171 protein-coding genes, 5 tRNA genes and 1 riboswitch are annotated in these 180,239 nt (G+C 35.7%); of the genes, 96 read left to right on the forward strand and 80 right to left on the reverse strand.

Annotated elements, in window-relative coordinates; translation table 11 throughout:
• Positions 1-350: 350 nt before the first annotated feature.
• The 6 genes from thrS (at position 351) to EG849_RS05565 (ending at position 5,121) form a co-directional block, all read left to right on the forward strand.
• Positions 351-2,297 (forward strand): threonine--tRNA ligase, encoded by a 1,947-nt coding sequence (gene thrS / locus EG849_RS05540; protein WP_125012088.1) that lies wholly within the window; start codon positions 351-353, stop codon positions 2,295-2,297.
• A gap of 22 nt (positions 2,298-2,319) precedes the next feature.
• Positions 2,320-2,871, forward strand: a complete 552-nt coding sequence (gene infC / locus EG849_RS05545; RefSeq protein WP_125012089.1) for a translation initiation factor IF-3 — start codon at positions 2,320-2,322, stop codon at positions 2,869-2,871.
• Between the two features lie 56 nt (positions 2,872-2,927).
• Positions 2,928-3,125 carry a 50S ribosomal protein L35 gene (gene rpmI, locus EG849_RS05550; protein WP_022827375.1) on the forward strand — a complete coding sequence of 66 codons (198 nt, stop codon included), beginning with the start codon at positions 2,928-2,930 and terminating at the stop codon, positions 3,123-3,125.
• A 171-nt stretch (positions 3,126-3,296) separates the two neighbouring features.
• A complete protein-coding gene (rplT, locus tag EG849_RS05555) occupies positions 3,297-3,641 on the forward strand; it encodes a 50S ribosomal protein L20 (protein ID WP_125012090.1) in 345 nt (114 codons plus the stop codon).
• 281 nt (positions 3,642-3,922) lie between these two features.
• Positions 3,923-4,306: a helix-turn-helix domain-containing protein gene (locus tag EG849_RS05560; RefSeq protein WP_125012091.1), complete on the forward strand. Its 384-nt coding sequence runs from the start codon at positions 3,923-3,925 to the stop codon at positions 4,304-4,306.
• A gap of 53 nt (positions 4,307-4,359) precedes the next feature.
• Positions 4,360-5,121: an SDR family NAD(P)-dependent oxidoreductase gene (locus EG849_RS05565; RefSeq protein WP_125012092.1), complete on the forward strand. Its 762-nt coding sequence runs from the start codon at positions 4,360-4,362 to the stop codon at positions 5,119-5,121.
• A gap of 75 nt (positions 5,122-5,196) precedes the next feature.
• On the opposite strand, the gene EG849_RS05570 is transcribed toward EG849_RS05565, so the two are convergent.
• A complete protein-coding gene (locus tag EG849_RS05570) occupies positions 5,197-6,039 on the reverse strand; it encodes an isoaspartyl peptidase/L-asparaginase (protein ID WP_125012093.1) in 843 nt (280 codons plus the stop codon).
• Complete coding sequence (locus EG849_RS05575) at positions 6,036-6,941, reverse strand: cyanophycinase (protein WP_125012094.1); 906 nt, start codon at positions 6,939-6,941, stop codon at positions 6,036-6,038. Before EG849_RS05575 ends, EG849_RS05570 begins: the two co-directional genes overlap by 4 nt.
• Positions 6,942-7,238: 297 nt before the next feature.
• Between EG849_RS05575 and cphA the strand changes: the two genes are divergently transcribed.
• Positions 7,239-9,863, forward strand: coding sequence for a cyanophycin synthetase (cphA, locus tag EG849_RS05580; RefSeq protein WP_125012095.1), 2,625 nt, complete (start codon positions 7,239-7,241; stop codon positions 9,861-9,863).
• Between the two features lie 41 nt (positions 9,864-9,904).
• On the opposite strand, the gene EG849_RS05585 is transcribed toward cphA, so the two are convergent.
• Positions 9,905-11,167 carry an asparagine synthetase B gene (locus EG849_RS05585; RefSeq protein ID WP_125012096.1) on the reverse strand — a complete coding sequence of 421 codons (1,263 nt, stop codon included), beginning with the start codon at positions 11,165-11,167 and terminating at the stop codon, positions 9,905-9,907.
• A 178-nt stretch (positions 11,168-11,345) separates the two neighbouring features.
• Between EG849_RS05585 and EG849_RS05590 the strand changes: the two genes are divergently transcribed.
• Genes EG849_RS05590 through arsB form a run of 4 tightly spaced genes read left to right on the forward strand, consistent with a single transcriptional unit; the run spans position 11,346 to position 13,830 of the window.
• On the forward strand, positions 11,346-11,672 hold the full coding sequence (locus tag EG849_RS05590) for an ArsR/SmtB family transcription factor (RefSeq protein ID WP_125012097.1): 327 nt from the start codon (positions 11,346-11,348) through the stop codon (positions 11,670-11,672).
• A 45-nt stretch (positions 11,673-11,717) separates the two neighbouring features.
• On the forward strand, positions 11,718-12,167 hold the full coding sequence (locus EG849_RS05595) for a DUF6428 family protein (RefSeq protein ID WP_125012098.1): 450 nt from the start codon (positions 11,718-11,720) through the stop codon (positions 12,165-12,167).
• Positions 12,168-12,183: 16 nt separating this feature from the next.
• A complete protein-coding gene (locus EG849_RS05600) occupies positions 12,184-12,789 on the forward strand; it encodes an arsenate-mycothiol transferase ArsC (RefSeq protein ID WP_125012099.1) in 606 nt (201 codons plus the stop codon).
• A 3-nt stretch (positions 12,790-12,792) separates the two neighbouring features.
• A complete protein-coding gene (gene arsB / locus EG849_RS05605) occupies positions 12,793-13,830 on the forward strand; it encodes an ACR3 family arsenite efflux transporter (RefSeq protein ID WP_125012100.1) in 1,038 nt (345 codons plus the stop codon).
• 73 nt (positions 13,831-13,903) lie between these two features.
• On the opposite strand, the gene dnaB is transcribed toward arsB, so the two are convergent.
• From dnaB to tgt, 5 genes are all read right to left on the reverse strand, one after another.
• The gene (gene dnaB / locus EG849_RS05610) at positions 13,904-15,445 is read right to left on the reverse strand and encodes a replicative DNA helicase (protein ID WP_125012101.1); all 1,542 of its coding nucleotides are present in this window, start codon (positions 15,443-15,445) and stop codon (positions 13,904-13,906) included.
• Positions 15,446-15,586: 141 nt separating this feature from the next.
• Positions 15,587-16,540 carry an acetyl-CoA carboxylase carboxyltransferase subunit alpha gene (locus EG849_RS05615; protein WP_125012102.1) on the reverse strand — a complete coding sequence of 318 codons (954 nt, stop codon included), beginning with the start codon at positions 16,538-16,540 and terminating at the stop codon, positions 15,587-15,589.
• A gap of 315 nt (positions 16,541-16,855) precedes the next feature.
• Positions 16,856-17,767: a DMT family transporter gene (locus EG849_RS05620; RefSeq protein WP_125012103.1), complete on the reverse strand. Its 912-nt coding sequence runs from the start codon at positions 17,765-17,767 to the stop codon at positions 16,856-16,858.
• Positions 17,754-18,830 carry an LptF/LptG family permease gene (locus EG849_RS05625; RefSeq protein ID WP_125012104.1) on the reverse strand — a complete coding sequence of 359 codons (1,077 nt, stop codon included), beginning with the start codon at positions 18,828-18,830 and terminating at the stop codon, positions 17,754-17,756. The genes EG849_RS05620 and EG849_RS05625 overlap by 14 nt, the downstream gene beginning before the upstream one ends.
• A gap of 7 nt (positions 18,831-18,837) precedes the next feature.
• Positions 18,838-19,968, reverse strand: a complete 1,131-nt coding sequence (tgt, locus tag EG849_RS05630) for a tRNA guanosine(34) transglycosylase Tgt (protein WP_125012105.1) — start codon at positions 19,966-19,968, stop codon at positions 18,838-18,840.
• A gap of 256 nt (positions 19,969-20,224) precedes the next feature.
• Between tgt and EG849_RS05635 the strand changes: the two genes are divergently transcribed.
• From EG849_RS05635 to EG849_RS05645, 3 genes are all read left to right on the forward strand, one after another.
• Complete coding sequence (locus EG849_RS05635) at positions 20,225-20,908, forward strand: SGNH/GDSL hydrolase family protein (protein WP_125012106.1); 684 nt, start codon at positions 20,225-20,227, stop codon at positions 20,906-20,908.
• Between the two features lie 85 nt (positions 20,909-20,993).
• A complete protein-coding gene (locus EG849_RS05640) occupies positions 20,994-21,218 on the forward strand; it encodes a hypothetical protein (protein WP_125012107.1) in 225 nt (74 codons plus the stop codon).
• Between the two features lie 306 nt (positions 21,219-21,524).
• Positions 21,525-21,767: a CRISPR-associated endonuclease Cas1 gene (locus EG849_RS05645; protein WP_125012108.1), complete on the forward strand. Its 243-nt coding sequence runs from the start codon at positions 21,525-21,527 to the stop codon at positions 21,765-21,767.
• 470 nt (positions 21,768-22,237) lie between these two features.
• Here EG849_RS05645 and EG849_RS05650 read toward each other — a convergent pair whose 3' ends face one another.
• The 3 genes from EG849_RS05650 to EG849_RS05660 all read right to left on the reverse strand — a co-directional run bounded on the left by EG849_RS05650 (position 22,238) and on the right by EG849_RS05660 (position 23,376).
• Positions 22,238-22,558, reverse strand: coding sequence for a hypothetical protein (locus EG849_RS05650; RefSeq protein WP_125012109.1), 321 nt, complete (start codon positions 22,556-22,558; stop codon positions 22,238-22,240).
• A gap of 109 nt (positions 22,559-22,667) precedes the next feature.
• A complete protein-coding gene (locus EG849_RS05655) occupies positions 22,668-23,042 on the reverse strand; it encodes a hypothetical protein (protein WP_394336486.1) in 375 nt (124 codons plus the stop codon).
• Entirely contained in the window at positions 23,011-23,376 is a 366-nt protein-coding gene (locus EG849_RS05660) for a hypothetical protein (protein WP_125012111.1), read from the reverse strand. The genes EG849_RS05655 and EG849_RS05660 overlap by 32 nt, the downstream gene beginning before the upstream one ends.
• A gap of 206 nt (positions 23,377-23,582) precedes the next feature.
• Between EG849_RS05660 and EG849_RS05665 the strand changes: the two genes are divergently transcribed.
• Entirely contained in the window at positions 23,583-24,434 is an 852-nt protein-coding gene (locus tag EG849_RS05665) for a transketolase (RefSeq protein WP_125012112.1), read from the forward strand.
• Positions 24,435-24,527: 93 nt separating this feature from the next.
• The gene (locus tag EG849_RS05670; protein ID WP_125012113.1) at positions 24,528-25,481 is read left to right on the forward strand and encodes a transketolase family protein; all 954 of its coding nucleotides are present in this window, start codon (positions 24,528-24,530) and stop codon (positions 25,479-25,481) included.
• A gap of 71 nt (positions 25,482-25,552) precedes the next feature.
• Here the strand turns inward: EG849_RS05670 and EG849_RS05675 are convergent, their stop codons facing one another.
• Entirely contained in the window at positions 25,553-26,509 is a 957-nt protein-coding gene (locus EG849_RS05675) for an FKBP-type peptidyl-prolyl cis-trans isomerase (protein ID WP_125012114.1), read from the reverse strand.
• Between the two features lie 79 nt (positions 26,510-26,588).
• On the opposite strand from EG849_RS05675, the gene EG849_RS05680 reads away from it, so the two are divergent.
• Positions 26,589-26,975, forward strand: a complete 387-nt coding sequence (locus EG849_RS05680; protein WP_125012115.1) for an RNA-binding S4 domain-containing protein — start codon at positions 26,589-26,591, stop codon at positions 26,973-26,975.
• 48 nt (positions 26,976-27,023) lie between these two features.
• Complete coding sequence (locus EG849_RS05685) at positions 27,024-27,521, forward strand: phosphoribosyltransferase family protein (RefSeq protein ID WP_125012116.1); 498 nt, start codon at positions 27,024-27,026, stop codon at positions 27,519-27,521.
• Here the strand turns inward: EG849_RS05685 and EG849_RS05690 are convergent.
• Positions 27,513-28,031 carry a shikimate kinase gene (locus tag EG849_RS05690; protein ID WP_125012117.1) on the reverse strand — a complete coding sequence of 173 codons (519 nt, stop codon included), beginning with the start codon at positions 28,029-28,031 and terminating at the stop codon, positions 27,513-27,515. The two genes, EG849_RS05685 and EG849_RS05690, sit on opposite strands and share 9 nt — an antisense overlap.
• 127 nt (positions 28,032-28,158) lie before the next feature.
• Here EG849_RS05690 and EG849_RS05695 point away from each other — a divergent pair.
• The 7 genes from EG849_RS05695 (at position 28,159) to EG849_RS05725 (ending at position 32,642) form a co-directional block, all read left to right on the forward strand.
• Positions 28,159-28,231, forward strand: a tRNA-Lys gene (locus EG849_RS05695).
• A 40-nt stretch (positions 28,232-28,271) separates the two neighbouring features.
• Positions 28,272-28,344 (forward strand) — tRNA-Lys (locus EG849_RS05700).
• 48 nt (positions 28,345-28,392) lie between these two features.
• A tRNA-Leu gene (locus tag EG849_RS05705) sits at positions 28,393-28,475 on the forward strand.
• 370 nt (positions 28,476-28,845) lie between these two features.
• A complete protein-coding gene (locus EG849_RS05710; RefSeq protein ID WP_125012118.1) occupies positions 28,846-29,745 on the forward strand; it encodes a MerR family transcriptional regulator in 900 nt (299 codons plus the stop codon).
• 53 nt (positions 29,746-29,798) lie between these two features.
• Positions 29,799-31,265, forward strand: a complete 1,467-nt coding sequence (locus EG849_RS05715; protein WP_125012119.1) for a phytoene desaturase family protein — start codon at positions 29,799-29,801, stop codon at positions 31,263-31,265.
• Positions 31,266-31,292: 27 nt separating this feature from the next.
• Complete coding sequence (locus tag EG849_RS05720; protein ID WP_125012120.1) at positions 31,293-32,132, forward strand: phytoene/squalene synthase family protein; 840 nt, start codon at positions 31,293-31,295, stop codon at positions 32,130-32,132.
• Positions 32,133-32,144: 12 nt separating this feature from the next.
• Positions 32,145-32,642 (forward strand): sterol desaturase family protein, encoded by a 498-nt coding sequence (locus EG849_RS05725; protein ID WP_125012121.1) that lies wholly within the window; start codon positions 32,145-32,147, stop codon positions 32,640-32,642.
• 76 nt (positions 32,643-32,718) lie between these two features.
• Here EG849_RS05725 and EG849_RS05730 read toward each other — a convergent pair whose 3' ends face one another.
• The 5 genes from EG849_RS05730 to EG849_RS05750 are packed head-to-tail and all read right to left on the reverse strand — an operon-like array spanning position 32,719 to position 35,233.
• The gene (locus EG849_RS05730) at positions 32,719-33,255 is read right to left on the reverse strand and encodes a DUF4252 domain-containing protein (RefSeq protein ID WP_125012122.1); all 537 of its coding nucleotides are present in this window, start codon (positions 33,253-33,255) and stop codon (positions 32,719-32,721) included.
• Between the two features lie 6 nt (positions 33,256-33,261).
• On the reverse strand, positions 33,262-33,783 hold the full coding sequence (locus EG849_RS05735) for a DUF4252 domain-containing protein (protein WP_125012123.1): 522 nt from the start codon (positions 33,781-33,783) through the stop codon (positions 33,262-33,264).
• 25 nt (positions 33,784-33,808) lie between these two features.
• Positions 33,809-34,291: a DUF4252 domain-containing protein gene (locus EG849_RS05740; RefSeq protein ID WP_125012124.1), complete on the reverse strand. Its 483-nt coding sequence runs from the start codon at positions 34,289-34,291 to the stop codon at positions 33,809-33,811.
• Between the two features lie 5 nt (positions 34,292-34,296).
• The gene (locus EG849_RS05745) at positions 34,297-34,737 is read right to left on the reverse strand and encodes a hypothetical protein (protein WP_125012125.1); all 441 of its coding nucleotides are present in this window, start codon (positions 34,735-34,737) and stop codon (positions 34,297-34,299) included.
• Positions 34,724-35,233: an RNA polymerase sigma factor gene (locus tag EG849_RS05750; protein ID WP_125012126.1), complete on the reverse strand. Its 510-nt coding sequence runs from the start codon at positions 35,231-35,233 to the stop codon at positions 34,724-34,726. Before EG849_RS05750 ends, EG849_RS05745 begins: the two co-directional genes overlap by 14 nt.
• Before the next feature lie 132 nt (positions 35,234-35,365).
• Between EG849_RS05750 and EG849_RS05755 the strand changes: the two genes are divergently transcribed.
• Positions 35,366-36,832 carry a S41 family peptidase gene (locus EG849_RS05755; RefSeq protein ID WP_125012127.1) on the forward strand — a complete coding sequence of 489 codons (1,467 nt, stop codon included), beginning with the start codon at positions 35,366-35,368 and terminating at the stop codon, positions 36,830-36,832.
• Positions 36,833-36,888: 56 nt separating this feature from the next.
• Here EG849_RS05755 and EG849_RS05760 read toward each other — a convergent pair whose 3' ends face one another.
• Together EG849_RS05760 and EG849_RS05765 are read right to left on the reverse strand one after the other, a co-directional pair.
• Positions 36,889-37,959, reverse strand: a complete 1,071-nt coding sequence (locus tag EG849_RS05760; protein WP_125012128.1) for a YncE family protein — start codon at positions 37,957-37,959, stop codon at positions 36,889-36,891.
• 4 nt (positions 37,960-37,963) lie between these two features.
• A complete protein-coding gene (locus tag EG849_RS05765; protein WP_125012129.1) occupies positions 37,964-39,787 on the reverse strand; it encodes a TonB-dependent receptor in 1,824 nt (607 codons plus the stop codon).
• 31 nt (positions 39,788-39,818) lie between these two features.
• Positions 39,819-40,073, reverse strand: a riboswitch (cobalamin riboswitch).
• A gap of 138 nt (positions 40,074-40,211) precedes the next feature.
• Here EG849_RS05765 and EG849_RS05770 point away from each other — a divergent pair.
• The 4 genes from EG849_RS05770 to EG849_RS05785 all read left to right on the forward strand — a co-directional run bounded on the left by EG849_RS05770 (position 40,212) and on the right by EG849_RS05785 (position 43,816).
• Entirely contained in the window at positions 40,212-41,354 is a 1,143-nt protein-coding gene (locus EG849_RS05770; protein WP_125012130.1) for an ABC transporter substrate-binding protein, read from the forward strand.
• Between the two features lie 88 nt (positions 41,355-41,442).
• On the forward strand, positions 41,443-42,471 hold the full coding sequence (locus tag EG849_RS05775) for an iron ABC transporter permease (protein ID WP_125012131.1): 1,029 nt from the start codon (positions 41,443-41,445) through the stop codon (positions 42,469-42,471).
• Complete coding sequence (locus tag EG849_RS05780; protein WP_125012132.1) at positions 42,471-43,259, forward strand: ABC transporter ATP-binding protein; 789 nt, start codon at positions 42,471-42,473, stop codon at positions 43,257-43,259. The genes EG849_RS05775 and EG849_RS05780 overlap by 1 nt, the downstream gene beginning before the upstream one ends.
• Before the next feature lie 47 nt (positions 43,260-43,306).
• Positions 43,307-43,816 (forward strand): hypothetical protein, encoded by a 510-nt coding sequence (locus EG849_RS05785; protein WP_125012133.1) that lies wholly within the window; start codon positions 43,307-43,309, stop codon positions 43,814-43,816.
• Here the strand turns inward: EG849_RS05785 and EG849_RS05790 are convergent.
• Positions 43,813-44,262, reverse strand: a complete 450-nt coding sequence (locus tag EG849_RS05790; RefSeq protein ID WP_125012134.1) for a tRNA (cytidine(34)-2'-O)-methyltransferase — start codon at positions 44,260-44,262, stop codon at positions 43,813-43,815. The two genes, EG849_RS05785 and EG849_RS05790, sit on opposite strands and share 4 nt — an antisense overlap.
• Before the next feature lie 12 nt (positions 44,263-44,274).
• Positions 44,275-44,844, reverse strand: coding sequence for a pseudouridine synthase (locus EG849_RS05795; protein WP_125012135.1), 570 nt, complete (start codon positions 44,842-44,844; stop codon positions 44,275-44,277).
• A gap of 124 nt (positions 44,845-44,968) precedes the next feature.
• Between EG849_RS05795 and EG849_RS05800 the strand changes: the two genes are divergently transcribed.
• Complete coding sequence (locus tag EG849_RS05800; protein WP_125012252.1) at positions 44,969-45,328, forward strand: hypothetical protein; 360 nt, start codon at positions 44,969-44,971, stop codon at positions 45,326-45,328.
• A gap of 55 nt (positions 45,329-45,383) precedes the next feature.
• Here EG849_RS05800 and EG849_RS05805 read toward each other — a convergent pair whose 3' ends face one another.
• The 3 genes from EG849_RS05805 to EG849_RS05815 all read right to left on the reverse strand — a co-directional run bounded on the left by EG849_RS05805 (position 45,384) and on the right by EG849_RS05815 (position 46,887).
• The gene (locus EG849_RS05805; RefSeq protein ID WP_125012136.1) at positions 45,384-45,923 is read right to left on the reverse strand and encodes a YceI family protein; all 540 of its coding nucleotides are present in this window, start codon (positions 45,921-45,923) and stop codon (positions 45,384-45,386) included.
• A gap of 85 nt (positions 45,924-46,008) precedes the next feature.
• Positions 46,009-46,446: a DUF6526 family protein gene (locus EG849_RS05810; RefSeq protein ID WP_125012137.1), complete on the reverse strand. Its 438-nt coding sequence runs from the start codon at positions 46,444-46,446 to the stop codon at positions 46,009-46,011.
• 54 nt (positions 46,447-46,500) lie between these two features.
• Positions 46,501-46,887, reverse strand: a complete 387-nt coding sequence (locus EG849_RS05815) for a hypothetical protein (protein WP_125012138.1) — start codon at positions 46,885-46,887, stop codon at positions 46,501-46,503.
• Positions 46,888-47,135: 248 nt separating this feature from the next.
• Here EG849_RS05815 and rmuC point away from each other — a divergent pair, with 248 nt between their 5' ends.
• The 5 genes from rmuC (at position 47,136) to EG849_RS05840 (ending at position 53,164) form a co-directional block, all read left to right on the forward strand.
• Positions 47,136-48,476 carry a DNA recombination protein RmuC gene (gene rmuC / locus EG849_RS05820; protein WP_125012139.1) on the forward strand — a complete coding sequence of 447 codons (1,341 nt, stop codon included), beginning with the start codon at positions 47,136-47,138 and terminating at the stop codon, positions 48,474-48,476.
• Positions 48,460-49,026 (forward strand): acyl-CoA thioesterase, encoded by a 567-nt coding sequence (locus tag EG849_RS05825; RefSeq protein ID WP_233581753.1) that lies wholly within the window; start codon positions 48,460-48,462, stop codon positions 49,024-49,026. The genes rmuC and EG849_RS05825 overlap by 17 nt, the downstream gene beginning before the upstream one ends.
• Before the next feature lie 117 nt (positions 49,027-49,143).
• Entirely contained in the window at positions 49,144-50,292 is a 1,149-nt protein-coding gene (locus EG849_RS05830; RefSeq protein ID WP_125012140.1) for a hypothetical protein, read from the forward strand.
• A 38-nt stretch (positions 50,293-50,330) separates the two neighbouring features.
• Positions 50,331-52,376 carry an FG-GAP-like repeat-containing protein gene (locus tag EG849_RS05835; protein ID WP_125012141.1) on the forward strand — a complete coding sequence of 682 codons (2,046 nt, stop codon included), beginning with the start codon at positions 50,331-50,333 and terminating at the stop codon, positions 52,374-52,376.
• Between the two features lie 110 nt (positions 52,377-52,486).
• Positions 52,487-53,164, forward strand: a complete 678-nt coding sequence (locus tag EG849_RS05840; protein WP_125012142.1) for a DUF4919 domain-containing protein — start codon at positions 52,487-52,489, stop codon at positions 53,162-53,164.
• Positions 53,165-53,399: 235 nt separating this feature from the next.
• On the opposite strand, the gene carB is transcribed toward EG849_RS05840, so the two are convergent.
• A complete protein-coding gene (gene carB, locus EG849_RS05845) occupies positions 53,400-56,252 on the reverse strand; it encodes a carbamoyl-phosphate synthase large subunit (protein ID WP_125012143.1) in 2,853 nt (950 codons plus the stop codon).
• 170 nt (positions 56,253-56,422) lie between these two features.
• Entirely contained in the window at positions 56,423-56,584 is a 162-nt protein-coding gene (gene rpmH / locus EG849_RS05850; protein ID WP_007136275.1) for a 50S ribosomal protein L34, read from the reverse strand.
• Between the two features lie 169 nt (positions 56,585-56,753).
• On the opposite strand from rpmH, the gene EG849_RS05855 reads away from it, so the two are divergent.
• Positions 56,754-57,269, forward strand: coding sequence for a DUF2892 domain-containing protein (locus EG849_RS05855; protein ID WP_125012144.1), 516 nt, complete (start codon positions 56,754-56,756; stop codon positions 57,267-57,269).
• 127 nt (positions 57,270-57,396) lie between these two features.
• On the opposite strand, the gene EG849_RS05860 is transcribed toward EG849_RS05855, so the two are convergent.
• Complete coding sequence (locus EG849_RS05860; protein WP_125012145.1) at positions 57,397-58,290, reverse strand: lytic transglycosylase domain-containing protein; 894 nt, start codon at positions 58,288-58,290, stop codon at positions 57,397-57,399.
• Between the two features lie 164 nt (positions 58,291-58,454).
• Entirely contained in the window at positions 58,455-59,117 is a 663-nt protein-coding gene (locus EG849_RS05865) for an alpha/beta hydrolase (RefSeq protein ID WP_125012146.1), read from the reverse strand.
• Between the two features lie 117 nt (positions 59,118-59,234).
• Here EG849_RS05865 and EG849_RS05870 point away from each other — a divergent pair, with 117 nt between their 5' ends.
• Genes EG849_RS05870 through EG849_RS05880 form a run of 3 tightly spaced genes read left to right on the forward strand, consistent with a single transcriptional unit; the run spans position 59,235 to position 60,667 of the window.
• Positions 59,235-59,957 carry a pirin family protein gene (locus EG849_RS05870; RefSeq protein WP_125012147.1) on the forward strand — a complete coding sequence of 241 codons (723 nt, stop codon included), beginning with the start codon at positions 59,235-59,237 and terminating at the stop codon, positions 59,955-59,957.
• A 13-nt stretch (positions 59,958-59,970) separates the two neighbouring features.
• Positions 59,971-60,258 carry a GNAT family N-acetyltransferase gene (locus EG849_RS05875; protein ID WP_125012148.1) on the forward strand — a complete coding sequence of 96 codons (288 nt, stop codon included), beginning with the start codon at positions 59,971-59,973 and terminating at the stop codon, positions 60,256-60,258.
• Positions 60,259-60,298: 40 nt separating this feature from the next.
• Entirely contained in the window at positions 60,299-60,667 is a 369-nt protein-coding gene (locus EG849_RS05880; protein WP_125012149.1) for a hypothetical protein, read from the forward strand.
• Between the two features lie 65 nt (positions 60,668-60,732).
• Here the strand turns inward: EG849_RS05880 and mtaB are convergent, their stop codons facing one another.
• Entirely contained in the window at positions 60,733-62,064 is a 1,332-nt protein-coding gene (gene mtaB, locus EG849_RS05885) for a tRNA (N(6)-L-threonylcarbamoyladenosine(37)-C(2))-methylthiotransferase MtaB (protein WP_125012150.1), read from the reverse strand.
• 92 nt (positions 62,065-62,156) lie between these two features.
• Here mtaB and EG849_RS05890 point away from each other — a divergent pair, with 92 nt between their 5' ends.
• Both EG849_RS05890 and EG849_RS05895 read left to right on the forward strand, forming a co-directional pair.
• Positions 62,157-63,767: an ABC transporter substrate-binding protein gene (locus tag EG849_RS05890; RefSeq protein WP_125012151.1), complete on the forward strand. Its 1,611-nt coding sequence runs from the start codon at positions 62,157-62,159 to the stop codon at positions 63,765-63,767.
• Positions 63,768-64,102: 335 nt separating this feature from the next.
• On the forward strand, positions 64,103-64,534 hold the full coding sequence (locus tag EG849_RS05895; protein ID WP_125012152.1) for a PepSY-like domain-containing protein: 432 nt from the start codon (positions 64,103-64,105) through the stop codon (positions 64,532-64,534).
• A gap of 61 nt (positions 64,535-64,595) precedes the next feature.
• Here EG849_RS05895 and EG849_RS05900 read toward each other — a convergent pair whose 3' ends face one another.
• Together EG849_RS05900 and EG849_RS05905 are read right to left on the reverse strand one after the other, a co-directional pair.
• Entirely contained in the window at positions 64,596-65,771 is a 1,176-nt protein-coding gene (locus EG849_RS05900) for a GlmU family protein (RefSeq protein ID WP_125012153.1), read from the reverse strand.
• Between the two features lie 116 nt (positions 65,772-65,887).
• Positions 65,888-66,157 carry a lipocalin family protein gene (locus EG849_RS05905; RefSeq protein ID WP_125012154.1) on the reverse strand — a complete coding sequence of 90 codons (270 nt, stop codon included), beginning with the start codon at positions 66,155-66,157 and terminating at the stop codon, positions 65,888-65,890.
• Between the two features lie 423 nt (positions 66,158-66,580).
• Between EG849_RS05905 and udk the strand changes: the two genes are divergently transcribed.
• The 4 genes from udk to scpA all read left to right on the forward strand — a co-directional run bounded on the left by udk (position 66,581) and on the right by scpA (position 71,301).
• Positions 66,581-67,189, forward strand: coding sequence for a uridine kinase (gene udk, locus EG849_RS05910; protein ID WP_125012155.1), 609 nt, complete (start codon positions 66,581-66,583; stop codon positions 67,187-67,189).
• A gap of 21 nt (positions 67,190-67,210) precedes the next feature.
• A complete protein-coding gene (locus EG849_RS05915; RefSeq protein WP_125012156.1) occupies positions 67,211-67,561 on the forward strand; it encodes an FtsB family cell division protein in 351 nt (116 codons plus the stop codon).
• Between the two features lie 238 nt (positions 67,562-67,799).
• Positions 67,800-69,170, forward strand: a complete 1,371-nt coding sequence (locus EG849_RS05920; RefSeq protein WP_125012157.1) for a methylmalonyl-CoA mutase subunit beta — start codon at positions 67,800-67,802, stop codon at positions 69,168-69,170.
• Between the two features lies 1 nt (position 69,171).
• The gene (gene scpA, locus EG849_RS05925; protein WP_125012158.1) at positions 69,172-71,301 is read left to right on the forward strand and encodes a methylmalonyl-CoA mutase; all 2,130 of its coding nucleotides are present in this window, start codon (positions 69,172-69,174) and stop codon (positions 71,299-71,301) included.
• 130 nt (positions 71,302-71,431) lie between these two features.
• Here scpA and EG849_RS05930 read toward each other — a convergent pair whose 3' ends face one another.
• From EG849_RS05930 to EG849_RS05945, 4 genes are all read right to left on the reverse strand, one after another.
• Complete coding sequence (locus tag EG849_RS05930; protein ID WP_125012159.1) at positions 71,432-72,568, reverse strand: sensor histidine kinase; 1,137 nt, start codon at positions 72,566-72,568, stop codon at positions 71,432-71,434.
• Positions 72,568-73,479 carry a tetratricopeptide repeat protein gene (locus EG849_RS05935; RefSeq protein ID WP_125012160.1) on the reverse strand — a complete coding sequence of 304 codons (912 nt, stop codon included), beginning with the start codon at positions 73,477-73,479 and terminating at the stop codon, positions 72,568-72,570. Before EG849_RS05935 ends, EG849_RS05930 begins: the two co-directional genes overlap by 1 nt.
• A 316-nt stretch (positions 73,480-73,795) precedes the next feature.
• Positions 73,796-74,536, reverse strand: a complete 741-nt coding sequence (locus tag EG849_RS05940) for an LVIVD repeat-containing protein (protein WP_125012161.1) — start codon at positions 74,534-74,536, stop codon at positions 73,796-73,798.
• Between the two features lie 14 nt (positions 74,537-74,550).
• Positions 74,551-75,042: an LVIVD repeat-containing protein gene (locus tag EG849_RS05945; protein ID WP_125012162.1), complete on the reverse strand. Its 492-nt coding sequence runs from the start codon at positions 75,040-75,042 to the stop codon at positions 74,551-74,553.
• A gap of 450 nt (positions 75,043-75,492) precedes the next feature.
• Here EG849_RS05945 and EG849_RS05950 point away from each other — a divergent pair, with 450 nt between their 5' ends.
• The 7 genes from EG849_RS05950 (at position 75,493) to EG849_RS05980 (ending at position 81,737) form a co-directional block, all read left to right on the forward strand.
• Entirely contained in the window at positions 75,493-76,374 is an 882-nt protein-coding gene (locus tag EG849_RS05950; RefSeq protein ID WP_125012163.1) for an SDR family oxidoreductase, read from the forward strand.
• A 182-nt stretch (positions 76,375-76,556) separates the two neighbouring features.
• Positions 76,557-77,324, forward strand: coding sequence for a ParA family protein (locus EG849_RS05955; protein WP_125012164.1), 768 nt, complete (start codon positions 76,557-76,559; stop codon positions 77,322-77,324).
• 6 nt (positions 77,325-77,330) lie between these two features.
• Positions 77,331-78,230: a ParB/RepB/Spo0J family partition protein gene (locus EG849_RS05960; protein WP_125012165.1), complete on the forward strand. Its 900-nt coding sequence runs from the start codon at positions 77,331-77,333 to the stop codon at positions 78,228-78,230.
• The gene (locus EG849_RS05965; protein ID WP_199732257.1) at positions 78,231-78,791 is read left to right on the forward strand and encodes a DUF5683 domain-containing protein; all 561 of its coding nucleotides are present in this window, start codon (positions 78,231-78,233) and stop codon (positions 78,789-78,791) included.
• A gap of 9 nt (positions 78,792-78,800) precedes the next feature.
• Positions 78,801-79,502 (forward strand): 4-hydroxy-tetrahydrodipicolinate reductase, encoded by a 702-nt coding sequence (dapB, locus tag EG849_RS05970; protein ID WP_125012166.1) that lies wholly within the window; start codon positions 78,801-78,803, stop codon positions 79,500-79,502.
• 45 nt (positions 79,503-79,547) lie between these two features.
• Positions 79,548-81,122 (forward strand): signal peptidase I, encoded by a 1,575-nt coding sequence (gene lepB / locus EG849_RS05975; RefSeq protein ID WP_125012167.1) that lies wholly within the window; start codon positions 79,548-79,550, stop codon positions 81,120-81,122.
• Between the two features lie 3 nt (positions 81,123-81,125).
• Entirely contained in the window at positions 81,126-81,737 is a 612-nt protein-coding gene (locus tag EG849_RS05980; protein ID WP_125012168.1) for a WbqC family protein, read from the forward strand.
• 291 nt (positions 81,738-82,028) lie between these two features.
• On the opposite strand, the gene EG849_RS05985 is transcribed toward EG849_RS05980, so the two are convergent.
• From EG849_RS05985 to EG849_RS06010, 6 genes are all read right to left on the reverse strand, one after another.
• Positions 82,029-83,075, reverse strand: a complete 1,047-nt coding sequence (locus EG849_RS05985; protein WP_125012169.1) for an endonuclease/exonuclease/phosphatase family protein — start codon at positions 83,073-83,075, stop codon at positions 82,029-82,031.
• Between the two features lie 40 nt (positions 83,076-83,115).
• Complete coding sequence (locus EG849_RS05990) at positions 83,116-83,979, reverse strand: rhomboid family intramembrane serine protease (protein ID WP_125012170.1); 864 nt, start codon at positions 83,977-83,979, stop codon at positions 83,116-83,118.
• A gap of 13 nt (positions 83,980-83,992) precedes the next feature.
• A complete protein-coding gene (locus EG849_RS05995) occupies positions 83,993-84,742 on the reverse strand; it encodes a rhomboid family intramembrane serine protease (protein WP_125012171.1) in 750 nt (249 codons plus the stop codon).
• Positions 84,739-86,640 (reverse strand): DNA mismatch repair endonuclease MutL, encoded by a 1,902-nt coding sequence (gene mutL, locus EG849_RS06000; RefSeq protein ID WP_125012172.1) that lies wholly within the window; start codon positions 86,638-86,640, stop codon positions 84,739-84,741. The genes EG849_RS05995 and mutL overlap by 4 nt, the downstream gene beginning before the upstream one ends.
• A 178-nt stretch (positions 86,641-86,818) precedes the next feature.
• The gene (gene ribH / locus EG849_RS06005) at positions 86,819-87,313 is read right to left on the reverse strand and encodes a 6,7-dimethyl-8-ribityllumazine synthase (RefSeq protein ID WP_125012173.1); all 495 of its coding nucleotides are present in this window, start codon (positions 87,311-87,313) and stop codon (positions 86,819-86,821) included.
• A gap of 69 nt (positions 87,314-87,382) precedes the next feature.
• Entirely contained in the window at positions 87,383-88,171 is a 789-nt protein-coding gene (locus EG849_RS06010; RefSeq protein WP_125012174.1) for a tetratricopeptide repeat protein, read from the reverse strand.
• Between the two features lie 144 nt (positions 88,172-88,315).
• Here EG849_RS06010 and recF point away from each other — a divergent pair, with 144 nt between their 5' ends.
• The 10 genes from recF to EG849_RS06060 all read left to right on the forward strand — a co-directional run bounded on the left by recF (position 88,316) and on the right by EG849_RS06060 (position 100,239).
• Positions 88,316-89,395 carry a DNA replication/repair protein RecF gene (recF, locus tag EG849_RS06015; protein WP_125012175.1) on the forward strand — a complete coding sequence of 360 codons (1,080 nt, stop codon included), beginning with the start codon at positions 88,316-88,318 and terminating at the stop codon, positions 89,393-89,395.
• Between the two features lie 104 nt (positions 89,396-89,499).
• Positions 89,500-90,174 carry a DUF2461 domain-containing protein gene (locus tag EG849_RS06020; protein WP_125012176.1) on the forward strand — a complete coding sequence of 225 codons (675 nt, stop codon included), beginning with the start codon at positions 89,500-89,502 and terminating at the stop codon, positions 90,172-90,174.
• Between the two features lie 57 nt (positions 90,175-90,231).
• Positions 90,232-91,245: a UDP-N-acetylmuramate dehydrogenase gene (murB, locus tag EG849_RS06025; protein ID WP_125012177.1), complete on the forward strand. Its 1,014-nt coding sequence runs from the start codon at positions 90,232-90,234 to the stop codon at positions 91,243-91,245.
• A 328-nt stretch (positions 91,246-91,573) separates the two neighbouring features.
• The gene (locus EG849_RS06030) at positions 91,574-92,680 is read left to right on the forward strand and encodes a glycosyltransferase (protein ID WP_125012178.1); all 1,107 of its coding nucleotides are present in this window, start codon (positions 91,574-91,576) and stop codon (positions 92,678-92,680) included.
• On the forward strand, positions 92,671-93,222 hold the full coding sequence (locus tag EG849_RS06035; protein ID WP_125012179.1) for an RNA polymerase sigma factor: 552 nt from the start codon (positions 92,671-92,673) through the stop codon (positions 93,220-93,222). Before EG849_RS06030 ends, EG849_RS06035 begins: the two co-directional genes overlap by 10 nt.
• Positions 93,223-93,291: 69 nt before the next feature.
• Positions 93,292-94,755, forward strand: coding sequence for a T9SS type A sorting domain-containing protein (locus EG849_RS06040; RefSeq protein WP_125012180.1), 1,464 nt, complete (start codon positions 93,292-93,294; stop codon positions 94,753-94,755).
• A gap of 186 nt (positions 94,756-94,941) precedes the next feature.
• Positions 94,942-95,790, forward strand: coding sequence for an energy transducer TonB (locus EG849_RS06045; protein WP_125012181.1), 849 nt, complete (start codon positions 94,942-94,944; stop codon positions 95,788-95,790).
• A 315-nt stretch (positions 95,791-96,105) separates the two neighbouring features.
• Positions 96,106-96,978: a lipoyl synthase gene (gene lipA, locus EG849_RS06050; RefSeq protein ID WP_125012182.1), complete on the forward strand. Its 873-nt coding sequence runs from the start codon at positions 96,106-96,108 to the stop codon at positions 96,976-96,978.
• Positions 96,979-97,028: 50 nt separating this feature from the next.
• Positions 97,029-98,030 (forward strand): type I glyceraldehyde-3-phosphate dehydrogenase, encoded by a 1,002-nt coding sequence (gap, locus tag EG849_RS06055; RefSeq protein ID WP_125012183.1) that lies wholly within the window; start codon positions 97,029-97,031, stop codon positions 98,028-98,030.
• 97 nt (positions 98,031-98,127) lie between these two features.
• Complete coding sequence (locus EG849_RS06060) at positions 98,128-100,239, forward strand: tetratricopeptide repeat-containing hybrid sensor histidine kinase/response regulator (protein WP_317125187.1); 2,112 nt, start codon at positions 98,128-98,130, stop codon at positions 100,237-100,239.
• Here EG849_RS06060 and EG849_RS06065 read toward each other — a convergent pair.
• Positions 100,236-101,048, reverse strand: a complete 813-nt coding sequence (locus EG849_RS06065; RefSeq protein ID WP_125012185.1) for a purine-nucleoside phosphorylase — start codon at positions 101,046-101,048, stop codon at positions 100,236-100,238. The two genes, EG849_RS06060 and EG849_RS06065, sit on opposite strands and share 4 nt — an antisense overlap.
• 192 nt (positions 101,049-101,240) lie before the next feature.
• On the opposite strand from EG849_RS06065, the gene EG849_RS06070 reads away from it, so the two are divergent.
• On the forward strand, positions 101,241-101,540 hold the full coding sequence (locus tag EG849_RS06070; protein ID WP_125012186.1) for an ArsR/SmtB family transcription factor: 300 nt from the start codon (positions 101,241-101,243) through the stop codon (positions 101,538-101,540).
• 13 nt (positions 101,541-101,553) lie between these two features.
• Entirely contained in the window at positions 101,554-102,660 is a 1,107-nt protein-coding gene (locus EG849_RS06075) for an NADH:flavin oxidoreductase (RefSeq protein WP_125012187.1), read from the forward strand.
• 54 nt (positions 102,661-102,714) lie between these two features.
• Here EG849_RS06075 and lpxK read toward each other — a convergent pair whose 3' ends face one another.
• On the reverse strand, positions 102,715-103,728 hold the full coding sequence (lpxK, locus tag EG849_RS06080) for a tetraacyldisaccharide 4'-kinase (protein ID WP_125012188.1): 1,014 nt from the start codon (positions 103,726-103,728) through the stop codon (positions 102,715-102,717).
• A 120-nt stretch (positions 103,729-103,848) separates the two neighbouring features.
• Between lpxK and EG849_RS06085 the strand changes: the two genes are divergently transcribed.
• Genes EG849_RS06085 through rluF form a run of 4 tightly spaced genes read left to right on the forward strand, consistent with a single transcriptional unit; the run spans position 103,849 to position 107,466 of the window.
• A complete protein-coding gene (locus tag EG849_RS06085) occupies positions 103,849-104,943 on the forward strand; it encodes a Nif3-like dinuclear metal center hexameric protein (RefSeq protein WP_125012189.1) in 1,095 nt (364 codons plus the stop codon).
• Positions 104,944-104,946: 3 nt separating this feature from the next.
• Entirely contained in the window at positions 104,947-105,726 is a 780-nt protein-coding gene (locus EG849_RS06090; RefSeq protein ID WP_125012190.1) for a zinc ribbon domain-containing protein, read from the forward strand.
• Positions 105,727-105,764: 38 nt separating this feature from the next.
• Positions 105,765-106,640 (forward strand): alpha/beta fold hydrolase, encoded by an 876-nt coding sequence (locus EG849_RS06095; protein ID WP_125012191.1) that lies wholly within the window; start codon positions 105,765-105,767, stop codon positions 106,638-106,640.
• 28 nt (positions 106,641-106,668) lie between these two features.
• Positions 106,669-107,466 (forward strand): 23S rRNA pseudouridine(2604) synthase RluF, encoded by a 798-nt coding sequence (gene rluF, locus EG849_RS06100; RefSeq protein ID WP_125012192.1) that lies wholly within the window; start codon positions 106,669-106,671, stop codon positions 107,464-107,466.
• Positions 107,467-107,550: 84 nt separating this feature from the next.
• Here rluF and EG849_RS06105 read toward each other — a convergent pair whose 3' ends face one another.
• Positions 107,551-108,435 carry a bifunctional 5,10-methylenetetrahydrofolate dehydrogenase/5,10-methenyltetrahydrofolate cyclohydrolase gene (locus tag EG849_RS06105; RefSeq protein WP_125012193.1) on the reverse strand — a complete coding sequence of 295 codons (885 nt, stop codon included), beginning with the start codon at positions 108,433-108,435 and terminating at the stop codon, positions 107,551-107,553.
• Positions 108,436-108,560: 125 nt separating this feature from the next.
• Positions 108,561-109,898, reverse strand: coding sequence for a signal recognition particle protein (ffh, locus tag EG849_RS06110; protein WP_125012194.1), 1,338 nt, complete (start codon positions 109,896-109,898; stop codon positions 108,561-108,563).
• 273 nt (positions 109,899-110,171) lie between these two features.
• Between ffh and EG849_RS06115 the strand changes: the two genes are divergently transcribed.
• Positions 110,172-111,065, forward strand: coding sequence for a TonB-dependent receptor (locus EG849_RS06115; protein WP_158611922.1), 894 nt, complete (start codon positions 110,172-110,174; stop codon positions 111,063-111,065).
• On the opposite strand, the gene EG849_RS06120 is transcribed toward EG849_RS06115, so the two are convergent.
• The 4 genes from EG849_RS06120 to argS all read right to left on the reverse strand — a co-directional run bounded on the left by EG849_RS06120 (position 111,062) and on the right by argS (position 117,590).
• On the reverse strand, positions 111,062-112,732 hold the full coding sequence (locus tag EG849_RS06120; protein ID WP_125012196.1) for an MBOAT family O-acyltransferase: 1,671 nt from the start codon (positions 112,730-112,732) through the stop codon (positions 111,062-111,064). The two genes, EG849_RS06115 and EG849_RS06120, sit on opposite strands and share 4 nt — an antisense overlap.
• Positions 112,733-112,746: 14 nt before the next feature.
• The gene (locus EG849_RS06125) at positions 112,747-114,177 is read right to left on the reverse strand and encodes a LysM peptidoglycan-binding domain-containing protein (RefSeq protein WP_125012197.1); all 1,431 of its coding nucleotides are present in this window, start codon (positions 114,175-114,177) and stop codon (positions 112,747-112,749) included.
• On the reverse strand, positions 114,170-115,612 hold the full coding sequence (locus EG849_RS06130) for an SGNH/GDSL hydrolase family protein (protein ID WP_125012198.1): 1,443 nt from the start codon (positions 115,610-115,612) through the stop codon (positions 114,170-114,172). The genes EG849_RS06125 and EG849_RS06130 overlap by 8 nt, the downstream gene beginning before the upstream one ends.
• A gap of 199 nt (positions 115,613-115,811) precedes the next feature.
• The gene (gene argS, locus EG849_RS06135) at positions 115,812-117,590 is read right to left on the reverse strand and encodes an arginine--tRNA ligase (RefSeq protein WP_125012199.1); all 1,779 of its coding nucleotides are present in this window, start codon (positions 117,588-117,590) and stop codon (positions 115,812-115,814) included.
• A 314-nt stretch (positions 117,591-117,904) separates the two neighbouring features.
• On the opposite strand from argS, the gene EG849_RS06140 reads away from it, so the two are divergent.
• Together EG849_RS06140 and EG849_RS06145 are read left to right on the forward strand one after the other, a co-directional pair.
• The gene (locus EG849_RS06140; RefSeq protein ID WP_125012200.1) at positions 117,905-122,074 is read left to right on the forward strand and encodes a T9SS type B sorting domain-containing protein; all 4,170 of its coding nucleotides are present in this window, start codon (positions 117,905-117,907) and stop codon (positions 122,072-122,074) included.
• Positions 122,075-122,239: 165 nt separating this feature from the next.
• Positions 122,240-124,645: a TonB-dependent receptor domain-containing protein gene (locus tag EG849_RS06145; protein ID WP_125012201.1), complete on the forward strand. Its 2,406-nt coding sequence runs from the start codon at positions 122,240-122,242 to the stop codon at positions 124,643-124,645.
• 97 nt (positions 124,646-124,742) lie between these two features.
• Here EG849_RS06145 and EG849_RS06150 read toward each other — a convergent pair whose 3' ends face one another.
• Both EG849_RS06150 and EG849_RS06155 read right to left on the reverse strand, forming a co-directional pair.
• Positions 124,743-125,255, reverse strand: coding sequence for a L,D-transpeptidase family protein (locus tag EG849_RS06150; protein ID WP_125012202.1), 513 nt, complete (start codon positions 125,253-125,255; stop codon positions 124,743-124,745).
• 91 nt (positions 125,256-125,346) lie between these two features.
• The gene (locus EG849_RS06155) at positions 125,347-126,357 is read right to left on the reverse strand and encodes a 3-oxoacyl-ACP synthase III family protein (protein WP_125012203.1); all 1,011 of its coding nucleotides are present in this window, start codon (positions 126,355-126,357) and stop codon (positions 125,347-125,349) included.
• 211 nt (positions 126,358-126,568) lie between these two features.
• Between EG849_RS06155 and EG849_RS06160 the strand changes: the two genes are divergently transcribed.
• Positions 126,569-128,977, forward strand: coding sequence for a S9 family peptidase (locus EG849_RS06160; protein ID WP_125012204.1), 2,409 nt, complete (start codon positions 126,569-126,571; stop codon positions 128,975-128,977).
• A 124-nt stretch (positions 128,978-129,101) separates the two neighbouring features.
• Here the strand turns inward: EG849_RS06160 and EG849_RS06165 are convergent, their stop codons facing one another.
• The 12 genes from EG849_RS06165 to EG849_RS06220 form a co-directional block, all read right to left on the reverse strand.
• Positions 129,102-130,049, reverse strand: a complete 948-nt coding sequence (locus EG849_RS06165; RefSeq protein WP_125012205.1) for an ABC transporter ATP-binding protein — start codon at positions 130,047-130,049, stop codon at positions 129,102-129,104.
• Between the two features lie 150 nt (positions 130,050-130,199).
• On the reverse strand, positions 130,200-132,557 hold the full coding sequence (locus tag EG849_RS06170) for a T9SS sorting signal type C domain-containing protein (RefSeq protein ID WP_125012206.1): 2,358 nt from the start codon (positions 132,555-132,557) through the stop codon (positions 130,200-130,202).
• 165 nt (positions 132,558-132,722) lie between these two features.
• Positions 132,723-133,394, reverse strand: a complete 672-nt coding sequence (locus tag EG849_RS06175) for a hypothetical protein (protein ID WP_125012207.1) — start codon at positions 133,392-133,394, stop codon at positions 132,723-132,725.
• A 249-nt stretch (positions 133,395-133,643) separates the two neighbouring features.
• Positions 133,644-134,954: an ABC1 kinase family protein gene (locus EG849_RS06180; RefSeq protein ID WP_125012208.1), complete on the reverse strand. Its 1,311-nt coding sequence runs from the start codon at positions 134,952-134,954 to the stop codon at positions 133,644-133,646.
• A 163-nt stretch (positions 134,955-135,117) separates the two neighbouring features.
• A complete protein-coding gene (locus tag EG849_RS06185; RefSeq protein ID WP_125012209.1) occupies positions 135,118-135,786 on the reverse strand; it encodes a TetR family transcriptional regulator C-terminal domain-containing protein in 669 nt (222 codons plus the stop codon).
• Between the two features lie 253 nt (positions 135,787-136,039).
• The gene (locus EG849_RS06190) at positions 136,040-136,738 is read right to left on the reverse strand and encodes an OmpA family protein (protein WP_125012210.1); all 699 of its coding nucleotides are present in this window, start codon (positions 136,736-136,738) and stop codon (positions 136,040-136,042) included.
• Between the two features lie 31 nt (positions 136,739-136,769).
• Entirely contained in the window at positions 136,770-137,246 is a 477-nt protein-coding gene (locus EG849_RS06195) for a hypothetical protein (protein ID WP_125012211.1), read from the reverse strand.
• A 272-nt stretch (positions 137,247-137,518) separates the two neighbouring features.
• Complete coding sequence (locus EG849_RS06200; protein ID WP_125012212.1) at positions 137,519-139,441, reverse strand: LTA synthase family protein; 1,923 nt, start codon at positions 139,439-139,441, stop codon at positions 137,519-137,521.
• 31 nt (positions 139,442-139,472) lie between these two features.
• Positions 139,473-140,363, reverse strand: a complete 891-nt coding sequence (locus tag EG849_RS06205; RefSeq protein WP_125012213.1) for a diacylglycerol/lipid kinase family protein — start codon at positions 140,361-140,363, stop codon at positions 139,473-139,475.
• 3 nt (positions 140,364-140,366) lie between these two features.
• Positions 140,367-142,325 (reverse strand): LTA synthase family protein, encoded by a 1,959-nt coding sequence (locus tag EG849_RS06210; RefSeq protein WP_125012214.1) that lies wholly within the window; start codon positions 142,323-142,325, stop codon positions 140,367-140,369.
• Positions 142,326-142,394: 69 nt separating this feature from the next.
• The gene (locus tag EG849_RS06215; protein ID WP_125012215.1) at positions 142,395-143,660 is read right to left on the reverse strand and encodes a sensor histidine kinase; all 1,266 of its coding nucleotides are present in this window, start codon (positions 143,658-143,660) and stop codon (positions 142,395-142,397) included.
• Positions 143,653-144,330, reverse strand: coding sequence for a response regulator transcription factor (locus tag EG849_RS06220; protein WP_125012216.1), 678 nt, complete (start codon positions 144,328-144,330; stop codon positions 143,653-143,655). The genes EG849_RS06215 and EG849_RS06220 overlap by 8 nt, the downstream gene beginning before the upstream one ends.
• 183 nt (positions 144,331-144,513) lie before the next feature.
• Here EG849_RS06220 and htpG point away from each other — a divergent pair, with 183 nt between their 5' ends.
• Positions 144,514-146,415 (forward strand): molecular chaperone HtpG, encoded by a 1,902-nt coding sequence (gene htpG / locus EG849_RS06225; protein WP_125012217.1) that lies wholly within the window; start codon positions 144,514-144,516, stop codon positions 146,413-146,415.
• Between the two features lie 81 nt (positions 146,416-146,496).
• Here htpG and EG849_RS06230 read toward each other — a convergent pair whose 3' ends face one another.
• Together EG849_RS06230 and EG849_RS06235 are read right to left on the reverse strand one after the other, a co-directional pair.
• Positions 146,497-146,850, reverse strand: a complete 354-nt coding sequence (locus tag EG849_RS06230; protein ID WP_125012218.1) for a hypothetical protein — start codon at positions 146,848-146,850, stop codon at positions 146,497-146,499.
• A 191-nt stretch (positions 146,851-147,041) separates the two neighbouring features.
• Positions 147,042-149,801 carry a PAS domain-containing sensor histidine kinase gene (locus EG849_RS06235; RefSeq protein ID WP_125012219.1) on the reverse strand — a complete coding sequence of 920 codons (2,760 nt, stop codon included), beginning with the start codon at positions 149,799-149,801 and terminating at the stop codon, positions 147,042-147,044.
• 155 nt (positions 149,802-149,956) lie between these two features.
• Between EG849_RS06235 and kaiC the strand changes: the two genes are divergently transcribed.
• The 15 genes from kaiC to EG849_RS06310 all read left to right on the forward strand — a co-directional run bounded on the left by kaiC (position 149,957) and on the right by EG849_RS06310 (position 162,839).
• Positions 149,957-151,654: a circadian clock protein KaiC gene (kaiC, locus tag EG849_RS06240; RefSeq protein ID WP_125012220.1), complete on the forward strand. Its 1,698-nt coding sequence runs from the start codon at positions 149,957-149,959 to the stop codon at positions 151,652-151,654.
• Positions 151,651-151,941, forward strand: coding sequence for a circadian clock KaiB family protein (locus tag EG849_RS06245; protein WP_125012221.1), 291 nt, complete (start codon positions 151,651-151,653; stop codon positions 151,939-151,941). Before kaiC ends, EG849_RS06245 begins: the two co-directional genes overlap by 4 nt.
• A 4-nt stretch (positions 151,942-151,945) precedes the next feature.
• Positions 151,946-152,245: a circadian clock KaiB family protein gene (locus tag EG849_RS06250; protein ID WP_125012222.1), complete on the forward strand. Its 300-nt coding sequence runs from the start codon at positions 151,946-151,948 to the stop codon at positions 152,243-152,245.
• Between the two features lie 2 nt (positions 152,246-152,247).
• Positions 152,248-153,510 carry a sensor histidine kinase gene (locus EG849_RS06255; protein WP_125012223.1) on the forward strand — a complete coding sequence of 421 codons (1,263 nt, stop codon included), beginning with the start codon at positions 152,248-152,250 and terminating at the stop codon, positions 153,508-153,510.
• On the forward strand, positions 153,510-153,920 hold the full coding sequence (locus EG849_RS06260) for a response regulator (RefSeq protein ID WP_125012224.1): 411 nt from the start codon (positions 153,510-153,512) through the stop codon (positions 153,918-153,920). The genes EG849_RS06255 and EG849_RS06260 overlap by 1 nt, the downstream gene beginning before the upstream one ends.
• Positions 153,921-154,060: 140 nt before the next feature.
• Positions 154,061-155,026 carry a DMT family transporter gene (locus EG849_RS06265; RefSeq protein ID WP_125012225.1) on the forward strand — a complete coding sequence of 322 codons (966 nt, stop codon included), beginning with the start codon at positions 154,061-154,063 and terminating at the stop codon, positions 155,024-155,026.
• Between the two features lie 65 nt (positions 155,027-155,091).
• On the forward strand, positions 155,092-155,445 hold the full coding sequence (locus EG849_RS06270) for a DoxX family protein (RefSeq protein WP_125012226.1): 354 nt from the start codon (positions 155,092-155,094) through the stop codon (positions 155,443-155,445).
• Between the two features lie 107 nt (positions 155,446-155,552).
• Positions 155,553-156,905: a sensor histidine kinase gene (locus tag EG849_RS06275; protein ID WP_125012227.1), complete on the forward strand. Its 1,353-nt coding sequence runs from the start codon at positions 155,553-155,555 to the stop codon at positions 156,903-156,905.
• A 20-nt stretch (positions 156,906-156,925) separates the two neighbouring features.
• Positions 156,926-157,750, forward strand: a complete 825-nt coding sequence (locus EG849_RS06280) for a sterol desaturase family protein (protein ID WP_125012228.1) — start codon at positions 156,926-156,928, stop codon at positions 157,748-157,750.
• A gap of 102 nt (positions 157,751-157,852) precedes the next feature.
• The gene (locus EG849_RS06285; RefSeq protein WP_125012229.1) at positions 157,853-158,131 is read left to right on the forward strand and encodes a DUF2805 domain-containing protein; all 279 of its coding nucleotides are present in this window, start codon (positions 157,853-157,855) and stop codon (positions 158,129-158,131) included.
• Positions 158,132-158,263: 132 nt separating this feature from the next.
• A complete protein-coding gene (locus tag EG849_RS06290; RefSeq protein WP_125012230.1) occupies positions 158,264-158,545 on the forward strand; it encodes a DUF2089 family protein in 282 nt (93 codons plus the stop codon).
• The gene (locus EG849_RS06295; protein WP_125012231.1) at positions 158,542-159,132 is read left to right on the forward strand and encodes a hypothetical protein; all 591 of its coding nucleotides are present in this window, start codon (positions 158,542-158,544) and stop codon (positions 159,130-159,132) included. The genes EG849_RS06290 and EG849_RS06295 overlap by 4 nt, the downstream gene beginning before the upstream one ends.
• 11 nt (positions 159,133-159,143) lie before the next feature.
• A complete protein-coding gene (locus tag EG849_RS06300) occupies positions 159,144-160,076 on the forward strand; it encodes an alpha/beta hydrolase family protein (RefSeq protein ID WP_125012232.1) in 933 nt (310 codons plus the stop codon).
• 71 nt (positions 160,077-160,147) lie between these two features.
• Complete coding sequence (locus EG849_RS06305; protein ID WP_125012233.1) at positions 160,148-162,004, forward strand: M61 family metallopeptidase; 1,857 nt, start codon at positions 160,148-160,150, stop codon at positions 162,002-162,004.
• Positions 162,005-162,128: 124 nt separating this feature from the next.
• Positions 162,129-162,839: a DUF4369 domain-containing protein gene (locus EG849_RS06310; protein WP_125012234.1), complete on the forward strand. Its 711-nt coding sequence runs from the start codon at positions 162,129-162,131 to the stop codon at positions 162,837-162,839.
• 120 nt (positions 162,840-162,959) lie between these two features.
• Here the strand turns inward: EG849_RS06310 and EG849_RS06315 are convergent.
• From EG849_RS06315 to idi, 6 genes are all read right to left on the reverse strand, one after another.
• Positions 162,960-163,033: transfer RNA gene (locus EG849_RS06315), tRNA-Thr, on the reverse strand.
• Positions 163,034-163,102: 69 nt separating this feature from the next.
• A tRNA-Thr gene (locus tag EG849_RS06320) sits at positions 163,103-163,176 on the reverse strand.
• A 78-nt stretch (positions 163,177-163,254) separates the two neighbouring features.
• The gene (locus EG849_RS06325) at positions 163,255-163,521 is read right to left on the reverse strand and encodes a hypothetical protein (protein WP_125012235.1); all 267 of its coding nucleotides are present in this window, start codon (positions 163,519-163,521) and stop codon (positions 163,255-163,257) included.
• Between the two features lie 60 nt (positions 163,522-163,581).
• The gene (locus EG849_RS06330) at positions 163,582-164,547 is read right to left on the reverse strand and encodes a type I phosphomannose isomerase catalytic subunit (RefSeq protein WP_125012236.1); all 966 of its coding nucleotides are present in this window, start codon (positions 164,545-164,547) and stop codon (positions 163,582-163,584) included.
• Between the two features lie 81 nt (positions 164,548-164,628).
• Positions 164,629-165,039 carry a 6-carboxytetrahydropterin synthase gene (locus EG849_RS06335; protein ID WP_125012237.1) on the reverse strand — a complete coding sequence of 137 codons (411 nt, stop codon included), beginning with the start codon at positions 165,037-165,039 and terminating at the stop codon, positions 164,629-164,631.
• A gap of 66 nt (positions 165,040-165,105) precedes the next feature.
• Positions 165,106-165,633, reverse strand: a complete 528-nt coding sequence (gene idi, locus EG849_RS06340; RefSeq protein WP_125012238.1) for an isopentenyl-diphosphate Delta-isomerase — start codon at positions 165,631-165,633, stop codon at positions 165,106-165,108.
• A 251-nt stretch (positions 165,634-165,884) separates the two neighbouring features.
• Here idi and EG849_RS06345 point away from each other — a divergent pair, with 251 nt between their 5' ends.
• Complete coding sequence (locus EG849_RS06345; protein ID WP_125012239.1) at positions 165,885-166,307, forward strand: hypothetical protein; 423 nt, start codon at positions 165,885-165,887, stop codon at positions 166,305-166,307.
• A gap of 205 nt (positions 166,308-166,512) precedes the next feature.
• On the forward strand, positions 166,513-166,749 hold the full coding sequence (locus tag EG849_RS06350; RefSeq protein ID WP_125012240.1) for a hypothetical protein: 237 nt from the start codon (positions 166,513-166,515) through the stop codon (positions 166,747-166,749).
• A 289-nt stretch (positions 166,750-167,038) separates the two neighbouring features.
• Here the strand turns inward: EG849_RS06350 and EG849_RS06355 are convergent, their stop codons facing one another.
• The 3 genes from EG849_RS06355 to EG849_RS06365 all read right to left on the reverse strand — a co-directional run bounded on the left by EG849_RS06355 (position 167,039) and on the right by EG849_RS06365 (position 170,306).
• Positions 167,039-167,233, reverse strand: a complete 195-nt coding sequence (locus EG849_RS06355; protein WP_125012241.1) for a DUF4177 domain-containing protein — start codon at positions 167,231-167,233, stop codon at positions 167,039-167,041.
• 398 nt (positions 167,234-167,631) lie between these two features.
• A complete protein-coding gene (locus EG849_RS06360; protein ID WP_125012242.1) occupies positions 167,632-169,194 on the reverse strand; it encodes an NAD(P)/FAD-dependent oxidoreductase in 1,563 nt (520 codons plus the stop codon).
• A gap of 53 nt (positions 169,195-169,247) precedes the next feature.
• Complete coding sequence (locus EG849_RS06365) at positions 169,248-170,306, reverse strand: DUF2891 domain-containing protein (protein WP_125012243.1); 1,059 nt, start codon at positions 170,304-170,306, stop codon at positions 169,248-169,250.
• 64 nt (positions 170,307-170,370) lie between these two features.
• Between EG849_RS06365 and EG849_RS06370 the strand changes: the two genes are divergently transcribed.
• The gene (locus EG849_RS06370; protein WP_125012244.1) at positions 170,371-170,610 is read left to right on the forward strand and encodes a hypothetical protein; all 240 of its coding nucleotides are present in this window, start codon (positions 170,371-170,373) and stop codon (positions 170,608-170,610) included.
• 105 nt (positions 170,611-170,715) lie between these two features.
• Here EG849_RS06370 and recQ read toward each other — a convergent pair whose 3' ends face one another.
• Entirely contained in the window at positions 170,716-172,911 is a 2,196-nt protein-coding gene (gene recQ / locus EG849_RS06375; RefSeq protein WP_125012245.1) for a DNA helicase RecQ, read from the reverse strand.
• An 87-nt stretch (positions 172,912-172,998) separates the two neighbouring features.
• Here recQ and EG849_RS06380 point away from each other — a divergent pair, with 87 nt between their 5' ends.
• The 4 genes from EG849_RS06380 to lptB all read left to right on the forward strand — a co-directional run bounded on the left by EG849_RS06380 (position 172,999) and on the right by lptB (position 175,966).
• The gene (locus EG849_RS06380) at positions 172,999-173,964 is read left to right on the forward strand and encodes a KpsF/GutQ family sugar-phosphate isomerase (protein ID WP_199732258.1); all 966 of its coding nucleotides are present in this window, start codon (positions 172,999-173,001) and stop codon (positions 173,962-173,964) included.
• Between the two features lies 1 nt (position 173,965).
• Positions 173,966-174,790: a twin-arginine translocase subunit TatC gene (tatC, locus tag EG849_RS06385; protein WP_125012246.1), complete on the forward strand. Its 825-nt coding sequence runs from the start codon at positions 173,966-173,968 to the stop codon at positions 174,788-174,790.
• On the forward strand, positions 174,774-175,133 hold the full coding sequence (locus tag EG849_RS06390) for a carboxymuconolactone decarboxylase family protein (protein WP_125012247.1): 360 nt from the start codon (positions 174,774-174,776) through the stop codon (positions 175,131-175,133). Before tatC ends, EG849_RS06390 begins: the two co-directional genes overlap by 17 nt.
• Positions 175,134-175,225: 92 nt before the next feature.
• Positions 175,226-175,966, forward strand: a complete 741-nt coding sequence (gene lptB / locus EG849_RS06395) for an LPS export ABC transporter ATP-binding protein (RefSeq protein ID WP_125012248.1) — start codon at positions 175,226-175,228, stop codon at positions 175,964-175,966.
• A 64-nt stretch (positions 175,967-176,030) separates the two neighbouring features.
• Here lptB and EG849_RS06400 read toward each other — a convergent pair whose 3' ends face one another.
• From EG849_RS06400 to EG849_RS06415, 4 genes are all read right to left on the reverse strand, one after another.
• Positions 176,031-176,573, reverse strand: a complete 543-nt coding sequence (locus tag EG849_RS06400; RefSeq protein WP_125012249.1) for a hypothetical protein — start codon at positions 176,571-176,573, stop codon at positions 176,031-176,033.
• Between the two features lie 25 nt (positions 176,574-176,598).
• Complete coding sequence (locus EG849_RS06405) at positions 176,599-177,456, reverse strand: glycoside hydrolase family 25 protein (RefSeq protein ID WP_125012250.1); 858 nt, start codon at positions 177,454-177,456, stop codon at positions 176,599-176,601.
• A 111-nt stretch (positions 177,457-177,567) separates the two neighbouring features.
• Positions 177,568-178,473: a PorP/SprF family type IX secretion system membrane protein gene (locus tag EG849_RS06410; RefSeq protein ID WP_158611924.1), complete on the reverse strand. Its 906-nt coding sequence runs from the start codon at positions 178,471-178,473 to the stop codon at positions 177,568-177,570.
• 25 nt (positions 178,474-178,498) lie between these two features.
• Positions 178,499-180,239 (reverse strand): T9SS type B sorting domain-containing protein (locus tag EG849_RS06415; RefSeq protein WP_148096054.1); only part of this gene is annotated, 1,741 nt, incomplete at its 5' end.

Consider the following 180,239-nt stretch of genomic DNA (forward strand, 5'->3'; position numbering starts at 1 on the left):
AAAAGTTTTTTCCCGCTTTGTTGGTTTTTCTGAAATCACAGGCCTTGTTTGCTGGAAATGCCGAGGTATAGCTATATAGTCTTGAGTGAAGATGGGCGGACGGAAGTTTCTAAAAAAAAACGGAAAGATCCCTGAAATAGACCCGACCGGAGGGAAAAGCCTTCCCGCCTGCCCCTATGGCAGGCGCGAAGCTTTGGAAGGAACGGCGGGAATGGCATATCCTGATAAATGAATGGTCTTTCGCTTCTCGAAAAAATGCTATTATATAAAAGGTGTATGAATTTATAGTATACATATATATTGTATGTGTTTTAAGAATCCGCTATATTTGCGCTCATAAATTTTATAACATGATAAAGATTACGTTACCCGATGGGTCAGTTAAAGAGTTTGCGCAAGGCGTGACTCCGATGGATGTTGCAAAAAGCATTAGTGAAGGATTGGCAAGAAATGTTATTTCGGCGTCTTTCAATGGAACTACTGTGGAAACCGCGACCGAACTGACGACGGATGGATCACTCATATTATATACTTGGAACGATAAAGACGGGAAGAAAGCTTTTTGGCATTCAACTTCTCACGTTATGGCGCAAACCTTAGAGGAATTGTTTCCTGGAATTAAACTAACGCTAGGGCCTGCAATTGAAAACGGCTTTTATTATGACGTAGATTTTGGCGATCAAAAGATTACTGATGCCGACTTCAAAAAGGTGGAAGACCGCGTTCTGGAGATTTCAAAAGGAAAGTATGAATTTAAAATGCGTCCGGTTTCAAAAGCGGAAGCTTTAGAAGTTTATAAGGACAACGAATATAAGACGGAATTGATTTCAAATCTGGAAGACGGAACGATTACTTTTTGTGATCACGCTGACTTCTTTGATTTGTGCCGCGGCGGACACATTCCGAATACAGGAATCATCAAGGCTTTTAAAATCATGAGCGTTGCTGGTGCGTATTGGAGAGGCGACGAAAAGAACAAGCAGCTGACCCGTGTTTATGGAATTTCTTTCCCTAAGCAAAAAGACCTGGCAGAATATCTTGAATTGCTTGAGGAAGCAAAACGCCGTGACCACAGAAAACTTGGAAAAGAATTAGAATTATTTGCTTTCTCACAAAAAGTTGGTCAAGGTTTGCCTTTGTGGCTGCCAAAAGGAGCGGCTTTGAGAGATCGTTTGGAACAATTCTTAAAGAAAGCCCAAAAGAAAGCAGGATACGAGCAAGTAGTTACGCCACATATTGGCCAGAAAGAATTGTATGTTACTTCAGGACACTATGAAAAATATGGAGCAGACAGCTTCCAGCCAATCACCACACCTGCCGAAGGAGAAGAGTTTTTATTGAAACCAATGAACTGTCCTCACCACTGTGAGATCTACAATGTAAGACCATGGTCATACAAAGATTTGCCGAAGCGTTATGCTGAATTCGGAACTGTTTACAGATACGAACAATCAGGCGAATTGCACGGCTTGACTCGTGTTCGCGGGTTTACTCAAGATGATGCGCATATTTTCTGTACGCCAGAACAATTGGATGAAGAATTCAAAAAGGTAATTGACCTTGTATTATATGTATTCGGCTCTTTAGGCTTTGAAAACTTTACAGCGCAGATTTCTTTGAGAGACCAAGAAGACAGAGCTAAATATATTGGTTCAGACGAAAACTGGGAAAAAGCCGAAAATGCAATTATCAACGCCGCAAAAGACAAAGGATTAAATACCGTTGTTGAATATGGCGAAGCAGCTTTCTATGGTCCGAAATTGGATTTCATGGTCAAAGATGCCTTGGGAAGACAATGGCAGTTAGGTACGATCCAAGTGGATTACAACTTGCCAGAACGTTTTGACCTGACTTACAAGGGTTCAGACAATGAATTGCACCGTCCGGTGATGATTCACAGAGCGCCTTTTGGCTCGATGGAACGCTTTATAGCTATTTTATTAGAACATACCGCAGGAAATTTCCCAATTTGGTTGATGCCAGAACAGGCTATTATATTGTCTTTGAGCGAGAAATATGAAAAATATGCTAAAAAAGTTTTAGATTTGCTAGAAAATCACGAAATTCGCGCCCTGATTGATAACAGAAACGAGACGATTGGTAAGAAAATCCGTGAGGCTGAAGTACAAAAGTATCCGTTTATGCTGATTGTAGGCGAAGAAGAGGAGAAAAACAATACGATTTCAGTTCGAAGACACGGACAAGAAGGAAAAGGAAATATTACTGTTTCTATCGACGAATTTGCTTCCATTGTCAATGAGGAAATAAAAAAGACATTAAAAACATTTACAGTTTAACTTAAATTTTAAGGCCATAGCAATAAGAAACAACAGAGGTTACCAGCCTCGAGTAGAAAAAAAAGACGCACACAGAATTAACAATTTAATTCGTGTTCCAGAAGTGCGCCTTGTCGGAGATAACGTGGAGCCACAAGTTTACAAGACTTCAGACGCTTTGAGAATGGCAGAAGAGCAAGAACTTGACTTAGTTGAGATCTCTCCAAATGCGGAACCTCCGGTATGTAAAATTATGGATTATAAAAAGTTCGTTTACATGCAGAAAAAGCGTGATAAAGAACTTAAAGCAAAATCTACTCAAATTACAGTTAAAGAGATTCGTTTTGGACCTCAAACTGATGAGCACGATTATGAATTCAAAAGAAAAAATGCCGAGAAATTCCTTAAAGAGGGTTCAAAGCTGAAAGCTTTTGTTTTCTTCAAAGGTCGTTCTATCATCTATAAAGACCAAGGACAGATTCTTTTGCTTCGTTTAGCACAAGATTTAGAAGAATACGGAAAAGTGGAAGCTTTGCCGGTATTGGAAGGAAAGAGAATGATCATGTTCATTGCTCCAAAGAAGAAAAGTAAGTAAGCAGCAGCCTGCTTCTAAAAAATGTAAGTAAGACAAATTAAATACACTAGGAAAAAATGCCTAAAATGAAAACCAAATCTAGCGCTAAGAAACGTTTTAAAGTTACTGGCTCTGGAAAGATTAAAAGAAAGCACGCTTTTAAAAGTCACATCTTGACTAAAAAATCTAAAAAGCGTAAATTAGCTTTGACTCACTCTGCCCTTGTTCACAAGACAGATATGAAAAGCATCAAACAACAATTAAGAATTATCTAATAAAGGCTTAAGGTAAAAAGTTCAAGGCACAGGGAAATCCCTAAACCAAAAACCATTACCCTAAACCCTAAGATATCTTTAGGTTAAAAAACAATTTCATAACCTTGGAGTACGGCCATTAAGTTCCTTTGATTAAATTCAGGACGCCTGCTACAAAAACACATTAAAATTATGCCAAGATCAGTAAATTCAGTTGCTAAAAGAGCAAGAAGAAAAAAGATAATGAAGCAAGCCAAAGGTTTCTTTGGTAGACGTAAAAACGTTTGGACAGTTGCTAAAAACGCGGTGGAGAAAGCCATGGTTTATGCTTACCGCGATAGAAAGCAGAACAAAAGAAATTTCCGTGCATTATGGATTCAACGTATCAACGCTGGAGCTAGATTGGAAGGAATGTCTTATTCTCAATTCATGGGGAAAGTAAAAGCTAACGGAATCGAATTGAACAGAAAAGTTCTTGCAGATTTAGCGATGAACCACCCAGAAGCTTTCAAAGCAGTACTTAATAAAGTAAAATAAACGTTTTATAAATCTATTTGTCTTACTTACATATAGAAAATCCATCTCGAAAGAGATGGATTTTTTGTTTTCTATTATAATTGTAAGATCGATGAGCGGATTCAACATATTCAAAAATTCCTTCCTTTGACTTCTGAAGAAGCAGAAATCATGCTGTCTTTTTTTAAAACGGAGCATTTTAAGAAGAAAAAAATCATATTAGAAGAAGTAGAGATCTGTTTGCTTTGAAGTCAATTTTAAATGCTACATTTCGTACTTTTATCAAAATAAATTAGACAAACATGCCGATTCCAAAGAAGATACTTTCGAGAAAAGACGAAATAACTGCCGATTTTTTCAAACTCACAGACACGCATATCGACAATTTATTACAGGGAAAAGTCAGTCATAAATTTCACGCAAGCGATTTTGCAGCTTTACTTTTCATACATCCAAGGCATTTGTCCAATACTATAAAACTCACCACAGCAAAATCTCCTTGTGACCTTGTTGAAGAACGAATCATTAAAGAAGCAGCATGTTTTCTAACCGAAACCAAAATGCCAATTGCCGAAATTGGCCAAGTCTTTTGCTATGACGAGCCAACAAATTTTACCAAATTCTTTAAAGGAATGACCGGAATTACACCTTTACAATTCCGGAAAAAAGCAATTGCATTAGTATAAAATTCTGAAGAGTACACCATTTTTGAAAAGCCTTCCTATCCTAACTTTGTCAAATGACAAAGAATAAAATCGCATTAGTCACTGGCGGAAGTCGTGGATTAGGAAAAAATACGGCATTAAGTCTTGCTAAAAAAGGGATTGATATCATTCTAACATACAAAAGCAACCAGGCTGAAGCCGAAAAAGTAGTGTCAGAAATACTTTCTCTTGGACAAAAAGCCATTGCTTTTAGGTTAGACACAAGCGATACAAACCAGTTTGACAGCTTTTTTGACCAAATAACAACGTATTTGGAAAAGAAAACAGGAATAAAAAATTTTGATTATTTGGTCAATAATGCGGGTATTGGAATTTACAAATCATTTGAAGATACTACTGAAGAAGATTTTGATACCTTATCAAACATACAGTTCAAAGGTGTATTTTTCCTAACCCAAAAAGCATTGCCTTTTCTTAATGAAGGCGCAAGTATTGTAAATATTTCTACTGGTTTAACACGTTTCAGTTTGCCTGGTTATGCGGCTTACGCTTCTATGAAAGGCGCAATTGAAACCCTGACAAAATATCTTGCAAAAGAATTAGGCTCAAGACAAATTAGAGTAAATGTTGTTGCTCCAGGTGCAATCGAAACCGATTTTGGCGGTGGCGTTGTTCGTGACAATGCACAGCTTAACGGATTTATTGCTTCGCAAACTGCTTTAGGGAGAGTTGGATTGCCTGATGATATTGGAAGTGTAGTTGCCTTTTTATGCAGCGATGATTCTAAATGGATTAATGCGCAGCGAATTGAAGTTTCAGGAGGACAATTTCTGTAAAACAATAAGCTGACAAATCAAAACACCCGATAAGTAACTTATCGGGTGTTTTTTTATTTTTATAAAAGTATTTTTCTAATTGAAAACCGCTGACTGTTCTCCGTCAAAACTGGCATAAACCATACTTGGATGCGAATCTTGATGGTAAATATTTCCTTCTTTGTCAATAGCAATTGCTCCAGCAAAACCGTCAAAAGGTTTTAATTCATTAAATGTTTTTTCAAAAGCTTCTTTCAAAGAAAATCCGTCAGTGACGCGCGTTACAATTTTTGTCGCCACGGCACCACTTACAATATCTTCCCCTACTCCAGTCAAACTTACACCGCAAAATTCATTGGCATAATTTCCGGCAACAGTGGCAGAATCAGAAATCCTTCCAGGAATTTCAAATCCTTTTCCGCCCGTTGAAGTGGCAACAGCAATTTTTCCATCTTTGTCTAAAGCTACGCAACCGACAGTTCCTGTTCCAGATGAAGCTAATTTCGCTTCATATTCTGAACGTCTTTGTGGAATTTCAGTAGAAAAAACCTCAAAACCCTGTTTTCTGGCAAAGTTAGTTGCACCGCTTCCTCCTAAAACTTTATCGTCAAAATCTAATAAAACTTGAGCCACCTGCACCGGATTTTTTACTTCCTCAATATTAATAACGCCACTCATTTTATGCGTGAAGCCATCCATCAAAGAAGCGCTCATCCTGATTTTTCCGTCGCTTTGAATTTGAGAACCGATCCCGGCGTTAAATAATTCGTCGTCCTCCAATTGTGAAACTGCAAAAACCACCGTTTCTAAGGCCGAATGTGTCTTTAAAAATTCATAAGAATCTTTCGCAATTCGCACTAAAGCATTTTGCTTTGCGACCTTGGTTTCGTGACTTGTGGAAGATTCAGAGAAAAATCCACCGTGAATTATTATTTTCATTTTACTGTTTCAGGATTTTTATCAAGAAGATCGACCTCATATTGTGAAGACTGAATGTACATTTTATTTGTTTTCAAGTCATAAGTATCGTATTTGCTCATCACATGCACGACCAAATTATTGATAGAAACGGGTTGGCCCAGTTCCACCTGTGTCAAATTTGTATCTTTTATTTGCCTTCCGTCAACTAAAATTACCAATCCAGAACCAATGGCTTCCATCTTATTTTCAATAATCAACAAACCTGTATCTTCGCCCAAACCGATTCCAAGAACCTTTGGATTCCCAACAACCGCTTGAAACAATCGGCCGATTCTGCCTCTTTGCACAAAATGCGTGTCAATAGTTACATCGTCAATCAAACCTAAACCGCTTGTGATTTTCACTTCTCCTTTAAGCAAGGCTTCAGAACTGCTGCCTTGATAAATCATATTATTGGAAGCTGCAGCTGCACCGGCAGAAGTTCCGGCATAAACAAAATCTTCATTTCTATATTTATCTAAAATAATATCGTGCAGTTCGGTTCCTCCCAAAATTGAAGTCAATCGCAATTGATCACCACCGGTAAACATCACGACATCAGCTGCTTTTATTCTAGCTAAAACTTCTGGATCTGTTGCTTGCTCTCTTTTTTCAATATGCAAAACGTCCACATTGGTCGCATTTAAAAACTGAAATGCCTTGACATATTCAGGACCTACTTCTCTTGGTATTTTTGATGCTGTCGTAACAACTTCTATTCTTGACTTTTCTTTGTGTTTTGACTCTAAAATCAGCCTTTTTAAAATTCCTGTTTCGAAGAAATTTAAATTGTTTGCCACATTTATGTCAAAACTGGCTTCTGTAAAACTTCCTTTATCTACAGCACCGCCGATAATCATTAATTTTCCTTGTATATTCATTTTAATTGGAATGTGAATTCTGTAAAAATAACTAAAAACTTAAAAACACCGCCGATAACATAATTATTTTATAATATATTTATAAGAAGTTTTTTGTATGGAAATGCATTTTAAAATATTTAAAGAAATATTTTGATTATAATTCTAAAAAAAACATTTTTAACTTCTGAAATACTATTTTTTTTAACTAAATTTCTAAATTATATTAATTCATTCCACCAAGTGTATAAGCCACTTAAAAAGCATTCATTTTCAGATACTTACACAAAAAAAATCCAAAAGCAAACCCATCAATTTATGAAAATATTAAAAGTACAAGCCTTACGTGGCCCAAATATCTGGAGCGTACAGAGAAAAAAATTAATCCAGATGCGTCTGGATTTGGAAGAAATGGAGCAATTCCCAACCAATAAAATTGATGGTTTTGGAGCAAGAATTGAAGCAATGTTTCCCACAATGTATGAGCACCGCTGTTCTGAAGGTGTTCCGGGTGGATTTTTCTCAAGAGTTGAAAGAGGAACTTGGATGGGGCACGTGATTGAACATATTGCTTTGGAAATTCAGACTTTAGCCGGAATGGAAACTGGTTTTGGAAGAACCCGTGAAACCAAAACTTCAGGTATTTATAATGTAGTGTTCAGTTATACCGAAGAAAATGTCGGACTTTTTGCTGCAGAATCTGCTGTGGCCATTGCCGAAGCTTTGATTGCAGGAACCGAATATGACTTGGAAGCGGACATTCAAAAAATGCGTGAAATCAGAGAGCGCGTCCGTCTCGGGCCAAGTACGGGTAGTATTGTTGAAGAAGCCGTAGCCAGAGATATTCCTTGGATCCGTTTAGGAACAAATTCCTTAGTACAATTGGGTTACGGTATCAATCAAGTTCGTTTTCAAGCAACAATGACTGCAAAAACAAGCAGCATTGCCGTGGATATTGCTTGCAACAAAGAAGAAACAAAACGAATGTTGAGCAATGCTTCCATTCCTGTGGCTGGTGGCGATATTTGTATGGATAATGAAGGTTTAGAAGAAACAATTAAAAAAATCGGCTTTCCAATTGTGATCAAACCTTTAGATGGAAACCATGGAAAAGGCGCTTCTATCAATGTAATGAATCTGGAAGACGCAAAAGAAGGGCTGATTTATGCCCAAAAATATAGCCGCCGCGTAATCGTAGAAAAATTTATAACCGGATTTGATTTTAGAGTTTTGGTTATCGATAATAAAATTGTTGCGGCAGCACAAAGAGTTCCTGCTCACGTAAAAGGAAATGGAACGAATACCATTCAAGAATTAATTGATACTGAAAACGAAGATCCACGAAGAGGTTATGGTCACGAAAATGTATTAACAGAAATTACTGTTGATCGCGACACCACTGATTTGTTGGAAAAAATGGGCTACAGCTTAGAAACCATTCCCAGAAAAGGTGAAATTGTATATTTAAAATCGACTGCCAATTTAAGTACGGGCGGGACTTCTGTAGATGTGACTGATATGATGCATCCAGAAAACATCTTTTTATCTGAGCGAATCTCTAGGGTAATTGGCTTGGATATTTGCGGGATCGATATAATGGCAGAAAATTTAACACAGCCTTTGAATGAAAATGGCGGTGTTATTTTAGAAGTAAATGCGGCTCCCGGATTCAGAATGCATTTGGCTCCGTCAGAAGGTTTGCCCAGAAACGTTGCTGCGCCAGTAATTGACATGCTTTATCCTCCTGGAAAACCAAGCAGAATTCCGATAATTGCCGTTACCGGAACCAACGGAAAAACGACTACAACACGACTTTTAGCACATATTGTAAAAAATAACGGTTATAAAGTAGGCTTTACCACTTCAGACGGAATCTACATCCAGAACCACATGATGGAAAAAGGAGATACCACCGGACCTGTAAGTACAGAATATATTTTAAAAGATCCAACTGTTGAATTTGCTGTTCTAGAAACCGCCCGTGGCGGCATTCTTCGTTCTGGTTTGGGTTTCAGCCGTTGCGACATTGGAATAATAACCAATATTACTGCAGATCATTTAGGTTTAAATGATATCGACAACCTTTCTGATTTGGCAAAAGTTAAAAAAACGGTGGTACGTAGCGTCAAAAAAGACGGTTGGGCCGTTTTAAATGCAGATGATGCGGAATGTATAAAAATTGCTCCTGATTTAGATTGCAATGTCGCTTTTTTCAGTATGGACGAAGAAAACCCTTTGATCAAAAAATTAGGAAAAGAAGGAAAAATTGTTGCTGTTTACGAAAATGGATACATCACAATTAAAAAAGGCGACTGGAAAATAAGAGTTGAGAAAGCGATGCACGTTCCATTGACTTTAGGCGGAAAAGCCCGATTTATGATTTCAAATGTTTTGGCGGCCACCTTGGCTTCTTACTTATATGGATTCAAAACCGAAGACATCAGCCTTTCATTGCAAACATTTATTCCGAGTGTGGCACAGACTCCTGGAAGAATGAATATTTTTGAGTTCAAAAAATTCAAGGTTTTGATCGATTTTGCCCATAATCCTGCTGGCTATTTGGCAGTAGAAGATTATTTGAACAATATTGAGGCGACTAAAAAAATCGGAATTATTGCCGGAGTCGGTGACAGGCGCGATGAGGACATCAAAGAATGCGGTAGGGTTGCCGGAAGAATGTTTGACCATATCATCATCCGCCAAGAAAAATATTTGAGAGGAAGAACCGAAGAAGAAATCATTGATTTAATTCTTGAAGGAATTGAATCTTCTGGAAGAGATATTACGTATGAAATTATTCCGAAGGAAACCGAAGCCATAAAGCATGCCATAAATAGCGCCGAAGAAGGTTCATTTATTACCGCTTTGAGCGATGTGGTAACCAATGCCATTGAAATTGTACAACGTTATTTGGACAAAGAAAATGAAGAAACGTTGAGTTAATAGTGAAAATAAAAAAGGGCAATTTTAAAAATTGCCCTTTTTTATGTTTTCAATTTCTTTTTCTTCGCTGCCGGAAATAATACATTATTTAAAATCAACCGATAGCCCGGAGAATTGGGATGCAGGTCTAAAACCGTTGGCGCATCACCCACTCGATGCTGGTAATCTTCAGGATCATGACCGCCAAAATAAGTAAACATTCCTTTTCCTTTGGTTCCGTGAATGTATCTTGCTTCATTATTCACTTTATTTTCGCCCATTACCAATACATTTGACTTAATTCGATTGCTGTCAAAAGAAGTAGTCTGTCCCATAAATCCTTTGATCAATTGCGTATGATTTTGACAAAGCATACTCGGAATCGGGTCCCATTTTGCAGAATAATCCATCAGGGTAAAATAATCTTTATCTGGCATAATCATTCTTTTCATGGTCATGTCAATATCTGAAAATTCATAAACTATCGGATTTCGTTCTAAAATATAATCTTTAAAAGCAAAGCTGTTGTTATAATCAATTTTTGATTGGTAATTCCCTTCGCTTTCGTCGCCATCAAACATCGGTTCGCAAATATCAACACCTTCGGCCGCCAAAGCAATATCAAAACTGTCCGTTGCCGAACACATTGCAAACATAAAGCCGCCACCGATTACAAAATCCCTGATTTTTTTCGCTACCGCTAATTTTTCTTCGGACACTTTGCTGTAGCCTAACTTTTTAGCCAACGCTTCTGCTTCTTTTTTTTGCTCAATATACCATGGCGCATTTCTGTAAGCTCCGAAAAATTTTCCATATTGACCCGTAAAATCTTCGTGGTGTAAATGCAGCCAATCGTATAAAAGCAAGCCGTCTGATAAAACTTCCTCATCATATATAGGAGTAAATGGAATTTCTGCATACGTCAGGACCAAAGTCACGGCATCGTCCCAAGGCTGTTTTCCTTTTGGAGTGTAAACTGCTATCTTTGGCGCTTTTTCAAGAACAACAGTTTCCATATTTTGTGACGGACTGCTTATTTCATCCAAAATAGAATTGGTCTGGCTGTCTGATAAAAGTTCAAAATTGACACCTCTGATCTGGCATTCTTTTCTGATTTCTGGAGCATCGGGCAGAAGAAAAGAACCACCACGGTAATTCAAAAGCCAGCTTACTTTAAATTGCTTTTCTAAAGACCAATACGTTATTCCGTAGGCTTTTAGGTGATTTTGCTGTGAGCTTTCATCCATCGGAAGCAATATAAAAGAAGCCCAAGAAGGAATAGAAACTAAGAAAAATAAAAATATATAAGATAATTTTTTACGCATTCTAAAAATTTTTAAGCGTCACAAATTGTTGATGCTCTTGTCAAAGATAACGGTTTTTGACAATGTAAATTATAAAAATTAATCACTTAAAATAGAAAAGGGGTCTAATTAGAAAAAAGATTCCCATATTTTTGGAAATAAAAATATAATCGTAATATTGCAATATTAAAATATTAGTATGGGAGCCTCAAAAACAGAACACTTTACAGCACACCAAAACCAAATTGCTACAATAGCCAAAGCATTAGGACATCCTGCAAGAGTCGCAATAATTGAATATTTATTAAGTGTAGATACTTGCATTTGTGGTGATATCGTAAATGAACTGCCATTGGCACAACCCACCGTTTCACAACATTTGAAAGAATTGAAAAACGCTGGACTTATAAAAGGAAGCATCGATGGAAATGCTATTTGCTACTGTATCGATGAGCATGCGTTTGAGATTCTTAAAAATTATTTTTCAATGATTGTTACTTCAGCAGCAAAACAAAAATGTGGTTAGGATTTTTTAACTAAAAAATATCGCAATATATAAATTAATAGAATTATGAAATTATCCCAAATTAAAGAGATTTTGCCAAATTTAAAAAATGTAGTATTTCAATTGGAAAACGGAAAAATTGTACCCGAACATTTTCACGTGACCGAAGTAGGACAAATAACTAAAAACTTCATTGACTGCGGTGGCGTAATTCGCAAAGAAAACGCTGTAAGCTTCCAATTGTGGAACGCTGACGATTTTGAACACCGGTTAAAACCGAAAAAACTGTTGAATATCATCAAGCTTTCCGAAGATAAATTGGGTATTGAAGATTCAGAAATTGAAGTGGAATACCAATCAGAAACTATTGGGAAATATGATTTAGAATTCGATGGGAAAAATTTTATTCTAAAAAACAAAACGACAGCTTGTTTGGCACAAGATGCTTGCGGTATTTCTGAAAATAAAATTACAAAAAAATCTTCTGATTGCGCTCCAAATTCAGGTTGCTGCTAACATTAAAAAAATCATCATGTATCCAAAATTGTCTGAAACTATAGATTACATAAAATCTTCTACTATTAACAAAAGCCGCAAAGAGATTTTGCAACCTTTAATAGACTATATCAAACAAAATAAAAACTTGCCCACAAATATCAATTTTATTTGCACTCATAATTCTAGAAGAAGTCATTTGTGTCAAATTTGGGCGCAGGTAGCGGCAGATTTTTATGGCATAGCTGAAGTAAATTGCTTTTCTGGCGGGACTGAAGAAACAGAACTGTTTCCGAAAGTTGCCGCCACTTTACGAGAGCAAGGTTTTGAAATTGAGAAAATATCCAGTCAATCAAATCCTGTTTATGGAATTAAGTTCGGCGAAAATAATTTGCCCATCATTGGGTTTTCAAAAAAGTACGATCATTTTTTTAATCCGGCTTCGAGATTTGTTGCAATTATGACTTGTTCTCAAGCTGACGTTGGCTGTCCATTTATTGCGGGCGCTGAAAAACGCATTCCAATTACATTTGAAGATCCAAAAATTTCAGATGGATTACCAAATCAACACGAGGTTTATACCAACCGTAGCTTAGAAATTGCTTCTGAAATGTTTTATGTTTTCTCACAAATTAAAAAATAAAGAATGCAACCAAAATTAAAATTTTTAGACCGATACCTTACCCTTTGGATATTTTTGGCGATGGCAATTGGCATTGGCTTAGGCTATTTATTTCCAGAAATTTCAAATAGCACAGATAAATTATCCTCTGGAACTACAAACATTCCGCTAGCCATCGGATTAATCTTAATGATGTATCCGCCTTTGACAAAAGTCGATTATTCTTTGCTTCCGCATGCTTTTAAGGACAAAAAAGTGATCAGCATTTCATTATTATTGAACTGGATTATAGGTCCGATTTTAATGTTTGCGCTGGCCATTTTATTTTTACGAGATGAGCCTGATTATATGATCGGTTTAATTTTAATTGGCTTGGCAAGATGCATTGCTATGGTGATTGTGTGGAACGATCTAGCCAAAGGAAATAGAGAATATGCGGCAGTCTTAATAGCTTTAAACAGCATTTTCCAAGTTATAAGCTATAGCTTTTTTGTATGGCTTTTTATTAATTTCCTTCCAAAAAAGCTAGGTTTGGCAAATTTCAATATTAATGTATCCATGCAAGATGTGACTGAAAGCGTCTTGATTTATTTAGGAATTCCTTTCTTAATGGGATTTTTAACGCGATATATTTTAGTAAAAACTAAAGGAATTGAATGGTACAATCGAAAATTCATTCCGAAAATTTCACCGATTACCTTATACGCATTGCTGTTTACCATTGTTCTGATGTTTAGCCTAAAAGGAGACAAAATCGTTGAATTGCCAGGGGATGTAATCAAAGTCGGTGCGCCGCTTGTCGTATATTTTGTCATGATGTTTTTGATAAGTTTTTTTATAAACAAATCAATGAAAGTACCTTATGATAAAAATGCCTCGATTGCATTTACGGCAACCGGAAACAATTTTGAATTGGCTATTGCGGTTTCGATTGCGGTTTTCGGCATCCATTCGCCGCAAGCTTTTGTCGGTGTAATTGGCCCTTTGGTCGAAGTGCCCGTACTAATTTTATTGGTAAAAATTAGTTTATGGTTAAAGAAAAAATATTATCCTTCAAATTAAATTGAGCAAAAAAAATCCGCCACTGGCGGATTTTTCTATTACAATTTCAACATTGGATCTCTTACTATCTCAATTAAAACGGAACATCGCTGTCATCGTCAATACTGTTCATATTGCTTCCGAAAGCATCATTCGCTGATGGAAGATTTTTGGTCAAGAAAGGCGCATCCATATTCATCTTTGACGGTAAATCATCAAAAGAAGTTCCGTATTCATCAAGATTGTCGAACTTACCGAGATTTCCGATGAACTTCAATCTTACGTTCTCCAAACTACCATTTCTGTGTTTGGCGATGATAAATTCAGCCTGGCCTTCTGTCGGCGAATGCTCATCATCATCCCATTCATCAATCTTGTAATATTCTGGACGGTAAATAAACGAAACGATATCGGCATCCTGCTCAATCGCTCCAGATTCACGAAGGTCAGAAAGCAAAGGCCTTTTGCTCGATCCACGCGTTTCAACCGCACGAGATAGTTGCGAAAGGGCAATAACGGGCACGCTTAATTCTTTGGCCAAGGCTTTTAAATTTCGGGAAATGGTAGAAATTTCCTGCTCACGATTTCCGCCACCTTTGCCGTTGCCGCCCGCAGTCATCAACTGGAGGTAATCGACAATAATTAATTTGATGCCATATTGCGATGCCAGACGGCGTGATTTTGCACGCAAGTCAAAAATTGAAAGCGACGGCGTATCATCAATATATAAAGGCGCTTTTTCTAAGTTTTTTACTTTGATGCTTAATTGCTCCCACTCGTGTTTTTCTAATTTGCCCGTTCTTAATTTTTCAGAAGAAAGTCCGGTTTCCGAAGAAATCAAACGTGTAATCAACTGCACTGAAGACATCTCCAGTGAAAATAAAGCAACCGGGTGGCCAAAATCAATGGAAATATTTCGAGCCATCGAAAGTACGAAGGCCGTCTTACCCATACCCGGACGTGCCGCAATAATAATCAAATCAGAAGGCTGCCATCCTGAAGTCACTTTGTCTAATTTGTCAAAACCTGTGGCAACACCGCTCAAGCCTTCTTTTCCGGCAATTTCTTCAATTCTCTTTTTTGCTTGGATTACCAAACTTTGAGCCGTTTCAGAACTGCGCTTGATATTTCCCTGCGTAACTTCATATAACTTTGACTCGGCTTTGTCAAGCAGGTCAAAAACGTCAGTGGCTTCATCATACGACTCTTCAATGATTTCTGAAGAAATTTTAATCAAGCTTCTTTGGATAAATTTTTGAAGAATAATCCGCGAGTGAAACTCAATGTGTGCCGAAGACGAAATCTTTTGCGTCAGCTGGATCAGATAAAAATCCCCTCCAGATAAATCTAATTTTGCCGTTCTTCTCAACTGCGCCGAAACTGTTAATAAGTCAACAGGCTGCGAATCGTTGAAAAGTGTGACGATGGCTTCAAAAATATGTTTGTGTGCGTCTTTGTAAAATGCGTCGGGCTGCAAAATATCGATTACCTCGTCCACCCCTTTTTTATCAATCATCATCGCTCCTAAAACGGCCTCCTCCAAATCGATGGCTTGTGGCGGGAGTTTTCCTTTTTCGAGATTGATTATCGTAGTTTTATCTACTCTAATGGGGTTTATATTCTTGAGATTTTCCATAGTGCGAAAGTAGCTAAAAAATAGAAAAGATAACTCTTGACTTGTTAGCTTGTTTTGTTTATAAGTAATGATTTTTTGTTGATAACCAAAAAAAAATCCGAAACCACAAGGGCTTCGGATTTAGTATCTGTCTGTAAAGAACTATTCTTTGAATTCGCCCATTTTACTGTATTTGTCCATTCTTTTGGCCACTAAATCAGCTGTTGATAAGTCTTTCAATTCATTATATCCTTTTAGGATGTATTTTTCAACGGCTGTGAAAGCAGTTTCTCTGTCATAATGTGCTCCACCAAGTGGTTCTGGAATAATATCATCGATCAACTTTTGCTTTTTCATATCAAAAGAAGTCAATTTCAATGCATCAGCAGCCTGTTCTTTGTATTCCCAGCTTCTCCATAAAATAGAAGAGCAAGACTCTGGAGAAATAACAGAATACCATGTGTTTTCCATCATGTACACTTTATCTCCAACACCAATTCCAAGTGCGCCACCAGAAGCTCCCTCACCAACAATTACGGTAATGATTGGCACTTTTAAGCACATCATTTCAAAGATATTTCTTGCAATGGCTTCTCCTTGTCCTCTTTCTTCTGCTTCCAAACCTGGATAAGCTCCCGGAGTATCTACTAAAGTCACCACAGGAATTCCGAATTTCTCTGCCATTTTCATCAAACGCAATGCTTTTCGGTAGCCTTCAGGGTTTGCCATACCAAAGTTTCGGTACTGACGTGTTTTTGTATTAAACCCTTTTTGCTGGCCTACGATCATAAAAGACTGGCCGCCAATCTTCCCTAAACCGCCAATCATCGCTTTGTCGTCTTTAAAGTTTCTGTCTCCAAAAAGCTCTAAAAAGGTATCGCCACATAAGGCGCGAACGTGATCCATCGTGTAAGGACGGCTTGGATGCCTTGACAGCTGCACGCGTTGCCAAGCAGTTAGGTTTTTATATATGTTTTTTTTAGTTTCTTCTAATTTCTTCTCGATTTGCTTGCAAGTATTAGACACATCAACATCTGATTCTGCTCCAATAATTTGGCATTTGTCTAACTGGTCTTCAAGTTCTTTTATTGGGAGTTCAAAATCTAAATATTCCATAGGACTTGTGCATTTTTATTTTTTAGTTCGAAATGCAAAGATAGAATTTTCATTTTTAAAGTGAAGCGAAAAATCAAGATTTATGATCGAGATAAAATTTTATCTTTTTGCTGTTTTTTGTATGACAAAAAAAAACATAAACAAAGATGATCTGCCCTACAAAAAAAAATTCTATTGACTTAAAAGGAGGTCTTTTTTTCAGAAAAGAGCCAGACATTCAAACCAATCTGTCTGTGTCCTTTCAGCTAAAAAATACAGGCGTAAGGAAATTAAATATCCCTGACAAAACCTACAACAATATAGGTTTTCTAAGCTTTAAATGGATTCCTTTTTAATGATTTCTTTTGGCTTTTTGTAGTTTTTTAAAACTCCGTTTAAGAGTACGGTTGCCAATATAATCAATGCGCCAATATAAAATCCAGGGCTCATTTGTTCTTTATCGCCTAAAATAAAATAGGCTAAAATGATCCCGTAAACAGGTTCCATGTTGGTAGTTAGCATAACGGTATAAGGCGACAATTTTTTCATCACATTCACAGAAGCCGTAAATGCGTAAGCGGTGCAGAGCGATGCTAAAACAATCAAAAGTCCCCAATCTCTTGCAGAAACGTCAAAAAACTCGGGAGTAAACTTGCGATCAAACAGCAAAAACACAGTGACAAAAGCGGCACCGGCTAAAAACTCATACAGCGTAATTACAGAAGGGTCATACTTTTGAATCAATTTCCCATTAAAAAGAGTAAATAAAACCCCCAGAAAAACAGAAAACAGCGCATAAGCCATCCCTAAAATATACTGCGTTTCGACTTGCATGATCATCAACAGGCCACCGATAATTATCAAACCAAAAAATACTTCGTACCAAAGCATTTTTCTATTAAAAAAAAGCGGTTCTAATATCGACGCAAAAAAAGCACCGGTAGAAAAAACAGCCAAGGTGATGGAAACATTAGAAACATTGATTGCCTTAAAAAAGAAAATCCAGTGGAGCGCGATCAACAAACCTACCCCAATTAAATGGGTAAAGGATTTAAAAGGAAGCCGCCAAGGCTTTTTTGTAATTAATACATAAAGAAGCATAAAAAGTCCAGCCAGACCCATCCTATACCACACCACAGCTTCTTCTTTAACCGTAATCAATTCGCCTAATATGGCCGTAAATCCCCAAATAAAAACAATTATATGAAGATTGAGGTAACTCTTTAAATTTGGATTATCTTTTTGCATTGCGAAGTAAATAAACAGCCAAGATTCCGAATACTATATTTGGAAGCCAAACTGCCAATAATGGAGGAATACTAGATTTTTCAGCTAATGTTCCGAAAATTTTATCAAAGAAAATAAAGGTAAAAGCAAGCCCGATACCAATGGCAAGGTTCATTCCCATTCCTCCTCTTCTTTTCATAGAAGAAACAGCAACAGCAATAATTGTCAAAATAAAAGCAGAAACTGGCAAGCTGTATTTTCGATACAAAACCACTAAATACGTATCAATATTGGAAGATCCCCTGCCATTTTCTTTCTCAATAAATTCATTTAGCTCGCCAACAGTCAATGTCTCTGCGATATAAATAACAGGCGTCAAATCTTCAAATTCGAAATTAAAAACCGTATCTTTTTTCTTTTCTGTCAGTAAAATATCATCCAATTCTCCCACTTTTCTCTTTGAATAATTATACAAAGTATAAGTGCTATCTTTTGGATTGTACTTAATTCTATTGGCACTTATCACAAAATCTAATTTCTCATTTTTAAATTTCTTCAGAGAAAAATCAAATGCCGTTTTCGAATTATCTACATAATTACTCACATAAATAAATTCTCCCGGATTAATTTCTCTGTAAACATTGCTTGTTTCCCGAGTTTGTTTATTGCTTTTCAAGTACTTGTACCTAAAATCATTAAATCCTTGACTGGCTTTTGGAACAATAAAAAATCCCATAAGCAAGGCAAAAACGGAAATGATTGTAGCTCCAATTAAATAAGGCCGTAAAAAACGAGTGAACGAAATTCCAGAACTTAAGATGGCGATAATTTCGGTGTTATTGGCCAATTTTGAGGTAAACCAAATGACCGATAAAAACAAGAAAATCGGAAATAGAAGATTGGCAAAGTAAATGGTAAAATGCAGATAATACAGAGCAACATCAGCAAACGGAACTTTGTTTGCCAAAATCTTGTTGATTTTTTCAGATACGTCAATGACAATCCCTATGGGAATGAACAAAAAAAGCATCACGAAAAACGTAGCTAAATATCTCTTTAATAAATATTTGTCAATTATCTTCATTTGAATCTTAAAGTCTTTTGTCCATCTGTTTCACCATCATTTCCTTCCAAGCACGAAAATCTCCGGCTAAGATATGTTTTCTTGCTTCACGAACCAACCACATATAAAACCCAAGATTGTGGATTGTGGCAATTTGTTTTCCAAGGTATTCGTTGGCTGCAAAAAGGTGGCGCAGATACGCTTTTGAATATTCAGTATCCACAAAAGTATGTGCCATTTCATCAATTGGAGAAAAATCATCTTCCCACTTTTTATTCTTGATATTGATGGTTCCGTGCGCGGTAAAAAGCATTCCGTTTCGGGCGTTTCTGGTTGGCATTACGCAGTCAAACATATCAATTCCCAACGCAATATTTTCAAGAATATTTATCGGAGTTCCAACTCCCATTAAATATCTCGGTTTGTCTTTTGGCAAGATTGCAGTTACCACTTCAGTCATTGCATACATTTCTTCTGCAGGTTCCCCAACAGAAAGGCCGCCGATTGCATTTCCTTGAGCGCCTGCATTGGCAATATATTCAGCCGATTGCTGGCGCAGATCTTTATAGGTGCTCCCTTGGACAATCGGGAAAAAAGTTTGCTCATAGCCATATTTATAAGGCAATTTATCCAAATGATTGATACATCGGTCTAACCAGCGGTGCGTCATGTGCATCGAGCGCTGTGCATAACGATAATCGCACGGATAAGGCGTACATTCGTCAAAAGCCATAATGATATCGGCGCCAATGGTGCGTTGGATTTCCATTACATTTTCTGGCGTAAAAACGTGGTAAGAACCGTCAATATGTGACTTGAACTTTACGCCTTCTTCTTTAATTTTTCGGTTTGAAGAAAGCGAATACACTTGATAGCCGCCAGAATCTGTCAGGATGTTTCGGTCCCAATTCATAAATTTATGCAAGCCTCCCGCCTTTTCCAAGATTTGAGTCTGCGGACGAAGGTATAAATGATAGGTATTTCCTAAGATGATATCCGGATTAATTTCTTCCTTCAATTCTCTTTGATGCACGCCTTTCACAGAAGCAACAGTGCCCACAGGCATAAAAATTGGGGTTTCAATAACGCCGTGATCTGTTGTAATTTTCCCAGCTCGTGCTTGTGTTGCAGGATCTGTATGTAATAATTCAAATTTCATGCTGTTCTTTTTATCACTTCCGAAGTTTCGGAATGGTGGCAAAGATAATTTATTTAAGATTTATGAATTGTGATTTATGATTTAATTTAACATCGATTTGAAATTGTGCAAGTTGAAGCAATTTATCACTCAAAATACCTCTTAAATTCTATTCCTTTTTGCCTTCTTTTTTATTTTGACAGATAAATTACAATTTAATAAGTCATTTTTTTAAAGTTTAAAAAGGCAGTACATTTATCAATTAGAAACAAAACAGATGAAAAAGACGAGCATTTTAGTATTCTTGCTTTTATCGATAACTACTTTTAGCCAAGAAATGAAAACAGATTGGGCCAATATTTCAAGATATGCTGAAGAAAATAAAAGTTTGCAAATTCCGTCAAAAGATGAAAATCGTGTCGTTTTTATGGGAAATTCAATTACTGAAGGTTGGAAAACCCATGATCCCGATTTCTTTTTGAAAAATAAGTATATCAATCGTGGAATCGGTGGCCAGACGACTTCGCAGATGGTAGTTCGTTTTCGTCCTGATGTGATTGCGTTGAAGCCAAAACTGGTAGTAATCTTGGCCGGAATCAATGATATTGCCCAAAATAATGGCCCGATTGAATTGCAGGATATTTTTGGAAACATCGTTTCTATGGTAGAATTGGCAAAGGCAAATAACATCAGAGTGATCCTTTCATCGGTTTTGCCTGCCAATGATTTTCCTTGGAAAAAAGGAATGGAACCCGCTGAAAAAGTAATTAAGTTAAATGCAATGTTAGAAAAATATTGTCTTGACAACAATATTGCTTTCGTGAATTATTATCCAAAAATGGTGGATTCCCAAAAAGGTTTGGATAAAAAATATACAAATGATGGCGTTCACCCAACGCTTGCTGGTTATAAAGTGATGGAACCTATTTTGCAAGAAGCAATTCTCAAAGTTTTAAAATAATCAGAGATTTTTCCAATTTTATCATGAGTTTAAGGAAATTAGGATTTTGATTTGGTAACTTTAAGTGAACCTAAAACCAGAAATTATGACAACTCCAGAAATTAATAAATCACAGTCGAAGTTAAAAAGAAACATTGTACTTTCTGTAATTTTCATCGCCCTCGGGATTTATTTGACTACAAAAAAAGCGAATGACAGCACTGATTTTAATGAAACAATCGTCGTGGGCGTTGGAGTCTTGCTGATTGTTGTGTTTTTATTGGTGATTATTTTGAGTATGAAGAAATTGAATAATTTTAAGGGAAAATAATTGTACTTTAAACTTGATTTTTACATTCAATTGAGATAGATTTGGGCAAATAACTAACAATTATGTAATTATTCCACCTTGAAGTTTAAAATATTTATTGTGCTTTAAGAGAAGCATGTTTCTTATTGCTTTAATTGAATTTGTTATTTCTTATTCTTGATAATATTTTAGAATAAAAAATTCAATTATGTGGAAAACCGTAACTATACTTTATTGATTTCTAATAAATTGCGAAAACAAATTCGCTATGATAGAGAAATCCATTCTTATTGAAAGCAGAAGTTCAATTACAACTAAAATTGGCAATTGTTTATTGAATCAGAAATTAGGCAAAGTACGATTCCTGTTGAAGTTATTGGAATTATCGTATTAGACAATCCCGAAATTTACATCAGTCTTCCAGCAATAAATCTTTTAATTGAAAATAATGCTTCGGTAATTATTTGCATGAAAAATCATCTTCCAATTGGAATGTTTCTTAACCTCAACAGTCATCACAAACGACGAACAGCAGACAACGGCACAAAATATCGTGTTTCTAATCTTTAATCAAACCACAACTTCTAGTAGCCCTACCTGAACAATTTTCAAACCATTTTATTGGTGATTTGAAAATTTTGAATGTAAATAGCGATTAAGTATAACTCTTCATTTCTTTGTCATTATATAAAATATCTGTAGTCATACTCAACCTTTTCTTTACTTTCAAGAAGTTTTCCTATCCTAGCAATTTGATTAGAAGATGATATTGTTGCTGGAAGTTGTGAGTACATATTTTTATATTTCTTCAAATTTATTAGTGTTAGATAAATTAATAAAATAAAAAACGCGATAAATGATTATAGAAACGTATTTCAGAAATTTATAGAAGAATTAATTTTTAAAGCGCTCATCTTTTCATTAAACAAGAAAGATGATGTAGAGTATAAATTTAGCGAAATCAAGTAAACATAGAATTGATGATAGGAATACTTGGACTAAGAGTGATTTTGTGCAGGTGAATGAAATAATTCCTTTATTTAATCAACAAACATAGTTATGTGGAACGCAAATGCTTTTTCCTTACAATTAGGACAATAATTATTGACCGTATTTAATTTTAAATCAAAATTATTTATTATGTTATTATCGTAATTATTTCCTTTTAAAATATCATCAGAATAGAATAGATACTTATTTGTATTCTTGTGTTCTAAATAATTTATATTTTCAAATTCTAAGGTTTCCTTATTAATTGCAGGAACTGGACAATATGTCTGATAACTATATCTTCCACCTCCGAAGCTAAACTCATTTGAAAAGCCACAAGATTTAGATTTAGATGCTATAATATTTCCCATATTTATCTGTTTATTCTAAAATTTGAACTCTACTTTTATCAAAGTAACATCGATTATTTCTGCTTGGAATTTTATTAATAATTCTTTCTTTGGTGTGATTTTAATAGTTCTAATTATAAATCATTTTCCAACTCCATATTTTTTTTTCTCTATTATAAGATTTCATGGCATTGCCTCTAAATTTCATTCCATCTTCTAATTTCAATTTAGTTACTAACGATGGATGAATAAATATATCATTTAAAAAACCAAATGGCTTTCCAGATTGAATTCGCACATTGCCATCCACTTCTTTTAGAAATTGTTTTTTAAAGTTATCGTCATTTATTTTCTTGGCTGTATAGAGTTGGTGCATACCTTCATTACTGCCACTTTGAAATCTTACTTTCATGGTTTCACCAATATTTACGTCTTTGAAAAATCGGTCGTATTTTAAGAATCCAAACTTTGATTCAGAAGCAATGATAGGCAACAAAATTTTCATCACTCATTTTATTTGAAGTACTTTCTGTAGAAACCGCATTCTTATATTGCGGTGTTTCTGCTAAAAATTTAATGAATTGCTCTTGAATTTGTCCGGTCCCAGAAACGTGAATAGCATCCACATTGGGCATTAGGCTGGCTATTTCTTTGAAAAATTTCTGCGTAAGCATTATTTCATGGTTGTTTGCTGCATTTTCATTAGAATTACCTTCGGGTCCAGCGTTATCTACTTGGCCTAAAACCACAAACTCACCGCTTTCAACATTTCTTCCGACTATTATCGCTTGATGCGAATCCATCCAAACTCCAAATTCTTTCTTGTTTTTATCTGACATTTTTTTACTTTTTCTTAAAGGTAAACTATCATTAATAGCTTTTTGGGAATTTGGGTTAAGATTGTGATTCGCTTCTATTAAATCTGGACATTTTATATATTCTATCAAAACAAAACTCTTCAAAACTTTATGAAAATCTAAAAATCCAATCCCTCAAAATCGAAATATCTGATTATCTTTGCGCTAGTTTAACTTTATCCTATAAAATGAAACCTAACACACAACAATTAAACAACTTAACTATTCAAGTGCGAAGAGACATTCTTCGAATGGTTCACGCCGTAAATTCTGGACATCCAGGTGGTTCCCTTGGCTGTACTGAATTTCTTGTAGCGCTTTATCAAAATGTAATGGACAGAAAGCCGGGTTTTGATATGGACGGAAAAGATGAAGATTTATTCTTCCTTTCAAACGGACATATTTCTCCTCTTTTTTACAGCGTTTTGGCAAGAAGCGGTTACTTTCCGGTAGCTGAATTGGCAACTTTCCGTTTATTAAATTCTAGGCTTCAAGGCCACCCGACCACGCACGAAGGTTTGCCAGGAATCCGCATGGCTTCTGGATCTTTAGGTCAGGGCATGTCTGTGGCAATCGGTGCCGCATTGACAAAAAAAATGAATAATGATTCTCATTTGGTGTACAGCCTTCACGGAGATGGGGAATTGCAAGAAGGCCAAAATTGGGAAGCAATGATGTATGCAGCCGCTTATAAAGTGGACAATTACATTGCAACGATTGACTTGAACGGAAAACAAATCGACGGGCCAACGGACGAAGTGTTGCACATGGGAAGCATCAGGGCTAAGTTTGAAGCTTTTGGCTGGGATGTTTTAGAAATTGAAAAAGGAAACGACATTGAAGCTGTAATTGCGGGATTGACTGAAGCAAAATCAAGAACAGGAAAAGGAAAACCAGTTTGTATTTTACTTCACACGGAGATGGGTAACGGAGTGGATTATATGATGTACAGCCACGCTTGGCATGGAAAAGCGCCAAATGACGATCAGTTGGCAAATGCTTTGACTCAAAATTACTGCGAAGGCGAAAGCGATTATTAATTTAGAATTGAGATGTGAGAATTGAGATGTGAGATTTTAAAATCCGCATCAATTCTCGATACTGATATCTCAATAATCAATACTACTAAATAAATGAAAAAATACACAAATACAGGAAATAAAGATACCCGTTCGGGTTTTGGAGCGGGATTGACTGAATTAGGTCAAAAGAATGAAAACGTGGTGGCACTTTGTGCAGACTTGATCGGGTCCTTGAAAATGGACGATTTCAAGAAAAACCACCCAGAGCGTTTCTTCCAGATCGGAATTGCAGAAGCAAACATGATCGGAATAGCTGCAGGTATGACAATCGGCGGAAAAATACCTTTTACCGGAACTTTCGCTAACTTTTCTACCGGAAGAGTATATGACCAAATCCGTCAGTCAATTGCATATTCTGATAAAAACGTAAAAATCTGTGCTTCTCACGCGGGATTGACTTTGGGAGAAGATGGTGCAACACACCAAATCTTGGAAGACATCGGTTTGATGAAAATGTTGCCGGGAATGACAGTAATCAACACGTGCGATTACAACCAAACCAAAGCGGCTACCATGGCAATTGCTGACCATCACGGACCCGTTTACTTGCGTTTCGGACGTCCGTCTGTTCCAAATTTCACTCCAGAAAACGGAACTTTTGAAATCGGAAAAGCCATTTTGTTAAACGAAGGAACTGACGTAACTATCGTTGCAACCGGACATTTGGTTTGGGAAGCATTGGTTGCCGCAGAAGCTTTAGAAGCAAAAGGAATTTCTGCAGAAGTAATCAATATCCACACCATCAAACCTTTAGACGAAGAGGCAATCTTGAAATCTTTGGCGAAGACAAAATGCATCGTTACAGCGGAAGAACACAATATTTTAGGAGGTTTAGGAGAAAGCGTTGCTAGAGTTTTAGCATTGAATCATCCAGCTCCACAAGAGTTTGTTGCCGTAAATGATAGCTTTGGTGAATCAGGAACTCCAGCGCAATTAATGGAAAAATACAAGTTGAACAACCAAGCAATTGTGGAAGCTGTAGAAAAAGTAATCAAAAGAAAATAAGCTCTTATTACTATAAATAAAAAATCCCGTTCTTAACAGAACGGGATTTTTTTATATCAACTTCACTTAATTTATTGACAACTAGGATCCAAGTGTTTTTTCAAACCACCTGTTGTTCCTTGACAATTCGGAATCAAATCAAAAGGATATTTATTTCCAAAAGAATCTGACGTTTCAACTTTTGTAGTCACTCCGTCTCCATCATCATCGATATCAATAAAATTAGGAACTCCATCTCCATCTGTATCATCGTCATAAAAATCACCGTTTCCGTTCAAATCTTCATCCTTTGATAAAATTCCATCACGATCGTTATCTCTATATTGTAATGCGTGTAAATTAACTGTAAAAGCCAAACAAGAATAGGCTGGAACTCCCGGAGAAGAGGAATTGTAATATCCTAAACCAGAAGGAATAAACATAACCGCAACACCATAATCTGTAAAAGCAGTATTTCCAGGGTTTGCAGGATCATCAGCAGCATTTCCTGTTTTGAATTCTGGTACAATATGCCCCCAACCAGAAACAAGTTGATCCAAAATAAACCAAACCGGATTTGGTCTGTTATCAAATTCCACACCGTCAGCGATCAAGTGCCCTTTATATGTTACAAATGTAGAATCCATCTTTGTTGGAGATTCACCAACACCTTCTCTAATTTTCAAATAATAAATTTTGTAATCAACTGGATCTTCAATTCTTGTACCAATACCATCTAGAGCCACATTCACTCTTGCATCATTTTTAACAATTTTGCTTTGCAATGGGTATTCTTCTTGATCCCAGATTGAAACTTCAGTACCACCTTCCTCAATCTTTGTAATAGTAGGAACAGGATTTCCATTTGCATCTGTAGTAACCGTCAAATAATGTTCTTTTAAATAATCTTCAATCGAAGCAATATCAGTGGAATACTGAGTGGCACGGTCTCTTGGCGGTGCTATTGAAACATTATCATCATCTTTTTTACAACTAAAAAAGAGAGTACTTGAAATTATTGTTAGCAAAAGAAACTTAATTCTGTTCATTATTCATAGATTTTAGAGGCGCAAGATACAATTTTGATTTATTTTTGTAAATAAATTAACGTAGATTTTCAGTTTTAGTATGAGAGTAGATAAATACTTATGGTGCGTTCGCTATTATAAAACCCGCAATATGGTTACCGAAGCGTGTAAAAAGAATCATATTACCGTGAATGGCCAAGTGGCAAAACCTTCTAAGGAAGTTTTCCCGACAGATAAAATAACTTTCAGGAAAGACCAAATTACCTATATAGTTACGGTCTTAGACATTCCAGATAATCGTGTGGGCGCAAAATTGGTTGACATGTATAGAAAGGACGAAACTCCGGCCGAATCATTTGAGCATTTAGAATTATTAAAACTTTCAAAAGAACATTATCGAAAACACGGTGAAGGGCGGCCTACCAAAAAAGACCGCCGTGATCTCGAAGATTTTGGTTCTGATATTAAAGAAGAAGATTCAGAATAATTCCATATAAAATAAAACAGTTTTTTATCTTTGGTAAAAATTAGCACAATGAGCAAAAATATCATTCTTAACAATCAAGAAATAGAGCACAAAACCAGAAGAATCGCTTATCAAATCTACGAAACCTTTGTAGAGGAAGAAGAAGTGGTCATCGCCGGAATTTCAAAAAGCGGTTATGTTTTTGCTGAAAAAATTGCCACTATGCTTTCTGCTATTTCTGAATTAAAAGTTTCGTTGTGCGAAGTTCATATTGACAAAAATAATCCGAGTAAAGAAATCACGACTTCATTAGATAAAAGCCAATATGAAAACAAAGGGCTGGTTTTGGTCGATGATGTCCTAAATTCAGGAACTGTTTTGGCTTACGGAATCCGATTTTTCCTTGATGTTCCCTTAAAGAAATTCAAAACGGCTGTTTTGGTAGACAGAAATCACAAAAAATATCCTGTAAAAGCTGATTTTAAAGGAATCTCTTTATCCACTTCGCTTCAAGAACACGTTCAGGTGGTTTTTGAGAAAGACGACAATTACGCTTATTTAAGCTAGCTTATCCACTATATCATTTACCACCTCTCCCACTGATTTATCATCTATGGAAATCTTATGCGTAGCCTGGTTGTAGTAAAAACTGCGGTCAAAAAGATGTTTTGCAATATATTCTTTCATATCTTCTTCACTTTGTTCCGCAATCAACGGACGGTTTTCTTTTATCGAAATCAACCTCCCATAAAGTGTCTCAATAGAACCTTTCAAATAAAAGGAAGCCACGTTTTCTCCCTTCAGCATTTGATGATTATTGGCATAACAAGGAGTTCCTCCGCCCAAACTGATGATCAATTTCTCGTCAGAAGCCATCAATTCTTTAAAAATTTCATGTTCTAATTTTCTAAAATAAAGTTCTCCTTTGGTGTCAAAAATAGTTTTGATCGACAAATTAGTGCGATTTTCGATAATTTTATCCAAATCCAGAACCTTGATTTTCGTTTTTTCAGACAACGATTGTGCAATTGTTGACTTTCCGGAACCCATATAACCTAATAATACAATTTTTGTCATTGAAATAAATCCTTAAAAATTAAGGTGTTAAGAGATAATTAAAAAAAAAGACAAATTTAAAGCAATTTTACTTGCAAAAATAAATAATAACGCCTTATATTTGCACCCGCATTCAAGGAAAGAAAATGACTCGATAGCTCAGTTGGTAGAGCACATCACTTTTAATGATGGGGTCCTGGGTTCGAGCCCCAGTCGGGTCACAAAATGACCAGTCATTTAAAAACTTTTCCTTGAAGCAATGACTCGATAGCTCAGTTGGTAGAGCACATCACTTTTAATGATGGGGTCCTGGGTTCGAGCCCCAGTCGGGTCACAAGAAAAGAAAGTTATTTGCCTTGGTAGATAACTTTTTTTCATTTTAGGCCACGTGGAGAAACGGTAGACTTGCCATCTTGAGGGGGTGGTGCTCGAAAGGGCGTGTGGGTTCAAATCCCACCGTGGTCACGAATAAATTCTTTAAAAGCAAAAAGGCGCCAAGTTTACTTGAGCGCTTTTTTATTGTAAAGGATTTTCAAAGCGGAGCTTTTTTGGGAAGGACGAAGTCAATCCCACCGTGGTCACGAATAAATTCTTTAAAAGCAAAAAGGCGCCAAGTTTACTTGAGCGCTTTTTTATTGTAAAGGATTTTCAAAGCGGAGCTTTTTTGGGAAGGACAAAGTCAATCCCACCGTGGTCACGAATAAATTCTTTAAAAGCAAAAAGGCGCCAAGTTTACTTGAGCGCTTTTTTTTTACCATTTTTTCTAATTAAGTTGGCCCTTATCTTCTCGTTTAAGATAAATTCACTACTTTTGTTTAAGAAATTTTAAAAAACAATGAACAGTATCAAAAGTGTTTTTAGCATCAAGGACTTAGAAAACCTTTCAGGAATCAAAGCGCACACCATTAGGATCTGGGAGAAAAGATACAATATCTTAGAGCCGATGCGAACTGACACCAACATAAGGCTTTATGATATCGAAAACCTGCAAAAGCTGTTGAACATTACGCTTCTCCATAGCCATGGATATAAAATTTCTAAAATATCTAAGTTTCCGCCCGAAAAAATACCGCAATTAGTCAAAGGCATTATTTCTGAAAAAAGCGCCAACAATCATGCCTTAAATGCGTTTAAAATGGCGATGATGAACTTTGACCAGCATCTTTTTTTAACTACTTATAATTCCTTGCTTGCCGAAAAATCATTCAGCGTTGTTTTTAATGAAATTTTTATCCCTTTATTGAATGAAATCGGAATGCTTTGGCAGATTGGCACCATCACGCCTTCCCACGAACATTTCATTTCTTATCTGATTCGCCAGAAGCTCTTGAGCAATATTGAAAAATTACAGCTTCAAGAGCCTACAAATGACGAAAAAGTTTTTGTGCTGTATCTTCCTTCTAATGAAATTCATGAATTGGCACTAATTTACCTCAACTATGAAATATTATCACGAGGCTATAAAACCATTTACCTTGGACAATCTATTCCGATGGACAATTTGAAGGACTTTTCACAGTACTTTGAAAACACCATCTTTTTATCGTATTGGACGGTTTACCCTGAATTGGACGAAACAGACTCTTATGTCCAGAAATTTCAAAACGAAATTTTAACGGCTGATTCTTCTCAATTGTGGATTTTAGGAAAAATGACAAAATACATAAACCCTGAAAATCAAGATGATAGAATCACCATTTTCCCAACGTTCCAAGAAGTATTAAACAAAATCTAAATTTTTCTTAAAACAAGAATTTTGTTTATCTTTTTCCTATATTTGTTAAACAGATGAAAAAAGACATAAAAATAATAGGTTCCGGTTTTTCTTCGCTTTCAGCGGCGTGTTATTTGGCAAAACAGGGACACACAGTTACGATTTACGAAAAAAACCAAACCATTGGCGGACGAGCACGACAATTAAAACGAGACGGATTTACCTTTGATATTGGCCCAACCTGGTATTGGATGCCTGATGTTTTTGAACGGTTTTTTGCAGATTTTGACAAAAAACCTTCTGATTATTACGAACTTAAAAAACTTTCCCCAGCCTATCAGGTCTATTTTGGAATCAATGAATTTGTGACGATTTCAGATAATTTAGAAGAAATTGCAAACACATTTGAAAGCATTGAAAAAGGAAGTTCAGTCGCTTTAAAAAAATTTATGGCCGTGGCCAAAAGCAATTATGACATTGCCATAAAAGACTTGGTTTACAGACCTGGAGTTTCTCCTTTAGAACTGATTACTTTAGAAACGGCTAAGAAAATCAACAAATTTTTCGGAACAATTTCAAAAGACGTCAAAAGCAAATTCAAGAATAAAAAACTAATTCAAATTTTAGAATTTCCGGTATTGTTTTTGGGTGCAAAACCTTCTGACACGCCGTCATTTTACAGTTTTATGAATTATGCTGATTTTGGAATGGGCACCTGGCATCCGAAAAACGGAATGTATTCTGTGATTTTAGCTTTGGAAAAATTAGCTTTGGAATTGGGCGTAAAAATTAACACCAACTCAAATATTGATAAAATCAGTGTCTATAATGGCAAAGCCGAAGGTCTTGTTGTCAACGGAAAAATTGTACAAGCGGACCTTATTTTAAGCGGCGCCGATTACCATCATACGGAAACTTTACTTGATCAAAAGTACCGTATGTATTCAGAAAAATATTGGGAAAGCAAAACATTTGCTCCTTCTTCGCTCCTATTTTATGTCGGTTTTGATAAAAAAGTAAAAAATGTAGAACATCATTCGCTGTTTTTTGATGTAGATTTTGATATTCATGCAGAAGCGATTTATGATGATCCAAAATGGCCTGAAGAACCATTATTTTACGCCAGTTTTCCTTCAAAAACAGATTTGAATTGTGCTCCAGAAGGAAAAGAAGCCGGTATTTTCTTGATTCCGATTGCTCCTGGAATTGAAGACACACCTGAAATAAGAGAGAAATATTTTGAAATCATTATGACTCGTTTTGAAAATTTAACCGGGCAAGATTTAAAAAATAATGTTATATTTAAAGAATCATTTTGTGTCAAAGACTTTATCAAAGATTATAATTCTTATAAAGGAAATGCATATGGTTTGGCAAATACGCTTTTTCAGACGGCTTTTTTAAGGCCAAAATTGAAAAGCAATAAGGTCAAAAATTTATATTTTACAGGTCAATTGACCGTTCCTGGCCCCGGAGTTCCGCCAGCTCTAATCTCTGGGAAATTGGTTGCTGAGCTGATCAAAAAGAATAAATCATACTAAAACATTGTCATTTTCAAACTACCACTAATGAAAGCTATTTTTGACACCATCTCTTACGAATGCAGTCGCAATGTGACCAAGTCCTACAGCACTTCATTTTCTTCTGCTGTAAAAATGCTGGCGCCAAGCATTCGCCAAGACATTTACAACATCTATGGTTTTGTGCGTTTTGCAGACGAAATTGTGGACAGCTTTCACGACTATGACAAAGAAAATTTATTCGAACTTTTTAAGCAAGATTTTTATAGAGCATTGGAAAATAAGATCAGCTTAAACCCAATTTTAAATTCGTTTCAGCATACGGTCAGAAAGTATGACATTCCGCTGGAATTGGTTGACGCTTTTTTGAAAAGCATGAAGCTTGATCTTGTAAAAAACGAATATAAAACTACCGAAGAATACCAAGAATATATTTATGGCTCTGCTGATGTAGTGGGCCTGATGTGTTTGAAAGTATTTGTCAAAGGTGACGATAAAAAATACGAAGCGCTTAAAAATGGAGCGATGAAACTGGGTTCTGCATTTCAGAAAGTAAACTTTTTAAGAGATTTGAAAGCTGATTTTGAAGGCTTGAGCCGTACTTATTTCCCGAATACGAACTTGAATCAATTAGACGAAATTTCAAAACAGCAAATTATTGCAGAAATTGAGGCGGATTTTGAAGCAGGTTATGCAGGAATTCTAGAACTTCCGTTGGAAGCTAAATTTGGCGTTTATACCGCTTATGTTTATTACAAAAAATTGCTTTCGAAATTAAAGAAAACGCCTTCTGCAGAAATTAAAAACGCTAGAATTCGAGTTCCTGATTATCAAAAATTTGGACTTTTTGCGAAGTGTTATTTCAATTATAAATTAAATATTATATAAATTTAAAATAGTATGTGGATTCATATTTTGGTCTTTTTCCTGACGTTTATTTTTATGGAATTTATGGCTTGGTTTAGCCACAAATACATAATGCATGGTTTTATGTGGCATTTTCACGCAGACCATCACAAAAAAGACCACGATTCTTGGTTTGAAAGAAACGATGCTTTTTTTATCATTTATGCCGTAATCAGTATTGGATTTTTTCTTGCTTGGCGTTATGACGTTCTTGAAATTGGCTTGGCTATCGGTCTTGGTATTTTTGCTTACGGCTGTGCGTATTTTATGGTTCACGATATTTTCATACACCAGCGCTTTAAAATGTTTAGAACTGCTGATAATCCTTACGCAAAAGCAGTCAGGCGCGCACACAAAATGCACCACAAGCACACCGGAAAAGAAGACGGCGAATGTTTTGGAATGTTAGTCGTTCCCTTTAAATATTTCAGGGAAAGTTTTAAAAGCAAAACAATTACTAAAAATAAAAACACTGCAGATACTCAACTTTAAGCAATCCTCTTTTTATAAAAACAAAAAAGCGTCTCGATATTTCAAGACGCTTTTTTTTAACTACACCAACCTAAATTTATTGCGGAACCATTGCCTGCAACGGTTTCAACTGCTCTAAATCAATATTTGACTTTTTCAAGATGGAAAGCATTGTCATTATTGACGCGGGATCCATATTATCACCCAAAACCCGCACGACCGCAAAGCCAGCTTCTTTTTTATTTGCATACAATACAAACTCGTCAATGGCATTGTCTTCTCCAACGAAATAAACCGCTCCACCTTCTTTTCCTGAACTGACTTTCATCAATTCTTGGTATTTTTTATCTTTCAAGATAGTTTGCAGTTTGGCTTTTTCTGATTCAAATTTTGCTTGATTTGTACCATCCGCTTTAAAAGCCAAAATGTTCATTTTTTCAATCGTTTTTAAGGCTTTATCTTCTTCGGCAGAAAGCTTGGTTTGTTCCAATTTCAAAATATTTGTGCTCAAATCGACAGCAATGAAATCATTTGATTCGGTACTTTCTACAAAGTATTTTTGAAGCGTAGGTTCTGAATTACAGCCCAGCAACATTAAACTGAAGAAGGCTGTAAATAATGATATCTTTTTCATAAGTGCTTATTTTTTTCCTTTTGTTCCTTTTTTTAATGCGTCACCACCCGGAATATTCATTTTGTCTGTCAACATTGAAATTTCATTCAAATCAAAATTTCCAGTCAATGACATCAAAACCGTTTCGTCTTTGCCTCCGCCTTCAATGAACATCAAAAGTTCTTTGACTTTGGTAGAACTTGCTCCAGATTTCACATAAATCTTGATGTTTTTTCCGCCATCGTTGACACGCATCAATTCTTCAAGCGCCGCCGTTTTTAAATATTTTGCAGACGTAACTTTCATATCAGCCGTGATCTTTGGACTTGAAGTCACGAAAACTTTCAGGCTTTCCAGTTTCTTGACCAAATTCATATATTGCTGTGCCTCTTTGTCGTTTGACTTGACATTTCCCATCATTTCAAACATCTTTTTTCCAATGACAACTGCCGTCACGCCTTCTTCTCCATCATACTTGTCAAAAGCAGTTTGTCCAAAAAACAAAGACGGCATTAAAGTCAAAACGAGTATTGCTAAAATCTTTTTCATTTTCTTTTTCTTTTTTTTCGTGCGTTTATTTATTCATAATTTTATTCAAATCAATATCTCCTACCAAGGAAACCAAAACCGTTTCGTCGCCTATTTTATCGCCACCTTCCACAAAGATTAAAAATTCTTTTACGTCAGAAGATTTTTTTCCGTTTTTGACATAAATCTGGATGTTTTTTCCTTCATCATTTACTTTCATCAATTGTTCTAAATTAGCCGATTTTCTATACGATTCAAACGTGCTTTTCAATTCTGCCGTAGCTTTGATACTGGAAGTCGTCAATACTTTTAAATTATCGATTTTGTCAGCCATTTCAAGATATTTTGAAATATCCTTATCTTTCTTTTCTTTTCCTTCTGATTTAATATCGCCTAACATTTCAAAGGTTCTCTTGTTCACTGAAATGGAGGTAATATCTTCTCTTCCTTCAAATTTATCAAAAGCATTTTGCCCGAAAAATAAGGTTGGAACTAACACTAAAACTATGGTAACTATAAATTTTGTCATTTTTTCTAATTTTTAAAAATTAATTCTTTTGATTCTTGGTACTCATTAACATATTCCATACTTTGAACGCCGACATTCACATTTTTTGATAACAGATTCAAGGCTCTTTGCGTTTCTTCAAACGCTTTTTGAGGATCATCATACGTTCCTAAATCTTGATTTTGATTCATATTATAATTGTAAAATGTAAACATCCCCAGCAAAACAACAACAGAAGCCGCAATTGATAACCACGCCACATTTCGCTTCGTAGTTTTTAGTGGAACCTTTTGCCCAAACTTTTGTTCTTTTGCTTCAGAGAAATAGCCAAATATTGCTTTGTATTGTTCCAGATGCTGCGCAACATCTCCAGATGAAAAATAAACTTTTAGTTCTTTTTCTTCAGCAATCGAGGTTTCTCCTTCAAAGTATTTTTCTAGTAAATTTTCTATTCTATCCAATTCCATAATTGTGTGTTTTTGTCATAAATTCTCTAATTGTCTTCCTTGCTCTTGAAAGCGCAACTCGCACTGCGGTTTCATTCATCTCCATCATTTTGGCAATTTCTTCAAATTCATACTGTTCGACATCCCTGAACTGAACGATCAATCGTTGCTGTTCTGGCAACTCATTTATTATTTTTTCCACCCAACTTAAACTGTCAGAATCTTCAAGCTGTTGTTGCATCAAAGGCGTTCGGTCTGTAAAATTATTGTGGACGATTTGCAAATTGCTGGCTCTTTTTGATTTCAATTGGTCCAAACAATAATTTTTGGTCATCGTCATCGCAAAAGCTTCCACATTATTATATTTATCCAACCCTTGTTTTTTATCCCATAGTTTAACCAAAACCTCCTGCGTTGCATCTTCTGCTTCTTCCGTACTTACCAGCAAACGCTTGGCAAGGCGAAACAATTTATCCTTAAACGGATTGGTAAGATTTACAAATTCAAGTTGGTTCATTCTGAATTTTATAGGTCGGTTATAATAGAAAGACGAAGCGCATTCATTTTTGTTACAAGAAAAATTAAATTTTAAAACTAAAACATCTAAATTTACGTTAATATTTAATGCTACCCAAAAAGCATTTGGCTTATGAAAAAGACTTTTTCGTTTATAATAGTACTGTTTATTGGTATTTCTACATTTTTTTCTTGTCAAGATGATCTTGACGATATCGAAGTTCCCGCAAGTTTACAAGTAAAAGATTTTATTTGGAAAGGTTTGAATCTGTATTATTATTGGCAAGAAGATGTTCCGAATCTAGCGGATAATCGCTTTTCGGGTCAATCAGAATTAAATTCTTTTTTACAAGGCTATTCATCTCCCGAAAATTTGTTCCAAGATTTGCGTTTTGAGCCAGGACAAACAGATCGTTTTAGTGTTCTTTATAGTGATTATACAGCACTTGAAGGAGTTTTAAGCGGTGTTACTACCAATAACGGTGTGGATTTTCAATTGATAAGAAAATCGGCGAGTTCCAATGACGTAATTGGCTGGGTTCGGTACATAATTCCTAACTCCGATGCTGCTACAAAAGATATCCAACGAGGAGATATTTTTTATGCCGTAAATGGAACACCTATGACCTTAGAAAATTACAAAGCACTTTTAGGAAGCCAAACGTATACTTTAAATTTAGCCGATTATGACAATGGGAATTTTACGCCAAACGGTGAAACGGTTTCCTTAACCAAAACGCAATTAACAGAAAATCCCATTTTGTTGAGCCAAGTATATGATTTTGCTCCAAAAAAGATCGGCTATTTGATGTACAACGGATTCTATAATGAATATGACAATCAACTTAATGCTGTTTTCGGTCAATTTAAAACACAAGGAATTACTGATTTGGTTTTAGATTTAAGATATAATGGCGGAGGTTCGGTTCAAACGGCAACGTATTTGGCCAGTATGATTACTGGTCAATTTAACGGTCAAGTTTTCGCAAAACAACAATGGAATGCTAAAGTGGAATCTTTTTATTCCGAAAATAATCCAGAACAATTGATCAACCGATTTTCTAATACGATTATCGGAAGCGGTGCCATCAACAACTTAAATTTAACCAAAGTTTATATTTTAACCACCGGAAGCACAGCTTCTGCCAGCGAATTAATCATCAACGGATTAAAACCGCATATTCAAGTAATTCAAATTGGAGAAAATACGGTTGGAAAAAACGTAGGTTCAATTACCTTATATGATTCTCCTACTTTCAAACGAAATGGAAGAAGTTCAAAACATAAATATGCCATGCAACCCATTTGTTTTAAAGTAGTTAATTCAGATGGTTTCGGAGAATATCAAGATGGAATTTTACCAACAACTGTTTTAGAAGAAGATCTTGGTAATTTAGGTCAACTAGGTGATTTAAACGAACCATATTTAAACGCTGCAATTGGACAAATTATCGGAAACGGAAGAATGAATCCCTTAAAACCATCGAAAACATATCAAAAAATAAAAGACAGAAAAGATCTGCAACCTTTTGGCAATGAAATGTATCTGGATGAAATTCCGTTTGAATCTTTGAACATTAAATTTTATGACCAGCAATAAAAAAAAGGCTTCCGAATTGGAAGCCTTTTTTCTGATTGAAAATTGAAACTCAAAACTTAATCGTTGAAGTAAATTCCAGCCGGAATTACGCCAACCGTAAATTGATTTTGCATAGAACCTGTCATGGAATACACGTACACTTTTCCGTTCGAGTTATAATCGCCTGCATCCCCAACATAAATTTTGTTGTTTTCAACCGCAAAGCTATACACGCCATAAACGCCTTGAGCTGTCGTGCTAAACAAAGGTTGCGTTGGTAATTCTGCATTAATTGTTTTCATAAAAATATCAGAATCTACCGTATAATAGATTTTGTTATCTTCAATAACAAGGTTTGCCGGGTGATTTCCTGTCGGGAAATTATAAGTTGTAGCATGGTTTCCGTTTAAGTTGATTTGGTATAAAGCACCAGTGGTTTCATCATTGGTCCAGGCTTCTTTTCCGCCACATAAAACATAGAGAAAACCATCTTCTACATCAAGCGAATTTGGAACATCAGCAACTTGAATTGTAGAGGTAACAGTATTTGAAGAAGTCGAAATTACAGAAACAGAATTTCCATAACCATAACCGCCATGATGCGCCACATATAAAATATTGTTTGCTTCAATGATTCTTTCTGGTCCTTCCACAACCGGAATCGTTGCTGTTACCGCATAAGAGGCCAAATCTAAAACCGCCACAAAATCATCAGTCGCTACAGTTGCATTTCCCCAGTTGGTCACATATCCTTTTCCGTTTGCAAAAGCAATATAACGCGGATTGCTCAATCCAGCATTTATCGTTGCAACGTGCTCAAAAGTGTAGCGATTCACCACTTGAATGCTGTTTGAAACATTTAAGACAATAAAAGCAAGATCTTCATTAAAACCAATATCCTGGCCAGTATCGCCCATTGTTATGGTTGGATTTACGATATTAAAAATACCATTTTGATGCGTAGCAAAATCATTAGAAATATAACTTACATTAGAATTGCTTGATCCAAAATTTCCTTGATTCAAGACTAAAAATCCGTTATCATAAGCACCTAAAGGCAATTCTGGTGCATTATCGTCGTCAGAGTTACACGACACAAAAAAAACAGCTCCTGTTAAAGCAACTAAAAACAATTTGCAGAACTTCATTCTATTAAAATTTAAAGGTTAGATTCATATTAAAATTTCGCCCAGGCAAAGGACGATTTAAGGTACTTTGGTAGTTTTCATTATAAATATTCAAAGCTTCAAAGCCAATATCCACGCTCTTAAAAAAAGTATAATTTATTCCAATATTTGAAACTGAATATCCGTCAAGCGTATAAGCATTATCCGAAGAAGTAAAAACTTCACCGTTAAATAAGTACTGATAATAAGCCGTAAAATCACCGAATGAATAAGATGCTGATGAAGTCAATTTATGATAAGGAACATAAATCAGTCGCTTGTCTAATTTTTCATCATTTGAAATCGTGTACGCATAAGAAGCATTAAAATCAAAGTTGTTTTTTCCAAAATTTTTGTTCCAATTTAAATAGCCTTCCACGCCATACGTTTTAACTTTTGCCACATTATTTGGAGTCCATAGACTGCCACTTTCGGGTGACCAGCGCAACATATTATCAATTTTTATATAATATCCTGTGGCTGAAAAAGTAAAATTTTCAAACGTAAAATCATTTCCAATTTCTGCTTGATACGACGTTTCCGGGTTCAATTCAGGATTTCCACTTCCGCGCCAATACAAATCATTAAACGTCGGAATCCTGAAATTTCGCGAAGCATTGAATTTCAAATTGTAAAAAGAAGTAACTTTTAAATTGGTTCCAAGAGAAAATAAAACTGGACTTTTATAATTGTTAGTAAGCTCTTTTCGAACCGACAATTCATATAAAAAAGCGTCAGAAACCAAAAGTTTAAAAAGCAACGTTCCTGAACCAATTTCTCGAACTTCTTCTTGAATATCAGAACCAAACCCTTTGGTCCTATTGTACTCAAATATGGAATTTACAGAGATCTCTTCGTTTAAATTAAAAGCCAAATCATATTTTGCAATGGCTGATTCTGTTTTTCCATGCGTAAAAAACGTTCCTTCTGCATCTTCAAAATACTTATAATTTTCGCTAATAAATGCAACTTTAAATTTTGAAGTAAATTTGCTGTAAAGTCCCGTCCATTCTAGCATATTCCTGGTATTCACATCTTGATATTTGGTTTTTGAAACAAAACCCAGTGAACCTGAAAAATGCCTTTCGCTATCAAAAACCTGACTGTAAATCTTTAAAATATTGGAATCGTTCAGTTTATATCCGGCAACCACATTGATACTGGTATTGTAAAATTGTCCGTTTTCATTCTTTTTATCTGTATCCAAATAATCATAATCGTTATCTGAAGAATTTCTGGAAATACTCGCTTGAACCGCAAATTTTCCATCAGAAACATCAATTTTATAATGACCTCCAAAAGTGTTGAAACTGCCATAACTTAAGCGGACTTGATTATCAAAATGATTTCTGAAACTGAGATTATTGTTCAGGTGAATGCTTCCACCAATGGCACTGCTCCCATAAATAGAACTTCCTCCGCCCGCTCTGACCGTGATGTTGTCAAAATTTCGAGTGGTTAAAGTGTTAAAATCAGTCTGTCCGTTTAATTGAGAATTGATGTTGATTCCGTTCCAAATCACCGCTGTCTGCTGTGCAGTAGTTCCTCTGAAAGACGGAGAAGAAACCATCCCAAGTCCGTTTTCTTTGAAATAAATCACCGTGTTGTAATTCAAAAGTGAGGTCAGTGAGGATTGATTTTTATTGATGATCGAGTCGTTCAATTTTTGAACCGATTGCGAATTCGAGTAATTTTTCAATTGCACGTCAGAAATTTCCACAACTTCAAGAGTGCGGATACTATCATTCTGCGCCAAAGCAAATTGGCAAACGAATAAAACTGAAACTAAAGAAAGCTTTTTAAAAGTCATAATTCCCGAAACCTTTTTCCCGAAGGTTTGATAATTGTTCAGAAAAAAGGCAGGTCTCCTGGCTTGCGTCTTGCTGTTTACCTTCCCATTTGATTTATGAATTTTGATTTATGACTTAAGAATTTCCTAAATCTAAATCTGAAATCATAAATTTCAAACAGTGGTTTTGTAGATAACAGCGAGCTTTGTAGCTTACAGTTGCGGGAACAGCTTTGGTATTTATCCAAATTCCCTTTTAATGTGATTTCAAAATCTGTAAATCACAACCTTAATTCGGGTGCAAATATAACAGATTAGATTGAATTTTTATCAAAAACGTATTATTTCCGTCAAAATCATTAAAAAAATTATTGATATTTAATTCTGACAATTGTACTTTGTTAACCATAACTTTTATCTTTGTAGCCGTCACCAAATCATTTTTATGAAATTTGTTCTATCAAAATATGCTGTTTTTCTCTTTTTAATTTTTACTGTAAACTGTACTAAAAAAGTGGAAAACAAAGCGGTTTCAGATGTAAAATCAAGCAATTCAATTCAATATGCAAGAGGTCTGGAAATCTATGATTACGATACTTATTCCGTCGTAAAAGTTTCAAATCCTTGGCCAGAAGCGAAAGAAAGTTTCACTTATATTTTGCACAAAAAAGGAATTTCTGTTCCCGATAGTTTAAAAAAATATACACACATCCAGGTTCCGATACATTCTATTGTGGTGACTTCTACCACGCACATTCCTTCGTTGGAAATGCTTGGCGTTGAAAATACGCTTTTAGGTTTTCCAAATACCAATTATGTTTCTTCTGATAAAACACGAGCATTGATTGATGCTAAAAAAATCAAAGAAATTGGCACAAACCAAAGCTTAAATACCGAAGTTTTGATTGATTTGGCACCAGATATAATTGTAGGTTTTAGCATTGACAACAATAATAAAACGTATTCGAACTTAGAAAAAAACGGACAAAAAATAATTTACAACGGAGATTGGACCGAACAGTCGCCACTCGGAAAAGCCGAATGGATCAAGTTTTTTGGCGCTTTGTATGGCTTGAAAGACAAAGCCGATGCGCAATTTAAAACCATTGAAAAAGAATACAACGAAGCTTTGGCTTTGGCTCAAAAAACGACAACAAAACCAACTGTTTTCAGCGGTGCAATCTATCAAGAAAAATGGTATTTGCCTGGCGGAAAAAGCTGGGCTTCATTATTTATAAAAGATGCAAATGCGCACTATCTTTGGGAAGAAACACCGGAAACCGGAAGCCTTTCTTTATCATTTGAAACCGTTTTAGAAAAAGCTGAAGATGCCGATTTCTGGATTGGTCCGGCGCAATTCACAACGTTGAAAGAAATCACAGACGACAATCCAAATTATCATTTTTTCAAAGCTTACAAAAACAAAAACGTCTATTCTTTTAGCACTAAAAAAGGAAAAACAGGTGGTGTTTTATATTATGAATTGGCTCCCAACCGACCCGACTTGATACTGAAAGATCTGATAAAAATTATGCATCCTGAAGTGTTTCCAGATTATGAATTAGTCTTTTTTGAAAAATTAAAATAATAAACCACCGCAGATTCGCAGATTAATCTTTTTTGAAAATTTTAAAAGATTTACTGAAAAATCTTCGAATCTGCGGTAAAAGAACGAAGTGAACACAAAAAAAAACAATATTATTTTCATCGGATTGTTAGTTTTACTGGCAGTTTGCTTTGTGCTGAACATCAGTTTGGGTTCGGTAAAAGTACCTTTGGAAGATATTTTCAATTCCCTTTCTGGAGGCCAGGCGAGTAAAAATTCGTGGCAAGTCATCATCTGGAATTACCGTCTTCCGAAAGCGATTACCGCAATTCTTGTGGGAATGGGATTGTCCATCAGTGGCTTATTGATGCAAACTTTATTTCGAAATCCTTTGGCTGGACCAGACGTTTTGGGTTTGAGTTCTGGAGCGAGTTTAGGCGTTGCATTTGTCATTTTAGGTTCCGCATTCATGCCTTCGTTTTTAAGCCAATTTTTCCTTTCTTCGTATGGAATGGTGCTTTCTTCCATCATTGGAAGTTCGCTGGTTTTATTGGCGGTTTTAGTCGTTTCCCAAAAACTTCGGGACACGATGGCTATCTTAATTGTGGGTTTAATGTTCGGCAGTTTTGCCAGTGCGATTATCGGTGTTTTAAGCTATTTTAGTTCCGCAGAAGAATTGCAAAAATTCACATTTTGGGCATTGGGAAGTCTTGGAAATCAATCTTGGACAAACATATTTATATTAGCAACCACCACATTCATCGGATTAGTATTGAGCGCCATTTGCATAAAACCACTAAACGCCTTGCTTTTAGGCGAAAGATACGCGACAAGTTTAGGAATCAATTATAGAAAAACAAGACTGTTGCTGATTATTGCGACAAGCATTTTAGCCGGAAGCATCACCGCTTTTGCAGGCCCAATTGCATTTATTGGTTTGGCGGTTCCACACATTGCAAAAATGATTTTTCAAACCAGCAGTCATTACATTTTATTTTGGGGCACTTTGCTTTTGGGAGCCATCACTTTATTGATTTCCGACACGGTTTCACAAATGCCAGGAAGCGATTTCACCTTGCCAATCAACGCAATTACATCAATAATTGGCGCTCCGATTGTAGTCTATTTGTTAGTCAGAAAACGTAAATTTATGATTTGATGGAAAATAAAATTATCCTTTCGGCTAAAAATTTAAGTACGGGTTATTCTTCTAAAAGAGGAAAGAATATCATCGGTTCTGAAATCAATTTAGAATTCAAATCAGGAAATTTAGTCGCTTTAATTGGAGCCAATGGAATCGGAAAATCAACGTTGCTCAGAACGTTAACCGGAATTCAAAAACCGATTTCTGGCGAAGTAATTTTAAATCAAAAAAACATAAATTCTTACAGTCCAAAAGAATTGGCACAAGAATTAAGTATGGTTTTGACAGAGAATTTACCACCAAGCAATCTTACCGTTTTTGAACTGGTCGCACTCGGAAGACAGCCATACACCAACTGGATTGGAAAATTGACTTCAGAAGATATTTCGATTATAAACGACGCTTTGTCAATGACCCAAAGCAGTGACTTGGCAACAAAAAAACATTTTGAAATCAGTGACGGACAACTTCAAAAAGCATTGATTACAAGAGCTTTGGCGCAAGACACACCTTTGATCGTACTTGATGAACCAACAACCCATTTAGATTTGCTTCACAAAGTTTCCCTTTTAAAATTGCTTAAAAAATTAGCTTCCGAAACTAATAAATGTGTGCTTTTTTCTACCCACGATTTAGATTTGGCTTTACAATTAAGTGATCAAATAATCGTAATGAATTCTGAAAAAACGGTCATGGATTTTCCTGAAAACCTTATCAAAAATGGTACTCTAGACTCTTTATTTAAGGACGAAGCTATTTATTTTGATAAAGAAAAAGCTAAATTTATTCTTAAAAACGATTAGAATAAAAATTGCTTCCGTTATCTTTATGAGAACAAACACGTGAAGCGATGAAACGATTTTTACACTATTTCCTAATTTTTTCTGCATTTTCAACGTATGCTCAAATTAAGGTTGAAGTAACTCCAAACGGAATCAATCCGAATCAAATTCAAGAAACAATTCCGTCGATGACAGACGAACGTTTCATTGAACTTTCGCAGATGTGGATTGCTGAATTTTCGCGTGGAGAGTCAAATATTACTGAAGTTACGGCCAATTCCTTGACAATAGATGCGATGCGTGACAATGCTTTTTTATATCGAAATAAAGGCGAAACATTTTTGCACAATATAAAATACCAGCTGAAAATTTCAAAAAACGGAGATACTTACACTTCGTCCATCAAGATTCTTGAAATTTATGCCCGAAAAGTGTTGCTTGAATCCACGATTGCCGATTATTTTTTGCCAAACGGAATTTTAAAAGAAGGCTTTGAAGAAGTAAAACCTTCTCTTGAAAGATCATTAAATATTATTTTGAATTCGTATGACCGTTATTTAAAAACAACAAAATCTTAAATTTCCAGCTGTCTTTTTGCTTCGCCAATGGCAAAAGCAACAGAGTTTGCCAAGTTATAACTTCGTACCAAAGGTGAGATGGGAATGGTCAAATGATTATTAAATAAGGCCGAGAATTCTTCGCTCAAACCCACCGATTCTTTTCCGAAAACCAACCAATCGCCATCTTGAAAATTTTCTTTCAAATAGGATTTTTCAGCATGAGAACTGAACAGAAAAACGCGTGATTTATCAGGAATCTGTTGCATCCATTCGCCTACATTTTGGTATTGTTTCCAATCTAAATGCACCCAATAATCCAATCCAGAACGTTTTAAATTTTTATCTGTAATTTCAAATCCAAACGGATGAATCAAGTGCAAGCGGTTTCCAGTCCCCACACAAAGACGTCCGATGTTTCCGGTATTATTTGGTATTTCTGGTTCAACAAGAACGATATTAAGCATACTTTTTATTTTCTAAATTTCTAAATTTTCGACTTCCATCACTTCGCCTGATTTTAAATCATTCAGCCTAATATTTCCGACACGAATTCGAACCAACCTTAATGTTGGAAAACCCACTGCCGAAGTCATTTTTCTTACCTGGCGAAACTTTCCTTCGTTTAAAGTAATCGAAAGCCAGCTTGTTGGGCCGTGTCTTTCATCCCTGATTTTCTTGGAACGTTCGGCAAAATTGGGATTTTCTATCTTAAAAGCATCGCATTTTCTGGTGATGTATTTTTTTCCGTCAAAACCAATTTCCACTCCCTTTTTTAGTTTTTCAATGGCTTCGTCAGTGACAATCCCGTCAACTTGGACATAATATTCCTTGCTTACTTTTTTGCTTCTGACCATTTCGCTCATCATTCCGTCGGTTGTCAAAAGCAACAAACCTTCAGAATCCTCGTCCAAACGCCCGATTGCCATGGTACCTTCTGGAAAATTATGCAATTCTCCCAAAAGTTTTTTCTTTCGTTTTAACTCATAAATAAACTGGCTTAAATAGCCGTAAGGTTTATGAATCAAAAAATGCTGGTGCGTCGACATAAAATGTTTTTCGCAAATTTACTATTATACTTTTAAAATTGCACAGAAATTAAAGCAATGTTAAACCCATTGTTTATGCCATTTAATCGATGTAACTTAACAATACCAACTAAAATTTAAGATGATGTCAACAGAAAAAGCAAATGATTTAGGCGATAAAAAATGGAATGGTGAAGAGGCCAAATCCAGCAAAAATGTAAATGAAGGTTTTAGCGGACAAAATTTGCCCGACGATTATGATCCATCAAAAGGAAAATTAAAATCTGAAACAGAGAAAGACGAATCAGGTCAGAAAGAAACCGTGAAACGAGCCCGAAATGTAGATGATTATGATAACGAAGCCACGACTTCGGGCGAAGAAATTAAGTCGCAGAAGAATCCGGAGAATCGAGATAAAAATTCAGATTCAAATCCAAATCGTTATCCTGCAGGTCATCCTGACAACCAAAAGAATAGAGGTAATATGGATCTCGACAATGAATAATAAAAAAAGGCTTTAATTTAAAAATTAAAGCCTTTTTTTTATAAACTAAATTTTATTATTCTTCTTCTTTATCAAACTCGATATTCACGTGGATTTTTATTTCATCTCCTATAATTAAATTTCCGGTTTCGGTTGTATCGTTCGTTAAAATTCCGAAATCATTTCTATCAATTTTTCCAGAAATTTCAAATCCGGCTTTCATTTTTCCGAATCCGTCTTTGGCTTGACCTCCAAATTCTGCATCCAAAACCACTTCACGTGAAACCCCTTTTATGGTCAAATTTCCAGTTAACTTATAGTGATCGCCTTCTACTTTTTCTAATTTTTTAGATATAAAATTGATTTCAGGAAATTGATCCACATCTAAAAAATATTTTGACTTAATGTGTTCATCCCTCTCGATATTATTGGTATCAAAACTATACACATCAATGGAAAGATTGATTTCTGCAGTTTCAAAATTGTCTGTCTGCGTAGTCATCTTTCCATTAAAAATCTTGAAAGCACCCGAAATGTGGGAAATGAATAAGTGCCTTATTTTAAATTCAATGCTGGAATGATCTGGGTCAATTGACCATTGAGTAGTAAATTTCATAGCTTCTTTTTTTGATTTAGTTCTATTAAAGTTACGCTTTAACAATTTTAAAATAGAAATGAAGCCGTGAATTGTTTGTTAAATTTTATACTCTGTGGTAATCGCCTTTCCAATTTTTAATGCTTTTTTTAATCGCTGTTCCTGATAAATTTTCTGAAATGCTTCTTTTAACCAAACCCGGAAGTTCTTCATCTGGCGCAAAGCGAAGTGCAAATAATTTGGAATCATCCAACTGATCTTCCAGTAGTTCTAATCTTTCGCCTGTCAAAGTAAAATAACGATACCGAAGCTCCAATCGCACGATCCTATTTTGCAAAATCAACGAATAATGCTGGCGTAGCATAAATGCAACCCAAATTATGATGGCAATTACTATAGAAATAAAAATCCAAATGACTCTTTGTTCTTCATTTTTGAAAGCAAAATAAATGCTTGCAACCAGCAAAATCAAGGTTAGGGGATAAAACACAAAATGATGTGCCGGGTAAAAGCGAATGTGGTTTTTGTAATTTTGATTTTCCATAAGTAGTTTTATATAATCTTAAAAATACAAATTTTCAATCACTTTAAAAAAATTTCAATATGAAAATTGGCTTTCTACTTCTTTTAACTCAGCTTCGTCTAAAATCATTTGATTGATATTCATTTTAAAACTCTTTTTTTGAAAAAATCCATAAACAACAATTTCGATGATCTCTGGACAATCCATTTTTGAAAATACAAATTGCCTTTTTTCCGTTCTTTTCTTGTTAATTTTATACCACAGAGCATTTCTAAATCTAAAATTTAGCACTAAAAAGTCATTCCCCATAGATTGCTTGTTGGAGAAATTGGAGTAAATCATTTTAATCTTTTTATCAGATCTGAACAAAATTTTGAAGAATCTAATAAAAACCTGAGAAACAAATTCATAGTCAATTTTAGAATCTGTGACGTCTAATGGAGATAATTGTCGGAGCTTCATTGGTAGTTTTTAGCATTACAATAATAACTAATCCAAATTTATTAAAATAATAAAGCCGATGAAACGCACAAAAAAACTTTTAAATACTAGTATCTAATAATCAACAAAATAGCTATTGAATTATTTATAAAAAAAATACTACAAATTCAGATCTATATAAAATAAGAACTTTAAAACGGCAATTATATTTCACTTTTTAGCCGAATAATTTTGTGGTACTTTTACTTTTTGAACTTTAAAACAATTTGATGAACGAAATAATCTTAACTTCCCTCGCCTTTATAATTGCATTATCAATTGGAATTTTTATTGGAAAATTACTCTTTTCTTCAAGTTCAAAATTAGAAGACGCTAGTTTACGTGACAAAATAAAGGGACTAACTTCTCAACTAGAAAATGATAAATTTCAATTTGAAAAGCAGATTCAAAGTTTAATTGCGGAAAGAGAAAATATAAGAATTGAAAAAGATTCTTTTGCGATACAACTTTCAAAAAAAGAAGCCGATTTTGAAAATCTTTGGGAACGAAACAAAGAGCAAAAACAAGAAGTAGAAAAGCTTCAAGAAAAATTCACCAAGGAATTTGAAAATCTTGCCAATAAAATACTTGAAGAAAAATCGTCAAAATTTACGGAGCAAAACAAAGAGAATATGAAAAATATTCTTTCGCCGCTGCAAGAAAAAATTTATCTTTTTGAAAAAAAAGTGGACGATACACACAAAGAAAGCATTGATTATCATGCCGCTCTTCGTCAGCAAATTCTGGGACTTCAAGTAATGCATGAACAAATGAGCAAGGAAACTATTAACCTTACCAAAGCTTTAAAAGGCGACAGCAAAATGCAAGGCAATTGGGGCGAATTAATTTTAGAAAGAGTTCTTGAAAAATCAGGCTTGGAAAAAGGACGGGAATATGATGTGCAAAAAGGTTTTGAAAACGAAGAAGGATCGCGCGTTTTTCCTGATGTTGTGATCCATCTTCCTGATGGAAAAAAGATGATTGTGGATTCAAAAGTATCGTTAACTGCTTATGAGAAGTTCACTAACGAAGAGGACGAGCAATTGAGAAATTTATATTTAAAAGAACATATAAATTCCATAAAAAGGCATGTAGCGCAACTTGGAGATAAAAATTATCATGAATTATATCAAATTGAAAGTCCTGATTTTGTATTGCTTTTTATTCCGATTGAACCCGCTTTTGCAATTGCATTGAACGAAGATTCTTCTTTGTACAACAAAGCATTTGAGAAAAATATTGTAATTGTAACCCCATCCACTTTATTGGCGACTTTGAGAACCATTGACAGTATGTGGAGCAATCAAAAGCAACAGGAAAATGCGTACGAAATTGCTCGCCAAGCGGGGGCACTATATGACAAATTTGAAGGTTTTGTAAATGATTTGGTCAAAATCGGCAAAAAAATGGAAGAAGCAAAATCAGAATATGGAAACGCAATGAACAAGCTGGTTGACGGAAAAGGAAATTTGGTAAACAGTATTGAAAAATTAAAAAAAATGGGAGCGAAAGCAAAAAAAGGATTGCCCGAAAACATCTTAAAACGTGCAGAAAATGATGAATCAGAATAACAATTTAGAGAAGAAATATAAAACCGTTAAAAGTTCAAAAGTCACGATTTCAGAACTAATGCTTCCGTCAAACACTAATTTCAGTGGCAAAATTCACGGTGGCTACATTTTGTCATTGATGGACCAGATTGCTTTTGCCTGCGCTTCAAAATTTTCAGGGTCGTATTGCGTGACGGCTTCTGTCGATACTGTTGATTTTTTGAATCCGATTGAAATTGGAGAATTGGTAACAATGAAAGCCTCCGTAAATTACGTTGGAAACAGCTCGATGGTTATTGGAATCAGAGTGACATCTGAAAATATTCAAAACGGAAAAGTAAAACCTTGCAATTCGTCCTATTTTACAATGGTTGCCAAAGATAGCGAAGGAAAAAATGCTTTAGTTCCAAGATTAATTTTGTCAAATCAGGAAGAAATCAGAAGATTTTGTGAAGCATTGCACCGAAAAGAAACTAAGAAAGAAAATAAAAATATTAAAAAGACATTTGATTATACTTCGTCCGAATCTATTAAAAAAATTGAATTGATGGACATCAAAATTGATCTTTAAACTAGTATACTACAATTACTTACCTAATTTTATTACTTTTAGTAGCATAAATAAAATTTCTTAAAAAAATCATAATATATTTGCTATATTTATTCCCAAATAATTGCATTTATCACTATGAAACAACTCTACTATCTAAGAATTTATTTATTATTATCAGTAATTACTACATTTTTATCATGCGGAACCGATGATGAAAACTATGTATTTATACCAGATCCAACTTCGCCTGTAACAGTAGATTTGAGCCAAGTTCCGTATGCTAAACTTTCCGATTACCACTTTTTTGACGGCGAAATAAAGAACCAAAACCCTTCTTTAGATGTTTTGCCCTATGAACCTGCAAGCTCTTTATTTACTGATTATGCCCACAAAAAAAGATTTGTCTGGATGCCTAAGAATACTTCCGCTACATTTAATGGAGATGAAAAAGTACTTGAACTGCCTGTCGGCGCGGCCTTGGTTAAAACATTTTATTATGATAACGTACAAAATATAACTCCGGCTGGAGGCACAAGAATCATAGAAACCAGAATTATGATTCGAAAATCTTCAGGTTGGATTTTTGCAAATTATGTTTGGAATGACGAACAAACCGAAGCTTTCCTGGATTTAGAAGGAAGCTATACCGACATCTCCTGGAAAGACGAAAACAATGTTATCAAAAGCACGAACTATAGAATTCCGAATGAAATTCAATGCATAGTTTGCCATAAAACGAATCAAGTCGTAGACGGAAATACAACTTCTGTGAACATTCCGATCGGTATTAAGCCTCAAAATTTAAATTTCAGCAAAAACTTCGGAACAGCGAACGCCAACCAATTGACAAAATGGATGCAGGAAGGATATCTTCAAAACAACTTCAGCTTACCAACTGCTTCAAATACTGCAATTGATTATAACGATGTTTCAAAACCAATTTCACTGAGAGCAAGATCTTATGTAGATATAAATTGTGCTCATTGCCATCAAACCAACCAGCATTGTGATTACCGTCCGATGCGCTATGCTTTTAACGAAACTAGAGCACAAAATGGTTTGACAAACATGGGCGTTTGTGTGGAAACACAAGACATGCAAGATTTTGACGAATCGCTTGCACAAATTGTAAATCCAGGAAATGTTAATCGATCGATGATGCATTTTAGATTAAATACTACAAATGAAGCGTACAGAATGCCTCTTCACGGAAGAACAATAATTCATGAGGAAGGTGTTCAGTTAGTTGAAGCCTGGATCAATTCTCTTTCCAGTTGTCCCTAAAAACCACCTATAAAAACAACCAACAAAAACTATCACACATGAAAAAAATTACCCTCTTTTTAATTTTATTTTTTGGAACAAACATTTCGTTTGCCCAAAATTCTTGTGGCGGAGCAACTGCCATCACAGCCGGAACGTATGTTGTCGACGCGGTTAACGGAACCCCGATAACTACCGCTTGCGCAAGTACCGGACTTGGAACCGCTGCGGAATGGTATTCCTATACTCCAACTCAAAATTATTCAGTAACAGTTACAACTGACCTTCAAATTAACATCTGCAAAGACACCCGCCTTCATATATATACTGGAACTTGCGGGAATTTAACTTGCTTCGCAGGAGATGATGATGCCGGTGTAATTCCGTGTAATTCGGGAAATTCTAATTCTTATCTGTCCACTGCTACTTTTACTGCCACCGCTGGAACTACCTATTATATTGCTTTTGATAATAAATACCAATCTACTGGATTTTCATTCCAGTTGATCCAGGCTCCAGTAATCGTACCGCCACCTACTCCAATTTCATATACAACACAAACCATTTCAACAGTAAATAGTGCTTACAATTATTGCGTTGTTGACATGAACAATGATAAAAAAGATGATATTGTAGGCGTTAGCGATAACAATTTAAAAATTCATTATCAAACCACGCCGGGCGCCTTTTCAATTTCTAATTTTGCAATTTCAGGGGTAAGCAAAATGCCTTACTGGAGCATGGCTGCGGGAGATTATAACAAAGATGGTTTCAATGATTTAGTTTTAGGAGCTGGCAATGGGCTTTCTGTATGGACATCAAACAGTACCGGAACTGCTTACAGTAATTTTTCGCCCACAAATTATATTTTCTGCCAAAGGACAAATTTCATCGACTTAAACAATGATGGTCATCTTGATGTATTTTCTTGCCACGATATTGCTCCAAATGTTTATTTTTTAAATAATGGTGCTGGCAATTTGACGTATTACCAATCAACAGTTACGCCAGGTGCGATGAGCATTGGTGCGATTGGAGGAAATTATGCAACACTTTGGACCGATTTTGACAATGACGGCGACCAAGATGTCTTTATTTCAAAATGTTCAGGACCCGCCTGCGAATTGCACAGAAATGATGGTAACGGTGTTTTTACAGATATTTCGGCTCAATCGCAAATAGATATTACGCCAATCCAAACTTGGTCTTCGGCTATTTCTGATTTTGATAATGACGGAGACATGGATATTATCATCACCGCAAGTTCGGGAACTCACAAATATTTTAGAAATAATTTAGATTCCAGTGGAAACTTGGGCGCTTTTACCAACATCACGGCAGGTTCTGGATGGGATACAAATACTTCAGTCAACGTTGACAATGTTGCTTACGACTTTGACAATGACGGTTTTATAGATGTTCTTGGTGGCGGTGGAAAAATTATGTTCAATTTAGGCAATGGGACTTTTTCACCTGTAACCTACAGTGGTATTAGCGTTGGGCCAATTGGTGATTTAAATAATGATGGTTTCCTTGATATTATGAATGGCTCAACAGTTCGTTATGCAGTTCCAAATACGAACAAATGGCTTAAGGTTGCCTTAAACGGAATCCAAAGCAACAGTAACGGAATCGGTGCCAGAGTAGAAATTTATGGTGCTTGGGGAAAACAAATTAGAGATATAAGAAGTGGCGAAGGATTCAGATACATGAGCTCTTTAAATGCCCATTTTGGTATTGGTCAAGCCACCCAAATCACACAAGTAATCATCAGATGGCCATCTGGAATCGTGGATACAATTACCAATCCTTCTCCTAACCAAACATTAAATGTTACCGAAGGAGCCACTTTAGGTGTATCGGAGAACAATAGCAACCAATTTGCTTTGTACCCAAATCCGGCAAATGACTTTATCAATATCCAATTGAAAGACATGCAGGAAATAGCGGATGCAAAAGTGTATGACATTAATGGAAGAATGGTATTGACTCCAAAAATTTCAGATACTAAATTAAATGTGCAATCTTTAACTGCAGGAACATACCTATTAATTTTACAAGATGCAACAGGAAATAAATTCTCTCAAAAATTCATAAAGCAATAATTACTCTAAAAAAAGCCCTGAAATTCAGGGCTTTTTTTAGCTTCAAAATCTGAAAACATCTTAACCGTGAAATTGGTATCTTTGGATACTACTTTTAAAATTTCAAGTTTATGAAAAAGGCTTACTTCTTATTCATCATAATTACAATTTACAGCAGCGCAGTTGCACAAGAAAGCAACTTTGAAAAACCTAATTACCTAACCATTGAAAAAAACATAAAAGACAAAAAATCAGACTTTTATTATCCAAAATTGATGGCTCGCTATGAATTGTCAGACACCACAATGACTATCGAACAAAAAAAACATTTGTATTACGGCTACATTTTTCAACCCAAATACAATCCTTATGAACAATCAGAAGCTTCTGAAAAATTAAGCGAAGTTATCAATAAAGAAACACTTTCTGAAGAAGATTTAACTGAGATTATCAAGCTTTCCGGTCAAGCCTTAAAAGAAAATCCGCTTGACATTCGTTCCTTAAATTACCGACTTTACAGCTTAGAACAGCAGAAAAAAACCGACGAGCTTCAAAAAAACCTCATCAAATTAGAAATTATTGTGGATGCCTTGGTCAGTTCTGGTGACGGAATCAGCAAAGAAACCGCCTTTTTTGTCATCGATACATCACACGAATATGATTTATTGGCGATGTTCGGCTTCCGTTATGCCGGTGAACAAAGCTTGATTGAACATTTTGATTACTTAACTGTCGCGGAAAATGAAGAAAACATCAAAGGATTGTATTTTGATGTGACACCCTGCTTAAATTTTTTAAAGAAGAATTAGAAGCTATTTCCAGCTTTCCCTTCAAGCTTTTTTAGCTAAGGCAGTTTTTGCAAGCTGAAAAAAGAGCTTCCTCCGGTCGCTTTTTTACAGCGCAAAAACAAGCCTTTCCTCAAAAAAGGCTTTCCGTGCAATCTGGGCTATTGACGCAGATTGTCGCCAATAATACGCACAAAAAAAGCCTCCAAATCTGGAGGCTTTTTTTTATTTTCAATATTCAATTTTAAGAGCTGTAAATCTATTTGCTCAAGTACATTTTTCTTCTTGAATACAATTCATAAAATTGATCGTCTTTCAAATCATCAATAAACAAGATGCTTTCTCCCGTTGATTTCATCTCTGGTCCTAACGCTTTATTAACTCCTGCAAACTTGCTGAAAGAAAAAACCGGCTGTTTGATTGCATAGCCGTTCAATTTCGGATTAAAGTCAAAATCAGTCACTTTATTGTGGCCTAACATTACTTTTGTCGCATAATTCACATAAGGCTCGCCATACGCTTTTGCAATAAAAGGAACCGTTCTAGACGCTCTTGGATTGGCTTCAATGATGTAAACCGTGTCGTCTTTAATTGCAAACTGAATGTTGATCAGACCTACAGTTCTCAAAGCCAAAGCAATTTTCTTCGTATGGTCTTTAATCTGTTGCATCACGAATTCTCCTAAGTTAAAAGGAGGCAATGTCGCATTTGAATCTCCCGAGTGAACTCCGCAAGGTTCAATATGCTCCATAATTCCGATGATGTACACATTTTCGCCATCGCAAATCGCATCTGCTTCTGCTTCAATCGCACCATCTAAATAATGATCCAGAAGCAATTTATTCCCCGGAATCGATTTTAGCAAATCAATTACGTGTTCTTCTAATTCTTGTTTGTTGATAACAATTTTCATTCCTTGCCCGCCCAAAACATACGAAGGACGAACCAGTAAAGGAAAATCTAAAGTATCCGCCAAAACCGAAGCTTCATCAGCACTTTCAGCAATCCCGAATTGCGGAAAAGGAATATTTAATTCCGTCAGCAATTCAGAAAAACGCCCTCTGTCTTCCGCCAAGTCTAAAGCATCAAAACTCGTTCCGATGATTTTGATTCCGTATTTAGACAATTTTTCAGCCAATTTCAAGGCCGTCTGGCCTCCTAACTGCACAATCACGCCTTCTGGCTTTTCGTGCTGGATAATGTCATAAATATGTTCCCAGAAAACAGGCTCGAAATACAATTTATCAGCCGTATCAAAATCAGTTGAAACCGTTTCTGGGTTACAGTTGATCATAATCGTTTCATAACCGCATTCTTTCGCCGCCAAAACACCGTGGACACAAGAATAATCAAACTCAATTCCTTGCCCAATTCTGTTTGGACCCGAACCAAGAACTACGATTTTCTTTTTATCTGTGACGATACTTTCGTTATGAACATATTTTTGTCCGTCAGCAGTTTCAATTTCTGCTTCAAAAGTTGAATAATAATAAGGTGTTTTTGCCGTAAATTCTGCTGCACAAGTATCAACCAATTTATAAACTCTGTTGATATTCATATCTTCACGAAGCTTGTGAACTTGGCTTTCCAGACATTTCATCATGTGCGCAATCTGTCTGTCAGCGAAACCTTTTTGTTTTGCTTCAAGCAATAATTCTTTCGGCAACGTTTCAATCGTGTAATTTGAAATTTCTTTTTCTAAAGAATATAATTCTTCATATTGTTTCAAGAACCACATATCTATTTTAGTGATTTCGTGGATTCTGCTCAATGGAATTCCCATTTGGATCGCGTCATAAATCACGAAAACCCTGTCCCAACTTGCATACGTCAGCTTTTCAATAATTTGGTCGTAATTGGTGTAGCTTTTTCCGTCAGCACCAAGTCCGTTTCTTTTAATTTCAAGAGATTGCGTCGCTTTATGCAAAGCTTCTTGAAAAGAACGGCCAATTCCCATCACTTCTCCCACAGATTTCATCTGAAGTCCTAAAGTTCGGTCAGCGCCTTCAAATTTATCGAAGTTCCAACGTGGAATTTTTACGATTACATAATCCAAAGTCGGCTCAAATAAAGCAGAAGTTGATTTTGTAATTTGGTTTTGCAATTCATCTAAATTGTACCCTAAAGCCAATTTCGAAGCAATTTTTGCAATTGGATAACCTGTTGCTTTTGATGCCAAAGCTGATGAACGCGACACGCGAGGATTGATTTCAATCGCCACGATATCTTCTTTTTCATCAGGAGAAACGGCAAACTGAACGTTACAACCGCCCGCAAAGTTGCCGATGCTTCGCATCATTTTGATCGCCATATCGCGCATCTTTTGGAAAGTCGCGTCAGATAAAGTCATCGCAGGAGCCACCGTAATCGAGTCTCCGGTGTGGATTCCCATCGGATCCATATTTTCAATTGAACAGATAATCACGACATTGTCATTTTTATCTCTCAATAATTCAAGTTCATATTCTTTCCAGCCCAGCAACGCTTTGTCGATCAAAACCTCGTGAATTGGAGACATTTCCAATCCGTATGTTAACTTTTCATCAAATTCTTCCTTTGTGTGAACAAAAGCAGCACCCGTTCCACCCAAAGTAAATGATGGGCGAATTACTAATGGAAACCCAAATTCCTGGGCAATTTCTTTTCCTTGCAAGAATGAAGTTGCTGTTTTGGCAGGCGCTGTTGGGATTTCAATTCTTTCTAAAAGCTGTTTGAACTGCTCTCTATCTTCAGTAATGTTAATCGCATTGATGTCAACTCCGATTAATTTTACTCCAAAATCTTCCCAAATTCCTTTTTCGTCCGCTTCCAAACATAAATTTAATGCAGTCTGTCCTCCCATCGTAGGCAGAACGGCATCAATTTGTGGATGTTCCTTAAGGATTTCAATGATTGATTTGGTAGTCAGCGGTTTTAAATAAACGTGGTCAGCCATTGACGGATCCGTCATAATGGTTGCTGGATTTGAATTGATTAAGATAACCTCAATTCCTTCTTCTCTGATGGAACGCGCTGATTGTGAACCTGCATAATCAAATTCGCAAGCCTGACCGATAACGATTGGACCTGAACCGATGATTAAAACTGATTTAATTGAATTGTCTTTCGGCATTGCTGTGTGTTGTTGTAGTTAATTTTAGATACAAGGTTTTGGGAATTATGGTTTAGGGCTAAACCTTGAATCTTAAACCTATAGCCCTGAACCTTCGGTTTTTACCGACAAGGTATAAAAAAAGGCGATACTAGAAAAAAGTAACGCCTTTATTTATGTTTATTCAAACATTATTTTTTGTGTCTTGGCTCACAAGAAACAGTCAATTTATGTCTTCCTTTAGCTCTTCTTCTAGCAAGGACTTTTCTTCCATTGGCAGAAGCCATTCTGTCCATAAAACCGTGCTTATTTCTTCTTTTTCTTTTCGATGGTTGAAACGTTCTTTTGCTCATTGCTTTGTATCTTTAAAAAACTTAATTAAATATCTTTTTATAGGTTCGAAATCAATGCTGTTCCAAAACCGAGTGCAAATATACAAAGACTTTTTTTTCTTGCAAGTGCTTTTTGAAAAATATTTTTAATTCATTTTACTACCTTTGCATTCTTAAACACAAAATAATTATGTTTCACAGGAATATCAAATTAATTTTAGCCGGACTTATCATTGCTACAGGCATTTGGCAATTTACAGAAAACAATATTGGAAACGGAATCTTCCTTATTTTATTCTCTTTAATATTCATTTTGCTCTATTTTAAAAATGAATTTATCCTTTTAGCCTTCTTAAAATTGAGAAAACAAGATTTTCCGGGTGCTCAAAAATGGCTGTCTTACATAAAAAACCCAGAAACTTCTTTAGTAAGAAAACAACAGGGTTATTACAATTACCTTCACGGATTGATGCTTTCGCAAACTAATTTAACGCAATCAGAGAAATATTTCAAGAAAGCAATCGAACTGGGATTGTCAATGGATATGGATTTGGCCGTGGCAAAATTAAACCTTGCCGGAGTTGCCATGTCAAGAAGAAGAAAGATTGAAGCTACCAATTTATTGGCAGAAGCTAAAAAATTAGACAAACAGGGAATGCTGAAAGATCAAATCAAGATGATGAAAGATCAGATGAAGAAAATATAATTAGACTTCTTAGATATCTTACAAAAATACATATAAAAAAAAAACCACTTTTAGTCGAAACTAAAAGTGGTTTTTATTTATACGAAAGTTTAAGAATTTGAAATTCTAACGATCTGAAACACCTAAATTAATATCCTTCGGTAGGAATTTCAAACACATATTTCTTTTTCGTTGCGTTTGTCAATTTTCGGTCACGAAGCCAAGGATTGTGGATTTTCAATATTTTATAATTGATTCCTTGTGATTTTGCAAAAACAGCCAAATCGGTAATAGAACTGTCCACCTCGATTTTCTTAGTAGGAATCAGTGGGTACAATTCTGTCGGATTTACCGTAAAACCATATTGCACTGGGTTTTTCATAATTTCTTTCAAAGCTAAGATTCTGAAAACATAACGCGCCGTTTCATCGGTTAAAAGCAAGTCATAATAGTTAGTTTCGCCTTGAAAAGTAATTTGTTTGTTCACGCCGCCAAAACCTCCATTGTAAGAGGCCGCAGCTAAAGTCCAGCTCCCGAATTTTTTATAAGCACTTGACAAATATTTGCAAGCGGCTTCCGTAGACATTTCAAGATGGTAGCGCTCATCAACGATATCATTGACTTCCATGCCGTATTCTTTTGCCGTTGCCGGCATAAACTGCCAAAAACCTTTTGCACCCGCAGAAGAAGTAGCGTTCATCAAAGCACTTTCAGCTACAGCCAAATATTTAAAATCATCCGGAACTCCGTTTTTCTTTAAAATAGGTTCAATGATTGGAAAAGCACGGTTGGCTCTTTTTATAATCAACAGCGTCGAAGCGTCAAGATTGGCATTTACAAGCAATTCCCTGTCAAAACGTTCTTTGACGTCAGCAATATGCAAAGGTGTTTTTTCTCCTGCAAAATCAACTTCCGTAGGGAAATAATTTGCTTTTACCATTGCTGTTTTTTCTTTAATCTTTTCGCTGGAAACCGCGTGAACCATCACGCCACTTACCAAAACTACCGAAGCAATCAGGCCTGTTTTCTTAATCAAATTCATATTCATTTCTTTTTTGAGTGTATTTTGTAAACCTACAATTTTTTTTCTTTTTAATTATTTAATTTGAACCCTTAAGAAAGTAAGATTCAAAAATCAAACCAAGATTTTTATTTATAAAAATTATCGAATTATCGAATTATCGAATTATCGAATTATCGAATTAATCAATTTTCTAAAATAATTCTCGGTAAATTTTCATTCAGCCATTTGAATTTATTGATAATCATAATGTGCGTACCGCCTTTTATCGGAATGTAATTCTTAATATATTTTGGAGGAAAAACCTCGTCAGCATCGCCGTGAATGTGAATCACGTTTTCATCTGGTTCTGCCCTATCCCAAAGAATTATTTTTTCTAAAGCCCAATCCAGATACTTTTTATCGCGCATTGACAGAAACTTTTCATACAATTTCAACCGCTGGTTCATCTTGTTGCCACCCATAGAAAACTTCGCAAAAAGCGCCACGTTTTTAGCCAATCCGGTTGGAAAAACCTTGTAGGCTTTGATTGTTTTGGCAAATTTCATTCTTCTCGGAAACTCCGCATTGCTTTTGACACTTGAAATAATAATCACTTTCTTTGCATTGACAATCCGGCCCATTTCCTGCACTAAAACACCTCCGAAGGAAACCCCGATCAAAACAGCATCTTCGTGCTTAATATTCAATGCGATTCGCTGCGCATATTCTTGCAACGTTTCATTATCCAAAGGCAAAACCCATTCTAAAAGATGCATTTCAAATTGTTCTTCAGGAAGAAGAATTCGCTCAAAAATTGCGGAACTCGCCGCCATTCCTGGCATAAAATATACATGTACTTTTTCCATCAGAATTGTTTTAACGCTATCATAACAGCAACAAAAGGTTTTTATTACGAAATTTGTATAAAATTATGGTTTTTATCTGAAAACCAGCTTCACATCTTTTTAAATAATCTATAAATTATGCAAACGCGACTGTTTCCAAAAAGCGCACGAGGAAAAGCAGATTTCGGTTGGCTTCAGGCCAATTTTTCATTTTCTTTTGGCAATTATCAAAATCCAGAAATGATGCAATTCGGAATGCTTCGTGTATTAAACGATGACACCATTGCAGCTGGAATGGGTTTTGGAACGCATCCGCACGAAAATATGGAAATCATCACGATTCCTCTCGAAGGTGGCTTGACGCACCGCGACAGCATGGGAAACCAAGCCACGGTCTCTTTTGGCGAGGTGCAAGTGATGAGCGCCGGAACCGGTGTGCAACATTCAGAAATGAACGCGAGCCAAAGTGAAAATGCAAAAACCCTGCAACTTTGGATTTTCCCTGAAAAAGAAGATGCTACGCCACGATACGACCAAAAATCTTTTGACCTGAAAAACAACCTAAACTCCTTTGTGAACATTGTTTCTCCCGAAGATAAAAATGACGGAAACGCACTTTGGATCCACCAACAGGCGTTTTTGCATCTGGGCATTTTTGAAGAAAATCAAACTATTACTTACGATATAAAAATACCTTCAAACGGAATTTACATTTTTTTAATTGAAGGCGAAATCGAAATTGAAAATCAGACGGTAAATGAAAGAGACGCTTTTGGAATCATTGAATTTGATTCCTTCGAAATCAAAACAAAAGCCAAATCTAAAATTTTGATGATTGAAGTTCCGATGCGATATAACTAGAAAAAAAAATATTATGGAAATCAAAGACAATACTTTTTCAAGACAATTTGAGGCTCACAGCGAAGACGGAAAATTAGTTTCTGTGGAATATTCTTTTCAAGAACGCAAAATATTTTTGACTAAGGTAAATCTGCCAGAATCTTTTGAGGACGAAACCTTTGTTTCTGATGTATTAAAAGAAATTATGGCAATAGCAGAAGAGCGAAAATTAAAAGTTGTTCCGACACATCCAAAAATCGCTTCTTTTTTTAGAAAAAATCCGGTTTATAAAGAATTGCTTCCTCCGGGAATTAGAATCTAATAGCGTCTCAAACTGTTTGCTGGATTTAAAATCTGTGTGTTTGAAAAGAAAATTTTATTATTTTTATCAAATGACAGAAGAAATAAATACCCAAATCCTCGACTTCTTCGAAAACATCGAAAAATATTACGGAAGCAAAACCGAAATCACCGAAGGTTTGTACAGCCTTACAGAAAGTTTTGACAGCCATTCTACCACTTGGAATTTATCTGAATTTGATTTGGTTCGCTCTGGATATCGAAAAGCCGGAGAACGGCTGATGATGGAAGGCGAAAAAATGTATTATGAGATCTCAGCCGCGCTACTGGTCAGCTTTGAGCAAAAAGGAAGAAACTCGTATGAATTTGTAGAAAAATATGGAGATTCGGTTTTTAGAGTAACCAAGATTAAGTTTCATTATAAATATTAGACGTTCGATTTTTAGATAGTTCGATTTTTCGAAATACCCAACAATCTAAAAATCGAACTATCTATCTAAACTTCTACATTCAAAAACTCTAATCGCACCGAACCGTCATCGTCAATTTTTGTCAGATTGATTTCGTGCAAAGTATTCACCAATTCTGGATTCCACGGCGTTTTTACTTTTACGTAATTTTCTGTAAAACCGTGAATATAGCCTTCTTTATTTTCGCTTTCGAATAAAACCGTTCTGTTTGAACCGATTTGGCTTTCATAAAAAGCGCGTCTCTTTTTCACAGAAAGTCCTCGCAACATCTTGCTCCTTTTAGCACGAACATTTGCAGGAACTGGATTTGGCATATTTGCCGCTTCGGTGTTATCTCTTTCAGAATACGTAAAAACGTGCAGGTAAGAAATATCCATTTCGTTTAAGAAATTGTACGTTTCCAAGAAATGTTCGTCGGTTTCACCAGGAAATCCAACGATCACGTCCACACCAATACAGGCGTGAGGCATTACTTCCTTTATTTTATTGACTCTTTCGGTATATACTTCGCGCAAATAACGGCGCTTCATTTTCTTTAAAACATCATTGCTTCCTGATTGCAACGGAATATGGAAATGCGGTACAAAAGTTCTTGATTTTGATACAAATTCAATTGTTTCATTACGAAGTAAATTGGGCTCAATGGAGGAAATTCGCAAACGCTCGATTCCTTCTACTTCATCCAATTTTTGAACTAATTCATAAAAAGTATGTTCGTGCTTTTTATTTCCGAATTCGCCTTTTCCATAATCGCCAATATTGACGCCGGTCAAGACAATTTCTTTGATATTTTGCTGTGAAATCTCTTTGGCATTTTGCAGTACATTTTCCAATGTATCGCTTCGAGAAATTCCTCTTGCCAACGGAATTGTGCAATACGTACATTTATAATCACAGCCATCCTGAACTTTTAAAAATGCTCTGGTTCGGTCTCCAATGGAATAGCTTCCTACATAAAAATCAGCTTCAGAAATCTCGCAAGAATGCACTTCTCCAAAGTCATTTTTGGACAAATCGTTAATGTAATCGGTGATTTTGAATTTTTCTGTCGCGCCTAAAACCAAGTCAACGCCATCAACAGACGCCAATTCTTCGGGCTTCAACTGCGCATAACAACCCACTGCTGCAACAAAAGCCTTGTCGTTCAATTTCATTGCTTTTTTAACCACCTGCTTGAATTGCTTGTCGGCATTTTCAGTAACCGAACACGTATTGATTACATAAATATCAGCAATATCTTCAAATTCAACGCGGTCAAAACCTTCGTCTTGAAAATCACGAGCAATCGTAGATGTTTCTGAAAAATTCAGTTTGCATCCCAACGTATAAAAAGCGACTTTTTTTCTGTTCTCTGTCATTATAAATCCTCCCGAAAATTGGGAAATTGGTATCTTTAGCTATATTTACATTTTGCAAATAGCCTGCAAATTTACATACAATATTTTTCAAAATGAAATCAATAATTCACTACATATCAATATTTTGCATATCATTAACTTTATTTTCCTGCGGAAAAGAGGCAAAAGAAAACCGCGACAATCAAGTTTTTAGATTTAATCAAGATGCAAATGTGAGTTCATTGGATCCTGCTTTTGCAAAATCTCAAGACAATATCTGGATGTGCAATCAGCTTTTTAACGGCTTGGTGCAACTCGATGACAGCTTGAATATCAAACCTGATTTGGCTAAATCTTGGACGATTTCAGAAGATGGAAAAACATACACTTTTACGTTAAGAAATGATGTTCGCTTTCATAAAAATAACGTTTTTAAAGATTCCACACGTATTGTAAACGCTGGTGACTTTGCATATAGTTTTAATCGCCTTTTGGATGAAAAAGTCGCTTCGCCAGGCGGATGGATTATGCAGAATGTAGAAAACTTCAGAGCTACAAACGATACCATTTTTGAGATAAATCTAAAAAAATCATTTCCTGCATTTTTGGGATTGCTTTCTATGAAATACGCGTCGGTTGTTCCAAAGGAAGCTTTTGAAACTGCAAATTATGATTTTAGAATCAACCCAATTGGAACGGGGCCTTTTCAATTTAAGCTTTGGGAAGAAAATGTAAAATTGGTCTTGAGAAAAAATCCGTTGTATTTTGAAAAGGACGAAAACGGAAAACAATTGCCTTATCTGGAAGCGGTTGCCGTGACTTTTTTACCAGACAAACAAAGTGGCTTTTTGCAATTTGCACAAGGAAAAATTGATTTTATTTCAGGCCTCCATCCTTCGTACAAAGATGAAATTTTGACGCAAAGCGGTCAATTGCAACAAAAATACAAAAACGATGTAAATATGATTACGGGTCCATATTTGAATACCGAATATTTGGGTTTCAGAATGGACGGAAGCAATAAAACGGTTTTAGACAAACGGATTCGCCAAGCCTTGAATTATGGTTTTGACCGACAAAAACTGGTGACGTATTTAAGAAACGGAATGGGAACTCCGGCAATTAACGGAATGATTCCGGCTGGTTTGCCGAGTTTTGACGAAACCAAGATTGGCTACAATTATGACATCCAAAAAGCACGAAGTTTAGTTGCCGAATATAAAAAAGCAACAGGCGATAAAAACCCGAAAGTGGCTCTGAGTACGAACGCTACCTATTTAGATATTTCTGAATATTTGCAACGCGAATGGAAGAAAATCGGGGTTGATGTTTCGATAGACGTGAATCCACCGGCGACTTTGAGACAGGCGATTTCTACGGGAAAAGTTTCTTTTTTTAGGGCGAGCTGGATTGCCGATTATCCGGATGCGGAAAATTATCTTTCTTTGTTTTACAGCAAAAACTTTGCCCCGAATGGACCGAATTATACGCACTTTAAAAACACTGAATTTGACAAATTATATGAAGATGCTTTTCTAGAAACCGATGATGCCAAACGCTTTGTTTTATATCAAAAAATGGATCACTTGGTGATGAAAGAAGCTCCGGTTGTTCCTTTATTTTATGATAAAGTGGCGCGATTTACTAGGAAAAATGTGGTGGGATTGGGGATAAATCCTTTGAATATGTTGGATTTAAGACGGGTTAGGAAATTAGATAAGTAACGAGCGTCGGAATTAGAATTGTCCTGAAGATGGGACGCGGATTTTCAAGATTCCTTGTGAAGCGGATTTTTTTGGTTGCGTTGATCGGCTACTATTGATCCAGAAGTTTGCAAAAAGACGGATACTTTCTCAAATAGCCCTGATTGCAGGGAAAATCCTTTTCATTTTTTCTTTAAAAATGAAAAGATTGTACCGAAAAGCAGGTATTGCGATTCCTGAAAACACCTCATGTTTCGATTCTGAAAAAAAAAGCGGTTTAACTTCTTTTAAATCTATCTTAATAGAATTGTTTAAAAAACTAGATTTTTGTAATTTAGATAGAAAATAATTCTATTATGAAAACAATCTTATTTTCGGCATTTATTTTCCTTATGGGTTTCAATGCCAATGCCCAAAAAACTCCTATAAAAAACTCGGAATTGCCTGCGGAAGCGACGGCTTTTATCCAGACTTATTTTAGTAAAAACACGATTCACCACGCGATCAAAGACAAAGACAGACGAAAAATTACATTTGAAGTGATGCTCGACGACATGACGGAATTGGAATTTACTGAAAAAGGTGCGTGGAAAGAAGTGGACGGAAAAGGAAAGGTGATCCCGACGGGTTACATCTTAAAACCGATTTTGGATTATGTGGCAAAAAATCACCCTAAAGCTTCGATAACGCATATTGACAAGGGTTTCAACGATATCGATATTGATTTGGATAACGGAATTGAACTTGAATTTAATTTAAAAGGGAAGTTTTTGAGAATTGACAGATAATTTTCTACATCAAAAAAAAAACCGCGATTGGTGAAATCGCGGTTTTTTTATATGTGAATTTTTAGTCTTTTCGCCACTTTTTTGTCTCTTCAAAAACGTGTTCTAAAATGGAAGCGTCTTGCTCGCTGAACTCAATATTTCTTCTGGCCATCACTATTTTTGCCGTATCAAAAGCTTTTTTAGTGATGTAAGTTGTAAAACCGGAAGCTCCGCCCCAAGAAAAACTCGGAACAAAGTTTCTAGGAAAACCGCTTCCGAAAATATTGGTGCTCACGCCCACTACCGTTCCAGTGTTAAACATGGTGTTGATACCACATTTACTGTGGTCGCCCATCATCAAACCGCAAAATTGAAGTCCGGTTTTTGCAAAACCTTCTGTTTCATAACTCCACAATTTTACTTCTTCGTAGTTGTTTTTTAGGTTGGAATTATTGCTGTCCGCTCCGATATTGCACCATTCGCCCAATACTGAATTTCCTAAAAAACCATCGTGCCCTTTGTTTGAATAGCCAAAAAGAACAGAGTTGTTTACTTCGCCTCCAATAACAGAATGTGGCCCAACTGTAGTGGCGCCATATACTTTTGAAGCCAATTTGACGCGTCCCGATTCGCATAACGCAAAGGGTCCGCGAATTACAGAACCTTCCATTATTTCAGCATTTTTTCCGATGTAAATGGGTCCGGTTGACGCGTTTAAAGTTACAAATTCCAATTTTGCCCCTTCTTCAATAAATATATTTTCAGGAGAAATTACATTGACACTTTTCGGAATTGGTTGCGAAAATCGGTCTTCTGTCAAAATTTCAAAATCTTCCCGGATTGCCACATCATTTTTTTGGAAAATATCCCAAGTATTTACGATTGTCAAGCAGTCATCGTTGTATTCTATTATTTCATAATTGTCAAAATCAACTTCTTCCTGCGATTCTTCCGAGAAAAAAGCAATCACTTCTTCACCTTTAAATATTGCCTGGTTTTTTTCTAACGATTTTACCATTTCTGACAAGACGTCATTTGGCAAAAAAGAAGCGTTGATCATCACGTTTTCTTCCATTTCCACCATCGGATATTTCTCAGAAAGATATTCTTCTGTTACCGTTGTGGTTGTGTAACCCAAATATTTTTCCCATTTTTCACGAATGGTCAAAATCCCTACGCGAATGTCAGCAACGGGGCGTGTAAACGTGAAGGGCAATAACGAATTTCTAACGGTTCCGTCAAAAAGTATATAGTTCATTTTGTTTTTGTTTCAGTTTGAAGCTCAAAGTTACAAAGAATTCATTTCTCAATATTTTTTTTCCAAAAAAAAAGCTCCTCAAATGAGAAGCTTTCCTGAATTGTATTCAAAGTTTATTATTTTGTATATGTAAAATCAGTAAGTGCTGTTATACCTTCAAAACTTTCTGACGTACGTAAAACCATTTTGGTTGAGTTTGCTACAACAATTTGATAAACTACAGTTTCTCCGCCTTCCTCTACTGTTAAGGTGTTTCCTGATCTTGTATATGTGTCAGAGAATGTAGTAAGAGTACATGATGCTCCAAAATACTCGCCATCAATAGCAGTTCCGTTTTCTAAAATCTCGTAGTAATCTTTTTCACATCCTGTTTGGTGCTCGTACACTTCATCATAAACGACTGTACCGTTTACTGAAGTTTTTTCAGATGCATAATTCCATTTTCCAATAACTGATCCAATGTTTCCTGATGAATCGTCATCACTACTACACGATGTAAAAGTTAATCCAAAAAAAAAGCAGAGGCCACTAAAATACTAATTTTTTTCATTATTTCTTTGTTTTAAATGTTCATGCAATGCTACAAAGTTTCTTACAAAAAACAAAATTAATTACTAATTATTTCTTAAAATTATTAGCTTTAATTTGGAATGTATATAAATTTCACCGTATTCATTAGCTATTTTATTAAAATGACACAATTAAAATTATAAGTTTAAAATTTTATTCCAAAAAACATTTCAAAAAAAACAAAAAACACTCTCAATTAAATTTCTATTTTTGTCTCAAGAAAACATAACACAACTTTTATGCTCATTATTGGAATTGCCGGAGGAACCGGAAGCGGAAAAACAACTGTCGTTCAGCAAATTATGAACGAACTACCTCAAGCCGAAGTCGGAATTATTTCTCAAGATTCTTATTATAAAGAGAACCACGGACTGAGTTTTGATGAACGCGCACTGATTAATTTCGACCACCCTCGCGCCATTGACTTTGAATTGTTGGTCGCCCAATTAAAAGAATTAAAAGCTGGCAAAAATGTGGAACAGCCTGTATATTCTTTTGTAACGCACAACAGGACAGACGATACCATCAACACGCACCCGCGAAAAGTGATGATTGTTGAAGGGATTTTAATTCTTGCCAATCCTGAGCTTCGTGATATGTTTGACATCAAAATTTATGTCCATGCCGACTCTGACGAGCGATTGATCCGTCGTTTAAAACGGGACATTGCAGAGCGTGGACGTGATATGACCGAGGTTCTAAACCGTTACCAAAACACGTTAAAACCAATGCACGAGCAATTCATTGAGCCGACAAAAGCCTTTGCCGACATCATTATTCCTAACGACAAATACAACACGGTGGCAATTGACGTGGTTCGCGCCGTGATCAACCAACGAATTCTATAAAAAAAAGCCTAACTTTATCAAGTGAAAAATCCTTTCAAAAATAACACAAAACGCCATCCTTTACTGCGGTTTCTGACCAACAGGTACTTTCTTGTGTTTGCCATTTTTGTGGTTTGGATGATCTTTCTTGACAATTATTCCTTGCTCGACCACCGAGTTCTCGATAAAGAAATTAACGAGCTTGAAGACAACAAAAAATATTACAAAGACGAAATAAAAATGGACCAGCAGAAAATAAAACTGCTCAAAAATCCAGACCAAATTGAAAAATACGCCCGCGAAAAATATTACATGAAACGCGACAGCGAAGACATTTACATCATTGAATTTGAAGAAAATTTGCCTCCAGATGAAAAAGGAAAATCGCTTTAAAACTATATAATCTGAAGTATTTGAAGCGAAAGTGTAGGCATTTTCAGTAATCGCAATTCCCGCTTTTCGGTACAATCTTTTTCATTTTTAAAGAAAAAATGAAAAAGGATTTCCCCTGCAATCGGGGCTAATTGAGAAAATTTTCGCATTTTTGGAAACATCAAAAAATGTAAACTCTAAAAGTCATAGCGTAAAAGTCTAAGAATCTAACAATCCAAGCAGTCTAAAAATTTAAATTATGTCTGAAAATCTATTTGACGACTTCAGTCCGGTTTCTTCCAAACAATGGAAACAGCAAATTCAATATGAATTAAAAGGTGCTGATTACAATGAAACACTTGTTTGGGAAAGTCCAGAAGGCATCAAAGTCAAGCCTTTTTACCACCTTGACGAATTTGAGAGAACCAATACTTCAAATCCCAACACCGAGTCGTTTAAAATCACGCAAAATATTTTTGTCCATGATTTAGACAAGTCCGTTGGCCGGGCTTTAGAAACTTTAAATCGCGGTGCTGAAAGCATCCGTTTTACCATTGAAGAAGAAACGTGCAATGTTGAAAAGTTACTGGAAAAGCTTCCTTTAGAAAAAACAACCTTATACTTTCATTTATCGTTTCTTTCAATCGATTTCGTAAAAAGAATTGATACCGTTGCAAAAACCAGAAACGCGCAGGTTTTTGTTCAAATTGATCCTGTTGGAAATTTAGCAAAAGAAGGAAACTGGTACCATAATTTAGAAACCGATTTTGATATTTTAAACACCCTTTCTATCTCGTGCCAAAATATCAATTTCTTGAGCATCGATGCTAGTTTATATCAAAACGCTGGAGCTAATATCGTGCAACAAATTGCGTATACTTTAGCGCACGCCAACGAATACTTCAACCGAATTGCAACAATCTCAAAACCTATCGTTTTGCAAGTTGCCGTGGGAACCAATTACTTTTTTGAAATTGCAAAACTGCGCTCGTTGCGACTGCTTTTTGACTTGGTTGCCAAAGAATACGACCATAATTTTCAATGCCATATTTTGGCCATTCCTTCCAAAAGAAATAAAACGCTGTACGATTACAATGTGAATTTGCTTCGCACGACTACAGAATGCATGAGTGCCATTTTAGGTGGCGCCGATGCTGTTTCGAACTTGGCTTATGACGCTTTGTACCATAAAGACAATGAATTTGGAGATCGAATTTCTCGAAATCAATTGCTTGTCTTAAAACACGAAAGTTATTTTGACAAAGTTGCAAATCCCGCTGACGGAAGTTATTACATCGAAAGTTTGACACAGCAATTATCTGAAAAAGCATTGGCTTTATTTAAAGATATAGAAGCAAATGGCGGTTTGGTAACGCAATTAATTGAAGGAACCATCCAAAGAAAAATTCAAGAAAGCGCTCAAAAAGAACAAGAATTATTTGATTCAGGAAAAGAAATTTTATTAGGAACCAATAAATATCCGAATAAAAACGACCGAATGAGCCACGATCTAGAACTTTTTCCTTTTGTAAAATCAAAGCAAAGAAAAACATTAGTTGCACCAATTATCGAAAAAAGATTGGCCGAAAAAATGGAAATGGAACGTTTGGAGAGTGAGAAAGAAAATTAACATGAAAAGAAAAAATATACAAAATATAAAGTTAGAAAATAGCCAAAAGCCAAAAGCTAAAAGTTTAGAAGAAGAAAACTTCTTGACTGCTGAAGGAATCGAGCTTAAAAAAACCTATTCGGAAGAAGACATTCAAGGTTTAGAACACTTGGAATTTGGGGCGGGTTTTGCCCCAAATTTACGCGGTCCTTATTCCACAATGTATGTTCGCAGACCATGGACCGTCCGCCAATATGCCGGATTTTCTACTGCTGAAGAAAGCAATGCTTTTTACAGAAGAAATCTTGCCGCAGGCCAAAAAGGACTTTCCATTGCATTTGACCTGCCAACGCACCGCGGTTATGATTCAGATCACGAGCGCGTTGTTGGAGACGTAGGAAAAGCTGGGGTTGCTATTGATTCTGTGGAAGATATGAAAGTACTTTTTGACCAAATTCCTTTGGATGAAATGTCAGTTTCAATGACCATGAACGGCGCCGTTTTGCCGATTATGGCATTTTACATAGTCGCTGCAGAGGAACAGGGCGTCAAACCAGAATTGCTTTCAGGAACAATCCAAAATGATATCTTGAAGGAATTTATGGTGCGAAACACCTACATCTATCCACCATCTCCTTCGATGAAAATCATTGCTGATATTTTTGATTTTACGAGTAAAAAAATGCCGAAGTTCAACTCGATTTCAATTTCGGGTTATCACATGCAAGAAGCCGGAGCTACTGCTGACATTGAGTTGGCATACACTTTAGCCGATGGTTTGGAATACATCAGAACAGGTTTGGCCGCAGGAATGAAAATCGATGAATTTGCTCCTCGCCTCTCTTTCTTTTGGGCCATCGGAATGAACCATTTTATGGAAGTTGCAAAAATGCGCGCTGGAAGAATGCTTTGGGCAAAATTATTAAAGCAATTTAATCCGAAGGATGAAAAATCATTGGCTTTAAGAACGCATTGCCAGACATCAGGTTGGAGTTTGACCGAGCAAGACCCGTTTAACAATGTGGCTCGAACAGTAATTGAAGCTTCGGCTGCTGCTTTTGGAGGCACACAATCGCTGCACACGAATGCTCTGGACGAAGCAATTGCTTTGCCGACCGATTTCTCTGCAAGAATTGCTCGAAATACGCAAATTTTCCTTCAAGAAGAAACAAAGATTACCAAAACTGTTGATCCTTGGGCCGGAAGTTATTACGTAGAAAAACTGACCGATGAAATTGCGCAAAAAGCGTGGGAATTAATTCAAGAAGTGGAAGAATTAGGCGGCATGACAAAAGCCATTGAAGCTGGAATTCCGAAATTGAGAATTGAAGAAGCGGCTGCAAGAAAACAAGCGCGAATCGATTCAAGCCAGGATATCATTGTTGGTGTCAATAAATACCGATTAGAAAAAGAAGATCCGTTGCATATTTTGGATGTGGACAACCAGATGGTTCGCAGGCAGCAATTGGAACAATTAGACAAAATAAAGGCTTCGAGAAACACGGAGAAAGTAAAAGAACTTTTAACTAAATTGACCGAATCTGCACAATCAGGCGAGGGAAATTTATTAGAACTGGCAGTAAATGCAGCGCGCGAAAGAGCCACTTTAGGCGAAATCAGCGATGCCTTAGAAACTGTTTTTGGAAGATATAAAGCGCAAATTAAATCATTTAGCGGCGTGTACAGCAAAGAAATTAAAAACGACGAAAGTTTTGCAACCGCAAAACAAAAAGCAGATGAATTTGCACATTCAGAAGGCCGCCGTCCAAGAATTATGATTGCCAAAATGGGACAAGATGGTCACGATCGCGGCGCAAAAGTAGTGGCCACAGGTTATGCCGATGTTGGTTTTGACGTGGATATTGGCCCGTTATTTCAAACTCCGGCGGAAGCCGCAAAACAGGCTGTTGAAAATGACGTACACATTTTAGGCGTTTCTTCATTGGCTGCCGGCCACAAAACTTTAGTCCCGCAAGTAATTGAAGAATTGAAAAAATATGGACGTGAAGATATCATGGTTATTGTTGGAGGTGTAATTCCGGCGCAAGATTATCAGTATTTATTTGATGCTGGGGCTGTTGCCGTTTTTGGCCCTGGAACTAAAATTAGCGAAGCCGCCATTACAATCTTAGACATTCTTTTGACCGAATAATTATTTTTATGCAAATAAAGAATAGGCTTTTATTCTTATTTGCATAAAACTTATCTGAAGAAGAAAAATATAAAAATCGAAATTGTTGGTACTTCAAAAGAGTGTCAAAAATTTCGATTTTTATTATTTACTAAAATTCTAGTTCAGGTAATTCAATTAAAAAAGTGGTTCCTTTACCATCTTCACTTTCTACTTTGATTTCCCCATTGTTTTGTTCTATCATATCTTTACAAAGCACAAGACTTATATGATGCCCTTTCTCTCCACTTGTACTTGTCGTAATAGTATGTTCTAAATCAAAAAGTTTTTCAATGTTTTCTTTACTTATTCCTGGGCCGTTAGCCCTAATTGATAAAAACATTTTTCCTTTAGAATTATGAGCTTCAACCGTAATTGCATCACCTGTATCGCAAAATTTCATAGCGTTAGAAATCAAATTATTAACAACCACATTAATCATATTTACATCAGCAAAAGCCTTGGTATTGGGTTCAATATTTATTTCAAGCTTTATTCCTTTCAACCGAATTGCTGTTTCAATTAATCTAGCATTTTCATCCACTAAATTACTTATATCAAATTCCGACCTACTCATAACGATTCCGTCTAACTGGCTTTTAGACCAATGGAGCAAATTATCGAGAAATGCGGACGTTGAATAAATTGTTTCTTCAAATTTAGTCAACAAATTATTCAATTCATCATTATTCAGATGTCCTTGTCTGTGAAGTCCAAAAAGCATTTTTAATGTAGCAATCGGACTTCTTAATTCATGCGAAACGATAGAGAAAAACTTATTTTTCACTTTATTAACCTGTTCTAATTCTTTATTTTGTGCGGTCGTTATTTCCATTTGCGCTACAACTTCTTCGTTTAGGGATTCGAGCTCCTTGTTAATTTCTACAATTTCATCTCTTTGTTTTTTTAATAAAAGATTTGTAGCTTTCTTTTCTAGGTTTCTTTTATAAAAAAGTACTAGCAAAATAACTACGAATACTAGAATAATTACTGTTGTTAAAATCGTTTTTTCATGATTTATATTTTCTGTCTGAATGATTTTATTGCTTTTAGTCAGCCGTTCATTTTCAGAATTCACCCTTTTAAATTCAGTAACAACAACATCCTTGAGCTTATTCTCTAATTTTATACTATCTCTTAAAGCATGGTAATCCCTTTGATATTTAAACGCTTTTTTATAATTGCCTTGTTCTTCTTCAATCTGCATTAATACCCAAACCACATTAGATTGCACAAACATCGATTTCATTATGATACTGTTATGATAAGCTCTTGTTGCGTATTTTTTGGCTTCTTTATAGTTTTTTTTAAGCCAATATAAGCTCTTGAAAAAGATACCAAAACCGCCGTTTCATTAAAAGTATTCTTTAATTCGATATTCAGTTTTAAAGCCATTTCTAGTTTTGGTAGTGCCTCCTTATATTTTCCTTCAATAATATCAATTCTAGCAAGCCCCCAAGTAGCAAGGGCAATTCCACTTAAATTTCCGATTTTTTTTCTAATCTTTAAGCTTTCTTCAAAATACTTTTTTGCATTTTCAATTTCTTTAAGCTCAACAGAAACCGTGGCCATAGAATATAATGAGGCTGCAATTCCTGATTCAAATCCGGTTTTATTATAACTTTTATTTGCCAATTGAAAATAGGTAAGAGCCATTTTATATTCGCGAAGTTCATGATAAATCCCACCAATATTAATATAACACTGATTAATTCCTTTTGTATAATTTATTTTATTACATAAAGCCAATGCTTCTTTATACTTTTCAATTGCCTGCTCTACTTGGTCTATTTTTTCATAAACATAACCCATGTTTATCATTGAGCGTGCCATACCTCTTTTGTAACCTATATCTTCAGCCGATTTATGAGCTCTCGAAAAATAATAAAAGGCACTATCCATCATACTACGAATAGCATGACTTCCGCCCATATCAATGTAGGCCTCTACAACTAAGCTGTCAACTTTTAATCGTTTAGCAATTGCCTTATACTTAACGGCATAATAATATTTTTTTTCTTGATCAACAGAAGCATACACTGCAGCAAGTTCGCGGTATATTCGTAATTTGGTTGTATCTTGTAGTTGCGGTTTGATTTCCTTTAAAAGAGAATCAACTTTTAATGTTTGACCAAAAAATGGAACGTATGAAAAGTACAAAATAGCACTATAAAGCACGTTCTTTTGCTTCCTATTTAGGGATACATAAGGCGTTTTTAAAATTTTGAATTAAAATATTAAGTGGAAACTTAAAAAGCCCTAAAGGTACTAAACTTTTAACAAGAGCTATAGCCTTCTTGTATGTTAAAACTGATAAATAAAATAGAAACAAAAAATCTGGCAAACAACATTATTGATTGCCAGATTCTAATAGAAAAGATAAAATAGCGGTACGAATACCTCCTGATTATTGCTTAAGGAATGATTGCTACTCAGATTATCAATCTCCTTTTTTTATAAGCGTGTTGCTTTTGAATTAAAAACTAATTTGGCTTTGCAAATCGATATCTTGAATATTGGTCGGATTTAAACTGTATCGGCTTAAATTAGAGTCGCCAATGGTATAAAGATCGTTTCCTTTGATTATGACATCGAAAGAAGTTACGTTTAAACTTTTTGCCAAAACTGGATTTTCCGGATTTGTAATATCAAAGATTTTTATAACGTCATCACATACAAATAAATAATTCCCATAAAGACCAATACCTTTTGGTGCTACCAAATTTCGAGTATGAATCAGTATTGGATAATTGGGATTTGATGTATCATAAACGTTAAGAACATTCAGATTATTACCACAATTAGTGTTTGAATGCAAGGTTACAAAAGAATGAGTTCCGTTAGAAACAACCGGATCACAAGCCGTAAAATGCTCTACTTGCGATAACAAAACGGGATTTTCTGGATTTTGAATTGAATAAATAAACATTCCTGTTCTTGAACCTACGAAAAGAAATTCGCCGTTTGAAAATAGCGTTTCGATATTCCAACCAATTGTAACATCATTGACTTTTACAGGCATTGTTTCGTTCAAAAGTGAAAAAACATTCAGGCTCTCATTGTCAACCGTATAAAGATAATTACCGCTTAATGCAAAAATAGCAAGCGATCCGCCTGTTCCGTCAGCATTTCCGTTTTGAGAAGAACTGTCTGAATCACTGGAACATGCAAAAACTGTAAAAGCAACAAAAACAAAAAGTAATTTTATATTTTTCATGATTTATTTTTAGCTTAGTTTGTAAAATCTACAATAATTTGGTTTTCGTTGACATTGAAATATTCACCATTTGGAGCAACCATTTGAGGAAAAATATTTCGGTTTCTATTGGTAACCGTTAATGAATTATCCGAAATATTATATTGCAAAGTCACCAAATCAACCGCTTGATTGATGTAAATGGTATTGTTTCTAACAGCTAAGTCAGTGGCTCCTGGAATTTGAATAAAACCAACTGGCGTTGGGCTCGAAGGATTTGAATAATTAAAAACGTGAAAGCCTTTTCTAAATTCATTAATGAAAAGAAGATTTTCTTTGATATAAATTTTTCCGGATACGCTTATGCTTTGAACAGGTTGTACTGCTACAGAATTTTCAAAGTCGACACGTTGCATTACCACTGGATCATACATATTCGCCTGATTAAAATCATCATCAACTCCGGGATAAATACAACTCACAAGGAAAACGGAGGGAAACAACCAAAGCAATCTAATGTTTTTCATAATGTTACGTTTTTTTTAGATAACAAATAAACAAAAAGGTTGCGTAGTTTTTTTCTTAAAATTGAATTTATTTCATCTGATTTTTACCGAGTTACAAATTTTAATTCTTGTTTATATTTTGAAGCGCTTCTCTAACATTAAAGCCTAGAAATCCGCCTTGTTGATTAATTTTATTTAGAAACTTTAGTGAAAATCAAAAATTTACAAAAAAAATGACACCAAAAAATCTTATCAGACCAAGTTAGTTTTGGTGTAAAATTTAAAGATCGAATTTTGGCTAAAACTATTGCTACAAAATAATTCAGAACCTCAATACAACTAATATAAATGACCGCTTTTAAAGGTGTTTTTTAATGCGCTTTTTTAAAAGATTATTTTCGTAAAAAACATTTTAGAACGTTTGAAATGTGTATTTTAGTAAAAACAAAATAGCAATCAAAACAAACCAAAATGGATTTTAAAAAGAAAATGCTTCGCGATTACGCTCTAGAAGGAAAAGTAATTGTGGTGACAGGCGGCGGAAGCGGTCTTGGAAAAGCAATGACCAAATATTTTTTAGAACTTGGCGCAAAAGTAGCCATCACGTCTCGCGATATGATAAAACTGAAAGATACTGCCGAAGAACTTGAAAAAGAAACGGGCGGTGAATGTCTTCCAGTCTCGTGTGATGTCCGCCATTATGAACAAGTGGAAACGATGCTTGACGAAGTTTTAAAAAAATTCGGAAAAGTAGATGTTTTATTAAACAATGCGGCAGGAAATTTTATTTCTCCCACCGAAAGATTGTCAGCAAATGCTTTTGATACCATTATTGATATTGTTTTAAAGGGTTCCAAAAACTGCACATTGGCTTTTGGAAAACATTGGATTGACACCAAACAAGAAGCTGCAACCATTTTAAATATCGTTACCACGTATGCGTGGACAGGATCAGCCTATGTAGTTCCTTCAGCTACTGCAAAAGCAGGCGTTTTGGCAATGACAAGAAGCCTTGCCGTAGAATGGGCAAAATATGGAATTCGTTCCAATGCCATTGCTCCTGGGCCGTTTCCAACAAAAGGTGCTTGGGACCGATTATTGCCCGGGGATTTAGCCGAAAAATTTGATATGGCAAAAAAAGTGCCTTTGAAAAGAGTCGGCGACCATCAAGAATTGGCCAATTTGGCAGCTTATTTAGTTTCTGATTTTTCAGCGTATGTCAATGGTGAAGTCATTACAATTGATGGAGGCGAATGGTTAAAAGGCGCTGGACAATTCAATTTATTAGAAGCAATTCCTGAAGAAATGTGGGATCAATTAGAAGCGATGATTAAAGCAAAAAAGAGCCAATAATGAAATAAATCTTATTTTTTCTTCTCAAAAAAACCGCATCACAATTTGACAAGAGCACTTATAAAGCCGGAAGATAGTGTCCGGCTTTTTTGTCTCCCATTCGATTTGGCATTTGTTAACAAAATAGATTTTCAAAACCCATAAATAATTGTATTTTTACGGTTCAAAATTTTAGAAATTAAATGGGCAAAATCATTGCTATTGCAAATCAAAAAGGCGGCGTTGGAAAAACAACTACGTCCGTAAATCTCGCCGCTTCATTAGGAGTTTTAGAGAAAAAAGTTTTATTAATTGATGCTGATCCTCAGGCAAATGCAAGTTCTGGATTGGGCATCGATGTTGAAGCAGTAGAGATTGGTACCTATCAAATTTTAGAACACAGCAATACGCCTAAAGAGGCTATAATTTCATGTTCTGCTCCAAATGTTTCGGTGATTCCAGCTCATATTGATTTGGTTGCTATCGAAATTGAATTGGTTGACAAAGAAAATCGGGAGTATATGCTAAAAAAGGCATTAGAAAGCGTGAAAGAGGAATATGACTATATCTTGATTGACTGTGCGCCATCATTGGGCCTTTTGACCTTAAATGCATTAACAGCCGCTGATTCCGTTATTATTCCCATTCAATGTGAATATTTTGCATTAGAAGGTTTAGGTAAATTATTGAATACTATTAAAAGTGTTCAAAAAATCCACAATCCAGATTTAGATATCGAAGGATTACTTCTGACCATGTATGATTCTCGTCTTCGCCTTTCAAATCAAGTAGTTGAAGAGGTTCAAAAACATTTCAACGATATGGTTTTTGACACCATTATCCAAAGAAATGTGAAGCTGAGTGAAGCGCCAAGTTTTGGCGAAAGCATCATTAATTATGACGCAACCAGCAAAGGTGCAACCAATTATCTTCATTTGGCAGAAGAAATAATTAAAAAAAATTCGAAATAGATTTTTATGACAAAGGCGATTAAGAAACAAGCATTAGGAAGAGGTTTATCTGCGCTATTAAAAGATCCTGAAAACGATATTAAATCGGTTGAGGATAAAAATGCAGATAAAGTTGTTGGGAATATTATTGAGCTTGAACTCGATGCTATTGAGATAAATCCGTTTCAGCCAAGAACCAATTTTAATGAAGATTCTCTTCAAGAATTGGCTACTTCGATTAAGGAATTAGGCGTTATTCAACCGATTACGGTTAGGAAATTAGATTTTAATAAATTCCAATTAATTTCTGGAGAACGACGACTTCGAGCTTCAAAATTAGCGGGATTGACTTCGGTTCCCGCTTATATCAGAATTGCAAATGACAATGAGTCGCTGGTTATGGCTTTGGTTGAAAATATCCAAAGACACGATTTAGACCCAATAGAGATTGCTCTTTCTTATCAAAGATTAATTGACGAAATTCAATTGACGCAAGAGCAAATGAGCGATCGCGTTGGTAAAAAACGTTCTACAATTGCCAATTACCTGCGTCTATTAAAATTAGATCCAATCATCCAGACAGGTATTCGCGATGGTTTTATTTCCATGGGCCACGGTCGTGCGATAATCAATATTGAAGATCAAGATGCACAAGCTGATATTTACCAAAAAATTGTAAGCCAAAATCTTTCGGTAAGAGAAACAGAAACTTTGGTTAAAAACTATCAAGAAAGCTTGAAACCTGCACCGGCAAAACCGGCAAAAGGAAATTCATTTGCCATTGACGAATCTGAAAAGAAAGCAATTGGCTCTTATTTTGGAACAAAAGTGGATGTAAAAATGGCTGGAAATGGAAAAGGAAAAATTACAATTCCGTTTCATTCTGAAGAGGATTTCAACCGAATTATCAAATTAATCAAAGGTTAAGTGAATAAAATATTTGCAATAGTTTTCTTTCTTCTTTTTTCTGCATTTACGCCGGTATTTGCTCAGGAAGAAACAACTCTTATCGTTCAGGATACCATCAGATCAGAAGATATAAATCCGCTGACGCCTGCAAAAGCGGCTTTTTATTCGGCTATTCTTCCGGGTTTAGGCCAAGCTTATAATAAAAGTTATTGGAAAATTCCTATCGTTTATGGAGCTATTGGAACTGGAGTAGGAATTTATGCTTGGAACAATAAAAACTATCATAATGTGCGGGATGAATATAAAAGACGTTTGGCCGGTACAAATGTAGACGGAAGCAAATATTCTTTTCTAAGTGATGCGCAGTTAATTTCCGCTCAAAGAAATTACCAAAAACAACGAGATCTTTCATTAATTATTACCGTTGGACTTTATATTTTAAATATTGTAGAAGCTAATGTTGATGCGCATTTAAAGCAATTTAATGTGAATGACAATCTTACTTTAAAACCAGACATTTATCAAAATGATCTGAACAACAAACAAAATCTAGGACTTACTTTAAGTTACAAATTTTAAATTCCTACCATGAAAATAGCACTTTTAGGATATGGCAAAATGGGCAAGGTGATTGAACGCATCGCTTTAGAACGAGGCCACGAAATCGTTTTGAAAAAATCAGGAAATGATTCTTTCGAGGGTTTAGAAAATGCTGCTGTTGCCATAGATTTCAGTATTCCTGATGCTGCAGTTGCTAATATTTCTACTTGTTTTGATTTTAATATACCCGTTATCTCTGGCACAACCGGTTGGCTTGAAAATTATGACCAGATGGTTTCGCTTTGCCATGAAAAACAAGGCGCTTTCATTTATGGCTCTAATTTTAGCCTTGGCGTAAATATTTTCTTTGAATTGAACGAGCACTTGGCAAAAATCATGTCTAAATTCAATCAATATAAAGTGGAAATGGAAGAAATCCACCACACTCAAAAATTAGATGCTCCAAGCGGCACTGCAATTTCTCTTGCCAAAGGAGTTATTGACCATTCCGATTATTCAAGCTGGGCTTTAGAAAATGCAAAAACGGACGAAATTTTGATTGATGCCAAAAGAATTGAAAATGTTCCGGGAACGCACAGCGTTTTCTACAATTCAGAAGTAGATACAATTGAGATCAAACATACCGCACACAATCGCGAAGGTTTTGCACTGGGTGCCATAATTGCCGCGGAATGGATTGTAGGTAAAAAAGGAGTTTTCACAATGAAAGACGTGCTGGATTTAAAGTAACAAATTTCAAATTACATAGACATATACAAATAAAAACATACGAGAATGACACTTACACAATGGTTTATATTTTTCCTAATTATGCAAGTGGTGCATTTTGCCGGAACTTGGAAATTATATAAAAAAGCAGGAAGACAAGCTTGGGAAGCCGCAATTCCGATTTACAACGCAATCATTTTGATGAAAATCATCAACCGCCCAAAATGGTGGGTGATCTTACTTTTTGTACCGATTGTAAACTTGATTATGTTTCCTGTCGTTTGGGTGGAAACGCTGCGCAGTTTTGGAAAAAATTCCACTTTAGATACGGCGTTGGGAGTTCTCACTTTAGGACTTTATATCTATTATGTAAATTATACGCAAGACGTGACTTATGTTGAAAATAGGAGCTTGCATCCAAAAGACAAAACGGCCGACACCATCAGTTCGTTACTTTTTGCCATTGTTGTGGCTACTTTAGTCCACACTTACGTAATGCAACCCTTTACAATCCCAACAGGTTCGTTAGAAAAAACCCTTTTGGTAGGCGATTTTTTATTCGTAAGCAAGAACCATTATGGTGCCAGAACTCCGATGACCACTGTTGCGGCGCCAATGGTTCACGACACGATTCCAGTGCTGAACGTCAAATCATATTTAAATAAACCCCAACTTCCCTATTTCAGGTTTCCGGCTTTTGAGCAAGTAGAGAAAAATGATATTGTGGTGTTTAACTGGCCGGTTGATACGGTTCAAGATTTTAAGGGAACTTATGCCACAGGCATTAGAAAGCCGATTGATAAAAAAACCAATTATGTAAAACGTTGCGTGGGAACGCCTGGCGACAGCTTATCTTTTGTTGACGGAGTAGCGTTTATCAATGGTCAAGAATTAAAACTTTCTGACCGGGCAAAAGTGCAATATTCATATAAAGTTGCAACTGTGGGCGGCAGCATGTTAGACCCTACTTATTTAACAAGAGATTTAAAAATCTATCCTACCGACATTGGCTTTAACCAAGCTGACAATACGTATTTCTTCATATCATTGACTGCTGAAAATGCTGAAAAATTAAAGAATAACCCAACGGTAGAGAGCGTTACCAAATTGATTTCTAAAAAAGGTGAAAATCCAGATAACAGAATTTTTCCCTACACAAAAAACTGGAATCAAGACAATTTAGGTCCGATTTACATTCCTCAAGCCGGAAAAACAGTAAAATTAGACAAACAAACGCTTCCTTTTTACAGAATGATTATTCATGAATACGAAGGAAACGACTTAAAAGTGAACGGCGACGAAATCAGGATTAATAATCAGATCGTAAATTCATACACCTTCAAACAAGATTATTATTACATGGTTGGAGACAACCGACACAACTCATTAGACAGCCGTTATTGGGGATTTGTACCTGCAGATCACGTTGTTGGGAAACCGGTTTTCATTTGGATGAGCATCGATCCGTCCATTCCTTGGTCAAAAGCGTTTGACAAAATACGTTGGGAACGTTTGTTTACCACCGTTGGTGGCAATGGCGAACCTGTTTCTTATTTTTTGATTTTTGTAATTCTTTTGGGCGGTTACTTCGTTGCTGACTTTGTGATTAAGAGAAAGAAAAGAAAAGCTTCAAAATATTAAGAGATGAATGTGCTTTTGCTTCCCACATATTTTCCGTCGATAAGCCAATTTGCTGCGATGGTCCAAGCCGATTCGATTACTCTGGAAATGGAAGACAATTTCCAAAAACAGACGAATCGAAACCGAATGTATATTTACAGCCCGAATGGCATTCAAATGCTGAATATTCCAGTAAAACATTCAAAAGAGAACCACCAGAAGACAAAAGATGTCAAGATCGAAGATGCTTTTGACTGGCAGAAACAGCATTTTAAATCATTAGAAGCGGCGTATCGAACTTCGCCTTTCTTTGAGTATTTTGAAGACGACCTGGCTCCTATTTTTCAAAAGAAACATACTTTTTTGATGGATTTAAATCTGGAAGCTTTAGACATCGTTGCAAATTGTCTTGGATTTGATTTAAAGTATGCAAAAACTGAAGAGTATTTCCACGAAACAACTGATTTCAGCGATTTCAGGCACTTGGCAAACGGAAAAAAAGACACCTTGCAATTTGAGCCTTACACCCAAGTTTTTGAAGAGAAACACGGCTATTTGAATAACTTGAGCATCTTAGATTTGCTGTTCAACGAAGGAAGATATGCTGTGGAATATTTGAAAAAGCAAGCATTGTAATTCAAAACAGCATCAAATTAAAACGGAAATTGTTCCGTTTTTTTTTGAAATTAAAGATTATGGCCGAAGCCAGATTTTGAAATTCTCCTGGATGCCTAGATTGTTTGGAATTGGCTTTTCCGCACTATGTTTATCGACAATCTTGGTCCAAAAGAAAACAAAAAAAATATGGTTTTTCAGCTAGCCCCGATGTTAGGGAAAATCCTTTTTTTCTTTTTCAGAAAAAAAGATTTGGAAAGACAGCGGGAACTGCGATTACTGATAAATCACTGACCTTTCGCTTCAAATAAATTATTTGACCATTGAAAGGCGCGCCATTATTGGAAAATGATCAGAATTAATAAAGTCTGGATAATTCTCGAAACTTTTGACTTCCATCTTTTTATCCGCAAAAATATAGTCGATCCGTGCGGGATAATAATTAAAATTATACGACTTCCCGAAACCGCTGCCGGCTTCTTCAAAAGTGTCGTTCAGGTCGCCACGAATGCTTCTATACACGAAAGAAAACGCGCTGTTGTTCATATCGCCACAAATAATTTCAGGCAATTTGCTGTCTTTTTTGTGATTCATCAAAATCTCTGCCTGCTCTTGCTGTGCTTTGAAAGCACGGCTCATGCTTTTGATAATCTTTTTTGATTTCTGCTCGTTGATTCCGTTGATATCTTCGTTGATTTCGTGTACATCAGGCGTGATTTTAATAGATTGCAAGTGCATATTATACACGCGGATCGTATCTTTTCCACGCTTGATATCGGCGTAAATCGCGTTGTTATTTGAATTCGGAAAAACAATATCGCCTTTATTTATAATCGGAAATTTAGAAAAAATAGCCTGACCCGTTTTGGTCTTGTCGCCTTTCATCAAGATAAATTTGTGCTTGTAGGCGCGGAGGTTTATTTTGCCTTCAGAATATTCTTGAATGCAAAGAATATCAGGATTCTTGTCGTTAATAAACTCGGAAATTAATTCGGCAACATCGTCTCTTTCAATCCATTTGTAGAGATTTAAAAGGCGGACATTATAACTCATTACCGTAAAATCATTTTCTGATTTTGGCAAGTCAGTGCTTGAAAATTTATAAAATTTGTTTATAAAGGTAATTCCCATTAGTAAAACCAATGATGAAAGCAAAATTTGGCGCTTCATCTGGATTCCCCAATAAATGAAGAAAAGCAGGTTAAAAATCAACATTAACGGCAATATCATTGTCAAAACCGATAAAAACGGAAATAATTTTGGCGCCAAAAAAGGTAAAATATAAGCAAGGAAAGTCAGCACAGTCAAGACTATGTTGAGCACAAACATTACTTTATTAAACCAAGAAAGGTCTTTCATTTAAATGGATTGGTAAAGATTAAACGGACTGAAACGTGACTTATTTTCCAGCTCTGAAAAGAAATTCCTTCTCTTCTTTGGTAAGGCTGTCATACCCTGATTGGCTGATTTTGTCCAAAATTTCGTCAATCTGCTGCTGTGTTTTATTTTTAACTACAATTTTACCAGCTGATTTTTGCTGTGGCTGTATTGGATTCTTATGCACTTTTTTAAAGGGAGTTCCTTTTTTTGGCTTCAAAATAGCAGTAAAGAAATTGATGGTATTGGTTACAGCCAAACTTAAATCGGTTCCGTTTTTCAATAATTTTATAAATAAAAATCCAAAGAAAGCACCGCCCAAATGCGCGATGTGGCCACCCATATTGTTTGCGGGCAATTGAATCAAATCTAAAAGTAAAAAAACCGCAGCGATGTGCCATAATTTCACGTTTCCGATCAGCAAAAGCCGTAATTGGTATAATGGCGCGTACGTGGCTGCAGCAACCAAAACAGCCATTATTGCACCCGAAGCTCCGATTAAGACGCCTGCATTTCCGAAGAAGAAATACGTCAGGACAAAAATGAGCCCTGAGAAAATTGCGGCTAAAAGATACAATCCCAAGAACTGTTTCTGCGTAAAAAAAGTTAAAAACAATCGTGCCGAAAAGTTTAAGATCAAAAGATTAAATAGCAAATGCATCAATCCTCCGTGAAAAAAGGCGTAACTCAAAAGCGTCCAAGGCTTGAAAATTAATTCAGACGGCGAAGAGGAAAGCAACAGCCAATAATTGATTTCGGCGATTGCTGTTTTAGAAAAAGCTTCAATCAGAAAATAAATTACGGCAAGCCCGATATTCCAGAAAATCAGCTGCATTGCGATGCCTCCTGATTTATATTGCAATTTTAAGTCGTCAACAATTCCCATAAATAAAAAATATTTAGTTCCAGCGCCTGTCGTTAAATTGATTTTTTTTCCAATACCACATCATTGCAAAACCGATAATGGCGCCACCGATGTGGGCGAAATGGGCAATACCGCTTCCGCCTCCAAAAATAGATTTTCCAGTAACTCCCAAAAATAAATCCACAGCTAAAATTCCAGGAACAAAATATTTCGCTTTAATGGGAACCGGAATAAACATCATCATCAATTCAGCATTTGGAAACATAAAGGCAAATGCAACCAAAAGACCATAAACGGCTCCAGAAGCTCCAACTGCAGGAGTAATAAAAGCGCTCATTATTCCTTGTAAATCAGATTTTTCAATTAATTGCGTATTGTAACTAACCGTGCCTGAATTTAGAAAAGCATAAATCTCAGACTTACTCAAACCGCCATTTATCAAGATATCATAGTAGTGATTGAATTCTAAATAATTAACGCCGCTATGCAAAGCTGCAGCCCCCAAGCCACAAGAAATATAAAAGAAAAGAAACTTTTTACCACCCCAAATATATTCCAAATTGCTTCCGAAAGAATACAGAGCAAACATATTAAAAGCGATGTGCATGATCCCGCCGTGCATAAACATGTGCGTAATAGGCTGCCAAAATTCAAATTTCGGATTTTCGAAAAAATAAAGCGAAAGATAATCGTATGCAGCACCATTGGCTACAATCTGCGACCCAATAAAAAAGATTACGTTTATAATCAATAATTGTTTGACTACGGGCGTGATGTTAATCATACTGCGAATTTTTTATCTAAATCTTCAACACGCATTGTGATGAAGGTTGGTTTATGAAAAGGCGAAACATTGGGTTCTTTGCAAGCAAAAAGTCCGTTGACAAGATTTTCTTGTTCCTTTTCAGTCAAATACGTTCCAGTTTTCACGGCAAGGCTTTTGGCCATTGACTTTGCAATCGAATCATTTTGGCTAAAACTGCTCTCCGGAATCCCGTCTTGCAAATCACTCAATAACTGTTCCAACAGAATTGAAACCTCGCTTTCTGTCACATTGACGGGCAATCCCGAAATCACGACGCTGTCATCGTTAATTTCTTCAAAAACAAAGCCCGTGTTTATCAACGAAAGCTGCAATTCAGTGATCAAATTAATTTCAGTTGAAGAAAAATAAAGATTCAACGGAAAAAGCAGTTGCTGGCTTGATGCCTGATGCACCGTCATGTTAGTCAAAAATTGTTCATACAGAACACGCTGGTGCGCTCTTTGCTGGTCAATAATCACCATTCCTGATTTTATCGGACTTACGATGTATTTTTTATGAATTTGATACGTTCTGTGGACTACCTCTTCAATTTCTTTGTCATTAAAAAGTGAACCTGTCACTTCTTCCGATTCAAATTCAATATCTTCAATTTGAGTAATCGTTTCTGTATCTTGTTTTAAACCGACATACAAACTTTCCCAACTGGAAGGTTCTTGTTTTTTATACGAAGAAAAAGAGTTTCCTGAATTTCCCGAACTGCTGTAACTGCTTCCGCCAGAATATGATTTTGCTAAACTTGGCTCTGGATTTCCAAACGGATTAAAATTGGCATCTACCTGAATAATTGGCATTGACGCCTCTTTTCCTTCATAACCATACGGCGTATCCAAATTAGAATCTCTGTCGAAATCTAAAACGGGCGCCACATTAAACTGTCCCAAACTATGTTTAACTGACGAACGCAAAATTGCATAAAGCGCGTGCTCGTCATCAAATTTAATTTCTGTTTTTGTAGGATGAATGTTGATATCGATCGTGTTTGGTGGCACATTCAAGTAAATAAAATAACTGGGCTGCGAACCGTCTTTCAGCAAACCTTCATATGCGGCCATAATCGCGTGGTGCAGATAACCGCTCTTGATAAATCGGTCATTCACGAAGAAAAATTGCTCACCGCGATTTTTCTTGGCAAATTCTGGTTTGCTTACAAATCCCTGAATCCCAACAATTTCAGTGCTTTCTTGAATCGGGACTAATTTTTCATTGGTTTTGCCCGAAAAAATATTCACGATACGCTGCCTAAAATTCGATTGAGGCAAATTAAACATTTCGCTTCCGTTGTGATACATCGTGAAGTGGATGTTTGGATGCGCCAAGGCAACCCTTTGAAATTCATCTAAAATATGGCGGTGTTCCACAGTATCTGACTTCAAGAAATTTCGGCGCGCCGGAATATTAAAAAACAAATTCTTGACCGAAAATGAAGTTCCTTTTGGCAAGACCGCCACGTCCTGCGCAATAAACTTACTTCCTTCAATAACCAACTGCGTTCCCAATTCTTCTTGATCTTGGCGCGTTTTCATTTCCACGTGGGCAATTGCGGCAATAGACGCCAAAGCTTCACCACGGAAACCTTTTGTACTCAACGAGAACAAATCTTCAGCCAGTCGAATCTTGGATGTCGCGTGACGCTCAAAACACAAACGAGAATCGGTAACGCTCATTCCTTTTCCGTTGTCAATGACTTGAACAAGGGATTTCCCGGCATCTTTAATAATTAACTTTATATCTGTGGCTCCCGCATCTACCGCGTTTTCAAGAAGTTCCTTGACAACAGAAGCTGGTCTTTGAACCACTTCTCCTGCAGCAATTTGGTTCGCAACGTGATCAGGAAGTAATTGGATAATACTCGACATTCTATGAATTTGATTAGCTTCGTTCCGCCTGAAAAAAGCTTCGGGAACGACTTTCAAAGTTACATAATTAATGTAACAATTGAAAAATTAGAAATTGCGAAAACAAGAAAGTTTTACACATAAAAAAAGCCTATTTCTGTTTGAAAGAAATAGGCTTTTTATAAATTTATTCTTTTTTTTACAACGAGGATTGCTGTCTCAAATAAGCCATTTTTAATGCTGCAATTGCCGCTTCAGTTCCTTTGTTTCCGTGAATTCCTCCACTTCTGTCAATCGACTGCTGTTCGTTATTATCTGTCAAAACACAAAAAATTACAGGAACATCCGTTTGGACATTCAAATCTTTTATTCCCTGCGTAACGCCTTCGCACACAAAGTCAAAATGTTTGGTTTCGCCCTGGATAACGCATCCGATAACGATTACTGCATCTAATTTTTGAGTGTCAATCATTCGCTTTGCACCGTAAATAAGCTCAAAGCTTCCCGGAACATTCCATCTCACAATATTATTTGGAATTGCCTCACAATCTAAAAGCGCTTTTTCTGCACCAGAAAAAAGTCCTTCGGTGATTTTGTCATTCCATTCTGAAACAACAATCCCAAACCGAAAATCTTTCGCGCTTGGGATTGTGTTTTTATCGTATTCTGATAAATTTTTATTAGCTGTAGCCATTCTATTTTTGATTTTAGATTTAAGATTTAAGATAGCAGTTGAACTGAAATCTGAAAACTAAAAACTAATTTATTGTGCCAAACCAATCATTGCATCGATGTTTGATGCTTCGATTGAAGTGTCATACTTTTCTTTGATTGTGGTGAAATATTTCAAAGCATCAGCATTTTGCTTCAAAGTCAATGCTGTCTGCCCTGCTTTTAACAAGAAACGTGGCGTTGTTACAATATTTTCATTCACTTCAGATGCTTTTACATAATATTCTAAAGCTTCTTTTGGCTGGTTTAATTGAGAAAAAGCATCACCAATTGCCCCTTTTGCCAAAGCTGACAAGAACATATCTTTTGAAGAGAATTTCTCTAAATATTCGATAGCTTCTTTGTACTTTTTGGTATTCAAAAGCGCAATTCCTGCGTAATAATTTGCCATATTTCCTGCGTCAGTTCCTGAATAATCTTCAGCCACCTGAACAAATCCAGGTTGTCCTTCAGACACTTTCAAAGAAAGCGCATAAAGTGAATCACTGGCTTTTGGATCTTGAGAATCTGTTGCTTCTTGAAAATGTTTTTGTGCTACAAACATTACGTTTGCCGCATCGTCTTCTTTAGGCTCAGAAACAAATTGCGTATATCCTAAATAACCAAGAGCTCCTAAAGCAACAACTCCGATAAAAACGAAAATACCTTTTTGGTTTTTAGCAACAAACTCTTCGGTTTTTGAAGCACCTTCGTCTAAAGAATTGAAAACTCCAGCCGTGGTACTATCCTTTTCTGAGATCGCGTCAATCGGGTCTGGTTCGAATTCTTTTTCTTCTTCAGGTTTCGGAGCTTTATATCCTCTTTTATTATAAGTTGCCATTACAATTAAATTTAGTGAGGTGCAAAAATAAAATTTTTATTCATATTTAAAAGATGTTTTGTCGTTATTTTTCAATAATTTGCACGCTCTTAGAAAAAAGCAGAGAAATATTCCAAAGTTCTCTTTATCAGTTGGGGTTTGCAGATGTATTTAAAAAAAATTTCTTTATTCAATTATAAAAATTTTTCGGAGGCGAATTTCGAATTTGACAGCAAAATCAATTGTTTTGTTGGAAAAAATGGAATCGGCAAGACAAATGTACTCGATGCAATCTATCATTTATCGTACGGAAAAAGCTACTTCAATCCTTTGGCGGTTCAAAACATCAAACACAATGAAGAGTTTTTTGTAATCGATGGTGAATTTGAAAAAGACGAACGTTCTGAGCAAATTGTCTGCAGTTTAAAAAAAGGCCAAAAGAAAATCTTAAAGCGAAACGGAAAACAATATGACAAGTTTTCGGATCATATTGGTTTTATTCCGTTGGTAATTATTTCTCCGGCTGACCGCGACCTGATTGTGGAAGGAAGCGAAACTCGTAGAAAATTTATCGATTCGGTGATCTCGCAATTAGATTCTACTTATTTGCAGCAGTTGATTCAATATCAAAAAATAATCAGCCAGCGAAATGCGCTTTTGAAATATTTTGCCATCAATCACGTCTTTGAAAACACCACCTTAATTATATATAACGAACAGCTTCACAGTTTGGGCCATTCGATTTTTGAAAAAAGAAAGCAGTTTTTAGAAGATTTTATTCCGATTTTCAACAAGCACCATCAATCAATTACCGGAAACGAAGAAACTGTGCAAATCGTTTATGAAAGTCAATTGCACGAAAAAGATTTGATGACTTTATTTGAAAATAATTTGGCCAAAGATCGTGTGCTACATTACACCAGCACCGGAATCCACAAAGATGATCTGTCTTTTGAAATTGAAAATCATCCGATAAAAAAGTTCGGTTCCCAAGGACAGCAGAAATCATTATTGATCGCTTTGAAATTGGCGCAATTTGAATTTGTAAAAAAACAAAGCAAACAGAATCCGATTTTGCTTTTTGATGATATTTTTGACAAATTAGATGAATTTCGCGTTGGGAAAATCATTGAAATGGTCAATAACGATGATTTCGGACAATTATTCATTTCTGATACACATCCTGAACGAACAGAATCTGTCATTAAATCAATGCACAAAAGCTATAAAATCTTCCAGCTTTAAGATTAAATCATTCTTAAAAACCATTTCGATTTCCTTATTTTTTCATAATATTGTTATGTTGTGTAGCTCATAATTCATCAATCTTAATTTATAATTTCATAGAAATGGTTTCACCAAAAATTCTTCAGTTTTTAAAAGACATCAAGGAAAACAACAATCGCGAATGGTTTCACGACAATAAAGCCTATTACGAAGAATATAAGAAAGAGTATTCTAAACTGATTCAAGAATTTTTAGACGAAATGATTCCGTTAGATGATTCGCTTCGCCATTTGGAAGTCAAAAATTGCTCGTTCCGAATTGCGCGCGACATTCGATTTTCAAAAGACAAAACACCTTATAAAACACACGCTGGAATTTGGCTTTCTGGCGGGACAAAAAACACTAATCTTCCCGGATATTACATTCACATTGAAGAAGGAAAAAGTTTTATCGGCGGTGGCGTTTGGTGGCCAGACAATGCTGATTTAAAGAAAATCAGAAAAGAAATCGCTTATTTTACGGAAGATTTAGAAGGAGTTTTAAACGATAAAAACTTCAAGAAAGAGTTTGGTGATTTTGAAAGAAACGAATCGAATTCATTAAAAACTTCTCCAAAAGATTATGAAAAAGACCATCCTGCCATTGACTATTTAAAACTAAAAAGTTTTACCGCAGGGCAAAATTTAGACGACAAAATACTATCAGATAAAGACTTTGTCAAAAAAATCAGCCAGAAACTGATTGCTTTAAAACCATTGAATGAATTTTTAACGCGCGCGCTGACCACCGAAGATTAATTATGATTTCAAAAAGGTTTCGATTACTTTTGCCCTTCACTTTTATTCGTGCGTTCAATGGAAATTACTGCTAATTTTTCGCTTAAAAATCATAATACATTTGGCATTGAAGCCAAGGCAAAACAGTTTGTATCGGTTCATTCTGTTGCGGAATTGAAAACGGTTTTACAAGAAAATTCATCGCAGAAAAAATTTATTTTAGGTGGCGGAAGCAATATGCTTTTGACTCAAGACATTGATGCGCTGGTAATCCATGTTGATTTAAAAGGAAAAAAAATCATTGAAGAAAACGACGATTATGTTTTGGCCGAAGCACAAGCGGGCGAGAATTGGCACGAATTTGTGCTCTGGACAATCGGTCAAGATTTCGGTGGCTTAGAAAATATGTCGCTGATTCCCGGAAATGTCGGCACTACTCCTATCCAGAATATTGGCGCCTACGGAACTGAAATAAAAGACACTTTTTTTTATTGCGAAGCTCTAAATATCAAAACTTTAGAAGTAAAAAAATTCACAAAAGAAGAATGTAAATTTGGCTACCGCGAAAGTATTTTTAAAAACGAAGCCAAAGACCAATATATTATCACTTCTGTTGTTTTCAAACTCACGAAACAAAAGCACAAAATCAACATTTCTTATGGCGACATCGCTGCAGAATTGACTAAAAGAGAAATTGTTGTACCAACATTAATTGATATCAGCAACGCAATTATCACGATTCGCCAAAGCAAATTACCCGACCCGAAAGAGCTGGGAAATAGCGGCAGTTTCTTTAAAAATCCAATTATTCCAAAAAGTGATTTCGAAAGAATTCATCTTTTGCATCCTGAAATGCCGAGTTACACGGTTTCTGAAACAGAAGTAAAAGTTCCGGCAGGTTGGTTAATTGAAAAGGCAGGATTCAAAGGAAAACGCTTTGGTGATGCGGGAATTCATAAAAACCAAGCGCTAGTCTTGGTTAATTATGGAAATGCAACAGGCCAAGATATTTTAAATGTTTCAAAAGATATCCAAAAAACGGTTAAAGCCCTTTTTGATATTGAAATTGAAGCCGAAGTAAATATTATTTAAGATAATTCTTATATGTGTTTCAAAATACTATCTTTACAATAATAAAATTTCAAAACTATATTCAATGAAAAAATATGGCTTTTTATTAGTTCCCATATCTATTTTTCTGCTTTTGGCATTTCTTAGCAACAAAATATTGAATTTAGACATTTACATTCCAATGACTGTAACTGCGATAACTTTTACTGTCGTTTTTTACAAAAAAAAAATAAAAAACATCGCCTAAAATTTCTTAGATTTTTTTCTTAATTTTAATTCAAAATGCATATTGAAGTTAACCTTTTCAATTGTACCTTTGCACACATTTTTTTAAGAACACCAAGCCTATATGTTGACCATTATTTTTTATGCATTTATCGTAGTTGTAGCGATTCAGCTATTTTACTACATTCTTGTTTTTGGAAAATTTTCTTTTGGGAAACCACAAAAAAGTACTCCAAAAAGTATTCCGATTTCTGTAATCGTATGTGCTAAAAATGAAGAAGAAAACGTTAAAAAGTTTATTCCGCTTTTAGCCGCGCAAGATTATCCAGATTATGAAATCATCTTGATTGACGATGCTTCAAGCGATGCAACATTGGATATTTTTGAAGAATTTGAAAAGCAGTATTCCAATGTCCGATTGGTTAAAGTGGAAAACAACGAGGCCTTTTGGGGAAACAAAAAATTTGCCTTGACGCTTGGAATCAAAGCCGCAAAAAACGAATACCTTCTTTTCACGGACGCCGACTGCTATCCTGCCTCAAATGAATGGATTAAAGAAATGAGTTCGCAATTTACAATGAGCAAAACGATTGTTTTGGGTTATGGCGCTTATGAAAAAATAGCCAAATCGTTCTTGAACAAAATCATCCGTTTTGAATCCATGCTGACGGCGGTCCAATATTTTTCTTGGGCAAAAATGAAACATCCTTATATGGGAGTCGGTCGAAATTTAGCTTATAAAAAAGAAGAGTTTTTTAATGTAAACGGATTTATCGACCACATGAAAATTCGCTCTGGAGATGATGACCTTTTTATCAACCAAGCTTCAAACAGAAAAAATACTACCATCAGCTTTACTCCAGAAGGCTTTACTTTTTCTGAACCAAAAAAGACCTTCAAGGAATGGTTTGACCAAAAAAGACGCCACGTTTCAACGGCCACTTTTTACAAATCTTTTGACAGAATGCAATTGGCAGTGTTCTTCTTGACGCAATTTTTATTTATTTTAATGGCAGTCATTTTGCTGGCTTTTCAATACAACTGGATGATAATCGTTCCGATGGTTGTGGGAAGATATATTTTTACGTGGGTTTCTTTGGGGTATGCTGCAAATAAATTACGCGAAAAAGACGTTATGTATTGGTATCCGATAATCGAAATCGTGCTTATTTTCACGCAATTGAATATCTTTATCACTAATCTTTTTTCAAAACCTGTACATTGGAAATAAAAAAGCAAATTGAGAAAGCAAAAATGGGCGACCAAATTGCATTCACTTCTCTTTTGGATTATTACTGGAATGAAGTCTATGGCTTTATGCTCAAGCGCACTGAAAATGAAACAGATGCCGAAGACATTACCATCGAAACTTTTGCAAAAGCTTTTGACAAAATCGCCACTTACAACCCTGAATTTCAATTTAATACCTGGCTTATTGCCATTGCAAAAAATGTTCACATTGACATGCTTCGCAAGAAGAAATCGACGCTTTTCCTTGACATTACTGACGAGGAAGACAATCAGGCATATAATGTGGCCGACACTTCTCCTTCGCCTGAAGACAAAATTATTACAGAGCAGAATTTATCTCGCTTACTCCAATTCATCAAAGAATTAAAACCGCATTATCAAGAAGTAATTCAGCTTCGCTACTTTCAAGAATTAAGTTATCAAGAAATTTCTTATCAATTACAAGAACCCTTGAGCAACGTTAAAGTAAAATTGCTTCGTGCCAAAAAACTTTTAGCCGAAATCATCCACAATAGGCGTTAAGAATCAACTGTTTCTTTTGTAACAACTCTTAAAGTTGTAATTTTGTCTGTTAACCAACAGTTCAAAATAATGAAACAAAAATTACTCTACCTTTTATTTCTTGTATTGTCAGCTTCGGCTTTAAAAGCCCAATTTACAACTCCAAATACTGGCGTTACTTGGGATTTAGACGATTTGGTAACCAATGCACCAACCGCAATTACTTTTTCCGGAGGAATTTATACGCTTTCGCAAAACTTGACCATTGCGCCAAATGACAATTTGCTTATTGATTCAGATGTAACGCTTCACATGGATGCAAACATTCAAATCACCGTTCAAGGCGATTTCACTTGCGATTCAAATGGGATTATAATTACGGCAACAAATACGGCGGCACCTTACAATAGCATTATTTTTGAAACCGGCTCGAGCGGATTTATGAGAAATACTACCATCAATTACGGCAAAGGAATTCGTCTTTCTACCGGAGATTTTGAAATGCAATCATGTACTATGTCGTATCACGTTCCTGGAACGACAACAAGTTCTGCCATAAATTTTTCTACCGGAAGTCCTTTGATTAACAATTCCACGTTTACATTTAATAACTATCCGGCATTTAGTTCTGGAGCCAATCAAGAAACGTCACCTACAATAAGCAACAATTATTTATTTGCGAACAATCAATCGAATACCAATCGTCCACAGATAAATATGGGTCCGAGTGGCGCTGATACTTTAAGGATTGTGGGAAATACCATTATTGGTGATCCAACAAAAATAATGGTTGGAGGAATTTCCGCATCGAGCCTTCTCGGAAATCAAAATAAAGTAATTATCGATGGAAATACGATTAGAGACAATCGCTACGGAATTACCGTTGTGGGAGCCAATTCTTCTGGATTTATTCGTAATAACATTATCGAGGACAATGACACGCAAAATTCTCCAAATCTTGGCGGAAGCGGGATTTCATTAAATGCTTCTGGAGCCACAACAATGAACATCATTGCCACAAACAACCAGTTCAGAAGAAATTTATGGGGAATCACTGTTATTGGAACAGCGCGGATTAATCTTGGTGACGGCGATTTAAATCCTGGTGGCAATGTTTTTGCAGATAATGGAAATGGCGGACAGGCGTATGCGCTTTTCAACAACACGGCTCTGCCGATTATGGCTATGAATAATTGCTGGATCGAAGGAGCTACCTTGACCCCGACTAATGTTGAAAACGTGATCAGCCACCAAGTTGACGATGCCACATTAGGTTTGGTAACCTTTACGCCTTTTGGATGCGATGCCCTTTCAATACCTAGCTTTTCAACTTCAAGACCTATAATTTATCCGAATCCCAGTAATGGAATTGTAACTATTTCGATCATTGAAAACGGAACTGCTTCTGTCTTTTCAATTAACGGAATGCTTATCGGAAAATACAATTTAAACGAAGGAAACAATTCCATCAATTTGAACTTAGCTTCAGGAGTCTATATTTTAAAGACAGAAACTTCTACTTCAAATTATAGCCAAAAATTAGTAATTCAGTAACATTGTTTTTTGTAAGAAATTAAGGCTAGCCCAATAACAGCTTGCCTTTTTTATTGTTTTAAATTAATTTATAAAAAACTTACAAAATAATTCACAATTCATATACTACATAGCTTATATTACACGTTATATGTTAAAACACGGAGCTTATGGCAACATATTTACGCAACTTTTAAACTATGTATTATGTCAAACCTAAACGTTTTTAACCACAGCTGGAATGAAATTGTCTTCGAAGGAAGAAATAAAGAGTACGGCGCGTACCAGCTGCGCCAAGAAAATCCAAAAATAACGCTTTTAGCTTTGTTTTACGGAACTATCGTGTGTGGCCTTTTGGTGAGCATCCCCCTGATATCAAATTTAATGAAAGAGGATGTTGCCATAATTCCAGAAACCGAATATGTGCTCCCAAAGGTGGTGGATGTGCTCTTGCTGAGCAAACTTCCTGAAGTTACCCCTGAAACCAAAAATGCGCAAGCACAGCCTGAAAAATCTTCGGTTAAAGAAACGAAGTTTGTAAAACCTATAATGACAACTAATACAACTGCAATTGCAGAAATTCCTCCTTTAGATCTGAAAGAGACCCTTAAAACTGGAGCTGTTGATAATCCAGGTGATGATGCGGGAGCGATTGCTCTTGGCCAGGGAACGATTGACGGAACTGGAAAAAAACCAGTAGATGATATTGCAAAAACTTCAGGTGAAGCTGGTGGTGGCATTGTTGGTAATTTTGGTTTGGACTCAAGTCCGGAATTTCCTGGAGGAATCAAGAGATTTACGGAAACTTTTGTAAGCAAATTCAAAACTCCAGATGTATCTGATGCGATGACCATGAAAATTTTTGTTTCATTTGTGGTGGAAACTGATGGAAGCTTATCAAATATTAAAGTCGCAAAAGATCCCGGATATGGACTTGGAAACGAAGCGATCCGTGCCTTGAAATCCATCAAGACAAAATGGAAACCAGGCATTCAAAACGGAAAAGCCGTGAGAGTTTCTTATAACCTGCCCATTAGCGTGGTTTTAAAAAATTAAAATTTGAGTAGTTATATTTTTAAGAATCCTGTGAGGCTTTTGCTCTGCAGGATTTTTTTTGGCAATGAGTGGTTGGCGCAAAATTGGTCCTGAAGTTTACAAAAATTCGGAAAGTTTCTCAAATAGCCCCGATTGGTGGCAGTAGCCTTTTCTTCCGGTACGGAGAAAAGCTACTGCAGAAAGCGGGAAAATGGATCGCTGAAAACCACTGCCCTTTCGCTTCAAAAAAATCACAAAATTTGCGTGGTTTCGCTAACACGACCTTAACGTAATAAATAAAAACATTGCGTATCTTTGTGGCTTGAAATCGAGACTATGGAAAGTGTTTTAGATACTGCTGTTTTGCCGACAGGAAAGCCGAAATGGCTGAAGGTGAAACTGCCAATTGGACAAAAATATACCGAACTTCGCGGTTTGGTGGACAAATATAAGCTGAATACCATCTGTACTTCAGGTAGTTGCCCAAATATGGGTGAATGCTGGGGAGAAGGTACGGCGACGTTTATGATTCTTGGAAATGTGTGTACGCGTTCGTGCGGTTTTTGCGGTGTAAAAACGGGACGTCCGGAAACGGTGGACTGGGATGAGCCTGAAAAAGTGGCGCGTTCGATCAAAATTATGAACATCAAGCATGCAGTTGTGACGAGCGTTGACCGTGATGACTTGAAAGATATGGGTTCGATTATTTGGATTGAAACGGTGAAAGCCATCAGAAGAATGAATCCGAACACGACTTTGGAAACTTTGATTCCAGATTTTCAAGGAAACACGAGAAACCTAGACCGTATTGTGGAAGCGAATCCTGAAGTGGTTTCGCACAATATGGAAACGGTTAGACGTTTGACCCGCGAAGTGAGAATTCAAGCAAAATATGACAAAAGTCTGGAAGTTTTGCGTTATTTGAAAGAGAAAGGAATCAACAGAACTAAATCTGGGATCATGCTTGGATTGGGCGAAACGGAAGAAGAAGTGATTCAGACTTTGCACGATTTGCGCGATGCGAATGTGGATGTGGTGACAATCGGGCAGTATTTACAACCGAGTAAAAAACACCTTCCGGTAAAAGAATATATTACGCCAGACCAATTTGCGAAATACGAAAAAATTGGATTGGAATTAGGCTTCCGCCACGTGGAAAGCGGTGCTTTGGTAAGGTCTTCTTATAAAGCGCAAAAACATATACTTTAATTTTAGACTGCAGATTTTAGATTTAAGATTTAAAGTTTGTCTCAAAATAAATGACAAAAACAAGAATTGCCATAAATGGTTTTGGAAGAATCGGGAGAAATTTGTTCCGTCTTTTATTGAACCATCCGACCATCGAAGTTGTTGCGATAAATGATATTGCTGACAACAAAACGATGTCGCATTTAATCAAATATGACAGCATTCACGGGGTTTTGCCTTTTGAATGTTCGTATGATGCGGACGGAATTATTGTGGACGAAAAACATTATTCTTTTTTTCATGAAAGAAGCATTTCAAATTTAGATTGGAAATCCCTAAATATCGATGTGGTTGTGGAAGCTACGGGCAAATACAAAACGTTTGACGAAATCAATTTTCATATAATGGTTGGAGCAAAAAAAGTAATTCTTTCGGCTCCGTCAGAAACAGAATTGATAAAGACTGTGGTTCTGGGTGTCAACGAGCACATTCTTGATGGCACTGAAAAAATAATTTCAAACGCAAGCTGTACTACAAACAATGCGGCTCCGATGGTCAAGGTCATCAATGATTTGTGCGGCATTGAACAAGCTTACATCACCACGGTTCACTCTTACACGACTGACCAAAGCCTTCACGACCAACCGCATAAAGATTTAAGAAGGGCGCGTGGCGCGGCACAATCAATTGTTCCAACAACAACGGGCGCTGCAAAAGCACTGACAAAAATTTTTCCTGAATTAGATGGAAAAATAGGTGGAAGCGGCATCCGTGTTCCGGTGCCTGATGGTTCTTTGACCGATATCACCTGTTATGTAAAACGCGAAGTTTCGATTGAAGAAATAAACAGCGCTTTTAAAAATGCTTGCGAAAATCATTTTAAAGGAATTATGGCTTACACCGAAGATCCCATTGTTTCTGTAGACATTATTGGCAACAAAAATTCGTGTCTTTTTGATTCTGGTTTAACATCAGTAATTGACAAAATGGTGAAAGTTGTGGGCTGGTATGATAACGAAATCGGATATTCTTCGCGCTTAATCGATTTAATTTCTTTGACGAATAAGAAATAGCTACATTTATCGGCTCAAGCATTATTAAATGAGTCGACACTTATTACTTTTTTTGTTTTTTTATACTTCTGCGGTTTTCTCTCAGAACAAACCTTCCGTGTCACAAAAAGTTGACAGCGTATCGTATTATATTGAACTTTCAAATTTTTACCTAAAAGGAAACAATTTCCAACCTGCATTAGAATATTCTCAAAAAGCGATTGATGTTGCCCAAAAATCAGAAAACAAGAATGCCGAAGCAAATGCTTATACTTTTTTAGGCGGTATTTATTTTGAGTTAAAAAAATATGATGATGCAATTGAAACGTATGTTAGAAGCACAGCACTCTATAACGATTTAGACCCTAGCACAGAACAAGCCTATTGTTATTATAATCTGGGCTTGTGCTACATGGAAAAAGGCGGCTATGCTACAGCTGAAATTTATTTTGACAAGGCGAATATTATTTATGAAAAAATAAATATTCCGGATGCAAAGGAACTCTTAAATCTTCAAAAAGGAATTTTATACAAAGCAAAAGGGAAGTCAAAATTAGCAGCCGGTATTTTCAATAAAATTATTGCAAAGCTAGATTCAGACGACCAGTTTAAAACAAAAGCAGAAGCTTTATATCAAATGGGATGCATTGAATTTGAATCTGGGCTCAATTCTCTTTCAATGAATTACCTGAATCGAGCCTTAGAATTAAATGCCAAAAGTGATAATCTAGAACAAAAGTCAAAAATCTATAAAAAAATCAGTGAAGTGTATGAGAAAATGATGGACATTGACAATTCCTTCCTTTTTTTAAAGAAACATTTGGTTTTACAAGATTCAATCCAAACGCTTAACAATAAAAAAATAGGTGCGCTGGAATATGAAAAATTCAAGGAAAGCGAGCGAATGAAAACAATAAAACAGCAAGATAAAGAAAATCGGGAAGCCCAAAAATTGCTTAAGGTTTCTAAATTGACTAGTATTTTAAGTATAGCTCTAATCTCTATTTTGTCACTTTTAAGTTTTTCGCTCTACAAAAATAATAATATCAAGAAAAAATCAAACAAGTTACTTCAGGAAAAAAATTCAGAACTTGAAATTGCAAAAGACAAAGCAGAAAGAGCACTTTTAGCAAGGGCCGAATTTCTTTCCACGGTAAGCCATGAATTGAGAACACCTTTGAATGCGATTAACGGAATCACGCATTTGATGATTGATGAAGATCCGAAAGAATCCCAAAAAGAATATTTACAATCTTTAAAATTCTCAGGAACCTACCTTTTGACTTTTATCAATGAAATTTTAGAAATCAATAGGATTGAGTCAAATAATATTGAAATTGAAAAAATTGGTTTTAATTTAAAACAGCTTTTGTCTGACATCCAGAATGCGTTAAAAGAATTGGCCAGCCAAAATAATGTCGATTTTGAATTAGAAATTGATGAAAAAATTTGCAAAATCTTTAACGGCGACCCTACAAAATTGTCTCAGATTTTCTTGAATTTGATTAACAATGCCTTGAAGTTTACTGAAAACGGAAAGGTAACCGTAAAAGCGAACCTTCTTGAAGAAACCGATATTTCACAGAAAATTCATTTTGAAATTGTTGATAGCGGTATTGGAATTCCTTTAGAAAAACAAGAAATTATTTTTGAAAGTTTTTCTCAAGGATCTATTGAAATCAACAGAAAATATGGGGGAACCGGATTAGGATTAGCTATTGTAAAAAGGCTGGTGACTTTACTTGGAGGAACTATTGGACTTGAAAGCAGTCCCCAAAAAGGTTCTAATTTTAATTTCACTTTAGTAATGGAAAAAGGAATTGAATGTGACGACGAAATCAAATTTTACACAAGCGATTCCGACTTTGTCAATAAAAAAATACTGCTAGTTGAAGACAATAAAATCAACCAGATGGTAACTAAAAAAATGCTTGAAAAGAAAAAAATACTCTGTGAAATTGTGGACAATGGCGAAGATGCCATTGAAGCCGCTCGAAATAACAAATATGACCTGATCTTGATGGACGTGCACCTTCCGGGCATAAACGGAACAATTGCCACACAGAATATTCGGGATTTTGATGACAAAACGCCAATTATAGCATTGACCGCGATTTCCTTAAATGAAAACCGCGAAATGCTGCTGTCTTTTGGAATGAATGATGTGATTACCAAACCATTTAATCCAGATAATTTTTATAAAGTGATTGCAGAAACGATGCGAAATTAATTTCTGGCAATTAATTCCCTAATCAAAGCTCTCACTTTGGGCTCTGCTTTTTGTGCTGCTTCTAAAACCTCTTGATGTGAAATTGTATCGATGCTGTGTTCGTCGCCGATATCCGTAATTACGGAAATCCCGAAACATTCCACATCCATATGTCTTGCCACAATCACTTCGGGAACTGTTGACATTCCAACACAATCGGCACCCACAATTTTCACCATTCTGTATTCAGAAAGCGTTTCAAAAGTCGGCCCTTGCAAACCATAATAGATTCCGTCTTTGACTTCAATATTTAAGTCGATGGCAATATTTTTTGCTTTTGTAATCAAATCTCTTGAATAAGGCTCGCTCATGTTTACAAATCGTGGTCCGAATCGCTCGTCGTTTTTTCCACGCAAAGGATGTTCGGGCATCATATTAATGTGGTCGTAAATAATCACGATATCACCCACTTTATAAAATGGATTGACGCCTCCTGAAGCATTGGAAACCACTAATTTCTCCACACCCAAAAACTTCATCACGCGAACCGGAAAAGTCACTTCTTTCATGTCATAACCTTCATAATAATGAAAACGGCCCTGCATGGCAACCACTTTTTTATTTCCGATAGTTCCAAAAACCAAAGCGCCTTTATGACCTTCAACCGTGGAAACCGGGAAATTGGGGATTTCATTGTAAGGCAAAGTAAATTCTACTTGAATATCTTCTGTAAAACCTCCTAAGCCCGAACCTAAAATCACTCCAAATTCAGGAGAAAAATTAATTTTTGATTTAATATAATTGACTGTTTCTTGAACTTTTTCGAACATATATTTTATGATTTATGAATAACTAAACCTTAACTACCTAAAAATAAATCAACTGCATTTTCAGAAAATTTTGGCCAAAGGTAAAAGTACACAAAATGATTTCAATTCTAAGAAAATTATTCCCAATCCTAAAATTTTGCTAATTAAATTTGCATTAATAGATATATCGGAAAATCTCGATATCTTTGCCCTATGGAAAACATCGAAATTTTCAAAGCCCTTTCAAACAAGTCACGACTGCAAATGTTAGAATGGCTCAAAGATCCGGAAACGAACTTTCCGGAGCAAAAAGATGCAGGTTATGAAAATGGGGTTTGCGTGGGGCAGATACAGTCGAAAGCGGGACTTACGCAATCCACAGTTTCAGAATACTTATCGATTTTACAGCGCGCAGGTTTCATCGAATCCACTCGTGTCGGGCAATGGACGTATTATAAAAGAAACGAAAAAGCCTTTGCCGAACTTATAAAAAAAATTGAATCTAATTTATAAATACAAATTTCAAATGAGCACAAATAATTTATTCACCCCTTTTAAGCTAAAAACTTTAGATCTTAAAAATAGAATTGTGATGGCGCCAATGACGCGTTCCTTTTCTCCAAACGGAATTCCGACTGACGAAGTTGCAACCTATTACCAAAAAAGAGCCGAAGGACAAGTCGGCTTGATTTTATCAGAAGGAACGGTTATCGACAGAATTTCTTCTTCAAATGATGCCAATGTGCCTCGTTTTCACGGAGAACAAGCGCTGGCTGGCTGGAAAAAAGTAATCGACGGCGTTCACAGCGCTGGTGGACAAATGGGCCCGCAAATCTGGCACATGGGAATCATGGACAACCATCATTCCGGCTGGACGCCATCATCACCATTTGAAGGCCCGTCTGGATTGAACAGGCCAGGTTTCAATAATGGAAACACGATGACTTCAAAAGATATCGAAGACACGATAATTGCTTTTGGAAAAGCAGCTGCGGATGCTAAAAGATTGGGTTTTGACACTATCGAAATCCACGGTGCGCACGATTATTTAATCGACCAATTTTTTTGGGATGCAACTAATTTAAGAACTGACGAATATGGCGGAAAAACGTTGGCGGAAAGAACACGTTTTGCCGTTGAAGTCATCAAAGAAATCAGAAGACAAGTGGGTGATGATTTTGCAATTATCATTCGATTGTCACAATTTAAACCCTCAGATTACACGTATAAATTAGCCAAAACACCACAAGAAATGGAATCTTGGTTGGCACCTTTAGTAGATGCGGGAGTTGATATTTTGCACTGTTCGCAAAGACGTTTTTGGGAACCAGAATTTGAAGAATCAGACTTAAACTTTGCAGGCTGGGCTAAAAAACTGACAGGAAAAGCGACAATAACAGTTGGTTCTGTTGGTCTTTCTGGAGATTTCTTTGGAGCTTTTGCAGGAGAAAGTTCTGAGCCGACATCATTAGAAGAATTAAACAGAAGATTTGATCGTGGCGATTTTGATTTGGTTGCTGTGGGAAGACCAATTTTAGCAGATCCGAATTGGGTTGCCAAAATAAAAGCTGGAAAAATGGACGAATTGAGAGGTTTCAGCAAAGAAGCTTTGGGCGAATTAGCGCTTTCTTAATTTCTAAATAAAATTAAAAGACCCGCAAATTTTAAATTTAGCGGGTGTTTTTTTTTACCTATTATTTTCTACGTAATTTAAAATTGTCTTATTAAAAAATTCCTGATTTTGAAGAAATTCACTTTTAATCGGAAGATAAAAAAGCTGTTCCTTCGGAAGATTTCCTTTTAACCGGACAAAATCTTTTTCGGTCGTGATAATGATTTTGCCTTTTGACATTTCTTTTATTTCTGCAACATCTTTTTCTGAAAAATGATGATGGTCCGGATAGGTCAAAATAATATCTTTTTCATTTTTTAAATGGTCAAAAAAGGGTTCTGGTTTGGCGATTCCTGCAAGCAACAGTTTTTCTGAATTTTTTATTTCTGCAACAGAAATTTGGCTTTCTTCCGAAAAAATAAATTTGTCATAAGCAATTGATGTGAAAAATAATTTCTGAAGAGATTCTAATTGCAGTTTTCTTTCAATATCATTTTTTTCTTTATCCGAAAGATTTGGCGGACATTTTGTGACCACAACAATATTCGCTCTTTCGGCTCCACTCCTGCTTTCACGAAGATTTCCGGTTGGTAAAATAAAATCATTGGCATACAGATCATTGTAAGCGGTCAATAAAATATAAAATCCGGCTTTGACTTTTCTATGCTGAAAAGCGTCGTCTAGTAAAATAATATCAGGTTCCGAAATTTGAATCAATTGCTCAATTCCGTTTTTTCGATTGGCATCAACAGCCACCAAAATATTTGGAAACTTTTGATAAAACTGAAACGGTTCGTCTCCTAAAATTTCGGCATTTGAAGAAGCATCCGCTAAAATAAAACCTTCAGATTTTCTTTTGTAACCTCGGCTCAACGTCGCAATTTTATTGGTTGGAGAAAGCAGACGAATTAAATATTCAATTTGTGGCGTTTTCCCAGTTCCGCCAACGCTTAAATTTCCAACGGCAATGATCGGCAAATCAAAAGAATGTGATTTTAAAATACCTTTATCAAAAAGAAAATTCCGGAAAGAAGTGATAAAACCATATAAAACGGCGAATGGAAAAAGTATTTTTCGGAGAATATTCATAGTACGAAAATATAATATTTTATCTTTGAAACATAATCAGAACACAGATTTTATAGATTTTCACGGCCATTTCCTTGAAAATTTCAAATCTGTGCTCATCTGTCAAATTTGTAGTTAAATATGAAAATTAAAGAAATAATTTCTATCCTTGAAGAAATGGCGCCGTTAGGGTATGCCGAAGATTTTGACAACGTTGGTTTGCTGGTTGGAAATCAAAATGACAAAGCAACCGGAGTTTTGGTTTGCCACGATGCTTTGGAAAATGTGATTGACGAAGCGATTTCAAAAAACTGTAACTTAATCGTGTGTTTTCATCCGATCTTGTTTTCGGGATTGAAGAAAATTACAGGCAAAAATTATGTAGAACGTTCCGTTTTAAAAGCGATTAAAAATGATATTGCCATTTATGCGGTTCACACAGCTTTAGATAATCATCAAAATGGCGTAAACAAAATTTTCTGTGATGCTTTGGGTTTAAAAAACACGAAAGTTTTGATTCCTAAGGAAAGTTTTATACAAAAATTGGTGACTTACACCGTTCCAGAAAATGCTGATTTAGTGCGAAATGCTTTATTTGAAGCCGGCGCGGGAACCATCGGAAATTACGAAAACTGCAGTTTCAATTCACAAGGAAATTTTACTTTTCAAGGAAATGACAATAGCAATCCGGTGGTTGGCGAACGCGGAAAATTACATACGGGAACCGAAATCAAAATTGAAGTTATTTTTGAAAAACACTTGCAGTCAAAAGTTTTAAACGCCTTGATTTCAAGCCATATTTATGAAGAAGTCGCTTATGAAATTTATAATTTAGAGAATTCGAATCAAAATATCGGCCTTGGGATGATTGGAGAATTTGAAACCGAAATGCAAGAAAAAGAATTTCTTTTATTCGTCAAAGAAAAAATGAAAGCCGACGGAATTCGCCATTCTGAATACCTTGGAAAACCGATAAAAAAGGTTGCCGTTCTTGGCGGTTCGGGAAGTTTTGCCATAAAAAAAGCAATTCAGGCCGGAGCAGATGCATTTTTAACGGCCGATTTGAAATACCATCAGTTTTATGAAGCTGAAAATCAGTTACTTTTGGCTGATATTGGCCATTATGAAAGTGAACGTTACACAAAAAATTATATAGTTGATTATCTTACGAAAAAAATTCTTAATTTTGCAATCATTTTATCGGAAGAAAATACAAATCCAGTTAAGTACTTATAGAATATGGCGACTACAAAAGAATTGAGTGTTGAAGACAAGTTAAGAGCGATTTACGATTTACAGTTAATCGACTCAAGAATTGACGAAATCAGAAATGTTAGGGGTGAATTGCCTTTAGAAGTAGAAGATTTGGAAGATGAAGTAGCTGGTTTGAGCACGCGTCTTGACAAATTGAAAAGTGATTTGGAATCTATCGAAGAGCAAATTAAGAACAAAAAAGGTGCTATCGAAGAACACAAAGAAGGCATTAAAAAATACACAAAACAACAGGAAACTGTTCGTAACAATAGAGAATTCAACTCTTTAACTAAAGAAGTTGAGTTTCAAGAACTTGAAATTCAATTGGCTGAAAAGCAAATTAAAGAAATGAAAGCTTCCATTGAGCACAAAAAACAAGTGATTGCAGATTCTAAAGAAAGATTAGACGCAAAATCTTCACACTTGAAACACAAAAAATCAGAATTAGACGCCATTATGTCTGAAACTGAAAAAGAAGAAACATTTCTTTCTGAAAAATCTGCTGAATACGAAGCATTGATCGAAGAAAGATTATTGCAAGCTTACAAAAGAATCAGAGGAAGCGTTCGTAACGGATTGGCTGTAGTTTCTATCGAAAGAGGAGCTTCTGCAGGTTCATTCTTCACGATTCCACCACAAACTCAAATGGAAATTGCTTCTCGCAAGAAAGTAATCACAGATGAGCACTCTGGAAGAATTTTAGTAGATTCTGCCCTTGCCGATGAAGAAAAAGAAAAAATGGAACAGCTGTTCTCAAAATTCTAAATACCTTTAAGCCTCGATAATTATCGGGGCTTTTTTTTATGAAAAAATTTTTCAAATTTTTGATCGCAAAATCCATCGGATTGTACATCAATCTGCTGAGTTATGTTTTTCCCAGAAAAGCATCTCAGTTAGCGTATGGATTTTTTAGCGAGCCAAGAACCGGAAAACTTTTTTCTGACAAATTACCCGACGTTTTAAAAAATGTCAAAACTGAAATTTTAGAAAAAGACGAACACCAATTCCCTGTTTATATTTGGGAAGGAAACGAAACCATCGTTTTGCTCGTTCACGGTTGGGAAAGCAATGCTTCGCGCTGGGAGAACTTTCTGCCTTATCTTAAAAAATCAGGAAGTACGATTATTGCTCTTGACGCTCCGGGCCACGGATTGGCTTCTGGTAAAGAATTTAATGTGCCCCGGTATGCCGAATTTGTGGACGTCGTAGTCGAAAAATACAAACCTCAGTATCTTGTCGGGCATTCTATGGGTGGCGTAACTTCGCTTTATTACCAACATTTATATCAAAATGAAGCTATTGAAAAAATGGTGATTTTAGGCGCCCCATCTGATTTAGAGATTTTAATTTCTAATTATGCCAAAATGTTGAGCCTGAATTTGAAAACAGTCAGTATGATTGAAAATCATTTTTTAGAACATTTTAAAATCAGAATGGAAGAGTTTTCAGGACGTGTTTTTGGTTCAAAAATAAAAATAAAAGGACTGATTGCACACGATATTGATGATGATGTGGTTTCTTTTGAAGAAGGCAAAAAAAATGCAAGCAACTGGAAAGAAGCTACTTTTATTGAAACCAAAGGACTCGGACACAGTATGCATGATGATGTTTTGTACAACAAAATATACTCTTTTTTATTTGAGAAAAAAACGTCAGGCGATTCAAAAAGGGCTTCTTAAATTCTCAAATTAAGGCTACCTTTGCAGTATGGAAGAAAATGTAAAACGTCTAAATAAATTCATTGGCGAAACAGGCTATTGTTCTCGTCGTGAAGCAGACAAATTGATTGAAGAAGGCCGAGTTACCATAAATGGCGTGGTTCCTGAAATGGGAACTAAAGTTTCTCCAAGTGATGAAGTTCGAATTGATGGAAAATTAATTGTCGAGCAACGTGAAAAACCGGTGTATTTGGCTTTCAACAAACCTGTGGGGATTGAATGTACGACCAATTTAGAAGTCAGAAATAATATCGTTGATTATATTAATTACCCAAAGCGAATTTTCCCGATCGGAAGATTGGACAAAGCATCGGAAGGATTGATTTTTATGACCAATGACGGTGATATTGTCAACAAAATTCTCCGCGCCAGAAACAATCATGAGAAAGAATATATCGTTACGGTAAATCGCCCTATTACAGATCGATTCATTGAAAGAATGGGAAATGGCGTTCCGATTTTAGATACTATTACTAAAAAATGTAAGGTCGAACAAATCAGCAAATACATTTTCAAAATCATCTTGACGCAAGGCCTGAACCGTCAAATTCGCAGAATGACAGAATATTTGGGTTATGATGTAACTGCTTTGAAACGCATCCGAATTATCAATATTTCTTTGGATATTCCTGTCGGAAGGTACCGCGATTTAACAGAGGCTGAGATTGCAGAATTAAATCAGCTAATTGAACCTTCAAGCAAAACGGAAGAAGCGAGCTTGCCAAAAACTGAAACACAGCGACCTACACAAAGAGTTATTCGAAGAATTCCACCGAGAAATAAATAAAGAGAAGAAATTCCTCTTAGTTTTTACTTTGCTAAAATTGTAAATAAAAAAGCCTCCGATTTTCATCGAAGGCTTTTTATTTTTTTATAAATTTCTTTCTTTTCTTTGTTCTCTTGCCAAAAGCGTATTTTTCAGCAACATTGCAATGGTCATCGGACCAACACCTCCAGGAACTGGTGTAATGAATGATGCTTTTTTACTTACCAAATCAAAATCAACGTCACCGGTGATTCGGTATCCTTTTTCGCTTTCGTCAGCAACACGCGTGATACCTACGTCAATTACAACTGCTCCGTCTTTAACCATTTCTGCTTTTAGATAATTTGGAACTCCCAAAGCCGTAATGATAATATCGGCTTGTGTCGTGATTTGCGCGATATTTTTAGTGTAACTGTGCGTCAAAGTAACCGTAGAGTTTCCAGGAAAACCTTTTCTTCCCATCAAAATGCTCATCGGACGACCAACGATGTGGCTTCTTCCGATAACAACCGTATGTTTTCCTTGCGTTTCCACGCCGTATCTTTCTAATAATTCTAAAATTCCGAAAGGCGTTGCAGGAATAAAAGTAGTCATATCTAAAGCCATTCTTCCAAAATTCTCTGGATGAAAACCGTCAACATCTTTGCTTGGATCCACAGCCATCAATACTTTTTGCGTATCAATCTGCTCTGGCAAAGGCAATTGCACGATAAACCCGTCTATATTATCATCTTGGTTTAATTCTTTAATCTTTTTAAGCAATTCTGTTTCAGAAGTCGTGCTTGGCATTTTTACCAAAGTCGATTCAAAACCTACTTTTTCGCACGCTTTCACTTTGCTTCCAACATACGTCAAGCTGGCTCCATCGTTACCCACAATAATTGCGGCCAGATGTGGCACTTTTTCGTTGTTGTCTTTCATCTTCTGCACTTCGGCAGTGATTTCATTTTTGATGTCTTCCGAAATCTTTTTTCCGTCTAATAGCTGCATTGTTTGCTGTTTAATTTAAAAGTCTGGAGTTGTTGCCAAACTTAATGTAGTTGTAGTTAGTATTTTTATCTAAAAATTTAAGGTTCAAAGTTCCTAAACCCAGAACCTCAAACCTTAAAACCTTTTTATCTCATTCCTTTCATACCGCCCATCATTCGCATCAGATTTTTACCGCCTCCGCCTTGCATCATTTTCATCATTTTGCTCATTTGGTCGAACTGCTTCATCAATTGGTTGACTTGCTGAATATCTGTTCCAGAACCTTTTGCGATTCTGTTTTTTCTTTTCACGTCGATGATTGCCGGTTTGCTTCTTTCGCCTGGCGTCATCGAGTGGATAATTGCTTCGATGTGCTTGAAAGCGTCGTCTTCAATTTCCACATCTTTTAATGCTTTTCCCGCACCAGGAATCATCCCGACAAGGTCTTTCATATTACCCATTTTCTTCACTTGCTGAATCTGGGTCAAGAAATCATCAAAACCAAATTCGTTTTTGGCAATTTTCTTCTGTAATTTTCTTGCTTCTTCTTCATCAAATTGCTCCTGGGCTCTTTCTACCAAAGACACAACGTCTCCCATACCCAGAATACGCTCTGCCATACGAATTGGATAGAAAACGTCAATCGCTTCCATTTTCTCTCCTGTTCCGATGAATTTGATTGGCTTGTTTACAACCGATTTGATTGAAATTGCAGCTCCACCACGCGTATCACCATCTAATTTGGTAAGAATAACTCCGTCGAAGTTTAATCTGTCGTTGAAGGCTTTTGCAGTATTCACGGCATCTTGACCTGTCATTGCATCCACTACAAAAAGTGTTTCTTGCGGTTGGATTGCAGCGTGAACATTGGCAATTTCGTTCATCATTTCTTCGTCCACGGCCAAACGACCAGCGGTATCGACAATGACAACGTTGAAACCATTTGCTTTTGCATATTTGATTGCATTTTGCGCAATTTCAACAGGGTTTTTATTTTCTGGCTCAGAATACACTTCTACACCAACTTGATCTCCAACAACGTGAAGCTGATTGATCGCCGCCGGACGGTAAATGTCGCAGGCAACCAACAACGGCTTTTTGTTCTTTTTAGTTTTAAGGAAGTTGGCCAATTTTCCAGAAAAAGTTGTTTTTCCAGAACCCTGAAGACCTGACATCAAGATTATTGACGGATTTCCAGAAAGGTTGATTCCGGCAGCGTCGCCACCCATCAATTCTGTCAATTCGTCTTTTACCAATTTTACCAAAAGCTGTCCTGGTTGCAACGTTGTCAAAACGTCTTGACCAATGGCTTTTTCTTTTACTTTTGTGGTAAAATCTTTAGCAATCTTAAAGTTAACATCGGCATCAAGCAAGGCGCGACGAACTTCTTTTAAAGTATCGGCAACATTGACCTCGGTGATTTTTCCGTGTCCTTTTAGTATGTGGAATGCTTTGTCTAACTTATCACTTAAATTATCGAACATAGTATCTTTCTTTATTAGAAGTGCAAATATAAGTTTTAAAGTCGAAAGTTGAAAGTCATAAAGTTGCAAAGTCGAGAAGTTTCAATGTTGCAAAGTTTTAAAAAGCAGTCCTGTTTTTATGCGTGACTCAAATCGACAAAGTTTATCGACAAACTGCGTCAATAGCCCCGATTGCAACGAAAATCCTAGTTTCAGAAAGATGCAAAAGAAGTTTTAAGAACACATTCGTTGGTTTTGGAGGCGCTACTTTCTTCGCCTGATAAAAGAGCGTTTTTGAAAACAGGATTGCGTACCAATTACATTGAAAAATTTAACGAAGTTATTGTTGAGCCAAGAATTCAGTTCAATTATTTGTTCTCTAATCAATTTTCGACTGAAATCCTAAGTGAACAAAAAAGCCAAACAGCTTCCCAAGTTATTGATTTACAGCAAGATTTTTTGGGAGTTGAAAAAAGGCGTTGGGTTTTGTCAGACAATAATGAAATTCCGATTCAAAAAAGCAACCAGATTTCTTTAGGTTTTACTTTTAAAAATAAAAATTGGCTGTTAACTTTAGAAAATTATTATAAAGAAGTAAATGGCATCTCCACCCGAAGCCAATCGTTTCAAAACCAATTAGAGTTTATCAAAATCAATGGCGATTATTCTGTTTATGGAAGCGAAATCATCGTGCAAAGAAATTTTGAAAAATTCCACACTTGGATCAGTTACAGCTTGAGCAACAGCAACTATACTTTTGACAGTTATTTTCCTGAAGAATTTTCTAATAATTTTCAAATCGTGCACAGCGTTTCTTGGGCAGGAATTTATGAATGGAAAAAATTAAAGATTGCGATCGGCTCTAAATGGAATTCAGGACGACCAGAAACAAGCCCGACTTTAAGCAACATGTTAGATTTTTCAAATCCGGTAAAGCCGAAAATTAATTACAATCTTCCAAATAGCGCTACTCTTTCTGATTACTTTACCGTTAATTTTTCGGCTGGTTATTCTTGGAAATTGGATGAAAAAACAACTTTAGAAACCGGAATTTCTGTTTTAAATCTTTTAAACAAAAAGAATATAATCAATCGTTATTATCGTATAAATCAGGAAGAATTTGTGCAGAGTGTCAGCACAAATTCTTTAGAAAGAACTCCAAATTTATCTTTGAAATTAAGTTTTTAAAACTGAAAATAGATAAACGGTTGTGGTCCAGCGGTTGCTGTTGCATATACAATCCAATAAACAAAACCAAGAACGATTGCTTTTCCAACGAGTGGCGTTTTATCAAATGCTAATTTCATATTGCTGTTGATTGCGCTTGGCAAGAAATGCCAGATATAACCCGCTAACATTAGCCAAAACACGTTTTTGTATCCTTGAATGATAACCAGCCATTGTTGCGGATCAAAAGTTAGATCGCCGATGTTGTGCATAATTTGTAATGCCGTATCGAAATCTTTGGCACGGAAAAATAACCAACAAAAAGCCACAAAATGGAATGTCAAGAGTACGGAAATAAATTTCCAAATGGTATCCCAAGCATTTTTTTCGCGTTCTTTTTTAGGAAAGAATTCGACGAATATTTTATGAACCGCCAAAGCGATTCCGTGCAAAGCGCCCCAAATAATAAAACGCAGACTCGCGCCGTGCCACAAACCGCCAAGCAACATTGTGGTCAAAAGATTGACGTTGGTAAACATCGTCTTTTCTCGGTCTTTGGAAAGCAAAAAAGTCAAACCGAAAACAACCAAGGAAGTTACCGCAATGATTAACGGAACGTGGCTCACTGAAGAATAGTTAATTCCCCAAATGATTAATCCGGTGAAAAATAATGCCGGAAATAAAAATCCTGCAAAGGAGCCTTTTCGGTTTCCTCCGATAGAAATATACAAGAAATCTTTTAGCCAAGTGGATAGTGAAATATGCCATCTTCTCCAAAATTCTGTGATGGAAGCCGATTGATAAGGTGTTCTAAAGTTGGTCGGTAATTTGAAACCTAACAACATAGCGACACCAATTGCCATATCAGAATATCCAGAGAAATCGCAATAAATTTGGATCGCATAACCATACGAAGCCATTAAATTTTCAAAAGCGGTGTAACTGGTTGGCGCGTCAAAAACACGGTCCAAAAAGTTGATGGAAATGTAATCTGAAATAACGGTTTTCTTCAACAAACCGCCAATAATCAAGAACAATGCATTGTTTACATCTTCCTTTGTCAAGTGTAATTTTTGGTAAATTTGTGGCAAGAAATCTTTGGCCCGAACAATCGGACCAGCCACTAATTGCGGGAAAAACGAAACGAAAAATAAATACTCGACGTAGTTATTTGTGGGAACAATTTCTTTTCTATAAATCTCAATGATGTAACTGATCGACTGAAAAGTATAGAATGAAATCCCCACCGGAAGCAAGATTTTATGCAATTCAAAATCGCCTTGGAACAAATCATTGTACGTTCCAATCATAAAATTCATATACTTGAAATAGCCCAAAAGCCCTAAATTCAATATAATACTGATCACGATATAAAACTTTCGCCAGGCTTCCCGCGTTTCTCGATAAATCACGCCACTCAAGTTATAATCGACGACGGACGACAACAGCAAAAGCAAGAAATAAACACCACTCGATTTGTAGTAAAAGAAAAGCGAGAATAGAATTACATAGACCAAACGAAGGTAAAATGTCTTGCGCAGAAAAGCGTAAACGAAATAAAAAATCAGGAACATTCCCAGAAACAATCCTGTGTTGAACAACAATGGCTCTTTTGGATTGTAAACAAACCAACTCTCCACTTGTTCTAAAGTAATCGTGCCAAAGGCTTGCGTGAACCAGTTTTGCATGCTGTTAATCATAACTACTCGATACCTGATTTAAAATTATTGAATGCCGACAGAATTGCTTCTGATAGTAAATTTCCTTGTTTTTCGTAACCTGCTTTTGAATAATGCACTTTGTCTCCAGCCATTAAACCTCTTGAAGCGTTTCTGTTTACGCCGTATAAACCGCCAAATTGCGAATATAAATCCCAAACGGCATAATTGCTTTGTTCGCTTGCGCCAATAATTTTTTCGGAATAATCGGCTGCAAATGTATTTGGAAATTTTCGTTTAAACAACGATGGCGGCGGTGTTGAAACCAAAACCGGAATTGTAATTCCTTGCGATTTCATATTGCTTAAAAACAATTGCAGCTGCACCATAAATTCAGAAGAAATCATCTTGTCAAATGTTTCATTTGTTCCTAAAGAAAGTACAACCATATCTGGTTTTAACGCTTTTAACTGCTCAAAAAACAACGCATATTTGTTATAATCAGAGAATTTTGCTCCGTTTACCCCAATACTGCTGTAAATAATGCCGGGTTTGTCATTTTCTAAAACCAATCCGTTTAGTTCAAAATCAGCACTTTCCTTGTTCGGAATCAAATAAATTTTATCTAGCGACGTTTCGCTTTTGTAAAAATGCGTCAATTCATCTGATTTCATTTCCAATGGTATAAATTCAGAACGCGAAATTGATTTTGGTTGCATTTCTCCTGTTGGAATTTTCAGTATTTTCCCGGCTTGAATATTGTTCGAACGGAGATTATTTGCTCGCTTTAATTCAGAAACAGAAATATTATATTTGTCTGCAATGATTGAAATAGCCTCGCCTCTTTTAATTTTATGCGTAATCTTTTTTGGCACTTGAGATTCTAAAACAATAGTTTTGGAAGCTGTTGCAAAATCAAATTGATTTTTATTTTTTGGCGTAAGCACTTTGATCGTCTTAAAATCATAGGAGCTGTCTTTTACATTGATTTCAATCGCAAAATCTTTTCTTTTTGTCCACAAACCGATACCGCTCAAACCCACCGGATTACCTTTGTCAGGATAAATATTTCGGTAGCTTTCCCAAGCGGTGTTTGACTTAAACCGCTCGTTGTAAGAGCCGTTTGTTTTTGCCAAACTATACGGAAATATAAAACCTCTGCCTCCATTTCCGAATTCGCCCTGAAGCCTTTTTCTGATCACGTTGGTCATCAAATCGGCTTGAATGTGAGAATCCCCGATATGAACGATATTTATTTTTCCTGATTTGTTCTTTTGCATCAAATCAATTTTCTCAAAAAATGGCTTTAAAACTTTAGAATTGTAAAGACGATTTTCAGGAATAATTTCTACTTCAGAAGAGTCAATTGACGCAACAGTATCTACCTCAACAAAAGTAGAATCGACTTCTTGTGCCTTGATTTTACTTCCAAAAAATAGAATAAACAGAAAAAATAAGACTTTTAATTTATGCATTTACGCTGTCGTTTTTAACCACAGTCGAATCTTTCGGCTTTTTTGCAGTTGGTTTTCTTTTCTTTCTCAACGCCTTATATTGCTCATAACCTTGGTTCAATTGCTCATATAATAACGACGCAATTTTTTTGGCACCGCGATAGTTAAAATGCGTATAATCTTTGTTGGCTTTTGCGGGCTCTTCTTCCACCCATTTCACCATCGAACCGTCACCTCCCATTAAAGTATAAAGATTGACAAAGCCAGATTCGGTTTTTAAAGCATATCTTTTTTGAGCCACCGTCAAAGGCACGACAGCAGAATCAGTTTTCATTTCCAATTCATATTTTGTGGATTTATCAGCAGTGGAAACAATCAAAATAGAAACTCCCGGGAAACATTCTTTTAAGTGGTTTACCGTTTTTGTCATGCTTCGGTCATACCAAGTATAATCTTTGGTGCCGTAATTTAAAACATTGGTTCCGTAGTGCAAAATGATCAAATCGTAACCTAATTTTGCATTAAAAGCCTGCATTACCGAAGGATTAAAGGTAGAAATTGGCAATCCTGAAATCCCTCTTTGAGAGAAATTATCAACGTGAACGCCTTTCCCATCATCAAAATTGAATCCAAAAATTGGAATAGAATCTGCTTTGATAAAATCAGCCTTGAATGATTTTAAGCTGTTTGAAGACATCTTTAACGTATTGACCAAACTGTTTGGCGAAAGATTTTTGGTAACCGTATCTTTTCCAACAATCATATTTACTTTTCCATTGAAATTTTTTCCTTTCCCATAAAAAAGTGTGGGATTATCAAGCATTGTCGCAAACTTGGCATTGTTCGCCTTGAATCGAATCCACTCAATATTAGAAGTATCATTAGCAAAAAATACGTGGCCGTTCACCCCAAAAGGACTTCTTGGCCTTTTTACATTCAAATACGACTGCGTTTTCCAGTTTCCTGAATACTGATGCGTAATCGAACTTCTTGACGCTGCAGATTCTGACGTAATCGATACAAAACCAACACCTTGACCGCCAAATTGCGTTTGATAATTGGTTCTTAAATCTTGCACAATCATATCGCCATCGGTCATCGAATCTCCAAAATATGCAATTCTGACTTTATTTCCTTCGGGATTGGTTTCTAACTGGTATAATTTTTCAAAAAAGGAAATCAAGTATTGATATCCTTTGTAATCTTCAAAGTTTTCAGACGGAAATTTGATTCCTGCTGTTTCATCAAAAACAATTTTCTGATTAATTAACGTGTCTTTTGACGTCGGCGTGTCTTTTGCAACGGCATCTAAGAGCATGCTGTCTATCAAAACATTCTTTGAATCCACAGTACTTTCTGAAAAGATTTTCTTCGGAAGAAATTGCTTAAATACAATGAAAGCTCCAGCGGCCAAAAGCACAATCAAAAACGACTGAAAAAAATAAGATTTGTTCACTTTATTAATTATGAGTTATGAATTAGGAATTATGAATTGCTTTTCGTTGTCAAAATAATACCTCGTATCAGTTGAAAAAGTGCTATCGCATCTTCACACCTACTTATAAATTCAGTTTCATTTATATATTTTGTTTCTTTTATACTAAAAATGTTTGAGACAAATTATGTTTTCATTCATAATTCATAACTCCTTTTTTTTACATTCTCTCAGGAACCTCAATTCCTAAAAGTTTGAAAGCGCTTTCAATCACATCCGCTACTTTTTTAGACAATTGCACACGGAAAATCTTTTCTTCTAAATTATCTGAACCTAAAATTGGCACGGCTTGATAAAACGAATTGTATTCTCTAACCAGTTCATACGTGTAATTGGCAAGCAAGGCCGGACTGAAATTTTCAGCGGCGTTTTGGATTACTTCCGGAAACAATTCTAATTGCTTCAACAATTCTTTTTCTTTTTGGTGCAAAGAAATTGTCGTGGAGACATTTGAATAATCAAAATCAGCTTTTCTGATGATCGACTGGATTCTGGCGTACGTATATTGAATAAACGGACCGGTGTTTCCAGCAAAATCAACTGATTCTTCTGGATTGAACAAAATTCGTTTCTTTGGATCTACTTTTAAGATGTAATATTTTAAAGCGCCAAGACCAATTGTTTTATATAATTTCGCTTTTTCTTCCGCAGAATAATGGTCTAATTTCCCTAATTCTTCCGAAATATTTTTAGCTGTTTCTGCCATTTCTTCCATCAAATCATCGGCATCCACAACGGTTCCTTCACGAGATTTCATTTTTCCAGAAGGCAAATCTACCATTCCGTACGAAAGATGGAATAAATTTTGAGCCCAGTCAAAACCTAATTTTTTCAAAATTAAGAACAACACTTTAAAGTGGTAATCTTGCTCATTTCCAACCGTATACACCATACCACCAACATCTGAAAAATCTTTCACACGCTGAATTGCGGTTCCGATATCTTGCGTCATATATACCGAAGTTCCGTCAGAACGCAAAACTAATTTTTCGTCAAGACCGTCTTCTGTCAAATCAATCCAAACTGAACCGTCTGGTTTTTTGTAGAAAACACCGCTTGTCAATCCTTGTTCCACAACATCTTTTCCTAATAAATATGTGTTGCTTTCATAATAATAAGCGTCAAAATCAACTCCTAAATTCTTATATGTGGTAGCAAAACCAGCATAAACCCACTCATTCATTTTGCTCCAAAGCGATTTTACTGTCTCATCGCCAGCTTCCCATTTTAAAAGCATTTCTTGTGCTTCTAAAATGATCGGCGCCTGTTTTTTTGCTTCTTCTTCTGTTTTTCCTTCGGCAATCAAAGCGTTGATTTGAACTTTATAGGCCTTGTCAAACTCCACATAATATTTTCCAACCAACTTATCTCCTTTTAAACCTGACGTTTCTGGAGTTTCGTTGTTTCCGAATTTTTCCCACGCCAACATCGACTTGCAGATGTGGATTCCACGGTCGTTGATGATTTGCGTTTTATATACTTTTTTCCCCGAAGCTTTTATGATTTCTGCCACAGAATACCCCAAAAGGTTGTTTCTCACGTGACCTAAATGCAACGGTTTATTGGTGTTTGGCGAAGAATATTCTACCAAAGTCGCTTTATCATTTTCTTTTGGGGTTACAAATCCAAAATTTTCTTTGTCTTTAATTTCAGTAAAAAAGTCAAGATAATGCTGGTCTGCAATCACAATATTTAAGAATCCAGAAACCACATTGAATTTCTCCACTTCAGGAACATTCTCAACCAAATAGTTTCCGATTTTGTTCCCTAATTCTACTGGATTGCTTTTAATTACTTTCAAAAGCGGAAAAATAACCATCGTGATATCGCCTTCAAATTCCTTGCGAGTTGCCTGAAATTCTACTTTGTCAATAGTAACTTCAAACAAAGCCAAAACGGCCTTTTCAATCTGCGGTGTAAGAATCTGAGATAATGTCATTTTGTATATGTTTTTTTTAAGCGTGCAAAGATAAGAATTCTACGCGAATTTGAGAATTGTGCATCCAAATTCTTGAATTTTTAATTCAAAAGCTAACTATTTAAAAATCAGAGTATATAATTTTTCTTCCAAATTTATTTAATATTGTAGGAAATACGAGCTAAAAAATCATAAAATACTGCATTTCATCGGATTAATTTGCTTTTAATCGATGTTTTGGCATAAATTTGCACTGCATATTCGATAAAAGAAGAACCCCAAGTCTTCGTAATAAAAGAGTATCAAATAATTGATTTACCTCGATTGATTTTGATATGAAAAAAATCCTACTAATGTCAATGGCAGTTATGCCATTATTTAGCTACGCTCAGGCTATTACTGTTAACACATCAACGCATTCTGTACCAGATTTGGTAAACAATGTATTGATTGATTCTCCTTGTACGCAAGTCAGCAATATTAGCTGGCAAACCGGAACTAATTTTGGCTCTAGCAACGGAATTGGTTATTTTGAAAATACCAACCCAAACTTCCCGATGCAAAGCGGTGTGATTCTTTCCACCGGAAATGTTGCCAACGCCCCAGGTCCAAATTCCGCAACTTTAAGCGATGGAAATAATGATGCCTGGGCTGGAGATGCTGATTTAGAAAACGTGTTGCTTCAATCAGGAATCCAGATGAATTCGGTAAATGCAACGGTTTTAGAATTTGATTTTATTCCAGTTTCTTCTAATTTTAGTTTTGATTTTCTTTTTGCTTCAGAAGAATATGGAAATTTCCAATGTGATTTTTCGGATGCTTTTGCCTTTTTGCTTACGAATCAAAATACGGGAGAAACCACCAATTTAGCGGTAATCCCGAATACAAATACGCCAATTTCGGTTTTGACAATTCGCGATTTTTTATATAATTCTTCGTGTCCGTCGGTTAATCCTGAATATTTTGGAAATTTCAATGGCGGTTCTGGCGCTTCAAGCTCTGCGATCAATTTTAATGGCCAGACTGTTGTTTTTCAAGCATCTTCAGAGTTGATTCCGAATACGCCTTACCATATAAAATTAGTCATTGCAGACCGTTCTGATTATCAATTTGATTCGGCTATTTTTCTTTCTTCCAATAGTTTTAATGTGGGGCAAGAAGTTTTAGGAACCGATTTGACAGTTGCAACTGATACCGCAATTTGCTTCGGCGGAAGCCACACTTTAACCACTGGTCTTGATCCCGCAACGTATTCTTTTTCTTGGACAAGAAATGGCCAGCCCATTGCAGGACAAAATGGTGCTGATTTGGTTGTAACTTTGCCGGGAATATATGCTGTGACTTATAATAATATCGTGATGCCTTGCGAAGAACCGGTCAGTGATTCTGTTTTGATTGAATTTCATCCAGAATTTATTACGCCCAATCCATCGAATGTATATAAATGTGACACAGGACAATCTTCGTATAATTTTGACCTAACGTACAATACTGCAATTGTAACCGCGGGATTAAATTCTGGTGTAACGGTTTCATATCATGCCAATCAAACTGACGCCAATAACAATGAAAATCCGTTACCCAATTTGTATGCAAGTGCTGGAAACGAAACGGTTTTTGTGCGCATTCAAAATACAAATGGTTGTGCAACTATAAAATCATTTCAACTGCTTTTGATTGCGCCACCAACTGCTACGCAACCTGCAGATATGACGAATTGCGTAACCACTTTTGGAGGCACGACGGCACTTTTTAATTTCGCTTCGCAAAATGCTTCGGTTTTAAACGGACTTTCTGAGACTATTTACACTATTTCTTATCACATTTCTCTGGAAGATGCGCAAACAGGGCAAAATCCGGTGGCTTCAGCGGGTTATTCTTCTATTGGCAATGTGACCATTTATGTGCGATTAGAAAACAAAACCGATACGGATTGTTTCGCAACCGCGAGTTTTCAAATTTTCACAAAAGATTTACCTCAAGTAGATATTTTGGAATCTCAAATTGTTTGTGACGAATATACTTTGCAACCATTGGTTTATGGAAATTATTTTACTGGAATTGGCGGAACTGGGACACCGCTTTTTGCAGGAAATGTGGTCAATACAACACAAACCATATACATTTACGCCGAATCAGGCGGAATTCCGAATTGTCCAAACGAAAGCAGTTTTCAAGTGACCGTGATTGATCCGTCTTCATTGACGCCACCTGACGGAAAATATTGCACAAGCCATACTTTATCCGCTTTGCAACTTGGAAATTATTTCACGCAACCCCACGGCCAAGGAGCGCAAATTCCGGCTGGGACGGTTTTGACAGAAAATCAAACCATTTATGTGTACTATCAATTTCCTGTAGCGCCCTTTTGTGTGGTGGATTCTAGCTTTGATGTTGAAATTGTTCCGTTTGAGCCATTGCCTACTTTTACCTCTGTTTTTAGTTGTGATTCGTATGTTTTACCATCTTTATCAAGCGGAAATTATTACACGCAACCCGGCGGAGCCGGAACTCAACTTGCATCAGGAACAACGATAACTTCGACGCAAACCATTTATGTTTTTTCTCAAAATGATATTTGCGTGGACGAAAAATCGTTTACCGTTTTCATTGGAATTGACACGCCTTTAAACGCTTCAAATTGTTCCAGTTATACATTGCCAAATTTACCAATCGGGAATTATTATTCAGGTCCAGCGGGTTCTGGAAACCAAATTCCCGCAGGAACGGTAATTACTTCTACGCAGACCATTTATGTGTATGTGGCCACAACCGAAACGCCAAATTGTACGGATAACGTTAGTTTTGAAGTAACGATTTCACAACCGTTTGCTACAATCCCAGATAATGTGACCGTTTGCGGAAGTTATGAATTACCCGAAATATCCGTGGGGAATTATTACACGGGCACCAACGGGACCGGAACGTTGTTGCAAGCCGGTGAATTTATCACCAACACACAACAAATTTACATTTACAATCCAGTGGAACCTGGACAAAATTGCACAAACGAAATTAGTTATATGGTTACGATTCTTCCGATTCCGCAGGTAAGTTCCCGTTCTGATATTGGTCCGATTTGTAATTCATATATTTTGACTCCTTTGGAAGTTGGAGATTATTATACCGAATCTGGCGGAAATGGAACGATGCTTCCGGCTGGAACTGCTATTACTTCCACACAGACTATTTATATTTACGAAGCTACAAACACCAATCCGGTTTGTACTGGAGAAAACAGCTTTACGATTACCATTGTGGGTATTGAAGCTGACGAGCCAGATGCTGTATTTGCGTGTGATTCTTATGTTTTGCCACCATTGTCAGTAGGAAATTATTTTACGGAAACAGGCGGAAACGGAAACCTGTTGCAAGCAGGACAAACCATTACGCAAAGCCAAAATTTATACATTTATGCCGAAATAATCAACCGTGGCATTGTATGTACGGATGAAAATATTCTACCGATTACAATCACGGCTACTCCAATTGTGAATATGATTCCTGCAGACATCAGAACAATTTGTGACGAAGATGACACAAATGATGGAATTACTGATTTTAATTTGACAGCTTTAAGTGATTTTGCATTGGGAACACAAGACAATACGGCATATACGGTACAGTATTTTGAGTCGCAAAGCAATGCGGTTTCGGGAACAAATCCGGTGACATTAACAACTTTGCCGACGATTTATGTAAAAGTGGTCAGTACGATTTCAAACTGTTATTCGATTAGGGCTTTTAGTTTAATCATCAAAAAACTTCCAGAACACAACGCAGTTGGAGGCGCAATCTGCATTGACAGCAAAACGAATGAATTGGTCAGTTTATATACCATTCTAACTGGATTAAGCACGCAATCGCATACGTTTCAATGGTTTCAAGGGGAAACATTAATTGCAAATGCTACACAAAACAAGTATACCGTAACTGAACCAGGATTTTACACCGTAATTGTGACCAATAACGTTACCGGATGTTCTTCTAAACCAAAAACAGTTGAAGTGATCCGTTCAGAACAAGCGACTGTAAATTATAGCGTAAGTAGTGAATTCCAAGACAATCAAGACATTACTGTAACGGCTACAGGAGTTGGTGGTGATTATTTATACCAATTAGATGAAGGTCCGATTCAATCAAGTCCGGTTTTTGAGAACGTTTCTTCAGGTGATCATTTGATTACGGTTTTTGATAATAACGGTTGCGAAAGCACAACTATCAATGCGTTTGTGGTAAATTATCCAAAATATTTCACACCAAATGGCGACGGCTATAACGATTATTGGAACATTAAAGATTTGGCACACCAACCCGAATCTGTAATCTATATCTTTGACCGATTTGGAAAATTAATCACACAAATTAAACCTTCGCAACCGGGCGGATGGGATGGAACTTTTAATGGGGAAAAACTTTTTTCAACTGATTATTGGTTTACCGTTACGTATTTGTCCAACGGAATTCAAAAAGAATTTAAGGCGCATTTCGCTATGAAGCGATAACCTAAACAACTCATATTAAAAGGCTTCCTGATTTCGGGAAGCCTTTTTTTTGTCTGGAAATAATTTAATTCCTTTTTTTCTGTAACAATTTTTAAATGACGTAGTCTATTATAGCAAATCAATAGGTACAATCATCAATCAAAACAATCTCAAAAAAACATTAAGATGAAATTCAAATTATTTTTTTTATGCTTTGTCTTGCCCTTGCTTTCACTGCAGGCTCAAAACAACTTGACCATTTCGGGGAAAGTTACAGACAAATCGAATCAGCCCATTCCTTACACAACGGTAACGGTGAAAGAAGGTGGAACTGTGCTATCAGGAAGTATTTCTGATGAAAATGGAAACTTTGAAGTAAAAGGTCTTGCTCCAAAAAGCTATACGGTTGAAATTCAATTCATCGGATACAAAGCTTACACCTCGAAAGCAGATTTGACTTCAGGAAAAAGTATTTCTTTAAACAGAATTACTTTAGCTGATGAAGCGACCACCCTTGAAGGGGTTGAAATCGTTCAGGAACGTTCTACGATTGAACAAAAAATCGACAGAAAAGTAATTAATGTAGGCCGTGATTTGACGACTGCTGGAGCAACTGCTTCTGAAATCATGAACAACATCCCGTCAGTGAATGTGGATCAAGACGGTAAAATTTCTTTGAGAGGAAACCAAAACGTGAGAATTTTAATTGACGGAAGGCCAACTAACATTGACCCTGCGCAATTATTGAAACAAATTCCATCGACTTCAATCAAGAAAATTGAATTGATTACCAATCCGAGTGCAAAATACAATCCAGAAGGAATGTCTGGAATCATCAACATTATTTTAAATAAAAATGCAAATGACGGTTTCAACGGAAGCTTGAATGCGGGAATCACTTTTGCAGAAGAGCCCAAATTCAACAATTCATTAGACGCCAATTACAGAACTGGAAAAGTGAATTTCTTTGGGAATGTGGGAAGCAATTTCGGGAAAAGACTAAATGAAGGTGAAATCATCCGTTTTGATAATAATTCGCGCCAAGATTTGGATATCGTAAATGACGACAAGTCCTACCTCTACAAAATCGGGATGGATTATTACATCAATGACAAAAATACGATTTCATTTTATACCAATCAAAATGTGAATGATGGCCACGGAAATGTGGATACTGACATTAATTATTTAAGTTTTACACAGCCAAGAGTTTTGCAATTTGCAGAATATTTTAGCGATAATAAATCGAGTGCTTACAATTTAGCTTACAAGCATAAATTTGAAAAAGAAGGCCATACGTTAGATTTCGAAGGAAATCATAATGATTATGAGCAAACTCAAGATGCTAATTTTGACACCACTACCTTTAATGATCCTTTAGAAAACGTAGTTTATGCGGATAAAATTAAAGATAGCAGGCAATTGTCCACTTTTAACGTTGATTATGTAAATCCGTTGAATGAAAAAACTACTTTAGAAGTAGGTGCTGAAGCGCGTCTTACCAGAACAGAAAATGATTATTTGACCGGAAACCAAGCAATCGAAGATGCGGACAGAATGTCAAACTATACGTATGACATTGATATCTATTCGGCGTATGTAACTTTCGGCCAAAAATTTGATAAATTCAGCTACCAATTAGGAGCGCGTTTTGAAAGCTACAAAGCAAAAGCGAACTTAAATAAAGGCGCAACTGTTTTTGAAGACGATTATTTGACACTTTATCCTTCGGCTTATTTGACCTACAACTTGAACGAAAAAAACATGTTCCAGTTGAGCTACAGCCGTCGTGTTGACAGGCCAAGTTTAGAGCAGACCAAACCCATCAGAGAGTTTTCAACTCCGTTGGTAACTAGTTTTGGAAACCAAGAATTAGAGCCACAATTTACAAATTCAGTAGAATTAAATTACACTAAAACTATTGAAAAAGGTTCGATCACTGCCGGAGTTTACTATCGCTTGATTGACAATGAAATCAATAGAGTTTTGTATCCAAATGAAACTACTGACAATCCAGATGATCTGATCATGAGTTTTGACAACTTTGATAACAACAAGGCTTTTGGATTTGAAATCTCTGCTAATTACAAAATCACAAAATGGTGGGACATCCAGCCATCGATTGATTTCTCAAGCATTTCTCAAAAAGGTTTGGTTTCTGTATTACGTCCTGGAACGGTAAACGAATTTGATTTTATCACTAAAGAAATAGATGCAAATGCTTTTAACGCAAGAATGAATACCAACATTAAGGTAAACAAAAGATTAAGCTTTTTACTTTTCGGTTTCTACAGAGGTGGTGTTGACGGAGTTCAAAACGACAGCAAAGAAATGTACAAAATGGATATGGGTTCAAGATATTCATTATTAAACAACAAAATGTCATTCAGCTTGCGTTTCAATGATATTTTCGACACTATGAAATATGCATTTGAAGGAACAAATCCTTACCCAAATCGCGGTCAATTTACGTGGGAAAGCCAAAGTGTATATTTTGGAGTTAACTATATGTTTGGTGGTGGAAAAAACAGAGCCATGCAACGTAAATACCGTGAAGACAACACCAAACAAGGTGGTGGAGGTATGTTCTAAAAAAGAATTTTTAGGTTAGAATTTTATATTTGGAGTTAGAAAAAAACTCGGAGAGTGATGCCTCCGAGTTTTTTGTTTTTAAGCAGTAGGTGAAAATTTATTTTTTTATCTCAATCGTGGCTCCAATTTTTACACTTTCATATAGCTCATCCATTTCCTCATTTGTAACCGCTATGCAACCCGCTGTCCAATCTTTCCAGCGCTGGAACTTTGAAATAGAGCCGGCGCCATTTCTGATTCCATGGATTTTTATGTCGCCTCCCGTCGGTTTTCCTAAACTTTTGGAGTGTGCTATATCTTTTTCATTCGGATAAGAAACACCTAAATTCTTGTGATAACCGCTGTTGGGATTTTTAGCATTGATTTCATAAATTCCTTCGGGCGTTTTAAAATCGCCTTCAAATTCTTTGTGCCCGATTGGGTTTTTTCCCAAGGAAATGGTGTAAGTTTTCAAAAGTTCTCCTTCTGAATAAACCAGCATTTTTCTTTGTGATTTTAAAACCTCGATTCTGTCAATTATTTTTCCTTTCGGAAGTTTTGCTTCGGGATAAATATAATAAGTTGCAACTCCGAAGATTAGCAGTAGTAAAACATAAATCATTTTTTTCATGGAAATTATTTAGAAATAAAAATGCCTTATATGGAAAATAAATTAACCACATAAGACATTTAAGAACATATAAAGAAACTCAGTTACTGAATTACCATTTAATCACTGCGCTTCCCCAAGTGAAACCGCTTCCGAAGGCAGCCAAAACAACCGTGTCTCCTGATTTGATTTTTCCTTGTTCCCACGCTTCTGTCAAAGCAATCGGAATCGAGGCTGCAGTGGTATTTCCGTATTTCTGGATGTTGTTATACACTTGGTCGTCCGTCAATTTAAATTTCTGCTGAATAAACTGTGAAATTCTCAAATTGGCTTGATGCGGAATCAGCATATCAATATCCGAAACTTCCAGATTGCTTGCTTTCAAGCCTTCCATAATCACTTCGCTGAAACGAACCACGGCATTTTTAAACACAAATTGCCCGTTCATGTGCGGCAGGTAACTTTCATCATTTGGATCATTATCCGCCAAAATATCTGTCACCCAGCGGCCTCCCATTCCGGGCGCTTTTACGATCAATTCTTCGGCATGCTGTCCTTCAGAATGCAGGTGCGTTGACAAGATTCCTTTGGTCAGATCTTCTTCTCTTGATAAAACGGCCGCTCCTGCTCCATCCCCAAAAATCACTGAAACACCGCGTCCGCGAGTAGTCATGTCCAAACCTGCAGAATGTACTTCTGAACCAATGATCAATATGTTTTTATACATTCCGGTTTTGATATATTGGTCGGCAATGGACAACGCATACACAAATCCAGAACATTGATTTCTTACATCTAAAGCGCCAACGGTTCTTAATCCCAAATCTCTTTGAACCAAAACTCCGGGACCAGGAAAATAATAGTCTGGGCTTAATGTCGCAAAAACCACAAAGTCAATATCTTCTTTGGCAACCCCCGAGCGCTCAATGGCAATTTTAGCTGCTTTTACACCCATTGAGGTAGTCGTATTTCCGTCCCCTTTTACAATATGGCGTCTTTCTTGGATTCCCGTTCTTTCTTGAATCCACTCGTCATTTGTATCAATTATTTTTGACAAATCATCATTGGTGACAATGTTTTCAGGGACATAATATCCTAAGCCCGCAATCTTTGAATGATACATATATTTTATATTATTTCGTTAGCAATCAGGTTGCAAATTTACGCATTTCGCAAATTTGATTGTACAATATAATTATTTTTTATTTAATCTGTATTTCAATGAATTAAAATTGTCTAATAAATGAAAAACTCTTTTTAACGAAAATTTTTAGGCAATGTAACAACCTTGCTTTACTTTAGACTAATATTTACAAACCCATAAAATTTATAATATGAAATTAAAGTTTTCTATGCTTTTCTTGCTGGTCGGATTGTCCGGTTTTGCTCAAGAAGAGCTTACTTACCAAAAGCCCTCCAAGGAGATTTTAGATTTAGCAGATTATGAAAGAGCGCCATCGGTTTCGATGGATACTAAAAAAGAGTACATGCTGCTTTCTTACAGAAATACTTACAAAACACTTGACGAATTAAACCAAGAAGAAATGCGTTTGGCCGGATTGAGAATTAATCCGATTACCAATATTTCAAGCACTGTTACGTATATCAACAATATTAAAGTACGTAAAATCAAAGACAAGAATGAAATTCAAGTCACTGGATTGCCTCAGAATCCAAAAATAAGCAATATTTCTTGGTCTCCAGACGAGAAGAAAATTGCATTTACACACACAACTGCTACTGGAGTTGAATTGTATGTTTTGGATATGGCTTCTGCCAAAGCGACTAAATTGACCGATGCCAATTTGAACGCTAACATGGGGAGTCCGTTTAGCTGGTACCGCGACAACCAAAGTTTGTTGGTAAAAATGCTTCCGAAAAACCGTCCGGCTTTAATCGATGCTAAAAAAGATTTGCCAACCGGACCAACAGTTTCTTCTAGCGACGGAAAAAAATCTTCGAACAGAACGTACCAAGATTTATTGAAAAACAAAACAGATGAAACTAATTTTGAAACACTAGTAACTTCTGAATTATACAAATTAGACTTAAACGGAAAAGCAACTTTGTATAAAAAAGCAGATTTATATGCGGGTGAAGGTTTTTCTCCTGACGGAAATTATATTTTGATCACCACTATCAAAAAACCTTATTCTTACATCGTGCCTTTGAGCCGTTTTCCGATGACTTCTGTGGTTTATGATTTATCAGGAAAAGAAGTAAAAGTGGTTAATGAAATCGCTCTTGCTGAAATTATGCCAAAAGGTTTCATGGCCACAAGAACCGGAAAAAGAAGCATGAATTGGAGAGCTGATTTGCCTGCCACATTATCTTTTGCAGAAGCTTTAGACGGTGGAGATCCAGCAAATGCTGTAGAATTCAGAGACGAAGTTTTCTTATGGAATGCTCCGTTTACATCAAATCCAACTTCATTGGCAAAAACAAAACAGCGTTACGCCGGAATCGTTTGGGGAAATGTAACCACAGCAATCTTGTATGACCAATGGTATGATACTCGAAATGAGAAGACCTATTTGATCAATCCTTCCAATCCTGGACAAGCGCCAAAAGTGATTTTTGACAGAAATTCTCAAGACATTTATTCGGATCCAGGAAGCTTTGAAACGGTTAAAAACCAATATGGAAGACAAGTTTTAGCTCTTGAAAATGACACTGCTTTTTTAATTGGAGAAGGACACACCAAAGAAGGACAATTTCCTTTTATTGATGAATTTAACATGAAAACGTTGAAACCGAAACGTTTGTATCAATCGACTTACAAAGACAAAAAAGAAAGTATTTTTTCAATCGAAGATTTTAAAAAAGGAGATGTTTTGGTTCAGATCCAATCAAAAAGCGATTACCCAAATTACTTCTTCAGAAACATTAAAAAGAAAAATCAGCTGACGCAAATTACTGATTTCAAAAATCCTTTTGAAAGCATTAAAAATGTGCACAAAGAAGTGATTAAATACAAAAGAAAAGATGGTGTGGAGCTTTCAGGAACTTTATACCTTCCGGCTGGCTATGACACTAAAAAGAAAGAAAAATTGCCTTTGTTGATTTGGGCCTACCCAGAAGAATATAAAGACAAAAACAGTGCGGGACAAAGTTCTCAAAACCCAAATGATTTTACATTTCCTTACTACGGATCTTTTGTATATTGGGTAAACAAAGGATATGTGGTTTTAGACGATGCTTCTTTCCCAATTATTGGTGAAGGAACTACGGAGCCAAATGATACTTTTATCACGCAATTGGTTGACAACGCAGCAGCGGCAATTGATGCTGTAGACAAATTAGGTTACATCAACCGTAAAAAAGTGGCTGTTGGCGGACACTCTTACGGCGCATTTATGACAGCAAACTTATTATCACATTCTGATTTATTCGCTTGTGGCATTGCCCGAAGCGGTGCTTATAACAGAACCCTGACTCCGTTTGGTTTTCAAAGCGAGCAAAGAAATTATTGGGAAGCGACTGACGTTTACAACACCATGTCGCCATTCATGAATGCAGAGAAAATGAAAACGCCAATGTTGTTGGTTCACGGTGATGCTGACAATAATCCAGGAACTTTTACATTGCAGACCGAAAGATATTTCCAAGCTTTGAAAGGTTTGGGAGCACCAGTTCGTATGGTTTTATTACCAAAAGAAAGCCACGGATATGCTGCTAAAGAAAATATCTTGCACCTGCTTTGGGAACAAGACCAGTTCTTAGAAAAGTATTTGAAGAATTAATTTTAGAATTGAGTATTGAGATAATTAAATTGAAAATCCCCGAAGTCTGACGATTTCGGGGATTTTTTATTTACTATTTTTAATATTGTGATCTCAATACTAATTTCTCAAAACTCAATTCTACTTAAAGCACTTTGTTATTCACTTCTAAATAAACCAAACTTTCATTTTCTAATGCCGTGTTGTGTTCAAAGAAAACAACTTGCCTTTCAAGCACCGACTTAATCAAATATCGGTTTCCTTTAAAGAAAGACTGTTTCACCAAAACCTGAATAAATCCAGAGACATTTACTTTTAATTGATGCGGATATAGAAGCAAAGTGGTCGTTTCTCCATTTTCATCATCTACGGCAATTTCGTTGATTTCACCAAACAATGAGGCCACATATTTATCACTCGGATTAAAATACAACTCTTTTGAAGGTGCTTTTTCAATCAGATTTCCTTTTTTCATGACAATAGTTTCATCGGCAAAAGAAAGGGCGTCCGCGCTATCGTGAGTCGCCACAATTACGGTAATTTCTTTTCTTTTTAAGTACGCAAAAAGGTTTCTGCGCAACGCATTTTTTCTAAAGTTATCAATATGGCTGAATGGCTCGTCTAACAACAAAACCTTTGGTTCAACGGCCAAAACTCTGGCCAACGCCACTCGTTGCATTTGGCCTCCGCTTAAATATTTTGCCTTTACATCTGCAAATTCAGACATTTCAACCATGGCCAATAAATCGGCGATGCGTTGGTCTTTTTCTTTCGTAAACATATTCGAAAGATATTTACCTACGTTTTCAGCAACGGTAATGTAAGGCATCAAGTCAAAATCTTGCGCTAAATATTTGATGTAATCTTCCCCTGGAACCAAATTGAATTTGGGTCCGAGAATTTGATTTCCATCATAGAAAATTTGGCCTTCGTTTAAATCATATAGGCCATAAATTAGTTTCAAAAGCGTGCTTTTTCCGCAACCGCTTTCTCCAATTACGGCAATATTCTGGCCTTTTTCTACATTGAAACTTATATTATTTATGACTGTGTCTTTTAAATAGCTAAAAGAAATATTTTGAACTGATAACATTTTACATCTTAATTGAGGAGGCAAAGTTACAAAGTTTGCACCCAATGAAATGCCAATAACGTAATAAGGTTTTTAGATTTTTTCTAAAAAAAAGCCCTTTGCAGAATGTAAGGAAAGGGCTTAATCAGTAATCTTTAAAAACGGTAGGTTTTAATAAATTATCTTTTTAGAAACTAAATTTCCTTCTAAAGTTTGAACCTTTACAATTAAAACTTGATTAGAAAATGGGAGATTTTTCAATATTGTTTCTGAAGTATTTACATTTTTTTGATTTAAAAGCAGTCTTCCTTGGATGTCAAAAACTTGAACGTTGCTTATTGTTGAAATTCCAGAATTAACAACGATCGTTTTATCATTTTTGTAAATTAGAATAGTATTTGAATTAAAATCTGGAGTATTATTTCCTAAAGTTTCGCTTTGATAAACAATCTCAAATCTGTCATTAAACGTTCCTATTCCAGAAGTAAATTCATATCCGCCCGTTTTTAAATTATGAACTAAATTCAAAAGATTGTCTTTCAACAAAATATCTTGGCTCTCAAATAATCCATCAAAATTATCTAAACTGATTGAAAAGTTTCCTGCAATTGTGGTTGTGATTCCTAATTGAACGGCGTCAGTGTTTTCAAATGGAACTGCTTTTCCTTGTATTGTCATTTTTTTATCTGCAAGAACGGAGTAAATTGAAACAAAATTTCCTCCAAATAATTCTCCGTCAAAATTATCATCCAGATCATTAGTCGCTCCTGAAACATACCCTACTAATGTTTGGTGGAAAGCGCCTTGAGTATTTCTTAAATTCAACCAAAATCTATTTTTTTCTACAGAAGTAGATTGATTTTCAACATTTCCAATTCTAAAAAATTGATTGTTATTGTTTCTAACACGCATTGCATTTGTAAATCTTACATTGGTATTGGATTTTCCTCTTATAAAAAACGACTGACCAGAAGCTATAAATCCATTTGGAACAGCGTTATTTGGAGATGGATTGATAACCGGATTTAAAGGGTTTTGGGTTGCTGCGGAAGTTGCTGTACCGCCAACTCCGTTGTAAGATGCATAGTCACTTGCCGCATAATTTAAATCAGAAGTTCCTGAATTATTAGCGCTTATTGGAGTATTGTGAGTCCACAAATAGATTGTTCCATAAATATTTGACGTATTAAAAGAATCATTAAAAAAATCATCAATATTTAAAGCTGAAGGATAGGGATTCCCTATTAAATTCCATTTTTGAACAGAGGCATTTGAATTTCCTGCAATTGCTATTTGGATATCTCCGCTATTTGGAACTCCATTGAAATTACCTACAAAGTTTTCTGAATTCACCGTTGCTACAGGAAACGATTGTGGTGCTCTGACGATATATCCTTTTCCTGCGGCCATGGGAACACTTGCTCCATTACTTGGATGCACTTGCCAATACCCAGCCTGAGTTCCAGATCCTGGATTCCAACTGTGAAATTTATCGAAAAAAGTTGTAGGAGAAAACGCGTGCAACGACTGATTAGCTACCGGCGAAGACCAATAAGTATAATCAAAACGCTTCATGGGTTTGGCAGTTCTTTTCACGATAATAGCTCCCGAGTTTGTGTTTGTGGCACCTTCTTGGACAAGGCTTGCAGAATCTTCTAATGTAAATGTTGCTCCGGATGCCACTGTAAGAGCCTCTTTTAACGTAATACTGCTTCCTGAATTTATTGTAAAATTACCACCCGTGACATTAAGTGTTTTTCCAACAGCGTGGCTTCCTGTGATTGCCATCGTTAGAGAACTGCCCACTTCAATACAATCATCACTAGCTGGAACTCCAACTGGAATCCAATTTGTAGCTACGCTCCAATCACCCGTTGGCCCGCCATTCCAAGTTTTCCCTCGGTATATGGTTATAGTTTGACAAGTTGTCAATAAAGTACAAGGAGATTCCGCACTTCTCAAAGCAAAATAATTGGTTGTTGCGACTGGATAAACAGTGATTTTTGAATCATCATCATTTGTGTTTTCAAGAACAGCCCTGTCCGTCAAAGTAATATAATCAATTAGCATATTCACTGATTGCCCAGTAGCATAGTCGAATCTCCATCCTTTAATATTTCCACCAGTATTATTCCAATTTGGATTGGCAGACATATCAATATTTAAAACGTGCCAATTATTATCACTTATTAAATTTCCACGAACAACTTTGTTTTCAGCTAATGCTAAATTTCCTTTGTAAAAATAGATTTCACTCTGACCCGCACTACCCGACAAAACTTTATAACGAATTGCTATGTTTTTATAAATACTTGTATTGATTTCTGCTGTAAATAAATTTGACATATCTATCTGTGCATCTACTAAATTTGAAGTTGTTATATCTAAAATTCCATTTTTAATAGAATTTATAGTTGTATGTTGATTTGTGTATGGCATTGAATGCCATTCTTCCATAAAAGTTGCAGTACCACAACCGTCTTGAAACCAAAGTGAAGAGGTGCCTGAAGAATTTCCTAACGCTTGCAATTCAACACTACCGCCAATGCAAACATTATCTTTATCCGATACAATTGAAGTAATAGCTGCTTTGTTAGGTTGCGTCCAAGAAAAAGTAGTTCCTGATACAGGCCGAGAAGTATTTCTTGTGACTAGTGTGTGAGAATTTGATGCGCCAGCATCGGTATTATTTAACTAAAGTGAGGCTGACGTCAATCTTCTATTATTAAAATCTCCATTTGATGCCCCTTTTAAACCTACTTGTGCTTCATAAACATCACTTGCTAGTACACAATTACCATATTTTACTTCAATTTGGTTAGTTGTTTCATATAATCTTATTTGAAAATTTAAATTATCCCCAGTAACTGCGGATCCAGAAAATATCCAAAATGGATCAGAAACCCTCCTTGCATTATTCCATTGAACAACAAAAACTCTATTGGGAGCAGATCCTTCTACTCCTCTAACTATAGGAGAGCTATTATTAGTTAAATCTCTTCCAAATGCACTTATAGATCCTGAAGAAGTACCCGAAGAAATGGGATTGTAATTGCCATAAACTGACGCTGCTCCAAATGTTATATATCCATTCGAATTAACAAAACAAGAAGTATAATCTGTGCCATTGAAATTAAATGCAAAACCAATTGAAATTGCCCCAGTAATATTATCATTCCAACCACTACTAAATACATTTGTGGATGAACTTAAAGCAGTATAACTTCCCGCCGATTCTGCAAATGCATAACAGCTTACCTGACTATTAACATTTACTGAAAAAAGTAGTGTCAAAATGAAAATTTTCAACGAGTGATTTCTAAAAAAAATAATATTATTATTACAAAAAAGGAAATTATTTTTCATTACATAAGGTGTTTTACCTTACAAAAATTGTCAATAAAATCCATTAAAGCATACTTTTTGTGGCACTTTAATGTTAAAAAATAAGAAAAATCGTCATAATATTAAATAACTCCGATGAATGACGTTTTTTGTAAAATTGTATAGCACCAAAAAAAAGAAGTCTTTTGATTTTTTTAAAAAAATTAAAAAAAAGAGCGATTCCAACCAAAGAATCGCTCTCTCAACCAACCACTAAAAAACCAACAATTATTATTTTCTATACTTTTTATAAGCTTCCGTATCTACTCTTGCTTTCAAATCATGAAGCAAACTATACAATCCAAAAAATGTTCTGTTTATATACAAAAAATGTTTAGAACCTCGATTTCCATTCATTTTTCTTAATTTTGGGTCTTTACTAAAATCTTCGCTCAATTGAGCCATTTCTTTAAAGAAAACCTCATCCGAAAAATCAAAGAAATCAGTTTGGAACGGCTTGGTGAACAATTTCAAAACCTGCAAAAACAAGTTGGAAAAATAAGCAATTTCTTCCGCAGAATCATCTTTCCTCAAAATTTCAAGTTCGTATAACTTTTCTTTAAAAATTACCGGATTATCAATAATTTCAGGCCTTGCCAACTCAAAATAAGGTACATAAAAATCTTCAGGAACGTGCTTTATGCAACCAAAATCAATCGCAATTAAATTCCCTTCTTTGTCAATCAAAAAATTCCCAGGATGTGGATCTGCGTGAACTTGTTTTAATTCGTGCATCTGAAACATATAAAAATCCCACAAGGCCTGGCCTATTTTATCACCCAATTCTCGGTTTTCATTATAGGCTGTAAACTCAGACAAATGCTCGCCATCCATCCAATCCATGGATATGATTTTCTTTGAAGACAGTTTAGGATAATACTTCGGAAACCTCAAATTCGCAATTTCCTTGCAAGCCTCGGCAATCGTTACGCCTTGTTTCAATTCAAGTTCATAATCCGTCTCTTCCATCAATTTATACTCGACTTCCTTAAAATAACGCTCGGAATCCTTGCCTTGCAAATTGAACATTTTGATGGCAAAAGGCTTCACAATCGACAAATCAGAACTGATGCTTTCGGCAACACCCGGATACTGGATTTTTACCGCCAAATTTTTACCGTCTTTTGACGCTTTATGCACTTGCCCGATACTCGCGGCATGCATTGAATCTGCCGTAAAAGTGTCAAACAATTCTTCCGGAAAAAGCCCTAAATATTTTTTAAAAGTCTTTCGAACCAAAGGAGCTGACAATGGCGGTACTGAAAATTGCGCCAGTGAAAATTTTTCCACATACGCTCTCGGCATAATATTTTTATCCATACTCAGCATTTGCGCCACTTTCAGCGCACTTCCTTTCAGGTTTTTCAAGCCATCATAAATATCTTCGGCGTTATTTTCATTCAATTTTTCTTTTGTCAACGACGGATTTACCATTTTTTCGCCATAATAAGCAATGTAATTTCCGCCCACTTTAAAACCGGTTTTCACCAATTGTCCGGCGCGTTCTATTTTATTTACAGGTATTTTATCTAAAGTTTTCATACACAAATTTTAAGGTTTCGAGTCCATTTTTTCTTTTGGGCGTGCCACCAAAAAATAGCTAGCGCATTTTTTTGCTGTCGGGCTTTTCGCTCCCAATCTTTTATTTAAAAAAAAAAAAAAATAAAAGGATTTCCGCTTCAATCCCTCACGCAACTGCTTAACATCAAGCTCTTTCTTTCCAAATAAATTTTCCTAAATCAAACAGGCTTTCCAAAGGCGTGGTGTCTAAAATATCAAAAGTCGCCTTCACCGATTTTTCAATCATGATATCTGTTTTCTCAAACCCTTTCGAGGTATCGTCAACCCAAAATTTCAAGATAAATAAGAACTGAAACCAAGCACCTTCTGAAAAAACAGGCTGTGTCAATCTCGAAACCTTTTTCTCTTTTTCAGACTCATTCGCTTTCATGATAGTTACGATATAATCTTTAAACTGGTTTCTCAATTCACGCAACTGTTGCAAGTTTTTCAGGCCTTCTTTGTTATCTTTCAGCGCATAATACACATACGTTCTGTTCATTGTCAGAATTTCAAAAAAAGTGAAGTACAATGATAACAGCTTATTTCTGTTTTCATAACCCGCGTAATTAGCGTCTTTGTGCAAGGCATCAATCGCATTTTCAAAAAACTTGACCCAAATTGCTTCTTTGATAGCATCTAAAGAATTAAAAAAAGAATAAAAATCAGCTTCTTCAATTTGGTTAGACTTACAAAAAAGATATACATTTTTTGGAGCTTCGTTTTTCTCTAAAACTTCATTCATATATAAACTTACGATCGCTAAATCGTCAAGCAAATTTTTCTTAGATTTTGGATTTTTCACAGTTGCCATAACTTAATTTTTTAAAATTAAATGAATTAAAACAAACAAAAATCTTCTGATAATCAATCTGTTTTATAAGAACAAAGATACATTTCAATTATTTCTGAAACTTATAAATAGCTGTTAAATATCTTTCAAAAAATTTGTCTGATTGGTGAATCATGGAATCGTGAATTTATTTATTTGTTTAATCGAAGGAAAACTTTAGGCATAAAAAAAGACCGCCATTGCTGACGGTCTTTCAAAAAATATATCTTTAAAATTAGTTCTTGTTTGCTTCTTTTTGAGCATCTTGAACCATTTTCTCGTTTGCAGTAATCGCAAATTCAACACGACGGTTTTTAGATCTACCTTCCACTGTTTCGTTTGAAGCAATTGGATCAGCAATACCTAAACCTGTTGTTTTAAATCTTGAAGAAGAAAGCCCTTTGCTTGCCAAATAATTTTTAACAGCGTCTGCTCTTTGTCCAGACAAAGTCAAGTTATATTCAGGTTTTCCAGTAGAATCTGTATAACCGTAAATTTGAATGTCAGTATCTGGATATTGGTTAAAAACGGTTACCAATTTATCAAGATTTGATTTTGCAGCAGCAGTTAAAGTTGATTTGTTGGTATCAAAACGCACTGCATTTTCATTCAATGTCAATTTGATTCCTTCCCCTACTCTTTCTACTTCTGCTCCTGGAAGTGCGTTGTCAATCTCACGCGCCTGTTTGTCCATTTTGTTACCAATAACGCCACCGGCAACGCCACCAACAACTCCACCGATTACAGCTCCAAGTGCTGTGTTTCCACCTTTTCCAAGGTTGTTTCCAAGAACACCACCGATTACAGCCCCAGCTGCAGTACCGATTCCGGCACCTCTTTGTGTTTTATTTGTATTTTTTACAGCTTCACAGCTTGTAAAAAAAGAACCTATTGCGAACATCGCTGCGATTGAATATATACCTAGTCTTTTCATTTGTTTCGGATTTTAAATTATTATTAGTTTGTTAGTTTACTTTTGTGAATTGATATACAACGTCAGTCATTTTCCCACCCACGTCGATCCTATCAACCAATTGGAAAGAAGATTCGGTTGCATTTGAGATATTCAACACGTATCCGTCTCTTACTTTTTTAGCTTTTTCACCAGCATCTAAAACTTTTAAAACGAATTGTCCGTCTTTGTTTACGAACCAAGTAATTGGAGAACTGAAAGCAGGACATCCTGATTTTGTCAAGGCCATTTCTCCCTTGTTATTATTGGATACAAATTTCCAAGTACTTCCAACGAAGCATTGTGAATCTGCCAACTGAAAAGCATTCACTTTGATGTATTCAGAACCTGGATAATCAACTGAACTTACCACAAAATTTCCTTTGATCATACGCTCCGTTTTGTTGTCAAGCTTTGTGTTTGTTACTGATGTGGATTTGCAGGATAAAAATGTAACTGCAAAGGCGGTCATTAAAATTAGTTTTTTCATAATTGGTATTTTTTAGTGTTCATTCTTAAACAAATATACAACTCAGATATTTTTTATGTTAAAATCACTGCGTTTATTATCTTAAAATTAACAATTCCACCAGTTAATCAGCTGACTATTCTTATTTCAAAATGCCTTTATAAAATTTTTTTAAATTTTTTAACATTATAAGAAGACAACACGGAAGCAGTGTCTGCATTTTTAACCTTTCCAAATAATTTTTGTTAGAGTAAGGTTGGCTTAATATTAATTTTAGTACTAATTCTATTCCATTATTTTCGAATTCCATATTTTCGTTCCTTGTACAAATAAGACGATAGCGCCACGTGGGCCAATGCATCTTTGGCAAGTTCACTATTAACAGGTTCTGGCGTAAAAACAGTATCATTTTTGACGCTGAACTGCAGTGGTTTTTTGAAGGGTTGCATAATTACCACTTGATTTCCGACACGAAATGCGTTAATATCGTGAAATTGCATGATTGACCTTCCGCTGGTAGATTCTGGCAACGTGAACAAATTTCTGCCGACCATCGGTGTTTCTGTATTGATGCCGATCTTGCCTAAAATTGTAGGCTGCATATCAATCTGACTGCACAGTTTTTCATATTTGCCAACTGGAATATTGGGCCCGATGACCAAAGCTGGAATATGAAATTTGTGAATTGGAACCAGATGTTTTCCATACGTTCGCGTATTGTGGTCTGCAATTACAATGAAAAGTGTGTTTTTATAATAGTTTTCTTTTTTAGCAAGCTCAAAAAATTTACCAATGGAATAATCAGCGTATCTTATGGCATTATTTACCGTATTTTTCTTTTTGTCATAAAGCTTAATCCTGCCATCAGGAAACTCAAACGGATCGTGGTTTGAGGAGGAAAAAACTAGTGATACAAAAGGTTTATCTCCAAGCGATTTAAAATAGTCATTGGCCTTTGTCATTAAATCTTCATCAGACCATCCCCAAGTGCCATGAAATTTGCTTTTCTCTTTATCAAAATCTTCCTCTTCAATGATGGTATCAAAACCATTTCCATTGAAAAAAGGTCCCATGTTGTCAAAGTTTGCCATACCGCCATATATAAAACTGGTGTCATAGCCTTTCTGCTTTAACAGCATCGCAATGGTGTAAAAGCCTTCTTGCGAATTGCCTAATTTGACAACGCTTTCTGAAGGCGAAGGCAGAAATCCGCTGGCCACGGCTTCAATTCCCCTAACGCTTCGGGTTCCAGTAGAATACATATTGGTATAAAGCATTCCCTCTTTTGCCAATTTATCAAATTCAGGCGTAAGCGGAAGCCCACCTAATGCGCCCACATATTCTGCGCCAAGCGATTCTTCTAATATAATTACAATATTATAAGGCCTGCCGTCCACGCTATCGGAATTTTGACGATGCAGCGTTGTAATGCTGTCCAAATATTCATCAGGCTGCACATCCATATATTTTTTCACTCTTGAAAGTGCTTCAGCCGGATCCATCTTGCCATACATTTTTTCATAATTGCTTTCGTTTTTCATGGAATATGCCGCAAAAGCTACCGTGTAAAATGAATTTAAAGCCAGGCAGTTCGTAAGCTGATCTACAGAAAATACAGCGTTGCTGGCATTAATTGGGCGCTTTGAAGTCAAGCTGGATCGTGCTCCTAAAAACAAGAAAAAAACTATAACCGGAAAGTAAAGCAACCTATATTTATAAGCGGTAAAACGAATAGAAAAAAGCTTTTTCCTAAATTTTACAAGAAAATAGGTAAATACCGCGATGCAGGCAACGGCAATTATGATGGAAGCCAAATATCCTTTAAAAAGCATCCCAAAAACTTCCTTCGGATATATTAAATAATTTAAAAACAACTTATTAGGCCTGGTGTCATATCCAAAAATGAAATCAGGGGTAGCCAGTTCAAAGAACAGTAAGGCATTGAGAAAGAATATGAAATATACATTAAAAAACCGCTGTAATTTTACTACTATTTTTTCAGGCAAGATGGTGATGAGCAGCACGGGCAGAAAAACAAGATAACTCATCAAGATCAAATCCATTCTCAGTCCTATCGGAAAAATCAAACCATAATTTTCTGTTTGGATAACGCGATCATTGAAAATAAAAAACAAAAAAACCCTGCTTAAAGTGGTAATAAGCAAACCAATAAGCAAAAAGTTAAATGCCGGTTTTAAAAACTGAATTTTTTTCATAGTATAAAATAGATTTTTGAAATGCTATTGTTTAAAATTGAGTAGGGACTAAAACAGTAAGTCCTTTTTTGATTATGCCAACCTCTATTTTATTTGTTTTTAAATTATAAAACTCACCGTCAATTTGAATATCGGTAAATATTTTTTCAGGAATCGTGATAGTGCAATTTTCAATTGCCAATTGTTTTGCCTTCTTAAATTTGCTTATAGAGTTGGTAAGTACGTGAAAGCCAAGTACTATCTTCTCCATAAAATTTAATTGGGGAATCTGTACCAAATCTAATTTTCCGTCCACAAGACTGGCTTGGGGCGTCAAGCTCATAGCATACCCCATTTCATTTGAGTTAGAAATGAATAGCATAAAAGGCTTTGACAGTTGAGTTGTTCCCTCTATGCCTACTGCCGTTTCTTTTGGCTTAAATGAAAAACTGGAGGACAGCGACGCTTTTACGTAGGCAAGCAAAGTACGTTTGCCTGTCTGTTCGTATTTTTTTATAATCATGGCGTCGATTCCGATGCCCATGTTGCTGAAAAAATAGTGCGAATTGATCGTGCCGACATCAATTTTAGATGAAATCCCTGCCTTGATAATTAAAATTGCTTCAGAAATCTTTTTAGGAATTTTGAGATTTGAGGCTAAGCCATTCCCCGATCCAACGGGAATTATACCGAGCAATATGTCAGAATTCACCATTGAACTTGCCACTTCATTAATCGTTCCGTCTCCGCCACAGGCGATAATGCAATGTGGTTTTTTTAAAATTGCTGTGGCAGCCAATTCTTTTGCATGGTTTTTATATTCTGTATATTCAACCTCAACCCTATACTTTTCAATCGAGAAATTTTTTAAAAGCAATTCTTTGCTGATGGCATGTTTTCCTTTTCCGGAAATCGGATTTACAATAAAATGCAGATAAATCATTTCTTACTTTAAAAACTTATTAGTAAATAGGTAATCTGCGGTTTGATACCACGAAATAGTTTCGTCAAGAAAGGTCTTTTCCATCGGAATTGGCTTTAGGCTGTTATCTTTTTTATTCCAGTCATAAAAGGCCTGTTTTTTTTGATCGGATAGAATCATCACTTTTTCTTTCTTCATCAAAACCAGCTTTCGGTAGGTTCCTATCAATGCTCTTTCTTCAAAGTCGCCGTTCAAGACGTCTTTGCCAAAAAAGTCAGATTCATACGTCCAGTGAAACAATGAAAACAGCGTTGGAAAAACATCAATTTGCGAACATTGCTTTGAAATTTTCTGATTCTGATTTGCAGGAAGATTCACTATAAACGCGGGAATGTGGTAATTTGCAACGTCAATTTCGTCTTTACCTGCACTGCTTGCGCAATGGTCTGCAATAATTACAAAAACCGTATTTTTATACCACGGTTTATTCTTTGCTTTAACAAAAAGCTGTCGCAAGGCAAAATCTGTATATTTAACTGCTCCTTGACGGCCTGTTCCTGACGGAATATCAATTTTTCCTGATGGATAAGTATACGGTCTGTGGTTTGAAGTTGTCATCACAAAATTAAAAAACGGCTTTCCTGCAGCATATTGCTGATCGGCAACACGAAGCATCTTATTAAAAATATCTTCATCGCAGATTCCCCAAGCATTTTCAAAACTCACTTCCTTGTCTTCAATATTAGTTCGAGTCGCTTTAATGTCGTCATTCAATACGCTGCCGCGACCGCGATCGTAAATATTAAATCCGTTTCCTCCAAAATAGGAATTCATATTGTCAAAGTAACCGTCGCCTCCGTAAAAGAAATTAGAATCATAACCTTTTGGCTTGAACACGCTGTTTACAGTATATAAGTTGTGGTTGTCGGGTCTTTTAACGATACTTTGTCCTGGTGTTGGCGGAATGCACAGCGTCATCGCTTCCATTCCCCTTACGGTTCTGGTTCCGGTAGCGTATAAGTTTTCGAAAAAGATGCTTTTTTGCGCCAGACTGTCTAAAAAAGGAGTGATTTTTTCTGTATTCCCAAATTCTTCCATAAAACTGCCGCTTAAACTTTCTACCAAAATAAATACAACGTTTCTTTTTTCTGAAGAAGCACTGCTGTCAGTGATGGTTCGGTGAATTGAAAAATCATCTGTTTTATAGATTGCATTTTCGCTTTTTAACTTTCCTCTAATCAATTGAAAAGCATCTTCATTTTTTATTGAAGTATAAAATTCGTCGTATTTCATTTGGTTGTTCCTGAACGCCGCAAAAAAGGAATATATTCCTGATTTTGAGATTTCAGAATTGTATCGGTTGGACGACCATTCCGCTTGGTTATTTCTGATAGACGAAACAAACAAAAGGGCTATTAAAAATGAAAGCACTAAAACTAAAAAACGCTGGCTGATGCTGACAGCAGCGGTAAATGTTTTATGGAATGCCCTATTTTTATAAAACACAAAAATGAACAAAGCGGTTAGAAGTAGAACGCCTCCAACCAACAAGGGCAACGGATATGATTCTTGAATATTTGAAACAACTTCGTGCGTGTAAATCAGGTAATCGACTGCAATAAAATTAAATCGCGACTTAAATTCGTCCCAAAAAGTCAGCTCTGCAAAAAATGTAAAAACCAATATAAAAAGGGTCAAAACGGTAAAAAACCAAACTAAAAATCGGTCTATTTTACTTCCAATCCATTTATTCGGAAGCAAAACATAATATAAAATTGAAGGCAGCACGATAAAATTTATGGTTCCGATATCAAAAAATAAACCTATGAGCAAGGTTTTCAAAATATCGAACAAACTTAGCGACACATCATTGAATTGCCAAGCCATAAAGCCAATTCTCAAAAGCACTGACATCGCCAAAAACCATAAAATAAAATGTAGTACAACGGAAAATCTACCAGAAAATTCAAATCTTTTAAACATGAGGACCAATTAAATTTGACCGCAATTTTCAAATTGAATTCTGAATCAATTCTGAATTGTTTCTTCAAATTAAAATTTTATGAAAAAATTATGCAAATCATTCTCAAATGAATAGCCAATCTTCCAGCCATTCAATTCTGTGATTTTTTTAACAATGGCAAGTCCTAATCCATTTCCTTTTGCAGATGGATCTGATTTGAAAAATCGATTAAAAAGTTTTTCGCCAGACAAGGCATCTACTGCTCCTGTATTTGAAAAAGTAAGCGTCTTTTCTTCAATTTCAATTTTGATTATGCCCGATTTAGAATTGTGCCTGATTGCATTTAGAAAAAGATTGTTGATCAAAACTTCAATTAAGATTGGATTGGTTTCTATTTCCAACTGATGATTGTAGTGCCTTGAAATCGTGATATTTTTTGCTTCCGCTTGTTCTTCAAAAAACTCAAAATTCTTATCAATGTAATTATTGATGGAATAATTCTGTTTTTCAAAATAGCTATCATTTTCGATTTTGGAAAGCAACAGCAGGTTTTTATTCAGCCGATTGAGCCTTGAAACATCATTGTTCAAAGCATTCAGCAAAACAGACTGCTCTTTTGAAAGCCCCGAAGTTTGAATAATAGTATCAATTTTAGATTGAAAAAGAGCCAATGGCGTTTGCAGTTCGTGCGCGGCATTTTCAACAAATTCTTTCTGGTTTTTATAGATGGCCGTGTTTTTTTCAATCAGTCTTTCAATGCTTTTATTGAGCGAGTCAAACTCTTCAATCTCGGTGGGCATAAATTGAGGCAATTTGTCTTTGTCGATTTCAAAGTTTCGAATCTGGATTATCGTATCATAAAAAGGTTCCCAAATTTTCTTGGAAGAACGCTTTGACACGTATAAAATAACCACTAAAAAGAAAGCAATTATAATAAGAAACATCAGAGAAATGCTCCATACCATGCCTTCCATCTCCACAAGATTGATTCTTTCGTTGTAGATGTATTTTTTGCCTTTCAGTTCGATCGGCGCATAAAGAATCCTATACGGAATATTCTCTTTTGCAATTTTATCATAAACCACCTCAAGAACAATTGAATCATTTTTCAATTCATGATAAGGCAGAATAGTTACGTTCCTGTTGTACTTATTCCAGATGGCTATATCTTCTTCCGTAAAAACATCCTGGTATTGTTCTATAAAATCTTGTTTGTGAAAAAGCAAAATTTCATCGGTTTCATAACTATAAAGCCAACTGCTTATGAAATAAAACAGCGGTGCCGCCAGCATTAATATGATGATTGAAAATATTAAAAATGTATGTGTAGTTTTTTTAAGTAGTTTTTCACTCATTTTCCCATTTGTATCCTAGTCCGTAAATTGTCTTGATGTAATCGCCACATCCTGCCTGGCTCAGTTTTTTCTTTAAATTTTTAATATGGGCATAAATAAAATCATGATTATCAAGCATATCAGCCATATCGCCCGAAAGGTGTTCGGCAATTGCTCCTTTTGAAAGCACTTTATTTTTATTGCCAATCAAATATAGCAATAAATCAATCTGTTTTTTGGTGATATCTACTTTCAAATCATTCACTGATACCGTTTTTGACAAAATATCAATCTTGATTTCATTGTAGACCACTTCATTATTGCCTTTAAAATTTTTCCTGCGGATCAGGGCCTGCATCCGCACCAATAGTTCAGAAAGATGAAACGGTTTGGTAAGATAATCGTCGGCTCCCAGATTAAAACCTTCTAAACGGCTGTCCAGCGTTTCTTTTGCAGAAATAATAATGACGCCTTCGGTTTTATTTTTCTTTTTTAAGTGCCGTAAAAGATCAAAACCATCACCATCCGGAAGCATCAAGTCGAGTAAAATGCAGTCGTAATCATACATATCGATCTTTGCCATAGCTTCTTTAAAATTATTGGCTTCTTCACAATGTACATCATTAGCCTTAAAATAATTTTTTATGCTTTTTGAAATCGCAGCTTCGTCTTCAATTATTAGTATTTTCATAAGGCAAATTAAGAGTGCAATTTTGAATAAAATCTGAATTTTTTACGCGAAGTTAAGGTATTAAAAAAACGCTCTGATTTTCTAAAATTAACAATTCCGCCAATTTGTCATTTCAATATTCTTTGGTATTCTATTTGAAATAGGGAAAGTCGAAAATAATTAACATTAATACTATCTAAGATTATGACAACAGGAAAAATTAATGTATCCGTAGAGAACATTTTCCCGCTTATCAAGAAATTTTTATACAGCGACCACGAAATTTTCTTACGTGAATTGGTTTCAAATGCCACTGATGCGACATTGAAATTGAAGCACTTGACCAACATCGGCGAGGCAAAAGTGGAATATGGAAATCCGATTATCGAAGTAAAAATTGATAAGGAAGGAAAAAAATTGCATATCATTGACCAAGGTTTAGGGATGACAGCGGAAGAAGTGGAGAAATACATCAACCAAGTCGCTTTTTCTGGAGCCGAAGAATTTCTTGAAAAATATAAAGATTCTGCCAAAGATTCTGGAATTATCGGACATTTTGGTTTAGGATTTTATTCTGCTTTTATGGTGGCCGAAAAAGTGGAAATCATTACAAAATCATTTAAAGACGAACCTGCTGCGCACTGGACTTGCGACGGAAGCCCTGAATTTACTTTAGAAGCTTCTGACAAAACTTCACGCGGAACTGAAATCGTTCTTCACATTGCTGAAGATTCTTTAGAATTTTTAGAAGAAGGAAAAATTGCAGGACTGCTTGAAAAATACAACAAGTTTATGCCTGTGCCAATTAAATTTGGAACAAGAACGGAAAAAATCGAGCAGAAAAAAGGCGAAGAAGTAGCTCCAGAAGATAAAGACGAAACGTTTAAAACAGTGGAAGTTGACAACATCATCAACAACCCAAATCCAGCTTGGACAAAACAGCCAACTGAATTATCTGATGAAGATTACAAAAGTTTTTACAGAGAATTATATCCAAATCAATTTGAGGAACCGCTTTTCAACATTCACTTAAACGTAGATTATCCGTTTAATTTGACTGGTATTTTGTATTTCCCAAAAATGACCGGCGACTTGCAAATCCAGAAAGACAAAATCCAATTGTACCAAAACCAAGTGTATGTGACGGATAATGTGGAAGGAATTGTTCCTGAATTTTTGACGATGCTGAAAGGTGTAATCGATTCTCCAGATATTCCGTTGAACGTTTCCCGTTCGTATTTGCAAGCGGATGGCGCGGTGAAGAAAATCTCCAATTACATCACCAGAAAAGTGGCTGATAAATTGAAATCGTTGTTCACAGAAAACCGTGAAGATTTTGAGAAAAAATGGAATGACGTTAAAATTGTCTTGGAATATGGAATGCTTTCTGAGCCAAAATTCTATGAGAAAGCCGGAGCATTTACATTGTATCCAACGGTTGACGACCAGTATTTTACGCTTGACGAATTAAAAGAAAAAATAAAAGACAACCAAACCGACAAAGACGGAAAACTGGTGGTTTTATATGCTTCAAACAAAGACGCACAACACGGCTACATTGCCGAGGCAAAAGCAAAAGGATATGAAGTCTTGATTTTAGATTCGCCAATTATCTCGCATTTGATTCAAAAATTAGAAGCGGATAACGAGAATTTGACGTTCACGCGCGTGGATTCTGACCACATCAACAACTTGATCAAAAAAGACGAAGAAACGATTTCAAAACTTTCTGACGATGAAAAAGAGAAATTAAAAACAGAATTAGAAACAATCATTTCTGATAAAAAATATTCAGTCCAACTGGAAGCTTTAGACAGCCAATCAGCGCCATTTTCAATCACACAGCCAGAATTTTTGCGCCGTATGAAAGAAATGAGCCAAACTGGCGGTGGCGGCATGTTTGGGATGGGAAATATGCCAGAAATGTATAATTTGGTGGTGAATACCAATCACGATTTGGCTTCAAGCATCTTAAATTCATCTGACAAATCACACCAGCAAGCTTTGGTAAAGCAAGCTTTAGACTTGGCAAAATTATCTCAAAACCTTTTAAAAGGTGAAGAATTAACTGCTTTCGTTAAAAGAAGTTATGAATTAATAAAATAGTGAAATATCAGCATTAAAAATAAAAACCTGCAAGTTTGTACTTGCAGGTTTTTTTATGAAAAAATTTTTCGATTTGCGATTCTAATTTCGCCTCGTTTTTAATTTGGTATCGAGATAAAAAGTATAATCTATCAAAGCCTTATCTCTGTAATGGCTTCTATTTGCAATAAATTTCATTCCAATTTCAAAATTCTGAAAGAAATTTTGATTGTTTTCTACCACATTTTTTACCGCATTAAGAATCTCTGGAGTAGATTCTTTAAAAAGTTGTTTGCAGTCTTTTGCAGTTTCATCAGGTTTTGGAAAATAGCGAACGCTGACAATGTCCAATTCGTTCTTCAAACTATTTAAATCATTGCTTTCATTAAGATAAATTAATGTAAAATGACGGTCGTTTATTTGTATAATTTTCGTGTTCATATGGACGATACTCATAATGTAAATGTATCTATTACGAAGTCAATAAAAATTATACTGCATAACATTTATTTTACATAATTGCAATATTAACAAAACCTCAAATTAAAAAAAATCGTAAATAAAAAGAAAATAAAATTTATAAATTCAAATAGTTTCCTAATCTAAATTAAACCTGAAAGCCACTTCTACCACAAGTGGCTTTTTTTTCACCAAACTTCTCGTTCCTGATTCTGCGGAAGAAGAATTGTGAATATAGTATTTTCTTCCCTTTTTCCTGTTGCAGAAATTGTACCGTGATGTCTCTCTACAATTTTTTTACAAAGTGCTAATCCTAAACCGGTTCCTTCATAATCATCTTTTGCATTCAATCTTGAAAACACATCAAAAATTTTCTCTGAAAAACTTGGATCAATCCCAATACCATTATCAGCAACCGTTATTTTGACATATTTTTCTCCTTCTTCAGTAACTTCTAAAGAAGAATTAATTTCAATAATTGTAGGAACCTCTTTCTTTGAAAATTTCAGTGCATTATTTATTAAATTATAAAACAACTGGTGAATCAATACATCAGCACCATCAATTTCAGGAAGCTTTTCTTTTATTATTTTAGCTTGTTTTTGCTGAATTAAAAGTTCTAAATCAGACTCAATATTTTCGATTATTTTATTTAAATCAATTTTTTCAATTTTTTGCTCGGCAGATGTAAATTCTGAATACGCTAAAACACCCTCAATCATTGAAAACATTCGGTCGGTGGCGTTGTGAACTTTATTTAAGTATTTCATTCCCCGTTCTGGCAATAAATCCCCATAATCACTTTGCAACATACTGCTGAAAATCTTTATTTTTCGAACAGGTTCTTTTAAATCATGGCTAGCCACGTGCGCGAATTGCAACAAATCTTCGTTGGAGCGATACAGTTCTAATGTTCGCTCTTTAACTAATCTTGCCAATTGCTCTGCAAATAGTTTTTGTTCTGTAATATCCTGAATCACACCAATTAAGGTTATCGGAACCTTATTGTTATCAAAAATAACTTTGCCTTTGGCACGAATCCATTTTATTGATTTATCACTTCTTAAAAGTCGCGCTTCATATTCTAAACTTCCCGTTTCCAGTGATTTTTGATGCGCACTATTTCGAATTTCCATATCTTCTGGATGAATGTACGTCGCAAGTTCGCTTCTGTAAATACTATTTCCACCCCAAATTGCATCAAAACGTTCTGATTTAGTAATTAAATTGGTCGAAAAATCAACTTCATAGGAACCTAAATCAGCAGATTCGATGGCAAGTCGTGCTTTTTCTTCTGCCTCTTCAATTTTTTTTCTCGCTAAAACTTGTTGGGTTACTTCGGTTGCAACAGCGATAACTCCAGAAATGGTTCCGTTTATTTCTTTATAAGCTTCATAAACAAAATCAACATAGGCAAGTTCAATTTCGCTATTTCGTGGCAAAGTTACAGGCACTTCAAACTCATTTACCGTTTCTCCGGTTTGAAAAACACTATCTAAAAACACCTCAAAACCTTGCCCCTTTATCTCTGGCAATCCTTCAAAAATAGGTTTTCCCAAAACTTGTTCTGCTGTTTTTCCCCAAAGCTCAAGCATTTTGTCATTTGCAATTTCCACGGTATGATTTCCCCCTTTAAAAATACACATGGCAACAGGCGCCTTTGAAATAGTATTTCGAAGGTTACTTTCGCTTTCTTCTAATTTTTGCTCTGCGAGTTTTTGCTCGTGAATATCAACAACAGTTCCTACAAAACCTTCATATTCACCATTATCATTGAATTTCGGCATTGCCCTATCAATCACCCACCGGTAATTTCCGTCTTTTTGTCGAAGTCGATACGCCGCGTTAAAATATTCTTGATTGTTGTTTGCTTCTATAAATGCTTTTCCAGCACTTTCTATATCATCAGGATGCGTTGCATTTAACCAACCAAATCCTTCTGCTTCTTCTTGTGTTTGCCCCGTGAAATCATACCAGTTTTTATTTAAAAAAGTACAATAACCATCGGCTCTTGTAATCCAAATAATGGACGGAACCGCATCTGTCAATTTTCTGAAATAATTTTCTTTTTCAAATTCAGCTTTTCGAATTTCAACTTTTTCAGTAATATCCTGTAAAGTTCCATTAAAGCGATACGCTACTTTATCTTCATTAAACCAAGCCTTTCCTTTTGCAACGATAAACCGCTCTCTTTTTGTCAAAAGATTTACAATCTTATATTCCGTCTCATATTTTTCTCCCGGATACTGAATGGCTTTCTCAATAGCTTCGGCGGTTGCTTGTCTATCGTTTTCTGCTATTGCAAGAAACGCTTTTGAAAGGTCAATTTCTCCCTCCATTGAGAGTCCAAACCAATCTTTTAATCGGCCATTTCCTGTAAATCTATTCGTAATCGGATTCAAATCAAAAGTGGCCAATTCTGCGGCTTCAATTGCGAAACTCAAAAGATCTTCGCTTTCTTTCAATTTTTCGTAGTCATGGACCTTCTTTGTGTTTTCAGTACAAATAACCATCACGCCCACAATTTTACCGGCTTCATCTTTAACCGGGCTGTAACTAAAGGTCCAATAAGCATTACTTAATTTGCCATCTCTAAATAAAGGAAGCATAAAATCTTCAAGATAAACCGACTCCCCTTTTTCAATAACTTTGTTAATTAATGGACTGATGGAATTCCAAACTTCTGGCCAGCATTCTTCTGCTCTTTGAGCCAATGCTCCCGGGTGTCTTCCGTCAGCCCCTAATATTTTTCGATAAGCATCGTTGTAAAATTGAGTCAAATCATCTCCCCACCACAAAAACATCGGAAAATTTGAATTGATAATAATACTTAAGGTCGTTTTAAGACTTTGCGACCAATTTTCGATTGAACCAACTGACGTTTTCGACCAATCAAAAGTTCGAATTCGCTCCCCCATTTCACCACCTCCTGCTAAAAATCCTATCATTTTAATTTAAAATTTGAAAGAGGAAAGTTACTGTTTTTTGCTTGAACTAATTAACATGCTCAATAGATTTATTTCCTAAAATTTCCTAAACAACTTTTAAAGCTCGAAATAAAAATGTTAGATTTGAGATACCACATTCTTATAAATATTTAAAAGTGCAGAAATCTAATAAATCAAATTTAGAGACTAATAAGTTTACCTTCCCAAAGACTTTAACAGGAGTTGAAGGTTTGGATGAAATCACAGAAGGCGGTTTTCCCCAAGGAAGACCCACTTTAATCTGTGGAGGTGCTGGTTGCGGAAAAACCTTATTGTCAATGCAATTTCTTATCAAAGGAATTACAGAATATAACGAACCAGGCGTATTTATGTCGTTTGAAGAACCCTCAAAAGATTTATCTTTAAATGTAAAATCAATGGGTTTTGATCTTGAAAAATTAAAAGCGGATAAAAAACTGGTTGTGGATCACGTGCGCGTGGAACGTTCAGAAATTGAAGAAGCTGGTGAATATGATCTGGATGGTTTGTTTGTAAGGTTAGGTTATGCAATTGATACCGTAAAAGCAAAGCGCGTAGTCTTAGACACCCTTGAATCATTGTTTGCAGGATTAGACAATCAAGCCATTTTACGAGCTGAATTGAGAAGATTGTTTCATTGGCTAAAAGAAAAAGGGGTTACAGCCGTGATTACTGGTGAACGTGGCAACGGAACTTTGACGAGACAAAGTCTTGAAGAATACGTTTCTGACTGTGTTATTATGCTGGATCATAGAGTTATTGAACAGGTTTCTACAAGACGTTTGCGAATTATAAAATACAGAGGTTCCACACACGGAACGAATGAATATCCTTTTTTAATTGACGAGGACGGAATTTCGGTTTTGCCGATTACTTCCTTGAAGTTAGACAATCCGGTTTCATCCGATATTGTTTCAACGGGAGTTCCTGGATTGGATGATTTATTTGACAAAGGAGGTTTTTACCGCGGAAGCAATATCTTGGTTTCTGGAACTGCTGGAACCGCAAAAACAACAATCGCAGCCTATTTTGCTGATGAACAGTGCAGAAAAAAAGAAAAAACGGTTTACTTTGCTTTTGAGGAATCACCGCAACAATTGGTTCGAAATATGCGATCTATCGGAATTGATTTAGAACACCACATTAAAAACGGCTATCTTGAAATTCATTCATCAAGACCTTCGTTGAACGGACTTGAATTACACCTTTTGAAGCTTCGAAAAATGATTCGAGATTTCAAACCAACAACCGTTATTATTGATCCCATCAGCAATTTGATGAATGTGGGAAGTGTACACGAAGTGCGTTCTATGCTTGTACGCTTAATCGATATGTTGAAAATCAATAATATTACCACGTTTTTCACTTCTTTAAATCAACAAAATGAAGATTTCAGACCCGATCTTGCAGAAGATTCTGTCTCCTCTTTAGTTGATACTTGGATTACCGTAAGAGATATGGAAGGAATTGGCGAACGAAACAGAGGCCTTTTTATCATAAAATCTCGCGGAATGGGTCATTCTAATCAAGTTAGAGAATTTATCATAAGAGATAGCGGAATCCAGCTTTTAGATATCGAATTAGGTCCAAATGGAATTTTGACAGGTGCAGCGAGAAAATCTCACGAATTGAATAAAAAAGTTTCAAAACTAAAACTTCAAGACGAATTGAATCGTAAAGACAGAGAGATCTTAAGAAAACGTAAAATTCTGGAAGCTAATATTGAAGCGTTAAAAAATGATTTTGAATCTGCAGTTGAAGAATTGAGCATATTAAAAGCAAATGAAGGTTTGGAAGCCACTGCATCAAAAATTACGAAAGGAAAGAAAAAATGACAAAGCAACCCGCCGAATGGCAACTATTATTATACATCGCTGGAAGAACTCCAAAGTCTGAAAAAGCATTAGAGAACATAAAAAAATATGCAGAAGAACATCTGGCAGGCAAATATTCTATTGAAATCATCGACCTTTTAATCAATCCACAATTGGCGGAAGGCGATCAGATATTAGCCGTTCCCACTTTAGTGAGAAAATTTCCAGAACCAATTCGAAAAATTATTGGCGACTTATCTAATGAAGAACGTGTTCTTGTTGGCTTAAACATCAAACCCCTAAAATAACAAAGTGGAAAATTTCCAAAATAATACAGACGAATCTGGACGATATAATTTCATTCTATTTATTTCTGGAATGTCAACAAAATCGAGCAGAGCCATCGAAAATCTTCGGGAAATTTGCGACGAGCATCTTCCTGATAATTTCGATCTGCAAATTGTGGACATTACGAACGAAGAAATTCAGGCTGTTAATTATCAAATCGTTGGAGTTCCTACTTTGATAAAAACAAATCCAAATCCGAAGCGTACCATTTTAGGTGACTTATCTGATACTGATAAAGTTTTAAAAATTTTAGACCTAGCCTAACTTTGAAAGAAACACAAAAAAATACGGACCATTTACTTTCAGAAATTGAAGAACTGAAAAGCCAACTTTTTGAAGCCAATAGCATCATTGATTCCATTAAACAAGGGGAAATTGATGCTTTGGTAGTTCATAAAGAAGGAAAAGCACAGGTCTATTCGCTTGAAAGCGCCGATTACACCTATCGAATTCTTATTGAAAAATTTGGCGAAGGCGCGTTAAGCATCGCTGATAACGGAATGATTTTATATTGCAATGATTACTTTTCAAAACTTATAGGGTTAAAACCTACTAAAATCATCGGAACCTTTTTTGAAGATTATGTAGCATTTCCTTCTAAATATTATGAGCTTAAAGAGGCTATAAAAGAAGGCAATAGCAAAGGGGAGCTTACGTTAAAATTTGAAGATAAAATCGTACCAGTTTATGTTTCATTAAGTGATCTTCATCCAATGGTTTCTGCACTTGGTATTGTTGTAACTGATTTAACCGAAAAGAAAAAGCAAGAAAAAATCTTGACTTTAAATCAAAAACAATTAGAACAGAAAGTCAATGAGTTACACTTGTCTAATGTTAATTTAGAGCAATTTATTCACGTGATCTCGCACGATTTAAAAGAGCCTTTGCGAAAAATTTTGACATATACTTCTATGTTGAACGAAAATAAATCAAATCTCTTGTCTGAAAAAGAAGTTGCCAATATGAATGTGATTAGCTCGTCTGCAAACAGGTTAAATTCACTTGTGGATGATTTGGTAAAATATGCCTTTAGCGCTGTAAAAGAGGATCGGGCAAATGTGGATTTGAATGACGTTTTTAAGGAAGTTCTTGAAGATTTAGAATTGATCATCAAAGAAAATAATGCTTCCATTAAGTTTGATAACTTTCCCTTTATTAAAGGTTCAAAAGTTCAAATGAGGCAATTATTTTCTAATTTAATTTCGAACGCAATTAAATACAATAAAGAAAATCAGCAGCCTGAAATCATCATTTATTGTGATCAAGTGGATGGGGAATCGATTCAAATGCCTGAAAAAGTATATTCTAAAATAAGTTTTTCTGATAATGGAATTGGGATGAATTCTGATCATTTGGGAAAAATATTTACCATTTTTCAACGCCTTCACATGAAAAATGAATATTCTGGAAACGGAATTGGGTTGGCGATCTGTAAAAAAATAATGGACAATCATTCTGGAAAAATAGATGTAAAAAGTTCGCCTGATGGCAGTATCTTTGAACTTTATTTACCACTATTTCCCCAATAATGATAAAACTAAGAAACCTACATATCTTAATTGCAGAAGATGATTTTGACGACAGTGAAGCGATTTGTGAAAGTTTTCAAAAACATCCTCTTTTTTCTAAGGTTCAAATTGTGAAAAACGGCAAAGAGTTATTGGATTATTTAAAAAACGATACGAATTCAAAGCCGGATTTAATTTTGACAGATTTAAATATGCCTATAATTAATGGATTGGAAGTTTTAAAAGAAATTTGTAATGATCCTGATCTAAATCAAATTACCACTTTTGCTTATTCTACCGCAAGTAGCGAAATTTACAAAGCTAAATGTATTGATTTAGGTGCTAAAGCATTCTTAACAAAACCTACTGAAATAAGCGCCTTCGATGAAATCCCTCAACAAATAATTCAAATCGCTTTCAATAATCTCTGATTTACAACAAATTATGGATAGACTCTTTTATAAGAATAAATTTTATTCCTATTTTAACCTTTGATTTAACAGATTTGCAATCAAAAGCACATAATTACAACTTTCAATCCTTATCTTTGTCGGCTTTTTAAATTTAAGAAATGACAAATAATAACGTATTGAAGGGAGTTTTTTTAGTGGGTTTAGGTGCTACCAGTTATGGTATGTTAGCCACTTTTGTAAAAATGGCTTATGGTGAAGGTTATACGACCGCCGAAGTCACTTCTTCTCAATTTGTTTTTGGAATCATCGGTATCTTAATTATCAATGCTTTTCAAAGAAATAGAAACAACAATTCAGCTTTAAAAGCCAGCAAAAAAAACATCAAACAATTAATGCTTGCAGGAACTTCCACTGGACTGACAAGTATTTTTTATTATTTGGCTGTAAAATTCGATATTCCCGTTTCAATTGCCATTGTTTTATTGATGCAAACCGTGTGGATAGGCGTTCTACTAGAATGGTTTTTAGAGAAAAAAGTGCCTTCTACAGTAAAAATTATCTCTGTAATTATTGTCTTAATCGGAACCGCTTTTGCAACCAATTTAATTAATTCAGACATAAAATTAAATCCACTCGGTTTGTTCTTCGGAATGTTAGCTGCAGTATCTTTTACAACAACAATGTTTACGGCAAACCGCGTTGCAACAGAAATTTCTTCTGCGCAAAGAAGTCTATATATGCTTTTGGGAGGTGGAATTATGGTTTTAATTTTCACTTTACTTACGCAAATTATTCCAAACCAATCTCCAATGATGGCGGATGCTTTAGGTGTTTTTTCTACCGCAAAAGATTTTGATTTTGGGATTTTCTTAAAATGGGGAATCATACTTTCGCTTTTTGGAACTATCATTCCACCGATGCTTTTAAATGCTGGTTTTCCGTTAACCGGAATTGGCTTGGGAAGTATTGTATCCTCTTTAGAACTTCCTGTTTCCGTACTAATGGCTTACTTTTTATTGCAGGAACAAGTTCTTTTCATTCAATGGATTGGGATTTTGCTGATTATTTTGGCTATTGTAATCATGAATTTAAATTTCAAAAAGAAAGAAGTTTCCGTTCAGTAACTTGAAATAAATTTCTTATTCTTCTTAAATTTTAATTTTGCGTATATTCGTAAGAAACAATTCTTATGGACTTTCCTTGGCATCTTTATTTAATGGCTTCTATCTATATATTGGCTGGTTTGAATCACTTTAGAAAGCCAAAAATATACGAAAGAATAATTCCGCCATATCTTGCTCATGCAAAATTGCTAAATATTGTGAGCGGTTTTGCTGAAATTGTCTTCGGAGTAGCATTGATGATTCCAGCTTTTTCAATAATTGGAGCTTGGGGAATTATACTCCTTTTGGTTGCCTTTTTTACCGTTCACATTTATATGTTGCAAGACAAAAAAGCAGGATTTGGACTTCCAAAAGGGTTACTTTGGTTAAGAATTCCTCTGCAATTTGTTCTCATTTATTGGGCAAGTCTTTATATTTAAAACCTTTGTTTTATTTTTTTCGTAGCTAATAAATAATTGCATTATTTTGCAGTGATTTCTTAGTGGTCCAAAAACACTTTGAAAACAAATACCACAAATACCCAAAAATGAAAAGAATTTCCCTGAAGACCAGCATTGACTTGACTTTTGCTGTGTTTATGATTGCATTTATAGTGCTTGCCTACTCTACTTATAACAGAGCAGAATCGGTTCGCGAAAACCGATTGATTGTCTATCGAACAAGTAATATTAATGCAGTTTTAGAGAAAATTCTCTCAAGTACAATTGATATTGAAACCGGAACCCGAGGCTATACCATTACTGGCGACACGAGCTATTTACAAGTTTATAAAAAAGGAAACAAAAGCCTAGATGTTTGGATCGATTCGCTTCAATCCATGAACGAAACTAATGCGCTTCAATTACAAAAACTGGACACAATTAAACAGTTAATCGAATCTAGAAAAATCATCAGTGCACAAGTAATAAAAACGCGTGGAGAAGAGGGAATTGAAGAAGCGATCTCAATCATAAAAGAAGGTCGCGGCAAAGAAGTAATGGATTCTATCCGAAATTCAATCACGAATTATCAAAATGAAGCCGTTCGGATTTTATCAGAAAACTTGACACAAACGGAAGAAAACGTAAAAGCAAGAAACACCAATTTTGCACTTTTTGTAATCATTGCTTTTATTGTGGTCGTTTTTGCGTATGTAAAAATCAGACAAAATGCAAAACAACTTCTTATTGAAAAAACAATCCAAGAAAATTTAATGGATGAGCTGATAGTTCAAAATCAGCAATTGAATGATTTTGCAAACATCACTTCACACAACCTTCGTTCGCCAGCCTCGAACATTACTGCTTTAATTGCCACCATTGAAGAAAACAGCACAGTTGATGAATATAAGATGATTTTTGATATGCTGAAAAAGGTAGCCCAAAACCTAAATGAGTCCCTAAATCAATTGATGGAAGTACTTCACATCAAAAAAAATAAATTAATTGACAAAGAAGTATTAACTTTTCAGAAAATTTATTCCAAGACTTTGGAATCGCTTCAAGGAGAAATTCTAAAATCAAAAGCGGTGATTAAAGCTGATTTTTCAGCAGTTGGAGAAATTGAATATTCTAAAATCTATTTAGAAAGTATTTTTCATAACTTGATAAGCAATGCGCTCAAATATAGAGATTTAGTTAGAATTCCAGAGATTACGATTCAAACAGAAAAGAAAAACAACCACATTTTTCTTCATGTAGCAGATAATGGTTTGGGAATTGATTTAGAAAAAAATGGGCATAAAATTTTTGGAATGCACCAAATTTTCCACAATCACCCAGATGCAAAAGGAATTGGCCTTTTTATGACCAAAACCCAGATTGAAAGCATGAAAGGAAAAATATCCGTAAGCAGCGAAGCCAGTGTGGGCACCACATTTACTGTGATGTTTGCCACATAAATCACTTTAAACAAAGGAATATGAATGAAATAATTGATTATTTTTCCACAATTCCCTCTTCACACCGCGCCCTTATTCTTGTGGGCGGTATTGCCATTTTCTGGATGATAGAAAACGTTTTTCCTTTGTTTAAATTTGAATATAAAAAATGGAACCACGCCGGAATCAACATTTTTTTTACGCTGACCACCATCATTGTCAATTTTGTTTTAGCGTTTTTATTATTGCTTTCAGCCGATTTTGCTGTTGAAAAAAAGTTTGGTATTTTGCAATGGCTTCCTGAATTACCGCTTTGGCTATTTGCCTTAATCGGTTTGCTCCTTTTAGACTTAATCGGCGCTTATCTGGCACATTTGGTACAGCATAAAATCAAGTGGATGTGGCGCTTCCATTTAATCCACCACACCGATACTTGGATTGACACGACATCTGCGAACCGTCACCATCCTGGTGAAAGTATCATTCGTTTTGCTTTTACCGTTTTTGCGGTTTTAATTTCTGGCTCGCCGATGTGGCTCGTTTTTTTATACCAATCGATGTCTGTAGTTTTCTCGCAATTCAATCACGCTAATATTTCTTTACCTGAAAAACTAGACACTTTTATCAGCTACTTTATTGTCTCGCCAAACATGCACAAAGTCCACCACCATTATAGGCTGCCGTATACCAATTCCAATTATGGCAATATTTTTTCAATATGGGACCGCCTTTTCAGAACATTCACGATTCTTAAAAAAGACAAAATCATTTATGGAGTTGACACCCACATGAAACCTTCCGAAAACAACAAATTACCAAACCTAATTCAGATTCCTTTTCAAAAACATCGATCCCCAAAAAATTAATTTTAAAAAAAAACTAAACACTTGATAAAGTGATTATTTTTTTTCTTAATATTGACTAACTATTAATAAACATAAAAATTTATCTGAATTAATTTTCAAGTAATGAAAAAAGGTAAGAATATTGAATTGACTTGGGAGGAAAAAGAAAAGCTGATTACACTGGCTTTAGAAGAAAGAAATCCTTTTGAGATTATTAAAAAAGAATTAGGAATAGCCGAAAAAGAGGTTATCGAAATTATGAAAAAGAAGCTTACCGCAGATAAATTTGAACTGTGGAAGAAAAAAGCTATGGCTGCAAAACCAAAACCAAAACCACCTAAAATTGACGATTTTGACGATGATTTGGATGGAAAATATTACATCAAAAACAAATTCGATTAAAAATACAAGCTTCCTTCTGGAAGCTTTTTTTATGGATAAAACTCAATTAAATTGCACTTAAATCAAAATAAAACTAAATAAAATTCATTTTTAAATTAATTTTATTTAGTTTTGAATTAAATAAAAGCAATTATGATTCCCAAACTCCCCATTCATTGTCCGAGTTGTAGTGATTCCCTTTCTGTATCACAACTGAAATGTGAGAATTGCCAAACTACCGTTTCTGGAAACTACTCGCTTCCTTTTTACCTTCGGTTATCTGAAGAAGAACAGCATTTTATCCTGCAATTTTTTATGACCAGCGGCAGCCTAAAAGAGATGGCAACCCAAATGGGAAACAGTTATCCCACGGTTAGAAATAAATTAGACGACATCATTGAAAAAGTAAAAAAACTCAAATCTGAAAGCGCATGAAAAAATTACTTTTAAACCCTTTTGAAAAAATTTCTGAAACCAAATTGTTGCTTTTCGGAATTGCAATTACATTAATAGGCAGTTATCTTGGATATATGTTCCACGGAAGATTTATTGGAATATTTAGTTTTAAAACCAATGATGAAGTCATACTAACCCAATCACTTATTGACAACGGGATTGATTTATTTTCCATCACACTTTTTCTTTTTTTCTTCGGAAGAATCATTAACAAAAAGACGCGTTTTATTGATATTTTGATTCCTTCACTTGTGGCAAGATTGCCAATTTACCTATTGGCCTTTACAAATACCAACAACTTTATTGCTGATTTATCCAATTCTCTAATGAGTAATTTGGATGTAAAAAACCCAGCAGCTTTTCACATTGAAACAGCGGATTTAATAATTCTTTTAGTGTTTGCGGCAATTTCTATCGGATCATTGGTTTGGTCTGTGACTTTACTTTTTAAAGGTTTTAAAATTGCAACAAATTGCAAAACATCAAATCACACTTTATTATTTGCAACAGGAATTATCTTAGCAGAAGTGCTTTCTCAAACTCTTATCTATTTAATAAATTATTAAACTTTTTACTTATGAAAAAATTTATACTATTTCTTGCAGTTTCTTTTTCAACGGCAGTTTTTGCTCAAGAAAAAAAGTTCACGACAGAAGAAGTTTCAGTTGACCCAATGTTAAACGGAACTTTATACAAACCCGAGAAAATCTCAAAAAAAACCAATCTGGTAATTTTAATTCAGGGTTCAGGAATTCCAGACCGAGATGGAAACCAACCTGGAGCCACGCATAACTCATCTAAATTTTTAGCCGAAGGTTTGGCGTCAAAAGACATTGCCGTTTTTGCGTATGACAAGCGCGCGATTGCCCAAATAAAAAAAGGAGATGTTGCAGAAGAAGATGCAAATTTTGATGACGCTATTGCTGATGCAAAACAGATATTTGATTTTTTTAAATCTAAAAAACAATTCAATAAAATCATTTTTGCGGGTCATAGTGAAGGTTCTTTAATTGGGATGATTGCTTCAAAAGAAAAGGCTGACGGTTTTATTTCATTAGCTGGCGCAGGAAGACCCATTGATGAAATCCTGGAAGAACAAGTGGCAAAACAAGCACCATTTTTAAAAAATGAAACTCGAAAATATTTAGATACTTTAAAAAGCGGACAAACTTTTGTGCTAAAAAATAAGATGTTAAGCGCATTGTTCAGAGAAAGCGTACAGCCCTATTTGATTTCGTGGTTTAAATATGATCCAAGAATTGAAATTAAAAAACTACAGATTCCGGTTTTGATAATTAACGGCACAAAAGACCTTCAAGTTCCTGAAAATGATGCCAAATTATTACACGAAGCCAGCCCAAAATCGGAGTTGGTAATAATTGACAATATGAATCACGTTTTTAAGGAAATAAAACAAGATTCAGATAATGCGAAAAGTTATAACAATCCAGAGCTTCCGGTGATGCCAGAACTCATTGAAAAGATTGCAACTTTTACAAAAAAGATGTAATTTGCTAAATGTTTCGTAAAATATGTAACAAAAAAAGCTTTAAAAACACTTATAGCTTAAACTTAAAAATAATGAAAAAAATATTTTATTCACTGGCAATTGCTTCTTTGATATGGAGCTGTAAACCAACTGAAAATGCGGTTCAAGCAACTTCAAAAAATGAAATTCAAGTAGATCTTGACTTGAACACTGTAACCAATGACAAAGTCATGGTAACTGTTACTCCTCCGTCAATTACCGTGGATAAAATTACGTACCATATTCCAAAAATTATTCCCGGTACGTATTCAGAAGATGATTATGGAAAGTTTATTGAAAACCTGAAAGCGTATGACAAAAAAGGTAATGCCCTGGTAGTCGCAAAAATGGATGACAATTCATGGTCTATTTTAGATGCGAAAAAATTATCTAAGATTACATATTTGGTGAACGACACTTATGATACAGAGGGCGAAACCGAAGATAAAATTTTCTCGCCTGCCGGAACAAACATTGATGCTGGAAAAAATTTCATGATCAACACGCACGGTTTTGTAGGTTATTTTAAAGAATTTCAAGAAACTCCTTATCAATTAAATGTTACGCATCCGGCAACGCTTTGGGGAGCAACCTCAATGACCGACACCGATGCAAGCGACTCAAAAGACACTTTTACCGTTTCAAGATATTCTGAATTAGTTGAAAATCCAATCATGTATTCCAAACCAGATTATACTACTTTTTCTGTGAATGGAATGGAAATTTTGATTGCAGTTTATTCTCCAAATGGTATTATTACAGCCGAAAGCATCACTCCAGAAATGAAAACGATGATGACGGCCCAAAATAAATTCTTAGGAAATTTTAATTCTACAAAAAAATACAGCGTTCTGATTTATCTTTCAGATGTAAACTCTGGAAAAGATGCACAAGGTTTTGGAGCATTAGAACATCCTACTTCAACGACAGTTGTAATGCCCGAAATGATGCCAAAGGATCAATTGGCAGAGCAGTTAAAAGATGTGGTTTCTCACGAATTTTTTCATATTGTAACGCCATTGACCATTCATTCAAAAGAGATTCAATATTTTGACTACAACAATCCAAAAATGTCTGAACATCTGTGGATGTATGAAGGCGTGACAGAATATTTCGCCAATCTTTTTCAAGTAAACCAAGGACTGATTACTGAAGAAGAATTTTTTACAAGAATGGCAGGAAAAATTACAAATGCCTCAACAATGGACGACACCATGCCGTTTACAAAAATGAGTGCTGAAGTTTTAAGAAAACCATACAAAGACCAATACTTAAATGTATATGAAAAAGGAGCTCTAATTGCGATGTGCTTGGACATTCAAATTCGTCAAGATTCAAATGGAGAAAGAGGAATTCTTGATTTGATGCAAAAACTTTCGAACGAATATGGCACTAAAAAAGCGTTTGACGACAGCGAACTTTTTGACAAAATCGGTTCATTGACTTCGCCAGAAGTTAGAAAATTTTTAGATACGTATGTTGCCGGCCCAACGCCGATTCCTTATGCTGCATATTTTTCAAAAATGGGCGTTTCTGAAGCAAAAACGAAAACGCCAGGAAATGTTTTCTTAAAAGGAGAAATGCCAAATATTACGGTAAACCAATCAAACAAAGAAATTATATTACTTCCGGGTGCGGAGAATATTGACTTCTATAAAAATTTAAAAGCCAAAGCTGCAGATGTACTTTTAGAAATAAACGGTACAAAATACAACTTAGATAATATCTATGAAATGATCATCGGTAGTGCTTCTTGGCAAGAAGATGAGCCAATCACAATGAAAATCAAACGTGACGGCAAAGAAATGATCTTAAAAGGAACCGTAAAGCTTCCGTATGAAGAAGTGGACAGCTGGAAAGCAACAGATGCGAACAAATCTAAATTAAGAGAAGCTTGGCTAAAAGGATAGCCAAAAAACATTAATATTAATCCCTGATTTAAAATTTAAATTGGGGATTTTTTTATTATTTTGCCACAAAATTAAAAACAAGGAAAGTCACGTTGATGATCCAATGAAAACATCAAAACAAATTATGAAAAAAATACTTTTTGCTTTTGCCACATTAGCCTTAATTTCGTGTAACGAAGAAAAAAGCACCGAAGGAAACTTGCACATCAAAGGCAATATCAAAGGATTAAAACAAGGTACACTTTATGTTCAGAAGATTGTCGATACGGCTTTGGTTGCTATTGACACCATTGCCATAAAAGGTAATTCAAATTTTGAAAGTCATTTGACAATCGATTCTCCAGAAATGCTTTATTTATTTTTAGACCGAGGCGAAACAAACAGCATTGACAATAATATTATGTTTTTTGCGGAACCAGGAAATATGACGATTGACACTAATTTGGAAAAATTCTTTGCGGATGCAAAGATTACCGGTTCAAAAAACCAGAAGCTTTTTGAAGATTACAAAAAAATCATGTCTCGATACAAAGATGTTCAATTAGCGCTGACAGAAGAGAAGCTAAGAGCCATTCAATTCAACAGAGCAGCTCCGGCAGATGTGGACAAAAAAGATGCTGACAATTTAAAAAGAAGGTATTTGTTTTCAATCAATTTTGCAATGAATAATAAAGATAGCGAAATAGCTCCTTATATTGCTTTAGCAGAAGTTTATGATGCCAACATCAAATACCTTGACACGATCAACAATTCATTGACTCCAAAGGTGGCAAAATCAAAATACGGTCAAATGCTGACCAAATATATCGAAGAAAGAAAAAAGGCAGGTTACTAATCTTTTCTATAATGTAAAAACCGCTTGAAAAAATTCAAGCGGTTTTTTTATACACGCTCTATTTCGAAAACTAATATAAAAAGAAAAACCACCTAACAAAAAGTTAGATGGTTTATTTTGAGCCGGCGGAGGGACTCGAACCCACGACCTGCTGATTACAAATCAGCTGCTCTAGCCAACTGAGCTACGCTGGCGACTCAATATGTTTGTAATGAATGCGTCATTTTAACTAAAAAACCATCTAAAAAATAGATGGTTTTTTGAGCCGGCGGAGGGACTCGAACCCACGACCTGCTGATTACAAATCAGCTGCTCTAGCCAACTGAGCTACGCTGGCGACTCATTACGGGTGCAAATATAAGTTTGTATTTTGTTTTTCCAAAATAAATTCAAACTTTTTTTGCCCTTTTTTTCACTACAAAGCGTTGATTTTAGCAACCAATTGATTTGCAGCCTGTTCTAAATCTGTATGGATTTGTTTGAAGTGAGATTTTTTGTTCTCAACGTTTTTAGCGTTTACTTTTGCGATCAAAGAGTCGAAAGTAACGATTGCTTCGTCAATCAAAGCCTCTGAAGCTTCTGTTGGTTTTCCTGCTGTAGACATTTCCCAAATGTAAACTGCTTCAATAATATCTCCTAAAACGTAGTTGATGTCTTTTTTTAAATTCTTAACGTTTGCCATTTTTATTTTTATTTTAATTTGCGATTGCAAAATTAAGCATAATCTTTCTATTTGAGGCTATTAAATGTATATTTCTAATAGAACGGCATTTCCATCCAATTTAAAATCACGAAGTGCCGCAGGGATCAAAATGGTATCGCCTTTTTTAAACTGCCACTTTGTTCCGTTTGATTCGACTTCAAAATTCCCTTCCATGCACATATAAACCGTGAAGGAATCATTTGTTTTTTCAACAGAAACTTCTCCGTTTAACGGAAGATAATTCGTTATAAAATAAGGGGATTCAACCACTGGATTGCTTTTGTTTTCTTCTTTTGCATACTGCTTTTCAGTTTCTGTGGCTGTATAATTAATCGCGTCAAGCGCCAATTCAATATGCAACTCACGAGATTTCCCTTTAGCATCTACTCTATCCCAATCATAAACTCGATAAGTAATATCAGAGGTCTGCTGGATTTCAGCAATGACAATTCCGGCTCCAATGGCGTGGATTGTTCCTGTTTCTAAGAAAAAAACATCGCCTCTTTTCACCTCCACTTCCTTTAAGATAGCAAGAAGTGATTTGTTTTCAAGATTTTCTACGTATGCTTCTTTACTCGAATTTTCTTTAAAACCTACAATAATTTTTGCGCCTTCATCAGCCTGCATGATATACCACATTTCAGTTTTACCAAAAGAATTGTGGCGTTTTTTAGCCAACTCATCATTGGGATGCACCTGAATGGACAAATCTTCTTTGGCGTCGATAAACTTAAAAAGCAACGGAAATTCCGTTCCAAATTGCTTGTGGATCTTTGCTCCTAAAATTTCTTCCGGAAATTCAGAAATCAAATCGTTTAACGATTTTCCTTTGCATTCTCCGTTAGCAACAATGCTTATATCGCCTTTTACGGTGGATAATTCCCAGCTTTCTCCTGTAGTATCAGACGAAATATTTTTATTAAAAATCGTTTTCAGTTTGGTTCCACCCCAAATTCTCTCTTTCAAGATCGGATCAAAAACGATGGGATATAGCGGTAAACTCATTTTATATTTTTAAGGACAAATTACTCTTAATTTCAGCATTTCCTTTACTATTATTCATTAAAAAACTTATATAATTTTAGGCTAAGCTCCTCTGTAGGAGACAAAATTCCGTGGCGTTTCATATAAAATTACCTCTAAATCTAAAGCCATATCAATTTTTTTTCGGATTTTATTCCAAATCACCACTGCAATATTCTCGGCCGTAGGATTCAGGTCAAAAAATTCCGGAACATCTAAATTCAGGTTTTTATGATCGAAAGGCTTTTCTACTTCCTCTAAAATTAAATCTGCCAAATCCTTAATATCAATCACATAGCCCGTTTCGGGATCAATTGCTCCGGATACACTCACGGTCAATTCATAATTGTGTCCGTGGAAATTGGCATTGTTGCATTTTCCAAAAACAGCATTGTTCTTTTCATCCGTCCAATCCTTTCTGTGAAGACGGTGCGCGGCGTTAAAATGGGCTTTCCTGCTGACAGTAACTTTCATTTTTGGTTCAAGGTTTTAGGTTTTGGCACAAGAGTTCATTTCAATTTGAAAACTGCCTGTTGCAGCTTATAATTTATGATCTTCTAAATAGTGATAAAATTCATCAAAGATAATCTTGAACCAAACCGTGTAGATTTCAGGATTTTCAATCATATCTTCTTTGATGGCGTCAATATCCATCCATTTCCAGCTTTCGACCTCTTCTTTGTTCAGTATCGGCTCTTCGTTAGAATAGCCAATCATCACGTGATCGAGTTCGTGCTCAGTCAAACCATTATCAAAAGGCGCTTTGTAAATAAAATGAAAAAGCTCCTTTAATTCGGTTGAAAAGCCCATTTCCTCCTGCAATCTGCGGTTTCCGGCTTGAATATTAGTTTCGCCTTCGCGCTGGTGACTGCAACAAGTGTTAGTCCACAACAATGGCGAATGGTACTTTTCAGAAGCGCGCTGCTGCAGCATCACTTCGTTTTTTGAATTTAAAACAAATATTGAAAACGCCCGGTGCAATTGCGCCTTCTCATGAGCTTCAAGTTTTGGCATCAAGCCAATTTGCTCATCTTTTTCATTGACTAATATTACTTTTTCTTCTGTCATATCTTTTTATCGATTGTCAAAAATACAAAAAAGAAATTGGTTGTCGAAATTGGGTTTGTCAGTAAGTAATTTGCAATACGATTTTGTATATATTTGAAATTAATTCAGCACAAAAAAAATTCAACACCTTGGAATTCTACAGCAAAAAGAAATGAAACTAAATGAAACTGCTTTATAATTAAGGATTCCCACCTAAAAAATGTTTCAAAAACACGAAAGGTTACATCTAATAAAATCGTTTAAAATTAATAATGAGAAATTTATCAAGTGCCATTTTAGTAGAATTAATGATTAATACATTATCTGAATTTATTGAGCGGATATTTCAAAAAAGAAAAAAAACAGATTCTGAAAAATTAAACGAGCTTAATTCTAAACTTAAAACGCAATTTGATTTCTCACTTTTTGATATTTCTAAAAATTCATCAGAGACTTTATTAAGTAATCTTGAAAAACTTGACTTGATACAAATAGATGAAATAATCTTTTCTCTTTTCAAAATTTCAAACTCAAATAGCGATCAGGATTTTTTTCAAAAATTTAAGTCTAATTCAAAGCTGAATGAAAGAATTATGGAGATAATCATTTTTACCGAGAATAATTTTAATAAATTATCGCTTGAATCAAGTAACATTAAAAATTCTTTACAACATCAATTACGACTTAAACCTTAGAAACACCTTTTGTATTGTTACATACATTAAGAAACCATGAGTTAAAAAGGAAATTTGTCATTAATAATCCTATTTGCAAGAATTATTTCAATAATTTTGAATCTAATTTTTGCACCGTATATAAAATAATATTGTATTTTGGATACGTATTTTATCAATAACATTTGAATTTATCAGTATATACATTATTCTAAAAACAACAAAAATGAAAACAGAAAATAAAATTTTTATTATAGTGACACTAATTTCAGGAATATTTTATGCTAGCATGATGGCTGGATTTGATTACATAACAGGAGAAGAGTTTAAAATCTGGAAATATGTATTTCACTTTACTTTTTTCGGATTATTAATGGGGTTTATGGCAAGGTACAACCATAAAAAGCAGTTTAAAAAAGCAAATTCTGATACTTTACCACCAACTGATAAAACTAATAGTTAACATCTGCTAAAAAGAAATTTAGGCTATCTTTTGAACAATTATCTCACTTGGTAACACGAAAATCTTATTCCTGCAGGTAAAGGTATTCCAATTACTGTTAACCACATTTTGCCTAATTTTATTAGTAAAACAAAAGACACAGCGTCCATTTAAGAATCATATCTGTAATCAATTAAGCTGCTTAAAAAACACACAGAAACCAATACAGCAAAAGATAGCCAGGAAAGAATCATCAGATTCCGTTAAAAAGCGAACAGAAAAACAGCTCTAAAAGTCCTAAACGTGTTAATTATATTTCACGTTTAAAGGTGTAATAAAAACTGTAAGTACCACCACCTCCATAATCTTTACTTTCCATAGAAACGAGTTCCCATCCCTGTTTACCCATATCGTTTAAAATTTTATCAGTCTCATCGGTATCAAATTTCCAAGTCCAAGTTCCGGTGGGTTTAATTTCTAATGTTTTGTATTCGAATCTTTTCATAAAATGGTTTTTATTACATTCCTAAATTCTTTTTAAAGCTTTTAAATCAAAATCGTTACATTTTCTATTATAAAATCCCTACTTACAAAAAAACTGCAAAAAAATAACTTTTACACCAATTTATCAACTTTGATTCCAGTCATTTTAAACCCTTTTAGAATCCTTGGAAACTCAATTTTATTTATCATAAAAACAAATAATCATATCCTGGCGAATCAAAGCTTATCAACTCAAAACCATTTGTTTCTAAAATCAATTGCGGAAATGAAAAAGATATTGACTGTATGTTTCTTCTGGATATTCAGATGTAAAACCTTCATCAATCATTTGATAAACCACAAAATAACATCGTTTACTTCAAACTTGTTAAATACCCTAGAAAAGAAATTTTTCAATCATTACAATTTATTTAGAGCCTCTCCAATCTTCAAGGCGCATTTTTCGCCATCAATTGCTGCTGAAATAATTCCACCCGCATAACCCGCTCCTTCACCGCAAGGATACAATCCTTTGACTTGAACGTGTTCTAAAGAATAGTTGTCTCTGGGAATTCTTACCGGAGATGAAGTTCTAGATTCTGGCGCGTGAAGAATGGCTTCGTTGGTCATGTAACCGCGCATCGATTTGCCAAATTGCGTAAAACCTTCGCGTAAAATCTGAGTCAAGAACCCTGGAAAAACCTGTCCTAATTCTACTGGAGTCGTTCCTGGAACATAGGATGTTTTCGGGATATCTTGAGAAACTTTACTTTGTGTAAAATCAACCATTCTTTGTGCGGGAACACGTTGCGTTTCGCCTGCCAAATGCCAAGCTTTCTGCTCGATGCTTTTCTGGAATTCCATTCCGGCCAAGGCGCCAAATTTTTCAAAAGGCTTAAAATCTTCTAATTTTAATTCGATTACAATTCCGGAATTGGCGGTTTCTTGATCGCGTTTTGAAGGCGACCAACCGTTCGTAACCACTTCACCCGGACTCGTAGCACAAGGCGCAATCACACCACCCGGACACATACAAAACGAATACATGCCACGTCCGTTCACTTGTTTTACAATAGAATAAGGTGCCGGTGGCAAATGCTCCCCTCGGAAATCACAGCTATATTGAATACTATCAATCAGTGTCTGCGGATGTTCAGCGCGAACGCCCAAAGCAAAAGGTTTTGCTTCTATAACTATTTTTTTTCGGTCTAATAATTCAAAGATATCGCGAGCCGAATGACCCGTCGCCAAGATAATTTTCTGGGCATTGATGATGTCTCCGTTTTGAGTTTCAACCCCTTGAACTTCATTATTTTTTACAATAATATCAGTAACTCGGGTATCGAACAATACTTTTCCGCCAAATTCAATGATCTTTTCACGTATGGACTTGATGATTTTTGGAAGCTTGTTGGTCCCGATATGCGGATGCGCTTCCACCAAAATATCTTCGGAAGCGCCAAATGCCACAAACAGTTCTAAAATTCGATCCACATCGCCACGCTTTTTGGAACGCGTGTACAATTTCCCGTCAGAATAAGTTCCTGCACCGCCTTCGCCATAACAATAATTGGAATCTTCATCCACAATATGATCGCGATTGATAGCTTTTAAGTCACGACGTCTTTCTTGAACATCTTTTCCCCTTTCAATTAAAATGGGTTTCAATCCCAATTCAATCAACTGCAGCGCCGCAAACAACCCAGCTGGACCCGCACCAACAATAATCACTTCTTGCTTATCAGAAACGTCTTTATACTCTGGAAGATTTCTTTGGATTGCTGTAAATTCCTCGTTCCAATACACGGCAATTTTCAGATTTACCTTCACTGATTTCTGTCTGGCATCAATGGAACGCTTGATGATTGAAATGTGATTGATTTCTTCTGATTTGACTTGCATCAATCTTGCAACAAAATCAGTCAGTAATTGCTCGTTTGCAGCCACTTCTGGCGCGACTTGTATTTGGAATTCTCTTGGCATAGCGCAAAGGTAGAAAAATTTCGGGCGTTTTCTATTTTAAAAAATCTTCGAGTTTAAAATGATTTTTTTTCTTCGTAAGCTCGTAACGCAAATGAGGCCAACCAATGTTCTCCTTCATAATTTCCATCTACAACTGAAGGCAATGAAAAATTAAAATGCTCATTTGCTAATTCCTTCAAATGTAAAAACTGCTTTGGATAGTGACGTATCAGATAATAAAGATTCCAAGCGCGGCTAAAATTTAATCCGTCAAGGTGGACCAAATGACCGTCTGTTCTATCGGAAACCTTTGCAGTTACCCATTTAAATTTTTTATTAAAAAGTGGTTTTGCAAAAGCTTTTAACCATTTTAAAAAATCTTTTTCCGAAAGAACTCGTTGCATTGTCCCAATTTCCTCGAGACAAGGCGAAAGAAAATCAGTTCCGCTCGGCTCCCAATTAAACGGACAATCAAAATCTTTTTCAAAAAGACGAACGGCATTTGTTTTTATAGAATTTTGTAGCGGAATATTTTTACTATATATCGCATAATCCCAAGCAAAATTAAGTCCAAATGCGGTATTTGAATGCGTTCCTGCACGAACTGGATAATTTAATTTTGGAAGGAATTCGATATACCTTTCAATTATCAAATCAGAAAGGGGTTTTAAATTTGAAGCCAACTCTTTTGCAAAAGGTTGTTTTGAGATTTCCAGTTCCAACTGTAGCTTCAACAGCCAAGTCCAACCGTAAGTTCTTTCAAAAGATTTCTCATGATTTTTAGAAAGATACTTGATTTCTTCCTGAATATTTTCTTTAGAAAGATTGACTTTTAATTTGCTGATGATTTCTTGTTTGTCTTTTAAATCTGGAAATTTATTCAATAAATAAACCAAACTCCAATGCCCGTGAACGGAAGAATGCCAATCAAAACAGCCATAAAACGCTGGATGTAATTCTTTAGGAGCTTTTAACTCCGAAGCATCTAAAAGAAGTTGCCCCATTTTGTTTGGATATTCTTGTTGCAAACATTTTATCGGAAGCGTGGCCAGATGATTTGCTTTTTTAAGTGTAAGTTCTTGTGAAAAAGACAAAGATGTCAACAGAAAAAAGCCGTATTTCAAAAATTTCATAAAATATGTTTTTTCAAAAATACTAAATTTAGTTTCGTAATTTTACATCTTAATCCTATTTATAATGTCTAGAAAAATAAAACTGATCTGGGATTTTCGCGGACCAGCAGCAGCCAAAACAGCAGAACATCACGAAATTCATCTGAAAGAATTCATCCAGATAGAAAAACTTCCTTTAAATATTACCGGATTTGAAATTATAAATGATATGCTTGCCATCGCATTTATGGTTGTAACCGACGAAAACATGATTGTAGTCAGAGATGCTTTGAAACCACATCGTGGAGAAGTTTGGGAAGAATAGTTAGTAAAAAAAAAGATTTCAGAAAAGAGCCTGCAAATAATTTCTTATTTTCAACACTACTTTCTGAAATCTCAATTCTAAATTCTAATTATTCAATTTTAGAATCTAATTCGCTACTTCGCTGATAAATTTCACACGCATCAGACGAAGTTCTTCAATATCATAATCGCCATCAAATTCTTTCAGGGCATTTTTGATGCTGTCGGACTCTGATTCCATAAAATAGTCGTGAATTTCTTCTTGCTGGTCTTCGTCTAAAATATCGTCAACCCAGTATTTGATATTTAATTTGGTTCCAGAATAAACAATCTGCTCCATTTCTTTTAGCAAAGCGTCCATATCAAGCCCTTTTGCCTTGGCAATATCGTTTAATGATAATTTTCTGTCCACGTTTTGGATAATGTATAATTTCAGAGCCGAATTGGTTCCTGTGGACTTTACAACCAAATCATCCGGACGCGTAATGTCATTATCTTCTACATATCTGGCAATTAATTCTACGAAATCTTTACCATATTTTTTTGCTTTTCCTTCCCCAACACCATGAATATTTCCCATTTCAGCAATTGAAATTGGGTATTTCAAAGCCATATCTTCTAACGACGGATCTTGAAAAACCACAAAAGGCGGTACTTGCAATTTCTTGGCTACTTTTTTACGCAATTCGCGAAGCATTACCATCAACGCTTCGTCGGCAGTTGCCGTTGATTTTGAAGCGGTAACAATGGCAGAATCAGCGCTTTCATTGTATTCATGATCTTCAGACATCATAAACGACACCGGATTTTTAATAAAATCAGCTCCTTTTGGAGTCAATTTTAAAATTCCGTAGGTTTCAATATCCTTTGATAAATAGCCTTCTACCAAAACCTGGCGAATCAAAGCCATCCAATGTCTTTCTTCAAAATCAGCACCCGATCCGAAGAATTTTTGGGCATCAGTCCGGTGTGCCTTTATAGTTGCATTTACCTTACCTATTAAGGTAAAGATAATTTCTTTTGATTTGTATAAATGTTTGGTATCGCGAACCACCTGCAGTAATTTAACCACTTGGTCTTTGGCTTCCACCTTCGATTTTGGGTTCCGGACATTGTCGTCCATATCCACACCTTCGCCCGTTTCGCTGTCAAATTCTTCTCCGAAATAATGAAGCAGGAATTTTCTGCGAGATATTGAAGTTTCGGCATAAGCCACCACTTCTTGCAAAAGCGAAAAACCAATTTCTTGTTCAGCAACTGGTTTTCCAGACATAAATTTTTCTAATTTCTCTACGTCTTTATACGAATAATAAGCCAAACAATGGCCTTCGCCACCGTCACGGCCTGCCCTACCCGTTTCTTGGTAATAACTTTCTAGCGATTTTGGAATGTCGTGGTGGATCACAAAACGAACGTCTGGTTTGTCAATTCCCATACCAAAAGCGATGGTTGCCACAACGACTTCTACATCTTCCATCAAAAACATATCTTGATGTCTGGCCCTTGTTTTGGCATCTAAACCGGCGTGATAAGGAACCGCACTAACTCCGTTTACTTGAAGGACGTTTGCGATTTCTTCGACTTTTTTACGGCTCAAGCAATAAATAATACCCGATTTTCCTTTGTGCTGTTTGATAAATCGAATGATATCCGATTCAATATTTTTAGTTTTTGTGCGTATTTCGTAGTACAGATTCGGTCGGTTAAACGACGCCTTAAACGTATTGGCATTGACCATATCCAAGTTTTTCAAGATATCTTCCTGAACCTTTGGCGTTGCAGTGGCGGTCAAGCCGATTACGGGAATATCGCCTAATTGCTTGATAATCGAGCGAAGATTTCGGTATTCTGGCCTAAAATCGTGGCCCCATTCTGAAATACAGTGGGCTTCGTCAATGGCCACAAACGACAGCGGAACACTCTTTAAAAAAGAAGTATATTCTTCTTTGGTAAGGGATTCTGGTGCGACATAAAGTAATTTTGTGATCCCAGAAACGATGTCTTTTTTAACTTGAGCAATTTCTGTTTTGGTAAGCGATGAATTTAAAACGTGGGCGATTCCATTTTCTGAAGAAAGACTTCTGATGGCGTCAACTTGGTTTTTCATTAAAGCAATCAGGGGGGAAACTACAATTGCTGTTCCTTCCTGTATTAACGCAGGAAGCTGGTAGCAGAGTGATTTTCCGCCACCGGTTGGCATAATCACAAAAGTGTTATTGCCTGTAATGATACTCTTCACAACTTGTTCTTGCAACCCCTTAAATTGGCTAAAGCCAAAATATTTTTTTAATTCTTGGTGGATGTCAATTTCGTTTGAATTCATTCTTTTTTATATGGTATTTTACATAAATTTGCAGTACATAAAGATACAATTTTCTTTTATAACCACAAATTTTATAAAAAATCTGTTTTGATAGAAAAAGAAACCCTTATGGCTTCGGCCAGAAAAACAATATTAGCTGAAAGTGAAGCAATTGCAAATCTTTCAAATCTTCTTACAGATGATTTTGCAAAAGCGGTAGAAATCATTTTCCAATCCAAAGGAAGATTAGTCGTTACCGGAATTGGAAAAAGCGCCATCATTGCGCAAAAAATTGTTGCAACCCTCAATTCCACAGGAACTCCGTCATTGTTTCTTCACGCCTCTGAAGCCATCCACGGCGATTTGGGAATGGTGCAGGAACACGACGTTGTCATTTGTATTTCAAAAAGTGGCAATAGTCCAGAAATTAAGGTTTTGGTACCCTTATTGAAACGTTTTGGCAACATTTTGATTGGAATCACAGGAAATCTAACTTCTTTTCTTGGGAAAGAATCCGATTATGTTTTAAATGCGTATGTTGAATCAGAGTGTGACCCGATCAATTTGGCTCCCACAAACAGCACCACGGCACAATTGGTTTTAGGCGATGCTTTGGCCGTTGCTTTAATGGAATTGCGCGGATTTCAAGCAGAAGATTTTGCAAAGTACCACCCAGGTGGCGCATTGGGCAAAAAATTATTGCTTCGCGTAAAAGATATGCTGGACATGACGCACAAACCGGTTGTTTCTCCAGATTCGAGCATTAAAAAAGTAATTGTAGAGATTTCTGAAAAACGTCTTGGCGTGACTGCGGTTGTGCAAGACGAAAAAGTGATAGGAATTATTACGGACGGAGATATTCGCAGAATGCTGAACGAAAGAGATTCTTTTCTCGATTTGACAGCTAAAGATATTATGACGAAAAACCCTAAAGTAATCAAATCGACGGATATGGTTGTGGATGCGCTGAATATTTTAGAAGATTTTTCGATTACGCAATTAGTTGTTGTCGATGAAAATAAGTATCTTGGAGTACTTCATCTTCACGATATTTTAAAAGAAGGTATAGTTTAATATGGCAAAGAAAAACACAAACGAAATGTCGTTTCTAGACCATCTCGAAGATTTAAGATGGCTTTTAATTCGATGTACTTTAGCAATTATGATTGCGGCAGCTGTTGCCTTTTTTTTCGTAGATTATATTTTTGACAATATTCTTTTTGCTCCAAGAGATCCTAATTTTATAACCTATCAATGGTTTTGCGAAGCGAGTAAATTCTTTGGCGCAGCTGGAGAAGGCTTTTGCGACATCAAAATGGATTTTACCATCCAGAGCCGTGTAATGTCGGGGCAATTTAATGCCCACATCTGGACCGCGATAACAGCAGGTTTCATACTGGCTTTTCCTGTAATTTTATGGGAATTATGGAAATTTATTCGTCCGGCATTATATGATAAAGAGCGAAAAGGAGCCAAATTATTCATCTTTATTTCTTCTGTACTGTTTTTTGTGGGAGTTTTATTTGGCTATTATATCATCACGCCGCTTTCCATCAACTTCTTGGCGAACTATCAGGTCAGTGCACAAATTCACAATGATATTGACTTAGACTCTTATATCTCATTAATCAGAAGCACCACTTTGTCTTGCGGTTTGGTTTTTGAACTGCCAGTGATCATGTTTTTCTTATCGAAATTAGGATTAGTTACCCCTACTTTTTTAAGAACCTATCGAAAATATGCCATTGTGATCATTTTAATTCTTGCCGCGATTGTAACGCCGCCAGATGTTGTAAGCCAAATCACGGTGAGTATTCCATTATTAATTTTATATGAATGCAGCATTTTTATTTCAGGCTGGGTTCTAAAAACCAAACAAAAAAATGAGCAACTTAGTTAAAGAATTCAACGACTACCGCCAGGTAATGAATGATAAATTACTGAACGATAACAATAAAGTTATCAAAAGAATTTTCAATCTTGATACAAACGCCTACATGGAAGGCGCTTTGGATGTGAAAACCAAAGAACTTTTAGGCCTTGTAGCCTCAGCCGTTTTGCGTTGTGACGATTGCATCAAATACCACTTAGAAACAAGCCACAAACAAGGAATCAACAAAGAAGAAATGATGGAAGCCATGGGAATTGCTACCCTTGTCGGCGGTACCATAGTGATTCCTCATTTGAGAAGAGCGTATGAATTTTGGGAAGCTTTGGAAGAAAACGCAACTGAAAATAAATAATTGTTAATTGGTCGATTTGTTTAATCGTTTATTTGTTTATTTGTCCAGTCGATTAAACACCTAACGGTTGAACGGTTAAACAAGAAAAAAAGATGGTTTTAAGAGCTGATAATTTAGTCAAGACATATAAAGGAAGAAGCGTCGTTAAGGGCATTTCTGTGGAAGTAAACCAGGGAGAAATCGTTGGGCTTTTGGGGCCAAATGGTGCTGGAAAAACGACTTCTTTTTACATGATTGTAGGTCTTGTAAAGCCAAATAGCGGTAAAATTTATTTGGATAATACTGAAATCACAGATTATCCGATGTATAAAAGAGCCCAAAACGGAATCGGTTATTTGGCACAAGAAGCATCCGTTTTCAGAAAACTGAGCATCGAAGACAACATCTTGAGCGTGTTGCAGTTGACCAATCTTTCAAAGGCCGAGCAAGAAGCCAAAATGGAAAGCCTGATTGAAGAATTCAGTTTGGGACACATTCGTACCAACCGTGGCGATTTGCTTTCTGGTGGTGAAAGACGCCGTACCGAAATTGCAAGAGCTTTGGCAACCGACCCAAAATTTATCCTTTTGGATGAGCCATTTGCCGGAGTTGACCCCGTGGCCGTGGAAGATATCCAGAGGATTGTGGCCCAGTTGAAAAACAAAAACATCGGGATTTTAATTACCGACCACAACGTTCAAGAAACTTTGGCGATTACTGACAAAACTTATTTAATGTTTGAAGGCGGTATTTTAAAAGCCGGAATTCCAGAAGAATTGGTAGAAGACGAAATGGTTCGACGCGTTTATCTGGGACAAAATTTTGAACTTCGCAAGAAGAAATTGGATTTTTAGAAATAGAATTGAGATTTTAGTATTGAGAATTGAGATTGAAAAAAATAGAAAACCCCGAGAGTTATTAACTTTCGGGGTTTTTACTTTTAAGTATTATCTTGGTTATTTTATTTTTAACTCTGTTTGAATTTCCAAAATCTATAAAACCACCAGTTGGGTCAATTTGTTGCACATTTATAAGGTAGCTTTCTTCATCGATAAATATCCGAACCAAGAAAGGATTGTATAAAAGACCTAAATATTTACATTCAAAAGAATTATCTGAAACCTTCTGATTACTAAAATTCAATTTTATCTTAACTTTTTCTATAACAGTCAATTTATCTTCAATCGGCGATAGGCACTTGATCTGAGAAAAACTATATAAATGCGGAATTCTCCAAATTCCATATAAACCAACTGTGATTAAAAATATATACAAAATTCTAATCATAATTTTTGGAGCAACATTTACAGCCAAGGATTTAATTTCATACCATTCTGTAAATTCGAATTTATATAAAAAGAAAAGCCCTCCAAAAATAGCAAGAGATGTTATGACATAATTGTAAATTTTGTCAATTCTGTTCTTTCTAGCTATGTTACTATTAAATTCTAAAATTGTCATTTTTCGATATTCTTAATTCTTCAACCTAATTAATCACAAAATAGCCTAATTGTTTAGGAGTTCCATTGTAAATATTGACATCTACGGTTCCTTTTATTCCAGGGATGGTGCCTTTTTCGGTGAATTGCCAGAACGTCCACTCGTCTTTGATGTTTTCTACGAAGAAATTATAATTGGCAATCCAAAAAGTATAATCGCTGAATTCTTCTTCCAAGAAATCACTGTAATAACTTTCGCCCGAATAAATTATCGGCTTCACATTATAATGCTTCTCCACTATTTTTAGCCATCTTTTTAACCCGACTTTCAAGCTGTCAAGCGATTGTTCTTTCGGCAATTTTTCAATATCTAAAACAGGCGGAAAATCGCCACTTTGCAGTTGTACCGTTTTTATAAAATTCTCGGCTTGCTCGATTGAATTTTCGTTCGGACGGTAATAATGATAGGCGCCACGAATCAATTTATGTTTTTTTGCTTCGCGCCAATTTTCCTTGAATTTAGTATCCACCTTGTTTTTCCCCGCAGTTGCACGGATAAAAACAAAATCCAATGGAAACTTTTCTTCAATGGAATTTGCTTTTTCCCAGTCGATTTTTCCTTGATATTCAGACACGTCAAAACCATAGACCTGCGTGTCGTGCTTTTTCAAAACTTGATAAATTCGCACATCGGCCAATTTTTTATCTTTTTCTTCACTTAAGACTTTGTCGGTTTTAAAACTGAAATAATAGGCCAGCCCGTTGCGGTAATGATAACCCGCTCCAATTAAAAAAAGAATAAAAATTGCTCCAAAGGTATACGACAGCACTTTTCCTGAAAAGAACGATTTTTTCTTTTTTGGCTTTCGTTTTGGCGCTGGCTTTCTTGGAAGCGGTTTTTTCATTTGGTAAAAATAATTGTTTTTGATGAATTCTTATAAGATATATTTTTCTCTTTTCTGTATAAAAAAACGGGAACAAAAATGTTCCCGTTTAAAAAAAGCTACTTACAAACACTATTTTTTGTTTGCTTTTGGCGTCAAATTGAATTTAAGAAAAAACTCATGAGAGCCTCTTGCCCGGTCCACTAATTCGCTTCGCATTGAATATTCATAAGCGTATCCAAAATCTAGCCAATTGCTAACTTGTATTGAAGCCAACGTACTTAAAGCTCTATCGGTTCTGTAAGCCACACCCACACCGAATTGCTCTCTGTAATGCAGAACACTTGTTATATCGGCTGAAACCGGAGCTCCATTAACGTAACGAAGCAAAGTTGATGGTTTCAATATCAAGACATCATTTAAATCTAAATCATATCCTGCACTAAAATACATGTGAACTCGGTCTGAAGCAACGGTTGCTACTCCATCTTCATTTTTGGCACGTTGCGTACTCAAAATCTTTGGAGATGAAAAAGAAGCAAACCATTTTTCACTTTTCAAATAAGCTCCGACTCCAAAATTTGGATTAAATCGGCTGATGTTTACCAGGCTGGGATCCGTTTGAACGTTATACGTTTCTAAACCAGTAACATTTACGTCATAAAAATTCCCTCCCGCTTTTACGCCAAGGTATAAATCTACCGTTTCATTAATTGGAACCAAATAAGAGAAATCAACGAAAACCGAAGTTTGTTTTTCAACAAAAGTTTTGTCGTTGATTACCGAAAGTCCCAAACCTAATCGTTGCCCGGTCGTGGTCCCAAAGGAAACTGCTTGCGTTTCTGGAGCATCTTTAACTCCTGTCCATTGGCTTTTAAAACTACTTGAAACCAAAGTTTGAGCATCAGCCCCCGCATAAGCGGGGTTAATGATGTTCATATTGTTTCGGTAAAAAGTAAAGTTTGTTTCCTGTTGTCCGTATGATAAACTCGCAAAGAAAAATAACGTTACTGCGTTTAATATATATTTTGTTTTCATAATGATTGTCATTTATTAATTAAGATTATCGAGTTAGGTAGAACCAGCCGTCTTTCATTTGTGTCCCATCTCCTAAATCAATTTGATAATAGTAAGATGATTCTGGAAGCGTATTGCTCGAATCTTTATAATGGCCATTCCAATCATTTTGGTACCCTTTAGCTTTGAAAACCTCAGCACCCCATCTGTTGAAAACTCTAACAGTTGAATTTGGATAATTTTTAATATTGATGATTACCCAAGTATCGTTGATACCGTCACCATTTGGCGTAAATGCTTGAGAAATATTGACATCTACTTGATCACAAGCATCTCCGATTCCATCTTTATCGATGTCTTCTTGACCTGGATTGTAAAGGTAAGGACAGTTGTCATTTTCATTCAACACGCCGTCGTTGTCAATATCTGGATCACAAGCATCGCCAAGACCATCTCCGTCGGTATCGATTTGATCAGGATTTGCAGTTAATGGACAATTGTCATCAGCATCAAGGATTCCATCGTTATCGTCATCATCGTCACAATTATCTGGAAATCCATCTCCGTCATTATCTCCAAATGTATTGATTACATTGATTACTGCTTCCATTTGAGAAACGTTTCCGCTTGAATCTGTTACCGTCATAGTTACGAAATTCTCTCCCGTTTGTGTACATTCAAAAGATTCTTGGCTTAAAGTAACTGATGCAATTCCACAGTTGTCAAATGAACCGTTATTGATGTCTGATACCGTAATATATGCCATTCCAAATTCGTCTAAAGAAACTGTTACATCTTGTGTAATTGCTGTTGGTGCCGTTACATCTTGAACAGTTACAATTGCAGTTCCTGCTGAAACATTTCCGTTAGCATCAGTGACAGTTAATGTTACGGTGTTTGGACCCACATTTTCACAAGTGAAAGCAGTGACATCTAAGGCAAACGTCGCTATAGAACAATTGTCCGTCGAACCGTTATTGATTTGAGCCGGCGTAATGGTTGCATTACCGTTAGCATCTAACTGAACCGTTGCGTCTTGAGTTGCCACCGTCGGCGCAATCAAGTCTTGAACAGTTACTACTGCAGTTCCTGTTGAAACATTTCCGTTTACGTCAGTTACGGTAAGCGTTACAGTGTTGGCACCCACATTGGCACAAGTAAAATCAGTGGCATCTAAAGCATAGCTTGCGATTCCGCAATTATCAGTTGAACCGTTATTGATCTGAGCCGGAGTAATGGTTGTCTGGCCATTTGCATCTAACTGAACTGAGATATTTTGTGTAATAACAGTTGGCGCTAAAATATCTACTACTGTTACTACAACAGTTGCCGTGGAGCTGTTTCCGCTTGCATCTACAGCAGTAAGAATGACATCATTCGGACCTACATTGGCACACGTAAAGTTTCTTATTGAAGCATCAAGCGTAACAATACCGCAATTGTCAAAAGAACCATTGTTTATATCGGCACTATTAATTAAAGCGACTCCACTTGCATCTAAGTAGATTGTAATGGACTGACCAATTACCATTGGTGCCGTTACATCTTGAACAGTCACTATTGCTGTTGCAGTCGAAACATTTCCGTTTACATCAGTGACAGTTAATGTTACGGTGTTTGGACCCACATTTTCACAAGTAAAATCTGTAACATCTAAAGCCAAAGTTACGGCTCCACAATTATCAAAAGAACCATTGTTGATTTGAGCTGGAGTGATTGCTACTTGGCCATTTATTCCTAATTGAACAGTAATGTTTTGAGAAATTGCCGTTGGAGCAATTAAATCT

This window comes from Flavobacterium macacae (assembly GCF_003865365.1).
GTDB classification, from domain to species: Bacteria; Bacteroidota; Bacteroidia; order Flavobacteriales; family Flavobacteriaceae; genus Flavobacterium; species Flavobacterium macacae.

Bases quoted from the DNA above. Each gene is read 5' to 3' on its own strand.
- thrS (WP_125012088.1), top strand. From the start codon at position 351: ATGATAAAGATTACGTTACCCGATGGGTCAGTTAAAGAGTTTGCGCAA.
- rpmI (WP_022827375.1), top strand. From the start codon at position 2,928: ATGCCTAAAATGAAAACCAAATCTAGCGCTAAGAAACGTTTTAAAGTT.
- rplT (WP_125012090.1), top strand. From the start codon at position 3,297: ATGCCAAGATCAGTAAATTCAGTTGCTAAAAGAGCAAGAAGAAAAAAG.
- EG849_RS05560 (WP_125012091.1), top strand. From the start codon at position 3,923: ATGCCGATTCCAAAGAAGATACTTTCGAGAAAAGACGAAATAACTGCC.
- EG849_RS05565 (WP_125012092.1), top strand. From the start codon at position 4,360: ATGACAAAGAATAAAATCGCATTAGTCACTGGCGGAAGTCGTGGATTA.
- EG849_RS05570 (WP_125012093.1), bottom strand. From the start codon at position 6,039: ATGAAAATAATAATTCACGGTGGATTTTTCTCTGAATCTTCCACAAGT.
- EG849_RS05575 (WP_125012094.1), bottom strand. From the start codon at position 6,941: ATGAATATACAAGGAAAATTAATGATTATCGGCGGTGCTGTAGATAAA.
- cphA (WP_125012095.1), top strand. From the start codon at position 7,239: ATGAAAATATTAAAAGTACAAGCCTTACGTGGCCCAAATATCTGGAGC.
- EG849_RS05585 (WP_125012096.1), bottom strand. From the start codon at position 11,167: ATGCGTAAAAAATTATCTTATATATTTTTATTTTTCTTAGTTTCTATT.
- EG849_RS05590 (WP_125012097.1), top strand. From the start codon at position 11,346: ATGGGAGCCTCAAAAACAGAACACTTTACAGCACACCAAAACCAAATT.
- EG849_RS05595 (WP_125012098.1), top strand. From the start codon at position 11,718: ATGAAATTATCCCAAATTAAAGAGATTTTGCCAAATTTAAAAAATGTA.
- EG849_RS05600 (WP_125012099.1), top strand. From the start codon at position 12,184: ATGTATCCAAAATTGTCTGAAACTATAGATTACATAAAATCTTCTACT.
- arsB (WP_125012100.1), top strand. From the start codon at position 12,793: ATGCAACCAAAATTAAAATTTTTAGACCGATACCTTACCCTTTGGATA.
- dnaB (WP_125012101.1), bottom strand. From the start codon at position 15,445: ATGGAAAATCTCAAGAATATAAACCCCATTAGAGTAGATAAAACTACG.
- EG849_RS05615 (WP_125012102.1), bottom strand. From the start codon at position 16,540: ATGGAATATTTAGATTTTGAACTCCCAATAAAAGAACTTGAAGACCAG.
- EG849_RS05620 (WP_125012103.1), bottom strand. From the start codon at position 17,767: ATGCAAAAAGATAATCCAAATTTAAAGAGTTACCTCAATCTTCATATA.
- EG849_RS05625 (WP_125012104.1), bottom strand. From the start codon at position 18,830: ATGAAGATAATTGACAAATATTTATTAAAGAGATATTTAGCTACGTTT.
- tgt (WP_125012105.1), bottom strand. From the start codon at position 19,968: ATGAAATTTGAATTATTACATACAGATCCTGCAACACAAGCACGAGCT.
- EG849_RS05635 (WP_125012106.1), top strand. From the start codon at position 20,225: ATGAAAAAGACGAGCATTTTAGTATTCTTGCTTTTATCGATAACTACT.
- EG849_RS05640 (WP_125012107.1), top strand. From the start codon at position 20,994: ATGACAACTCCAGAAATTAATAAATCACAGTCGAAGTTAAAAAGAAAC.
- EG849_RS05650 (WP_125012109.1), bottom strand. From the start codon at position 22,558: ATGGGAAATATTATAGCATCTAAATCTAAATCTTGTGGCTTTTCAAAT.
- EG849_RS05655 (WP_394336486.1), bottom strand. From the start codon at position 23,042: ATGAAAATTTTGTTGCCTATCATTGCTTCTGAATCAAAGTTTGGATTC.
- EG849_RS05660 (WP_125012111.1), bottom strand. From the start codon at position 23,376: ATGTCAGATAAAAACAAGAAAGAATTTGGAGTTTGGATGGATTCGCAT.
- EG849_RS05665 (WP_125012112.1), top strand. From the start codon at position 23,583: ATGAAACCTAACACACAACAATTAAACAACTTAACTATTCAAGTGCGA.
- EG849_RS05670 (WP_125012113.1), top strand. From the start codon at position 24,528: ATGAAAAAATACACAAATACAGGAAATAAAGATACCCGTTCGGGTTTT.
- EG849_RS05675 (WP_125012114.1), bottom strand. From the start codon at position 26,509: ATGAACAGAATTAAGTTTCTTTTGCTAACAATAATTTCAAGTACTCTC.
- EG849_RS05680 (WP_125012115.1), top strand. From the start codon at position 26,589: ATGAGAGTAGATAAATACTTATGGTGCGTTCGCTATTATAAAACCCGC.
- EG849_RS05685 (WP_125012116.1), top strand. From the start codon at position 27,024: ATGAGCAAAAATATCATTCTTAACAATCAAGAAATAGAGCACAAAACC.
- EG849_RS05690 (WP_125012117.1), bottom strand. From the start codon at position 28,031: ATGACAAAAATTGTATTATTAGGTTATATGGGTTCCGGAAAGTCAACA.
- EG849_RS05710 (WP_125012118.1), top strand. From the start codon at position 28,846: ATGAACAGTATCAAAAGTGTTTTTAGCATCAAGGACTTAGAAAACCTT.
- EG849_RS05715 (WP_125012119.1), top strand. From the start codon at position 29,799: ATGAAAAAAGACATAAAAATAATAGGTTCCGGTTTTTCTTCGCTTTCA.
- EG849_RS05720 (WP_125012120.1), top strand. From the start codon at position 31,293: ATGAAAGCTATTTTTGACACCATCTCTTACGAATGCAGTCGCAATGTG.
- EG849_RS05725 (WP_125012121.1), top strand. From the start codon at position 32,145: ATGTGGATTCATATTTTGGTCTTTTTCCTGACGTTTATTTTTATGGAA.
- EG849_RS05730 (WP_125012122.1), bottom strand. From the start codon at position 33,255: ATGAAAAAGATATCATTATTTACAGCCTTCTTCAGTTTAATGTTGCTG.
- EG849_RS05735 (WP_125012123.1), bottom strand. From the start codon at position 33,783: ATGAAAAAGATTTTAGCAATACTCGTTTTGACTTTAATGCCGTCTTTG.
- EG849_RS05740 (WP_125012124.1), bottom strand. From the start codon at position 34,291: ATGACAAAATTTATAGTTACCATAGTTTTAGTGTTAGTTCCAACCTTA.
- EG849_RS05745 (WP_125012125.1), bottom strand. From the start codon at position 34,737: ATGGAATTGGATAGAATAGAAAATTTACTAGAAAAATACTTTGAAGGA.
- EG849_RS05750 (WP_125012126.1), bottom strand. From the start codon at position 35,233: ATGAACCAACTTGAATTTGTAAATCTTACCAATCCGTTTAAGGATAAA.
- EG849_RS05755 (WP_125012127.1), top strand. From the start codon at position 35,366: ATGAAAAAGACTTTTTCGTTTATAATAGTACTGTTTATTGGTATTTCT.
- EG849_RS05760 (WP_125012128.1), bottom strand. From the start codon at position 37,959: ATGAAGTTCTGCAAATTGTTTTTAGTTGCTTTAACAGGAGCTGTTTTT.
- EG849_RS05765 (WP_125012129.1), bottom strand. From the start codon at position 39,787: ATGACTTTTAAAAAGCTTTCTTTAGTTTCAGTTTTATTCGTTTGCCAA.
- EG849_RS05770 (WP_125012130.1), top strand. From the start codon at position 40,212: ATGAAATTTGTTCTATCAAAATATGCTGTTTTTCTCTTTTTAATTTTT.
- EG849_RS05780 (WP_125012132.1), top strand. From the start codon at position 42,471: ATGGAAAATAAAATTATCCTTTCGGCTAAAAATTTAAGTACGGGTTAT.
- EG849_RS05785 (WP_125012133.1), top strand. From the start codon at position 43,307: ATGAAACGATTTTTACACTATTTCCTAATTTTTTCTGCATTTTCAACG.
- EG849_RS05790 (WP_125012134.1), bottom strand. From the start codon at position 44,262: ATGCTTAATATCGTTCTTGTTGAACCAGAAATACCAAATAATACCGGA.
- EG849_RS05795 (WP_125012135.1), bottom strand. From the start codon at position 44,844: ATGTCGACGCACCAGCATTTTTTGATTCATAAACCTTACGGCTATTTA.
- EG849_RS05800 (WP_125012252.1), top strand. From the start codon at position 44,969: ATGTCAACAGAAAAAGCAAATGATTTAGGCGATAAAAAATGGAATGGT.
- EG849_RS05805 (WP_125012136.1), bottom strand. From the start codon at position 45,923: ATGAAATTTACTACTCAATGGTCAATTGACCCAGATCATTCCAGCATT.
- EG849_RS05810 (WP_125012137.1), bottom strand. From the start codon at position 46,446: ATGGAAAATCAAAATTACAAAAACCACATTCGCTTTTACCCGGCACAT.
- EG849_RS05815 (WP_125012138.1), bottom strand. From the start codon at position 46,887: ATGAAGCTCCGACAATTATCTCCATTAGACGTCACAGATTCTAAAATT.
- rmuC (WP_125012139.1), top strand. From the start codon at position 47,136: ATGAACGAAATAATCTTAACTTCCCTCGCCTTTATAATTGCATTATCA.
- EG849_RS05825 (WP_233581753.1), top strand. From the start codon at position 48,460: ATGATGAATCAGAATAACAATTTAGAGAAGAAATATAAAACCGTTAAA.
- EG849_RS05830 (WP_125012140.1), top strand. From the start codon at position 49,144: ATGAAACAACTCTACTATCTAAGAATTTATTTATTATTATCAGTAATT.
- EG849_RS05835 (WP_125012141.1), top strand. From the start codon at position 50,331: ATGAAAAAAATTACCCTCTTTTTAATTTTATTTTTTGGAACAAACATT.
- EG849_RS05840 (WP_125012142.1), top strand. From the start codon at position 52,487: ATGAAAAAGGCTTACTTCTTATTCATCATAATTACAATTTACAGCAGC.
- carB (WP_125012143.1), bottom strand. From the start codon at position 56,252: ATGCCGAAAGACAATTCAATTAAATCAGTTTTAATCATCGGTTCAGGT.
- rpmH (WP_007136275.1), bottom strand. From the start codon at position 56,584: ATGAGCAAAAGAACGTTTCAACCATCGAAAAGAAAAAGAAGAAATAAG.
- EG849_RS05855 (WP_125012144.1), top strand. From the start codon at position 56,754: ATGTTTCACAGGAATATCAAATTAATTTTAGCCGGACTTATCATTGCT.
- EG849_RS05860 (WP_125012145.1), bottom strand. From the start codon at position 58,290: ATGAATTTGATTAAGAAAACAGGCCTGATTGCTTCGGTAGTTTTGGTA.
- EG849_RS05865 (WP_125012146.1), bottom strand. From the start codon at position 59,117: ATGGAAAAAGTACATGTATATTTTATGCCAGGAATGGCGGCGAGTTCC.
- EG849_RS05870 (WP_125012147.1), top strand. From the start codon at position 59,235: ATGCAAACGCGACTGTTTCCAAAAAGCGCACGAGGAAAAGCAGATTTC.
- EG849_RS05875 (WP_125012148.1), top strand. From the start codon at position 59,971: ATGGAAATCAAAGACAATACTTTTTCAAGACAATTTGAGGCTCACAGC.
- mtaB (WP_125012150.1), bottom strand. From the start codon at position 62,064: ATGACAGAGAACAGAAAAAAAGTCGCTTTTTATACGTTGGGATGCAAA.
- EG849_RS05890 (WP_125012151.1), top strand. From the start codon at position 62,157: ATGAAATCAATAATTCACTACATATCAATATTTTGCATATCATTAACT.
- EG849_RS05895 (WP_125012152.1), top strand. From the start codon at position 64,103: ATGAAAACAATCTTATTTTCGGCATTTATTTTCCTTATGGGTTTCAAT.
- EG849_RS05900 (WP_125012153.1), bottom strand. From the start codon at position 65,771: ATGAACTATATACTTTTTGACGGAACCGTTAGAAATTCGTTATTGCCC.
- udk (WP_125012155.1), top strand. From the start codon at position 66,581: ATGCTCATTATTGGAATTGCCGGAGGAACCGGAAGCGGAAAAACAACT.
- EG849_RS05920 (WP_125012157.1), top strand. From the start codon at position 67,800: ATGTCTGAAAATCTATTTGACGACTTCAGTCCGGTTTCTTCCAAACAA.
- scpA (WP_125012158.1), top strand. From the start codon at position 69,172: ATGAAAAGAAAAAATATACAAAATATAAAGTTAGAAAATAGCCAAAAG.
- EG849_RS05930 (WP_125012159.1), bottom strand. From the start codon at position 72,568: ATGAAATCGATGTTTGTGCAATCTAATGTGGTTTGGGTATTAATGCAG.
- EG849_RS05940 (WP_125012161.1), bottom strand. From the start codon at position 74,536: ATGAAAAATATAAAATTACTTTTTGTTTTTGTTGCTTTTACAGTTTTT.
- EG849_RS05945 (WP_125012162.1), bottom strand. From the start codon at position 75,042: ATGAAAAACATTAGATTGCTTTGGTTGTTTCCCTCCGTTTTCCTTGTG.
- EG849_RS05950 (WP_125012163.1), top strand. From the start codon at position 75,493: ATGGATTTTAAAAAGAAAATGCTTCGCGATTACGCTCTAGAAGGAAAA.
- EG849_RS05955 (WP_125012164.1), top strand. From the start codon at position 76,557: ATGGGCAAAATCATTGCTATTGCAAATCAAAAAGGCGGCGTTGGAAAA.
- EG849_RS05960 (WP_125012165.1), top strand. From the start codon at position 77,331: ATGACAAAGGCGATTAAGAAACAAGCATTAGGAAGAGGTTTATCTGCG.
- dapB (WP_125012166.1), top strand. From the start codon at position 78,801: ATGAAAATAGCACTTTTAGGATATGGCAAAATGGGCAAGGTGATTGAA.
- lepB (WP_125012167.1), top strand. From the start codon at position 79,548: ATGACACTTACACAATGGTTTATATTTTTCCTAATTATGCAAGTGGTG.
- EG849_RS05980 (WP_125012168.1), top strand. From the start codon at position 81,126: ATGAATGTGCTTTTGCTTCCCACATATTTTCCGTCGATAAGCCAATTT.
- EG849_RS05985 (WP_125012169.1), bottom strand. From the start codon at position 83,075: ATGAAAGACCTTTCTTGGTTTAATAAAGTAATGTTTGTGCTCAACATA.
- EG849_RS05990 (WP_125012170.1), bottom strand. From the start codon at position 83,979: ATGGGAATTGTTGACGACTTAAAATTGCAATATAAATCAGGAGGCATC.
- EG849_RS05995 (WP_125012171.1), bottom strand. From the start codon at position 84,742: ATGATTAACATCACGCCCGTAGTCAAACAATTATTGATTATAAACGTA.
- mutL (WP_125012172.1), bottom strand. From the start codon at position 86,640: ATGTCGAGTATTATCCAATTACTTCCTGATCACGTTGCGAACCAAATT.
- ribH (WP_125012173.1), bottom strand. From the start codon at position 87,313: ATGGCTACAGCTAATAAAAATTTATCAGAATACGATAAAAACACAATC.
- EG849_RS06010 (WP_125012174.1), bottom strand. From the start codon at position 88,171: ATGGCAACTTATAATAAAAGAGGATATAAAGCTCCGAAACCTGAAGAA.
- recF (WP_125012175.1), top strand. From the start codon at position 88,316: ATGTATTTAAAAAAAATTTCTTTATTCAATTATAAAAATTTTTCGGAG.
- EG849_RS06020 (WP_125012176.1), top strand. From the start codon at position 89,500: ATGGTTTCACCAAAAATTCTTCAGTTTTTAAAAGACATCAAGGAAAAC.
- murB (WP_125012177.1), top strand. From the start codon at position 90,232: ATGGAAATTACTGCTAATTTTTCGCTTAAAAATCATAATACATTTGGC.
- EG849_RS06030 (WP_125012178.1), top strand. From the start codon at position 91,574: ATGTTGACCATTATTTTTTATGCATTTATCGTAGTTGTAGCGATTCAG.
- EG849_RS06040 (WP_125012180.1), top strand. From the start codon at position 93,292: ATGAAACAAAAATTACTCTACCTTTTATTTCTTGTATTGTCAGCTTCG.
- EG849_RS06045 (WP_125012181.1), top strand. From the start codon at position 94,942: ATGTCAAACCTAAACGTTTTTAACCACAGCTGGAATGAAATTGTCTTC.
- lipA (WP_125012182.1), top strand. From the start codon at position 96,106: ATGGAAAGTGTTTTAGATACTGCTGTTTTGCCGACAGGAAAGCCGAAA.
- gap (WP_125012183.1), top strand. From the start codon at position 97,029: ATGACAAAAACAAGAATTGCCATAAATGGTTTTGGAAGAATCGGGAGA.
- EG849_RS06065 (WP_125012185.1), bottom strand. From the start codon at position 101,048: ATGTTCGAAAAAGTTCAAGAAACAGTCAATTATATTAAATCAAAAATT.
- EG849_RS06070 (WP_125012186.1), top strand. From the start codon at position 101,241: ATGGAAAACATCGAAATTTTCAAAGCCCTTTCAAACAAGTCACGACTG.
- EG849_RS06075 (WP_125012187.1), top strand. From the start codon at position 101,554: ATGAGCACAAATAATTTATTCACCCCTTTTAAGCTAAAAACTTTAGAT.
- lpxK (WP_125012188.1), bottom strand. From the start codon at position 103,728: ATGAATATTCTCCGAAAAATACTTTTTCCATTCGCCGTTTTATATGGT.
- EG849_RS06085 (WP_125012189.1), top strand. From the start codon at position 103,849: ATGAAAATTAAAGAAATAATTTCTATCCTTGAAGAAATGGCGCCGTTA.
- EG849_RS06090 (WP_125012190.1), top strand. From the start codon at position 104,947: ATGGCGACTACAAAAGAATTGAGTGTTGAAGACAAGTTAAGAGCGATT.
- EG849_RS06095 (WP_125012191.1), top strand. From the start codon at position 105,765: ATGAAAAAATTTTTCAAATTTTTGATCGCAAAATCCATCGGATTGTAC.
- rluF (WP_125012192.1), top strand. From the start codon at position 106,669: ATGGAAGAAAATGTAAAACGTCTAAATAAATTCATTGGCGAAACAGGC.
- EG849_RS06105 (WP_125012193.1), bottom strand. From the start codon at position 108,435: ATGCAGCTATTAGACGGAAAAAAGATTTCGGAAGACATCAAAAATGAA.
- ffh (WP_125012194.1), bottom strand. From the start codon at position 109,898: ATGTTCGATAATTTAAGTGATAAGTTAGACAAAGCATTCCACATACTA.
- EG849_RS06120 (WP_125012196.1), bottom strand. From the start codon at position 112,732: ATGCAAAACTGGTTCACGCAAGCCTTTGGCACGATTACTTTAGAACAA.
- EG849_RS06125 (WP_125012197.1), bottom strand. From the start codon at position 114,177: ATGCATAAATTAAAAGTCTTATTTTTTCTGTTTATTCTATTTTTTGGA.
- argS (WP_125012199.1), bottom strand. From the start codon at position 117,590: ATGACATTATCTCAGATTCTTACACCGCAGATTGAAAAGGCCGTTTTG.
- EG849_RS06140 (WP_125012200.1), top strand. From the start codon at position 117,905: ATGAAAAAAATCCTACTAATGTCAATGGCAGTTATGCCATTATTTAGC.
- EG849_RS06145 (WP_125012201.1), top strand. From the start codon at position 122,240: ATGAAATTCAAATTATTTTTTTTATGCTTTGTCTTGCCCTTGCTTTCA.
- EG849_RS06150 (WP_125012202.1), bottom strand. From the start codon at position 125,255: ATGAAAAAAATGATTTATGTTTTACTACTGCTAATCTTCGGAGTTGCA.
- EG849_RS06155 (WP_125012203.1), bottom strand. From the start codon at position 126,357: ATGTATCATTCAAAGATTGCGGGCTTAGGATATTATGTCCCTGAAAAC.
- EG849_RS06160 (WP_125012204.1), top strand. From the start codon at position 126,569: ATGAAATTAAAGTTTTCTATGCTTTTCTTGCTGGTCGGATTGTCCGGT.
- EG849_RS06165 (WP_125012205.1), bottom strand. From the start codon at position 130,049: ATGTTATCAGTTCAAAATATTTCTTTTAGCTATTTAAAAGACACAGTC.
- EG849_RS06175 (WP_125012207.1), bottom strand. From the start codon at position 133,394: ATGAAAAATAATTTCCTTTTTTGTAATAATAATATTATTTTTTTTAGA.
- EG849_RS06180 (WP_125012208.1), bottom strand. From the start codon at position 134,954: ATGAAAACTTTAGATAAAATACCTGTAAATAAAATAGAACGCGCCGGA.
- EG849_RS06185 (WP_125012209.1), bottom strand. From the start codon at position 135,786: ATGGCAACTGTGAAAAATCCAAAATCTAAGAAAAATTTGCTTGACGAT.
- EG849_RS06190 (WP_125012210.1), bottom strand. From the start codon at position 136,738: ATGAAAAGACTAGGTATATATTCAATCGCAGCGATGTTCGCAATAGGT.
- EG849_RS06195 (WP_125012211.1), bottom strand. From the start codon at position 137,246: ATGAAAAAACTAATTTTAATGACCGCCTTTGCAGTTACATTTTTATCC.
- EG849_RS06200 (WP_125012212.1), bottom strand. From the start codon at position 139,441: ATGAAAAAAATTCAGTTTTTAAAACCGGCATTTAACTTTTTGCTTATT.
- EG849_RS06205 (WP_125012213.1), bottom strand. From the start codon at position 140,363: ATGATTTATCTGCATTTTATTGTAAATCCGATTTCCGGAAAAGGAAAA.
- EG849_RS06210 (WP_125012214.1), bottom strand. From the start codon at position 142,325: ATGTTTAAAAGATTTGAATTTTCTGGTAGATTTTCCGTTGTACTACAT.
- EG849_RS06215 (WP_125012215.1), bottom strand. From the start codon at position 143,660: ATGAGTGAAAAACTACTTAAAAAAACTACACATACATTTTTAATATTT.
- EG849_RS06220 (WP_125012216.1), bottom strand. From the start codon at position 144,330: ATGAAAATACTAATAATTGAAGACGAAGCTGCGATTTCAAAAAGCATA.
- htpG (WP_125012217.1), top strand. From the start codon at position 144,514: ATGACAACAGGAAAAATTAATGTATCCGTAGAGAACATTTTCCCGCTT.
- EG849_RS06230 (WP_125012218.1), bottom strand. From the start codon at position 146,850: ATGAGTATCGTCCATATGAACACGAAAATTATACAAATAAACGACCGT.
- EG849_RS06235 (WP_125012219.1), bottom strand. From the start codon at position 149,801: ATGATAGGATTTTTAGCAGGAGGTGGTGAAATGGGGGAGCGAATTCGA.
- EG849_RS06245 (WP_125012221.1), top strand. From the start codon at position 151,651: ATGACAAAGCAACCCGCCGAATGGCAACTATTATTATACATCGCTGGA.
- EG849_RS06260 (WP_125012224.1), top strand. From the start codon at position 153,510: ATGATAAAACTAAGAAACCTACATATCTTAATTGCAGAAGATGATTTT.
- EG849_RS06265 (WP_125012225.1), top strand. From the start codon at position 154,061: ATGACAAATAATAACGTATTGAAGGGAGTTTTTTTAGTGGGTTTAGGT.
- EG849_RS06270 (WP_125012226.1), top strand. From the start codon at position 155,092: ATGGACTTTCCTTGGCATCTTTATTTAATGGCTTCTATCTATATATTG.
- EG849_RS06275 (WP_125012227.1), top strand. From the start codon at position 155,553: ATGAAAAGAATTTCCCTGAAGACCAGCATTGACTTGACTTTTGCTGTG.
- EG849_RS06280 (WP_125012228.1), top strand. From the start codon at position 156,926: ATGAATGAAATAATTGATTATTTTTCCACAATTCCCTCTTCACACCGC.
- EG849_RS06285 (WP_125012229.1), top strand. From the start codon at position 157,853: ATGAAAAAAGGTAAGAATATTGAATTGACTTGGGAGGAAAAAGAAAAG.
- EG849_RS06290 (WP_125012230.1), top strand. From the start codon at position 158,264: ATGATTCCCAAACTCCCCATTCATTGTCCGAGTTGTAGTGATTCCCTT.
- EG849_RS06295 (WP_125012231.1), top strand. From the start codon at position 158,542: ATGAAAAAATTACTTTTAAACCCTTTTGAAAAAATTTCTGAAACCAAA.
- EG849_RS06300 (WP_125012232.1), top strand. From the start codon at position 159,144: ATGAAAAAATTTATACTATTTCTTGCAGTTTCTTTTTCAACGGCAGTT.
- EG849_RS06305 (WP_125012233.1), top strand. From the start codon at position 160,148: ATGAAAAAAATATTTTATTCACTGGCAATTGCTTCTTTGATATGGAGC.
- EG849_RS06310 (WP_125012234.1), top strand. From the start codon at position 162,129: ATGAAAAAAATACTTTTTGCTTTTGCCACATTAGCCTTAATTTCGTGT.
- EG849_RS06325 (WP_125012235.1), bottom strand. From the start codon at position 163,521: ATGGCAAACGTTAAGAATTTAAAAAAAGACATCAACTACGTTTTAGGA.
- EG849_RS06330 (WP_125012236.1), bottom strand. From the start codon at position 164,547: ATGAGTTTACCGCTATATCCCATCGTTTTTGATCCGATCTTGAAAGAG.
- EG849_RS06335 (WP_125012237.1), bottom strand. From the start codon at position 165,039: ATGAAAGTTACTGTCAGCAGGAAAGCCCATTTTAACGCCGCGCACCGT.
- idi (WP_125012238.1), bottom strand. From the start codon at position 165,633: ATGACAGAAGAAAAAGTAATATTAGTCAATGAAAAAGATGAGCAAATT.
- EG849_RS06345 (WP_125012239.1), top strand. From the start codon at position 165,885: ATGAGAAATTTATCAAGTGCCATTTTAGTAGAATTAATGATTAATACA.
- EG849_RS06350 (WP_125012240.1), top strand. From the start codon at position 166,513: ATGAAAACAGAAAATAAAATTTTTATTATAGTGACACTAATTTCAGGA.
- EG849_RS06355 (WP_125012241.1), bottom strand. From the start codon at position 167,233: ATGAAAAGATTCGAATACAAAACATTAGAAATTAAACCCACCGGAACT.
- EG849_RS06360 (WP_125012242.1), bottom strand. From the start codon at position 169,194: ATGCCAAGAGAATTCCAAATACAAGTCGCGCCAGAAGTGGCTGCAAAC.
- EG849_RS06365 (WP_125012243.1), bottom strand. From the start codon at position 170,306: ATGAAATTTTTGAAATACGGCTTTTTTCTGTTGACATCTTTGTCTTTT.
- EG849_RS06370 (WP_125012244.1), top strand. From the start codon at position 170,371: ATGTCTAGAAAAATAAAACTGATCTGGGATTTTCGCGGACCAGCAGCA.
- recQ (WP_125012245.1), bottom strand. From the start codon at position 172,911: ATGAATTCAAACGAAATTGACATCCACCAAGAATTAAAAAAATATTTT.
- tatC (WP_125012246.1), top strand. From the start codon at position 173,966: ATGGCAAAGAAAAACACAAACGAAATGTCGTTTCTAGACCATCTCGAA.
- EG849_RS06390 (WP_125012247.1), top strand. From the start codon at position 174,774: ATGAGCAACTTAGTTAAAGAATTCAACGACTACCGCCAGGTAATGAAT.
- lptB (WP_125012248.1), top strand. From the start codon at position 175,226: ATGGTTTTAAGAGCTGATAATTTAGTCAAGACATATAAAGGAAGAAGC.
- EG849_RS06400 (WP_125012249.1), bottom strand. From the start codon at position 176,573: ATGACAATTTTAGAATTTAATAGTAACATAGCTAGAAAGAACAGAATT.
- EG849_RS06405 (WP_125012250.1), bottom strand. From the start codon at position 177,456: ATGAAAAAACCGCTTCCAAGAAAGCCAGCGCCAAAACGAAAGCCAAAA.
- EG849_RS06410 (WP_158611924.1), bottom strand. From the start codon at position 178,473: ATGAAAACAAAATATATATTAAACGCAGTAACGTTATTTTTCTTTGCG.